At 55.8% G+C, this 230686-nt stretch carries 207 protein-coding genes, 9 tRNA genes, 3 rRNA genes and 9 pseudogenes (2 of these 228 running past the window's edge); 134 read left to right on the top strand and 94 right to left on the bottom strand.

The features are described 5' to 3' along the window. Positions 1 to 1294, bottom strand: a pseudogene (locus R0V12_RS01445) (RNA polymerase sigma factor); it reaches 147 nt to the left of the window's first position. A gap of 210 nt (positions 1295 to 1504) precedes the next feature. Then, positions 1505 to 2287, bottom strand: a complete 783-nt coding sequence (ppgK, locus tag R0V12_RS01440; protein ID WP_070363500.1) for a polyphosphate--glucose phosphotransferase — start codon at positions 2285 to 2287, stop codon at positions 1505 to 1507. 292 nt (positions 2288 to 2579) lie between these two features. Here ppgK and R0V12_RS01435 point away from each other — a divergent pair, with 292 nt between their 5' ends. Further along, positions 2580 to 2873, top strand: a complete 294-nt coding sequence (locus R0V12_RS01435) for a DUF4193 domain-containing protein (RefSeq protein ID WP_070363501.1) — start codon at positions 2580 to 2582, stop codon at positions 2871 to 2873. 26 nt (positions 2874 to 2899) lie between these two features. Here R0V12_RS01435 and R0V12_RS01430 read toward each other — a convergent pair whose 3' ends face one another. Further along, a complete protein-coding gene (locus tag R0V12_RS01430) occupies positions 2900 to 3406 on the bottom strand; it encodes a DUF3093 domain-containing protein (RefSeq protein ID WP_070362354.1) in 507 nt (168 codons plus the stop codon). An 85-nt stretch (positions 3407 to 3491) separates the two neighbouring features. Between R0V12_RS01430 and dut the strand changes: the two genes are divergently transcribed. From dut to dxs, 4 genes are all read left to right on the top strand, one after another. Further along, a complete protein-coding gene (gene dut, locus R0V12_RS01425; protein WP_070362355.1) occupies positions 3492 to 3962 on the top strand; it encodes a dUTP diphosphatase in 471 nt (156 codons plus the stop codon). Between the two features lie 84 nt (positions 3963 to 4046). Beyond that, positions 4047 to 4910 carry a DUF3710 domain-containing protein gene (locus R0V12_RS01420; protein ID WP_070478954.1) on the top strand — a complete coding sequence of 288 codons (864 nt, stop codon included), beginning with the start codon at positions 4047 to 4049 and terminating at the stop codon, positions 4908 to 4910. Continuing rightward, positions 4910 to 6163, top strand: a complete 1254-nt coding sequence (locus tag R0V12_RS01415) for a class I SAM-dependent RNA methyltransferase (RefSeq protein WP_083290926.1) — start codon at positions 4910 to 4912, stop codon at positions 6161 to 6163. Before R0V12_RS01420 ends, R0V12_RS01415 begins: the two co-directional genes overlap by 1 nt. 73 nt (positions 6164 to 6236) lie before the next feature. After that, positions 6237 to 8174: a 1-deoxy-D-xylulose-5-phosphate synthase gene (gene dxs / locus R0V12_RS01410; RefSeq protein ID WP_070478956.1), complete on the top strand. Its 1938-nt coding sequence runs from the start codon at positions 6237 to 6239 to the stop codon at positions 8172 to 8174. 12 nt (positions 8175 to 8186) lie between these two features. On the opposite strand, the gene R0V12_RS01405 is transcribed toward dxs, so the two are convergent. Together R0V12_RS01405 and R0V12_RS01400 are read right to left on the bottom strand one after the other, a co-directional pair. Beyond that, entirely contained in the window at positions 8187 to 9383 is a 1197-nt protein-coding gene (locus tag R0V12_RS01405; protein WP_320072694.1) for an HRDC domain-containing protein, read from the bottom strand. A gap of 17 nt (positions 9384 to 9400) precedes the next feature. Then, on the bottom strand, positions 9401 to 9976 hold the full coding sequence (locus R0V12_RS01400) for a DUF3000 domain-containing protein (protein ID WP_070362359.1): 576 nt from the start codon (positions 9974 to 9976) through the stop codon (positions 9401 to 9403). Positions 9977 to 10165: 189 nt separating this feature from the next. On the opposite strand from R0V12_RS01400, the gene hemQ reads away from it, so the two are divergent. After that, positions 10166 to 10867, top strand: coding sequence for a hydrogen peroxide-dependent heme synthase (hemQ, locus tag R0V12_RS01395; protein ID WP_070362360.1), 702 nt, complete (start codon positions 10166 to 10168; stop codon positions 10865 to 10867). Between the two features lie 55 nt (positions 10868 to 10922). Here the strand turns inward: hemQ and msrB are convergent, their stop codons facing one another. The 3 genes from msrB to R0V12_RS01380 are packed head-to-tail and all read right to left on the bottom strand — an operon-like array spanning position 10923 to position 13377. After that, positions 10923 to 11342, bottom strand: a complete 420-nt coding sequence (gene msrB, locus R0V12_RS01390; protein WP_070976779.1) for a peptide-methionine (R)-S-oxide reductase MsrB — start codon at positions 11340 to 11342, stop codon at positions 10923 to 10925. After that, a complete protein-coding gene (locus R0V12_RS01385) occupies positions 11339 to 12598 on the bottom strand; it encodes a glycosyltransferase family 87 protein (RefSeq protein ID WP_320072693.1) in 1260 nt (419 codons plus the stop codon). Before R0V12_RS01385 ends, msrB begins: the two co-directional genes overlap by 4 nt. A gap of 23 nt (positions 12599 to 12621) precedes the next feature. Continuing rightward, on the bottom strand, positions 12622 to 13377 hold the full coding sequence (locus tag R0V12_RS01380; RefSeq protein WP_070479004.1) for a pyrimidine reductase family protein: 756 nt from the start codon (positions 13375 to 13377) through the stop codon (positions 12622 to 12624). 50 nt (positions 13378 to 13427) lie between these two features. Between R0V12_RS01380 and R0V12_RS01375 the strand changes: the two genes are divergently transcribed. Together R0V12_RS01375 and R0V12_RS01370 are read left to right on the top strand one after the other, a co-directional pair. Then, positions 13428 to 14723, top strand: coding sequence for a hypothetical protein (locus R0V12_RS01375; protein ID WP_070478961.1), 1296 nt, complete (start codon positions 13428 to 13430; stop codon positions 14721 to 14723). Next, positions 14713 to 15687: an asparagine synthase-related protein gene (locus R0V12_RS01370; protein WP_070976789.1), complete on the top strand. Its 975-nt coding sequence runs from the start codon at positions 14713 to 14715 to the stop codon at positions 15685 to 15687. The genes R0V12_RS01375 and R0V12_RS01370 overlap by 11 nt, the downstream gene beginning before the upstream one ends. A 110-nt stretch (positions 15688 to 15797) precedes the next feature. On the opposite strand, the gene R0V12_RS01365 is transcribed toward R0V12_RS01370, so the two are convergent. The 6 genes from R0V12_RS01365 to R0V12_RS01340 all read right to left on the bottom strand — a co-directional run bounded on the left by R0V12_RS01365 (position 15798) and on the right by R0V12_RS01340 (position 16359). Then, positions 15798 to 15873: transfer RNA gene (locus tag R0V12_RS01365), tRNA-Gly, on the bottom strand. Positions 15874 to 15905: 32 nt separating this feature from the next. Then, positions 15906 to 15977, bottom strand: a tRNA-Val gene (locus R0V12_RS01360). A gap of 5 nt (positions 15978 to 15982) precedes the next feature. After that, positions 15983 to 16056, bottom strand: a tRNA-Cys gene (locus R0V12_RS01355). A 29-nt stretch (positions 16057 to 16085) separates the two neighbouring features. Continuing rightward, positions 16086 to 16161: transfer RNA gene (locus tag R0V12_RS01350), tRNA-Gly, on the bottom strand. A 32-nt stretch (positions 16162 to 16193) separates the two neighbouring features. Then, positions 16194 to 16265, bottom strand: a tRNA-Val gene (locus R0V12_RS01345). 18 nt (positions 16266 to 16283) lie between these two features. Continuing rightward, a tRNA-Gly gene (locus R0V12_RS01340) sits at positions 16284 to 16359 on the bottom strand. A 211-nt stretch (positions 16360 to 16570) separates the two neighbouring features. On the opposite strand from R0V12_RS01340, the gene R0V12_RS01335 reads away from it, so the two are divergent. From R0V12_RS01335 to R0V12_RS01240, 20 genes and pseudogenes are all read left to right on the top strand, one after another. Continuing rightward, positions 16571 to 16642, top strand: a tRNA-Val gene (locus R0V12_RS01335). Positions 16643 to 16774: 132 nt separating this feature from the next. Continuing rightward, positions 16775 to 17347 (top strand): copper resistance CopC family protein, encoded by a 573-nt coding sequence (locus R0V12_RS01330; protein ID WP_070362364.1) that lies wholly within the window; start codon positions 16775 to 16777, stop codon positions 17345 to 17347. A gap of 42 nt (positions 17348 to 17389) precedes the next feature. Further along, the gene (locus R0V12_RS01325) at positions 17390 to 18019 is read left to right on the top strand and encodes a copper chaperone PCu(A)C (protein WP_070362365.1); all 630 of its coding nucleotides are present in this window, start codon (positions 17390 to 17392) and stop codon (positions 18017 to 18019) included. 15 nt (positions 18020 to 18034) lie between these two features. Further along, a complete protein-coding gene (locus tag R0V12_RS01320; RefSeq protein ID WP_070477010.1) occupies positions 18035 to 19249 on the top strand; it encodes a Dyp-type peroxidase in 1215 nt (404 codons plus the stop codon). A gap of 128 nt (positions 19250 to 19377) precedes the next feature. Further along, positions 19378 to 21447: a threonine--tRNA ligase gene (gene thrS / locus R0V12_RS01315; RefSeq protein WP_070362367.1), complete on the top strand. Its 2070-nt coding sequence runs from the start codon at positions 19378 to 19380 to the stop codon at positions 21445 to 21447. Positions 21448 to 21467: 20 nt separating this feature from the next. Continuing rightward, the gene (locus tag R0V12_RS01310; protein ID WP_070362368.1) at positions 21468 to 22019 is read left to right on the top strand and encodes an ATP adenylyltransferase; all 552 of its coding nucleotides are present in this window, start codon (positions 21468 to 21470) and stop codon (positions 22017 to 22019) included. Between the two features lie 4 nt (positions 22020 to 22023). Further along, positions 22024 to 22677 (top strand): phosphatidylinositol phosphate synthase, encoded by a 654-nt coding sequence (gene pgsA, locus R0V12_RS01305; protein WP_070362369.1) that lies wholly within the window; start codon positions 22024 to 22026, stop codon positions 22675 to 22677. A 13-nt stretch (positions 22678 to 22690) separates the two neighbouring features. Next, complete coding sequence (locus R0V12_RS01300; RefSeq protein WP_320072692.1) at positions 22691 to 23581, top strand: phosphatidylinositol mannoside acyltransferase; 891 nt, start codon at positions 22691 to 22693, stop codon at positions 23579 to 23581. Positions 23582 to 23588: 7 nt separating this feature from the next. Beyond that, complete coding sequence (locus tag R0V12_RS01295; protein ID WP_070477012.1) at positions 23589 to 24686, top strand: glycosyltransferase family 4 protein; 1098 nt, start codon at positions 23589 to 23591, stop codon at positions 24684 to 24686. After that, positions 24683 to 25135 carry a hypothetical protein gene (locus R0V12_RS01290; RefSeq protein WP_070477014.1) on the top strand — a complete coding sequence of 151 codons (453 nt, stop codon included), beginning with the start codon at positions 24683 to 24685 and terminating at the stop codon, positions 25133 to 25135. Before R0V12_RS01295 ends, R0V12_RS01290 begins: the two co-directional genes overlap by 4 nt. Positions 25136 to 25238: 103 nt before the next feature. Then, a pseudogene (locus tag R0V12_RS01285) lies at positions 25239 to 25990 on the top strand (YebC/PmpR family DNA-binding transcriptional regulator). A 106-nt stretch (positions 25991 to 26096) separates the two neighbouring features. Next, positions 26097 to 26627, top strand: a complete 531-nt coding sequence (gene ruvC, locus R0V12_RS01280) for a crossover junction endodeoxyribonuclease RuvC (protein WP_070362374.1) — start codon at positions 26097 to 26099, stop codon at positions 26625 to 26627. A 3-nt stretch (positions 26628 to 26630) separates the two neighbouring features. Further along, complete coding sequence (gene ruvA / locus R0V12_RS01275) at positions 26631 to 27242, top strand: Holliday junction branch migration protein RuvA (RefSeq protein ID WP_070477015.1); 612 nt, start codon at positions 26631 to 26633, stop codon at positions 27240 to 27242. 9 nt (positions 27243 to 27251) lie between these two features. Further along, positions 27252 to 28331 (top strand): Holliday junction branch migration DNA helicase RuvB, encoded by a 1080-nt coding sequence (gene ruvB, locus R0V12_RS01270; RefSeq protein ID WP_070477188.1) that lies wholly within the window; start codon positions 27252 to 27254, stop codon positions 28329 to 28331. Positions 28332 to 28355: 24 nt separating this feature from the next. Next, entirely contained in the window at positions 28356 to 28664 is a 309-nt protein-coding gene (gene yajC, locus R0V12_RS01265) for a preprotein translocase subunit YajC (RefSeq protein WP_070477017.1), read from the top strand. A 160-nt stretch (positions 28665 to 28824) separates the two neighbouring features. Continuing rightward, the gene (secD, locus tag R0V12_RS01260; protein ID WP_083290770.1) at positions 28825 to 30651 is read left to right on the top strand and encodes a protein translocase subunit SecD; all 1827 of its coding nucleotides are present in this window, start codon (positions 28825 to 28827) and stop codon (positions 30649 to 30651) included. Positions 30652 to 30653: 2 nt separating this feature from the next. Beyond that, entirely contained in the window at positions 30654 to 31826 is a 1173-nt protein-coding gene (gene secF, locus R0V12_RS01255) for a protein translocase subunit SecF (RefSeq protein WP_070477018.1), read from the top strand. An 11-nt stretch (positions 31827 to 31837) separates the two neighbouring features. After that, positions 31838 to 33427, top strand: coding sequence for an ABC transporter substrate-binding protein (locus R0V12_RS01250; protein ID WP_070477019.1), 1590 nt, complete (start codon positions 31838 to 31840; stop codon positions 33425 to 33427). Positions 33428 to 33455: 28 nt separating this feature from the next. Then, a complete protein-coding gene (locus R0V12_RS01245) occupies positions 33456 to 34004 on the top strand; it encodes an adenine phosphoribosyltransferase (RefSeq protein ID WP_070477021.1) in 549 nt (182 codons plus the stop codon). Between the two features lie 19 nt (positions 34005 to 34023). Continuing rightward, positions 34024 to 36303, top strand: a complete 2280-nt coding sequence (locus R0V12_RS01240) for a RelA/SpoT family protein (RefSeq protein WP_083290771.1) — start codon at positions 34024 to 34026, stop codon at positions 36301 to 36303. Positions 36304 to 36384: 81 nt separating this feature from the next. Here the strand turns inward: R0V12_RS01240 and R0V12_RS01235 are convergent, their stop codons facing one another. Beyond that, the gene (locus R0V12_RS01235) at positions 36385 to 36717 is read right to left on the bottom strand and encodes a hypothetical protein (RefSeq protein ID WP_070976807.1); all 333 of its coding nucleotides are present in this window, start codon (positions 36715 to 36717) and stop codon (positions 36385 to 36387) included. A 124-nt stretch (positions 36718 to 36841) separates the two neighbouring features. Next, positions 36842 to 37774 (bottom strand): peptidylprolyl isomerase, encoded by a 933-nt coding sequence (locus R0V12_RS01230; RefSeq protein ID WP_070477025.1) that lies wholly within the window; start codon positions 37772 to 37774, stop codon positions 36842 to 36844. Between the two features lie 120 nt (positions 37775 to 37894). Here R0V12_RS01230 and tpx point away from each other — a divergent pair, with 120 nt between their 5' ends. From tpx to hisS, 3 genes are read left to right on the top strand one after another with little or no spacing between them, the layout of a single operon-like run. Continuing rightward, the gene (gene tpx, locus R0V12_RS01225; RefSeq protein WP_070477027.1) at positions 37895 to 38392 is read left to right on the top strand and encodes a thiol peroxidase; all 498 of its coding nucleotides are present in this window, start codon (positions 37895 to 37897) and stop codon (positions 38390 to 38392) included. A 33-nt stretch (positions 38393 to 38425) separates the two neighbouring features. Then, a complete protein-coding gene (locus R0V12_RS01220) occupies positions 38426 to 39064 on the top strand; it encodes an MBL fold metallo-hydrolase (protein ID WP_070477029.1) in 639 nt (212 codons plus the stop codon). Between the two features lie 43 nt (positions 39065 to 39107). Then, complete coding sequence (hisS, locus tag R0V12_RS01215) at positions 39108 to 40397, top strand: histidine--tRNA ligase (RefSeq protein WP_070477031.1); 1290 nt, start codon at positions 39108 to 39110, stop codon at positions 40395 to 40397. 6 nt (positions 40398 to 40403) lie between these two features. Here the strand turns inward: hisS and R0V12_RS01210 are convergent, their stop codons facing one another. Further along, the gene (locus R0V12_RS01210) at positions 40404 to 41798 is read right to left on the bottom strand and encodes an L-serine ammonia-lyase (protein WP_070362384.1); all 1395 of its coding nucleotides are present in this window, start codon (positions 41796 to 41798) and stop codon (positions 40404 to 40406) included. A 28-nt stretch (positions 41799 to 41826) separates the two neighbouring features. Continuing rightward, a complete protein-coding gene (ypfJ, locus tag R0V12_RS01205) occupies positions 41827 to 42705 on the bottom strand; it encodes a KPN_02809 family neutral zinc metallopeptidase (RefSeq protein ID WP_070362385.1) in 879 nt (292 codons plus the stop codon). Between the two features lie 138 nt (positions 42706 to 42843). On the opposite strand from ypfJ, the gene aspS reads away from it, so the two are divergent. From aspS to nusB, 14 genes are all read left to right on the top strand, one after another. Beyond that, entirely contained in the window at positions 42844 to 44619 is a 1776-nt protein-coding gene (gene aspS / locus R0V12_RS01200) for an aspartate--tRNA ligase (protein ID WP_070477189.1), read from the top strand. Positions 44620 to 44764: 145 nt separating this feature from the next. Continuing rightward, complete coding sequence (locus R0V12_RS01195) at positions 44765 to 46135, top strand: replication-associated recombination protein A (protein ID WP_070477033.1); 1371 nt, start codon at positions 44765 to 44767, stop codon at positions 46133 to 46135. 48 nt (positions 46136 to 46183) lie between these two features. Continuing rightward, positions 46184 to 48850 carry an alanine--tRNA ligase gene (alaS, locus tag R0V12_RS01190; RefSeq protein WP_320072691.1) on the top strand — a complete coding sequence of 889 codons (2667 nt, stop codon included), beginning with the start codon at positions 46184 to 46186 and terminating at the stop codon, positions 48848 to 48850. Positions 48851 to 48960: 110 nt separating this feature from the next. Further along, the gene (gene ruvX, locus R0V12_RS01185) at positions 48961 to 49455 is read left to right on the top strand and encodes a Holliday junction resolvase RuvX (RefSeq protein WP_070362388.1); all 495 of its coding nucleotides are present in this window, start codon (positions 48961 to 48963) and stop codon (positions 49453 to 49455) included. Further along, positions 49452 to 50618, top strand: a complete 1167-nt coding sequence (gene mltG / locus R0V12_RS01180; RefSeq protein ID WP_070477037.1) for an endolytic transglycosylase MltG — start codon at positions 49452 to 49454, stop codon at positions 50616 to 50618. Before ruvX ends, mltG begins: the two co-directional genes overlap by 4 nt. Next, positions 50618 to 51439, top strand: coding sequence for a shikimate dehydrogenase (locus tag R0V12_RS01175; RefSeq protein ID WP_070477039.1), 822 nt, complete (start codon positions 50618 to 50620; stop codon positions 51437 to 51439). The genes mltG and R0V12_RS01175 overlap by 1 nt, the downstream gene beginning before the upstream one ends. A 3-nt stretch (positions 51440 to 51442) precedes the next feature. Next, positions 51443 to 51865, top strand: a complete 423-nt coding sequence (locus tag R0V12_RS01170) for a prepilin peptidase (RefSeq protein WP_083290772.1) — start codon at positions 51443 to 51445, stop codon at positions 51863 to 51865. Between the two features lie 22 nt (positions 51866 to 51887). Further along, the gene (aroC, locus tag R0V12_RS01165) at positions 51888 to 53099 is read left to right on the top strand and encodes a chorismate synthase (RefSeq protein WP_070477042.1); all 1212 of its coding nucleotides are present in this window, start codon (positions 51888 to 51890) and stop codon (positions 53097 to 53099) included. An 83-nt stretch (positions 53100 to 53182) separates the two neighbouring features. Continuing rightward, the gene (locus R0V12_RS01160; protein ID WP_070363510.1) at positions 53183 to 53686 is read left to right on the top strand and encodes a shikimate kinase; all 504 of its coding nucleotides are present in this window, start codon (positions 53183 to 53185) and stop codon (positions 53684 to 53686) included. A gap of 30 nt (positions 53687 to 53716) precedes the next feature. Then, on the top strand, positions 53717 to 54772 hold the full coding sequence (gene aroB, locus R0V12_RS01155) for a 3-dehydroquinate synthase (protein ID WP_070477044.1): 1056 nt from the start codon (positions 53717 to 53719) through the stop codon (positions 54770 to 54772). Positions 54773 to 54776: 4 nt separating this feature from the next. Continuing rightward, entirely contained in the window at positions 54777 to 55229 is a 453-nt protein-coding gene (gene aroQ, locus R0V12_RS01150; RefSeq protein WP_070477045.1) for a type II 3-dehydroquinate dehydratase, read from the top strand. After that, the gene (locus tag R0V12_RS01145) at positions 55220 to 56311 is read left to right on the top strand and encodes an aminopeptidase P family protein (protein ID WP_070477047.1); all 1092 of its coding nucleotides are present in this window, start codon (positions 55220 to 55222) and stop codon (positions 56309 to 56311) included. The genes aroQ and R0V12_RS01145 overlap by 10 nt, the downstream gene beginning before the upstream one ends. A gap of 53 nt (positions 56312 to 56364) precedes the next feature. Next, positions 56365 to 56928: an elongation factor P gene (efp, locus tag R0V12_RS01140; RefSeq protein ID WP_070362395.1), complete on the top strand. Its 564-nt coding sequence runs from the start codon at positions 56365 to 56367 to the stop codon at positions 56926 to 56928. After that, on the top strand, positions 56928 to 57431 hold the full coding sequence (gene nusB, locus R0V12_RS01135) for a transcription antitermination factor NusB (protein ID WP_070362396.1): 504 nt from the start codon (positions 56928 to 56930) through the stop codon (positions 57429 to 57431). The genes efp and nusB overlap by 1 nt, the downstream gene beginning before the upstream one ends. Positions 57432 to 57489: 58 nt before the next feature. On the opposite strand, the gene R0V12_RS01130 is transcribed toward nusB, so the two are convergent. Beyond that, entirely contained in the window at positions 57490 to 57939 is a 450-nt protein-coding gene (locus R0V12_RS01130; protein ID WP_070477049.1) for a YbjN domain-containing protein, read from the bottom strand. Next, complete coding sequence (locus R0V12_RS01125; RefSeq protein ID WP_070362398.1) at positions 57929 to 58399, bottom strand: type III secretion system chaperone family protein; 471 nt, start codon at positions 58397 to 58399, stop codon at positions 57929 to 57931. The genes R0V12_RS01130 and R0V12_RS01125 overlap by 11 nt, the downstream gene beginning before the upstream one ends. A gap of 229 nt (positions 58400 to 58628) precedes the next feature. On the opposite strand from R0V12_RS01125, the gene pyrR reads away from it, so the two are divergent. The 29 genes and pseudogenes from pyrR (at position 58629) to secG (ending at position 89275) form a co-directional block, all read left to right on the top strand. Continuing rightward, a complete protein-coding gene (gene pyrR / locus R0V12_RS01120) occupies positions 58629 to 59198 on the top strand; it encodes a bifunctional pyr operon transcriptional regulator/uracil phosphoribosyltransferase PyrR (RefSeq protein ID WP_070362399.1) in 570 nt (189 codons plus the stop codon). After that, positions 59195 to 60115 (top strand): aspartate carbamoyltransferase catalytic subunit, encoded by a 921-nt coding sequence (locus tag R0V12_RS01115; RefSeq protein ID WP_070362400.1) that lies wholly within the window; start codon positions 59195 to 59197, stop codon positions 60113 to 60115. Before pyrR ends, R0V12_RS01115 begins: the two co-directional genes overlap by 4 nt. 2 nt (positions 60116 to 60117) lie before the next feature. Then, positions 60118 to 61398: a dihydroorotase gene (locus R0V12_RS01110; protein WP_070362401.1), complete on the top strand. Its 1281-nt coding sequence runs from the start codon at positions 60118 to 60120 to the stop codon at positions 61396 to 61398. A gap of 14 nt (positions 61399 to 61412) precedes the next feature. After that, positions 61413 to 62558: a glutamine-hydrolyzing carbamoyl-phosphate synthase small subunit gene (gene carA, locus R0V12_RS01105; RefSeq protein WP_070477051.1), complete on the top strand. Its 1146-nt coding sequence runs from the start codon at positions 61413 to 61415 to the stop codon at positions 62556 to 62558. A gap of 24 nt (positions 62559 to 62582) precedes the next feature. Beyond that, positions 62583 to 65933: a carbamoyl-phosphate synthase large subunit gene (carB, locus tag R0V12_RS01100; RefSeq protein ID WP_320072690.1), complete on the top strand. Its 3351-nt coding sequence runs from the start codon at positions 62583 to 62585 to the stop codon at positions 65931 to 65933. Between the two features lie 2 nt (positions 65934 to 65935). Then, positions 65936 to 66736 carry an orotidine-5'-phosphate decarboxylase gene (gene pyrF, locus R0V12_RS01095; protein ID WP_070477054.1) on the top strand — a complete coding sequence of 267 codons (801 nt, stop codon included), beginning with the start codon at positions 65936 to 65938 and terminating at the stop codon, positions 66734 to 66736. A 217-nt stretch (positions 66737 to 66953) separates the two neighbouring features. Further along, positions 66954 to 67277, top strand: coding sequence for an integration host factor, actinobacterial type (gene mihF / locus R0V12_RS01090; protein WP_070363511.1), 324 nt, complete (start codon positions 66954 to 66956; stop codon positions 67275 to 67277). Positions 67278 to 67281: 4 nt separating this feature from the next. After that, a complete protein-coding gene (gene gmk, locus R0V12_RS01085) occupies positions 67282 to 67875 on the top strand; it encodes a guanylate kinase (protein ID WP_070362405.1) in 594 nt (197 codons plus the stop codon). 36 nt (positions 67876 to 67911) lie between these two features. Further along, the gene (gene rpoZ / locus R0V12_RS01080) at positions 67912 to 68214 is read left to right on the top strand and encodes a DNA-directed RNA polymerase subunit omega (RefSeq protein ID WP_240492815.1); all 303 of its coding nucleotides are present in this window, start codon (positions 67912 to 67914) and stop codon (positions 68212 to 68214) included. A gap of 85 nt (positions 68215 to 68299) precedes the next feature. Beyond that, positions 68300 to 69517 (top strand): bifunctional phosphopantothenoylcysteine decarboxylase/phosphopantothenate--cysteine ligase CoaBC, encoded by a 1218-nt coding sequence (gene coaBC, locus R0V12_RS01075; protein WP_083290776.1) that lies wholly within the window; start codon positions 68300 to 68302, stop codon positions 69515 to 69517. Positions 69518 to 69639: 122 nt separating this feature from the next. Next, positions 69640 to 70865: pseudogene (gene metK, locus R0V12_RS01070) on the top strand (methionine adenosyltransferase). An 11-nt stretch (positions 70866 to 70876) separates the two neighbouring features. After that, a pseudogene (locus R0V12_RS01065) lies at positions 70877 to 72884 on the top strand (primosomal protein N'). Positions 72885 to 72926: 42 nt separating this feature from the next. Continuing rightward, positions 72927 to 73427, top strand: coding sequence for a peptide deformylase (def, locus tag R0V12_RS01060; protein ID WP_320072689.1), 501 nt, complete (start codon positions 72927 to 72929; stop codon positions 73425 to 73427). Then, on the top strand, positions 73427 to 74359 hold the full coding sequence (gene fmt, locus R0V12_RS01055; RefSeq protein ID WP_070477064.1) for a methionyl-tRNA formyltransferase: 933 nt from the start codon (positions 73427 to 73429) through the stop codon (positions 74357 to 74359). Before def ends, fmt begins: the two co-directional genes overlap by 1 nt. Continuing rightward, on the top strand, positions 74356 to 75810 hold the full coding sequence (locus R0V12_RS01050; protein WP_070477065.1) for an RsmB/NOP family class I SAM-dependent RNA methyltransferase: 1455 nt from the start codon (positions 74356 to 74358) through the stop codon (positions 75808 to 75810). Before fmt ends, R0V12_RS01050 begins: the two co-directional genes overlap by 4 nt. Positions 75811 to 75814: 4 nt before the next feature. Continuing rightward, a complete protein-coding gene (gene rpe / locus R0V12_RS01045) occupies positions 75815 to 76480 on the top strand; it encodes a ribulose-phosphate 3-epimerase (RefSeq protein ID WP_070362413.1) in 666 nt (221 codons plus the stop codon). Continuing rightward, complete coding sequence (ribD, locus tag R0V12_RS01040; protein WP_143000882.1) at positions 76480 to 77442, top strand: bifunctional diaminohydroxyphosphoribosylaminopyrimidine deaminase/5-amino-6-(5-phosphoribosylamino)uracil reductase RibD; 963 nt, start codon at positions 76480 to 76482, stop codon at positions 77440 to 77442. The genes rpe and ribD overlap by 1 nt, the downstream gene beginning before the upstream one ends. Further along, positions 77442 to 78029 (top strand): riboflavin synthase, encoded by a 588-nt coding sequence (locus tag R0V12_RS01035; protein WP_070362415.1) that lies wholly within the window; start codon positions 77442 to 77444, stop codon positions 78027 to 78029. Before ribD ends, R0V12_RS01035 begins: the two co-directional genes overlap by 1 nt. An 11-nt stretch (positions 78030 to 78040) precedes the next feature. Beyond that, on the top strand, positions 78041 to 79309 hold the full coding sequence (locus tag R0V12_RS01030; RefSeq protein WP_320072688.1) for a bifunctional 3,4-dihydroxy-2-butanone-4-phosphate synthase/GTP cyclohydrolase II: 1269 nt from the start codon (positions 78041 to 78043) through the stop codon (positions 79307 to 79309). After that, the gene (gene ribH / locus R0V12_RS01025; protein WP_320072687.1) at positions 79310 to 79798 is read left to right on the top strand and encodes a 6,7-dimethyl-8-ribityllumazine synthase; all 489 of its coding nucleotides are present in this window, start codon (positions 79310 to 79312) and stop codon (positions 79796 to 79798) included. Positions 79799 to 79843: 45 nt separating this feature from the next. Next, positions 79844 to 80377, top strand: a complete 534-nt coding sequence (locus R0V12_RS01020) for a PH domain-containing protein (RefSeq protein ID WP_252930861.1) — start codon at positions 79844 to 79846, stop codon at positions 80375 to 80377. Positions 80378 to 80392: 15 nt separating this feature from the next. Then, entirely contained in the window at positions 80393 to 82468 is a 2076-nt protein-coding gene (uvrC, locus tag R0V12_RS01015) for an excinuclease ABC subunit UvrC (RefSeq protein ID WP_256008153.1), read from the top strand. A 13-nt stretch (positions 82469 to 82481) separates the two neighbouring features. After that, on the top strand, positions 82482 to 83372 hold the full coding sequence (gene rapZ / locus R0V12_RS01010) for an RNase adapter RapZ (protein ID WP_070477070.1): 891 nt from the start codon (positions 82482 to 82484) through the stop codon (positions 83370 to 83372). Between the two features lie 37 nt (positions 83373 to 83409). After that, on the top strand, positions 83410 to 84378 hold the full coding sequence (locus R0V12_RS01005) for a gluconeogenesis factor YvcK family protein (RefSeq protein WP_070976866.1): 969 nt from the start codon (positions 83410 to 83412) through the stop codon (positions 84376 to 84378). Positions 84379 to 84425: 47 nt separating this feature from the next. Beyond that, on the top strand, positions 84426 to 85400 hold the full coding sequence (gene whiA / locus R0V12_RS01000) for a DNA-binding protein WhiA (RefSeq protein ID WP_070362421.1): 975 nt from the start codon (positions 84426 to 84428) through the stop codon (positions 85398 to 85400). 381 nt (positions 85401 to 85781) lie between these two features. After that, entirely contained in the window at positions 85782 to 86795 is a 1014-nt protein-coding gene (gap, locus tag R0V12_RS00995) for a type I glyceraldehyde-3-phosphate dehydrogenase (RefSeq protein WP_070976869.1), read from the top strand. A gap of 105 nt (positions 86796 to 86900) precedes the next feature. Next, positions 86901 to 88118 (top strand): phosphoglycerate kinase, encoded by a 1218-nt coding sequence (locus tag R0V12_RS00990; protein ID WP_070362423.1) that lies wholly within the window; start codon positions 86901 to 86903, stop codon positions 88116 to 88118. 24 nt (positions 88119 to 88142) lie between these two features. Continuing rightward, positions 88143 to 88925 carry a triose-phosphate isomerase gene (tpiA, locus tag R0V12_RS00985; protein ID WP_070976872.1) on the top strand — a complete coding sequence of 261 codons (783 nt, stop codon included), beginning with the start codon at positions 88143 to 88145 and terminating at the stop codon, positions 88923 to 88925. A 113-nt stretch (positions 88926 to 89038) separates the two neighbouring features. Beyond that, positions 89039 to 89275 carry a preprotein translocase subunit SecG gene (gene secG / locus R0V12_RS00980; protein WP_070362425.1) on the top strand — a complete coding sequence of 79 codons (237 nt, stop codon included), beginning with the start codon at positions 89039 to 89041 and terminating at the stop codon, positions 89273 to 89275. A gap of 79 nt (positions 89276 to 89354) precedes the next feature. On the opposite strand, the gene pgl is transcribed toward secG, so the two are convergent. From pgl to tkt, 5 genes are all read right to left on the bottom strand, one after another. After that, positions 89355 to 90083, bottom strand: a complete 729-nt coding sequence (gene pgl / locus R0V12_RS00975; RefSeq protein ID WP_320072686.1) for a 6-phosphogluconolactonase — start codon at positions 90081 to 90083, stop codon at positions 89355 to 89357. A gap of 25 nt (positions 90084 to 90108) precedes the next feature. Beyond that, entirely contained in the window at positions 90109 to 91023 is a 915-nt protein-coding gene (locus R0V12_RS00970) for a glucose-6-phosphate dehydrogenase assembly protein OpcA (RefSeq protein WP_320072685.1), read from the bottom strand. A 32-nt stretch (positions 91024 to 91055) separates the two neighbouring features. Next, positions 91056 to 92594: a glucose-6-phosphate dehydrogenase gene (gene zwf / locus R0V12_RS00965; protein ID WP_070362428.1), complete on the bottom strand. Its 1539-nt coding sequence runs from the start codon at positions 92592 to 92594 to the stop codon at positions 91056 to 91058. Between the two features lie 12 nt (positions 92595 to 92606). Further along, complete coding sequence (tal, locus tag R0V12_RS00960; RefSeq protein ID WP_256008155.1) at positions 92607 to 93692, bottom strand: transaldolase; 1086 nt, start codon at positions 93690 to 93692, stop codon at positions 92607 to 92609. A gap of 69 nt (positions 93693 to 93761) precedes the next feature. Continuing rightward, positions 93762 to 95864: a transketolase gene (gene tkt, locus R0V12_RS00955; protein WP_083329547.1), complete on the bottom strand. Its 2103-nt coding sequence runs from the start codon at positions 95862 to 95864 to the stop codon at positions 93762 to 93764. 305 nt (positions 95865 to 96169) lie between these two features. Between tkt and R0V12_RS00950 the strand changes: the two genes are divergently transcribed. Next, complete coding sequence (locus tag R0V12_RS00950; protein WP_070477079.1) at positions 96170 to 97084, top strand: heme o synthase; 915 nt, start codon at positions 96170 to 96172, stop codon at positions 97082 to 97084. Here the strand turns inward: R0V12_RS00950 and R0V12_RS00945 are convergent. From R0V12_RS00945 to mptB, 5 genes are all read right to left on the bottom strand, one after another. Next, positions 97081 to 97932 carry an MDR/zinc-dependent alcohol dehydrogenase-like family protein gene (locus R0V12_RS00945; protein WP_320072684.1) on the bottom strand — a complete coding sequence of 284 codons (852 nt, stop codon included), beginning with the start codon at positions 97930 to 97932 and terminating at the stop codon, positions 97081 to 97083. The two genes, R0V12_RS00950 and R0V12_RS00945, sit on opposite strands and share 4 nt — an antisense overlap. A 28-nt stretch (positions 97933 to 97960) precedes the next feature. Beyond that, positions 97961 to 98908 carry a COX15/CtaA family protein gene (locus R0V12_RS00940; protein WP_320072683.1) on the bottom strand — a complete coding sequence of 316 codons (948 nt, stop codon included), beginning with the start codon at positions 98906 to 98908 and terminating at the stop codon, positions 97961 to 97963. Between the two features lie 70 nt (positions 98909 to 98978). Next, positions 98979 to 99740, bottom strand: coding sequence for an ABC transporter permease (locus tag R0V12_RS00935; protein ID WP_369822163.1), 762 nt, complete (start codon positions 99738 to 99740; stop codon positions 98979 to 98981). 2 nt (positions 99741 to 99742) lie between these two features. Continuing rightward, positions 99743 to 100675: an ABC transporter ATP-binding protein gene (locus R0V12_RS00930; protein WP_070477084.1), complete on the bottom strand. Its 933-nt coding sequence runs from the start codon at positions 100673 to 100675 to the stop codon at positions 99743 to 99745. 6 nt (positions 100676 to 100681) lie between these two features. After that, the gene (gene mptB, locus R0V12_RS00925; RefSeq protein ID WP_369822090.1) at positions 100682 to 102331 is read right to left on the bottom strand and encodes a polyprenol phosphomannose-dependent alpha 1,6 mannosyltransferase MptB; all 1650 of its coding nucleotides are present in this window, start codon (positions 102329 to 102331) and stop codon (positions 100682 to 100684) included. Between the two features lie 138 nt (positions 102332 to 102469). Between mptB and R0V12_RS00920 the strand changes: the two genes are divergently transcribed. Together R0V12_RS00920 and sufB are read left to right on the top strand one after the other, a co-directional pair. Continuing rightward, positions 102470 to 103177 carry a helix-turn-helix transcriptional regulator gene (locus R0V12_RS00920; protein ID WP_071572611.1) on the top strand — a complete coding sequence of 236 codons (708 nt, stop codon included), beginning with the start codon at positions 102470 to 102472 and terminating at the stop codon, positions 103175 to 103177. Further along, complete coding sequence (gene sufB / locus R0V12_RS00915) at positions 103177 to 104622, top strand: Fe-S cluster assembly protein SufB (RefSeq protein WP_070362436.1); 1446 nt, start codon at positions 103177 to 103179, stop codon at positions 104620 to 104622. Before R0V12_RS00920 ends, sufB begins: the two co-directional genes overlap by 1 nt. Positions 104623 to 104665: 43 nt before the next feature. On the opposite strand, the gene R0V12_RS00910 is transcribed toward sufB, so the two are convergent. Then, on the bottom strand, positions 104666 to 104914 hold the full coding sequence (locus R0V12_RS00910; protein WP_320072682.1) for a hypothetical protein: 249 nt from the start codon (positions 104912 to 104914) through the stop codon (positions 104666 to 104668). A 36-nt stretch (positions 104915 to 104950) separates the two neighbouring features. Between R0V12_RS00910 and sufD the strand changes: the two genes are divergently transcribed. The 7 genes from sufD (at position 104951) to R0V12_RS00875 (ending at position 110934) form a co-directional block, all read left to right on the top strand. Then, positions 104951 to 105799 carry a Fe-S cluster assembly protein SufD gene (sufD, locus tag R0V12_RS00905; RefSeq protein ID WP_320072681.1) on the top strand — a complete coding sequence of 283 codons (849 nt, stop codon included), beginning with the start codon at positions 104951 to 104953 and terminating at the stop codon, positions 105797 to 105799. A gap of 23 nt (positions 105800 to 105822) precedes the next feature. Beyond that, on the top strand, positions 105823 to 106578 hold the full coding sequence (sufC, locus tag R0V12_RS00900) for a Fe-S cluster assembly ATPase SufC (protein WP_070362438.1): 756 nt from the start codon (positions 105823 to 105825) through the stop codon (positions 106576 to 106578). Beyond that, a complete protein-coding gene (locus tag R0V12_RS00895; protein ID WP_320072680.1) occupies positions 106578 to 107849 on the top strand; it encodes a cysteine desulfurase in 1272 nt (423 codons plus the stop codon). The genes sufC and R0V12_RS00895 overlap by 1 nt, the downstream gene beginning before the upstream one ends. 3 nt (positions 107850 to 107852) lie before the next feature. After that, positions 107853 to 108296: a Fe-S cluster assembly sulfur transfer protein SufU gene (gene sufU, locus R0V12_RS00890; protein WP_070362440.1), complete on the top strand. Its 444-nt coding sequence runs from the start codon at positions 107853 to 107855 to the stop codon at positions 108294 to 108296. A 12-nt stretch (positions 108297 to 108308) separates the two neighbouring features. Then, on the top strand, positions 108309 to 108701 hold the full coding sequence (locus R0V12_RS00885) for a metal-sulfur cluster assembly factor (protein ID WP_070362441.1): 393 nt from the start codon (positions 108309 to 108311) through the stop codon (positions 108699 to 108701). A 44-nt stretch (positions 108702 to 108745) separates the two neighbouring features. Beyond that, positions 108746 to 110374, top strand: a complete 1629-nt coding sequence (locus tag R0V12_RS00880) for an ABC-F family ATP-binding cassette domain-containing protein (protein ID WP_070477088.1) — start codon at positions 108746 to 108748, stop codon at positions 110372 to 110374. A 317-nt stretch (positions 110375 to 110691) separates the two neighbouring features. After that, positions 110692 to 110934 (top strand): PLDc N-terminal domain-containing protein, encoded by a 243-nt coding sequence (locus tag R0V12_RS00875; protein ID WP_070477090.1) that lies wholly within the window; start codon positions 110692 to 110694, stop codon positions 110932 to 110934. On the opposite strand, the gene R0V12_RS00870 is transcribed toward R0V12_RS00875, so the two are convergent. From R0V12_RS00870 to acnA, 7 genes are all read right to left on the bottom strand, one after another. Beyond that, positions 110915 to 111520, bottom strand: a complete 606-nt coding sequence (locus tag R0V12_RS00870; RefSeq protein WP_070477092.1) for a hypothetical protein — start codon at positions 111518 to 111520, stop codon at positions 110915 to 110917. The two genes, R0V12_RS00875 and R0V12_RS00870, sit on opposite strands and share 20 nt — an antisense overlap. After that, the gene (locus tag R0V12_RS00865; RefSeq protein WP_071572614.1) at positions 111513 to 112211 is read right to left on the bottom strand and encodes a MerR family transcriptional regulator; all 699 of its coding nucleotides are present in this window, start codon (positions 112209 to 112211) and stop codon (positions 111513 to 111515) included. The genes R0V12_RS00870 and R0V12_RS00865 overlap by 8 nt, the downstream gene beginning before the upstream one ends. Positions 112212 to 112260: 49 nt before the next feature. Beyond that, positions 112261 to 113580: a PFL family protein gene (locus R0V12_RS00860; protein WP_070477199.1), complete on the bottom strand. Its 1320-nt coding sequence runs from the start codon at positions 113578 to 113580 to the stop codon at positions 112261 to 112263. A 63-nt stretch (positions 113581 to 113643) separates the two neighbouring features. After that, positions 113644 to 113913: an ACT domain-containing protein gene (locus R0V12_RS00855; protein ID WP_070477096.1), complete on the bottom strand. Its 270-nt coding sequence runs from the start codon at positions 113911 to 113913 to the stop codon at positions 113644 to 113646. Positions 113914 to 113952: 39 nt separating this feature from the next. Next, the gene (locus R0V12_RS00850; protein WP_070362445.1) at positions 113953 to 114681 is read right to left on the bottom strand and encodes a glutamine amidotransferase-related protein; all 729 of its coding nucleotides are present in this window, start codon (positions 114679 to 114681) and stop codon (positions 113953 to 113955) included. A gap of 26 nt (positions 114682 to 114707) precedes the next feature. Further along, a complete protein-coding gene (locus R0V12_RS00845; RefSeq protein ID WP_070362446.1) occupies positions 114708 to 115271 on the bottom strand; it encodes a TetR/AcrR family transcriptional regulator in 564 nt (187 codons plus the stop codon). A gap of 113 nt (positions 115272 to 115384) precedes the next feature. After that, entirely contained in the window at positions 115385 to 118165 is a 2781-nt protein-coding gene (acnA, locus tag R0V12_RS00840) for an aconitate hydratase AcnA (protein ID WP_070477099.1), read from the bottom strand. A gap of 288 nt (positions 118166 to 118453) precedes the next feature. On the opposite strand from acnA, the gene R0V12_RS00835 reads away from it, so the two are divergent. The 3 genes from R0V12_RS00835 to R0V12_RS00825 all read left to right on the top strand — a co-directional run bounded on the left by R0V12_RS00835 (position 118454) and on the right by R0V12_RS00825 (position 122106). Next, positions 118454 to 118939, top strand: a complete 486-nt coding sequence (locus R0V12_RS00835) for an Rv1476 family membrane protein (protein WP_141742142.1) — start codon at positions 118454 to 118456, stop codon at positions 118937 to 118939. 547 nt (positions 118940 to 119486) lie between these two features. Next, positions 119487 to 121034, top strand: a complete 1548-nt coding sequence (locus R0V12_RS00830; RefSeq protein WP_070477201.1) for an NlpC/P60 family protein — start codon at positions 119487 to 119489, stop codon at positions 121032 to 121034. Between the two features lie 19 nt (positions 121035 to 121053). Next, positions 121054 to 122106, top strand: a complete 1053-nt coding sequence (locus tag R0V12_RS00825; RefSeq protein ID WP_083290777.1) for a ferrochelatase — start codon at positions 121054 to 121056, stop codon at positions 122104 to 122106. Here the strand turns inward: R0V12_RS00825 and R0V12_RS00820 are convergent. Then, positions 122096 to 122845: a hypothetical protein gene (locus tag R0V12_RS00820; RefSeq protein ID WP_070362450.1), complete on the bottom strand. Its 750-nt coding sequence runs from the start codon at positions 122843 to 122845 to the stop codon at positions 122096 to 122098. The two genes, R0V12_RS00825 and R0V12_RS00820, sit on opposite strands and share 11 nt — an antisense overlap. 33 nt (positions 122846 to 122878) lie before the next feature. Between R0V12_RS00820 and R0V12_RS00815 the strand changes: the two genes are divergently transcribed. From R0V12_RS00815 to R0V12_RS00805, 3 genes are read left to right on the top strand one after another with little or no spacing between them, the layout of a single operon-like run. Further along, positions 122879 to 123724, top strand: coding sequence for a DUF3097 domain-containing protein (locus tag R0V12_RS00815; RefSeq protein WP_252930874.1), 846 nt, complete (start codon positions 122879 to 122881; stop codon positions 123722 to 123724). 26 nt (positions 123725 to 123750) lie between these two features. Beyond that, complete coding sequence (locus R0V12_RS00810) at positions 123751 to 124182, top strand: NfeD family protein (RefSeq protein WP_070977209.1); 432 nt, start codon at positions 123751 to 123753, stop codon at positions 124180 to 124182. Continuing rightward, positions 124182 to 125387: an SPFH domain-containing protein gene (locus R0V12_RS00805; RefSeq protein WP_176754853.1), complete on the top strand. Its 1206-nt coding sequence runs from the start codon at positions 124182 to 124184 to the stop codon at positions 125385 to 125387. Before R0V12_RS00810 ends, R0V12_RS00805 begins: the two co-directional genes overlap by 1 nt. Here the strand turns inward: R0V12_RS00805 and R0V12_RS00800 are convergent. From R0V12_RS00800 to R0V12_RS00780, 5 genes are all read right to left on the bottom strand, one after another. Next, positions 125365 to 125913, bottom strand: a complete 549-nt coding sequence (locus R0V12_RS00800) for a MarR family transcriptional regulator (RefSeq protein WP_070362453.1) — start codon at positions 125911 to 125913, stop codon at positions 125365 to 125367. The two genes, R0V12_RS00805 and R0V12_RS00800, sit on opposite strands and share 23 nt — an antisense overlap. A gap of 43 nt (positions 125914 to 125956) precedes the next feature. Continuing rightward, entirely contained in the window at positions 125957 to 126613 is a 657-nt protein-coding gene (locus tag R0V12_RS00795; protein WP_070363517.1) for a TVP38/TMEM64 family protein, read from the bottom strand. A gap of 68 nt (positions 126614 to 126681) precedes the next feature. Further along, a tRNA-Leu gene (locus R0V12_RS00790) sits at positions 126682 to 126767 on the bottom strand. 107 nt (positions 126768 to 126874) lie between these two features. Continuing rightward, entirely contained in the window at positions 126875 to 127984 is a 1110-nt protein-coding gene (locus R0V12_RS00785) for a quinone-dependent dihydroorotate dehydrogenase (RefSeq protein ID WP_320072679.1), read from the bottom strand. Positions 127985 to 127986: 2 nt separating this feature from the next. Next, positions 127987 to 129069, bottom strand: a complete 1083-nt coding sequence (locus R0V12_RS00780) for a YncE family protein (RefSeq protein WP_320072678.1) — start codon at positions 129067 to 129069, stop codon at positions 127987 to 127989. Between R0V12_RS00780 and R0V12_RS00775 the strand changes: the two genes are divergently transcribed. The 9 genes and pseudogenes from R0V12_RS00775 to R0V12_RS00730 all read left to right on the top strand — a co-directional run bounded on the left by R0V12_RS00775 (position 129068) and on the right by R0V12_RS00730 (position 138068). Further along, positions 129068 to 129925, top strand: a complete 858-nt coding sequence (locus tag R0V12_RS00775) for an undecaprenyl-diphosphate phosphatase (protein ID WP_070477205.1) — start codon at positions 129068 to 129070, stop codon at positions 129923 to 129925. The genes R0V12_RS00780 and R0V12_RS00775 overlap by 2 nt on opposite strands. 64 nt (positions 129926 to 129989) lie before the next feature. Continuing rightward, the gene (mshC, locus tag R0V12_RS00770) at positions 129990 to 131219 is read left to right on the top strand and encodes a cysteine--1-D-myo-inosityl 2-amino-2-deoxy-alpha-D-glucopyranoside ligase (protein WP_070477115.1); all 1230 of its coding nucleotides are present in this window, start codon (positions 129990 to 129992) and stop codon (positions 131217 to 131219) included. Then, positions 131212 to 131595 (top strand): hypothetical protein, encoded by a 384-nt coding sequence (locus R0V12_RS00765; protein ID WP_070477117.1) that lies wholly within the window; start codon positions 131212 to 131214, stop codon positions 131593 to 131595. The genes mshC and R0V12_RS00765 overlap by 8 nt, the downstream gene beginning before the upstream one ends. After that, positions 131588 to 132256: an HAD family hydrolase gene (locus tag R0V12_RS00760; protein WP_246814877.1), complete on the top strand. Its 669-nt coding sequence runs from the start codon at positions 131588 to 131590 to the stop codon at positions 132254 to 132256. The genes R0V12_RS00765 and R0V12_RS00760 overlap by 8 nt, the downstream gene beginning before the upstream one ends. A gap of 41 nt (positions 132257 to 132297) precedes the next feature. After that, on the top strand, positions 132298 to 132561 hold the full coding sequence (locus tag R0V12_RS00755; protein ID WP_070362457.1) for a phosphoribosyl-ATP diphosphatase: 264 nt from the start codon (positions 132298 to 132300) through the stop codon (positions 132559 to 132561). Between the two features lie 12 nt (positions 132562 to 132573). Continuing rightward, entirely contained in the window at positions 132574 to 133422 is an 849-nt protein-coding gene (hisG, locus tag R0V12_RS00750; protein WP_070362458.1) for an ATP phosphoribosyltransferase, read from the top strand. Between the two features lie 101 nt (positions 133423 to 133523). Next, positions 133524 to 134943, top strand: a pseudogene (gene aspA, locus R0V12_RS00745) (aspartate ammonia-lyase). Between the two features lie 161 nt (positions 134944 to 135104). After that, on the top strand, positions 135105 to 136361 hold the full coding sequence (locus R0V12_RS00735) for an anaerobic C4-dicarboxylate transporter (RefSeq protein ID WP_240492816.1): 1257 nt from the start codon (positions 135105 to 135107) through the stop codon (positions 136359 to 136361). A 15-nt stretch (positions 136362 to 136376) separates the two neighbouring features. After that, positions 136377 to 138068: a formate--tetrahydrofolate ligase gene (locus R0V12_RS00730; protein ID WP_320072677.1), complete on the top strand. Its 1692-nt coding sequence runs from the start codon at positions 136377 to 136379 to the stop codon at positions 138066 to 138068. 29 nt (positions 138069 to 138097) lie between these two features. Here R0V12_RS00730 and R0V12_RS00725 read toward each other — a convergent pair whose 3' ends face one another. Next, on the bottom strand, positions 138098 to 138907 hold the full coding sequence (locus R0V12_RS00725) for a RecB family exonuclease (protein WP_070976926.1): 810 nt from the start codon (positions 138905 to 138907) through the stop codon (positions 138098 to 138100). Between the two features lie 44 nt (positions 138908 to 138951). On the opposite strand from R0V12_RS00725, the gene R0V12_RS00720 reads away from it, so the two are divergent. The 3 genes from R0V12_RS00720 to arc are packed head-to-tail and all read left to right on the top strand — an operon-like array spanning position 138952 to position 142573. Further along, positions 138952 to 140196, top strand: coding sequence for a M18 family aminopeptidase (locus R0V12_RS00720; RefSeq protein WP_320072676.1), 1245 nt, complete (start codon positions 138952 to 138954; stop codon positions 140194 to 140196). 15 nt (positions 140197 to 140211) lie between these two features. Then, the gene (locus R0V12_RS00715) at positions 140212 to 141045 is read left to right on the top strand and encodes a tRNA (adenine-N1)-methyltransferase (protein WP_320072675.1); all 834 of its coding nucleotides are present in this window, start codon (positions 140212 to 140214) and stop codon (positions 141043 to 141045) included. Positions 141046 to 141055: 10 nt separating this feature from the next. Further along, positions 141056 to 142573: a proteasome ATPase gene (arc, locus tag R0V12_RS00710; protein ID WP_320072674.1), complete on the top strand. Its 1518-nt coding sequence runs from the start codon at positions 141056 to 141058 to the stop codon at positions 142571 to 142573. Here the strand turns inward: arc and pdxR are convergent. Next, entirely contained in the window at positions 142562 to 143995 is a 1434-nt protein-coding gene (pdxR, locus tag R0V12_RS00705) for a MocR-like pyridoxine biosynthesis transcription factor PdxR (protein WP_320072673.1), read from the bottom strand. The two genes, arc and pdxR, sit on opposite strands and share 12 nt — an antisense overlap. Before the next feature lie 10 nt (positions 143996 to 144005). Between pdxR and pdxS the strand changes: the two genes are divergently transcribed. From pdxS to R0V12_RS00635, 14 genes and pseudogenes are all read left to right on the top strand, one after another. Further along, on the top strand, positions 144006 to 144890 hold the full coding sequence (gene pdxS, locus R0V12_RS00700; protein ID WP_369822092.1) for a pyridoxal 5'-phosphate synthase lyase subunit PdxS: 885 nt from the start codon (positions 144006 to 144008) through the stop codon (positions 144888 to 144890). A 41-nt stretch (positions 144891 to 144931) separates the two neighbouring features. Then, positions 144932 to 146443, top strand: a complete 1512-nt coding sequence (gene dop / locus R0V12_RS00695; protein ID WP_320072672.1) for a depupylase/deamidase Dop — start codon at positions 144932 to 144934, stop codon at positions 146441 to 146443. Beyond that, a complete protein-coding gene (locus R0V12_RS00690; protein WP_252930888.1) occupies positions 146436 to 146621 on the top strand; it encodes a ubiquitin-like protein Pup in 186 nt (61 codons plus the stop codon). Before dop ends, R0V12_RS00690 begins: the two co-directional genes overlap by 8 nt. Next, entirely contained in the window at positions 146618 to 148033 is a 1416-nt protein-coding gene (gene pafA / locus R0V12_RS00685) for a Pup--protein ligase (RefSeq protein ID WP_256004984.1), read from the top strand. Before R0V12_RS00690 ends, pafA begins: the two co-directional genes overlap by 4 nt. Further along, positions 148023 to 148979: a helix-turn-helix transcriptional regulator gene (locus R0V12_RS00680; RefSeq protein WP_070477132.1), complete on the top strand. Its 957-nt coding sequence runs from the start codon at positions 148023 to 148025 to the stop codon at positions 148977 to 148979. Before pafA ends, R0V12_RS00680 begins: the two co-directional genes overlap by 11 nt. After that, a complete protein-coding gene (locus R0V12_RS00675) occupies positions 148976 to 149917 on the top strand; it encodes a helix-turn-helix transcriptional regulator (protein WP_070362471.1) in 942 nt (313 codons plus the stop codon). Before R0V12_RS00680 ends, R0V12_RS00675 begins: the two co-directional genes overlap by 4 nt. Before the next feature lie 36 nt (positions 149918 to 149953). Next, positions 149954 to 150244 carry a Sec-independent protein translocase subunit TatA gene (gene tatA / locus R0V12_RS00670; protein WP_070477134.1) on the top strand — a complete coding sequence of 97 codons (291 nt, stop codon included), beginning with the start codon at positions 149954 to 149956 and terminating at the stop codon, positions 150242 to 150244. 115 nt (positions 150245 to 150359) lie between these two features. Further along, the gene (gene tatC / locus R0V12_RS00665) at positions 150360 to 151277 is read left to right on the top strand and encodes a twin-arginine translocase subunit TatC (RefSeq protein WP_070362473.1); all 918 of its coding nucleotides are present in this window, start codon (positions 150360 to 150362) and stop codon (positions 151275 to 151277) included. 4 nt (positions 151278 to 151281) lie between these two features. Continuing rightward, a complete protein-coding gene (locus R0V12_RS00660; protein ID WP_320072671.1) occupies positions 151282 to 154056 on the top strand; it encodes a DEAD/DEAH box helicase in 2775 nt (924 codons plus the stop codon). A 30-nt stretch (positions 154057 to 154086) separates the two neighbouring features. Next, positions 154087 to 155225: pseudogene (locus tag R0V12_RS00655) on the top strand (M24 family metallopeptidase). A 12-nt stretch (positions 155226 to 155237) separates the two neighbouring features. Beyond that, on the top strand, positions 155238 to 156452 hold the full coding sequence (locus R0V12_RS00650; RefSeq protein WP_320072669.1) for a lipase family protein: 1215 nt from the start codon (positions 155238 to 155240) through the stop codon (positions 156450 to 156452). 27 nt (positions 156453 to 156479) lie between these two features. Further along, positions 156480 to 157019, top strand: a complete 540-nt coding sequence (locus R0V12_RS00645) for an FxsA family protein (RefSeq protein ID WP_070363522.1) — start codon at positions 156480 to 156482, stop codon at positions 157017 to 157019. Next, positions 157016 to 158644: an apolipoprotein N-acyltransferase gene (gene lnt, locus R0V12_RS00640; RefSeq protein ID WP_070477141.1), complete on the top strand. Its 1629-nt coding sequence runs from the start codon at positions 157016 to 157018 to the stop codon at positions 158642 to 158644. Before R0V12_RS00645 ends, lnt begins: the two co-directional genes overlap by 4 nt. Next, positions 158598 to 159470: a polyprenol monophosphomannose synthase gene (locus R0V12_RS00635; protein ID WP_083290780.1), complete on the top strand. Its 873-nt coding sequence runs from the start codon at positions 158598 to 158600 to the stop codon at positions 159468 to 159470. The genes lnt and R0V12_RS00635 overlap by 47 nt, the downstream gene beginning before the upstream one ends. 76 nt (positions 159471 to 159546) lie before the next feature. Here the strand turns inward: R0V12_RS00635 and R0V12_RS00630 are convergent, their stop codons facing one another. Further along, positions 159547 to 159924 carry an RNA polymerase-binding protein RbpA gene (locus tag R0V12_RS00630; protein ID WP_070477143.1) on the bottom strand — a complete coding sequence of 126 codons (378 nt, stop codon included), beginning with the start codon at positions 159922 to 159924 and terminating at the stop codon, positions 159547 to 159549. A 128-nt stretch (positions 159925 to 160052) separates the two neighbouring features. Here R0V12_RS00630 and R0V12_RS00625 point away from each other — a divergent pair, with 128 nt between their 5' ends. Further along, entirely contained in the window at positions 160053 to 160400 is a 348-nt protein-coding gene (locus tag R0V12_RS00625; RefSeq protein ID WP_071572633.1) for a hypothetical protein, read from the top strand. 6 nt (positions 160401 to 160406) lie between these two features. Next, entirely contained in the window at positions 160407 to 161117 is a 711-nt protein-coding gene (locus R0V12_RS00620) for a YceI family protein (protein WP_070477145.1), read from the top strand. A 129-nt stretch (positions 161118 to 161246) separates the two neighbouring features. Here the strand turns inward: R0V12_RS00620 and R0V12_RS00615 are convergent, their stop codons facing one another. Beyond that, positions 161247 to 162575 carry an SAM-dependent methyltransferase gene (locus R0V12_RS00615; protein ID WP_284804733.1) on the bottom strand — a complete coding sequence of 443 codons (1329 nt, stop codon included), beginning with the start codon at positions 162573 to 162575 and terminating at the stop codon, positions 161247 to 161249. A 135-nt stretch (positions 162576 to 162710) separates the two neighbouring features. Here R0V12_RS00615 and R0V12_RS00610 point away from each other — a divergent pair, with 135 nt between their 5' ends. Together R0V12_RS00610 and R0V12_RS00605 are read left to right on the top strand one after the other, a co-directional pair. After that, positions 162711 to 164048, top strand: a complete 1338-nt coding sequence (locus tag R0V12_RS00610) for an NAD(P)/FAD-dependent oxidoreductase (RefSeq protein WP_320072668.1) — start codon at positions 162711 to 162713, stop codon at positions 164046 to 164048. Positions 164049 to 164190: 142 nt separating this feature from the next. Further along, positions 164191 to 165264, top strand: coding sequence for a magnesium and cobalt transport protein CorA (locus R0V12_RS00605; RefSeq protein WP_070362481.1), 1074 nt, complete (start codon positions 164191 to 164193; stop codon positions 165262 to 165264). Here the strand turns inward: R0V12_RS00605 and R0V12_RS00600 are convergent. After that, positions 165261 to 165683, bottom strand: coding sequence for a PaaI family thioesterase (locus tag R0V12_RS00600; protein ID WP_320072667.1), 423 nt, complete (start codon positions 165681 to 165683; stop codon positions 165261 to 165263). The genes R0V12_RS00605 and R0V12_RS00600 overlap by 4 nt on opposite strands. 36 nt (positions 165684 to 165719) lie before the next feature. Between R0V12_RS00600 and gndA the strand changes: the two genes are divergently transcribed. From gndA to R0V12_RS00570, 6 genes are read left to right on the top strand one after another with little or no spacing between them, the layout of a single operon-like run. Then, the gene (gene gndA, locus R0V12_RS00595; protein ID WP_284804736.1) at positions 165720 to 167204 is read left to right on the top strand and encodes an NADP-dependent phosphogluconate dehydrogenase; all 1485 of its coding nucleotides are present in this window, start codon (positions 165720 to 165722) and stop codon (positions 167202 to 167204) included. Between the two features lie 46 nt (positions 167205 to 167250). Then, complete coding sequence (locus R0V12_RS00590) at positions 167251 to 168558, top strand: DEAD/DEAH box helicase (RefSeq protein ID WP_070477214.1); 1308 nt, start codon at positions 167251 to 167253, stop codon at positions 168556 to 168558. A 3-nt stretch (positions 168559 to 168561) separates the two neighbouring features. Next, entirely contained in the window at positions 168562 to 169956 is a 1395-nt protein-coding gene (locus tag R0V12_RS00585) for a hemolysin family protein (RefSeq protein WP_070477150.1), read from the top strand. Then, positions 169953 to 171005 (top strand): hemolysin family protein, encoded by a 1053-nt coding sequence (locus R0V12_RS00580; protein WP_070477152.1) that lies wholly within the window; start codon positions 169953 to 169955, stop codon positions 171003 to 171005. Before R0V12_RS00585 ends, R0V12_RS00580 begins: the two co-directional genes overlap by 4 nt. Further along, a complete protein-coding gene (locus R0V12_RS00575) occupies positions 171002 to 171868 on the top strand; it encodes a 3-methyladenine DNA glycosylase (protein WP_320072666.1) in 867 nt (288 codons plus the stop codon). The genes R0V12_RS00580 and R0V12_RS00575 overlap by 4 nt, the downstream gene beginning before the upstream one ends. A 51-nt stretch (positions 171869 to 171919) precedes the next feature. After that, entirely contained in the window at positions 171920 to 173311 is a 1392-nt protein-coding gene (locus tag R0V12_RS00570; RefSeq protein ID WP_320072665.1) for a hypothetical protein, read from the top strand. Positions 173312 to 173395: 84 nt separating this feature from the next. Here the strand turns inward: R0V12_RS00570 and R0V12_RS00565 are convergent, their stop codons facing one another. The 5 genes from R0V12_RS00565 to secA2 form a co-directional block, all read right to left on the bottom strand. Next, positions 173396 to 173971 (bottom strand): MerR family transcriptional regulator, encoded by a 576-nt coding sequence (locus R0V12_RS00565; protein WP_070362489.1) that lies wholly within the window; start codon positions 173969 to 173971, stop codon positions 173396 to 173398. Between the two features lie 124 nt (positions 173972 to 174095). Beyond that, entirely contained in the window at positions 174096 to 174671 is a 576-nt protein-coding gene (locus tag R0V12_RS00560) for a bifunctional nuclease domain-containing protein (protein WP_320072664.1), read from the bottom strand. A 1-nt stretch (position 174672) separates the two neighbouring features. Beyond that, positions 174673 to 175416, bottom strand: coding sequence for a transcriptional regulator FtsR (gene ftsR, locus R0V12_RS00555; RefSeq protein ID WP_413774860.1), 744 nt, complete (start codon positions 175414 to 175416; stop codon positions 174673 to 174675). Between the two features lie 49 nt (positions 175417 to 175465). Beyond that, on the bottom strand, positions 175466 to 175897 hold the full coding sequence (gene odhI / locus R0V12_RS00550; RefSeq protein ID WP_070362492.1) for an oxoglutarate dehydrogenase inhibitor Odhl: 432 nt from the start codon (positions 175895 to 175897) through the stop codon (positions 175466 to 175468). A gap of 117 nt (positions 175898 to 176014) precedes the next feature. Continuing rightward, on the bottom strand, positions 176015 to 178306 hold the full coding sequence (secA2, locus tag R0V12_RS00545; RefSeq protein WP_256006595.1) for an accessory Sec system translocase SecA2: 2292 nt from the start codon (positions 178304 to 178306) through the stop codon (positions 176015 to 176017). A 158-nt stretch (positions 178307 to 178464) separates the two neighbouring features. Here secA2 and R0V12_RS00540 point away from each other — a divergent pair, with 158 nt between their 5' ends. The 3 genes from R0V12_RS00540 (at position 178465) to R0V12_RS00530 (ending at position 180152) form a co-directional block, all read left to right on the top strand. Beyond that, positions 178465 to 179637 (top strand): bifunctional alpha/beta hydrolase/OsmC family protein, encoded by a 1173-nt coding sequence (locus R0V12_RS00540; protein WP_256006593.1) that lies wholly within the window; start codon positions 178465 to 178467, stop codon positions 179635 to 179637. A 94-nt stretch (positions 179638 to 179731) separates the two neighbouring features. Further along, positions 179732 to 180004 carry a YchJ family protein gene (locus R0V12_RS00535; protein WP_176754855.1) on the top strand — a complete coding sequence of 91 codons (273 nt, stop codon included), beginning with the start codon at positions 179732 to 179734 and terminating at the stop codon, positions 180002 to 180004. 74 nt (positions 180005 to 180078) lie between these two features. Continuing rightward, positions 180079 to 180152 (top strand) — tRNA-Pro (locus R0V12_RS00530). Positions 180153 to 180221: 69 nt separating this feature from the next. Here R0V12_RS00530 and R0V12_RS00525 read toward each other — a convergent pair. Genes R0V12_RS00525 through R0V12_RS00515 form a run of 3 tightly spaced genes read right to left on the bottom strand, consistent with a single transcriptional unit; the run spans position 180222 to position 182742 of the window. Next, entirely contained in the window at positions 180222 to 180758 is a 537-nt protein-coding gene (locus R0V12_RS00525; protein ID WP_070977082.1) for a gamma carbonic anhydrase family protein, read from the bottom strand. 41 nt (positions 180759 to 180799) lie between these two features. Further along, positions 180800 to 181747, bottom strand: a complete 948-nt coding sequence (locus tag R0V12_RS00520) for a diacylglycerol/lipid kinase family protein (protein ID WP_176754856.1) — start codon at positions 181745 to 181747, stop codon at positions 180800 to 180802. Then, positions 181744 to 182742, bottom strand: a complete 999-nt coding sequence (locus R0V12_RS00515) for a CE1 family esterase (protein WP_320072662.1) — start codon at positions 182740 to 182742, stop codon at positions 181744 to 181746. Before R0V12_RS00515 ends, R0V12_RS00520 begins: the two co-directional genes overlap by 4 nt. Before the next feature lie 44 nt (positions 182743 to 182786). Here R0V12_RS00515 and R0V12_RS00510 point away from each other — a divergent pair, with 44 nt between their 5' ends. Further along, positions 182787 to 183560, top strand: a complete 774-nt coding sequence (locus R0V12_RS00510) for a class I SAM-dependent methyltransferase (protein ID WP_320072661.1) — start codon at positions 182787 to 182789, stop codon at positions 183558 to 183560. A 2-nt stretch (positions 183561 to 183562) separates the two neighbouring features. On the opposite strand, the gene der is transcribed toward R0V12_RS00510, so the two are convergent. The 20 genes and pseudogenes from der to R0V12_RS00410 form a co-directional block, all read right to left on the bottom strand. Then, complete coding sequence (gene der / locus R0V12_RS00505; protein WP_070362498.1) at positions 183563 to 185056, bottom strand: ribosome biogenesis GTPase Der; 1494 nt, start codon at positions 185054 to 185056, stop codon at positions 183563 to 183565. Next, positions 185053 to 185745 carry a (d)CMP kinase gene (cmk, locus tag R0V12_RS00500; protein WP_070363526.1) on the bottom strand — a complete coding sequence of 231 codons (693 nt, stop codon included), beginning with the start codon at positions 185743 to 185745 and terminating at the stop codon, positions 185053 to 185055. Before cmk ends, der begins: the two co-directional genes overlap by 4 nt. Before the next feature lie 12 nt (positions 185746 to 185757). Next, positions 185758 to 186684, bottom strand: a complete 927-nt coding sequence (locus R0V12_RS00495) for a pseudouridine synthase (protein ID WP_070362499.1) — start codon at positions 186682 to 186684, stop codon at positions 185758 to 185760. A gap of 62 nt (positions 186685 to 186746) precedes the next feature. Further along, positions 186747 to 187301: an SMC-Scp complex subunit ScpB gene (gene scpB, locus R0V12_RS00490; RefSeq protein WP_320072660.1), complete on the bottom strand. Its 555-nt coding sequence runs from the start codon at positions 187299 to 187301 to the stop codon at positions 186747 to 186749. Positions 187302 to 187318: 17 nt separating this feature from the next. Continuing rightward, positions 187319 to 188137: a segregation and condensation protein A gene (locus tag R0V12_RS00485; RefSeq protein ID WP_070977091.1), complete on the bottom strand. Its 819-nt coding sequence runs from the start codon at positions 188135 to 188137 to the stop codon at positions 187319 to 187321. 11 nt (positions 188138 to 188148) lie between these two features. Beyond that, positions 188149 to 189021: a ParA family protein gene (locus R0V12_RS00480; RefSeq protein ID WP_070362502.1), complete on the bottom strand. Its 873-nt coding sequence runs from the start codon at positions 189019 to 189021 to the stop codon at positions 188149 to 188151. A 67-nt stretch (positions 189022 to 189088) separates the two neighbouring features. Continuing rightward, the gene (locus tag R0V12_RS00475) at positions 189089 to 190123 is read right to left on the bottom strand and encodes a hypothetical protein (protein ID WP_320072659.1); all 1035 of its coding nucleotides are present in this window, start codon (positions 190121 to 190123) and stop codon (positions 189089 to 189091) included. Positions 190124 to 190173: 50 nt separating this feature from the next. Beyond that, positions 190174 to 191091, bottom strand: a complete 918-nt coding sequence (xerD, locus tag R0V12_RS00470) for a site-specific tyrosine recombinase XerD (protein ID WP_256006579.1) — start codon at positions 191089 to 191091, stop codon at positions 190174 to 190176. Beyond that, positions 191092 to 191740: pseudogene (locus tag R0V12_RS00465) on the bottom strand (NUDIX domain-containing protein). It lies immediately after the preceding gene. Next, positions 191737 to 192543, bottom strand: coding sequence for a copper transporter (locus tag R0V12_RS00460; RefSeq protein WP_083329555.1), 807 nt, complete (start codon positions 192541 to 192543; stop codon positions 191737 to 191739). Before R0V12_RS00460 ends, R0V12_RS00465 begins: the two are co-directional and overlap by 4 nt. A gap of 19 nt (positions 192544 to 192562) precedes the next feature. Beyond that, positions 192563 to 193752, bottom strand: a pseudogene (gene steA / locus R0V12_RS00455) (putative cytokinetic ring protein SteA). A gap of 49 nt (positions 193753 to 193801) precedes the next feature. After that, on the bottom strand, positions 193802 to 195526 hold the full coding sequence (gene recN / locus R0V12_RS00450; RefSeq protein ID WP_256008196.1) for a DNA repair protein RecN: 1725 nt from the start codon (positions 195524 to 195526) through the stop codon (positions 193802 to 193804). 6 nt (positions 195527 to 195532) lie between these two features. Further along, positions 195533 to 196456: an NAD kinase gene (locus R0V12_RS00445; protein ID WP_320072658.1), complete on the bottom strand. Its 924-nt coding sequence runs from the start codon at positions 196454 to 196456 to the stop codon at positions 195533 to 195535. A 2-nt stretch (positions 196457 to 196458) separates the two neighbouring features. Further along, on the bottom strand, positions 196459 to 197283 hold the full coding sequence (locus tag R0V12_RS00440) for a TlyA family RNA methyltransferase (protein ID WP_070477182.1): 825 nt from the start codon (positions 197281 to 197283) through the stop codon (positions 196459 to 196461). A gap of 189 nt (positions 197284 to 197472) precedes the next feature. Continuing rightward, positions 197473 to 198465 carry an HAD-IIA family hydrolase gene (locus R0V12_RS00435; protein WP_256020435.1) on the bottom strand — a complete coding sequence of 331 codons (993 nt, stop codon included), beginning with the start codon at positions 198463 to 198465 and terminating at the stop codon, positions 197473 to 197475. After that, positions 198465 to 199139, bottom strand: a complete 675-nt coding sequence (locus R0V12_RS00430; RefSeq protein ID WP_070477184.1) for a hypothetical protein — start codon at positions 199137 to 199139, stop codon at positions 198465 to 198467. Before R0V12_RS00430 ends, R0V12_RS00435 begins: the two co-directional genes overlap by 1 nt. 515 nt (positions 199140 to 199654) lie before the next feature. Beyond that, positions 199655 to 199773: ribosomal RNA gene (rrf, locus tag R0V12_RS00425) — 5S ribosomal RNA — on the bottom strand. Between the two features lie 158 nt (positions 199774 to 199931). Then, a 23S ribosomal RNA gene (locus R0V12_RS00420) occupies positions 199932 to 203011 on the bottom strand. Between the two features lie 439 nt (positions 203012 to 203450). Beyond that, a 16S ribosomal RNA gene (locus tag R0V12_RS00415) occupies positions 203451 to 204967 on the bottom strand. The 16S, 23S and 5S rRNA genes sit together here, the layout of an rRNA operon. Before the next feature lie 672 nt (positions 204968 to 205639). Continuing rightward, positions 205640 to 207019 carry a GntP family permease gene (locus tag R0V12_RS00410; RefSeq protein WP_320072657.1) on the bottom strand — a complete coding sequence of 460 codons (1380 nt, stop codon included), beginning with the start codon at positions 207017 to 207019 and terminating at the stop codon, positions 205640 to 205642. Positions 207020 to 207210: 191 nt separating this feature from the next. On the opposite strand from R0V12_RS00410, the gene R0V12_RS00405 reads away from it, so the two are divergent. Further along, positions 207211 to 207738, top strand: a complete 528-nt coding sequence (locus tag R0V12_RS00405) for a gluconokinase (protein ID WP_320072656.1) — start codon at positions 207211 to 207213, stop codon at positions 207736 to 207738. Between the two features lie 46 nt (positions 207739 to 207784). Here the strand turns inward: R0V12_RS00405 and tyrS are convergent, their stop codons facing one another. The 14 genes and pseudogenes from tyrS to uvrA all read right to left on the bottom strand — a co-directional run bounded on the left by tyrS (position 207785) and on the right by uvrA (position 223854). Then, positions 207785 to 209053 (bottom strand): tyrosine--tRNA ligase, encoded by a 1269-nt coding sequence (gene tyrS / locus R0V12_RS00400; protein ID WP_070479100.1) that lies wholly within the window; start codon positions 209051 to 209053, stop codon positions 207785 to 207787. A gap of 35 nt (positions 209054 to 209088) precedes the next feature. Next, positions 209089 to 209271, bottom strand: a complete 183-nt coding sequence (locus R0V12_RS00395; protein ID WP_070362515.1) for a Trm112 family protein — start codon at positions 209269 to 209271, stop codon at positions 209089 to 209091. Between the two features lie 103 nt (positions 209272 to 209374). Further along, positions 209375 to 210808, bottom strand: a complete 1434-nt coding sequence (argH, locus tag R0V12_RS00390; protein ID WP_320072655.1) for an argininosuccinate lyase — start codon at positions 210806 to 210808, stop codon at positions 209375 to 209377. 18 nt (positions 210809 to 210826) lie between these two features. Next, entirely contained in the window at positions 210827 to 212026 is a 1200-nt protein-coding gene (locus R0V12_RS00385; RefSeq protein ID WP_070479104.1) for an argininosuccinate synthase, read from the bottom strand. An 89-nt stretch (positions 212027 to 212115) separates the two neighbouring features. Then, a complete protein-coding gene (locus R0V12_RS00380) occupies positions 212116 to 212607 on the bottom strand; it encodes an arginine repressor (protein ID WP_070362518.1) in 492 nt (163 codons plus the stop codon). Beyond that, positions 212607 to 213554 carry an ornithine carbamoyltransferase gene (gene argF, locus R0V12_RS00375; protein ID WP_070362519.1) on the bottom strand — a complete coding sequence of 316 codons (948 nt, stop codon included), beginning with the start codon at positions 213552 to 213554 and terminating at the stop codon, positions 212607 to 212609. The genes R0V12_RS00380 and argF overlap by 1 nt, the downstream gene beginning before the upstream one ends. A gap of 110 nt (positions 213555 to 213664) precedes the next feature. Next, entirely contained in the window at positions 213665 to 214798 is a 1134-nt protein-coding gene (locus R0V12_RS00370; protein ID WP_311474816.1) for a bifunctional ornithine acetyltransferase/N-acetylglutamate synthase, read from the bottom strand. Between the two features lie 163 nt (positions 214799 to 214961). After that, positions 214962 to 217469 (bottom strand): phenylalanine--tRNA ligase subunit beta, encoded by a 2508-nt coding sequence (gene pheT, locus R0V12_RS00365; protein ID WP_256001388.1) that lies wholly within the window; start codon positions 217467 to 217469, stop codon positions 214962 to 214964. Between the two features lie 13 nt (positions 217470 to 217482). Beyond that, positions 217483 to 218515: pseudogene (gene pheS, locus R0V12_RS00360) on the bottom strand (phenylalanine--tRNA ligase subunit alpha). A gap of 103 nt (positions 218516 to 218618) precedes the next feature. Then, positions 218619 to 219440, bottom strand: a complete 822-nt coding sequence (locus R0V12_RS00355) for a TrmH family RNA methyltransferase (protein ID WP_070362523.1) — start codon at positions 219438 to 219440, stop codon at positions 218619 to 218621. An 88-nt stretch (positions 219441 to 219528) separates the two neighbouring features. Next, positions 219529 to 219915, bottom strand: coding sequence for a 50S ribosomal protein L20 (rplT, locus tag R0V12_RS00350; RefSeq protein ID WP_070362524.1), 387 nt, complete (start codon positions 219913 to 219915; stop codon positions 219529 to 219531). A gap of 53 nt (positions 219916 to 219968) precedes the next feature. Beyond that, positions 219969 to 220163 carry a 50S ribosomal protein L35 gene (gene rpmI / locus R0V12_RS00345; protein WP_070362525.1) on the bottom strand — a complete coding sequence of 65 codons (195 nt, stop codon included), beginning with the start codon at positions 220161 to 220163 and terminating at the stop codon, positions 219969 to 219971. A 31-nt stretch (positions 220164 to 220194) separates the two neighbouring features. Further along, positions 220195 to 220743: a translation initiation factor IF-3 gene (gene infC, locus R0V12_RS00340; RefSeq protein ID WP_083290943.1), complete on the bottom strand. Its 549-nt coding sequence runs from the start codon at positions 220741 to 220743 to the stop codon at positions 220195 to 220197. A gap of 258 nt (positions 220744 to 221001) precedes the next feature. Next, a complete protein-coding gene (gene uvrA / locus R0V12_RS00335) occupies positions 221002 to 223854 on the bottom strand; it encodes an excinuclease ABC subunit UvrA (RefSeq protein WP_070479112.1) in 2853 nt (950 codons plus the stop codon). Between the two features lie 108 nt (positions 223855 to 223962). Between uvrA and R0V12_RS00330 the strand changes: the two genes are divergently transcribed. From R0V12_RS00330 to R0V12_RS00320, 3 genes are all read left to right on the top strand, one after another. Then, positions 223963 to 224583, top strand: coding sequence for an MBL fold metallo-hydrolase (locus tag R0V12_RS00330; RefSeq protein WP_070479114.1), 621 nt, complete (start codon positions 223963 to 223965; stop codon positions 224581 to 224583). Between the two features lie 82 nt (positions 224584 to 224665). Next, positions 224666 to 225706 (top strand): DoxX family protein, encoded by a 1041-nt coding sequence (locus R0V12_RS00325; protein WP_070479115.1) that lies wholly within the window; start codon positions 224666 to 224668, stop codon positions 225704 to 225706. Between the two features lie 72 nt (positions 225707 to 225778). Continuing rightward, positions 225779 to 227974, top strand: a complete 2196-nt coding sequence (locus R0V12_RS00320) for a HelD family protein (protein ID WP_320072654.1) — start codon at positions 225779 to 225781, stop codon at positions 227972 to 227974. Positions 227975 to 228021: 47 nt separating this feature from the next. On the opposite strand, the gene R0V12_RS00315 is transcribed toward R0V12_RS00320, so the two are convergent. From R0V12_RS00315 to uvrB, 3 genes are all read right to left on the bottom strand, one after another. Next, positions 228022 to 228465, bottom strand: a complete 444-nt coding sequence (locus R0V12_RS00315; protein ID WP_070362531.1) for a universal stress protein — start codon at positions 228463 to 228465, stop codon at positions 228022 to 228024. A gap of 107 nt (positions 228466 to 228572) precedes the next feature. After that, complete coding sequence (locus R0V12_RS00310) at positions 228573 to 229031, bottom strand: universal stress protein (protein ID WP_070362532.1); 459 nt, start codon at positions 229029 to 229031, stop codon at positions 228573 to 228575. 18 nt (positions 229032 to 229049) lie between these two features. Beyond that, positions 229050 to 230686, bottom strand: partial view of an excinuclease ABC subunit UvrB gene (uvrB, locus tag R0V12_RS00305; RefSeq protein WP_320072653.1) — the 3' portion only. Its footprint extends 463 nt past the window's final position; the window shows 1637 of its 2100 coding nt (coding positions 464–2100); its start codon lies off the right edge, out of view; the stop codon is at positions 229050 to 229052.

Below are 230686 nucleotides of genomic sequence, written 5' to 3'. Positions count from 1 at the left end.
GCCGAAGCGGAGCCGCACGACGCCGGCCTCACGCTCGGAAAGTGTGTGGAGGACATCCTGAAGTTGGTCCTGAAGAAGCGTAAAGGAAACAGCGTCGACTGCCACAACGGCTTCGGAGTCTTCGATGAAATCACCGAGTTGGCTGTCGCCTTCATCGCCGATCGTCTGATCCAATGAGATCGGCTCACGGGCGTACTGCTGGATCTCCAACACCTTCTCTTCGGTGATGTCCATCTCTTTTGCGAGTTCAAGCGGTGTAGGTTCGCGTCCAAGATCTTGTAGAAGCTCACGCTGGATACGGCCAAGCTTGTTGATGACCTCGACCATGTGCACCGGGATGCGAATGGTTCGAGCCTGGTCTGCCATGGCACGTGTAATTGCCTGGCGGATCCACCACGTTGCATAGGTGGAAAACTTGTAGCCCTTGGAATAGTCGAACTTTTCAACTGCACGGATGAGACCGAGGTTGCCCTCCTGGATGAGGTCCAAGAAGGCCATACCGCGACCGGTGTAGCGCTTTGCCAGCGAAACCACGAGTCGAAGGTTAGCTTCGAGCAGATGGTTCTTCGCCTTGCGACCGTCTCGGGCGACGGCGCGGAAGTCGCGCTTAACCGCAGGGGTAAGGCGTGCTTCCTTGTCTCCCTCCTCAGCTGCACGGGCCATCTCGTCGAGTCGGTGTTGCGCGTAGAGACCAGCTTCAATGCGCTTCGCGAGAGAAACCTCCTGCTCAGCATCGAGCAGAGCAACCTTACCTATTTGCTTCAAATACGCACGGACAGAGTCCGCAGATGCGGTGAGCTGAGCGTCCTTGCGGGCTTGGCGAAGTGCAGCAGATTCCTCGATATCCCAGACAGAAGAATCCGTCGTCTTCCTCGTCTTCTTTTTCCTCGTCGTCATCACCAAGATGCTCGTCAAATTCTTCGTCATCTTCTTCAGCCGTCAGCGGGTCGAAGTCCTGCTCCTGGTCAGAATCGTCGAGCGATTCGTCCGTTTCTTCCAGCGCGGAGTCGTCGCTGGTGACCTCATCAGTTGCGGGTGAAGCAGCCTTCTTTGCGGCGGTTTTCTTTACTGTCTTCTTCGCTTTCTTAGCTACCTTTGACGCCTTTTTCGCGGTTTTGCGTGCTGTTTTCTTCGCAGTCTTCTTGGCGGTCTTTTTGGCAGCCTTTTTGGCGGTTTTCTTGGCTGCTTTTTTGGTGGCTTTCTTGGCGGTCGTTGTGCCGTCGGTTACGCCGCCGGAAGTGCTCTCTGCCGCATCGTTGACGGAGTTTTTGCCTGAAGCTTCGCTGGCTACCACGTACGCCCTTTCGCCTTTGTGAACTGATTGATGCTTTTGCGGACACCGAGACTTCCTCCAACAATGGATGGAAAGAAAGTCACTCTGGTGAAAGCAGACCAGCAAACGCCGGTCTGCCTTCCTAGCGTACGCAAACTGTGCTGATTTTTCAGAACGCCTATCTTAACAGCATTGTCAAGCTGCTTTGTGTTAGACGCCGAGTCTCGCTAGTTACGGTGCGAGGTGCTCATTGGCCGCCATCGCTGCTCCAACAATGCCTGCTCGGTTGCGAAGAGTGGCCACGACGACAGGAGTGTCGACAGTCAATAGAGGGACCCATTTGTCAGATTTCCGCGAGATGCCACCACCGACGACGAAACACTCTGGATTAAACAGTCGCGCGTATTCGTGCAGCACCTTATCAACTCGCTTCGCCCACTTCTTGAAGCTCAGGTCTTCCCTCTGCTTTACAGCTGAGGAGGCAACGTGCTCTGCTTCCTTCCTATTGACGATTAAATGGCCAATTTCTGTGTTAGGGAAGAGGTGCCCATTAACCAGGAACGCTGAACCAATACCAGTGCCAAACGTGAGGAATATGACAGAACCGTTTCGGGCTCGTTCATTGCCAAAGGCAACTTCAGCAAGCCCCGCGGCGTCGGCGTCGTTTAATACAGTGACAGAGCGCTCAGGGAGATGCTGCTCAAAGAGCTCATGCACATCGGTGTCGATCCACGACGGGTCGATGTTAGCTGCGCTCTTTGCGATCTGATGCTGAATCACCGACGGCAGCGTTACTCCCACAGGGCCGTCCCATTCGTGGAGACGGACAATCTCTGCGACTGTTGATGCAACAGCTTCAGGTGTAGCTGGCTGAGGAGTTGCGATCTTGATCCTGTCGCCGACGAATTCTCCGGTTTTGAGGTTGACGATGGCGCCCTTGATTCCAGAACCGCCGACATCGACGCCCATACCATAGTGCTCTTGGGCACCATCAATTCCACTTGTTGTAGTCATAACATTGAGCATACAAAAGGTGTGCTCATTGCGCATGTAGGAAAATATTTAGGAGCGCGGTACCTAGAACGAGCGGGTTGACGTCGCTGTACTTTAATTAGCTATAAAGCCTTTGATGTGTAGGGAACCCGTGGGTATTGGCCTGCTGACCTTGTAATATGACATATAGCTTTGTGTGCTTTATTATTCGGCTCCAAACCAATAAAAAGGCTGAGGCTCATCTATAGGAAGCGTATCTCCTCAACGGGCCTAGGCATTGCTGAACTTGACTACTCCTGGAGGCACCACCACCATGGCGACCGATTACGATGCACCGCGTAAGCGCGCAGAAGACGAGCTTGAGACTGACTCCCTCGAGGGCTTGAAGGCTGCGGAGGTTGCGGGCAGCAGCATGGATGATGACGGTGAAATCGTTGAACCGTTTGAACCGCCACTTCAAGATCTGTCTGGTGAGGAACTGAACGTTGAGGTAAAGCCTCGCCAAGATAACGAATTCACTTGTGCGTCTTGCTATTTGGTTCAGAAAAAGAATCGGCTGGCTTACGAAACCGAAGACGGCCAGAAGATTTGTCTCGACTGCGAGTAGTAGCGAGCAACGCAGTCGCGCGATCCCTAGGCGGTCCGCTGCTCAGGCAAAAACATTCCGAGGATTTTCTCCGGTTCTTTCGCAGCAATTAGCCAGTAGGGGGTTGGGTCCTGAGGATCGTCCAAGACAAGCAGAATATGTTCTTTCACCCAACCATGCGATACCAAGAAAGCAGCTGGGTCTAACTGTCGTCCGAGAGCATTTCGCTTCGCTGATGCAGGGACAACCATAGATCTGCTGACAACGGTGTTGGGTAAGTTGGCGTCGTCAACGACGAGCCAACGAGTGCCGTCGCTGTCTTGCTCGACCGCAATTGTAGTTTTCGAAAGCCATGTCAAGAACCAAAAAACTAAACTTCCGATAACGAGCACGGGGATAATAAACCACCAAATATTGCGGTTGAGCGTAAGTTGTGCCCCGATGAGCAGCGTTAATGCTGCACCGATGATCCACCAGTACCAAGGCACCCATTGACGCTCCGTATATAAGACTTTGGAACCACTGGATGCCGGTGCGTTTTGGTTGCTATTCATACCCTCATCAACTCGTCAATTCGATGTACTCCCGAATACGTTACCCAATAACACTAGGCGAAATTATCTTAAGAATGCACACGCAATGGAATCCCGTAAGGTGTATGAAGTGACCTCTCTTGAACCAATTTCAGTAAAACGTCTTGATCCAGACATGCCGCTTCCTAAACGAGCGCATGAAGGTGACGCCGGGGCGGACCTTTACTCCTCGGAAACACGGACATTGGCTCCCGGCGAACGGGCGCTCATCGGCACCGGAATTGCTGTCGCGTTGCCCATGGGAACTGTCGGGCTCATTCATCCTCGTTCGGGACTCGCTGCCAAACACGGGATTTCTATTGTGAACACGCCAGGCACCATTGATGCCCAGTATCGAGGGGAGTTGAAGATTTGCCTTCTTAATACCGACCGTGAATGTTCGTTTACAGTTGAACGAGGAATGCGGATTGCTCAACTAGTGGTGCAAAAAGTCGAGTTGGTTGACTTCGTCGAAGTTTCCGAGCTTGACGATACCCAGCGTGGTGCCCAAGGATACGGATCAACGGGGCTCGCCTGAGGCCACATTGGGCCCGTACTAGAGTAATTCTCACCCGAAGAAACTTTTTTGAAATACACAACTTCACTCGAAAGGTGATCACCCATGGCATGGTGGCCATTTGGTAAAAAGAAGAAAGACCAGCAGAAGGAAGACGCTGCCCCCGCTCAGACGGAGGCAGAGACCAACGACGATCTAGAGGTCACAGCACCAAAGTCTCAGGACACGGGGATTGCAGCGGATACTGATCCATCCCAGACTCCATCAGCCACTGGTACTCTTGCCGATTATGATCCAATCAGTGGATCTACCGGTCCGTTCGACGGCGACAACGTCGACATTGAGGAGTTCGATTTTTCTGACTTCTCCCAGGTGAACCTCAACCTCGGATCAATGCAGATTCCGCTGCCAAAGGATTCGCAGGTGCAGGTTGAAATGGGCGAGAACGGCCCGAAGATGGTGCACATCGTTACCAGGTACGGTCGCATCACTCCGGTTGCTTTCGCTGCACCGCGTAACGGCGGCCTGTGGGCCGAATCGGCAGAAGAAATTGCCGAGGGCATGAAGAACGAGGACATGCCTGTCGAGTTTGAAGAGGGCCCCTGGGGAACCGAAATCGTTGGTACTGGCGCTAACGGTGTGATCCGCATCATCGGTGTTGAGGCGCCTCGATGGCTGTACCGTGTCACGTTGGCCGCTCCGGCGGGAATGGAAGAACAGCTTGCTGAGCTCGGGCGGGAAGTCGTAGCACGCAGCTTTGTTTACCGCGGTCCGGACCCAATTTTGGCGGGTAACTCTTTGCCAGTCGTCCTGCCTGCGCAGTTGGCTCGGCAGGTGCAGCAGGCTGTACAGGAGCGGGCTGCGCAGGAGTCGCAGCAGCAGAGCCCACAGGCTGGAAACCCGAACGCCCTGAGTGACGCGCTGAAACAGATCATCGCACAAAACAACGAAGCGAATAAGAATAATTAATGAGTGCCCAACCATCGCTGACACCAGGCGACAGCATTCAAGTCACATTCCACGCCTTTGCTCACGGCGGTGAGGCTATTGCCCTTGCCAATGACGGACGAGTTGTCTTCGTGCAAGGCGCTCTACCTGGAGAAACAGCGACCGTCAAACTGCTGAAAGTGAAAAAGCGGTGGGCTCGCGGTGAACTGCTCGAGATACAACAAACTTCACCAGATCGAGTGAAGGTAGGATGTCCTGCTGCTGCGGCAGGTGCGGGCTGCTGCGACTTTGCGCATATGAGTGAATCTCTGCAGCGGGCCGCCAAAACAGAGGTACTTGTTGGACAGCTTGAAAAAATGGCACGTCCATCTGGTGTGCTTGATGGCATTGATCTCACCGCCATTTCGGTTCAGGCTTTAGCGCCTACGACCGGATGGCGGACGCGTATCCGACTCGGCACTGATGCGCAGGGGCGTGCCGGTTTCAGGAAAGCACGTTCCAATGACGTCGTCGCCGAGCGTTGTACTCAGGCGATGCCGGAACTGTTTGACGGGATTGTTGGCGATGGGGCACGACGATTTACTCCTGGGTCTGAGATAGTCGTCGTCATCGATTCTCTCGGGAACCGGCATGTCGTTGAAACGAGCAAAGTCCAACGCGGACGGCGCGTGGAACGAATAGACCGTACGGTTGAAGGCTCCGGCAACATCGTAGAAATGGTCGGAAACGATAGGTTTGAGTTTCCGGCGACTGCGTTTTGGCAGGCGCACCGTAGTGCACCGTCGGCATATGCAGATCTGGTGCGTGAGTGGTCCCTTGCGGGGAGGCCTTATCAGAACAATTCCGGTTGGGACCTCTATGGCGGAGTAGGGCTCTTTGTTCCATCCATGTCCGCGGCACTCGGTGGTGGTCCGGTTGCAACCGTCGACTATTCGAAGTCCGCGATGGCGCATTCTCAGCCTGCACTTGCAAGCCTCGACGTCAACAAAGTCAACTCCCGGGTAGAAACAGGAATTCGATCCTTGCCCCCCGCGGGCCTGGTTGTGCTCGACCCTCCTCGAACTGGTGCTGGAGACAAAGTGATTCATGATATTGCAGCGGCGAGTCCGCAGCGAGTGATTCACATTGGGTGCGATCCGGCAACATTTGCTAGAGATTTAGCAAGTTGGGGAGCATGCGGATATCACGTAACTGAGATAAAAGTCATCGATGCATTTCCAGGAACGCATCACTTTGAAACGCTTGCATGCCTGGAGCCTCTGCGTCCTCATTAGGAATGGGGCGTGCGCCCCGCAAGGTGTAAACTAGCGTCAACTATTGCTTGTTCTAAAGGAGAAGTAGAGGACCGTGGGACTGATAGGTAAACTCAATTCGCCAGCGGATTTGAAGTCGTTGGCGCCTGGGGAATTATCAGATCTCGCTGATGAAGTACGCCAGTTTTTAATTGAGAAGGTGTCAGCAACGGGAGGTCACCTGGGGCCGAACCTCGGCGTTGTCGAGTTGACAATTGCACTGCATTACGTATTCGACTCGCCAACGGAACCGGTCGTTTTTGATACCTCTCACCAGTCGTACGTGCATAAAATTCTGACCGGGCGTGCTGGTCAGTTTGATTCCTTGCGTCAGAAAGACGGTCTTTCTGGCTATACCTCGCGCTCGGAGTCGGAACATGATTGGACTGAGTCATCGCACGCGAGTGCTTCGCTTTCAATTGCAGATGGCTTAGCGAAAGCCAAGTACATTCAGGGCAAGGGCGACGAAAATGTTGTCGCCGTCGTCGGTGACGGTGCACTGACAGGTGGGATGTGCTGGGAAGCGCTGAACAACATTGCAGCCGCAGAACGCAACGTAGTCATAGTCGTAAATGACAATGGTCGCTCGTATTCGCCAACTATTGGTGGTTTTGCGAACAACCTGACTCGCCTTCGTGATCAGCTCGCAGCTTTGCGCATGAAACCCGGCTACGACGACGTAATGGAATCCGGTAAGAAGACCCTCAAGTCGATGGGTTGGGTCGGAGAACGGACGTTTGAAGCGCTTCATGCGCTGAAAGAAGGAGTGAAGGCCCAGGTTATCCCAACAGAGATGTTCCCGGAGCTGGGGATGAAGTACGTTGGGCCAGTAGAAGGTCACGACCTCACGGCGTTGCTAAGCGCTTTCGAGTACGCGAAGACCTACGAGGGGCCCTTGATTGTGCATGTTGTGACTGAGAAAGGCCACGGCTTCGCCCCCGCAGTTAACAACATCGCCGACCAAATGCACTCCACTGGTGCGATTGACCCTGTTACAGGAGAAACTCTGAAGAAGTCCAAGCCAGGGTGGACATCAATTTTCACCGAGGAACTTCTCGACGCCGCTAGGACTCGACGTGACATTGTCGCAATCACGGCCGCTATGGCTGGGCCGACAGGCCTTGTACCGTTCGCAGAGGAATTTCCTGATAGATTTTTTGATGTCGGTATTGCGGAGCAGCATGCGATTGCCTCTGCCAGCGGGCTTGCTCTCGGGGGACTGCACCCCGTTGTCGCGGTCTACTCCACATTTTTGAACCGAGCTTTCGATCAGCTCCTGATGGACGCAGCACTTATCAAGCAGCCGTTGACTGTAGTGCTCGATAGAGCGGGCGTCACTGGTACGGACGGCGCAAGCCACAACGGCGTGTGGGATATGGCGCTGACGTCGATCGTCCCAAATATTCGTGTCGCGGCGCCTCGCGATCCGCAGCAGCTAAGGGAACTGTTTAGGGAAGCTTTGACTGTTAAGGACGGGCCAACTGTCGTCCGCTTCCCTAAGGGGAACGTCGGCGAGAACCGAGCAGCTATTAAGCGGCTGCCAGGTGGCGTCGATATTCTTCGAGAGCCATCATCGACTGCGCAAGATGATGAAAGTGACCAGACAGTTGATGTGTTGATTGTTGCAGTGGGAGTTTTTGCGGATTCGGCACTACGGGTCGCTGAACGATTGGAATCGGACAATGTTCGAGTTACCCTGGTAGATCCTCGTTGGGTTGTGCCTGTTTCCCCTGATATTCTCGAGCTTGCGGTTGAGTCCGATCTTGTCGTGGTGTATGAAGACGGGATCGTGCATGGAGGCGTTGGTTCAGCAATTGCAGAAGCGTTGTCCTACGCTGAAATCGACACACCGCTGCGGCATATTGCATTTCCTCAGGTGTTCCCAGAGCACGCTTCCCGGGAACAGATCTTTGAAGAATTCGGTATGGACGAGTCAGCTGCGACGAAAAAGATTCGCGAGTGGGTACGCGGCCTTGAGGACCGCGATCAATAAGGCACTCGCTGCCTAGCGGCGAGGTTCCGGCTGTTCCGCCACGAAAATAGGTGCTAGGAAGTCTATTTGCCATTCGCGCAGTCCCATCTGCTTGAGCAGGGGACGGGTGTATTCCATTGGCCAATCTAGACGTTCGTGGAAGGCGGTCCATATGGTCCGTTCGAGGACCTTGTTCGTCAAAATCAGCTCTTTGCGGATCTTAAGAGTCTCGGCGATTTCGGCGACCCGATTGTTTATGTTTTGTCGCGTACGTAGCGCCACTTTGTTGTGCCTTGTCCACTCCCAAATGCTTTTCCTAGTAGGTAAGCGAAGTTGTTCCCTCAGTGCGGTTTCAAATGGGGATAACAGCGCATCATGGATTGTCTCGAGCCAGAAGTATGGATAGGTGGTGAGCGCATGGGTTGCACCGTCAAACGCCAGCAATTCGTCAACGGTCGTTGGGCGGGACTGAGCCAGTGGTACCAGCATCTTGTTCGGAAGTACTAATCCCGGAGCTATGTCTTGGTCGTAGGCAAAACAATCGCGAGCATCCCAAAGCCACTTCGTCAAAGTGAGCTCGAGATCCGACAATTTGTCCGAAACCTGGGGTATATCGAGCCAAGAATGTTTCTTTACCCCCGGGTTTGAACGCGTAGCTACCAAATGAGCAAATTCTTGATTCGCGTATTCAAGTTTGCCTTGCATATCGAGGAGGTGTACTAAGGCCTGTTCAAGGTGGGGCAGGTAAATAACGTCCTGCGCTGCGTACTCGAGCATTGAGTCGGTCAGTGGTGTCTGTGACCAATCGGCATCGCCGTGCTGCTTGGGAAGTGAGACTTGGCAAAACTCCTTTACCAACACGCCAAGTTTGGTTGCTGGGTAGCCTGCAAATCGTGCTGCAAGTTCGGTATCGAAAATAGTGGACGGACGTAATCCTAATTGCGCGAGACACGGTAGATCCTCTCTCGCCGCGTGTATTACCCACTCCTGATCATTGCAGACTGGTGCAAAGTACTGTTCGAACTCGTCTCGATAGTGCTCAGGGGCAATGAGGAACGTTCCCGCGTCTTTGCGGTAGATCTGTACGAGGAATGCTCGGTCATCGTAGCGGTACGCGCAGGCTCGTTCGGTATCGATACAAAAAGGACCAAGTCCTTCGGCTAATCGATCAGCTACCTCGGCAAACTGCGATGGATGATCGACAAAGGTGTAGGACAAATTCACTTCCATGCGTACACATACTAATGCTACGAAATAGTTCGCACACCTTCGGGTGGCAGACCCGCCACTAAACTGAGGACATTTGCAAACGCTTCCACATGTGATGACAGATCAATTCCTTCAGCTGTCCAAGATGCGCGCATCTCCAATTGGTACGCCCGCGGAGGGCCGCCAATCTCCCCGTAGCGGACGGAAGCTGTGGAGGTTACCGTACCTCCAAGGTTGGTAAACCCGGCCCCATTGCCATCGAGCGACTCGTTAAGCCACTGCCATGCCACATCGGGGAGAAGTGGATCCGCCGCAACAGCATCGTCCATATCTGCCTGGATATAGGCGACTAGTCGCATTGAACCCTCCCAGGCCTCTTCAGCGTCGGGGGAATGAAGCAGGATGAGGCGACCGAACGCGTCACCTTGGTCTGGCTTGGTCTGGATAACCTCAAGCCCAACGGCGTGGCTAAACGGTGCAGGCCGCTGAGGAGGCCGAATGGTACCGATGGAGATTTCTGGGCGCACTTGAGCCTTATGCATCGATTCGACCGCTGCGGTGAACTCCGCAGGAGTCGACGCGCTCTCGCTTGGGGAGGTGGTATCCGAGTTCATCACGCCAACCAAGCTAATAAGGATGCGGCTTTGAGGGGGCGAGGCGCGCCGTATATTGGTTCGCAAGATTCAGCGTTTGCAGCGAAGTGTACACTGAACTAGTACTTTCGTTTGATGTATGTTTTTATAGCGACGGTTGGTCGCCTTGGCATCCAACGTGTTTCCGTGAATCTCAGAAGGAGAGTTTAAATGGCGAAGCTTGACTACGAAAAGCTGAACGCAACCCAGCGCTACCTGCAGTACGCGGTATTTCGTGCGATCCCAGGTGCACTTGGTACCGAGCGCGACGAAGTTATCGCAGAAGCAGAAAAGTTCTTTGAGCAGCTCAAAGAGGAAGGGAAAGTTGTCGTACGTGGTATCTATGACAACACTGGTATTCGGGCTGACGCGGACTTCATGATCTGGTGGCATGCGGAGGAATTCGAGTACATCCAGGATGCACTCGCGCGATTCCGCCGTGACACTGCGTTCGGTCAGCTGTTGGAGGTTTCGTGGCTCGGTAATGGAATTCACCGCCCTGCGGAGTTCAACAAATCGCATCTTCCGAGCTTCATCATGGGGGAGGATCCGAAGGACTGGATTACGGTGTACCCATTCGTTCGTTCATACGACTGGTACGTAATGGAGCCTGAGAAGCGTCGCAAGATCCTAATGGAGCATGGCATGGCAGCACGCGACTATGCAGACGTTCGTGCCAACACCGTCGAGGCCTTTGTCCTTGGCGACTATGAGTGGATGCTTTCGTTCGAGGCGGACACGCTGGAGCGTATTGAGTCACTTATGAAGACGATGCGCTACACAGAAGCGCGCCTTCACGTCCGAGAAGAAATCCCGTTCCAGACCGGGCGCCGCGTCGCAAGCATTGCTGACGTCATAAAGGTTCTGCCGTAGCTGGCATTGCGAAATCAAAAACTCCCTCAGCGCATCTCGGCGCTGGGGGAGTTCTTTAATCGTCCTTTCTTGGGGCATCAAACTTCAGAGAAATTGAATTGATGCAGTATCTCTGATCGGTTGGTGTGTTGAAACCCTCACCCTCGAATACATGCCCCAGGTGGGAATGGCATTGAGCGCAAAGCACCTCAGTTCTTACCATCCCGAGAGAGTAATCGGCTCGCTTGATGACGGCGGCTTCGCTATCAGGAGCGTAGAACGCTGGCCACCCGCAGTGGGCGTCGAACTTCGTTGTAGAGCGGAACAACTCTGCGCCGCATGCGCGGCACACGTAGATGCCTTCTTCGAAATGGTCGGTGTACTCACCAACTCCAGGTGCTTCGGTGCCGGCTTGCCGAAGTACACGGAATTCCTCAGGGGCGAGGTGAGCTTTCCACTCTGCTTCCGTCATCTGCTGAAAACGATTCTCTGTCATGAGGGTCTCTGTCGCCTTTCTTTGTTGTGAACACTGTTGTGAGTACCCAGGTGGCCGTCGATACGATGAACACAGCCCAACCCAATGTGGGGAGGAATGTAGTAATCCAGTTCCCGATGAGAGGGTTTCGAAGTGTCGTCCATTGTAACGGTGCAAGGCAGAAAAATAGTCCGAATCCAGGGGCCGCTGGTGTGCATTGGGCTTCGTGCTGAAAGAACAGTGAAAGCCGCCGGGAAGAGCATCATCGAGTAGTAAGCCTGGCCGAGGGACGAGAGCAAACATACACCCGCGAGTAAAACCGTGGAGCTAAACGTGAGCCATAGGAGCTCGTCTGACCAGCGCCAGCGGGCAAGCCCCAGGACCGCTATAGCGACAGTGATGCCGAAAAAGACGAATAGTGCGTCGTAGAACTGCGTCGGAAAGCCAAAGTAAGTCGTGAAGCCGGCAAGCGATGAATTGGCATAGTCGCGGGTGATCTTTAGATAGGGGACGACGACATCGATGTAATCGCGGGCGCCCGGTGTCATTGGCCATGCGACAACGTTGAAGAGCACGGGAACTAGGACACTCGGTACGACGCAACGCCAGCGGAGTTGCATGAGTGGCAACACCACCAAGGGGGCAAACATCGGCTTGACCAGTATGGCGAGGCCTAGGCAGACGCCGGCTAACGCAAAGCGCCTGTGAGTATAGCTATAGAGGAATACGGTAAAGAGGAGCAGCAATACACCATTGATGTTCGAAAAGACGAGTGTGTTCACAACTGACTCGGTGCAGAAACTGAGCACGATGCTGATAGGTAGCAGCGGGTGGCTCAGCGGTTTTCCACTGAGCTTCGTGAGGATTCCAAGTGCCGCAAGAATGGCGGCGGTGTTTACTAAAACAAAGAGTGGACGGATCAGCGAGGCGTCGTCAAACAGGCCCAAAGGTGAGAGCAGTAGCGTAGCTCCAGGATTGTAAAGATAGTGCGGATCGACGTGGTGATACACCTCGTTGTAGACGGGGACGCGCTCGACAAAGCGACGGGTGGCAGCCCACACGGTGGTGAAGTCGTCGGTCTGGGAGCCGTGCCTTGCAAGAACGGCAACTCGGTGGATGGTGAGCAGAAGTGCCAGTGGCCAGGCAGCTGCGTTAGCGGCGGTTTGTAGCGTGCGCGTTGCCGCTGTGGTGTGCGAGCCATTCTGTGGGGCAGGAGCGGTCCAGATGTTGTTCAGGCGCTGCGCCCAGGCGGGGGGAGTGTCTTGTGCGTACGTCACTTGCATAACAGTACCGAATGCAGTTACCCCTCGTGGGAAGCAGCAGTGCCCCACAGACGGTAGCGCACGAACATCGTCGAGTCCTCGCTCACCCGCACGTCTTCGAGCTCGAGCGGGGTGGCATAGTCTCCACCTCCGCCGAAGAGGGGCTTTTCTACCTTGCCTTGCAACGTAGGGTCGATGGTCAGGTGCAAAATGTCACCGAGCCCAGCAGTCAGGAGCATGTCGTAGAGTCCAGGTCCGCCCTCGCAAACGATGCGGTTAAAGCCCTGGGCGTGCAGGGCATCGATAATTGAGCGTGCAGTGCCATCGCCAGTGGACAGAATGCGGCCGCCCGCGTGCAGGAGTGCTTCTCGACGCTCGGCGAGCTCCGGATCGTCGACGTGGTGCTCCGGAGCGAGGAAAAGCGGAGGCACCTCCGTGTCGTAAAACAACTGTGTGTCCACGTCAAACTCGAAGCTTTCGGTGATGATCGCAAGCGGTGGGACCTCCGCCTGCCCGCGGGACCGACGTTCGGCCTTGTCCTCGTCGGTGCACTTGACTCCGAAGTAGTTTTCCGCCCGCGCGGTGCCTCCACCGACTAAGACAGCGTCGGACCACACACGCAGCAGGTTGAGCAGCGCGGCATCGATGGCGTTGCCAAGGGAGCGGGAGGTGCCATCGAGAGAGGCCGCGCCGGAAAGTGTCATGACCGCAAGCAGACGCAGTTCCGGGACTGAAGCGGGCAGCACAGTGCCCAGCAATTCAGCTGGTTCGAAAGTGCGGCTCGCGTCTATCATGGCGTCAAGCGTACACATCTGACTGCCAGGATTTTAAAAGGAGACAGCACGTGCTCGATCGTTTTCCGCTCGTGGAAGAGGCGCAGCGGGTATGGATAGGTGGCGAGAACCCTGACCGGCTCTTCGCAGCGCTCTTTGACCCAGACGTGGCAGATGCCGATTGGAAACAGCAGGTCTGCGTACTTGCAGACGCGGTGTTCGGTGAGACCGTCTACCGTGAAATCGATGCGTTTGAAGCGATGTTCAACGCCGTGACCGACGCAACATGGAAGGCACGTGAGCGCTGCCTCGGTGAGCACAACGAGGAATGGCTTCGGCTGTTGCCGGAATGGGCAAGGCAGTCTCGCACTGCAGAGTTCGCGCTCATCCTTATCGAGCTGCAACTCCATCGCTTCAACTTCGACCACGATGGCATCCGGCGCGTACTCGATATGGCGAACGATGCGCCCCTGCGCTTCCACAACCTGTCGGTGACCGTCAACCTCAACCAGGTTTTTCTCACCTTCGCCAGGCTGCTCTCGGGTCGTAGGATTGACCCGCAGCACGTCTTCGACGCCGTGGGAGCCCCACCCAGCGACGGGAACGAGCATGCCGTTTCTCAGCTGGAACAAGTGCCACTGAAGCTCAAACATCTCATGCTCCACGGGTTGTGGCTCTACCCAGACACCGAGTATGGGGAGCAAATACTCGCCTTCTCTGAGGCAATCTTGCGCTATCACTCGCCAAACGACTACATCGCGCACTACCGGCGTGCCGAGGGATACCGCCGCATGGCAGCCATCGAAGCAGCACCACGCTCCGACGTGTTCTCGGGACACACGGTTCGTTCCCGGGACGACTTTTACGCCGAGGCACTGCACTCTGTGCAGATGGCCATTAAGAACCTACCCGCGGATGCCACAGCGCTGCACGGGGAGTTCGTCTCCTACCGGATGATGATTGCCACCGAACGGCAGGTACAAAACTCCATTCAAGGACGTGTAGATGCAGAGCTTGCGCACGTCGGCGCCGAAGTAGAGCGGATGTCGGAGAGGATTGAAGCAGAGTCACGCAACAGTCTCTTACGGAGCATAGAGATTCTGTCTGTCTTCCTCGCTGTCATTGGGGTGCTGTCTTTCAACATCTCGCTCGCAGGGCTAGAACAGATTGGCACCTTTGAACGCTTCGGCCTGATCCTTACCGCCGGGGTCATCCTGGGCGCATTCTCCTGGATGGTGCACGTGGCGGTCTACCGCCATACGCACGCCGAACCGGTGGTGATGAAAACGCGACGGAAACAAATACGAGAGCTGCAGCAGCGAATTGCAGCGCTTGAGGAAAGGACGAAAATTGGCTGTGACGGATAAAGGCTGCGAATACGTCGCCGACGAGCGCAGCATCGAGCCAGGTACATACGAGATCACCGAATATGCGCCAGCTAAACACGCTGTCGTCGACTACCTGCGTGCACGCCTCACAGCGGTGCTCGGGCGCTGGCCGGGGCGCCCCACTCTCATGCTCTCCGGCGGCGTCGACTCGATCCTCATCGCCGCGGTGCTCGCCCAACTGCGTACCGACGTCCTCGCGGTGACGTTCAGCCAAGACTCCTCGCAACAGGCAGCGGAGGAGACCAAGGTGGCGAGTGAGGTGGCCCGCGCACTCGGCTTCGAGCATCACGTCGTCGCCCCACGCGGGGAAGCGCTGGAGACGCTGCTCAAGGAAACCATCGAGCGCCTCGACACCGTGGAACCTTGGGAAGTGCTCTCTGGGGCCATTTTGGTAGCCATCGACACGTACAGGCAGGAGTATCATGCCGACGGCGCACTCATCACAGGGGCAGGTGCGGACGCACTGTTTCTCGGCGGAAAAACCATCGATACAGCAGCCAACAATTACCTCCAACTGTGGGATGACCAGGTACGCCGAGGGATCAAGGCAAACTTCACCAGGCAACGTTTCATCCCGGACTTCTACGAGCGCCTCATCGCAGACCCCGAGCGCCACATTCAGGTTTGGCAGACACACGAGGCAGTCGACCTCGCACTGCGCATCCACCCACGAGTCATCCGTGGGGCCGACATCGCACAAGACAAGGCGCTCTTCCGTCGCATCGCTGCAGACATGGGAATCAGTCCGGAACTCGTGCAGACCACGAAAAACCCGATGCAAGTCTCATCAGGAGGCGTAGACGCCATTGTCACGCTCGTACGGGAACAGCTGACGCGCCGGGCGGGGGAGAAGACGTACTCCGACCCGATGAGGGAACCGTTGGAGTTTACGGTGGCTCGCATGTTCCTCGAACAGCTGAAAACCCAGGCGCGCGGTGAGTAGGAGGGCCCACGTCCCTAGATATATGTGGGTCAGGGCACGCTGAAACCGCAGCGTCCAACCGATATGAGACAAACACACGCCCTCGGGAATCCCGGGGGCGTGAGCCTATGTGGAGCGGATGACGAGACTCGAACTCGCGACCCTCACCTTGGCAAGGTGATGCGCTACCAACTGCGCTACATCCGCATGCACATTTTGAAAAGAGCTGTGCGGCTCTGTGCGCGATACTGGGATCGAACCAGTGACCCCTACCGTGTCGAGGTAGTGCTCTACCGCTGAGCTAATCGCGCGAGGTTGGAGGTGGATACGGGAATCGAACCCGTGTACACGGTTTTGCAGACCGTTGCCTAACCACTCGACCAATCCACCGTGAGTACCTCCGAAGTACTGAAAGTACTTGGAGCGGATGACGAGACTCGAACTCGCGACCCTCACCTTGGCAAGGTGATGCGCTACCAACTGCGCTACATCCGCATGCACATTTTGAAAAGAGCTGTGCGGCTCTGTGCGCGATACTGGGATCGAACCAGTGACCCCTACCGTGTCGAGGTAGTGCTCTACCGCTGAGCTAATCGCGCAGAGTGTCTAAAGACACTTGGAGCGGATGACGAGACTCGAACTCGCGACCCTCACCTTGGCAAGGTGATGCGCTACCAACTGCGCTACATCCGCATGCTCTCCGGAAGCGGAACCTCCGTTGTGCGTGAACAAACATTATCTGTTGGCTCTAAGTTTTCCAAATCGCCAGCACAGGGCCGGTCTTGGCAGGTGCGTACGATGGTGAGGCGCTGGGTTGGCAGGGAAATTGCTGTTACTCGGTGAAAGTGTTGCTGTACTGCGGATTCGTTGAAGGAGTGGAGGGGGTGTAAAGTAGTTCGCGTTCGGTCCTATGGCTCAGTGGAAGAGCGTTCCGTTCACACCGGAAAGGTCGCTGGTTCGATCCCAGCTAGGACCACTGAATGCCCGCCTTGCGGGCATTTTCGCTTTCTATGGTCCGGCACTGGGCATGCTGGGGAACTAATCCGCCATTCGTTACGACTAATGTTGTACTGGTTTAAAGTCAGTTCATTTTGTAGGAGGGATCCGAATGTCCAAAGCAGGACAAAGGGTACAGCGAACGGCATGGGCTATATTGAGTGCCGTATGTGTAGCTTCTGCGTTGGCCGGATCAGCGGAGGCACATGATGCCGTTATTGGGGGAGATCCATCAAACGGGTCCGTGGTAGCCGAGTTTCCGAAAGAGCTGTCGTTGGAGTTCTCGGGTCAACCCCAGGAAGGCTTCAACACGTTCGCGCTGTCGCGGGTATCGGACAACGAGATCCTCTTTACTGGAGAGCCAGTGCTCGACGGACGATTTGTGTCCCTTGAACTTCCAGAGAAAGTTCGCGAATCTGGTGACAAAGTGCCAGGAGAGTACCGGATCGGATTTCAGATTGTCTCTTCAGATGGGCACGCCACTAAAGGGATGACAACGTTTACATATGCGCCGGAAGGTTCACAAGTTGTCGATGAAACTATGGAAGATTCCGTGCCAACCGGAGAAGTGAGCGGTTCTTCATCCAGTTCCTTTAGCTGGCTTTTTGTCGGCGGACTAATCCTGCTTCTTTTCGGTGCTGTAACGGCACTTTTACTGCGTCGCGGCTCCTTGAGCAAAGATTGAGCCAGTACATACACAAGTTTTTAGCAACGACTAAGGAGAAATATGAAAAACATTTGCACTGCAGCTATTTCGGCACTTGGTGTCGCCGCTCTTGCCCTGACGGCTTGCTCGCCATCGCAGGAAAACCCGTCGACATCTGCGCCAACCGCTGCAGAGACAACAACCGTGGAGTCCACTACGACTGCTGCTCCAGACAATGACAAGCTTCAGGGCGAAGGTGATATCCGCGTTGAGTCCGCGGCTATTCGTGCGAAAGCAGAAGCCGGTGCGGAAGGCGGAAAGTCCATGACCGGGTTCTTCGGTACGCTGCACAACACCTCTGACAAGGACATTCACATCGTTGGCTTCACTACGTCACTTGGCGACGCCACCTACGAGATCCACGAGGTGGTAGATGGAGTCATGCGCGAGAAAGAAGGCGGCATCGAGATCCCCGCCGGTGGGACATATGAGCTCAAGCCTGGCGGTGACCACTTCATGATCATGGGCTTCGACCCTGCAATTCCGGCAGGCGACGTGGTCGATGTAACGCTTGAGTTCGCCGACGGAACCGAGGAGCAGATTCCAGACGTAGCCGTTCGCTCTATGCTTCCGGGTGACGAAGACTATGGTGAGCACGGGGAGCTCCAGGGGCACCAACATGGGTCCATGGGTGAAGGCCACAACCACTAATTGAAGGAAAGTCGAATGCCTGTCAACCGTCGTCATTTTCTCGCCGGGACTCTGAGTGTTGCTGCCGCCGGGGCAGCCACAGCTTGCGCGGAAAGCCGCGATGCTGTGGTGAATGCTCAGCAAGAGCCTGCGATAGACCTTGCCACAGCAACGGTTCCGTTTGACGGCATACACCAGGCAGGCATTTCGACGCCTCAACAGTCCTCACTAAATCTGATTGGTTTCAATTTTAAAGATGGCGTCGATAAGCCTGCGATTGTTCGATTGATGCGACTGTGGACTGAGGATGCCCGTGCGTTGACAGCCGGCGAAAACCCGTTGGCAAGCCTGGAACCAGAGATGACGGAACACCCCGCAAACCTCACCATTACCGTGGGGTTGGGAGAGAAGTTTTTTGATATCGCCGCGCCTGAGAGCAAACCGTCGTGGCTCCACGACATTCCGGCGCTCTCGCGAGACGAGCTTTCACGGAACTGGGGCCAGACTGACGTGGTGTTGCAGATTTGCTCAGATGACCCACTGATGTGCGCATGGGCGATGCGTCATATGGTGCGAGCTGGCGTCGATTATGTAGCTACCGCGTGGGTGCAGCAAGGGTTCATGAATAACCCTGCTGTACACCGCGAAGGAACCACGCCACGGAATCTCTTTGGACAGATTGATGGCACGGTAAACCCTCACACTGATGAGGAATACGACGCCCAGGTGTGGGCAAAAGGCGCTGCAGAGTTTGAAGGTGGAACGTCGATGGTGGTTCGTCGAATAGCGATGAACCTTGACACCTGGGAAATGCTCGACCGGACATCCCGTGAAGAGGCCGTCGGGCGCAGGCTAGACAACGGAGCACCCCTTTCGGGCGGCGAAGAGTTCACTCCGGTAGATCTGGAAGCGCGGGACGAATATGGCCTGCCAAAGGTCGATAGAAACTCGCACGTTGCCAGGTCAATGGCGCCTGAAGGGCACCCAGAGCAGAAATTTAAACGGCGCCCTTATAACTACAATTTGCCGCCTGAGCCTGGGCAGGAACAGCTGTCCAACGCTGGCTTAGTGTTCATTGCATTTCAGGAAAACCCAGATACGCAATTCACTCCGGTCCTCAAAAGGCTCGATGAGGCTGACCGACTGAATGAATGGATCACGCACATTGGTTCGGCGGTGTACTGGATACCACCGGGCACGCAGGCGCAAGATGGTGCTCCGAGTTTCTGGGCCGAGTCACTACTCGCGTAGTGAACGCGGTATGATTTTTGCCATGTTTGCCGACCTCAATATTTAAAGGTTCCGGCGAGCTTGTACGAATCCAGCTGGGTGCGTCCAGGTATGACGTACCTCATTGAAGCGCAAAGGAGCGCACGAACATGACGAATAACGACCAAACCCACCTTGCAGCCCAGGCTTTCACGGTCCCGGCGAACACTCCTGCCGGGGTTGCGATGCGCGAATTGTCGCTGCCGAATAAGGGCCCGGAGGCGGTTGTCTGCGTGCAGTCTGAAGACGGGTCGTTGAAGGACCTGTCATTTACGCCGGATGTAGACACCACAGTAACTCCAGTCACCGCGAACACTGAGCTGGGTCGGTCCGTGATTCGCCACTCGTGTGCTCACGTGTTGGCGCAAGCAGTGCAGATTGAGTTTCCGGGGACGAAGTTAGGAATTGGGCCAGCCATTGAGGGTGGCTTCTACTACGACTTCGACGCGGCTGAACCGTTCACACCAGAAGACTTGAAGCTGCTCGAGCGCCGCATGAAGAAGATCATCAAGCAGGGCCAGAAGTTTGTTCGTGGAGTCTATCCGTCGGCTGAAGCGGCAGCAGAGGACCTAGCTGATGAGCCGTACAAGCTTGAACTCGTGCAGGACAAGGGAAACGTGGACCCTGACTCGGACGAAGCTACTGAAGTCGGTCACGGAGAGCTCACCCACTACGACAATGTGAATCCACGGACGAATGAAGTCGAGTGGCGCGATCTGTGCCGCGGGCCTCACGTGCCAACTACTAAGTACATTCCGGCGTTCGCACTGACACGTTCGTCAGCTGCGTACTGGCGTGGCAACCAGAATAACGCCGGGTTGCAGCGTATTTACGGCACCGCCTGGGAGTCGAAAGAAAAGCTCGATGAGCACATGTTGATGCTTGCAGAAGCAGAGAAGCGTGACCACCGTCGTCTTGGCAATGAGCTCGATCTTTTCTCCTTCCCGGAGGAAGTTGGGTCTGGTTTGCCAGTATTCCACCCGGATGGAGGAATTATCCGGATGGTGATGGAGGAACACTCCCGCCAGCGTCACCTCGAGGCAGGCTATTCATTCGTCAACACCCCACACTTGACGAAGGGTGAGCTTTTCGAAAAATCTGGCCACCTGGACTGGTACGCCGACGGCATGTACCCACCGATGCAGCTCGACGGCGAGACCGACGACGAAGGCAATGTGACCAAACAGGCAGTCGATTACTACGTCAAGCCTATGAACTGCCCTATGCACAACCTCATCTTCGATTCACGTGGACGCTCGTACCGTGAATTGCCGCTGCGACTATTCGAGTTTGGTACCGTGTACCGCTACGAGAAGTCCGGCGTGGTGCATGGCCTGACTCGTGCACGCGGTTTTACTCAGGACGATGCCCATATCTACTGCACCGAGGAACAGCTTGAAGACGAGCTGACGAGTGTGTTGGAGTTCATTATTTCTCTGCTCAGAGACTATGGGCTTGATGATTTCTACCTGGAGTTGTCCACCAAGGATCCCGAGAAGTACATCGGTGATGATGATATCTGGGAGCGTTCAACGAGCATCCTAGAATCAGTTGCTACCAAGTCTGGGCTCGAGCTTGTTCCGGACCCAGCAGGTGCAGCGTTCTACGGTCCAAAGATTTCCGTACAGGCTCGCGACGCCATCGGTCGTACCTGGCAGATGTCCACGGTTCAGCTCGACTTCAACCTGCCTGAGCGTTTCGATCTTGAGTACACATCCTCAGACGGAAGCAAGAAGCGACCAGTCATGATTCACCGTGCACTCTTTGGATCAATTGAGCGATTCTTCGGCGTGCTGCTTGAGCACTACGCCGGTGCATTCCCGGCTTGGCTGGCACCGCACCAGGTTGTAGGTATCCCCGTTGCTGACGATTTCGCTGGACACCTTGACGGCATCATCCAGCAGCTGCGGGCGCGCGGCATCCGAGCTGAGGTCGACCATTCCGATGACAGGATGCAGAAGAAGATTCGGACGCACACCACTCACAAGGTTCCGTTCATGCTGCTCGCTGGCGCGCGTGATGTAGAGGCAAACGCTGTAAGCTTCCGCTTCCTCGACGGCACCCAAATTAATGGAGTCGGCGTCGACGAGGCTGTCGAACTTATCACCAACTGGGTGGACGAAAAGTTCAACGAACAACCAACGAAAGAGCTGGTTGAACAGCGCCAGGCTGACCAGTAGAAGTAGAGAGGCGCTCAGAAATGTATGAGGACATTGGAGTTGGTACTCCAGACAGACTTCAGCGTCTTTGGGCGCCGTACCGTTCGAAGTACATCGCGTCAACGCCACGCGATGAGAAGGGGTCAAGTGATCCTTTCGTGCAGATTCCTTCGATGAGCGATGAAGAGGGGCTCATCGTGGCTCGAGGGGAGACCGTCTACGCGGTGCTGAACCTTTATCCGTATAACGCTGGGCATATTTTGGTCGTGCCGTACCGTAAGGTGGCGGAGATTGAAGCCCTGACTGCGGGGGAATCAGCCGAGCTTATGAGGTTCGTAACGCTCGCAGTGAAAACTCTCAAGGCGGTATCAGACCCCGAAGCGATAAACGTTGGCATGAATTTAGGCAGGGCCTCCGGAGGCTCTATCGGAGATCACCTACACGTGCATGTGGTCCCGAGGTGGGCAGGGGACTCAAATTTTATGACAGTCATCACTGGCACCAAGGTGCTTCCGCAGCTGCTGCGTGAAACGCGCCAACTATTAGCAGAGAGCTGGAAAGAAGTGGCGGCTCAACAGACTGGAGGGGAGTAGGCAGATGCTCAGTGTTCATGGACGAAAGCCTGCTGCTGTTGTCGTAGAACCGGTCGCCACTGCATTGCTTAAAGCTGGTCTAACACCGAATTGGACAACGCTTGGTGGAACAGCGCTCACTGTGTTGGTAGCCGTCGTGCTCATTCCAACTGACCATCTTGTTTTGGCAGCTATTCTGAGTGGTCTTTTCGCGGCTTTTGACATGGTGGATGGCACGATGGCCCGTCTCCGCGGGGGAGGGACTGCTTTCGGAGCTACGCTTGACGCAAGTTGTGACAGGATTACTGACGGAGCGCTCTTCGGTGCCATCGTGTTCTGGCTGGTGTACGTAGATCAAGCTTCTCCGGCGCATGTCGCAGTTTGCCTTGCGGTACTAGTACTCTCCCAGGTGATTAGTTACGTTAAGGCGCGCGCGGAGGCCGGGGGTATCAAGATTGTCGGCGGGCTGGTTGAGCGGCCTGAGCGTCTTCTCATCGCGCTTGTCGCGCTGGGATTGGAAGGCTTCGGTGTGCCGTACGCCATTGAATGCGGGCTTTGGCTGCTGTTTTTCGGCTCGATATATACGGTTGCGCAGCGACTCGTTATTGCAGCGAAGGATCCTGCATCAAAGCGGCAGATTGCCGCGCCAGCAGGAGCTAAAACGTTTGGGTCGCGCTAGGACCGAAGCGCGCATGCAAACGTTCAAGGATGAGTGCGTATATCGCAGCTACTGGATGGGGTGGAAGCTGCTATCAATGCTGCCTTACAGTATCGCCTACTGTCTGATGATGTTCGTTGCCGACATTTACTCTCGCAATGGCAAGTTACCGGAGCAACTTCGTAAGAATCTCTCGCGTGTGGTTGGACCTGAGAACGTCACGCGTTCGCTTGTGAAGAACTCGATGCGGTCATACATGCGGTATTGGCTCGAGGTCTTTTGCCTGCAGAAAGTAATCTCGAATGAACGGTTTCATGAGCAATTCTCTGCATCGATACAAGGGGTTGAGCATCTGGAGTATGCGATTCAACAAGGCAAGGGCGTAGTGCTTGCGTTGCCGCACTCGGGGAACTGGGATCTTGCGGGTGCATGGCTTGCTCACCGATACGGGAGCTTTTCGACGGTCGCGGAGCGGGTAGAGCCCGAAGAGCTCTACGATGCGTTTTTGGAATTTCGACGTGGGTTAGGAATCCAGGTGATTCCTTCGCGTGGTGCGTCGAGACCTCCAATGCAACTCCTCGAGGAAGCTCTGTACAAACAAGGGATTGTCTGTTTGTTGGCAGATTGTGATCTCGGTGGGCACGGGGTGCCGGTAGCATTTTTTGGAGAGCAGACGACAATGCCCGCCGGTCCGGCAGTATTAGCGGAGAAAACCGGTGCGACACTGCTCGCAGTACACAATGCCTTTGAGAGTTCAGGCAGCATGGATGGGTGGGTGACTAGCGTATCGCCGCCGATTGTTGCAGATTCCGTAGAAGGTAAAGTGGAAAAGCTTGCGGGCTGGTTTGAGCGCGGAATCAAAAAGCACCCACAAGACTGGCATGTGCTTCAGCCGTTTTGGATCGCAGACCGGAAGAAAAGGTAGCGAAGGGATGAAAATTGGTATCGTGTGCCCGTATTCTTTCGACGAACCAGGCGGGGTTCAAGCGCACATCCTTGACTTAGCTGAATCACTTTTGCGTCAAGGGCATGAAGTGAAAGTGCTCGGGCCTGCGCGTGATGACACGCCTCTTCCCGAGTTTGTAAAGAAAGGCGGGCGTTCGTTACCTATTCCGTATAACGGCTCTGTCGCGCGCCTGTCGTTCGGCCCTAAAGTTTTTACGACTACTCGCGAATTCCTGTGTGATGGCGACTTTGATGTATTGCACATCCATGAGCCCAATTCTCCTAGCTATTCGCTCGCAGCGCTTATGTTGGCTTCGGGGCCGATCGTCGCTACATACCACACGTCTACAACTGGGTCTCGCATTTTGCAGCTTGCACTGCCGTTCTTGCGGAAATATTTAGAAAAGATCCGCGGGGGTATCGCAGTAAGCGAGCTTGCTCGGAGGTGGCAGGTTGAACAGATCGGGGCCGATCCAATCGTTATCCCGAACGGAGTGGACACTCGGAAGTTCGTAGCCGCCCGGAAGCTAGCGCCGTTGAGCTCCGTCAGGCCTGTTCGAATCGCATTCTTGGGGCGTATCGACGAGCCAAGAAAGGGGCTAACGCTGCTTCTCGAAGCGTTCGATCACCTTGAAGGACGAGTCGAACTCACGGTGATCGGAAGCGGGGAGCCTCGGCAGATTCCAGGAGTGAACTTCGTCGGTCGCGTAAGCGAGGAGGAAAAGGCGAGATTGCTGGGGGCGTCGGATATATTTGTCGCTCCGAACACTGGGGGCGAATCGTTTGGCATCATTCTCGTGGAAGCGATGGCTGCGGGCTGCGCTGTTGTGGCCAGTGATCTAGAGGCCTTTTCGCTGGTATGTGATGCAGAATCACCTGACCCTGCCGGGATTCTTTTTCCTGTAGGTGATGTTGCCGAGTTGACAAAGGCGTTACAGGCTTTGATTGACGACGCTGCTTTGCGCCTGGAGATGGGCAGAAGAGGGCAACTGCGAGCCGCGCAGTATGACTGGTCGACAGTGACTGCTCAGATTATGGCTGTATACGAAGCAGTAAGTGTTGGTGAGAAGGTGACACTCGCATGACAACTATCGCCCTAGTGGTGTTCGCAGCGGTAATCACGCTGCTGTTTGCCTGGGCATATTTCACTGCGCAACGGCTACACCGCCTCCATATCCGTCTCGACCGTTCACGCGACGCACTTCAAGCTGCGCTCGACCAACGCTGTGCTGTCATTGCCGCACTGTATCCGGAAATGCGCGAGGAGTGCCGGATCATCGAATCATTGCGTTTGACTCCAGTTGACGTAGAGGAACGACTTCAGTCCGAACAAGAAATGCGGAAACACATCGAGAGACAAGGGTCGATGCTTCCCGCTGATATTGACGCTGCAGATACACGTGTGGCAATTGCACTGCGGTTTTATAACGACGCTGTCAGCGATGTTCGTTCGCTACGGCTACGGCCCGCCGTAAGGCTTCTTCGATTGGGTGGGACCGCAGCCCTGCCAGCCTTCGCTTCGCTTTCCCTTTAGCGGCTGAACCTTGCTCGCGGTTCTGCAGCTCAACCTGTTCGGGCGTATAGTAGGTTGACGTTCAATTACCAATAGTCAACCGTTTTAAGCGAAGGGATACCGGATGTCTGGCCACTCAAAGTGGGCTACTACTAAACATAAGAAGGCCGCGAACGACGCAAAGCGTTCCAAGCTCTGGGCGAAACTGATCAAGATATTGAGGTTGCAGCTCGCACTGGTGGCGGCGATCCAGCAGGCAACCCGACGCTTGATGACATGATCAAGAAGGCGAAGAAGGCGTCGGTCCCGAACGACAACATCGAACGTGCGCGTAAGCGTGGATCGGGCGAGGAAGCCGGCGGCTCTGACTGGGAGTCGGTGATGTACGAGGGGTACGGCCCGAACGGTGTCGCTCTGTTGATCGAGTGCCTGACGGATAACCGTAATCGAGCAGCGACTGAGGTTCGTACGGCAATGACCAGGAACGGCGGTAATCTTGGTGAAACCGGCTCTGTGGGCTACATGTTCAATCGCGTCGGTGTCGTCACGGTGGCGAAAGGGGAGCTCACCGAGGACGATGTGTTGATGGCGGTACTTGACGCTGGTGCAGAAGAAGTTAACGATCTTGGCGAAGAGTTTGAAGTTACCTGTCAGCCGACCGACCTTGCCGCAGTCCGCGAGGCGTTAGTGGAGGCCGGTATCGAGGTTGAGGGCTCTGAGCAGGACTTCCGTGCTGACGTGGAAGTTGAACTGGATGCATCTGCTGCTGAAAAGAATCTGAAGCTGATTGATGCCCTCGAAGACTCTGATGATGTACAGAATGTGTACTCGAACATGTCTATTCCTGACGAGATCGCAGCCGAGCTCGACTTGTAAGGCGTAGTCTGTTTTTCAACCACCATTCGTTGCGGCGAGTGGTGGTTCTTTTTCAGACTATGGTAGAACATATGTGCCAGTACAATATTCGGCGGAAGGAAGCGCGGTGAACCTCCAAGGTCTGAGGGTAATGGGCATAGATCCTGGTTTGACCCGATGCGGCCTTTCGGTAGTTCAAGCGGGGAGAGGGCGTCAGGTCATACCGATTGCCGTCGGTGTAGCGCGCACTCCTTCCGATGTGGAACTATCGGAGCGTTTATTGCGGATCTCGAAGTCGGTAAGCGACTGGATGGATGAGTATAAGCCCGACGTGGTTGCGATGGAGCGAATTTTCGAACGCAGTAACGTTTCCACCGTGATGCATACTGCCCACGCCGTCGGGGTAATGGTCCTCGCCGCTGCAGAGCGCGATATACCAGTGCACATGTATACGCCCTCAGAGGTAAAAAAGTCGGTTTCTGGTAATGGGCGTGCTGATAAGAAACAGATGACTACGATGATTACACGTATTCTTGGTCTGAGCGAGCCACCAAAGCCAGCAGATGCTGCAGACGCGTTGGCCATCGCTGTTTGCCATTGCTGGCGAGCCCCGTTGCTTGCCCGAGCTTCCGCTATTGAAAAACTGAGAAAGAACTAGTTCATGATTGATTCCCTCCACGGTGACGTCCTTTCGATTGGCCTCGATCATGCTGTTATTGGCTGCGGGGGCGTTGGGTATCGCTTTTTAGCGACGCCACCAACGCTCAGTCGCCTAACTCGTGGTGAGCATGCGGATGTAGTCACCAGTCTGGTGGTCCGCGATGACGGTATGACCTTGTATGGGTTCGCGGATGAGGACTCGCGGTCTATGTTTCACAAGCTTCAAACCGTGAGTGGGCTAGGGCCAAAGCTGGCGATGGCAGCACTGGCAGTCTTTGGGCCTGGGGAACTGGCCGAATTGATTTCCAGCGGTGATGCGAAGAAGATTCAAACAATTCCTGGCGTCGGTAAGAAGATGGCAGAACGAATCGTGTTGGAGCTGAAAGATAAGGTTGTCGGCTTGTTTGAAACGGGCAGCGAAGCGAGCCACGGAGCAACGGCTCCGGCTGCTTCAGACTCAGGCATCAGTGAGCAGATTGTAGAAGCACTGGTTGGGCTTGGATTCACCGAGCGTAGTGCACGGACTGTCGTCGAACCTCTCGTTGCGGAACAACCGGATACTGATCCATCGAATCTGTTGCGCGAAGCGCTGAAGACGCTATCGAAAAAGTAGGTGGGGTTCATGTCAGATGTTGAAAAAACCGTATTCCAGTTGCCGGATGATCTTTCACGTCCCGATGGGGCTCCCGTCAGTGTCAATGCGCATAGTGATGAACACGATATTGAGAGGTCTCTTCGTCCGAAGTCGCTTGATGAGTTCATCGGACAGCCGAAAGTGCGTGAGCAGCTTAGTCTTGTACTCGCGGGTGCAAGTCAACGAAGCGTCACACCGGACCACATCTTGCTTTCCGGTCCGCCAGGGCTAGGAAAGACAACGATGGCGATGATCATCGCGCAGGAACTCGGAACTTCCTTGCGGATGACCTCTGGTCCAGCGCTTGAACGTGCTGGTGACCTCGCTGCGATGCTTTCGAATCTTATGGAAGGCGATGTCCTCTTTATCGATGAGATTCACCGTATTGCACGGCCTGCGGAGGAAATGCTGTATATGGCAATGGAGGACTTCCGTATTGACGTCATTGTTGGAAAGGGGCCCGGGGCGACGTCAATTCCACTTGAGATTCCACCGTTCACCCTGGTCGGTGCAACGACTCGCGCTGGTATGCTCACTGGTCCGTTGCGGGATCGTTTCGGTTTTACGGCACAGATGGAGTTTTACGAGGTTACTGACTTGAGGCACGTGGTCGAACGTGCTGCGAAGATCTTGCAAGTTGAGATCGACAAGGAGGCAGCAGTCGAAATCGCTTCACGTTCACGGGGAACTCCGCGTATTGCGAATAGATTGCTGCGACGTGTTCGTGATTGGGCAGATGTGCATGGCAGCGGACGAATCGATATTCAAGCGGCGCGTGCTGCGCTGGAGGTGTTTGACGTTGACGACCTCGGGCTTGATCGGCTCGACAGAGCGGTCCTGAATTCGCTCATTCGTGGCCACGGTGGGGGACCTGTTGGCGTCAATACACTGGCAATTGCTGTAGGGGAGGAACCGTCTACAGTCGAAGAAGTATGCGAGCCTTACCTGGTGCGAGCAGGATTGATGGCACGAACTGGTCGTGGCCGCGTTGCTACGGCGGCTGCCTGGCAGCACCTTGGAATTGATCCGCCACCGGATGCTCCAGGACAGGCACTCGTTTCAACATAATTGGGAGTATGTCAATATAGAGCTATGGAAATCATCCTTATTTTGCTCGTCCTATTGGTGTTCATGCTTCCGTCAATCTTGATGATGCGAAGCCAGAAGAAGCGTCAGCAACAGGTACAGGAGATGCAGTCCTCCATTCAGCCCGGTGACCATGTTGTGACGGTTTCTGGCCTTCATGGAGACGTTGTTGACGCAGATAACGCTACGCTTCGAATTGAAATTGCCCCTGGTGTTGTCGTCAAGATGGAGACCGCCGGAATTATGAAGCGAGAGGCAGTCGAGTCCGCGGTTCAGGAACCTACAGCAGACGATTCGGAACAACGTCCGGAATAGTCCATCTCAGCGTTACGGCAAATGCTGTCTAGCTGTCTTTACCGATATGACAGTTGATGACGTACGATAAATCGATGTGCACCACACCCCGCTTTACCCAAAGTTTCGGGCAAAGCGGGGTGTGGCAGTGAAATAACGTAGAAATAGAGGAGTTAGCTCGGTGTCCAAGAACACTCAGCGTTCCGGCGAGTTGAGATCAAAGCGGAAGTGGCCTGCGCGCGCGCTGGCGCTTTTTGCGCTCATCGTCATTGGCGTGTACTCATTAGTATTTTTCACGGGCGATAAGTCCGCAACCCCGAAGCTTGGTATCGACCTGCAGGGCGGTACTCGCGTGACCCTCGTTCCGCAGGGAGACGAGCCAACTCGCGAACAGCTCGACGAAGCGCGAAACATTCTTGAGAAGCGTGTGAACGGCATGGGTGTTTCCGGCGCGACTGTCGTCGTTGACGGCAATACCCTAGTGATCACTGCCGCGGGCGACGACACATCGGAAGTACGTAATATTGGGCAGACTTCGCAGCTGCTGTTCCGTCCGGTAATGCAACCGCCTGCACCTTCCGCAGATTCGATTGGTGAGGTCTTCGCAAAGACCGCGAACGATTGGATCCGGTATGGGGTTTTGACCGCGGATCAAGCCAAGGCGATTGGCGATCAGGTGAAGAAGCAGGTTGCCGAACAGGGGCAAACCGTTGAGATTCCTGCTATTGATGCGAAACCGTTGCCTGAGCCGAATGGTCCTGTGGAGTCCTCGGAGCGCAGGGCTGACCAGGCTGAGATGCTCAAGGCAACTCGTCAGTCTGAAGACCCTACCCAGCAATTCGTTGCTATGTCGATGCTGAGCGCGTTGTGTGCCGTGCAACCTACTGATCCATTGGCCGGGACCGATGACGAAGCAGCACCACTTGTAGCCTGTGACCCTTCATCTGGCCAGGTACTGCTCCTCGGCGAGGTGCCATTGCTCGCAGGTGTTACTGATACGGACGGCCCGCGTCTCACCGGTGAACAGATCGACACTGGTCGCTCGATCACTGGTGGATTCAACCCGCAGTCGAGCCAGATGGAGATCAACTTCGCTTTCAGCCAGGCAGGCGAGTTTAATGGCTCGTCTACCTGGGCGCAGCTGACGAGTGAGATGATCGGGCAGCAGATCGCGATCACACTGGACTCACAAATTATCTCCGCACCTGTCATTCAGGGCGCAACCCCAGTCGGTTCCGCAACCTCTATTACAGGCAACTTCACTCAGGAGGAAGCTGAGAGTCTCGCAAACAACCTGCGTTACGGTGCGCTGCCGCTTTCTTTCGCGGGTGAGAATGGCGAACCTGGTGGAACTGCGATGACAGTGCCGCCGTCACTTGGTCTGGCATCCTTGCAGGCTGGCTTCTATGCAGGCATTGTTGGTCTGATTTTGGTCGCAATTTTCGTGTTCTTCTACTACCGGCTCTATGGTCTTATTTCCCTGGCTACGCTTTTCTTTGCGGGTCTTCTCGTTTACGGCTCGCTAGTTCTGCTGGGGCGCTGGATCGGCTACTCGCTGGACCTCTCCGGCGTCGCCGGTTTGATCATTGGTATTGGTACTACTGCGGACTCCTTCGTCGTCATCTACGAACGCATCAAGGACGAAGTTCGTAAGGGCAAGACTTTCCGCTCTGCATCTGCCTCCGGCTGGGATCGAGCGAAAGATACAATTATTACCGGTAACATGGTGACCCTGATCGGCGCGGTCATTATTTACTTCCTTGCGGTTGGCGATGTGAAGGGCTTCGCATTCACGATGGGCCTTACGACCGTATTTGACCTGCTAGTGACGTTCTTGGTCACTGCTCCGCTCATGGTGTTCGCTTCCCGGTCCCGATTCTGGTCGAAGCCAGCTGTCAACGGTATGACCAAAGTGTTTGCTGCGGCGCAGCATGACAAGGACGTGAGCGAGGAAGCTCATCAAGGCGTGGCTGCAGAAGCCGCGTCGGAAAGTATTGAGGTGAAGTAGCAATGTCGTCATCGCAAATTGAAACCGTTGCTTCCGTCGTACCAACTGTCGAGGAGCCCGGCCGTTGGGAGCGTCTGTACACGGGCGATGCGGCGATCGATTTCGTCGGTCGCCGTAAGCTCTGGTACGGGATCACCATGGCACTGGTAGTTATCTCGCTGCTTGCGATGCTGGTCCGTGGATTCAACCTTGGTATCGACTTCGAAGGCGGTACCAAACTCTCGATGCCTGCCGATGATCTCGTTGCCGAAGAAGTCGAGGAAACATTTATTGACGCGACCGGCGTCACTCCTGAACTGACTCAGATTATTGGTGCTGGTGATGCCCGGACGCTTGAGATTAATGCTGAGCATCTGAGCCAGGAACAAATCGACCAAGCGCGGCAGGCGATCTTTGAGAAGCATCACACCAAGAATGCTGAAGGGGAAGTGTCTGCCGACGCAATTGGTGATTCGACTGTTTCCGAATCGTGGGGTGACACAATCACGAAGCGGATGTTGATGGCGATGCTGGTCTTCCTCGTCGCTGCAGCCGTGTACGTGGCTGTCCGCCTGCAACGAGAGATGGCCATCGCGGCGATGGGTGCATTGATCATTGACGGCATATTGATCGTAGGGTTCTATGCACTCTTCGGGCTGGAAATTACCCCAGCGATGATTATCGGTCTGCTTACCGTTTTGACGTTCTCCATTTATGACACCGTGATCGTCTTCGACAAGGTGAAGGAGAACACTAGCGGTGTATTGGACTCGCGTCGTTCGACTTATGCTGAAGAAGCGAACTTGGCAGTGAATCAAACGGTCATGCGCTCGATTTCAACTTCCGTCATTTCTGCACTCCCGATCGTCGCGCTGATGATTGTTGCAGTTTGGATGCTCGGTGTGGGTACACTCCGGGATCTCGCCTTGATCCAGCTGATCGGCGTCATCGAAGGTATCTTCTCCTCGCTATTCCTCGCGACTCCGCTGCTGGTAACGCTTATGGAGCGCAAGCGCGTTTACAAGGAACACAACGTTGAAGTAGAGAAATACCGCGCCGGTGAGATCGTCGACCACGACGATGAAGCCACTGTAAAGCCAAAGCGCACCGTTGATACACCGGTTCGTAGTGCTGTGGAAGGCAGCGATGGAGACGAATCGCCGGCAATGAGCACTTGGCGGCCGTCGACACGCTAGGTAAACCAAGTATGAGTAGCGTATTTTCACGCGCCGTTGCTGCATGTTCTGTCGTGTTTTTAGCAACGGCGTGTTCCGACGGTGGTCCAGCGTCGAACTCTAATAGCGAAGAGTTTGGCTATCAGGTACAAGCACCACTGGTCACAGTGAACGCGGGTAGCGCTGAGGGGCACTCGACGTTGGCGCAAGAACTATCTGGTCGTTTGTACCCCGGAGTTTATGTTCCGGGCCCCAACGGGCAAATGATCCCTAATACCGACTTAGTAGAGACACAAGTGCTGCCCGGCGACAGGCGTCAGGTGATTTACACCATCTCCGATGCTGCAGTGTTCTCCGACAATACCCCAGTAACGTGTAATGACTACCTGTTGACGTTCACAGCTGGGAAGCTACCAGAGCTCTTCGGTTCATGGATGCCTCTTTTCGACGACGCTGATACATTGGCATGTCAACCCGGATCAAAAACTTTCACTCTCACAATGAAGGAGAACCGTGGCGCCCGTTGGCGCGACCTTTTTGAACCCGGAACAGTTTTGCCGTCACACGCAGTTGCAGCGCGTGTTGGAATGCCGGCGGAAGAGCTCGTTGATGTGCTTACTGTGCGTGACCCAATGAGCCTTCGAAGCATTGCAGATATTTGGCGTCACGGTTTTGACCTGAAGCAGTACGATCCTGAACTTCAAGTATCTTTCGGACCGTACAAGATTGAGAGTGTTGGTAAAGAAGGCGAAGTAGTCCTCGTCGCTAATGATTCCTATTACGGTGATGCTCCAGCGCTGCAGAAGATCGTGGTCTGGCCGGGGAATGCAGATTCCGGTGAACTAGTTGCCTCCGGCGGATTGAAAATCGGCAACCTCGAAGAACCAGCACCAGACTGGTACGACGTAAACGCAGAGAGAGAACCAGTTGATGTGACCAGCGTTGTGGGGGAACTGACTGACGCGTTGGTCATGGCCAAGTCAGGCCCCTGGGCAGAACCAGAACGGCGCAGGGCGCTTGCTCACTGTGTGAATCCGTCTGAAGTCGCACAAACTTCCTCGAAGATGTCGGGCCTAGAGGTTGCAGCTGCTCCAGTGCAAGTAGTTGCGCATAGTGACCCGCTGGCGTCGAAAATTGAAAGTGTCGGTGAGACGGCAACTGAGTATGACGTCGAAAAGGCACGTGCTGCAAGTGGCAGTGTTCTACGGATCTCGACGTCGATGCGGTCGGCACGGATCTCCGCAATGATTCAGACGATCCGAGCACAGTGCGAACCGGCGGGTATTGAAGTTCTCGACCAGTCGGAGAATCTAGCGACGTTGGCCGAGTTGCCGGGCTATGCCATGGACGAACAAGGCCAGATCGTAGAGAAAGAGGGCACCATCGATGCGCTTTTGATGCCAATCGATTCTCAAGTTGAGTACCCAGCTGCGAACAATCGGGTGCAGGAACTCGACGCATTGCGGCGTCAAGAGAATTGGCTTTGGCGGGAGATTCCGATTCTGCCACTTTCAGCACAGCCTCGCTCGTTCGCGATTGATCAGCGAGTTGGAAACGTTGTTATGTACACAGGCTTGTCGGGAATTGGCTGGAATATGGATCGATGGTCCGTTGATGAGTAAAGAAATGAAGCTATCCAAGGAGAAACCCATGGGCGATTCGAAGGACACGTTTGAAAGCGCAAAGGAAGCGCTTCGAGAAAAGATCCGTAAAGTACCAGATTTTCCCGAAAAGGGCGTGTTGTTTGAAGACCTCACACCGGTGCTTGCAGATGCGCATGCCTTGCGGGTTGTTATCAAAGAAATGGCGCGTGTATCTGAGAATCTTGGAGCAGACCTTGTTGGCGGGCTGGATGCCCGTGGTTTTCTCCTGGGCTCAGCTGTTGCATACGAGATGGGCGTAGGCATCCTCGCCATCCGTAAGAAGGGGAAGCTCCCTCCGCCGGTGATTACACAGGAATACAAAACCGAGTACAGCACTGCAGCTTTGGAAATCCCGGCGTCGGGAATTGACCTGGACGGTAAGAAGGTTGTTCTCGTTGACGATGTGCTTGCTACTGGCGGAACTCTTTCCGCAGCAACCGATTTAATCCAACGCGCAGGTGGTAGCGTTGTTGGATACGTAGTAATGCTCGAGGTACAAGGACTGGACGGTAGAAGCCGCTTAGGAGATGTTCCCGTGGTAGTGCTCGACCAATAGGAGAGTTTGGAGGCGGACTGTGACTCAAGAGAAAGCACCGAAGAGGAATACACCCTCGATGCGAAGTGTGTCCGCAATACTTGCTCGTTCGCTCACTGGCGGTGTGCGGGTCCGTAGCAATCCGGTCCTGGACCCGCTGTTATCGATTCATCGACGGCACCATCCGAAGTGCGACGTCGCATTATTGAATCGTGCCTATGAGACGGCTGAGCAGCTACACGATGGCGTGTTCCGGAAATCAGGCGACCCATATATTACGCACCCGCTTGCCGTAGCCACGATCTGTGGTGAAATTGGTATGGACACCACAACGTTGGTGGCAGCACTGTTGCATGACACCGTTGAGGACACTGACTACACCCTGGATGAACTTACGGCCGACTTCGGGCCTGAGGTGGCACGAATCGTCGATGGCGTAACGAAGTTAGACAAGGTTGCGCTTGGGGCGTCGGCAGAGGCAGAAACGATCCGGAAAATGATCGTTGCCATGGCGGAGGATCCCCGGGTACTTGTGATTAAGGTTGCGGATAGGCTCCACAACATGCGCACGATGCGCTTTCTTCCTCCTGAGAAGCAAGCGAAGAAGGCGCGCGAAACCCTTGATGTGATTGCACCGCTTGCACACCGCCTCGGGATGGCGACAGTGAAATGGGAGCTTGAAGATCTCGCGTTCGCGATCCTCTACCCGAAGAAATACGAAGAGATCGTGAGGTTAGTTGCTGACCGAGCGCCCTCGCGGGACAGAGCTCTTGCAGAGATTATTCGTGAGTTGCAAACCGAACTGAAGAAAAACGGGATCGACGCAGAGGTGATGGGGAGGCCGAAGCACTATTGGTCCATCTACCAAAAAATGGTTGTTCGAGGCCACGAGTTCGACGAAATCTTCGACCTCGTTGGCGTTCGCGTGCTCGTCGATAATCTCCACGACTGTTACGCAGCGGTCGGCGTCGTCCATGCTATGTATTCTGCAATGCCGGGCCGATTTAAGGACTATATTTCGAATCCGCGATTCGGTGTGTATCAGTCGCTGCACACGACGGTGATGACGAACAGCGGGCGAGCTCTCGAAGTACAGGTACGTACGCACGAGATGCACTACAACGCCGAGTTCGGTGTTGCAGCTCACTGGCGGTACAAAGAGACGAAAGGATCGCATAAGGGAGATCAGGCTGAAGTAGATCAGATGGCGTGGATGCGCCAACTGCTTGACTGGCAAAAGGAAGCTTCAGACCCAAATGAGTTTCTTGATTCACTGCGCTACGACCTGACAAGCAAGCAGATTTTCGTCTTCACGCCACACGGCGATGTTATCAACCTTCCTGCCGGTTCGACGCCTGTGGACTTTGCCTACGCGGTGCACACTGAGGTAGGCCACCGATGCGTGGGGGCAAAAGTTAACGGCAAACTGGTTGCTCTGGAGTCACAGCTGCAAAATGGTGACCGCGTCGAGATTTTTACCTCGAAGGACCCGAATGCCGGGCCTTCTCGTGACTGGCAAGACTTTATTGTTTCACCGCGTGCGAAAACAAAGGTGCGTCAGTGGTTCGCGAAAGAACGGCGCGAGGAACACCTCGAAGTCGGACGCGATGCGCTGGCAGCGGAAGTACAGCGGAGCGGACTTCCACTTCACCGGCTATTTACGCCTGAGTCAATGCGCGATATTGCACGCAGGCTGCGTTACTCCGATGTAGATGCCCTGTACACGGCTATCGGCGCTGGGAATGTTTCGTCCCGGCATGTTGCAAAAATGCTGGTCGACCAGTTTGGTGACGTCGAAGACGCCGCAGATCTTCTGGCGGATCGGACGCCCCATTCAAAGATCATCCGACCAGAACCCTCGGGCGATGGCCCTGTAGTCTTGGTGCAGGGCAGCCCGGATGTAATGGCCAAATTTGCTAACTGTTGCCAGCCGGTTCCTGGCGACGATATCTTCGGGTTCGTAACCCGCGGTGGAGGGGTTTCGGTGCACCGCACAGATTGCACCAACGCGAACAAGCTCAGGCAAGAGCCAGAGCGGTTGATCGAGGTTTCGTGGTCCGGCGCTGGCGGCTCTGCGGGTACCTCTATCGTGACCGTTCAGGTGGAAGCTCTTGACCGGCACGGCCTCCTCGCGGAACTCACGGGGGTAATGTCTGAACAAAAATTGGCGATTCTATCGCTTTCCTCACAAGCTAAGGAAGACCGTATTGCCACGATTCGATTCAGCTTCCAGGTTTCGGATACGAAGCAGCTCGCTTCTGTGATGAATCTGATCCGGAATGTTGAAGGGGTATTCGACGTCTACCGCGTCGGTGTATAGAAAAAGTGGGGTAACCCGATCACGGGTTACCCCACTTGGGTGCGCTAGTGGGAGATGCCAGTGTGGCACCTAGCCAGCGGTCTACTTGCGCAGGTACTTGTCCAGGAATGCGAACAGGGTACCGAGCGCACCGATGACGGCGGTGAACACTGCGATCCAGTCACGGATTTCAGATGGGGACATGTCCTTGACGGAGGAGCCCTCGTCGCTCGACTGATCCTTAGGAGCCTGCTTCGTGGTGGACTTCTTGGAGGTGGTGTTCTTCACCGTCGGGGCCTTCTCAGTCTTGGTGTTCGAAGCTGGCTTGGCCGTGGTGGTTGGGGTGGTGCTTTCTGCAGCCTCAGCAGCAGCAACGCCAGAAGTTGCGACAGCTACAGCAGTGGCTGCTGCAAGAATACTTTTACGGAAGTTCATGAATTTTCCAATCTGACGGGATTGACAAATGTACGAGTGCAAACTCTAGTTGGCTATCAGACGTTTTGCAAGACTTTGAATAGACTGAAAACTGCTCCTGTGCAGCTGAGAGGCAACTGTGTAGTTACTTTACGGTTGCCGATTTGATGCGTACCTCTTCGGCTGGTGCGCCGTCTCGGCCGCCGCCTTCGACGCCCTTTTCAGCAATCTTGTCAAGGGTGTTCAAACCTTCTTCAGAGATTTGACCGAAGTAGGTGTACAGCGGAGGCAGCACTGAATCACCGTAGTTCAGGAAGAACTGGGACCCATTGGTATCCAAACCGGCGTTCGCCATAGCGATGGTGCCGCGCGCGTACTTCTGAGGGTTCTGCTGGAGCTCCATCTGCTTCATTTGCTCTGCTTCCTCGGGGGACACTCCGTCAGGAGCAGGCGCGTCCTTGAGCGCCTTGAGCGCTTCGTCAGTCGGGAACTCATTTGCGAACTGGAAGCCAGGGCCACCGCTGCCTACGCCGGTCGGGTCACCGCACTGCAGTACTTTAAGGCCGTCGCCATCGGTGAGCCGGTGACAGACGGTATCGTTGAAGTAGCCAGCAGAGGCGAGGTGTTCGATCGCATTCACAGTGCACGGCGAGACAGAGCGGTCGAGCTCCATACCAATCGGCCCTGCACTGGTGTCGAGCTCGACGTTGACGGTCCCTGTCGTAGAGACGTTGTCGGTCTTCGGCAGGTCTGCTTTCTTGTCACCCTGTGCTGTATCGGGGGTGTATTCACACGAGACTGAGGCGGGGAGTGCTTCGGCACGCTTCGTCGCGATTGCCTCGTAGTTGTTGGCGTCGAATTCGCTTGGGGCGGTGGTTTCTTCAGCCGAGCTTTGTGCTTCGCTGGTGCTGTCGCCGTCCTGGTTCGCCAGGAAGTAGATGCCGCCGCCTAGCGCCACGATTACAACTGCGGAAAGCGCCGCGATCGACCAGGGCTTTGAGTTCTGCTTTCGATCGCGTGAATTCAATTCACGCTCCAGATGTTTAAGGGCTTCTTGACCGCGCTCTCTATTGCTCACCGTAGTACCTCTATTCTGACTAGTTGACTGGGAAATATTAGCAGGTGTAACTGTACCCGTCGTATTTTGCTGTGTTTTGTGCGACTGCTTGCTACCGATAGTTCATGTAGGGTCGTGGGCATGGCAAAGGTATTTTTTCAAGGTAATGAGTCGCAAACATCTGGATCTCTTCCGAAGGTAGGCGACACCCTTCCTGACGCCGTGCTAGTCGCAGGCGATCTTTCGGAAAAGAAGTTGACCGATTACGAGGGGAAGCGCCTGGTACTGAACGTTTTCCCATCGCTAGACACTGACGTGTGCGCAAAGTCTGTGCGAGCGTTTAATGAGCTCGCGGGATCTGCAGAAAACACTGCAGTGCTTTGTATCTCGAAGGACTTGCCGTTTGCTCAGCAGCGTTTCTGCGCGGCAGAGGGCATCGAGAATGTAGAGGCCCTCTCTGCATTCCGCTCTGATTTCGGCACGGCGTTCGGCCTCACGCTTGACGGAACGCCACTCAAGGGATTGCTTGCACGCGCGGTCATCGTGACTGACGCCGATCATCGCGTGGTGCACGTCGAGCTGGTCGAGGAGATCACCAACGAGCCCAACTACTCGGCTGCCGAGGCTGCCCTTTCCTAGTCGGAGAGATTTAGGTAGACGGCGAGGTAGGCATTGCGAATCTTAGGTTTTACGTCGGGACCGTTTCAGACGAACTGCTACGTCATCATCGATGATTCTGCGAAGCTAGCCTGCCTCGTCGATGCCGGCATGGGAACACACCAGGTCGTTTCTGCGTTTCTCAAGGAAGAGGGGCTGCAACTTGTAGCCATCTTTCTTACCCACGGCCATATTGACCATACGAGAGATGTTGCGCGGTACCAGGTTCCCGTATTTATTCACGCAGCTGACGCGTTCATGCTTGATCATGGACGCGGTCTTCCTGCCTCAACACTCGAGCTTTTCGACGCCGCTTCGATGGAGGCCGTATCGGACCTCCGCACGTTTGACGCAGATGGGCCACTTGAAATCGGCAGTTTTAGGGTTGATGTAACTCATACTCCAGGCCATTCTCCCGGCAGTGTCCTCTATCAGATGGGCGACGTCATGTTTTCAGGCGACGTGCTGTTCGCGGGGTCCGTCGGCCGGACTGACCTGCCACACTCCGATCCAGGGGCAATGAAAACCTCTTTGTGTGGACCGGTTTGGGCGATTCCTGACGAGACAACGTTGTTGCCTGGACACGGGCCCGGTACAACCATGGCGCACGAACGAACCACGAACCCGTTTCTCCTTGAGGCTCGTAATCAGTAGCCATGGCTGCGGTAGCGACGGAGAACAGCTAGACTCAGTCCCCGTGAGTGATACGAAGAAACCCCAAAAAGAAAAGTTCAAGGCACTGAGCGCTCCAAAGGGAGTGCAGGAGTACGTGCCCCCGGCGTCGTCGAAGTTCCTTTATGTCCGCGATGAGTTCGTGCGACAGGCGCATGTTGCGGGTTTCCAACACATCGAGCTTCCGGTTTTCGAAGACACAACTCTTTTCGCCCGTGGTGTCGGTGAATCTACCGATGTTGTGTCGAAGGAAATGTACACGTTTGCCGACCGTGGCGGGCGTTCTGTGACCTTGCGTCCAGAGGGGACTGCAGGCGTCATGCGTGCAGTGATCCAACACAACCTTGACAGGGGTTATCTGCCGGTGAAACTGAACTACGCCGGTCCGTTTTTCAGATACGAGCGTCCGCAAGCTGGCAGGTACCGCCAGTTGCAGCAAGTTGGTGTCGAGGCAATTGGCGTCGACGACCCCTTGCTTGATGCGGAGATTATCGCACTTGCGGATCGTTGCTACCGGAGTGTTGGGTTGAAAGGCTTTCGCCTCGAGCTGACAAGCCTTGGCGATCACACCTGCAGGCCCGCATACCGGGAAAAGCTCCAAGCTTTCCTCAAGAAGCTCCCGTTAGACGAGGAGACGCAGCACCGCGTGGAAATCAATCCGCTTCGTGTTCTGGACGACAAGCGTCCGGAGGTACAGGAGCTTCTAGCCGATGCGCCGTTGATGCTGGACCACCTCTCAGATGCGTCTCGCGAGCACTTCGAGACTGTTACCGGGACGCTGAAGGATATGGGGGTTCCGTTTGTGATTAACCCGCGGATGGTGCGAGGCCTTGACTACTACACAAAGACTACTTTCGAGTTTGTGCACGATGGTCTTGGGGCTCAGTCGGGAATTGGCGGAGGTGGACGTTACGATGGCTTGATGGCGCAGATCGGTGGCCAAGATCTGTCAGGCATCGGATTCGGGCTTGGCGTTGATAGGACAGTGCTCGCGTTGGAGGCTGAGGAGGTGGCGCTCCCGAATCTGGATCGTCGCGTTGAGGTGTTCGGCGTAGCAATCGGTGAGGAGGCTCGCCGCAAGATGAGCTCGCTTATCGACGAGCTCCGTGCCGCAGGAATTTCAGCTGACATGGCGTACGGTGGTCGCGGTTTGAAAGGCGCAATGAAAGGCGCTGACCGGGCGGGTGCGCGCTTTGCTCTCGTGCTCGGGGACCAGGAGCTGACGAACGGGGAAGTGGCGGTCAAGAATCTGGAGAGCCACGAACAAGTTGCCGTTCCGCTTCAGGCTACGGCCATTATTCAGGCAGTGAGCTAGCCTGATTTAGCACTCTGTGATGTTGACCGGGAGGCCAAGCTGTACAGCGAGGCCTCCCATTGACGTCTCTTTGTACTTGCTCATCATGTCGTGGCCTGTCGCTGCCATCGTTTCTACTACATCATCGAGCGTGACTTTATTGGTTCCATCACCAAGCTTGGCTAGGCGGGCCGCGTTGATTGATTTCACCGCTCCGATGGCATTTCGTTCTATGCAAGGAATCTGCACAAGGCCAGCCACTGGATCGCATGTGAGTCCGAGGTTGTGCTCGAGGCCAATCTCGGCAGCGTTCTCTATCTGCTGCGGAGTGCCGCCCAGAATTGCGCACATACCGGCTGCGGCCATGGACGATGCGGACCCTACCTCGCCCTGACACCCGACTTCGGCACCGGAAATAGAGGCGTTCGTCTTAATGATGGCGCCGATCGCTCCAGCGGTCAGCAGGAACTGATGCGCAGCATCCCGGTCGAAGTCGTCGGTAAAATCCCGGCAGTAGTGCATGACGGCCGGGATAATCCCCGCCGCACCATTCGTCGGGGCGGTCACGATGCGCCCGTGCGCGGCGTTTTCCTCATTGACAGCGAGAGCGTACAAGTTGACCCATTCCATCGCGTCAAGGCCGCGAGATGCGGAGGCCTCGTATTCGGCCGTCAATAAGCGATGTAGCCGAGGAGCGCGGCGACGAACTGATAGTCCACCTGGAAGCTCACCTTCCGTTTTTAGGCCGTGGGCGACGCACTCTTGCATGGTGTCCCAGACCGCGTCGAGGTGAGCATCCAGGACGTCCTTGCCGTGTATCGCTTCTTCGTTCGCACGCATGAGTTCTGCGATAGATAGCTGATGAGTTTCGCACTGGCGCATTAGGGACGCACCATCGGAAAATGGGTAGGGGACGTTAACCGCATCGCGTACGGTGGCGACGCCCGCCTGGTCGCGGTTTGCTTCCATCTGCGTGCGGTCGAGGATAAAACCACCGCCAACGGAGTAGTACTCTTTACGGGAAGCGATGCGCACGCCCTCGGCGTTCCACGCATCGAAAATCAGGCAGTTTGGGTGCTTAGCGACGGGCACCGGGTTCATCGCGACTTCATAGTCGAGTTCACGCTCTGGACCTTGGATGTGCCCTCGTTCTGGAATGAGCTCACCAGGAAGCGGCCGGGTGTCCGCAGAAGTAGTAAGTGGGGTATAACCGACAAGTCCCAGTAGCACAGCTCGGTCGGTTCCGTGGCCCACACCCGTTGCCGCCAAGGAGCCTCGCAGCTCAACCTTGACTGCGGCGGGCGCTTCACTCAAATCCTCGATAAATGCAAGCGCGGCACGCATAGGGCCCACCGTATGAGAAGACGATGGGCCGATTCCGATGCTGAACAAATCAACGACGCTGACTGCATTGTGTGACATGCGCGCGATGTTACATCACCAGAAAGATTTAGCTGTTGTAGACGCCACGGTTGAGAGTGTCGCAGGCGGACATTTTGCCGGTCCTGTACCCGGACATAAACGCAGTCTTTCGCTGCTCAGAAGAACCATGTGTCCAGGTATCAGGGTTGACGTCGCCGCCCGAGCGGCGTTGGATGTTGTCGTCCCCGATAGCCTGTGCGGTCTCAATTGCAGCGAGGACGTCGTCTTCAGTTAGCGGCTCAAGCAACGCGTTGTCACCCTTGTCCGCGTAATGCGCCCAGATACCCGCGTAGCAGTCGGCCTGCATTTCGATAGCTACGGCAGCAGAATGCTCACCAGGATCGTTATAGTTGCTGAGGCCGAGGGTGCCCTCAATCTGCTGCACGTGGTGTCCAAACTCGTGAGCCGTCACATACATTTGCGTGAACGGGGCGTCGTTCCCGCCGAGTGCATTGAGCTGCTCAAAAAACGTGGTGTCAAAGTACGCTGTTTGGTCGGCGGGGCAATAGAAAGGACCGGTAGCTGAGGAAGCATAGCCGCAGCCAGTCTGCGTCGCGTCCCGGAACAAGGTGAGGCCTGGTTCGGTGTAGTCAAGGCCAGCTTGCTCTGGCAAAAGCGTTTTCCAAACACCGTTGACGGATACGCCGGCTGCCTCGACCCGGCAGTCGTCGTATTTGTTAGCAGCGTTGTCCTCGTTGCAATGCTCCAAGGAGTAGCTCGAATCCGGCTCTGTGCCGGATGGAGATTGCTCGATGAGATCAGCCGGATTTCCGCCCAGTGCAATAAAGAGAACTATGAGTACAAGTCCACCAATACCACCGCCTGCGGCGATTGGGACGCCACGCCGCCCACCTGAACCAGTCTTTGCGTAGCCACTTCCGCGCTGATAGTTGCTGTTAAACGTCATGGGACAAGCATGCCATAGACGCAGGCGTTTATGGGGAATTGGTACGGTCTTCGGACCCGTCCCTTCGCATGCGAGACAAAGGGGGTACACTTTCAACAGTTAATGTTGTACCTCACGTGGAAGGACGTGGAACAGACTGTGCTGCGCACTCATCTCGCGGGCGAGCTCCGCAAAGACCTTGAAGGACAAACCGTCACGCTGGCAGGTTGGGTAGGCCGTAGGCGCGACCACGGTGGCGTTATTTTTATCGACTTGCGTGACCGCTCTGGCTACGCGCAGGTGGTTTTTAGGGATTCGGAAGTCGCTGAAGCTGCGCACGATTTGCGTAGCGAGTACTGCATTCAGGTAACTGGTGTTGTTGAACCACGCCCAGAGGGCTCGGCTAACCCGAACCTTGCGTCGGGTGAGATCGAGGTCAACGTTTCTGAGCTGAAGGTGCTCAACAAGGCTGCTGCGCTGCCGTTCCAGATTGAGGACGCCTCTTCGAACGAGGTAGGCGAAGAGACTCGCTTGAAGTACCGCTACCTTGACCTTCGTCGTGAGCGACAGGCCGCAGCACTTCGCCTCCGCGCAGCGGCGAATCGCGCAGCACGTAAAGTGTTGGATGCGAATGATTTCACGGAAATTGAAACGCCAACGTTGACCCGTTCTACCCCTGAAGGTGCGCGTGATTTCCTGGTGCCGGCGCGTTTGCGCCCTGGTACCTGGTATGCATTGCCGCAGTCGCCACAGCTGTTCAAACAGCTTTTGATGGTCAGCGGCATGGAACGCTACTACCAGATCGCGCGCTGCTACCGCGACGAAGACTTCCGTGCGGACCGCCAGCCGGAGTTCACACAGCTCGATATCGAGGCCAGCTTTATCGACCAGGACGACATCATCGCTCTCGCGGAGCAGATCGTTGTTGAGTTGTGGAAGCTGATCGGCTACGAGGTCTCTACTCCGATCCCGCGCATGACATACAAAGACGCGATGGAGAAGTACGGCTCGGACAAGCCTGACCTTCGTTTCGATATTCAGCTGGTGGACTGCACTGAGTTTTTCAAGGACACGACCTTCCGCGTCTTCCAGAACGACTACGTCGGTGCCGTTGTCATGGATGGTGGCGCTTCGCAGCCCCGCCGTCAGCTTGATGCCTGGCAGGAATGGGCAAAGCAGCGCGGCGCGAAGGGCCTGGCGTACATCTTGGTGCAGGAGGACGGCGAGCTCGGTGGTCCTGTTGCGAAGAACATCACCGAGGAAGAGAAGGCCGGCATTGCAGCACACGTTGGTGCGAAGCCTGGCGACTGCATCTTCTTCGCAGCAGGTGACGCGAAGAGTGCACGTGCATTGCTCGGCGCAGCGCGAGGGGAAATCGCTCGCAAGCTTGGCCTGATTAAGGAAGGCGATTGGGCGTTTACTTGGGTGGTTGATGCCCCTATGTTCGAACCGTCCGCTGACGCGACAGCCTCCGGAGACGTTGCGCTTGGCCACTCGAAGTGGACCGCTGTGCACCACGCGTTTACCTCGCCGAAGCCAGAATTCAAGGCAGACTTCGAGAAGAACCCAGGCGAAGCTCTGGCATACGCATACGACATTGTCTGCAACGGCAACGAAATCGGTGGCGGATCCATCCGTATTCACGAGCGAGACGTCCAGCAGCGTGTCTTCGAAGTCATGGGCATCACCGAGGAAGAAGCCAAGGAGAAGTTTGGCTTCCTGCTTGAGGCATTTGCTTACGGTGCGCCACCGCACGGCGGCATCGCATTCGGCTGGGACCGCATTGTGTCCTTGCTTGGCGGGTTTGACTCCATTCGTGACGTCATTGCCTTCCCGAAGTCCGGCGGCGGCGTAGACCCACTGACGGATGCGCCTGCGCCTATTCCAGACGAGCAGCGTAAAGAGACTGGCGTTGATTTTAAACCGAAGAAGTAGCGTCGACATTGCGCACGGATGAGCCGGCGCAATGAGACAAACGCGTGCCGGAGCGTCGGCAACCGTGTAGGTTGTTGGGGCTCCGGCTTTTCTCACAGGTGGTCGGCCTGCCGGGACTGAGCGGTAGTTTTTGAGGAGAGTAAACATGTCGCAGGGTGATCTATTCGGTAACTCCTTACCGACTAGTGGCCAGCAGACTGCCAATGATGGTAGCGCACAACGTGGCTCAGACTTTTTTGCAGCAGGTCACGGTGCACCCCTCGCTGCCCGAATGCGCCCTCAGAGTTTGGATGAAGTTGCTGGGCAGCAGCATCTTCTTTCCGAGGGCAAACCTCTACGTCGACTTGTAGAAGGATCGGGTGCAGCCTCAGTGATACTTTACGGTCCACCCGGTACTGGTAAAACAACCATCGCTTCGTTGATCGCCAAAACAATGGGGCAAAACTTCGTTGGTCTTTCTGCACTGTCTTCAGGGGTGAAGGAGATCCGCGCGGTCATCGATGCAGCGCGTAGAGATTTGATCTCGGGTGAGAGTACGGTCCTGTTTATTGACGAGGTTCATCGGTTTTCTAAGACTCAACAGGATGCGCTGTTAGCGGCCGTCGAGAATCGCACGGTGTTGCTTGTAGCGGCTACGACAGAGAATCCGTCGTTTAGCGTGGTAGCCCCGCTGCTTTCACGCTCGTTGCTTCTGAAACTTGAATCCTTGTCGGCTGAAGACCTCGGTGTGGTGATAGATCGAGCGATACAAGACGAACGTGGGCTCGCGGGTTCCGTGAAGCTTGCCGACGACGCGCGAGCGCAACTCATAGCCTTGGCGGGTGGAGATGCACGCCGCAGTTTGACGTACTTGGAGGCAGCTGCAGCATCAGTTGAACCGGGGGAGACAATCACTCTTGATGTCGTGAGGGAAAGCGTGAACCGTGCGGTGGTGCGTTACGACCGGGACGGCGACCAGCACTACGACGTAGTTTCCGCATTCATCAAGTCGATTCGAGGCTCAGATGTCGACGCAGCGTTGCACTATTTGGCACGGATGATTGAAGCTGGTGAGGATCCTCGCTTTATAGCGCGCAGGCTGGTCATTCATGCTTCGGAGGACATTGGTATGGCCGATCCATCAGCGTTGCAAACTGCAGTTGCCGCAGCGCAGGCGGTACAGCTGATCGGGATGCCTGAGGGTCGACTGACACTTGCACAAGCGACGATTCATTTGGCTACCGCGCCAAAATCGCCAGCAGTGATTCAGGCGATTACGCGCGCCCAGGAGGACGTGCGCGCGGGAAAGATCGGCCCGGTTCCAGCGCATTTACGGGACGGGCATTATGAGGGCGCGAAAGCGATGGGCAATGCAGTCGGTTATGTCTACCCGCATGATGACCCGAAGGGGGTAGTACAACAACAGTACATTCCCGACGGCTTAGAGGATGCGGTCTACTACACACCAACGGGCCACGGTGACGAGCGAAGAATTTCCGGGTTCTTGGGTAGGCTGCGTAGGTTAGTACGTGGTTGAGGGGTAGAGTAGTTCGAGATTGATTCGAACTTGAAAGGAAACTACTCCGTGCAAACCCATGAGATTCGTGAGCGCTTTACGCAGCACTTCGTTCGTGCAGGACATACACCAGTTCCGAGCGCATCGCTTATCTTGGACGATCCGACACTGCTGTTCGTGAATGCGGGCATGGTTCCGTTCAAGCCGTATTTTCTTGGCCAACAGAACCCTCCCTTTGAACATGGGAAAGCGACTTCGATTCAAAAGTGCGTGAGAACGCTTGATATTGAAGAAGTAGGTATCACGACTCGCCACAATACGTTTTTCCAGATGGCCGGCAACTTCTCCTTCGGCCAGTATTTCAAGGAAGGCGCGATTACTCACGCATGGGAGCTGCTGACGGGCAGCGTAGAGGATGGCGGTTACGGCCTCGACCCAGAGCGGCTGTGGGTGACGGTGTATCTGGATGACGACGAGGCTGCTTCGATTTGGGAAAACAAGATTGGGGTAGATCCGTCGCATATCCAGCGAATGGGCATGGAGGACAACTTCTGGTCCATGGGTATTCCTGGGCCATGTGGTCCGTGCTCGGAGATCTACTATGACCGTGGCCCTGAATACGGTAAAGAGGGCGGGCCAATCGCTGACGATAACCGCTACATGGAGATCTGGAACTTGGTCTTCATGGAGTCGATTCGCGGTGAGGGCGACAAGAAGGGCAACTTTGAGCTCGTCGGAGAGCTGCCAAAGAAGAACATCGATACCGGGCTAGGCATCGAACGCGTTGCCTGCCTGCTGCAGGGCGTCGACAATGTGTATGAAACAGATCTGCTCCGCCCCGTTATTGACGCGGCAGTTGAGCTTACCGGCACTAAGTACGACGCAGGAGTGCACGAAGATGATGTAAGGTTCCGCGTGATTGCGGACCACTCGCGTACAGGCATGATGATCATTCTCGATGGTGTTACGCCGTCGAACGAGGGGCGCGGTTACATTCTGCGCCGCTTGCTGCGCCGAATTGTTCGCTCTGCACGTCTTCTAGGCGCAACTGGGAACGTGCTTGAGGTCTTCATGAACACCATTATGGATACAATGACGCCGTCGTTCCCGGAGATCGCGAAGAACCGGGAACGTATCCTGCGGGTTGCTTTGGCTGAAGAACGTGCCTTCTTGAAGACCCTCGAATCCGGTACACACCGATTCGACGAAACCGTCGAGCAACTGCGTGCATCCGGAGCGAAGACTCTGCCTGGTCAGCAGGCATTCGAACTCCACGACACGTACGGTTTCCCAATTGACTTGACGTTGGAGATGGCGCATGAGGCCGGACTTGACGTCGATATGGACGCATTTAACTCCGCCATGCAGGAGCAGCGAGCTCGGGCGAAGGCTGACAATAAAGCGAAGAAGCACCGTAACGTTGATGAATCGCTCTATCGGGAGTGGGTGGACAACCACCCGACCGAGTTTGTGGGCTATTCAGAACTTGAGCATGATGCCCGAGTTCTCGGTCTCGTCCGCGACGGTGACAAGGTGAACGAGGCTGCGGAAGGCGATGAGGTCGAGGTTATTCTCGACGTCACTCCGATGTACGCCGAAGCCGGCGGCCAGATGGCCGACCGCGGTCTGATTCGCGTCGGCGATACGATGTTGCAAGTTCATGACGTGCAGAAGATCGGCAAGAAACTGTGGGTGCACAAGGCAACCGTGGAACATGGCGGCATTGGCCTCGGCGATCAGGTACAAGCTGAAGTTGATGAGAAGTGGCGTCATGGGGCGCGACAGGCGCATACCGCTACCCACCTCATTCACGCTGCGCTACGTCAGGTGCTCGGCCCAACCGCTGTCCAGGCTGGTTCGATGAACAAGCCTGGCTACCTGCGTTTCGACTTCAACTACACCGAACAGCTGACTGATGCTCAGCTCCAGGAGATTGCAACCATTACGAACCAGGCGGTGGACGCAGACTTCGCGGTTAACACCATCGAAACTTCGCTATCAAAGGCGAAGGAAATGGGCGCGATGGCGCTATTCGGCGAGAACTACGGTGACCAGGTGCGGGTGGTAGAGATCGGCGGGCCGTTCTCTATTGAGCTGTGCGGTGGTACACACGTTGAGCACTCGTCACAGATTGGACCTGTTGCTGTGCTCGGCGAGTCTTCTGTTGGCTCTGGCGCACGCCGTATCGAGGCGTACTCCGGCATGGACTCCTTCCAGTACTTTTCGAAAGAAGCTGCACTGGCCTCGGGGCTCGCTGCCGAGCTCAAGACTCCAACAGGCCAGCTGCCGGAGCGCATTGCGCAGCTCACAGAGCGGCTCCGAGCTGCTGAAAAAGAGATTGAGAATTTGCACCGTCAGCAGTTGCTGTTGAAGACTGGCGAGTTCTTGGACCGCGCAGAGACCATCGGTGCGTACAAGGTGATTGCTGCGAAGCTGCCCGACGGTATCGAAGCTGGCGATGTTCGCACCTTGGCGAACGACCTACGCGGCAAGCTGGAAGGTGAGGCCGCGGTCATTGCGCTGGCCTCTGATAACGGCGGCAAGGTGCCGTTCGTGTTTGCAGCTACCAGTGCGGCGGTAGAGAGCGGGATCAAGGCTGGCGAACTTGTGAAGTCCTTCGGTGAATACGTCAACGGGCGCGGTGGCGGCAAGCCGAACCTTGCTCAGGGCTCCGGCTCTTCCGCTGATGGTATCGATGCCGGCTTCAAGGCAATCCGCGACGTACTTGGTGCCTAAGCCCCGTAAGCACGGATCAATAGTGCGACACGCCGTATTTGGATATCCGTTGTCCCAAAAAACCAGTAGGTTTTAAGGGAAGGCACAGAGTAAACGGTTGGAGTGATGGTATGACGGTGCAGCCCGATCGCCCCGGGGTTCAAGATCCCGGGCCGGGACGTCGCCTCGGAATTGACGTCGGTACAGTTCGTATCGGTGTCGCATCGTCAGACCGTGATGCAAAGCTAGCGACTCCACTTGAGACTGTTGCCCGTGTTACAGGATTTAAAGATCGCGACGGAGCAGATATCGATAGAATCATCGACATCATCGACGAGTACAAGATCGTTGAAGTTGTTGTTGGTCTGCCACGCGATTTAAAAGGTCACGGCTCACGTAGCGTCAAACACGCGAAAGAGATCGCGTTCCGGATTAGGCGACGATCTGGGCTTCCCGTAAGAATGGCTGATGAACGTCTAACAACTGTTGCTGCAGCTCACGCCTTGCGTGCGAGCGGCGTGAACGAGCGCGCTGGTCGTAGTGTGATTGATCAAGCTGCGGCGGTTGAGATTTTGCAATCCTGGCTGGACGGCCGAACGAATTACTTCAAGGAGAATCAATCGTGACGACCCCAACAACCTCGAAACGACGTACACGGGGCACGGCGGTGCTCGTAACGTCGATCTTGCTGATCATTGGATTGATTGCCTGGATCGCGGTGATGCGTAACGGCACGAACGCCGATTTTAACGGTACCGGTAATGGTGAGGAACAAGTCGTCGAGATCCCCGAGGGCTCGAACATTTCGTCGCTGGGTCCTGAGCTTGAAGAACGTGGCATTGTTGCTTCGAACGGAGCGTTCCAGACTGCAGCTGCGAATAATGCGGACTCGGACAACATTCAGCCTGGATTTTACCGCTTGGAAGGTGAGATGAGTGCGGACAGCGCCGTGGCTGCGCTGCTTGACCCATCCAAGCGCGTGACGCCACTACAGGTTTATGGGGGTGCAACGCTCATGGATGTCAACGTAGTTGGTGGGCAACGGCGTCTTGGTATCTTGTCCATGATTCAGCAAGTTTCTTGTGGTGAGGAAGTTAAACCTGGTTGCGTTACTGTTGAAGAGCTGCACCACGTTGCGGCCGATGCGGATCCGGCGAGCCTCGGCGTTCCAGAGTGGGCACTCGAGGTAGTGAACGCTCGAGCGGGAGACGCGAAACGTCTTGAAGGACTTATTGCTCCGGGTGAGTACATCGTGGATCCAGGGGCGTCTGCCGAGGCCGTGCTCACTGATTTGATTACGCGATCTGCAAAGCAGTATGAAGCGACAGACATAGTCACGAGGGCAAAGTCAGTTGGATTGACTCCGTACGAACTCGTCGTAGCTGCATCTCTGGTTGAGCGTGAGGCTCCCGCCGGAGAGTTCGATAAGGTGGCTCGAGTTATCCTGAACCGTCTCAAAGAGCCTATGCGTCTCGAGTTTGATTCGACCGTCAACTATGGGTTGCCCTCTGTTGAGGTTGCGACGTCACGTGAGGACCGTGAGCGGGTCACTCCTTGGAACACGTACGCGATGGATGGACTACCGCAAACGCCGATTGCATCACCATCGATGGAAGCAATTGAGGCGATGGAGCGGCCTGCAGAAGGTGATTGGCTGTTCTTTGTGACCATCGATAAGGATGGCACGACAGTCTTTAACCGCACTTTTGATAAGCATTTGGAGGATACGCAGCGCGCGTATGACTCTGGCATTCTCGATTCTCAGCGCGAAGGAAATCGGGAGCAGTAATGTACCAAGCAGCCGTCCTCGGTTCCCCGATTAAGCATTCACTCTCACCGGTCTTGCACCACGCTGGGTATAAGGCTCTGGGGCTCGATGATTGGCGTTACACAAGGATTGAGTGCGTCGAAGCAGACCTTCCCAGGGTCGTGCTTGAGGCGGACGAGAGTTTCCAAGGGTTTTCAGTTACGATGCCCGGCAAGTTTGCCGCGTTAAAGGTTGCGGATCGGGCAACCGATCGGGCAATTGCGATCGGGTCCGCGAACACCCTGGTCCGCACGCACCAGGGGTGGCGGGCGGATAACACTGACTGCGAAGGAGTGCTGTACGCGCTTCGCCGTTTGCTTGGCGGAGCAGATATCCAACGAGCGGTTGTGATCGGCGCCGGCGGTACTTCTCGGGCTGTGATTTGGGCCCTTCGGGAACGAGGGGTTGAGGAAATTACTGTTATCAATCGTTCAGATAGGAGCGGCGAGCTTCGAGGACTGACGGAAGGCATTAGGTGCAACTTCGTATCTTTTGACAGTGATCTTTTCAAAGTTACGGCTGCTGCTGACGTGGTTGTTTCGACTGTCCCCGCAGATACGCTGCGGCCCTATGTTCAGCAGCTGGCTCACGCCCCGTTGCTGGATGTCATATATGATCCGTGGCCGACTCCGCTGGTATCCCAATCTGCCGCGAACGGTTACAAAGCAGTCGGGGGGCTGACGATGCTAGCGGGGCAGGCGTTCTCACAGTTCGAACAGTTCACGGGACGCAATGCGCCGCGTGACGAAATGGAAACGGCGCTCGTGGAGCATTGGACCGCGTTAGAGCAGCAAAGTCACTAGAAGATGGCGGGGGGAGCTGTTTGGGGCGCGGTCGCTCTGGGGTTGGCCTGGTCGATACTGACATGCTGGTACGACCTGAAATACACGAGGTTGCCTAATTGGCTCACGTTGCCACTGTGCGTTGTAGCTGTCATTGCCGTCGCGTTCGAGCCCTTCTTATCTGTGGGTATGCTTTGGCCTGCTACCTATTTGCTGTTTGGACAGGGCATTGGTGGCGGTGACATCAAACTCGCGCTTCCACTGGGAGTTGCTTCAGCAGCGGCTGGGGGATTCATCGGTGTTATTGTGGCGTTGTTTATAAGCAGCTTCTGCACGGTATGTTTCGCGTTACTCGTGAGGTCTCGCCGTGTTCCACATGGCCCGTCGATGGTGTTGGCGAGTTGGGCAGTAATTGGAATCTATGCTGGAAACTGCATCTTCTCATGAGAAGTGTGACAGAATAGCCATCATGTTTCGCTGGACCACTGCCGGAGAATCCCACGGCCAAGCCCTGATAGCACTTGTTGAGGATATGCCTGCTGGCGTGCCAATTACTGAGCAGGAGATCGCACATCAGCTCGCTCGTCGCCGTCTCGGGTATGGACGCGGCGCGCGGATGAAGTTTGAGCAAGACAAGCTGGAGCTGCTCGCTGGAGTTGTGCACGGCACCACGATTGGTAGTCCGATCGCGATTCAGATCGGCAATACAGAGTGGCCAAAGTGGACGACGATTATGTCTCCGCATCCGTTGGATACTTCGAATGAAGATGTGCAGAAGGCCATGTCGTCTGGGCGTGGTGCAAAGTTGACTCGTCCGCGACCAGGGCATGCGGATCTTCCAGGCATGATCAAATACGGATTCGATTCGGCACGACCTGTGCTTGAGCGTTCGTCAGCACGTGAGACGGCTGCGCGAGTCGCCGCAGGAGCGGTTGCGCGTGCGCTTTTGCGTGAGGCCCTGGGCGTTGAGGTGTTTTCGCACGTGGTTTCAATTGGGGACTCAGTGCCTGATCGTGACGTGTTGCCTTCGTTTGCTGACATTGATGCTATCGACGCCTCCCCGGTACGTGCCGCGAGCAAGGAAGCAGAAGCCTCGATGGTTGCGTGTATCGAATCCGCAAAGAAATCAGGGGACACCTTGGGTGGAGTCGTCGAGGTAATTGTCGACGGCCTCCCTATCGGCCTGGGCTCCCACATCTCTGGGGAAGCACGCCTCGACGCTCAGCTTGCGGGCGCCTTGATGAGCATTCAATCCGTGAAGGGCGTCGAAATCGGAGATGGTTTTGAGACTGCTACGCGCAGAGGGTCGCAAGCGCACGACGAGATTACGTTGAAAGATGGCCGGGTTCAGCGGCTGTCTAACCGAGCCGGTGGTCTTGAGGGTGGTATGACCAACGGTGAGCAGCTTCGTGTGCGAGCTGCTTTCAAGCCGATTTCTACGGTGCCTCGCGCGTTGCAATCTATCGATATGGCTACCGGCGCGGAGGCCACGGGTATTCATCAGCGATCCGATATCTGTGCTGTCCCAGCGGGAGGCGTGGTCGCAGAGGCGATGGTGGCACTTGTGCTTGCGGAAGCGACATTGAAAAAGTTCGGTGGGGACAGTCTCGACGAGTTGAGGCGTAACATTGCGTCGTATCAGCAATACGTTGCGCAGCGCTTCCGTTTTGATGGGGAGTAGTCCGCAAAGAAAGGATGACTGTGAACGCAGATACAGGTTCCCGACCAGCCGTAGATGAGGTTCTAGGGTCGTGCGAGTCCGGTATTCCAAAAGTCGTGCTTGTTGGCCCTCCAGGCGCTGGGAAGACGACGATTGGGCGTCGATTAGGGAGGGCATTGAACCTTCAGTTCGTGGATTCTGATTCGATAATCGAACAAGCTGAGTGTAAACCGTGCGGTGAAGTCTATGCATCGTTGGGGGAGGATGCGTTTCGTGATCTTGAGCATGAGGTTGTGAAGCAGGTATTAGGGTGCAAGGGCGTTGTGAGCCTAGGCGGTGGCGCTGTGGTTCGGCCTGAGACGAGAGCCCTGTTAGAAAACCACCTTGTCGTGTGGGTTGACGTCGGGGTGAAAGAGGGCACTCGACGGACTGCAGGAGACGGGACTCGTCCAGTGCTGGCAGCAGAAGACCCTGAAGCGCGTTACCAGGCGTTGCTTACTGAACGTGAGCCTTTCTACCGCGAGGTTGCTGACTACCGCGTCCGCACTGACGATCGTCCGCCACAGCGCATCGTTGCTGAAGTGTTAGGCGTCATCGATAGCGAATAGAACGATTCCTAGAGAGAAGAGAGGCAAGTCATGGCAGTAGTGGATGTTTGTGGGCCCCAGCCGTATCAGGTCTTCATCGACCACGACACAACTATGATGGTCGGTAATCACGTGCAGGCGCTCGGGGCGAGAAAGGCTCTGATCGTGCATCAGCCTCCGCTAGCTGCCGTTGCACGAAGTATCGCGCAAGACTTAGAAAACAATAACATTGAACCCCACCTGGCGGCCGTCCCTGATGCGGAGGACGGCAAGAGCATTGCGGTTGCAAGTGAACTTTGGGATGTTCTTGGGCGTGCCGGTTTCTCGAGGCAGGACGCCGTGGTCACTGTGGGCGGCGGTGCAGCAACTGATATGGGTGGATTTATCGCTGCTACTTGGATGCGTGGCATTGACGTCGTGCATGTCCCAACTACATTGCTAGCAATGGTGGACGCCGCAGTAGGCGGGAAGACTGGGATGAACACAGCGGAAGGTAAGAACCTGGTCGGTGCATTTCATGAGCCGAAGGGCGTCTTCATCGACTTGGAACGCGTGTACACCCTTCCAGAAGAAGAGATCGTGTCTGGCTCCGCGGAGTTGATCAAGACGGGTTTTATCGCTGACCCAAAGATTTTGGATCTATTCCAGGAGGGTGCCTCTCGTCACTGGCCTGAGCTCATCGAGCGCTCTGTCGCTGTCAAAGCAGGCGTTGTCTCCAAGGACCTCAAAGAGTCGGGGCTCCGTGAAATCTTGAACTATGGGCACACGCTTGGTCATGCAATCGAGCGACGCGAGCAGTATCGTTGGCGGCACGGAAATGCTGTTGCTGTGGGAATGATGTTCGTTGCGTACCTTGCGCTGCAGCGGGGACTTATCGACGAATCGGTTGTTTCGCTACACCGTACGATCCTTGAAGCGGCTGGGTTGCCAACGCGCTACGAACATGGCGTGTTCGATGAGCTCTATGAGGGAATGACCCGCGATAAGAAGAATAAGAACGGGCACATTCGGTTCGTGGTACTCGATGGTATCGGTTCTTGTACACGAATCGAAGATGCCACCAAAGAAGAGATGCGTGCTGCTTACGAAGCCATGATGGGGGACTAGCGCGATGATGATCCTTGTTCTCAACGGACCAAACTTGGATAGACTCGGCAAGCGGCAGCCCGAAATCTATGGCGCCGAAACCTTGGAGACACTCACACAGCGGCTGCAGAGCAAGGCTACAGCGGCAGGCGTGGATGTTGAGGTTCGTCAGTCCAACCACGAGGGCGACTTGATCGATTGGGTGCACGAGGCGGCTGACAGTAAATGGCCTGTCATCATTAATCCGGGCGGTTTTACGCATACATCAGTGGCGCTGCGCGATGCTGTTGTTGAGTTGGGAGACGGTCCGGGGTTTGTGGAGGTGCACATTTCGAATATTTTCTCGCGTGAGGCTTTCCGACATCATTCGTATTTGTCGCCGGTAGCGCGTGGCGTAATTGCCGGTCTTGGTCTGGAAGGTTACGAGCTTGCAATGCAAGTATTTATCAACGACTTGAAGGAGTCTCAATGGGTTTAGCAGATACTCGATTTGAAAACCGGCGCCGTAAGCTGGCGTCTCTTTTAGCTGGTCACCGGATCGACGACATGTTAGTAACCCATTTGACGCATGTCCGTTACTTGTCTGGGTTCTCTGGTTCCAATGGTGCGCTATTGATCTCCAAAGACCGCTCAGCCCGTATCACAACAGACGGGCGATATGCGACGCAGGTCGCAGAAGAAGTTCCTGATATTGAGGCGACGATCACTCGAAAAGTCGCCACCGAACTGCTGAGCGCAGTTGTAGAGGGACACCGCGTTGGGTACGAAGCAGACTATGTCAGTGCATCGCAGCTTGAAGCTCTGAAGCAGGCTTGTCCTGAAGGCGTGACCTTGGTGCCTGTCACGCAACAAATCGAGGGAATTCGGTTAGTGAAAGATGAACTGGAGCTTCAACGCTTGGCTGAGGCCGCGGAGCTGGCATCGACAGCGCTTCGCGAACTAGTTGACGCCGGTGAGCTCGCAGCAGGACAGTCAGAGCGCCAAGTCGCTGCCAACTTGGAATACCGGATGCGATTGCTTGGCGCTGATCGCCCGAGCTTTGACACGATTGTCGCGTCGGGTTTGAATTCGGCTAAGCCACACCATGGTGCCTCTGACCGCGTGATCGAAGACGGTGACTTTGTCACGATTGATTTCGGAATGTACCGTGCAGGATTCAACTCCGACATGACAAGAACGTTTGCGGTGGGGGAACCTTCTGCGTTTCTCCGCGAAATCTACGAGGTTACTCGTGAATCCCAGCAAGCAGGTGTCGAGGCGGCTGTTGCAGGTGCGAAGTTAGTCGACGTAGACAAAGCATGTAGAAGCATCATTGAAGACGCGGGCTACGGCGAATACTTCGTGCACTCGACGGGTCACGGTATCGGGTTGGATGTGCACGAGGGACCATACGCGGCGCTGACTGGCACTGGAGAGCTAGAACCATCGATGACCTTGACCATCGAACCGGGTATTTACGTTCCTGGGAAGGGAGGTGTCCGAATTGAGGACACCCTGATTATCACCAGCGGTGCACCACGTATTATCACCCAGTTCCCCAAGGAACTCATCGTGCTGTAGCATAATTGTGATTGCGAGAGCACATCTATTGTTAGAAAGAAGGAAGGCTTCAAGTGGCAACTACTGCTGATTTTAAAAACGGTTTGGTTCTGTTGGTAGATGGGAAACTCCAGCAGATTGTTGAGTTCCAGCATGTGAAGCCCGGTAAAGGCCCAGCTTTCGTTCGTACTAAGTTGAAGGATGTTGTCTCCGGCAAAACCGTGGACAAGACCTGGAACGCTGGCGTTAAGGTTGACACGGCAACGGTTGACCGTCGTGACATGACCTACCTGTACAACGACGGGACCAACTACGTGGTCATGGACGATAAGACCTTTGAGCAGTTCGAGCTTCCAGAAGAGAAGTTCGGTGATGCCGCAAAGTTCCTGCTGGAAAACATGCATGTCCAGGTCTCGTTCTACGAGGGCGACGCACTGTTTGCAGAACTACCGATCTCGGTTGATCTCAAGGTCGAGCACACCGAGCCGGGTCTGCAGGGCGATCGCTCCACCGGTGGCACCAAGCCTGCAACCCTGGAGACCGGCGCCGAAATTCAGGTCCCACTGTTTCTTGAGACCGGTAATGTAGTGAAGGTTGATACGCGTACTGGTGAATACCTTTCGCGTGTGAACAACTAATGGAGAATTTCAAACGCCATGGCGCACGATACCGTGCGCGTCGTAGAGCCGTCGATATCCTCTTTGAAGCCGAAGCTAGAGACATCGACCCGGTTGCTATTGTCGAAGACCGAGAGACGCTGTCTCAGAACCCGCTGAATCAAATTGCCCCGGTGGCTCCGTATACCCGGACCATCGTGGAGGGCGTGGCCCTTCAGCTCGATGATATTGACGACGCAATCGAGAAGTTTCTCAGCAGCGATTGGGAGTTGGATCGAATCCCCGCAGTGGATCGGCAGATCTTGCGCGTAGGTATCTGGGAGATCCTGTTCAACGCAGAGGTTGATGCCCCAATCACGATCTCGAATGCGGCTGAATTAGCTACGCAGTACTCAGGCGCGAAAGCGGCGCCGTATATCCACGCGGTGCTCGACGGAGTAATTCAATCGCAATCTGAAAATGCTCCAATGTCTCAGACTCACGCAGAAGAACCTGCTGACGGTCAGGAGGGCGAGGAAGCTTAACGAGTTTTCCGCTGTAAAAAAGTGGGAGGCAACGAATCAACGCGTTGCCTCCCACTTTTTAGTTTCCGCGTTGAACGGCTTCAGCGATCGTTTCTGATAGCACTTTCATCATATTTTGTGCATAGAGCACCTGGTCGACACTACGGCGGAGAGCACTCGAAAGTTGTTCATCGGTCATGCCCGCGGCAACGTGTATCTCGCTTTCAGAACGGACAACTAGTGTCTCCCCTCTGTTTGCCACAACCGCGCGGCAACCGAGCAGCGAAGAGTTCGTCTGGTTCGCGGCGAGATAGAGTGAGGGATCTGTGGAGTCGGAAGGAACGTCTGTTTCGGCATCGGCGCGGACGATCAACACGGTGTCCAGGAGTACAAACAAGACATGGAAATCATTCAGGTTTGCATGCGCGACGCGCCCTGTCGGATCATCGGACAGTTCGATGCCGTGACCCCGCATTTGTTCAATGATGCGTTCGATCGTTACCTGGGGCGTAGAAGTACTAGTGCTCAACGTGGGGGTCCTTCCAGTTCACTAACGTGGGAAATGACGTTTCCAGAAAATCAAAAGCCTGCAGTGTTGATTCGATCGATGTGACGATAAATGCGCCCAATTGATCTGGTGTTAACCCGTTTGTGACGTCTGTCGTACGGATTGCGCTCACCGCCAGCGATGGTGCATCGCTTCCTGTTTCGTTTTCGAAGAAACGCAAGGTTGGCGCAAAATGGGTTTGGTTATGTTCGTTCATTGCCAAGAGCAAGTGTGAAGCCATTTCTTGTGGCACAGCACCGCGCCAAATGGATTCGAAAATCAGATAACTATCATCCAAAGCGCACACAGTCGCGCAGTTGACGAATCCGCTTCGCAAAATATTTTCTTCAATGCGGTACTCAAGGTCCTCATTTTCAAAAATGGCTGCAACATCTGCAAGCGAAACCGGACTGGGCTGGTCAGGGATTTGTTGCGTCGTCATTGTTCCAACCCTACCAATCATTCGTCGGCCAACTACCTATGCGGAATCCTGAGAAAACTTGGCGGGTACACCTGTATAGGGGAAGCGAGCAATCTAGTGAAGAGAATTATTGACTGATATAGCGAGACGCCTTTGTGAAGGTGCTAAGATTCTGACCAGTCTCAGCATAGACAAATACCAATTTCGACATCCTTTAAATTCCGCACAGCGAGGCGGGGAAGGAGGTTCGATGAGTGACAAGCAACGCGTGACGTCTGCGCTATTAAATGAGCGTGACGTTGAGCGAACAATTGCACGCATCGCGCACCAGATCATTGAAAAGAATGCGCTTGATTCGGAGTCTTCAGACACTCCAGTCCTATTGGGTATTCCTTCGGGGGGAGTGCCACTAGCAGAGCGGATCGCGGATGCGATTCAGTCTTTTACCGGGATCACCGTCCCCGTAGGCAGCCTGGATATTACGCTGTACCGAGACGATCTCCGAGACAAGCCTCATAGGGCGCTAATGCCGACGAACATTCCGGTTGAGATCAATAACGCAACGATAATCCTCGTAGATGATGTTTTGTTTTCCGGTCGGACCATCCGCGCGGCACTCGATTCGTTGCGAGATCTTGGTCGACCACGCACTATTCAGCTTGCAGTCCTAGTTGATCGTGGACACCGCCAACTACCAATTCGCGCCGACTACGTTGGCAAGAACATTCCAACCGCCATTGCTGAAGATGTCACGGTGTCTCTGACCCCAATTGATGACATCGATGCGGTGACGCTGACCAAGGAGGTCACCACCGAATGAAGCACCTGATTTCGATCGACGATCTCAGCGTTAACGACATTCACCTCATCATGGATGAGGCAGATCGGTTCCGAGAAACCCTCGAGGGTCGCGAGATTAAAAAGCTACCAACGCTGCGTGGACGTACGATCTTCACGCTGTTTTACGAGAATTCAACGCGCACGCGCTCCTCATTCGAGACTGCAGGTAAGTGGATGAGCGCTGACGTCATCAATATTTCTGCGTCCTCTTCTTCCGTGAAGAAGGGCGAGTCGCTGAAGGATACGGCCTCGACGATCGCTGCAGTCGGCGCTGACGCCATTGTCGTTCGCCACCCATCGTCTGGAGCAGCGAAACTCATTGCTGACTGGGTTCCTAATGTATCTGTCGTCAATGCGGGCGATGGCCAGAACCAGCACCCGACGCAGGCGCTCCTTGATGCGGTAACGATGCGTCAGAAGATTGGTGAAATCGCCGGCAAGAAAATCATCATTGTCGGCGATATTTTGCATTCAAGGGTCGCACGCTCCAACGTGCAACTGCTGTCGAAGCTTGGCGCGGATGTCGTACTCGTTGCACCACCAACCCTGTTGCCAGTTGGGGCGGAGTACTGGCCATGCCGTATCAGCTACGACTTTGATGCCGAGATTCCAGACGCGGACGTTGTAATGATGCTGCGCGTTCAGGCAGAGCGTATGCATGGCGGGTTTTTCCCATCGCACCGCGAGTACGCCACGCTGTTCGGACTCAGCAAACAGCGAGCACAGCAAATGAAACCTGGCGCCATCATCATGCACCCGGGCCCAATGCTGCGCGGTATGGAAATCAACTTTGATGTTGCAGACCGCGAAAATACTGCTGTACTGCAGCAGGTCTCAAATGGTGTTTATACGCGAATGGCTGTGCTGTTCGCTTTGTTGGCTGGAGAGGATAGCTAGAAATGTCAGTAATTGCATTGACAAACGTTCGGCCATACGGCGAATCCACCGTAAACGTCCTGATCAAAGATGGGCAGATTGCTTCGGTAGGGGAAGACGTCGATACCTCGAAGGCTGACGAAGTACTAGATGGTCAGGGTTGGGTGCTGCTGCCTGGCCTGGTGGACATGCACGTCCACCTCCGTGAGCCGGGCAGGGAAGATACGGAAACCATCGCCACAGGTTCCGACGCAGCTGCGAAGGGCGGTTTTACAGCCGTGTTTACGATGGCTAATACGCGGCCGGTGATTGACCAACCATTCCTTGCTGAAGCGGTGTGGAACAAGGGGCAAAGCTACGGTAAGTGTGACGTGTACCCGGTTGGATCTATCACGCAAGGGCTTGAGGGCAAGCAGCTCACCGAGATGGGATTGATGTCGAAGTCCCATGTTCGTATGTTCTCGGACGACGGAAAATGCGTGAACGATCCACAAATCATGCGGCGCGCAATTGAATATGCGAAAGCATATGATGTGCTGCTCGCACAACACGCCGAGGATCACCGTCTGACTGAAGACGCCAGCGCTCACGAAGGGCCAATGGCTGCGAAGCTGGGCCTTCGTGGATGGCCGCGCGTAGCTGAAGAATCGATTGTCGCCAGGGATATGATCATGTCGCGCGATTACGGCGGACGTCTCCACGTCTGCCACGCTTCGACGGAAGGAACTGTTCAGCTCTTGCGCCTGGCGAAGCAGCATTCCTCAAAGATTACGGCGGAGGTTACACCGCACCATCTGCTGTTGACAGATGAGAAGCTGGAAACGTTTAACGGAAACTTCCGGGTAAACCCGCCGCTGCGTGAGCACAGAGACACAATTGCGCTTCGTGACGCTTTGCTGAACGGGATTATTGACGTAGTTGCGACGGACCATGCCCCGCACGGTTCGGAAGAAAAGTGTGTGGAGTTTGAACACGCGAAGCCAGGCATGCTGGGGCTCGAGACATCGCTGGCAATCATCGCGCGTGTCTTCGTTGAAGCGGGGTTGGCGGACTGGCGGTTCGTCGCAAAGGTAATGAGTGAGAGACCAGCTGAGATTTTGAGGCTGGAGGACCAGGGGAGACCGATTACTGCTGGCGAACCAGCAAACCTCACCTTGGTCGACCCGAATTCGCCGTGGACGGTAGAGCCGGAAGAGTTGGCGTCGAAAGCCTCGAACACACCATACGAGGGAATGCAGTTCAATGCGCAGGTCAAAATGACGATGCTGCGTGGAGCTATTACGTACCAAGCTGATAACGAGTAAAGGAACTAAACAATATGGTTAATGAACGTATCCCAGCGCTTCTCGTGCTTGGCGACGGAAAGGTTTTTCGAGGCTTCTCATTTGGGGCGAAGAAGCAGGTCTTCGGAGAGGCAGTGTTTAGCACCGCGATGACGGGCTACCAGGAAACGATGACTGACCCGTCCTACCACAAGCAGATCGTGACCCTTACAGCCCCACAGATCGGCAACACCGGTTGGAACGACGAAGACAATGAGTCCCACGACAACAAGATCTGGGCTGCTGGCCTTGTGATCCGCGATCTTTCCACCGTGCACTCGAGCTGGCGCGCAAAGCGCAGCCTTGCAGAACAGATGGAAAACGAAGGTATCCCGGGCATCTACGGGGTGGACACTCGTACTCTGGTGCGTCATCTCCGCAATCACGGCTCTATTGCGGCAGGAATTTTCGTCAGTGAAGACACCGAGCGTCCAGTCGATGAGCTAGTGAAGCTGGTGAACGAGCAGCCTGCGATGGCTGGGGCAGACCTCAGCGAAGAGGTCTCGACGAAGCAGCCGTACACTATCCCCGCTGAAGGCGAGAAGCGTTACACCGTCGTCGCCTACGATATGGGTATTAAGACTGCTACGCCTATGCAGTTTGCACAACGGGGCATTGAGACCGTCGTGGTGCCGGCAAATACTCAGCTAAAGGATATTGAACAGTACCGACCGGATGGTGTGTTCGTCTCGAACGGTCCAGGAGACCCATCCACCGCAGACGAAATGGTGGCGATTGTTCGCGATATTATCGCTGCTGAGATTCCGTTCTTCGGGATCTGCTTCGGTAACCAAATCTTAGGTCGTGCGCTTGGCCTCGAGACATACAAGCTGCGCTACGGCCACCGGGGAGTCAACGTTCCGGTGAAGAACCTGCGCACGGGAAAGATTGATATCACGAGCCAAAATCACGGTTTTGCCCTCCGCGGCAAGGAAGGCGACACATTCGAGACAGATTTCGGCCCGGCGTCCATCACACATGTCTGCCTGAACGATGGCACCGTCGAAGGCGTGGCATTGGACAACAACATGGCGTACTCCGTGCAGTATCACCCCGAATCAGCCGCCGGACCGCACGATGCGAACCCGCTGTTTGACCAGTTCATCTCGTTGATGGACTCGAAGAGCCCGAACAACCAGTAACCAGCATTAGAGGAGATTCACACAATGAAGCGCGAAGATATCAACCATGTGATGGTTATTGGCTCCGGGCCAATCGTTATTGGCCAGGCGTGCGAGTTTGACTACTCGGGGACGCAGGCTTGTCGCGTCCTGAAGGAAGAAGGGCTACGAGTCACGCTCATTAACTCGAACCCGGCAACGATCATGACGGACCCGGAGTTTGCGGATCACACCTATGTTGAGCCGATTGACCCAAGCTACATCGACATGATCTTGGCCCGTGAAGCAGAGCAGGGGCATCCAGTCGATGCGATTCTGCCAACGCTCGGCGGTCAAACTGCCTTGAACGCAGCGATCCAACTTGAGCGCCAGGGTATCCTGGCAAAGCATAACGTGGAGCTTATTGGCGCAAACATCGATGCAATTGAGCGCGGTGAGGATCGGCAGAAGTTCAAGGACATCGTCGAGAAGATCGGCGGTGAATCTGCCCGCTCACGCGTGTGCTACTCGATGGGTGAAGTCCACGAGACTGTCCAGGAGCTTGGGCTTCCGGTCGTTGTCCGTCCTTCCTTCACCATGGGCGGTCTTGGCTCTGGTCTCGCGTTCACCATGGAGGACCTTGACCGCATCGCAGGTGGAGGACTTGACGCCTCCCCGGAGGCAAATGTGCTGATCGAGGAGTCTATTCTCGGCTGGAAAGAGTTCGAGCTTGAGCTTGTCCGCGACCGCAATGACAACGTCATAGTGGTCGCCTCAATCGAGAACGTTGATGCGCTTGGTGTCCACACGGGTGACTCTGTCACCGTCGCGCCGGCTATGACGCTGACGGATAGGGAGTTTCAGACCATGCGTGATCAGGGTATCGCCATTATCCGCGAAGTGGGCGTCGATACGGGTGGCTGCAATATTCAGTTCGCGGTGAACCCAACTGACGGGCGCATCATCACAATTGAGATGAACCCACGTGTCTCTCGCTCTTCGGCTCTTGCGTCGAAGGCGACGGGCTTCCCGATTGCAAAGATCGCCTCCAAGCTGGCTATTGGCTACACGCTGGATGAGATTCAAAACGACATCACCGGGGTGACCCCAGCCGCGTTTGAGCCGACGCTCGACTACGTCATCGTCAAGATGCCTCGCTTTACGTTCGAGAAGTTCCCTGGATCAGACGAGACGTTGGGCACCTCGATGAAGGCTGTTGGCGAAGCAATGGGCATTGGGCGCAACTACATCCAAGGCTTGAATAAGGTCATGCGGTCAATGGAAGAGAAGCCGAACGGTTTCTGGACGAAGCCGGATAGCTACTTTGCTGAAGGCCGTGAGAATGATGTGGATGCTGTCCTCCAGGATCTGCGCATCCCGACCGATAAGCGCATGTACGATGTTGAACTCGCGCTGCGCTTGGGCGCGAGCATCGAGCAGGTCTACGAAGCCAGTGGGATTGACCCGTGGTTCCTCGCTGAGTTGGCAGCGCTCGTTGAGTTCCGCCAGGCGCTTATCGACGCCCCCGTTCTCGACGCTGAGCTGCTCCGCGAAGCGAAAGTTTTCGGGCTCTCTGATGCACAGATTGCCGCGCTTCGCCCTGAGCTAGCCGGCGAAGATGGCGTACGATCACTCCGGTGGTCTCTTGGTGTCCACGCTGTATACAAGACCGTTGATACTTGCGCGGGTGAGTTCGAAGCGCAGACGCCGTATCATTACTCCGCGTACGAATGGGATCCGGAGGCAGAGTCTGAGGTCGCCTCCTCCGATAAGGAGAAGGTGCTGATCCTGGGCTCCGGCCCGAACCGCATCGGTCAAGGCATAGAGTTTGACTACTCGTGCGTCCACGCCGCGCTGGAGCTCTCGCGGGTTGGCTACGAGACAGTGATGATCAACTGCAACCCGGAGACCGTTTCCACTGACTACGACACGGCTGACAGGCTCTACTTCGAGCCTCTGACCTTCGAAGATGTCATGGAGATCTATCGCGCTGAGTCTCTGTCTGGCACGGTTGCAGGGGTTATCGTGCAGTTGGGTGGTCAGACGCCACTCGGGCTCGCGCAGCGACTCGCTGACGCCGGGGTACCGGTAGTCGGAACTACCCCCGAGGCCATCGATTCCGCGGAAGACCGCGGCGAGTTTGGCAAGGTGCTCGACGCTGCCAAACTGCCTGCGCCAGCGTACGGTACCGCCGTTTCTTTCGAAGAGGCACGTCGAGTAGCAAATGAGATTGGATACCCCGTCCTTGTTCGTCCTTCCTACGTGCTGGGCGGTCGAGGCATGGAGATTGTCTACGACGAGCAAAGCCTTGAAGACTACATCAATCGCGCAACCGAACTCTCGCCGGATCACCCTGTGCTTGTTGACCGCTTCCTGGATTCCGCGATTGAGATCGACGTCGACGTGCTGTCGGATGGTAAGGACGTCTACCTCGGTGGCGTCATGGAACACATCGAGGAAGCCGGCATCCACTCCGGCGATTCGGCCTGTGCACTGCCTCCGATGACCATTGGGCCAGAGGACATTGAAAAGGTGCGTCGTTCTGCAGAGGCGTTGGCGCACGGTATCGGCGTTACTGGTCTGATGAACGTACAGTTCGCGTTGAAAGACGACATCCTCTACGTCATTGAAGCCAACCCGCGTGCGTCGCGAACCGTTCCTTTCGTGTCGAAGGCGACCGGCGTACACCTAGCCAAGGCGGCTGCTCGTGTGATGATGGGTGCGACCATCGCAGAGCTGAAGGCCGAAGAGATGATCCCGAGTGACTACGACGGTGGCTCGCTGCCACTTGATCACCCAATCGCAGTGAAAGAGGCCGTGTTGCCGTTCAACCGCTTCCGTCGGCCGGACGGAGCGATGCTCGACACCATCCTTGGTCCAGAGATGAAGTCGACTGGCGAAGTGATGGGCTTAGCGCCGTCGTTCGGAGTTGCCTACGCGAAGGCTGAGGCAGCAGCCTTTGGCGCACTTCCGACGGAAGGCACAGTATTCGTTTCTGTCGCTAACCGTGACAAGAGAACCCTGATTTTCCCAATTCAGCGCCTTTCCACAATGGGATTCAAGATTCTGGCTACAGGCGGCACAGCCCAAATGCTGCGAAGGAATGGGATCCCTTGCGAGATCGTATTGAAGGCCTCAGACGTCCGAAACGGGGCGGAAGGCAAATCGATCGTCGACTGCATTAACGATGGTGAGATTGACCTGATTCTGAACACGCCCGCAGGATCTTCAGGTGCACGCCACGACGGATACGATATCCGCGCCGCAGCCGTTGCACACGGCGTACCACTCATGACGACAGTTCAGGGCGTTACCGCCGCAGTCCAAGGCATCGAAGCGCTTCGTGACAATGAAATCGCTGTCATGAGCCTTCAGGAACTTGAGTCCGAAACTCGGACTGAGAACGGAGATAAGTAGCCGTGTCCTTTGCGCTCGACTTACACAGTGCTGCCCGTGAACACGGGCAGCTGTGTGTGGGCATCGACCCGCATGCACAGATCCTCGAACAGTGGGGTCTCCCAGATACCGTAGATGGCCTTGCCGCGTTTTCCGATGCCTGTGTTGAGGCGTTTGCCGGCCATGCAGCTGTGGTCAAGCCACAGGTCGCGTTCTATGAACGATTTGGATCCGCAGGCTTCCGCGTCCTAGAGCGACTCATTCAACGCTTCCGGGAGTCACGAACGCTTGTGATAGCAGATGCGAAGCGAGGGGATATCGGTTCGACAATGCAAGGGTATGCCGACGCTTGGCTTCGACCGGGATCGCCCCTAGAAGTGGATGCCCTCACGCTGACTCCGTTTCTTGGCGTTGGTTCCCTTGCCCCTGCAATCAACACTGCCTTCGAGTATGGGAAAGGAGTATTTGTTATGGCTGCTAACTCGAACCCGGAGGCGCAGGAGTTCCAATCTCAACAGATAGACGGTGTAACAATCGCGCAGCAGATGGTTGATGCCTGTGAGGCGCTGAATAGCACGCACCGTTCAGATGTGGGGATTGTGGTGGGGGCGACGCTCTCATACGCGCTTGATCTTTCGAGGTTTACTGGGCCAGTTCTTATGCCAGGCGTTGGCGCACAAGGGGCTAGCTTTAACGACGTTCGTGAGATCGCGGGGAAGAGAGTTGGGCAGTTTTATCCCAATATGTCACGTGGGATTCTTACTGCTGGTCCGGACCCAGATGAACTGCGAAAACGTGCTGTTGACCAGGCGAATTGGCAATAGGGACAGCTCGTATTTACCAGATTGCATAATTGCTGGTAGTTTAGTTGCGTCGATGCGTTGACGTGGCTAAACGCCATGCAATACATCATGAAGAAAACTTCCTAGTGCTACACTGGCTCGGAGCCGCTTGCTTAGTCCGGTACTATCGGGGCTGGTAAATCGCGGTCCGGTGCCAAAGCACTGGAGCAATAGAACTACTATCTACATGGAGGAAACCGTGGCACTTCCACAGTTGACCGATGAGCAGCGCAAGGCAGCACTTGAGAAGGCAGCAGAAGCGCGTAAGCAGCGTGCAGAGCTGAAGGCTTCGCTGAAGCGCGGCGACACGAACCTCGCTGAGGTTTTGGAGAAGGCAGCTACCGATGAAATCATCGGTAAGACCAAGGTCTCTGCGCTCCTGGAGGCTCTGCCAAAGGTTGGCAAGGTGAAGGCTCGCGAGATCATGGAAGAGCTTGAGATTGCACAGACGCGTCGTCTGCGCGGTCTGGGTGACCGTCAGCGCCGTGCCCTGCTTGAGCGCTTTGGTTTCTCCGAGGACTAATCCAGTGTCGACTCCCACTTCACGCGGTAATCTCGTAGTTCTGGCCGGCCCGTCAGCGGTAGGGAAGTCAACCGTTGTGCAGCGCTTGCGCACAGAAGTTCCTGAACTGTACTTCTCTGTCTCAATGACAACGCGCGCACCTCGGCCGGGCGAACAGGACGGCAAGGATTACTTCTTTGTTACGCCCGATGAGTTCCAACAGAAGATTGATTCGGGCGAGATGCTTGAGTGGGCAGATATCCATGGAGGGCTCCAGCGCTCCGGTACTCCAGCTTCTCCAGTGCGCGAGGCGTTGGAGGCTGGTCGGCCAGTCCTCGTCGAAGTCGACTTGGTTGGAGCTCGAAACATCAAAGGCTTGATGCCCGAGGCGGCCACCGTGTTCTTGGCCCCGCCGTCGTGGGAGATTCTTGTAGAGCGACTCACTGGCAGGGGCACGGAGACGCAAGAGGTGATCGAGCGTCGTCTGGAAACTGCCCGCAACGAGATTGCGGCACAGGACGAATTCGACAACGTCGTGGTCAATGACAACATCGATGACGCTGTCGCTGCTATAGTGGACCTTCTTGTGGGGTCTGACGGCCGAGACACTGACAATTAATTGAAGTACAACGAGAAGTAGGTTGAATTGAGCACGATCAACAGCGATCTGTTGCAAGATGGCTCTGCGGGCGACGCGGAAGAAAAAGCATACGACACCCCTGATGGTATTACCGCACCCCCGATTGATGAGCTACTGACGAAGGTTTCGTCGAAGTACGCCTTGGTAATCTTTGCGGCCAAGCGCGCCCGCCAAATCAACAGCTACTACCAGAACTCAGACGAGGGCGTTTTTGAGTTCATCGGGCCATTGGTGACGCCAGAGCCGGGTGAGAAGCCGCTTTCGATCGCGCTTCGTGAGATCAACTCGAGTTTGCTCGAGCACGAAGAGGGCATGTAACTCCCCGCACCCTCATATCACACACTTGCCCCGCAGTGGCTCCCTAATGGAAGCGGCTGCGGGGTTTTGCGTACACTCTTTTGCTATGAACGAAGTGAGCAAGGTAGTCGTTGGCGTTTCGGGCGGTATCGCAGCGTACAAAGCCTGTCAGATTGTTCGCGGATTTCGCGAGCAAGGGGTTGACGTACGGGTTATTCCGACAGAAAACGCCTTGAAGTTTGTAGGTGCGGCCACTTTTGAGGCGCTGTCTGGCGCTCCGGTAGACACTGATGTTTTTTCGCGCGTTGATGAGGTGCAGCACGTACGAATCGGGCAGGATGCGGACGTCATTGTGGTGGCTCCAGCTACTGCAGACTTTCTGGCGCGCGTGGCTGGTGGGCGCGCTGATGATCTCTTAACTTCCACACTGCTCATGGCAACGTGTCCCGTCGTGCTCGCTCCGGCAATGCATACTGAGATGTGGAACAATCGCGCTACGCAACACAACGTGTCGGTCCTTCGCTCTCGGGGGTACACCGTACTGGAGCCAGCGCATGGGCGGCTGACGGGCAAGGACAGTGGGGCAGGTCGGCTTCTCGACCCCTCGCAGATTGTCAAGCTGACAGAGACCGTGGCTGCTACCAGGCCAATTGAGCAAACGCTCAAGGGTAAAAGAGTGTTGATCAGTGCCGGAGGCACTCGGGAGCCACTTGATCCTGTCCGATTCTTGGGGAATCATTCCTCCGGCAAGCAAGGTTTTGCTCTGGCAGAGATTGCGGCACAAAGAGGTGCCCACGTTGATATTGTCGCCGGTGCCATTGACCACTTGAGCATCCCCGCTGGTGCTGAGATACATCGTGTCACTACTGCTCTCCAGATGAATGAGGCGATGCGCAGCCTTGCTCCACAAGCCGACATCATCGTTATGGCTGCTGCTGTAGCTGATATGAGGCCACGGCATGCGGCGCAGAAGAAACTGAAGAAAGATGGCAACAGTCAAGAGCTTTCTCAGGTGGACCTGGTTGCAAACCCCGATATTTTGCAGGGACTTGGTGAGATGAGGAAAAAGGGGCTTACCTCTGCGACGATTATTGGGTTCGCTGCGGAGACCGATAACGAACTTGAGAACGCCCGGCGCAAGCTGCAGCGCAAGGGAGTGGACGGTCTGATGGTGAATTCGGTGGCGCAGGGAGCTGTCTTCGGGCAGGCACACAATCAGGGGTGGTTCCTTGATAGTTCGGGTCGGGAACAGGCGATTCCGCATGGTACAAAGCTGGAAGTTGCAGTGCACCTGCTGGATAAGGTTGAGTCACTCCACATGTAGAAACGACGTTTGAATTATTAGACCGAGTGGTCTACTCTAAGGTGCATTGCATCAACGGTTGGCGATGGTACGTCTTCGCTGGCCATTCTCTGTAGGAACGAAAGAGCAAAAGGAAGACCGCTTTGTCTACACGTGATACTGGTACGTACTACCGTTTATTCACCAGTGAATCGGTGACTGAAGGTCACCCCACAAAATCTGCGACGCAATTTCGGACGCGATTTTGGACGACATGCTCAAGCAGGATCCGTCCTCGCGTGTCGCTGTAGAAACCTTAGTGACGACCGGTCAGGTGCACGTGGTGGGTGAGGTACAAACCGAGGCTTACTCAAACATCGCCAAGATTGTCCGCGACAAGTTGGTCGGAATCGGGTTTTCTTCGTCGGAGGTGGGCTTTGATGGCCGTACATGTGGAGTGAACATCGCCATCGGCGATCAGTCTGCTGAAATTTCGGACGGCGTTAGTTTTTCTCAGGAGTCGCGCGAGAACGACACCATCGAAGCGCTCAACCAAACAGGTGCTGGTGATCAGGGGCTGATGTTTGGTTACGCTACGAATGAAACCGAAGAGTACATGCCGCTACCAATTGCGCTTGCGCACCGACTTGCGCGACGCTTGACCGAGGTGAGAAAGATGGGCACCGTTGTGGGCTTGCGCCCGGACGGTAAGACTCAGGTGACGTTCGCTTACGACGGCGACACCCCAGTGGCACTGGATACCGTGGTTATTTCCACGCAACACGACCCGGACTTCGTCGGAGAGGAACTCGAGAACGCGCTCCGTACCCATGTGCTCGAGTGGGTAATCGCTGACGCTGGGTTAGAGAAGTTCTACACGGATGACACCAAGCTGCTGATTAATCCCTCGGGTTCGTTTGTGCTTGGGGGCCCGATGGGAGACGCCGGGTTGACTGGGCGAAAGATCATCGTAGACACATATGGTGGCATGGCCCGGCACGGCGGTGGTGCGTTTTCCGGCAAGGATCCATCAAAGGTTGACCGCTCTGCTGCGTACGCAACTCGTTGGGTTGCCAAGAATATTTGTGCAGCTGGTTTAGCAGACCGCGTTGAGGTGCAGGTAGCGTACGCGATTGGGCGAGCAACCCCGGTTGGCCTCTACGTTGAGACGTTTGGCACCGCAGCTGAAGGACAGACGAACGAGTCAATTCAGCAGGCTGTGGAGAAGGTCTTTGATCTTCGTCCGGCCGCAATTATCAAAGAACTTGACTTGCTTCGCCCAATTTATGCCCAAACGGCTGCGTACGGTCACTTTGGGCGCACGGATGTCGACTTGCCGTGGGAGCGTTTGGACAAGGTAGATGACCTGCGCGCTGCAGCAGGGGTATAAGGCACGGCTGAATGTCGAAGCAGCCCGCAACCTTCCTTCCTGTCGCTAAGGTGCTACCGCAGCTTGGGTTGGCACATCTAGACCGCACCTTTGACTACTACGTAGCTGAAGAGCAGTCAGAAGATGCGCAGCCGGGAACGCGGGTGCGGGTGCGGTTCGCTGGTCGACTTGTTGATGGGTTGATTCTTGGCCGGACGGAGGCCCCTGAGCATGTAGGTAACTTGCGGTTCCTCGAGCGCGTGATTTCATCGGAGGTTGTCGCTCCAATCCAGTTACGCCAGCTTGTCGACGCACTCGCTGAGCGCTATGCCGGCGTCAGGTCTGATATTATCGCTCAGCGATCCCTCCTCGGCATAAGAAAGCTGAAGAGACAGACACTTCTACACCTTGGGCGGAGCTTGGTGAGGCCACCGAGCCAGATCTTTCGGGATGGAGTACATATCAATACGGTGAATCATTCGTCGATGCTGTGCTTGCCAGAAAGCTAGTGCGAGCAGCGTGGCAGGTTGCACCAGGTGCTCCGTGGGCAGGTCCTGTTGCTGCTTTGGCTGCAAAAGTCGCGCTTGACGGTGGCGGAGCACTCATCGTCGTACCGGACCAGCGAGATGTAGATAGCCTCGAAGCACAGTTGAAGAAGGTGGTCGGGCCTCGGCAGATAAGCACGCTCACTTCTGCACAGGGTCCGCAGGCAAGGTATTCACGATATCTTCGGCATTGCATGGGCAGGCCCGAATCGTGGTGGGGACTCGCTCTGCCGCGTTTGCGCCGGTACAGGATCTTCGACTGCTTGTGCTCATGGATGATGGCAACGACAATCTTGTTGACCCGCGTGAGCCGTATGTGCATGCTCGCGAGGTCTTGACGACGCGCTCCGCGCTTGAGCACGTCCCTTTAATCATCGGTGGTGTCGCAAGAACTGCAGAAACCCAAATGCTGGTCGAATCGGGTTGGATGCATGGGTTGGAGGCGTCGAAAGGCACGATTCGAGAGCGGATGCCGCGGATTTATGCAGCGGGGGATTCCGACATCGCACTAGAACGTGACCCACGTGCAAGGCAAGCAAGGCTTCCTTCTGCGGCGTTCCAAGCAGCAAAGCGGGCTCTTGAGCGTAATCGCCCGGTGCTGTTTCAGGTGCCTCGTGCTGGATACATTCGTGCGCTGGCTTGCGGTGATTGCCGCACTCCGTCGCGGTGTCGTGCGTGCAATGGACCGCTCGAGTTGCCACAAAGTGGGGATGCCTCCGCACCAACCTGCCGGTGGTGTGGCCGCATAGATCCGTCTTATCGTTGTGTTGCATGTGGTTCGCGAAAGCTGCGCGCAGTGGTATTGGGCACAGACCGGACGGCAGAGGAGCTTGGCCGAGCATTTCCTCATGTTCGTGTGCGGAACTCCTCGGGCGAGAAGGTACTCGCTGAGGTTGAGCCTCAGGCACAGCTTGTTGTAGCCACGCCCGGCGCGGAACCCGTAGTGGAAGGCGGGTACGGAGCAGCGGTGCTGATGGATGCGTGGGCGCTGCTGCAACGTCCAGACTTGCGAGCAGCTGAAGAGACATATTCGAGATGGATAGCGGCTGCAGCGCTGGTTGAGCCCCATGAACGCGGCGGGGAGGTCGTCGTGACCGCTGATCCGGGAATTGCGGTTGTGCAGTTCTTCCTGCGCTGGGATCCGTCCGGCTATGCGGCGCTTGAGCTTGGACATCGAAGAGAGGTTTCGTTTCCGCCAGCTGCTCACGTAGCAGTGGTGGACGCACCACGTGTCGCTTTGGAAGATTTTTTCGCACATACGACGCTTCCTTTAGCTGCTGAGTTATTGGGGCCTGTCGACTTACCGAGCGGGGTCTCATTACCTGGCACTTGGGACGAGCAGCAGTTCGGCCCTGCGCAGCGCATGCTGGTGAGGTGCGCAGTGCAAGAACGGAATGAGCTAGGTCGTGCTTTACGGGCTGGAGTGATCAGTAGAGCGACGCGCAAGCAGGATTTACCGCTGCGGGTGCAGGTTGACCCTCTGCATATTGGATAGTGTTGCGCCCGTGGAGCCGAGAGGTGGGTAGACTATCGATCCATGACAGTTCGCAGGCTTCGATTGCTCGGGGATCCTGTGCTCAATGAAGTAGCTCAAGAGGTTACTGAGTTTGGCGCTCGGATTCGCACGCTGGTCAATGACATGTTCGACACAATGGATAACGCAGGTGGTGTTGGCTTGGCTGCAAATCAGATTGGCCACAGCCAGAGGGTGTTCGTCTTCGATTGCCAGGGGCTTCGGGGACACATTGTGAACCCGTCGTGGTCGCCGCTTTCTGGGGATAGTCAGCTGGGTACTGAAGGGTGTCTGTCCATTCCCGGTGTTAGGGCCGATGTGGAGCGATATTGCTCCGTAGTCTGCAACGGTGTCGACGCAGAGGGACATCCGTTGTCGATCCTGGGAACAGGACTCCTCGCGCGGTGCATTCAGCACGAGACTGACCACCTTGACGGCGTTGTGTTCTTGGAGCGTCTGTCTGCGGAAGAAAAGAAACAAGCTATGTCACAAGTTCGAACATCAACGTGGTGGAAGGAACGGTAATGCGTATTGTGTTTGCTGGGACGCCAGAACCTGCAGTCGTGGCGCTGGAGGCGTTGCTTCATTCAGAGCATGAAGTAGTTGCGGTGCTCACGCGCCCTGACGCGCCGAAGGGGAGGGGGCGGACGCTTCACCCGTCGCCCGTTAAGAAAGTTGCGCTTGAGCATGGCATTGAAGTACTTGAGCCGAAGACATTGCGTGGTAATGCAGAAATCGTTGAACGTCTACGTGCGATTGCTCCAGATGCGATTCCCGTAGTAGCGTACGGCAACCTTGTTCCACCTGAGCTGCTCGACTTGCCTCAGCACGGGTGGGTGAACCTCCACTTCTCGCTTCTGCCTGAGCTCCGGGGAGCAGCTCCAGTCCAGGCTGCAATCTTGTCGGGATTGACGACGACCGGTGCCACGACATTCCGCATCGATGAGGGACTCGATACAGGTCCAGTTCTGGCTACGTTTGAGGAAGCGATTTTGCCTACCGATACCGCGGACGATCTCTTGACCAGGCTTGCGTACGAGGGTGCTGACTTGCTTGTTGCCACGATGGATGGTCTCGCCAGTGGCAGCATAGTACCGGAACCACAGCCCGTGGATGGCACATATGCCCCGAAAATTCAGAGCAAGGATGCTCGGATTCAGTGGGATTGTGACGCCGAAGTAGTTGATCGTACGATCCGCGCATACACGCCAGGACCTGGTGCGTGGACAATGCTCGGTGAGCAGCGTGTCAAAATCGGGCCGGTGTCGATCGGTGACTCGGATACGCTTGGCGCGGGCGAAGTGGCCGTCGAAAAGAATCGGGTGCGAGTTGGGACTGGGACAGTCGATGTGATCTTGCAAGAGATACAACCGCCTGGGAAGAAGCGTATGGCTGCAGATGCGTGGGGGCGCGGGCTCGCAACCGAGACTATTGAGGCAGGGGTGAAATTTGTATGAGCGGAGGGTTCCGATCCCGGTCTGCGGGGCGTCGTAAGCCTGCGACAGTAAGCAAGAAGACGGCGAAGGTTGCACAAAAGCGAACCAACCAGCAAGCGCCAAAGGTTGATATTGGTGACCCTGCTCGTGAGGCAGCGTGGTCGACGCTGATGCGCGTCGACATAGACGGGGCGTTCGCGAACTTGGTCTTGCCAGGAATACTCCGTGAACACAAGGTGCGCGGCAAGGATGCTGCATTTGCCACGGAGCTGACGTATGGAGCACTGCGATCGCTCGGAGTGATTGATGCAGTTCTTCAGGAGTGCTCGAGCCGCGCTATTGCTGATCTCGATGCTGAGGTACGCGCAGCTCTGCGATTAGGCGCTTACCAGTTGCTGTACACCAGAGTCGGGCAGCATGCCGCGGTTGATACTTCTGTGCGCTTGGTTATCGGCGCTGGGAAACAGGGCGCGAAAGGTTTTGTTAATGCGGTGCTGCGAACGATGAGTCGGCAACCCTCGAAGCACTGGATAGACACCTGCAAGCCCAATGAGCCACTGGAGCGCATCGCGTTCGAGCACGCGCATCCTGTTTGGATTGCTCGTTCTTTTGCAACGGCGTTAGGGGTTGAAGCAGATGATCCGGAGCTGGCCGAGGCCCTCGAAGCTGACTCGGAGCGTCCCATCGTGCATCTTGTCGCACGGCCCGGCGAGATCTCCGCGGAGGAGTTGGCACTCATCACTGGTGGCGACATTGGCAAGTACTCCCCGTATGCCGTGTATTTGCCTGAGGGGAACCCAGGTGAGCTGCAGCCGGTACGTGATGGTTTCGCAGCGGTACAAGACGAAGGCTCTCAGTTGATAGCACGGGCACTTGTCCAAGCGACCGTCGCTGACGACCAGGGACGCTGGTTGGACCTCTGCGCAGGCCCGGGTGGCAAGGCTGCATTCATCGGTTCCTTGGCGGCAATTGATGGTGCACGCGTTGATGCAGTCGAGGTTGCGCCTCACCGTGCGGAGCTTGTGCAGAAGGCGACGAAAGGTTTGCCGGTCAGTGTTCGCACAGGGGACGCGACAACCATTGAGCTCGAGTCTGGATACGACCGAGTGCTTGTCGACGCCCCCTGTTCCGGCCTCGGATCGTTGAGGCGTCGGCCTGAAGCACGCTGGACGAAGCACGAGTCAGATATCGCTTCGCTCACCCAGCTACAGCTCAAGCTGCTCAACATAGCCATTACTGCGACAAAACCTGGTGGCGTAATCGTGTACTCGACATGTTCGCCAGATATTCGGGAGACCAGAGGCATCGTTGACGCTGTGCTGGCCACAGGCGAAGTCGAGGAGTGCGATGCACAGCAACTTGTTGCGCCAATGGAAAACGTCGGTCCACATCGTAGTGTGCAGATGTGGCCACACCGCCACGGAACTGACGCAATGTTCTTCGCAGTTCTTCGCAAGAAAACACTAGGGTAGAGGCATGATTTATATTGCGCCGTCCATCCTCGCCGCGAACTATGCAGCTCTCGGCGAAGATGTTGAGAAAGTTCCGAACGCCGACATGCTCCACGTAGACATCATGGACGGTCATTTTGTGCCGAACCTTTCTTTTGGTCCGGATGTGACCAAAGCAGTCAACGGGGTGACCGACCAGTTTCTCGACATGCACCTCATGATCGAGGAACCTGAGCAGTGGTTCGAGACCTATGCCAACGCTGGTGGTGATCGAATGATTTTCCACGTCGAGGCAACGAATGACCACGTCGCTGCTGCGAAGCAGTGCCGTGAATTAGGCGTGCAGGCGGGATTTGCTATTAAACCGGGCACACCAATCGAGCCATACCTCGACGATCTTGAGCATTTCGAGGAAGTGCTCGTGATGAGTGTGGAGCCCGGTTTTGGCGGACAGAAGTTCATGCCGGAAGTGCTCTCGAAGGTGTTTACCCTGCGTGACCACATTCGCGCTGCTGGCTTGTCCACGGTAATTGGGATCGATGGTGGCATCGCCAACTCCACAATTGCTCAGGCGGCCGAGGCCGGTGTGGACGCCTTCGTGGCTGGATCCGCAGTATTCGGCGCAGATAATCCCGCTGAAGCAGTAGATACGCTGCGTCGGATGGCAAAGGAAGCGGCTGGCGTCGCGTGATCGAAGCAGCTATCGCAGCAGGGGATGCAGTCCGCGGGACTACGAGTCCCAATCCACCAGTTGGATGTGCGTTGTATAGCCCAGACGGAGTTCTAGTCGCTACCGGTGCGACGGCCCCCGTCGGCGGGCCACATGCGGAGGTTCAAGCACTTCGTAAGGCAGGAGCTCGTGCAGAAGGCGCTACAGCCGTTGTCACGTTGGAGCCGTGTAACCACACTGGACGAACTGGCCCGTGCACAGAGGCACTGATTTCTGCGGGTGTTGCCAAGGTTGTGTATCTCACGGCTGACCCGAATCCTCTCGCTACAGGCGGTGCTCAGCGGCTTGAAGCCGCGGGTATCGACGTCCGCTTCGAGCCTTACCGCGTTGAAGCCCTTCAGCCTTGGATTTCCTCCATACGCCACAATCGGGTCAGCGTGACCGCGAAGTTTGCGATGACGTTGGATGGGTTCACCGCAGCGATTGACGGCTCCAGCAAGTGGATTACCGGACCTGAGGCGCGCCAGTTCGTGCACCGTGACCGCGCTCAACGCGACGCCATCATCGTTGGGACCGGAACCGCGATCACTGACAATCCTTCGCTCACCGCGCGTAGACCGGATGGAAGCCTGTATCCGCACCAGCCTCGCCGCGTTGTAATCGGCACGAGAGAAGTGCCCGAAGGAAACTTACGCGAGCTAGGCTTTTTGCAGTATCCGACCCCTGAGGCAGCATGCGCAGAACTTTGGGAACTTGGCTGCCGTGACGTACTTGTTGAGGGTGGAGCGAATCTCCTCAGCAGCTTCTTTACCCGCGGTGTTGTCGACCGGGTGCAAGCATATATTGCGCCAAAACTGCTAGGCCAAGGTCGCTCGGTGCTGGACGCTGCACTGGCGCGTACGATAGGCGACGCATTCGAATTTAAGATCTGCGACGTGCACCAACTTGGCGAGGACGTATTGATAGAAATGGAGACTGCATAGTGTTTACAGGACTGGTTGAGGAAGTTGGTTCGGTGGCGTCAATCGAGCCACTCGACGACGCAGTTCGGATCCGTATCGGCGCAGAGACCGTACTTGCAGGAGTGGAACTTGGAGACTCGATTGCTGTCGACGGGGTGTGTCTCACAGTAGTTGAGGCCACAGAAAATTCTTTTACTGCAGACGTCATGCTTGAAACTTTGCGTCGTTCCCGTATCGGTGAATACAAGGAAGCAACCCTGGTCAATCTTGAGCGCGCACTAGCAGTGGGAGACCGACTTGGTGGTCACATTGTGCAGGGGCACGTCGATGCAGTGGCGACACTTCAACATCGCTCGCCTGGTGAGCACTGGGACGTACTGCGGTTTTCGCTCCCTGAAAAAGTACGAAAGTACGTGGTGGAAAAGGGCTCTATCACGATCAGCGGGATCTCGTTGACCGTCTCTGCAGTAGGAGATGGTTGGTTTGAAGTTTCGCTCATCCCTGCGACCCTACAGGCGACAACCGCAGGCTCATGGAAATCAGGTGATTCGGTCAACATCGAAGTCGATATCATTGCCAAATACGTTGAGAACATGGTGAGGCACTAACATTGGGTTCCATGAATGCTCCTCAGGACTCCGTTGGACGTAATTCGCAGCTAGACACCGTCGAAGATGCAGTAGCAGCTATTGCTCGCGGTGAAGCAGTCGTTGTTGTTGACAACGAGGATAGGGAGAACGAGGGGGACCTCATCTTCGCCGCCGAGTTCGCAACCCCAGAGCTCGTAGCGTTTATGGTGCGATACACCTCCGGATACATTTGCGTCCCGCTCGAGGACGAGCGTGCGGATGAGCTCCAACTGCCGCCCATGGTTGCTCATAATGAGGACGCCCGCGGCACCGCGTACACGGTCACTGTCGATGCAGCGACAGGATCGACAGGTATTTCCGCAACATCGAGAGCTGAGACTATTCGACGCCTCGTCGATACGAAGTACGGGCCGCACGACTTCACTCGTCCGGGCCATATCGTGCCTCTGCGCGCACGCAAGGGAGGGGTGCTCACGCGGGATGGACATACCGAGGCCTCAATCGATCTCGCGCGCTTGGCAGGACTTACTCCGTGCGGTGTGCTCTGCGAAATTGTGTCCGAGGAGGATCCGACGGATATGGCGCGGTTTGATGAACTGCGCAAGTTTAGTGATCAGCATGGTCTCAAGATGATCTCCATCGAGCAGCTTATTGCGTATCGACGTCGCCACGAGATGTCAGTCGAACGCACGGTAGAAACCACACTTCCAACAGAGTTCGGGACGTTTTCCGCGTACGGCTATCGGAATCGCATTGATGGTTCCGAGCACATAGCGTTGGTGGTTGGGGACGTCGCGAACTGTGACGATGTACTTGTGCGGGTTCACTCCGAGTGCTTAACGGGGGATGCCTTTGCGTCGAAGCGGTGTGACTGTGGTCCGCAGCTCCATGAGTCCATGCGCCGGATTCAGGAAAAGGGTTGTGGTGTGCTCGTGTATGTTCGCGGGCACGAGGGGCGCGGTATCGGACTCCTCGCCAAGCTCGAGGCCTATCGCCTGCAAGACCAGGGCCTTGACACCGTTGATGCCAACCTTGAGCAGGGGCTGCCCGTCGATGCCCGCGAGTATTCGGTTGCCGGACAGATTTTGAAAGACCTTGGTATCATTTCGTTTACACTGTTATCCAATAATCCGGAAAAGGTGGAAGCGCTCAGCGGCTTCGGTCCGATCGTGAAAGAGCGGGCTCGAATCGAAATTGTGCCTACTCACGAGAACATCCGGTATTTACGAACCAAGCAGTTGCGCATGGGGCATGATCTCCCGTTGGCTGCTTCGTGGACTGAGCAGGAGGACGATTAGATGGCAAGTGTCGGTGCACCTGATGCGCAGACGATAAGTGGCGAGGGCTATACAGTCGCCATTGTTTCGACACTGTGGAACCAGAAAATCGTGGAGCGTCTCCGGGACCGGGCGATCTCGACTGCCCGAGAAATGGGTGCTAAGTATGTGGAATTTACCGTCGCTGGCGCGTTAGAATTGCCGGTTGTGGTGCAGGCCTGTGCTCAGCGTTACGACGCTGTCGTAGCGCTAGGGTGCGTAATTCGAGGTGAGACGGCGCACTTTGAGTACGTTTGTGACTCGGTGACCGCAGGGTTGACCCGCATCGCACTCGACGAATCAACGCCCGTCGGAAACGGAGTACTCACCGTCGAAGAAGAAGACCAGGCCTACGAGCGTGCTGGTGGAGAGGACGCGAAGGAAGACAAGGGCGCGGAAGCCGTGCAGGCAGCAATCGGTGCCCTCATCGAGCTTGAAAAAGTCCGAGCGACCCCGAAGAAACATTCATAACTGAAAGAACGTAGCGTGTGCTACGGCAGCGAGGAGTAAAGAGTAGTGAGCGAAGAACAGTCGGTTGCACGCAAGATTGATGAAGCGGAGCTTGCATACCTCAACGCACTAGACCCACACGCTTCGATCTCGACTAAGCCGTGGGAGCTGACGATTCGGTCCCCATTTCTGAAGAAAGTCGCAGCTGTATGCATTCTTGTGCTGATGGCCGTGCACATCTTCATGGCCGCCGTCGTTGACGTGGAATTTTCGGGCCTCACAATTACGTGGCTCGACAAGTTTGCTTTCGTTGGAGTCGGTATCATCCTCTCGATTCTGACCTGGCTCGTGTTGACGCGGCCGTGCGTCCAGGTCAATGAGGATGGTGTCGAGGTAGCCAACATTATCGGGACGCGATTTTACCCCTGGCTAGTTATCTACGGGCTTTCGTTCCCAAAGGGCGCCCGAATGGCCAGGCTAGAGCTTCCGGACTTTGAGTACGTTCCACTGTGGGCGATTCAGGCTGCAGATAAAGAGCTAGCGTTGCAGGCAGTTGCGGAGTTCCGCGAGCTCGAAGCTAAGTACATGCCGTCAGAATAGGGAGCGCGGAGCGTTTTGGCTGATCCCACTTCCTACCGTCCGGCTCCAGGGACGATCCCCACCGACCCAGGTGTTTATAAGTTTCGCGACCCTCATGGTCGCGTCGTCTACGTCGGTAAGGCGAAGAACCTGCGAGCTCGACTCAGCAACTATTTCCAGCCACCGGCGCAGCTCCATCCGCGAACGCGCCAGATGGTATTTACCGCCAGCTCCGTGGAGTGGACGGTTGTAGCGAGCGAAGTTGAGGCGCTGCAGCTTGAGTACACGTGGATCAAGAAATTCGATCCCTGGTTCAACGTCATGTACCGGGATGACAAGACGTATCCCATGCTCGCTGTGAGCGTGAAAGAGCGCTACCCCCGGGCATTCTTCTACCGGGGGCCGAAACGAAAAGGTGTCCGCTACTTTGGGCCGTTCTCGCACGCGTGGGCCGTACGCGAAACGCTTGATCTATTGACGAGAGTGTTTCCGATTCGTACCTGTTCGAACGGTGTGTTTAATCGACATGAGTCGCTCGGGAGACCATGCCTGTTGGGCTACATCGATAAGTGTTCGGCACCGTGCGTACAACGTGTTGATCAACAGGAATATGACGAGATTGTTGCCGGGTTCCTCTCGTTTATGGGCGGACGAACAGAGCACGTTGTCAGATCCCTCAAGCAGCAAATGGCTACTGCGGCAGAACAACTCGAGTTTGAAAAGGCAGCGCGTCTTCGCGATGACCTTGGCGCACTGGACAAAGTGATGGAGCGCCAAGCCGTAGTGCTCAGCAGTGATACGGATGCTGACATCATTGCTATGGACAGCGATGAGCTGGAAGCAGCTGTGCAAATCTTTAACGTTCGTGGTGGTCGCATTCGTGCCCAGCGAGGCTGGGTCGTTGAGAAGACCGGCGACGAACCCGGCAGTTTGGACCGGTTAGAAGAGGGGGAAAAGGACCCTGCAGTTCCCACACTGATGCAGGACTTTCTGGTTCAGTACTACTCAGATGCCGTTGAGCGTGACGCCCAGGAGCGAAAAGAAGACCTGCAAATTACAGAGCAATTCCGACGAAGGGGCGTCGATAAGCAATCGCATCGCGAAGCGGTGCCGAGTATTCCGGTGCCGCGTGAAATCCTTGTTGCGGAACTTCCAGAAGAGTTGGCCGACGTCTCTACGCTATTGACACAGCTTCGAGGTGCGCAGGTTGACATCCGCGTGCCGCAACGTGGCGACAAAGCGGCGTTGCTGGAGACAGTCCACCGCAATGCCGCTGAAGCACTCCATCAGCACAAGCTGAAACGCGTAGGCGATCTCACTGCCCGTTCACAGGCATTGCAGGATATTCAGTCGGCGCTTGGCATGGATGAAGCTCCGTTACGAATTGAGTGCACCGACATTTCTCATATTCAGGGCACAGACGTTGTGGCGTCGCTGGTCGTGTTTGAAGATGGTCTGCCGAAGAAGAACGATTACCGGCGATACCAAATCAAAGAAGCAGCCGGCGATGGGCGCTCCGATGATGTTGGGTCGATAGCTGAGGTCACTCGACGGAGGTTTAAGCGCTACCACGAGGACAAACTCGCCAATCCCGACGAAGAAGTAAGCAAGATGATGTTTGCGGAGGAGGCGAGTGAGGTTGCTTCCACTGGCAATCAACGATTTGCCTATCCACCACAACTGTTTATCGTCGACGGCGGAAAACCACAGGTAAACGCAGCACAGGCAGTATTCGATGAGCTTGGCATCGTGGATGTGCAGCTCATCGGGCTGGCAAAGCGACTGGAAGAGATCTGGGTTGCCGATGACGATGAACCAATCATTTTGCCCAGAAACTGCGAGGGTATGTACCTGCTGCAACAGATACGAGACGAGGCTCACCGCTTCGCGATCACCTATCACAGACAGCAGCGTTCGAAACGGATGAGAGCATCAGTACTGGACAACGTACCGGGGCTGGGGCCTGCTCGGCGAAAAGAACTGGTGAAGCATTTCGGCAGTGTCAAACAGATTCGCAAGGCTTCGCTTGAGCAATTGCAGGAGGTAGCGGGGGTCGGGCCGAAGTTGGCAGAGACGATTTACGAGCACCTACACAAGGACATCGAAGCCTAGCTAGTATGGGCCTATGACTTCGCCTTTATTACCTGCATCCGAATCTCGTCGCCCTGTGATAATCACCGGGCTTTCTGGTGGTGGTTTGTCGACTGCCGCGAAAGTTTTTGAAGATAAGGGATACTTCGTTTCCCAGAATCTGCCTCCGCAGCTCATTCTCGATCTTGTCGAGATGTCAACTGCGGACGATTCCCCCGTTGACCATCTTGCTGTAGTCACTGATGTACGTGCCAGGATGTTCAATGGCTCGTTAATGGAGACGATTGAGGCGATTGAGGCAAAAGGCCTATCTCCGTTCATCTTATTTCTCGACGCCCGCGATGAAGTCCTTATCCGCCGATTCGACAGTGTGCGACGTACGCACCCGTTGCAGGGCAATGACACGCTGAAAGAGGGGATCGAACGGGAGCGAAAGGAGATCGCCCCGGTTCGGGAGCGTGCAGATCTCATTATTGATACGACACACCTCTCAGTTCACGACCTGCGTCGGTCGATTGAGGCCTCTGTTGGCGACCTCTCTGCACCGAAACAGCACGTCACCGTGGAGTCGTTTGGGTTTAAACACGGGACCCCTCGTGATGCGGATTTAGTGTTGGACGTACGGTTTTTGCCAAATCCGTTTTGGATCCCCGAGCTTCGGGAGTTTCGAGGTATCGATGCACCAGTCGCAGACTATGTTCTGTCGCAGCCTGGAGCGAAGGCATTCGTCGATAACTTCTTGACAATGCTGAAGGATATGCTCAAGGGCTACCGTCATGAAGGTAAGGACTTTATCACTGTTGGGATCGGCTGTACTGGCGGGCACCACCGGTCAGTCGCAATTTCGGAGGAGATTGTACGCAGGCTTCGGGAGTCCGATGACGTGGACGTCAACGTCTTGCACCGTGACTTGGAACGCAACTAGCTGCTCTTTATCGTTGGAAAGAAGCACTGATTAAATTATGGGACCTGCATTTACTTGCCTTGGGGGAGGGCACGGTTTATACCAAACACTATTGGCGGCGCGGGCGGCTGAGGCTCGAGCCATCCACGCCGTGGTAACAGTTGCTGACGACGGAGGCTCATCCGGTCGGCTACGCCGTGAGATGGATATCATTCCGCCTGGTGACCTGCGGATGGCGCTCTCAGCCCTGACCGCGGATGACGAAGATGGCGCTCTGTGGAGAGATACATTACAACACCGATTTGGCGGAAATGGAGCGATGGCAGGGCACGCAGTTGGCAATCTGCTCCTTGCCGGACTAAGCGAGGAACTCGGCGATATTCAGCAAGCGTTGGACGTCATCGGCTCATGGACAGGCGCACAGGGCAGGGTTGTTCCTATGAGTCCTATGCCTCTCGACATTGAGGCCGATGTCGCGGGGTTAGACGACGACCCCCGTGTTTTGCGTTCTGTTCGCGGTCAAGTTGCCGTTGCCACCACACCCGGAACTGTGCGACGCGTCCGCCTTTTGCCCCACAATCCTCCCGCAACCGACGAAGCAGTGCAGGCGATCATGGACGCAGAAGTGGTGACAATCGGGCCTGGATCGTGGTTTTCGTCGGTGATTCCGCATCTACTCGTTCCGGACATTGTCCGCGCGTTGAATGAGACGTCCGCGTTGGTAGTTGTAGTGCTGAATCTTTCTCCGGAGGCAGGAGAGACACCGGGATTTAGCACGGAACGCCATATTCATGTCTTCGAGCAGCACGCTCCGAACCTGCATGTTGATGTGTTCCTGGCTGATAACTCAATTAGCCCGACGGAGGGCGAACGCGTTCATCTCGGGCGAGCCGCGGATCGCGTGGGTGCAACTGTATTGTTCCGAGATATTCATGAAGTTGATGATCAGTACCGCAACACAAACCGGCATGATCCACGCAAGCTTGCACATGAGCTGCTATCTCTCGTTCGTGATTTTCACGCATAACGTGCGCTACACTAATCCACCGATGTTTTTGTAGAAAGGATCACTCGGTGTCGCTGACCGCCAAAACCAAAGAAGAGCTGCTTCGAACTCCAATAGGAGCGAAGTCTGCCGCGGCCGCCGAGGCATCCGCGTTAGTTCGGTTTGCAGGAAAACTTGACGCCTCAATCCACGGGGTAACTATGATTGCGGATTTCGCGGAAGAGGCGGTGGCACGTCGCTTAATCCTGATTCTTGAAACTCTTTTCATGAGCTCACCAAAGTTCGCCGTGGTTTCACCTGGCTCGGCGACAAAGGAAACGAAATACGAAGTACGTCTAGATACTGGTGTTGAAGCGCTGTATCGGCGTCTAAATCTTCGGACGCAGTCTGGTCATCTCGTGGTAGGTATGCCCCCGCAAATCGTTTCGGGAGAAATTGCTGAAGTTGAAGCCGCGTGGCGGGGTGCGTTCCTCGCTAGGGGAGCGCTCACAGAGCCGGGCCGAACTGCCGCTTTAGAGGTCGAGTGCCCATGCGAGGAGGCTGGGCTTGCCCTAGTGGGGTTAGCGCGTCGTCTTGGGTGCCACATCAGAATGCGGGAGACTCGCGGTGTTGAGCGTGTACATGTCCGTGATGCGGAGACGATAGGGGTGCTTCTCAGTCGAATGGGTGCGCCTCTTGCTCGCCTGGAGTGGGACGCAAAACTTCGGGAGAAGCAAGCGCAGATGCGTGGCGGTCAACGGTTGGCAACTTTTGACGACGCCAACACCCGCAGAAGCGTACATGCTGCGACGGTCGCCGCTCAGCGTGTGGAACGTGCGATGGAGATCCTCGGCGACGATGTGCCTGAGCATCTCGCCGAAGCCGGATACCTGCGTGTTGAGCACCGGCAAGCCTCGCTTGAAGAACTTGGCCGGTTGGCTGACCCACAGATGACGAAGGATGCGGTCGCTGGGCGAATTCGTCGGCTGTTGTCCCTTGCTGACAAGCGGGCTGCTGAGCTCGGTATAGCGAACACTCGCGGTAAAGACACGAAGGCAACATAGAGCGTTCTGGGGCGCTCCCAGACCGCCCTGTGTGCAACATCACAATTCCGGGGGATAGCGCACAAGCAGCTTCGCCAGATACGCCCCGCGGGGGTAAAAGAGATTACCTTTGTCGTTGTTTGAGTCGCATTAGGTGTGGCTTTGGCGGTAAACAGACATTCATGCTTGTTGAAATTATGAGACGATACCCCCGGTTTCGCCGTCTCTTTGGTGATGCACCTTTAGGGCGTCTCTTGCGGCATCGTGGCCATGCACATGTTGAAATCTCTCGCTAAACTGATGAGCAACGGGCTGAACCAAGGAGCTCACCGAGAACGGAAAGAGATTGGTACCGGCCCATCAGCAAGTCTCAACAATTTCCGACATAGAGGAGTAAAGACTGTGACTATTCGTATTGGCATTAATGGCTTTGGTCGTATCGGCCGCTCGGCATTCCGCATCATCCTGGATCAGTACTCGAGCGACCTTGAGGTCGTGAAGATTAATGACCTGACCGACAACAAGACTTTGGCCCACCTTGTCAAGTACGACACAGCGTATGGCCAGCTCGGCCGCGACGTTGAGTACGACGAGTCCTCCATCACCGTTGATGGTCACCGCATCGAGGTTACCGAAGAGAAGGACCCATCCAAGCTCGCATGGGGCGACGCAAACGTCGACATCGTCCTTGACTGCACCGGCCGCTTCACCGATGGCAATGACGCAAAGGCTCACATCGAGGCTGGCGCTAAGAAGGTCATCATCTCCGCACCGGGTAAGAACGTCGATGGCACCTACGTCTGGGGCGTCAACCACACCGACTACAGCAATGATCAGCAGATTATCTCCGCTGCATCTTGCACCACGAACTCCCTTGCACCAGTCGCGAAGATTCTGGAAGAGCAGTTCGGCATCAAGTCCGGTCTGATGACCACCATTCACGCTTACACTGGCGACCAGCGCATTCAGGACGCACCTCACAAGGACCTGCGTCGTGCCCGTGCAGCAGCTCAGAACATCGTCCCAACCACGACGGGTGCTGCTAAGGCAGTTGCCCTGGTTCTGCCTGCACTTGAGGGCAAGCTGGATGGCTTCGCAATGCGCGTGCCAACGATCACCGGTTCCGCAACCGACCTGACCGTCGAGCTGAACAAGGACGTCACCGTTGATGAGGTGAACGCAGCAATCAAGAAGGCTGCTCAGGACCCAGAGTTTGGCAAGGCGCTTGAGTACACCGAGGATCCAATCGTTTCCTCCGACATCATCGGCAACACCCATGGTTCCATCTTCGATGCTGGGATGACCCGCGTCATCGACGGCAACCTGGTCAAGCTGATTGCTTGGTACGACAACGAGTGGTCCTACACCTCTCAGTTCGTCCGCATGACGAAGCACGTCGCGGATAACTTGGCATAAGACCTAGAACGGCCCGGGTGTGCAGTACGCACACTTCGGGCCATTTCTTTCGCTACTGTTTGAAAAGAAAACTACTGCAAACAACAGTCAACTGAGGAGAGTCCCATGACAATGAAAACGCTGCAACAGCTTCTGGATGAAGGCGTCGAAGATCGCCACATCCTGGTCCGTTCTGACTTCAACGTTCCGCTTGATGAGGACGGCAATATTACCGATGCTGGTCGTATCGACGCATCACTGCCAACTTTGAAGGCGCTCTTGGAAGGTGGCGCGAAAGTCATTGTCATGGCTCACCTCGGCCGCCCAAAGGGGGAAGTGAACCCTAAGTTCTCCTTGAAGCCAGTGGCTGAAGCCCTAAGTGAGCGCCTAGGTCAGTTCGTAGCGCTCGCCGGTGATGTTTCTGGTGAGGATGCACATGAGCGGGCAAATGGGCTTACCGGTGGCGAGATTCTGCTTCTCGAGAATGTACGCTTTGACCCACGCGAGACCTCGAAGGACGAGGCTGAGCGCACTGAGTTCGCAGCTGAGCTTGTAGCACTAGCTGCGGACAACGGCGCGTTTGTTTCTGACGGTTTCGGTGTAGTACACCGCGCACAAACCTCCGTCTACGATGTTGCTAAGAAGCTTCCTGCCTACGCTGGTTACCTCGTCGAGAAGGAAGTCAAGACTCTGAGCAAGGTGAAGGATGCTCCAGATCATCCATACGTTGTTGTGCTTGGCGGTTCGAAGGTTTCCGACAAGTTGGGAGTCATCGAGGCACTTGCGGCGAAGGCTGACAAGGTAATTATCGGTGGCGGCATGTGCTACACCTTCCTGGCTGCACAGGGCTACAACGTTCAAAACTCTTTGTTGCAGGAAGACATGATTGAGACCTGCAAGGACCTCATCGGCCGTTTCGGCGACAAGCTGCTATTGCCTGAGGACCTGATCGCAGCGTCTGAGTTTGCAAAGGATGCAGAGAAGCAGACCGTCGCGGCCGACGCTATTCCGGAAGGCTGGATGTCTCTCGACATTGGCCCGAAGACTGCCGCGCGTTATGGTGAGGCGCTGAAGAGCTCGAAGACCGTGTTCTGGAACGGGCCAATGGGCGTCTTCGAGTTTCCAGCGTTCGCCTCTGGCACAAAAGCCGTTGCTGAAGCAATGATCGCTGCTACGAAGGACAACGGGTCCTTCACGGTGGTCGGTGGCGGCGATTCCGCAGCATCTGTTCGCATTCTGGGCCTCGATGAGGCTGGGTTCTCCCACATCTCTACGGGCGGTGGCGCATCGCTCGAGCTGATCGAGGGCAAAGAGCTGCCCGGCGTTGCTGTACTTGGACAGTAGTCGTTGTTGAAAAGGAGTATGAATATGTCTCGCAAACCACTGATTGCTGGTAACTGGAAGATGAACCACGACCATCTCGAAGCAATCGCTTCGGCCCAGAAACTCGCGTTCGCTTTCCCGAAGGACGGCTATGAGTTCGTGGACGTTGCATTGACCGTGCCGTTTACCGACCTTCGTTCTATCCAGACTCTCGTTGAAGGCGACAAGCTGCAGATCACATATGGTGCACAGGACGTGTCAGCGCACGATGCTGGTGCCTACACTGGTGAAGTTTCGGCCACAATGCTGGAGAAGCTTGGCTGCACGTGGGTAGTTGTCGGCCACTCAGAACGCCGTGAGTACCACGGTGAGGACGATGAGCTAGTTTCCCGCAAGGCAAAGAAGGCACTTGAGCACGGCATGAACCCAATCGTGTGTGTCGGTGAGCCGCTAGACATTCGCGAACAAGGCACCCATGTCGACTACGTCGTAGAGCAGACGAAGAAATCCCTGGACGGTTTGAGCAACGAGGAGTTGGAGAAGACCGTCATTGCATATGAGCCGGTATGGGCTATCGGCACTGGCAAGGTTGCCTCTGCCTCCGATGCGCAGGAAGTGTGCCAGGCTATTCGCGGCCTGATCCGTGACTTGGCCGGTGATGCGGTTGCTGATGGCATCCGTATTTTGTACGGCGGATCCGTAAAGACGGAAACTGTCGGTGAGATCATCGCTCAGCCTGATGTTGACGGTGGTCTGGTCGGAGGTGCGTCTCTTGACGGCCAGGATTTCGCGAAATTGGCTGCTGCGGCTGCCCAGGCAGTACAGTAGATTTGCAAGATATGTCGCTCGGACCAGAGCGCGTCGAATAACACCATTCGGTGACTTCGTGTAGTCTGGTCCGAGTTACATCAATGTAGGTTTTATAGTGAGGATTTACCACCATGACGTTGGCTCTTGAGATCGTGCTCGTAATCGCTGCGGTCTTGATGACAGTGTTCGTGCTGCTTCACAAAGGCAAGGGAGGCGGGCTTTCGAGCCTGTTCGGTGGTGGCGTGCAGGCTAACCTGTCCGGCTCCACTATCGTGGAGAAGAACCTCGACCGTTACACGGTTATCATTACGCTCATCTGGCTTGTATGCATCGTGGGCCTGAATCTAATTCAGACTTTTGCTGCCTAGCCGCTAGCAAAAGGCCCGCCTGGAGCAATAAGCTTCCGGCGGGCCTTTTCGTTGGTCAAAAATCCGAATCTGCGGGAATCTAACGTGGTGCCGCGTCTTCGGTGACCCACAAGATCGTTTCTTCCTTGCCGACAGCACCGGCCGCTGGCCAGTCAAGATACTCTGCCCGGTTTGCAACTGCGGACGCAGCTTCTGCCTTCTCTGCACCAGAAACAAGAAGCCAGACCTTTTGTGCTTTCCAAACAGCAGGTAGTGTCAACGAAACACGTTCCGCAGGTGGTTTTGGCGAATCCGTCACAGCAACAACCAGAGCGGCGTCCTCTCTCACAGCAGGCGTATGTGGGAATAGCGAATTAATGTGGCCTTCACCGCCCATTCCCAGTAGGTGGAGGTCGAACCCCTCAGGCGCCTCAACTTTCAGGTGCGCTTCATAACGAGTGACAGCGGGCTCCATCGTCCTTCCGTCCAACCCATACCCGAAAATGTTTCCTTCTGGGATATTGATATGATCGAGCAACGCTGCCCGGGCCTGGCCTTCATTCGAATCAGGATGGCTGACGGCTACGTTGCGCTCGTCGCCAAAGAATAGCTTCACCCTGGACCAGTCGATATCTGATGAAACAAGCGATTCAAGGAACCGGATTCCGGCTGTTCCGCCAGTAAGCACAACACGTGCGGTTCCGTCGCCGTTTACGCCACCGGTAGGGGAGCTGTGGATCTCTGAAATCAACGTTTGGAATGCGGAGGTGGAGACGTCGATAAGCTGTTCGAGATTTGTAAAGGTGTTGGTCTTGACTGTATTGGACATCCGTCGACCCTCTTTCGGTGCGAAGTTAAGGGAGGTTATGTAACAAAGCCCGAGCATACATGGCGTCAGGATCGAGGTGGCGTAGCTCCTCAGCGAGGCATTCTGCGTCCGAGCGAGCACTCAGTGCAACAAACGCATCAGGGTATCCCGGTACGGAAACTCGCACGGTGTGCTCATCAACAATTTGTACCTGCACAGAGCCTTGTTCGCAGTCCAGCGATAGGTGTTGGATTGGGGAGCCAGGAATGGCGTCGGCGTCTGCTACGTTTTGCACAGTTACCTCAACGCCAAAGCAGGCATTGAGCCAAGAGGCTGCGATTTGTACGCTTGGATGCTCGGTAATACCGCTGAGCAAGATCCGGCGTGGTTGCTGTTTATAGCGGTCGAAAGCTGAGGCGACAACGCCGCGCCATGGCGTGATTTTAGACCACATCATGTCCGAATCACCTGGGACGTACGCCTTAGCCAGCTGCTCTATGCATTCTGCCCCCATAGTGCGCCACGCATTCGTGATTCTGCGGTGCGCGATATTACCCAGCTCTGCTTCTGCAGGAACATCTGGCACAGTTGTGGGCCACCAAGCAACGATAGGGGTATCGGGCAGCAACAGCGGGGTGACCACCGCGTCAAGATGCTGGGTAAGTTCACCGTGGAGAGTCATGACAACCATCTCAGAGGCGCCAGCGTCCGCCGCGACGATTACCTCTGCATCCATCCAGGTTTGCTCGCTCTGGCAGTCGAGCAACAAGACGAGAACTCGAGCCGGGTGCTCCATGGTCGCGTTCCGGACCGTCTCCAGAATAGAATCGACATCATCCTCGGCATGTGCAGCGACCAAGAGTGTGAGCACGCGCCCAGTCGCCAACGAGTAATTTTCACGAGCCTCTAGGAGCGCTGTGGACACATCGCGGGTGGTCGTGTCGGGAAGAGTGACAATCAAGGATTAAGCCTCACGTTCGTTGTTTGCACACATTATGGACGACGCCATTGGCGGCCGTCCTTGGCCAGCATCGCGTCTGCTGATGCGGGCCCCCAAGTGCCCGCACGATATTCATCTGGATGTCCGTGCGACTCCCAGTAGTTGAGAATTGGATCGAGGATTTCCCAGCTCCGCTCGACTTCCGCATTGGTTGGAAACAAGCTAGATTCGTCGAGTAGTGCATCGAGGATGAGCCGCTCGTATGCTTCGGGAGACTGTTCCGTAAATGCCTCCGCGTACGAGAAATCCATGTTGACATCCCTAACTTCAAATGCAGTTCCAGGCACCTTGGAACCAAAGCGCATCAGCACGCCTTCGTCCGGCTGCACGCGGATAACGACTGCATTGTTCGTAAGTAGTTTTGTCTGATCGTCTTCGAACGGCTGGTACGGAGGACGCTTAAAGACCAGGGCAATCTCAGTCACTCGACGCCCGAGGCGCTTACCAGTGCGAAGGTAGAAAGGAACACCTGCCCAGCGACGCGAGTTTATCTCTAACGTACAGGCCGCATAGGTTTCGGTTGCAGAGTTGGGGTCAAACCCGGACTCCTCCCGGAGCCCGATTACGCGTTCAGAACCTTGCCAGCCCGCTACGTATTGGCCGCGTGCGGTCGTCTCATCGAACGGCTCGACGGGAGTCGTAGCGCGGAGGACCTTGAGTTTCTCCGCACGAAGACGCCCCGGGGAGAACGACGTCGGCTCCTCCATAGCGATCAAGGCGAGCAGCTGAATCAGGTGGTTTTGGATGACGTCTCGTGCTGCACCAATACCGTCGTAATAGCCTGCGCGGCCGCCGAGCCCAATATCTTCAGCCATCGTGATTTGTACGTGGTCGATGTAGTGCGAATTCCACACTGGTTCAAACATCTGGTTTGCGAAACGCAGAGCCATAATGTTCTGCACGGTTTCTTTGCCGAGATAGTGATCGATTCGGAATACGGATCGCTCAGGGAACACTGAATTCACTACTCGGTTTAGCTCTTTGGCGGATTCCAGATCATGCCCGAATGGCTTCTCGATGATCACTCGGCGCCAGCCGTGATCTTGAGGCTGTGCCATTCCACTGCGGTCCAGCTGGTGGACAACGCTCGAAAAGTGCTCGGGCGGCACAGAAAGGTAAAAGGCCCAGTTTCCGTTCGTCCCCCGTGTTTCATCGGTCGAGCGCAGTGTATTGGCTAGGGCGTCGAACGCGGCGTCGTCATTAAACGAGCCCGAGACGAACTGCATACCTTCTGCGAGCCGGTCCCAAACGTTCGTATTAAACGCGGTGCGGGAAGATGCTTCAACGGCTTCACGCACATAGTCCTCAAAATCTTGTTTAGACCAGTTTCGACGCCCAAACCCGACGAGAGCAAAGCCCGGTGGGAGGAGACCCCGGTTCGCGAGGTCGTAAATTGCCGGCAGGAGCTTTTTCCGAGCTAGATCTCCAGTTACACCGAAGATCACCATCCCAGACGGACCCGCAATGCGGGGAAGCCGCTTATCCTCGGGGGACCGAAGCGGGTTCACCCAATGCGTGCTCTCGTCACTCACATGTACTCCTTTTTATTGCAGCTTTTCCGACATGGAATTTAGCAATTCTTGCCACGCATCAACAAACTTATCGACGCCCTCCTGCTCGAGGACTCGCACGACATCAGACAAGTCGATTCCTGCAGCGGTGATAGCGTCAAACGTCTTCTGCGCGTCGTCAGCACTGGCAGACAAAGTATCGCCGTGAAGACTGTCGCTAGCCAGGGTGGCGTCGATAGTTGATTCCGGCATGGTGTTGACCGTGTTTGGGCCAGCCAGCTCAGACACATACAACGTGGCAGGGTACTCAGGGTTCTTTACACCAGTCGAGGCCCACAGCGGGCGTTGAACGTTGGCACCAGCTGGAAGGTCATCCAACGAAGAAAATTCCTCAAGGAACAAGCGGTATGCCAGTTGAGCGTTTGCCACGCCTGCTTTGCCTCGCAACGCAAGTGCTTCAGAAGTAGCAATTTGCTCAAGGCGAGCATCGACTTCGGTGTCCATGCGAGACACGAAGAATGAGGCAACAGAATGAATGGTTGAGACATCGTGGCCGTTGGCTGCAGCCTGCCGAATACCTTCCTTGTACGCGCGAATGACCTCGCGGTAGCGCTCCACAGAGAAGATCAGCGTGACATTCACTGAAATACCAGCTGCCAGTGCTGCTGTGACTGCTGGCAACGAGGCGTCTGTGGCTGGAATCTTGATCATTGCATTCGGTTTACCCACGCGTGCCCACAGCTCTTTCGCTTGAGCGATCGTCTTCGCTTCGTCGTGAGCATAGCGGGGGTCAACCTCGATGGAAACGCGACCATCAAGGCCGTCGGTCGCATCGTAGATGTCCTGGAAGATGTCGCACGCGTCGCGGACGTCGTCAATGCTCATCACGTAAACCGCCTCGTCGGGGCTGGCACCTGACGCTCTCAACTGTTGGATTTGCTCGTCGTACGCGCTTCCAGTCGACATTGCTGAAGCAAAAATTGCAGGGTTGGTTGTCACGCCAACGACCGACTTCTCACGTTTGACTGCTTCTAGATTGCCAGTGGCGATGCGCTGGCGAGAGAGATCATCCAGCCAAGTGGACGTGCCGAGCTCCCGAAGCCTTTCAACTGTGTTCATGCTCAGATTCCTTTCTAAAAAATGGGCCTGGCCAAGCTAGGGGAGGGCTTGACCAGGACAACTCTTCAACTATCGCTGCACCGCTGCTACAGACGCGCGTCCGGCTGCTGCAACGTTGTCTGCTGTAAAGCCGAACCGCTCGAAGAGCTCTGGACCTGGTGCGGAGGCACCAAAGTGCTCCAAGGAAACACACTGACCGGCGTCGCCTACAAAACGATGCCATGGCATGGACAGACCGGCCTCGACAGAGACCCTTGCTCGAACCTCTGCAGGAAGTACCGATTCAATGTACTCCGGCGATTGCTGCGTAAACCACTCCATGCAAGGCACCGAGACAACTCGAGTTCCGATACCTTCGGCTTCCAAGGACTTCGCAGCCTCAACAGCAAGCTGCACTTCCGAGCCAGAAGCCATCAGAATCAAATCAGGCGTCGGGGTAGAGGAGTCCACGAGTACGTACGCACCGCGAGCAACACCTTCGAATGCCTTTTCCTTTGTGCCCTCAAGCACAGGGAGGTTCTGACGGGAAAGCGCCAGTGCCTTCGGCATCGGCTTAGCCTCCAGCGCAGACTTCCACGCAGCAGACGTTTCATTCGCGTCGGCCGGTCGGATCACCGCCATATCCGGGATGGCTCGAAGCGCAGTGAGCGTTTCAACCGGCTGGTGGGTCGGACCGTCTTCGCCCAGGCCGATCGAGTCGTGCGTGAAGACGTAGTAGCCGTCGATACCTGAAAGTGCTGCGACGCGAATTGCCGGGTAGAGATACTCGGAGAAAATCAGGAACGTACCGCCGTAAACTCGTGTGTTGCCGTGCAGTGCAATGCCGTTCATGATCGCGCCCATGGCATGTTCGCGGATGCCGAAGTGCAAATTACGACCGTACGGCTCAGCGCTGAACATATCGGTAGAAATCGCCTGAGGCCCGAACGATGCAGCCCCCTTGATAAGGGTGTTATTGGAGCCTGCAAGGTCTGCGGAGCCACCCCAAAGCTCTGGAAGGGCCGCAGCCGCAGCCTGGATTACTGCTTCAGAAGCCTTACGGGTAGCAAGGCCCTTTTCGTCAGCGTCCCAAGTTGGGAAGTCCTGCGACCAGTTGGATGGGAGCTCTCGAGCCGTCAATCGGTCAAACAGGGCCTTCTTCTCTGGGTTGGCCTCAGCCCAAACAGCAAACGTCTCGTCCCACTGTTTACGCTTCGCAGCACCACGGTCCCGGAGCTTTCGAGTATGGGTGATAACGGACTCTTCCTCCGGGAAGTGAATCTCCGGATCAAAGCCGAGAATCTTTTTGACAGCTGCGATTTCTTTCGCACCGAGAGCTGCGCCGTGTACTGCACCCGTGTTTTGCAGCGTAGGAGCAGGGAAGCCGATGACCGTCTTTACCTGAATGATCGTTGGGCGATTGGTGTCGGACTGTGCTTCCTTGATCGCTTTCTCAATCGCGACGACGTCCTCGCCGGACTCAACCGTTAGTGTTTGCCAGCCGTAGGCCTCGTAGCGCTTCATAACGTCTTCAGTGAACGCGATCTGGGTATCATCCTCGATCGAAATCCTGTTGTCATCCCAGAATACAATCAGGTTTCCAAGCTGCTGCGTCCCTGCGAGCGATGAAGCCTCCGAAGTGACACCTTCCTGAAGACAACCGTCTCCAGCCACGACGTAGATGAAATGATCGAACGGCGATTCGCCAGCCGGAGCCTCAGGGTCAAACAGCCCACGTTCCCGGCGCGAAGCCATCGCCATACCAACTGCTGATGCCAACCCCTGGCCGAGCGGGCCAGTTGTAATCTCTACGTGGTCCGTGTGGTTGTACTCAGGGTGACCGGGAGTCTTAGCACCCCAGGTACGAAGCTGCTGGAGGTCTTTGAGCTCAAGTCCCATGCCCCCCAGGTAGAGCTGAACATACTGTGTCAGGGAAGAGTGGCCGTTTGACAATACGAAGCGATCGCGCCCTGCCCAATGTGGGTCAGCGGGGTCGACATTCATCACCCGCTGGTAGAGCGTATATGCAAGAGGTGCGAGCGACATCGCGGTGCCTGGGTGCCCAGAGCCGCAGTTTTCCACGGCGTCAGCCGCGAGGATTCGGGCTGTATCAACTGCCCGCGTATCCACGTCGGTCCAGTCTTCGGGATAGTTACGTACAGTTTTTGCTTGAAGTTCAGCTGAAAGCGTCACAGAATCCTCGATTCATGCTATGGAAACAGAACAGGACCCAGCCTAGTGTAAAACTCGCTTTGTGGTGGTGACACCCAACGGTGTTGTGCGAAGAAAACTCGCGGGTGTAGCCGCCACGTTAATTCTGACAAATTGGTGAGCGGAGGCTAACATCACCGGGAGGGTCAAAGTATAAAAGGGCTGAAAAGATCATCGTGTAATGCGTTGCGGTACCATATCAGCCGAAATGCTCGACACCTGAACGCGAACCAATGTTCCGTAAGAGTTCTAGCCGAACGGTTGAAGTTTGATGTGGAGGAGAAGTATTGGAGACCATCAAGGCATACTTCGCGCTTACGAAGCCCAGGGTCATTGAACTTCTTCTAGTGGCAGCTATCCCCGCAATGTTGCAAGCAGACCGTGGCACTGTGCACGTGTGGCTCATTCTTGCAACGCTGTTCGGTGGTTGGATGGGGGCCGGTGCGGCAAATGCATTTAACATGGTCGCCGACTACGACATTGACCAGAAAATGGGGCGAACGCGTGCACGGCCACTTGTCCGGGCAAAGGTCACCAAACAGAAAGCCGCCGTATTTGCTTGGGCGCTTCTCGTCGCGAGTGTGCTTTGGCTTGGATTCCTGTGTAAGTCGTGGCTCGCGGCGTTCTTTATCATTCTGACCAACTTCTTCTATATCTATGTGTATACAAAGTGGCTGAAGAGGCGAACTTGGCAGAACGTCATCTGGGGCGGCGCAGCAGGTTGCATGCCTGTGATGGTCGGTTGGGCGGCAATTAGAGATAATGTCACCGACGGCTCCAAGGATGCGTGGTGGCAGGCGATCGTGATGTTCATGATCATCTTCTTCTGGACGCCACCGCACACTTGGGCGCTGGCAATGAAGTACCGAGCGGATTACGCCCGCGCTAATGTCCCGATGCTGCCGGTGGTAGCCTCCCCTGCGGAGACAACCCGTCAGATTCTCATTTACTCATGGTGGACCGTCGGGGTGTCCCTGCTCCTGGTTCCCGCCACCTCGTGGATCTATCTTGCAACCGCGCTGATTTCGGGTGCATTGTTCCTCGCCGTTGCCACACAGCTGCATGCTGGGGTAAAGCGCGGGGAGAAGGTGAAACCGCTCAAGCTGTTTATTCTCTCCAACAACTATCTTGCGGCGTTGTTCTTGGGGCTTTCCGTTGATGCGGTGCTCGGTTGGACTCCACTATTCGCTACCTTCTTCTAGCACGTGGATCCTTGGAGCTTGATGGCTCCAAGGTCATTGTCACAAACCTCCGAAGTTTCGGAACCCAGTAGCGAGCTGGCGTCATCTATTGATTCACACACGTGAACTGGCGGTTCCCATCGTGTTTCTTCGAGCACTCTGGTCACGGTCTGTGCATGCTTACGGAAGCCGTTGGCATCCATTCGTATCGACGCTAAGTCCTCATAGCAACACGTACGCGCAGAGCTGCGCCCAACTTCGTGCGCAAAGCCATTTTTGAAGTCGGGGCGTGTTAGCACAACTGCATCCACCCCGATCCCATCATTGAGCGTTTTGATCTGTGCAGCAGTCCCTGGCTGGCCACTGAATACGGCTGTTGCTCCAGCCTCATCTGCTGCTACTCGGCCTTCCTCGCTTTCCGAAACGGCATACACGATGATGTCCTTCTCTCGAGCGATTGCAATCATGTACAACCCAATTGCGGAACCTGCATTCGTGACGACGACAGCTTCACCTTGCACAAGCTTCAAAACTTCGAATAGCGAATAACTTGCGGCCATTCCCGGCCTCAACATTGAAGCACCAATGCGTGGGGCGATCAGGTCCGATACAGCGACTACCCGGCTTCGGTCAACGACAACCTGCTCGGCGATGGGGCCGGTGGCATCGCTCCACGCAACCACAGTTCCTGGCGCAACCTCGTCGAGGGGGTCTTTCAGGACACGACCGCATCCTTGGTTGCCGAAGGAGGTGTCGTGAAGAAAAAACCCAGCGTAGAGGACTTCGACTAGAAGTTCTCTATCGCTGGGGAACGGTGAAGCGATATCAATGCAACGCACCTGCTGCGCGTCGAACTCAATCGCTTTCATACTTTCTCAGGCTACATGGTGTTTGCGTCTAGCGATACAGCAACTCACGACGCACAGCGTGCGCGTACAAGAACGCGGTGAACGCTACAACTAGAGACGACAGCCCAATATGGATCGGAATCGTCCAACGCGGCACGCCCATGTAGTACTGGCTTAAACCTACTGCCCACTGGACCACGATGAGTCCAAGAAGAATCCAGGAAGTTTTCTGTGCCGCATGCGGGGCTTTCGCTCTACGTAGCAGGAAAAATGTGATCACTGTAAGAAGTAGATACGCGTACATGCACCCTGCGTGAATATATGCCAACAACGCTGTGTCAATCGCAAGTCGACCTTCCATACCGACGCTTGCGTCACCCGAGTGCGGGCCGGACCCTGTCACCATCGTTCCTGTCACAAGTACACAGCTCAACGCAACGGCAGCGATCACGGCGATCACTCGGATGTGCCCGGGGTAGCGGTCTTGAGCAACCGTGGACTCGTCTTCTGCCAAACGCATGTAGAGCAATGCAGCGACCCACACGAGCACCATCGAAGGCAAGAAGTGCACGGCGACCGCCCACCACTGCAAATCAAGGCGAACAGAAATACCGCCGATAATCGCCTGGACAACCACGCCGACGAGGGAGAACCATGCCAAGAATTGGACATCTCGACCGCGGGATGCGCGGTAGACAGCCCAAAGCACGGCGATCGCGGCAGCCGCGACCACGAAAGTAAGCAGGCGGTTTCCAAACTCAATGGCTTGGTGAATCCAAGGTGCGGCACCAGCGACGGGGACAAGCGAACCTTCATGGCAAAGTGGCCACGTATTGCAACCAAGCCCCGAACCGGTCACTCGCACCAACGACCCTGTTACGGTGATCCCGCCTTGGCAGAGCAAGAGAATCATGGCTAGAGTTCGTTGCAACTTCAGACTGGGGGCTTGCTTTTTATCCTGATGCGTCATCGGCGCACCGGTCTGTTGTAAAGTCATGCACTTTCCTTGGACGTATAAAACACGTTCGACTATTCAGGCTCGAATCTTAGTCGATGAGCGCATGGCCTTAATCATCGAAACGGAAGAAGCGAACGCTTGAGCCAACGCCGACGATGAGCCACGCTAGCAAGCTAAGCAACGCAGGACCATTCGCAGTCAGCGCGAGTGCATCAGAAATACCAGCTGCCAGCGAAACCGTGGGTACTAGGTTCCACCAACCAGCGTGGCTAAGGTCGCCAGAATAGACGACCCAACCCACGATTCCCATCATGATCACCCACATTAAATTCGAAATGGCAAGGACCATCTCGGAACTTAGCGAGCCGCCCATGAGCAAGCCCAAGGAAGTAAAGCAAGCAACCCCCAGGAACAAGACGCAGGCACCAAGCACCGCGCCAACGACTGAGGGGCGCCAGCCAAGGAAACCTGCAACAGCTCCTAGCACCGCAATCTGGACGCAGACCATCGCGACCACGCCAAGGATTTTTCCGACGATGATCGTCCACGGTGGGACTCCGGAAGCACCGGTCCGCTTCAGCGCACCGTATCGGCGGTCAAAGGCGAGCGAAATCGCCTGGCCCGTAAATCCAGAGCTGGTCGCCGCGACGGCAAACACCATCGGCACCAGGGTGTCGAGGCTGTAGTCATCCCCAAAAACAGGCAAATATACTGATGCGATGAGCAACGCTGCCGGGATGAAGATGCTGAGCACCAACTGTTCGCCGTGACGGAGCATCAGCTTGCTTTCGATGAGTCCCTGAGCGCTGGCCATCGCAAACTTCGAAGACCGTTGCGGGGCGGGCGTAAAGGTTCCTTCCTTGATGTGCACCGCTAGCTCCTTAATTCCTTACCGGTGATGTTCAAAAACACTTCTTCCAACGCCATGTGGCTTACTTGCATATCCCGAATCAGCACGGATTGGCGAAGTGCTTCTTCGGTAATACAGGCGACAAGTTCAGGAGAAACCGAACCGTTGACTACGTAGCGCATTGGGCGAACTTGGGCCACAGCTGTATCGATCTGACACAAAGCCACGTGCTGCTTCAGCTTCTCGAGGTCGAGTGGTTGCGCCGTACCAAACGTGATTTGCTGCTCAAATGATCCGCTGGTCAGGTCCGCCGGTGAACCTTCGGCGACAACCTTTCCATGATCCATGATCACAATGTCATCGGCGAGCGACTCCGCCTCGTCCATCAGGTGCGTAGTCAGGACGATCGTGGTTCCGTCACGTTTTAGTGCAGAAACAATATCCCACACAGCGTTGCGTGACTGTGCGTCCATGCCAGCGGTTGGCTCATCAAGAAAAACCAGCTCCGGACGACCTATAAGTGCAAGCGCCAGGGACAAGCGTTGCTTTTGCCCTCCGGAGAGGCGTCGATACGTGGTATTGGCGACTCCCTCGAGCCCTAGGAGGGCCATGAGCCACTCAGGGTCGTGAGGATTTGCGTTGTATGAAGCCGAAAGCTTCAGCATTTCTCTGACTTTGACGCCCGAATATGATCCGCCACCCTGCAGCATGATCCCAATTCGGTCTCGCACACGCTGAGGGTGGGTTGCAGGGTTTTCGCCTAGTACCGTGATTGTCCCTGAGGTTGGCCGGGTGAATCCTTCACACATCTCGATGGTCGTTGTCTTGCCGGCTCCATTCGGACCGAGCAAAGCCAGCACGGTTCCTTCTTTTGCGGCAAACGATGCTCCATCTACAGCAGTAACGTCCCCAAAAGTTTTCTTCACATTGTCAACTGAAAGAACAGGCGCGTTCATGGATAGCTAGTGTAGCCTGCCGGCACCAAAGCGCCGATACAACAGGAAACTGAGCCCAACAAATACGACAAAACAACAGGCTGCGACACCGTAAATAGTGAAAACTGTCTTTGCTTGCAGGCCGAGACCACGCGGTAGTACCAGAAAACTAAATACAGCAGAGTACACAGCCACCCCGGCGCGGAAAAAGAACCTATTTGCCCATGCAGCAAGGGGATAAATAGCCCACAGAGGGTACCAAGGGTGTACAACTGGGAAGAATATAACAAGCACGAGCGTTGCGACGCCAAGTCCACCTGCAGGGTGAATGGCTCCCCGCAACGTAGCCCACAGTAGGCGAACCAGAAACGCCACCGCGATGGCCACTCCAATCCCGCGGGTGACAATGAGAACTGCGTCAATGTGGTCGCCGAGACCAAGCAGCATTCCTAGAAAGCCGCTGATTACGCCCACGTCTGTTGAGATCGAGAGCCAGCTACGAATCGATGCTGCTCCGCCTTGACCAGTGACCCATCCGAGCCCAATGCTTGTTATAAGTGAAACGGCGGCAGTAGTGACAATGAGAATAACTGTCTGAAAAAGCACCGCGATGCTAAGGGCTGTAGCTTTGCGCTGGCGTTGCCCAAGCACACGAGCGATTGCCATGCCTATAAAACCGAGACCGAGAAAGCCTGTCACTTTGACTAGTCCTCCGCAGGTAATGGTGATCGCGGAGAGAGCCAGGTAACCCCACGCTTGCGCTGAACTGATGGTCCTCAACCTGTCGGCCCCGCGAAGTCCTAGCTCAAACCCGACTAACACCAATCCGAGCATGATCGCTTCATTATGGATGCCACCAATGAGATGCAGAATCGTTAGCGGATTGAGCACCCCGAGCCACAGTGCGGCAGTCTCTGGTACGCCACAGCGGCCGGCAATCTTTCGGATCCCCCACGCTGCGGCGAGCACTCCGACGAGTGATACGACGCGGTGCGCAATCACCCCGAGCACAATAGAGTCAGCAGTAATACGAGAAATTGCCGCTGCAATACCTAACGCGACAGGCCCGTAGGGGCTTGGAGAATGCGCCCAAATAAACGGGACCGAGCGCGCTAGATGGTGTTCTGGCCCGAGAAGCTCGACTGGTCCAGCGGAGTACGGGTCAAGACCAAACCGGACAATTGCACCATTAGCTAAGTATGAATAGATGTCTTGGGTAAAGAGGGGAGCGGTAATCACCAGAGGAGCAACCCATACAACGAATGTTCGCATGAGAAGCGGCGTCGAAACGCGGGGCCTCTGGCCACTTACGCCAACGAAGGGGCCCATACACAGCCAAGCGGAGACCAAGAGTCCTACTCCGAACAGAACTATGGAAGACGACGCTTGCATCATTCGGCCAAGCAAGGCCCCGCCAGGCAGAGAGAACCAAGGATTATCGACGACCGGCAAGGCCCCGCCCCCGAGGCCTCCCAAGCCAATGAGAAGTGTGCCGACCAAACCCAGCCATCTAAGTACGGCGAACCGGTTCTGCTCAGCGTAGTTGGTTGAACGAAAGTCTTGTCCTCGCCAAACCTCTTTAGAGACTCGGTGGAGCCCAGCCGACCGTGATCCAGGCTTGCCGATGCGAGGAAACGCATCAAGCAAAGACTTTATCGGTGAATCCTGGAACAACACAGGCAAGATTGTAGCCGAACGACCGGGTTAAACGTGCACATTGAATTAGGACACAGTAGTGTTGTGTAAAGGCCGGTCGGTGTACAGCCAATCGGTTGGAAAGTCAGAGATCAAAGCAGATCGAAGCGAGGTGAGCCAGTGCTGAACCAAGCGCGGTCAGTTGACGGTGGCACTCGCAAGCGAGTGATGGCGCTCTTGCTGAAAAGCGGACCGGTGACTGCATCAACGCTTGGTGAGCAAACTGGAATTTCAGCTGCCGGTATCCGTCGGCACCTGGATAAGCTCACTGAGGCTGGACTCATTGAGACGTGTGAGCCACTGCCGGTTGCTGGAGAAGAGCCACCGCGAGGCCGTCCCGCGAAGCACTACTGCTTGACGGAAGAAGGCCGAGAAAGCTTCGGTAGCAACTATGAGAATATGGCGCTTGATGCAATCGAAGCTCTTGAAGAACTTGGCGGCCATGAAGCAGTCAAAGAGTTCGCCAAAACTAGGATTGAACGCATCCTTGAAGAAGTGGAGCCGATTTCGGAGCGATCAAGCAGTGGCGACCTTGAATCAGTCGTGCTCGAAGTCGTGTCCGTTTTAGAGCGTCACGGCTATGTTGCCTCGGTGACTCAGGCAGGAACTGGAATTCAAATTTGTCAGCATCACTGCCCGGTGTCACAAGTAGCGTCTGCGCATCCCGAAATTTGCGAAGCAGAGCAAGAAATGATCGCTAAGATCGTAGGCCGACATATCCAACCACTTGCCTCCATTACAGAGGGCAATGGTGTCTGCACAACAAACATTCCACTCGCTGCTGTTCACGGGCCGAAAAATAACGTATCTGAAAGGAGCGGAAAATAATGACGAAAGCTAATCCCGCACCCGGTTTAGAGAAACCAATGAACGACGAAGAGATTATCGAGTCAATCGGTAGCTACAACTACGGGTGGCACGACCCAGACGCTGCCGGGCAGGCAGCAAAGCGTGGTCTTAACGCTGGGGTAGTCAAGGACATTTCTGGCATTAAGGAAGAGCCAGAATGGATGCTGGAACAGCGCCTCAAGGCTTTGGACATTTTTGAAAAGAAGCCACTGCCGACTTGGGGCGCAGACCTGAGTGGCATCGACTTTGACAACATTAAGTACTATGTCCGCTCTACGGAGCAACCAGCTACGAGCTGGGATGACCTTCCTGAAGACATTAAGAATACGTACGACAAGCTTGGCATTCCTGAGGCAGAAAAGCAGCGCCTAGTCGCTGGTGTTGCTGCGCAGTACGAATCTGAGGTTGTCTACCACCAGATTCGTGAGGATCTCGAAAAGAAGGGTGTCATCTTCGTAGACACTGACACCGCGCTTCGCGAGCACGAGGACATCTTTAAGGAGTACTTCGGCTCGGTCATCCCCGCTGGCGATAACAAGTTCTCAGCTCTGAATACGGCAGTATGGTCAGGCGGTTCGTTTATCTATGTTCCGCCGGGCGTCCACGTCGATATCCCGCTCCAGGCATACTTCCGTATTAATACCGAGAACATGGGCCAGTTCGAGCGCACGCTCATCATCGTTGATGAGGACGCCTACGTCCACTACGTAGAAGGATGCACCGCCCCGATTTACAAGTCCGACTCGCTTCACTCCGCGGTCGTTGAAATCATCGTGAAGAAAGGTGGCCGCTGCCGGTACACCACGATCCAGAACTGGTCGAACAACGTTTACAACCTCGTCACCAAGCGCGCTAAGGCCGAAGAGGGCGCAGTGATGGAGTGGGTCGACGGCAATATCGGTTCAAAGGTGACGATGAAGTACCCAGCAGTCTGGATGACTGGCGAGTATGCCCGTGGCGAAGTGCTTTCCGTCGCATTTGCTGGTGAAGGACAGTTCCAGGACACCGGTGCCAAGATGACACACATGGCTCCGCACACCTCGAGTTCAATCGTTTCAAAGTCAGTTGCGCGCAGTGGCGGACGCGCGGCCTACCGTGGCCTGGTACAGATCAACGCAAACGCGCATGATTCCGCCTCGAACGTTGAGTGCGACGCGTTGCTTGTCGATGACATTTCTCGTTCTGACACTTACCCGTACAACGACATTAGGAACGATCGGGTTACGCTCGGACACGAGGCGAAAGTCTCCAAGGTCTCTGAAGAGCAGCTGTTCTACCTGATGTCCCGCGGTATTGCCGAAGAAGAAGCTATGGCGATGATTGTCCGTGGCTTCGTCGAGCCTATTGCCAAGGAGCTCCCGATGGAGTACGCCCTGGAGCTCAACCGTCTGATTGAATTGCAAATGGAAGGATCAGTGGGCTAATCACCATGACTTCAACGATTAATCCCGTATCGAATGCAACTCCTCACAACAACAAGGGAGATCGTTTTCGTCGTTCAATGTTGAGGATTTTCCCGTTCCACGTGGACGTGACGAAGTCTGGCGGTTCATTCCACTTCGCCGCATCCGAGGTCTGCACAACGGGGAGTTCCCGCAACAGGCTGACGCCCAGATCACGATTGATGCGCCAGATGAGGTCGTCGTCACGGAGCTTGACGCAGCTGACGATCAGCTCAAAGTAGCCGGCGCGCCCGTAGACCGCGTTGCTGCACAAGCCTGGTCGAGCGCGAAAACCGGCACCTTGATTACCGTGCCTGGTAACAGCAAGTTGTCCAAGCCCATCACCGTCACCATCACTGGTGCCGGCGCCGACGTGACATCCTTTGCAACGATCCTTTTTGAAGTTGGGACCCATGCAGAGGCTGACATCGTTGTCAAGTACACCGGCACAGGTGTGCATGCAGACAACGTCAATTGGCATATCGGCGCAGGCGCGCACGTACGCGCAGTCGTAGATACGGACTGGGACTTGGACGCAGTACACATTGGTCAACAGTCCATCTTGATGGAGCGCGATTCGGTACTGCGCCACAACGTCGCAGCTTTCGGTGGCGAGATCGTGCGCATCACCCCACGCGTAAAGTTCCAAGCTCCGGGGGCAGACGTCGAGCTCAACGGCGTTTACTTTGCGGACGCGGGTCAGTACATCGAAAACCGTATGCTGGTCGACCACAGCGTTCCGAACTGCCGGTCGAACGTGCTGTACAAGGGCGCGTTGCAAGGCGACAAGGCGTCGGATCTGCCAGAAGCACGAACCTGCTGGGTCGGTGATGTGCTGATTCGCGCAGGCGCGCACGGCACAGATACATATGAAACGAACCGGAACCTGGTCTTGACGGATGGTGCTCGCGCTGACGCAATTCCAAACCTCGAGATCGAGACTGGTGAAATCGCTGGAGCCGGCCATGCCGCAACCGTTGGTCGGTTCGATGACGAGCAAGTGTTTTATCTCCGGTCCAGGGGCATCCCTGAGGACGAAGCCACGCGCTTGATCATTCGCGGATTCTTTAACGAGGTCCTCAATCAGGTCCCGCTCGAAGACCTCCGTGAAGAACTCGTTGCACGTGTGGCCGGAGAGCTCGAGCAAACGAACCAGTAAAACGAAAAGGAATCAGTAAAACAATGTCTACCCTGGAAATCAAGAACCTCCACGCAAACGTCCTGCCGACCGAGGAAGGTCAAGAGCCAACGCCGATTCTCAAGGGCGTAAACCTCACTATTAAGGGCGGAGAGACTCACGCCATCATGGGGCCGAATGGTTCCGGTAAGTCCACGCTTGCCTACACGCTCGCTGGTCATCCACGCTACGAAGTTACTGAAGGCGAAGTACTCCTCGATGGTGAGAACATCCTCGAGATGGATATCGACGAACGCGCTCGCGCCGGACTCTTCCTGGCAATGCAGTACCCAGTTGAGGTGCCGGGCGTCTCTTCTTCGAACTTTATGCGCTCTGCTGTGACTGCTGTTCGTGGGGAAGCGCCGAAGCTTCGCGATTGGGTTCGTGAACTCAATGATGCTCGCGACTTGTTGAAGATGGACTCTTCCTTCACTGAGCGTTCGGTCAACGAAGGCTTTTCTGGCGGTGAGAAGAAGCGACATGAGGTCATGCAGTTGTCGTTGCTCAAGCCGAAGTTTGCTGTGATGGACGAAACGGACTCCGGCCTTGACGTCGATGCGCTGCGAATCGTATCCGAGGGGATCAACCGCTACCAGGAAGAAACCAACGGCGGTGTCCTAATGATCACCCACTACAAGCGGATCCTGGAGTATGTGAAGCCTGACTTCATTCACATCTTCTCGGATGGCAAGGTCATCCAGACTGGCGACGCCTCGTTGGCTGATGTTCTCGAGGCAGAGGGATACGAAAAGTTCATCTAATGGGATACTTACATTCCGATGGAACACTGAACACAGACGCGATTCGCGCAGAGTTCCCGATCCTGAGTCGGACCGTGCGCGATGGGAAGCCCCTCGTCTATTTGGACTCCGGGGCTACGTCCCAGCGTCCGCAGTCTGTGTGGAACGCTGAGCAAGAATTCGTCCTGAACACATTTGCACCAGTCCATCGTGGCTCCTACCAACTGGCTGAGGAGGCGACAGACGCTTATGAAACTGCCCGTGAGCGTATCGCTAACTTTGTTGGTGCCGACGGGGAGGAGATTGCGTTCACGAAGAACGCTACTGAGGCTCTGAACCTCGTCGCATATGTTCTTGGTGATGATCGTGCCGGTAAGCACCAGATCAAACGCGGAGACACGATTGTTGTCACTGAGCTGGAGCACCACGCGAATCTCGTGCCTTGGCAAGAACTGGCCCGCCGCACTGGAGCAACGCTCAAGTGGTACTCGATGACTGCTGATGGACGCATCGACCTTGACAGCTTGGAACTCGACGATACTGTAAAAGTTGTTGCGTTCACGCACCAATCAAACGTAACTGGTGCAGTAGCGGACGTTGATGAAATCGTGAGGCGTGCTCGTGCAGTAGGAGCACTCACGGTCCTTGATGCGTGCCAATCTGTTCCGCATATGCCTGTTAACTTTCACGAGCTTGACGTCGACTTTGCAGCGTTCTCAGGGCATAAGATGTGTGGACCGTCTGGTGTGGGCGCCGTATACGTGAGAAAGTCGATCTTCAGGGAACTTCCACCATTTTTGACAGGTGGATCCATGATCGAGATCGTCAAGATGGACTCTTCGACGTATGCGCCGACGCCCCAACGGTTCGAAGCTGGCACGCAGATGACAAGCCAGGTCGTTGGCCTTGGTGCTGCCGTCGAGTTCTTGGAATCCATCGGAATGGAAAATGTCCAGCGCCACGAGCATATGTTGACGGAGTATGCCCTGGAACGAATGCAAGAGATTCCAGGATTAGTTATCGCTGGTCCTGCGGTGGCTGAACAGCGCGGCGGTGCGATCGCTTTTACCGTCGATGGCGTGCATCCGCATGATTTAGGACAGGTGCTTGATGCTCACGGTGTTGCTATCCGCACCGGCCACCACTGCGCGTGGCCCGCTCACAGAGAACTCGAGGTGCAGGCAACCTCTCGAGCAAGTTTCTACCTGTACAACACCAAAGAGGAAGTAGACGCCTTGGTTGAAGCCATTCGCGAAGCGCGCCGCTTCTTCGGAGTCGAGGAGGATTCCTAGACGATGAACCTAGAGTCTATGTACCAAGAAGTAATCTTGGACCATTACAAGAACCCACGGCATAAGGGGCTGCGCGAACCGTACGAAGCGGAGGTGCACCACGTCAACCCATCTTGCGGTGATGAGCTGACGCTGCGTGTGCACCTGTCTGCCGACGGAAAGACGGTTGAAGACGTCTCTTACGATGCTCAAGGTTGCTCGATCTCCCAAGCCTCAACCAGTGTGATGACAGAAGAACTGGTGGGGCTACCTGTTGCGGATGCGATGGAAAAGTTGCACTCGTTTGAGGAAATGATCACCTCTCGCGGGACCAAAGAAGGGGATCCGGAAGCCATCGGCGATGGCATTGCGTTCGCAGGTGTTTCTAAGTTCCCAGCTCGCGTCAAGTGTGCGTTGTTGGGCTGGAAAGCATTTGAAGCCGCCACGTCCGAGGCGTTAGACAAATAGAAAGGCGAAAATATGGTGGATAACGATCACACTTCGAACCTTGGCGATGGCGACGAGCGGCCAGCACAGACCGAGGAACAGCTCAAAATCTGTGGTGAAGTAGAGGAGTACCTACACGACGTCATTGACCCCGAGTTGGGTATCAATGTTGTTGACCTTGGACTTGTCTATGACGTGTGGGTAGAAACTAACGATAATGTCCACCGAGCAGTCGTCAACATGACGTTGACTTCGCCGGCTTGCCCGCTTACCGATGTCATCGAAGAACAAGCTGATCACGCTATCACGACGAATACTGTGTGTGATGAAGTCGTCATCAATTGGGTGTGGATGCCACCATGGGGACCGCAGATGATTACGGAAGAAGGGCGCGAGCAGTTGCGTGCACTAGGTTTCGCTGTTTAGACCACGTTTTCGTCTACTCACGCGGCCTTGTAGAGTAACCCTTTGTGATTGTTACTAATGATCTCGAAGTCCGTGTAGGAGCCCGGACGCTTCTCGAAGCGCCTGGGCAGCATCTCCGTGTTCAACCTGGTGACAGAATCGGTCTCGTCGGCCGAAATGGTGCCGGGAAGACCACTACGATGCGAATCCTCGCAGGAGAAACAGAACCCTACGCGGGCACGGTTACTCGTACTGGCGAGATCGGATACCTGCCACAAGACTCCAAAGAAGGCAATATCGAGCAGAGTGCCCGAGATCGCGTTCTTTCGGCGCGAGGCCTTGATCAGATCCAACGCTCGATGGATCGGCAGCGTTCCATCATGGAAGAGTCAGATGGTGCGACCCGTGATAAAGCAATCGAGAAGTTTTCCCGGCTCGAAGAGCAGTACCACGCGCTAGGCGGTTACGAGGCGAACGCAGAGGCTGCGCAGATTTGTGACAACCTCGGGCTTCCAGCACGAGTGCTCGACCAACAGCTCAGTACCCTCAGCGGTGGTCAACGCCGTCGCGTGGAGTTGGCACAGATCCTTTTCGCCTCTCGGGCGGGTTCTGGAAAGTCCCAAACCACACTGCTTCTCGACGAGCCCACTAACCACCTCGACGCGGACTCTATTACATGGCTGCGTTCGTTCTTGAGCAAGCACGATGGTGGCTTGATCATGATTTCGCACGATGTTGAGTTGCTTGAGGCAGTATGCAATAAGATTTGGTTCCTTGATGCAGTGCGCGCTGAGGCTGATGTCTACAACATGGGCTTCAAGAAGTACCAGGATGCCAGGGCACTCGATGAAGCACGACGCCGCCGTGAACGCGCTAATGCGGAAAAGAAAGCTTCCGCACTGCAAAAACAGGCGGCCAAACTCGGAGCGAAGGCGACGAAGGCTGCAGCTGCTAAACAGATGCTTGCTCGCGCTGAGCGCATGATGGGTGAACTTGATGATATCCGTGTGGCGGATAAGTTCGCCTCCATTAAGTTCCCAGAGCCCGCCCCCTGTGGGAAGACCCCGCTCTACGGCAAGGGACTAACCAAGATGTACGGTTCTCTTGAGGTGTTTGCCGGCGTTGACCTGGCTGTAGACAAAGGCTCCCGCGTCGTAGTACTCGGCACCAACGGTGCTGGCAAAACTACGCTGTTGAAGCTACTCGCTGGCGTCGAACGTACTGATGGGGAAGGCGGTTTGGTCACCGGTCACGGACTTCGCATCGGCTACTTCGCGCAGGAGCATGACACCATCGACGGTGCCAAAACGGTGTGGGAAAACACGATCGAGGCATGCCCTGATGCCGGGCAGCAAGATTTACGCGGGCTGCTTGGCGCGTTCATGTTCTCGGGCGACAAGCTAGACCAACCGGCCGGAACGCTATCGGGTGGTGAGAAAACGAGGCTGGCATTGGCAACGCTTGTTTCCTCACGGGCGAATGTCCTTCTTCTTGACGAGCCGACGAACAACTTGGACCCGCAGTCCCGACAACAGGTGTTGGATGCACTGAAAACCTATTCCGGCGCTGTCGTCCTTGTCACGCATGACCCTGGAGCCGTCGAAGCGCTTGAGCCTGAGCGAGTGATTATCATGCCTGAAGGCGATGAAGATCTATGGAGCGACGAGTATATGGAGATCGTCGAATTGGCTTAAAACTACCTGCAAAATGTTAGTGGTCTTGTTGTCCACCAGCTACGAGATCGAGGACTAAAACGGAGATTCGAGTTACCAGATTACCGCTAATGCGCCCTCGATCGGCCGCAAAATATTTATGGACGAAGAATCGCCGACAATCAATCAGTGAGGCTGCTGGAGCACGTGATAACACCAGGCAGCTCGCTTATTGAGGCGCCGCCTGACTCCGAAAGCACTGTGGTTACGCTTGTCCTGACTAGCGTGTGACTCAACGGTGTGGTGATCGGCACACCGCGCAATAACGTACTGTTCTAACCGACGCGTAGACTGACCACATGGCCAACAACGAAAACCTGAAGTTCCTGCGTGACGCATGGAATAGCATGTCAACAGACCAAAAAACTATCGTAGGAGTGCTTGCGGCGATGGATACAGTCGGCAAAGCAGTTGCGCTGCGCGACCTCGCAAGGGCCGAAGACAGCAAATTGCGTGGCCCCAAGTGGCTGTGGACGCCGATCATCGGCGTGGTAAACACCTTTGGCTGGGTGTCTTACTTCCTTATCGGGAAGAAGCGCTAGATTCACGTGCACCCCCGGCGTAGTAACGGATTTGAGTCACTGGTTGCATCCGGGGTCGCTGCCAGGGGTAGCGATCACCGGCGACGTCGATCGCCTCGCTGAGATCTAGAAGCGTGTCGGTGCCACCTGCCCCGCCTACAGTGAGCGTCTCGCCGTCAATAGACACCTCGGACGCAAACGTTCGTTGGTGGTGTTTTTGCTTGATGAGCGAGGACGGGATTTCGGCAAACACTAGCTTGCCGCGGCGCAGTACTGTTACGTCATCGGCAACGTAGCTCGGCCGAATGCGTTCGCTGCCGATCAGCGAGGCGACGTACACAACGCCCCAGATGGACAGCAGCAGCGCAATTAACCGCACCGTGCTTTCGGGTAGGAGCAGGTGAACCACCACCATCTCAATGCACAAGACCGAAACCACGCTCACGAGCATCTGCAATCGCCCTGGCGGGTGGGGGAGGACCTCCGCATCCTCTGGCACGAGCCGGTGGCCGCGAATCCACCGCAGTAAATCGAGGTACAGTTCGAGCTCGTAGCGTGCAAGACGGAAGCCTGGATGCCTCTTCCACAGTGAGAGGACCTTATCCATCGAAGCCCTCCGCCAACGCCTGCAGCACGACTCGTTGCGCGCCACGGGTCGGCACATCGTGTACACCGAGTGGTACGTCACCAGGCTGGAGGGTAGAGAGAACGCCCCGGAGCAGCCCGTGGGGGAGGAGCTCGCGAAAGCGCGCGGCGGTTTCGGCTACGTTGCTGTCCCGCGGCCGCATTTCCCCCAGGTCGTCCCAGAGTTTCTCGGCGGCGCGGGCTGCCTTGACGCACTCCGGATCGTTGAGGTTTGTACGTAGCTGGTCCCACGTGGCGGCAGTGGTAACCCCGGTCAGCGCCATGAGATCCCACGCGTCCAGCTCGCGCTGGAGCGCCTGCGGGTCGGTGAATACTCCACCCAGTGCTTGGCGGATATCCTCCGGCGCGCCAGAAGGATTGGACGCAAGCCTGGCCAGCCTTTTTCGCTGCTGCTGCAGGTGGGCAATGCGGCTATCCAGCTGGTCTAGAGCATGCTCGACCACAAGCGCTGTGTCTTTTGCTGCGACGTCGGCGATGGGCACGCCGGCGTCGATAAGCGCACGAGCCCGGACCACAGCAGCGAGGTCGCTGATCGTGTACTCCCGGTAGTTGCTACTCGTGCGAGCGGGCTCTGCTACGGCTCCGCTTTGGTGCAGGTGGCGCACTGAACGTACGGAGCAACCTGCGGCCACGGCAACATCTGAAATCTTCACGCCTTCAAACCTAAACCCTCACACAATGTGAGGGTCAAGGAAAGCACGCCTAGTTCCTAAACCCGTGCACAGGTGCCGGAATGAAGCCGCCGCGCTGGATCATCTCCGCGCTGCTCTTCGTATTGACCGGGATGACCGGCGCGTAGCCGAGCAGGCCGCCGAAGTTTACCTCGTCACCTGGCTTGGTGTCGGGGACGGGGATGAGGCGCGCTGCGGTGGTCTTATGGTTCATGACGCCGATTGCAGCCTCATCAGCGATCATCCCCGCGATGGTCTCCGCGGAGGTGTCGCCAGGAATGGCGATCATGTCAAACCCGACAGAGCAGATCGACGTCATCGCTTCGAGCTTGTCCATACTGATGGATCCAGCGCGGACCGCATCAATCATGCCCTTATCTTCCGAAACCGGAATAAAGGATCCAGAAAGCCCTCCGACACGGGAGCATGCCATCATGCCGCCCTTTTTGACGGCGTCGTTAAGAAGCGCGAGCGCAGCCGTCGTACCGTGCGTGCCGACCTGCTCTAGCCCCATGTGCTCGAGGATATGCGCAACGGAGTCACCAACCTCAGCAGTCGGCGCCAAGGAGAGATCGACGATGCCAAATGGCACTCCGAGACGTTCTGAAGCAAGGTTGCCAACCAGCTGGCCTGCGCGGGTGATCTTGAACGCAGCCTTCTTGATCTCTTCAGCTACCTCGTTCAAGCTGGCTTTTCCGAGCCGCTGGATCGCATTGTCGACGACACCAGGGCCTGATACACCAACTGAAACAACCGCGTCAGGCTCCTCAATGCCATGGAACGCTCCGGCCATAAATGGGTTATCACCCACAGCATTTGCGAACACAACAAGCTTTGCGCACGCAATCGAAGAACGGTCTTTGGTCAGCTCCGCTGCCTCTTTCACGACGCGCCCCATCTTCGCGACAGCATCCATGTTGATACCAGCACGGGAAGTAGCGATGTTCACCGAGCCACACACGTTCTCCGTGACGGTCAATGCCTCCGGAATGGACTCGATGAGACGCATATCAGAGGTGGTTGCCCCCTTTTCAACGAGCGCCGAGTAACCACCTACGAAGTTGACTCCCAGCTCACCCGCCGCTTTGTCAAGCGCTTTTGCAATGTCGACCGGATTGCCGTCCACCCCAGCTGCGACCAAAGCAATGGGAGAAACGGAGACTCGCTTGTTCACAATGGGAATACCGAGCTCGCGTTCAATGTCCTGGCAAACTTCTACCAGACGGGCTGCCTTCGTCGTCACTCTGTCGTAGACCGCCTGGCACGTTGCATCCATAGTGGGACGTGTACAACCGATGAGTGAGATTCCCATTGTTACAGTACGAATGTCCAGCCGGTAGTCCTCAATCATCTTGATGACGTCAAGAATGTGTTGGGACTTGAAATCAAAATCAACAGCCACAGCAACCCCTCCCTAGATTTCGTTCATGGCGGTGAAAAGGTCCTCGGACTGGATCCGAACAATGACCCCCAAAGATTCACCAGCTGCTGAAAGGTGAGTTTGCAGTAATTCCATGTTTACATCGCCTTCGGGAAGTTCCACACGCATGATCATGGTGAAGAAGTCATCCATGAGAGTTTGGGAAACATCTACGATATTGAGGTTTACCTCAGCCGCGGCGATCGCAACTCCTGCGATGATGCCTACACGGTCTTTACCTGTGGTTGTGATGATTGCATGCATAAGTAGGAATTCTAGCTACCAGAAACAAGTTGTTTCTACTCAACCCACGCAGTATTGCGTAAATGATTGTAAAATTCTGTTTGCCCACGAAACATCGTGAAGAGGCAGCCCCTTTACGATCTTGTCGTAGTCTTCCGGAGAGAAGTACCCATAGTTAGCGAAGAAGTCCATACGAGTCTGCATTGCTTTGGCATCCATCTCCGCATGAAATTGCGTCGCCCAAACATGATCACCGTACCGAATCATCTGAACCGGACAACTATTCCCAACTGCCAATATCTCAAGTGAGGGCGGGAGGGTGGACTCGTCAGGATTCTCGGTATGTCCGGTCAGCGCTGTGAAGTTCCCTGGGAACCCCTGAAGCAGTACGTCACGTTTACCGGCGTCTGAAAGCGAAACCTGTGTCGGGCCAGAGTCCTCTGGATGCGTGTGAACGATGTTTCCTCCGAGGTAGTGCACCAGCCAGCTCGTTCCGAAACAAACGAAGAACACGGGTTTTCCAGATTCCACAACCTCAGTGAGCACAGCATCTACATGCTGCGCCCACGCTGAGGTATGTGCATCTGAAACGTTTAAAGAACAACCTCCAACGATCACGCCTTCAACTGAATCCAGTGACTTCAGCTGGGCGTGCTCGTCAGAGATATGACAGAGCTCTATAGCTGTCTGATCCATCTTCGTCGCTTTGAGTACGTCGTTGTACTCGGCGTGAGCAACGTCAGCACCGATCTCACCATTTCGCAGCGACACCATAAGCAACTTAGACATGACGAACAGTCTATATCGCCCGGTAGCTAGCTAGAAACCGAAGATCGAACAGACTGCTCGACAACGTCTAGCATTGCTTCCAGCTGCTCTGGTGGCTCACCTGCGGCCAATTTGATTATGAACCCTTCCAGAACTGTCTCTAGATAGGTCTGCATTACTTCAATTGGCACATCTTGCCGCATCGCCGTATTCGATTCCAGCCGTTTCCGCACAGCCTCATCAAGTACTTCCTGGTGCTTCCTCCACCGAGCTTCAAATGCAGGATCTGTGCGGAGCTTTCGAACAATCTCAGAACGCGTCACGAACCAGTCATTTTCTTCCGGATGTTGCAAGAGGTCGTGCATAACTTCTACGAGCCCCTGTCGGCTAACTACCTCAGCTTGGCGTTCAGCGTCCTCGCTGGCGATGGCGAGAAACAACGTTTCCTTGTCTACGAAGTGATGAAAAATAGCACCACGCGTTTTGCCAGTGGCCTTTTCCAAACGAGCTACGGTAGCTCCTTCAAACCCATACTTGGCGAAGCATGCTCTCGACGCATCCAAGATTTCTTTGCGACGCCGCGCGAGCTCTGCATCACTAATGATCGGCATAGTCAGGCGCCCAACCTTTCGAGCTACTTAATAATTGCATTGGAGAAAAAGAAAGACTTAAGGGGTCACCACATACCGCGGAGACCCCTCAAGCGTGTTACGTAACTACGGTGTTAGTTCTTGACCATCTGGCGAAGAACATACTGCAAAATACCACCGTGACGGTAGTATTCAGCCTCACCTGGTGTATCTACGCGGACTACAGCGTCGAATTCTACGGTCTCGCCGGAATCCTTCGTTGCGGATACACGGACGGTCTCAGGGATCGTTCCGTTCTCATTGAACGCTGTGATGCCGCTAATGGAGATCGTCTCTGTGCCGTCGAGCCCGAGCGATGCGTGAGACTTTCCTTCTGGGAACTGCAGTGGAAGCACGCCCATGCCGATGAGGTTCGAACGGTGAATACGCTCGAAGGACTCAGCGATGACAGCGCGGACGCCGAGCAGCTTCGTGCCCTTTGCAGCCCAGTCGCGGGAAGAACCAGTGCCGTATTCCTTGCCTGCCAGGACGACAAGCGGAATACCAGCGGCCTGGTAGTTCTGTGCAGCATCGTAGATGAATGCCTGCGGTGCACCTTCCTGGGTGAAGTCGCGAGTGTAGCCACCAGCGTCTTCAACAAGCTCGTTGCGGAGACGGATGTTGGCAAAGGTACCGCGAACCATGACCTCGTGGTTACCACGACGTGAGCCGAAGGAGTTGTAGTCCTGACGCTTGACGCCGTTTGCATCGAGGTAGTTTGCTGCCGGCGTACCTGGCTTGATGGACGAAGCAGGGGAGATGTGGTCCGTCGTCACAGAGTCACCCAACTTGGCAAGTACGCGAGCACCATCGATGTCCGAAACGTCGTTTGGCTCAGCTGGCATTCCGTCAAAGTACGGGGCCTTGCGGATGTACGTGGAATCGTCGTTCCACTCGAATGTCTTGCCGGTTGGGATATCCAGATCCTGCCACTGCTTGTCACCCTTGAAGACGTCGGCGTAGTCAGCCTCGTACATTTCACGGGAGATTGTGCCAGCAATGGTGGATTCAATTTCCTCAGTTGATGGCCATACATCCTTCAGGAAGACGTCGTTGCCATCCTGGTCCAGACCAAGTGGCTGGGTCTCGAAATCGAAGTCCATCGTGCCAGCGATGGAGTAGGCGATGACGAGCAGAGGCGAAGCCAAGTAGTTCATCTTGACGTCAGGAGAAATGCGGCCCTCGAAGTTACGGTTGCCAGACAGGACTGCGGTCGCGGTCAGGTCGTATTCGTTGATAGCGTCGGAGACCTCTGTTGGCAGAGGACCAGAGTTACCGATGCAGGATGCACAGCCGAAGCCGGTGAGGTAGAAGCCAACAGCCTCGAGGTCCTTCCAGAGATCGGCGCGTTCGTAGTAGCCGTCGACAACCTGGGAACCCGGTGCCATGATTGTCTTAACCCATGGCTTCGCCTTCAGACCCTTTTCCGCAGCCTTGCGTGCGAGCAGAGCAGCGCCAACCATGACCGATGGGTTGGAAGTGTTGGTGCAGGAAGTAATAGCTGCAATCGCAACCATGCCGTGATCCAGGGTGTACTCGCCACCCTGCGGCGACTCAACGATAACGGGCTTCGAAGCACGACCCTCTGCGCCGACCGCTGCAGATTCTCCATTTGCAGGCCAGGACTGATTGAAGTCAACTGTCTCAACCTTCGCCGCACGAACTGGCTCGAAGGTCTCGTTGCCAGCATCGTTGTAGTCCGGCAGCTGCTTACGGAAGGTGTCCTTGGATTCGGACAGGAGGATGCGGTCCTGCGGACGCTTCGGGCCAGCGATTGACGGAACGACCGTTGAGAGATCAAGCTCCAAGTATTCGGAGTACTTCGCCTCTGGAGCGTCCTGCTCAAGCCACATGCCCTGAGCCTTCGCGTATGCCTCCACACGGTCGATGTCCTCCTGGGAACGACCGGTAAGGTGCAGGTAGTTGATGGTCTCTTCATCGATTGGGAAGATCGCACAGGTGGAGCCGAACTCAGGCGACATGTTGCCGATCGTCGCACGGTTTGCAAGTGGGATCTGCTTTACACCATTGCCGTAGAACTCGACGAACTTCTGAACCACGCCGTGCTCGCGCAGCATCTCGGTAATCGTCAACACAACATCGGTAGCGGTGACGCCGGCAGGAATCTCACCGGTGAGCTTGAATCCGACAACGCGTGGGATCAACATCGAAACTGGCTGGCCAAGCATTGCAGCCTCAGCCTCAATACCGCCAACGCCCCAGCCCAGGATGCCAAGGCCATTTTCCATGGTGGTGTGGGAGTCGGTACCAATACAGGTGTCTGGGTATGCAACTCCATCGTTATCGAATACAACGCGGGAGAGGTACTCAATGTTGACCTGGTGAACGATACCGGTCCCCGGTGGCACAACGCGGAAGTTCGAGAAGTTCTCAGCACCCCATCGCAGGAACTGGTAGCGCTCCTCGTTGCGTTGGTACTCGATTGCGACGTTCTTGTCGAGAGCGTTGGTGGAACCGAACGCCTCGATGATCACAGAGTGGTCGATGACCATCTCGGCTGGGTTCAGCGGGTTGACCTGATCAGGATCACCGCCGAGTGTGGAAACTGCCTCACGCATCGTGGCCAGGTCCACGACACAAGGAACACCAGTAAAGTCCTGCATAAGGACGCGGGCAGGGGTGAACTGAATTTCTACAGATGGCTCGGCATCTGGATCCCAGTTCGCGATAGCCTCGATGTGTTTCTTGGTCACGTTCTTGCCGTCCTCAGTGCGGAGGAGGTTTTCACCAAGAACCTTGAGGGAGTATGGAAGTTTCTCCATGCCTTCAACCGCATCAAGTGCGAAGTAGTCATAAGACTTCTCGCCGACCTGAAGCGACTTCTTGGCGTTAAAGGAGTTCTTGCTTTCGGTCACAGTAAGCTCCGTTTCTCGTCGTAAACCAGATAAATTGGAACAAGGTCCAAACGGTCAACCTCAAAGATATGCGATTAACCGCCTATGCGTAGCAATGATAACAGTACGGATGTAATGTTTGTTGTCCAACAGGGAAGATTTGAGAAAAAATGGAGCTAAACCCCCCATTTGGGGCACAACCCAACAATCTCCGCAGTTAAGGCGAACCGTACGGGGGAGTACAAGGCGGTTATCGCCATACAGGATAGAATGAGGGGCCCATCGACCGCAGAGGAATGTAGCCGCGACATGCAATACCAAAATCCAGATCCACGATTCGATAGCCTTGTAGATCAGCTCAATATTGACGGTATCGCATTCGAGACTGTCAATGAAGGCACCGGCAGCCTGGAACAGTCACTATCTTCCACCTTGTCGAGCGCGCATGATCATTCTGGCCTTAATGTGGGGCTCGTTTTTCTCGACTCGACGCCTCCCCGCATTCCTGAGTTAAGAGATCTGGCGCAAGACCTCAATCTTGCCACCGGAATCGAAACTATCTATATCCGAACGCCCAATGTCGCCATTGCTACATCAGAAAAGTTTCCACGTTCCTCAATCGAGGCTGGCCAGCTCGCCTCTGTACGGGCCTCAAGCTACGAAGATGGGGTGGCGCAGTTTCTGCAAGAGGCAACCTCTAGGCAGCTTGATTGGATTTCGGTATTGATTGCGGTTGCAGTAGTCCTCATCGTCACGTGTGGAGCCACCGCTATCCAGAATTGGCGTCAGGCGTAGAGACTTGACATTTCGATTAGCAACTTTTAAGTGACGATAATCACACTGCTACTTTTGTGCCTACATAATCCAAGGTTAGAGCTCTCGTCGTCAAGTGAAAATCCTTAACTTCTGTTACTGAAGATAAAGTTTGTGTAACAAATCAGTTAAGTGTCGTATGGTTTGTTTGTTGCCTCATGAGCTGAGGTGTGTTGCAAACGTGCCAGAGCTTTCCTCTAGTCAAGGAAGTTGCACTGACTTTTGACACGTGTGGTCCAGTCAAACCACGTCTATGTTTGCGTCGTACACAACCGTGAGGCTGTTTTCAGTAGTCGATTTAACAGAGCCGTACTCGTCTCAGCACGCGGAGTCTTCACAGGTCGGGTTTGCCTGACAGCGAGCTAGTCACTCGCTTGCTTGCCCGGCGTGAGACTTTGCATGAGTTGATGTTGGGTGCGGCGTGAGGAGCACCTTCGTGGTTACCCCGTCGAAGAGCACGCGAACGCGTGCTCGCCAGGTTTGGTCCAGCACCCTTGCTTGTTCAACCAGTTTCGCGTTGGCTTTTTCATTGAGCTCTCCTGTGGGCCCTGCTGTTGCTGCTCCCGCAGCGCAGTCAACTGCGTCTGCTCTAGTAGCCAAGCTTTCAGCATCGCAAGCTGAGATCGCCGAACTAGACCTGAAAATTGGTCAACTACGGGAAGCGGCAAATCGTGCTTTTGTAGACCTCCATGATGCTCAGTCTCGTTCTGAGCAGGCACGCCGCGGTGCTGAGGAGGCGAAGCGTCGTCTGGAGGAATCGCAGGCGGCAGTTGAGAAAGCTCGTGCTGAGCTATCCGCAGTGACTCGGTCGCAGTATCGCAACTCCGCTGGTGGAAGCCCGATTCAGGCACTCGGTGGAGAGCAATCGCAAAAGGATGTACTTGACCGTTCACTCTTTCTCCGTCAACGAAGCGAGGAAAAACAGCAAAAGCTTGCCGAAGTTGAGCAAGCTCGCCTCGAGGCTGCGAACGATGAATCTCTGCAGCGCCAGGCCAGTGAAGTTGCGCAGCAGGCTGCGGATGAAGCTGTGGCCGCTGAAACCGCTACGCGTGATGAGCTTGCCTCTCTGTCTTCACAGCTAGACGATGTCATTGAGCAGCGTGAGGCTGCATCTGCGGAGTTGAACAGCATCGAGAGCGACGTCGCGCAGGAACGTGGCATCTCAAATAGCCCTGCGCCGCAGTCAGCTGAGGTTCACGAGACTCCAGCTGAAACGTATGAGGTTTCGCCTGAGCTTCTTGACGCCGTCGAAGAACGAGTGAACGAAATTGCTCCCGGAGCTGACGTTCCAAATGAGCAAGCACTAGTACAAGCCGTGAATACGGCGCAGCGTACAGGTGGATATGTGGAGGTCTCCAACCAGGCAGATACGCCGCGGCTGGAGTACTCCGAGGGGAGCGATGTCACTGACTTGCTGACCCAAGCAGCAACCATCGTCGCTTCTGAAGCCCTCGTTGGTTCCTCTCAGCCTGATCACAGCGAAACAGCGAACCCCTATGGAGGCTCGAGCACAAGTGAAGTCATTGCTGCTTTCGCACAGGGACTCAATAGTGTTCTGGCTGCTGATTCCTCCGCTGGTCAGCCTGAGTCTGCTACTTCCGATCTGTCACAGGTCGTTCCTGCAGTTGGCACCTTCGAGTCGATTACGAATGAAGTTCGGTCTGCCTTAGCACCGTCGGCAAATTCTTCGTCTGTAGAGACAGTAATCGCACGTGCCGAAGCGATGATCGGTACGCCGTATGTTTGGGGCGGTGGTGACGCGAATGGTCCAACTGTGGGTGTGAATGGCGGGAGCATGTCTGGATTCGATTGCTCTGGGCTTGTGCTCTACGCCTTTGCTGGCGTAGGAATTTCGCTGCCGCACTACACGGGCTACCAGTACCAGCGAGGAACTCCAGTTGCGCCGAGTGAAGCACAGCGTGGCGATCTCTTGTTCTGGGGCCCTGGCGGCAGTCAGCACGTGGCAATTTACCTCGGCGACGGCATGATGATCGAGGCTCCCCAAGCTGGCCAGAATGTTCAGATTGCTCCAGTTCGTTGGTCTGGTATGTCAGCGAATGCAGTCCGTCTGCTTTAGTTCATTAGAATCATTCCCCATGGCATTCAAAAATTTCGATGCGTTGCTCGTGCTCTCTTTCGGTGGACCAGAAGGGGAGGACGAAGTAATTCCATTCCTCGAAAATGTCACACGCGGCAGGGGCATCCCGAAAGAGCGGTTGAAAGTAGTTGGTGAGCACTATTTCCACTTCGGTGGAGTGAGCCCAATTAATGGCCAAAATCTAGAAATCATCGAGCAGCTTCGTGCCGAGCTGAGTAGGCGGGGGCATAATCTTCCGGTCTATTTCGGAAATCGGAATTGGCATCCTTTCGCAGAAGATACCGCACGCGAAATCTCAGAAGCTGGGCATCGGGACATCCTCGTTTTCGCTACGAGCGCTTGGGGCGGTTACTCCGCTTGCCGTCAGTATGATGAGGATATTGCTCGGTTGCACCAGGCACACCCTGAGCTGCATTTCACAAAACTGTGGCAGTTCTACGGGCACCCAACGTTTGTCCGGCTCATGGGCGATTCGTTGAAGCAAGCAATGGAGTCACTTGATGACAAGGCTTTGCGAACGACCCGGATCCTCTTCTCGGCGCACTCAATTCCCACAGCTGCAGATGCCGCCGCTGGCGGCCACGAGGACGCACATCTTTACTCGCGACAGGTCCTTGAGGCTTCGCGCCTCGTCGCAGAGCATGCAGGAGTAGAGACTTACGAAAACGTTTGGCAATCGCGTTCCGGCAACCCGCAGACTCCGTGGCTAGAGCCCGATATTATCGACCGCGTCAAGGAGCTCCATCAACAGGGAGTCACTCACATCGTTTGCGTGCCGATCGGGTTCTTGACTGACCATATGGAGGTTGTGTGGGATCTCGATACCGAATTGAAGGCTGAGTGCGACAAGCTCGGCGTTGAATTCACCAGGGTCCCGACTATCGGTCTCGAGCCGCGGTTCGCATCGATGATCGTTGACATTGCAGAATGCATTAGCCGCGGCACGACGCCTCCTACGCTGTCCACGATTTCGGTGCAGGGCTGCACCGAAAATGGTGTTCCTTGCCACACTGATTGCTGCGCTCCGATTCGTCCGCGCGTTACCGAGTAGCCCGAAAATCGCGAACGGCTTCCGCAACGCCTGCTGTTCGCGCTCTTCGGATGCTCCTTCCCAATACGAGCAAGTGCTGATCAAAAGAGTGATCTCCCAGCCGATCTGTCACCGTCTCGACGATCGCCGAGACTCTATCCGCGCGCGCAAAAATCTGAGCTGCCCTTGGCGTGGTGGCAATTGGCAATCCTGGGGTGTCATAGAAATCGGTGATATGGCCGACCGTCAGTCGGGGTGAGGACAGCGTTTCGTTGGGCTGGGCGACGGCCTCAATCATCATCGCAGCTTGATCTGTTGCGCTTCTCAGCATTTGGTCGGCCTCACCAGGAGATAGCCAGTCTGGTTCTGGTGGGCGTCGATAATCCTCGAACCACCGCCAGTGCACGCCGTCTGTTTCGAAGCTCGGAATGAGAATGTGATAGAGCCCTTCTGCCCCGATGATGATCAAGGCTCCTGCATCCGTCATTGCTTCCGCCGCTGCTGTGTGCGCCCACAGCGCAGGAGTGTCGCCCGCTCCACCTAGGACTAGCCGCACGACCGGCTCGCGGGACTCAAGATTAGCTACCCTGCGAATTTCGGTGAGCAATTCTACGCCCCCACCGGTGCCATAATGGTGGCCTCCACCGAGCTCGTCAAGTGCTGCGAGCGTTTCGTCTGTCGACGTCACGTGATACAACCACGCTGCGATCCACACCGCAGTGTTTTGCAGTGGCGAGTAAACATGCGCGCGAAGATTCATTCGTCTGATGGTAACCGATAGACTAGTGCCACTATGACACCGGATAATCGTTACAGCGGAGATATTTTCCAAGGGCATTCGCGCAACAAGAAGCCCAAGTATCCCAGCATCCCCGCAGAGCCGGGCATCATCGTTGAGATTGTGGGCGACGAATTCGTGGGAGCCGTAGTTGGTTTTGAGCGTACGTACGACGGTGATTTCGTTCGTCTTGAGGACAGGCACGGGCAACAACGCCTTTTTAAGATGCTTCCCGGAGCCTTCGAAGTAGAGGGACAGCGAGTCTCCTTACACCGCTATGTCGCTCCGCAGCAGGAATCGAGCACCCGCTCAAACTCCGGTTCACGAAAAGTAGTTAACGCGAAAGCGAAAGTTGCGCAGCCTAGCCGTATTTGGGTGGAAGGTATTCACGACGCCGCTATCGTACAGAAGGTATGGGGGCACGACCTCAAAGTCGAAGGTGTCGTCGTTGAGTATCTTGAGGGGCTTGACAACTTGAGCGACAGGCTGGAGGAGTTCCACCCGGGACCGGGGCGACGCATCGGTGTGCTTGCTGACCACCTCATCGACGGCACAAAAGAGTCCCGCCTCGTCGAGGGGGTAGGCCCACACGTACTTGTCACAGGCCACCCATACATCGACATTTGGGAAGCCGTCAAGCCGGAACGAGTTGGGTTGAAGAACTGGCCAAAGGTGCCTTACGGAGAGGATTGGAAGACAGGGGTATGCCAACGCGCCGGGTGGGGCAGCCCGAAGGATGGCTGGCGGCGTGTCTACGATGCTGTCGAGACATACCGAGATCTTGATTCCACCCTTATCGGCGCAGTTGAGCGACTCGTGGATTTTGTCACCAATCCGCAGCTTAAGAAATCCGACTGCTGACCGAATCGTTTTTGTATAGTGAAGCCGTGGGTAGTCTTATTTGGCTAGGCATTGCCGTAGCATTCGCAGTTGCTGAACTCGCCGTAGGGGAGTTCACGTTCCTCATGATTGCAGCAGGGGCGCTTACTACGTCTGCTATTGCGCTTGCCGGGGTGCCTTTGGGGGTTGAAATCGGGGCGTTTGTAGTTGCTTCGGCCGGTTTCTGGTTCCTCCTCCGGCCTTACTTGCACAGGCGCTTGCGCCGCCCATCTGCGGTGGGGGAGCTTGGCCAATCACTCATTGGCGCGAGTGCACAAGTGGTTGAGGAGATCACGCCGAGCAGCGGTCAGATTCAACTGGACGGATCGCTTTGGTCCGCGAGAGCAATTGATCCAAGCCACACCATTAAGTCTGGTTCCACAGTCATCGTTTCAGATATTGACGGCCCAATCGCCGTCGTATGGAAGGAGTCGCCATAATGGCCTTGGTAATACTGGGGCTGCTGCTCATCTTGGTAATCGCGGTGCTGCTCGCATCTGTGAAGCTAATCCCGCAAGGTGAGTCAGCAGTTATTGAACGTCTGGGGTCCTATACACGGACCGTTTCCGGTGGGCTAACACTACTGGTGCCGTTTATTGATCGTGTTAGAGCGCGCGTTGATACGCGCGAGAGGGTCGTTTCGTTTCCTCCGCAAGCAGTAATTACGCAGGACAACCTCACCGTCGCAATTGATATTGTGGTGACGTTTCAGATTAACGATCCGGCAAAGGCTATTTACGGCGTCGATAATTATTTGGTGGGTGTTGAGCAAATATCCGTCGCGACGTTGCGTGATGTCGTCGGCGGGATGACACTTGAGGAAACGCTGACCTCGAGAGAAACTATTAACAGGCGCCTGAGGGGTGAGCTTGACGCTGCTACCGCCAAGTGGGGACTGCGTATTAGCCGCGTTGAGCTGAAAGCGATTGATCCGCCACCATCGATTCAGCAATCGATGGAAATGCAGATGAAAGCCGACCGCGAAAAGCGCGCCATGATTCTTACCGCTGAAGGTAAGCGTGAGTCGGACATCAAAACTGCCGAAGGTGAGAAGCAGGCGCGAATCCTCTCTGCTGAAGGCGAGAAGCACGCCGCTATTCTCGCGGCTGAAGCTGAGCGCCAGGCGATGATTCTACGCGCGGAAGGCGAGCGTGCGGCGAAATATCTTGAGTCGCAAGGTGAAGCGCGAGCCATTCAAAAAGTCAACGCGGCGATCAAGTCCTCAGAGGTGACGCCGGAGATGCTTGCGTACCAGTACCTGGAGAAGCTGCCTAAGATCGCGGCCAATGAAGCATCAACGATGTGGATGATTCCGAACAGCTTTGGCGATTCTTTGGAGCAGTTCGCCAAGGCGTTTGCTGGCAAGGACAGCGACGGAGTGTTCCGCTACGAACCCCAGCGTGCAGATTCACAAACGCGCGCTATGGCCGGCGAAGACGACAGCACGGACCAGTGGTTTGATACCTCCACTGATCCTGAACTTGCTCGGGCACTTGCAGAGGCGCGTGCCGTCGCTAACAAGCACGTCGACGACCCGGATCCGACAAGCGCATTCGACGAAGTCTCTACCCCGACCGAAACGCCGCAAGTTGCCCAAAAGGGCGAGCACCGGGCAATTGAATCTAATGACTCGCGCGACGCATAAGGTGTAGCGCGAGTTTCCAGCCAGCCTGCTCGGCCTGCCACCCGGCGGCCTGCAGGCGCTGGCTCATTGCCTGTTTAGAAATACCTAGTTGCGCTGCGGCTTCATTTTGGTTGAGCCCAGAGCGCACGAGCGATGTGGCTTCGCGGCCTTCAAACGTTCGCTTATGCAGAATGTGCGCCAGCAGGGCAAACGTCGCTGAGATGTCTTCTGCCTCGGTGTCAGGCGCATGAGCATCCGTGATAACTTTCACTTGCGCTGCACGTGTGCCGACAGCCTCAGTGGCGGCAAACTCTGCACGTCGCCTGCGCGTAATTCCCAGGCCGACAGCCCAATTACCATCTGACAACAGCGCCATAATGAGGTTAAGTGCCGTCTCCGGCCCATCCACTGTTGTGCGGATATCCTCAACGCCAATGACTTCGAACGGCGAAACACCCGGAAGCGTCGAGAGCGCGTGAGCCGAGGACTCGACGAACGCAGCGCGACCTTTTTCGCGACCACGGTAACGTGCATGCACAGCAATCATGCGTACATACTAGCGTGCTTCAAGAAAGTACACGCTCGAGCCTTTACTCTTCTATTCGACGCGGCTTCGCCGGGTGGCGCGCGTCGATAATCAGTCCTGTCACGCCAAGAACCGACAGTGCAAACACTGCGCCGAGAAGTACTGGGTTTGCATCTCCGCTCAACGTGTCTCCGAACAATGCAACGAGAATCGTGTTAGGCGCCGAGCCGATGAGCGTTGCCCCCATGAACGGCAAAAGCCGGACTCGACTTAGCGCTGAAGCGTAGTTCATGACCGAGAAAGGGATACCGGGGATGAGTCGCAGGCTCATTACCGCCAGCCAACCGCGCTGTTCCAACCGTTCATTAATCATGTGAAGCTTGGGGTGAGAAATTTTGCTCTCAACCCAGTCACGTAAAAGAAACCGCACAACAGTTAGCGAAAGACCTGCTGAGGCCGTCGTTGCGGTAATAGCGAGCAGAATCCCAAACCAACCACCGAACAGAACACCGGAGGAAATGGTGAGCAACGTACGGGGGATCGGGAACTGCGTGATGAGTACGTAGAGCAACCAGAAAACGACTGGGAACCAGGCTCCCGTACTATCAGCCCACTCGCGAAACGTCGACAGCGAAGGTATTTCAAAGAAGCGCCACACCCACAGTGCAATTGCGAGAAGTACCAAAATGACCATCACGCGTAGTGGTGACTGTTGGCGCATCCGTTTGCCCTTCGTCTTTAAGTGCGGCCTAAACAAAAAACCGGCTTCCTGGAGGAAGCCGGTCATTGTGCCCGGAGGGGGACTTGAACCCCCACGTCCGTTAATAGGACACTAGCACCTCAAGCTAGCGCGTCTGCCATTCCGCCACCCGGGCTGGGTGTTTTGCTTTCAACCTCTCGGCTGGGCACTTGCACTACTATAGAGTGACGTTGATTCAAGATGCAAATCGCCAGTACAAATGCCCAAACGTAGGCCACTAGGCTAGTCGGAGCTCAAGGCGATCCAGGGGAGTTCGGAGCCAACAGCATCTGTAATATTGGAAAGTCCATGGGCTTTAAGTTGCTCCTGCAAGCCCTTGTGAATTCGGTAGATCCACCCCGGACCACCGTAAATAAACGGCGTATACCCCTGGAGAAGGCTTGCGCCGGATGTAATACGCTCCCATGCCTGCTCTGGTGTCGAAATGCCACCGGAACTGACAAGTACGAGTTGGTCGCCGACTCGCGCATGGAGACGTCGCAAAACCTCCAGTGCGCGGCTGTTGAGCGGCGCGCCGGAAATACCACCCGCCCCCATGGCTTCCACTTCGGCAGCATTGGTTCGAAGGCCTTCGCAGGAGATGGTCGTATTGGTCGCCACGATGCCGGCAAGGTTCAATTCGACGGCCAGGTCTGCAACTGCGTCGATATCCTCGTCGCTGAGATCAGGAGCAATTTTTACCAGCACAGGCGTCGTAGTTGCCGTAGTAACCACGTCAAGGATTGGCCTCAACGATTCAACTGACTGAAGGTTGCGAAGCCCAGGGGTGTTTGGGGAAGAAACATTGACCACAAGGTAGTCCGCCAGAGGGCCGAGCACAGTCGCGGTAGCTCGGTAGTCTCCAACTGCGTCCTCGGAGAGCTTATTTTTCCCGATGTTGATTCCAACGATCTCAGGAGTCTTCCGGGCTCGGAGACGCTCTGCAATGCTCAGCGCGCCATCGTTGTTGAAGCCCATTCGGTTGAGGATCGCTTTGTCCTTCGGCAAGCGATAGAGCCGTGGACGTTCGTTTCCGGGCTGCGCCTTCGGGGTCACAGTTCCTAATTCCGCATAACCGAAGCCGATCGCCGACCACGTGTCCGGAGCTTCCGCGTTCTTATCGAATCCTGCCGCGAGACCCACCGGGGCGGGGAAACGCACGCCGAACAACGTCTGCTCGAGAAGCGGGCCGTCGACACGTACGACACGAGTCATAGCTCGGGTGAGGGGAGTTAGGCGTTGTAGGGTTTTCAGCCCGCCCATGATGATGTCGTGGATGCGCTCAGGCGGAATTGTAAACATTCCCCGAAGTGCGAGCCCATATACCGTGTCGTATAAATTGCGTTGATTCATTTCTATTTGGCCTCAATGCTTTCAGTGGAAACTATTTGCAGGCCACTACCTGACGCAGATCCGATAATGAGTGTTCCGTCAGAGAGCGCTGCAATACTTTGTGCATCTGGAACTGTACTGACCTGAGCACGTTCAACGGGGACGCCGTGGGAAATGTCATAGGCAGTCGCGAGGTTCCTTTCGGTTGAAGTCACCCACGCGAGCTTATTAGCGCTATCCCACGCGACGTCCCACGCTCCGGAGGGCACCGGCACACTCTGCTGGAGACGAATGACTTCATTGGTGGTGTACACGAGTAGCTGGCTACCCGTCGCATCCGCAGCGAGCACCAGACCGTGCTCTCCAGCAGCAACCTTGCCGACGCCAAGCCCAGCGCGCAACGTTGCCCCCTGACGTCCAGTGCCCCAATCAAGGTCCTGAATGGTGGTGTCAAATGTGTTGACGCGCACCACGGAATCGGCACCACCATCTACCGGAACAGCCTGCAGCTGGTCAGTTTCGCGCGCGACAGAAAACTCCTTTTTGAGCTCACCGTTGCTATACAACCACACTGACTTCGCACTGTCGCTTCCGGCTAAAACACTGCCGTCCGAGGCGACAGTTGCCACAGTCACCGGGTGGTCGGTAGCAACTTTTTGAAGCCCCTCTTTGTTAATGATGGCAATGAAGTCCCCGCACCCTACCGCAAACTGACCAGCGTTTGCCGAGACCTCACCGCAAGCATCCTCCAACTTGAACTCTTCAACTCGGTTTTCTTCGAATTGTGCGCTGGTCCCAACGTAAAGCGCATCCGGGGTGCGCACACCAATCAAGTCGTTCGTTTGATCCACATCGACGATGGTGTCAAATTGAAGCAACTGGCCGTCAGGATGTGCCGAAGGGGGTGACGCAACTGGTTCAGCGCTACCCATACTTATGGCGTCATTTGGGTCAACGACATCGGGGGTACACGCCGCAACAGCCAAAGCTACGGCCATAATGGGCAGCATTAAGGCGACTTTTCGTTTTGTTCTCACGGAGGTCAACCTTATCAATGCTGTACGCATGTGGGGATTTTTCTCCGCACGGGTAAGGTTTTCCAACATGATTGCCGCCTCTCAGTTAGCAGAGTCAATGACATGGGCTCAAGTGATTGTCCTCTCGGTCGTCCAAGGCTTAACCGAGTTCCTTCCAGTCTCATCGTCAGGCCACCTCCGCATTGTGTCCGAGCTTTTGTGGGGCGAGGACGCTGGCGCGAGTTTTACCGCTGTCATTCAGCTCGGCACCGAACTCGCTGTGCTGGTCTTCTTTGCGAAGGACATTTGGAGGTTCCTCTCTGGATGGTGTGTCGGACTGTTTGATAAGACGAAGCGCGGGTTCGATTACCGGATGGGATGGATGGTCATCGCTGGCACTATTCCAGTCGGGGTGCTTGGCTTTGCTCTGAAAGACTTGATCCGTGAGAACTTCCGCAACCTTTGGATTACTGCAACGGTTCTCATTTTGTTTTCGTTCGTGTTCATCTTGGCGGAAAAGCGCGGGACGAAAAAGCGTAGCTTCGAGCAGCTGACAGTAAAAGATGCCATCGTGATGGGCCTGTGGCAGTGTCTAGCTCTCATTCCGGGTGTTTCGCGTTCGGGCGGCACTATTTCGGGCGGTCTCTTTTTGAACCTTGAGCGGGAAGTAGCAACTCGTTTTTCGTTCCTCTTAGCTATCCCGGCAGTGCTCGCATCAGGCATCTTCTCACTACCGGATGCGTTTGATCCGCAAGCAGGGCAAGCAGCAACAGGTCTGCAGTTGCTCGTCGGAAGCGCTATCGCATTTGTTTTGGGATATATTTCCATTGCTTGGCTGCTGAAGTTTGTTTCGCACCACTCATTCTCCTGGTTTGCTGCGTACCGCATACCTCTTGGCATCATCGTGATGGCGCTGCTGGCTACCGGAGTTATACAACCGGTGTAGGCAACGCTTGCCTTTGAACGCCGGTAACCGCGCATGATGAGCGTGCCGCGGTATGGTGGTCACTATGCATTCTTGGCCACAACCTGTAGTCCCTGCTGTCTCTGGTACTCCGGTGCCGCTGTCTCTGTATGACACCGCAGATAGGGTGGTAAAGCCCGTGAACACAGCTGCCCATCACTCGGGGAAGGTGGGGATGTACGTCTGCGGGATCACCCCATACGACTCCACTCACCTAGGACACGCAGCTACGTACCTCTCCTTTGATCTCATCTATCGTCAGCTCCTTGCTAACGGCCACGACGTTCATTACGTGCAGAACATCACCGATGTCGACGATCCATTGTTCGAGCGCGCGGAGCGAGACGGCGTCGATTGGCGCGAGCTGGGAACGGAACAGATCAACCTTTTCCGCAGCGACATGGAAGTGCTCTCAGTCATCCCGCCTCAGGACTATGTTGGTGCGATGGAGACTGTCGATGAGGTCATTGAGATGGTGCAGCGCTTGCTCGACGTCGGCGCAGCGTACCGCCTAGACCACGGTGATATTTACGCTGATATCACCGCAACCAAACAGTTTGGATACGAGTCAAACATGACGCGCGAGCAGATGGAGCATTTCTTTGCCGAGCGCGGGGGAGACCCTGACCGTGAGGGGAAACGAGACTCACTCGATGCGCTGGTGTGGCGTGGACACAGGGAAGGGGAGCCCGCGTGGGATTCGCCCTTCGGCCCCGGCCGCCCAGGTTGGCATGTCGAGTGCTCTGCCATCGCTGCGAACCGTCTCGGCGTACCGTTTGCAATCCAAGGCGGAGGCTCGGACCTAGCGTTTCCACATCACGAGTTTTCTGCCGCGCATGCTGAGGCTGCGACTGGAGAACAACGGATGGCACACCACTACGTGCACGCGGGAATGATCGCGCTTGAGGGAGTGAAGATGTCGAAATCTCTCGGCAATCTCGTCTTTGTGCACAAGCTAACGGAACAGGGACACTCAGCGTCTGCGATTCGCCTTGCCGTTTTCTCCGGCCACTATCGCCAAGACCGTGATTTTTCCTACGAGGCACTCGATCAAGCAGAGCATCGACTCAAGTCGTGGCACACAATTCTTTCTCAGACAGATCAGCAGTCTCGCGTGGAGCAGACAATTCAAGATTTGCGCCAGGCCCTTGCTGACGACCTCGACACACCAACTGCGATTCAAATTATCGACGCCGCCAAAGGTGATTACAACGGGTTACTTCGACAAGCTATCGAAGGCTTACTCGGTGTAAAGGTAGGCAGCAACGATGAGTAGTCTCCGATCCACATTCCAATCCGATGTCGACGAGTTCATCGAGGATTTGAGGGTGTTTGCATCCGGTGAATATTTGCAAGAGCAGGACCTCGAACTCTGGGAAGCCCCATTTGACCCTGCCGTATTACCTGAGCTCCGTGAAATCCTCGAGATTTTTCTCGACACTGCGTCGCTCGTCGCGCAGCCGGTTGACGACGCCACCATCAGCGACCTCTACACGGGCCTCATTGCCAATCTTGAAGAGTTCAACGCTAAGCATCAATATGCCGTGCTCGAGCCAGAGGAGATGTCGGACATCGAGGGAATTTTCGCGAAGGTCTCGGCACAGATTGGCGCGGATCCATCCGTCGTCCAGGAGCTGTTCAATCGTGAGTAGGGTTCGCGCTCCCCAAGCTGTGCTGTGGGATATGGATGGGACGCTCATCAATACCGAGCCGCTTTGGGCGCAAGCAACCTTTGAGCTGTCTGAGTTTTTGGGCAAGAGGCTTTCTGCGGAGGAGCGTCGAAAAGCGGAGGGCGTCAGTTTCCCCACAGCGTTGAGCATCATCACTACTTGGACCGGGTATTCCTTGCAGCCCGGAGATACAGAGCGGCTGAAGCGGTGGATGCAAGAACGGATGCAGCAACTCCTAGGGCAAGGTATTGAGCTGAACCCGGGAATACGCCACGTCCTTGACATACTGCGGGACCATGGCATTCCGATGGCCATTGCGACGAACACAGAACGCGCGCTCGCTCAAACCTGCATTGACTTCATCGGCAACGATTACTTTCAAGCAACCGTGACTGGAGATGAGGTATCCAACCCAAAACCAGCTCCGGATATGTATCTGAAAGCAGCGCAGTTGGTTGGTGCTGAGCCGTCGCGCTGTATCGCAGTTGAAGACTCTCAGGCGGGAATGCAAGCAGCGATTAGGGCAGGTGCACGGGTGCTTGGCTTGGCCGACTATGTCCCGAAGCCGGCCACAAGAATCACCTTCAGCGATTTACAGTCTGCGACACTTCATGATGTTGCAAGGTGGTATTCCGCGCCATAAACCGCGCTCAAAGCTCTTCTGTTTCCGCTAAGGTGTTGTGCGTGAAGGACTTCGATCAACTTTTTGCTCAGCTCACTGAAACTGCCGACTCCAAGCGCCCTGACTCAAGCACGGTGCAAGCGTTAGAGAAGGGCGCCCATTTCATCGGCAAGAAAATCATCGAAGAAGCTGGTGAAGTGTGGATCGCTGCCGAGTATCAGTCTGACGAGGAGCTGGCGGAGGAAATGAGCCAGCTGATGTACTGGACCCAGGTAATGATGCTGCAACGAGGTCTTACCCCTGATGACATCTATAAATACCTCTAAGGATTTCGCCTGATGATTAAGTTTGCGGTTCCAAATAAAGGCTCTTTGTCAGAGAAGGCGCTCCAGATTCTCAAAGAGGCCGGTTACAAGGGGAGGGGCACGTCAAAAGCCCTGAATATCTGGGATGAAGAAAACGGTATTGAGTTCTTCTTCCTGCGCCCAAACGACATCGCTATTTACGTTGCTCAAGGCCACCTTGACCTGGGTATCACTGGGCGAGATTTGGCACTCAATTCCCATGCCGAAGTAGAAGAAGTACTTCCGTTGAGCTTTGGTGCATCGACATTCCGGTTTGCTGCCCCGCAGTCTGAAACGTGGGCGGTGCCTGATTTGGAAGGTAAGCGGATAGCAACTTCATACCCGCACCTCGTGATTGACTATCTTGACGGGCTCGGCATCACTCCGAAGGAAGTCATTGAGCTTGACGGCGCTGTTGAGATTTCGATCAAGTTGGGCGTCGCGGACGTTATTGCTGACGTCGTATCCACTGGTACGACGCTACGACAACATGGGCTGGCACCATTTGGGGAGCCCATTCTTGCCAGCGAAGCCGTCGTCATCAAGCGTAAGGGCGTAACGCTAGCAAACGAACATGAGGTAGTGCTTCAGCGTATCCGCGGCATCTTGAACGCAGAGAACTTCCTGATGCTCGATTACAACATTTGCAGAGATGACCTCGACAAAGCCAGCGAACTTACACCAGGCATGACGGGGCCGACTGTCTCGCCGCTGTCGCGCGACAACTGGGTCGCGGTGCGCGCTATGGTTCCGCGAACCCAAGCGAATGCGGTTATGGACGCTCTCTCTGAAATTGGCGCGGAAGCCATTTTGGCCACTCAGCTGCGCATTGCACGCCTATAGGATTTTCAATTAATCACCGATAAGTCACCCCTATCCCTATTATTGGGGTGACTAGGTGGCCCAAAAGTTGTATAGCGTCGAATTTGCGTACAATCAGTGGCATGAGTAATCGAATTGAAGAAGATCTGCTTGGCACACTCGAAGTGCCCTCCGACGTCTACTACGGCATCCACACCCTGCGTGCCGTCCACAACTTCCCGATCTCCGGCCAGACCATCAATGACCTGCCAGAGTTCATTCGTGGCATGGTGGAAGTAAAGAAAGCCACCGCACTGGCCAACAACCGCCTCCACGTTCTGCCAAAGAAGAAGGCGGACGCCATCGTCAAGGCCTGCGACGAAATCCTCGACAACGGTCGCTGCATGGACCAGTTCCCAATCGACCAGTTCCAAGGTGGCGCTGGCACGTCCCTGAACATGAACACCAACGAGGTTGTCGCAAACCTCGCTCTTGAAATCCTCGGTGAAGAAAAGGGTAGCTACGACATCATCAACCCGAATGATGACGTCAACATGTCCCAGTCCACCAACGACGCATACCCGACCGGCCTTCGCCTCGGTGTGTACTACGCCGTCCAGGGCCTGCTGACCGAGCTTGAGGAGCTCACCAAGGCGCTCAACGCTAAGGGTGAAGAGTTCGACGACATCATCAAGATGGGGCGCACCCAGCTCCAGGACGCAGTCCCGATGACGCTCGGCCAGGAATTCACTGGCTTCGGCGCACTGCTTGAGGAGGAACTGGACGTCATCAAGTCCGCAGCACAAGCACTGCTGACCGTCAACCTCGGTGCAACCGCAATTGGTACCGAGCTCAACACTCCAGACGGCTACCGTCAGAAGATCGTTGAGGCTCTCGCGGAAGTCACCAAGCTGGATATCAAGGGCGCACCGAACCTGATTGAGGCAACGTCCGATACCGGCGACTACGTATGGATGCACTCCGCACTGAAGCGCGCCGCGATGAAGATCTCTAAGGTATGTAACGACCTGCGCCTGCTGTCCTCCGGCCCACGTGCTGGCCTGAACGAGATCAACCTGCCGGAAATGCAGGCCCTCTTCAATCATGCCTGCGAAGGTGAACCCTGTCATCCCTGAGGTTGTAAACCAGGTGTGCTTCAAGGTCTTCGGCAACGACGTTGCCGTCCTGACCGCATCTGAGGCTGGCCAGCTCCAGCTCAATGTCATGGAGCCGGTAGTTGCCGAGGCCCTGTTCAATTCCATCCGTCTCCTCACCAACGCAGTCCGTACGCTGCGTGAGAAGTGCATCGTTGGCATCACCGCTAACAAGGATGTGTGTGAGGCCTTTGTGAACAACTCCATCGGCATCATCACATACCTGAACCCAGTGATCGGCCACCACAATGGTGACGTCATCGGTAAGGAAGCTGCTGCTACGGGTAAGAGCGTTCGTGATCTTGTTCTCGAGCGTGGCCTGCTCACGGAGGAGGAGCTGAAGGTTGTGCTGGGCAAGGACAACTTGATGCACCCAGAGTACCGCGGCGAATTTTTCGACGAGGACTAATCAACCAAAAGTAGTAAATCTCACACTCCCCTGATTCGGTAGTTATCGCCTCTTAGTGCGATAATGGAAGCGAATACTAATTCGACCGAATCAGGGGAGTTCCTGTGTTACTTGTGATACAACTCATCATCCTGTTCGGCGCCATTGTTCTCGGCGCCCGGATGGGTTCCATTGCTATCGGTTTTGCCGGTGGCCTTGGCGTTTTGCTTCTCGGACTCACTGGTATGTCCGTAACCGCCGATGACATCCCCTTTGATGTCATCGGCATCATCATGTGTGTGATCGCTGCTATTTCTGCAATGCAGCTGGCGGGGGGCATGGACTATCTCGTGTACCTCGCTGAGAAGTTCCTACGCCGCAATCCAAAGCGCGTCACGGTGTACGCGCCAATCGTTACTTGGTTGATGACCGTGCTGGCAGGCACTGGCCACACCGCTTTTTCCACTCTTCCAGTTATCGTTGAGGTTGCTAAGGAGGGCGAAGTTCGCCCATCCCGCCCGCTTTCGGTCGCAGTCATCGCATCGCAGATGGCAATCGTGGCTTCCCCGATTTCGGCAGCAGTCGTCTTTATGGCCTCCGTGCTTGAGCCTCTGGGCGTCGGCTACCTGCAGTTGCTCGGCGTCATGATTCCTGCGACCTTCCTCGCGATTTTCCCAACCGCTTGGGTTTCGAACAAGCTTGGTAAAGACCTCGTTGACGACGAGGTGTACCAGCGTCGCCTCGCAGACGGTCTCGTAGCAAAGTCGAGCACCACCGAAGACAGCTACAAGCCGAAGGATGGCGCAAAGGCCTCCGTGTGGATCTTCCTTGTCGCGATTGTCATCGTTATGTTCTACGCGACGATCATCTCCGATCAGATCGGTCTCATCGAGAACCCAACCGTCCCTCGTAACGAGGCAATCATGGCGATCATGCTTTCCGCTGCCGCTGCGATCCTGCTTATTACGAAGTCTCGCGCAGCTGAGGTCTTGAACACCCAGGTGTTCCGTTCCGGCATGTCTGCTTCTGTGTGTGTGCTTGGTGTTGCATGGCTGGGTACGACCTTTATTAACCACTACATTGAGGACATTCAAAACATTGCTGGTGACGTCCTGACGGCACAGCCATGGCTGCTCGCAGTCGTTCTGTTCTTCGCCGCATCTCTGCTCTACTCGCAGGCTGCCACCGCGAAGGCACTTATCCCAGCTGCTCTCGCAATTGGCGTCAGCCCGCTCACCGCTGTTGCAGCATTCCCAGCAGTGTCCGCACTGTTCGTGCTTCCGACGTACCCAACCCTGCTTGCAGCAGTGGAGATGGACGATACAGGCTCGACCCGAATCGGCAAGTACGTCTTCGACCACCCATTCATTCTGCCGGGTATCGTCTGCATCGCAGTCTCGGTAATTCTCGGCTACCTCATTGGGGCGGTGCTGATTTAAAGCTAAACTAGGGGCATGTCTACACAACATCACGACAGCCCCAAGTCCGAAGTTCTAACTGATGTGGAGATCGCTCAAGCGCATACGCTTGAACCGATCTCCACTATTGCGTTCAAGGCCGGTATTTCCGAAGATGCGCTGATTCCATATGGCAAGTACATGGCCAAGGTCGACCCCTCGCTTGTCAAGGACGATAAGCAAGGCAAGATCATTCTTGTCACAGGTGTTTCCCCAACCCCAGCGGGGGAGGGGAAATCCACCACACTGATTGGCTTAACTGATGCGTTTACAAACCTCGGCAAGAACGCCATTGTTGCTTTGCGGGAACCTTCTCTCGGCCCTGTGATGGGTTTGAAGGGCGGCGCGGCAGGTGGTGGCTACTCGCAGGTGGTTCCGATGGAGAACATTAACCTCCACTTCACTGGGGACTTCCACGCGATTACCAGTGCGAACAATACGTTGGCTGCGATGATCGACAACCACATTCACCAGGGCAACGAGTTGAATATCGACCCGCGGCGTATTACGTGGCAGCGGTGCTTGGACGTCAACGATCGTTCCCTGCGAAACGTAGTAACTGGTCTGGGGGGACCAGCCCACGGAGTACCGACGGAGACTGGATTTACGATTACTGCGGCTTCGGAAATTATGGCAATCCTCGGTCTTGCGAACGACCTTGACGACCTCCACGAACGCCTGGCACAAATCACTGTCGGTTTTACCTACGATCGCAAGCCGGTGACTGCGGGTGAGCTTAATGCAGCCGGGGCTATGACAGCGCTGCTAAAAGACGCATTGAAGCCGAACCTTGTGCAGACCATGGGTGGCACTCCTGCATTTATCCATGGCGGTCCGTTTGCAAACATTGCCCATGGTTGCAACACCTTGATTGCCACGAAGACAGCACAGAAGTGTGCTGACTACGTCTTTACGGAAGCGGGATTCGGGGCTGATCTCGGCGCGGAAAAGTTCTTCGATATCAAGTCACATTACGGTGACCTCGACGTGGCTGGCGCGGTAGTGGTCGCCACTATCCGTTCTATCAAGTACAACGGTGGTGTTGACCGCTCCGATCTCAAGGCTGAAAATATTGATGCGCTGGCGAAGGGCATTGTGAACCTTGAGCGGCACGTCGAAAACCTTCGTAAATTTGGTGTCCGCCCTGTCGTGGCGCTCAACCTGTTCACTTCTGACACGGATCGCGAACGCGCTTGGATGGCAAAGTGGGCAAAGGATTTCGGTGTTGCACTGGAAGAGGTCGAGGTATGGGCGCATGGCGGTAAAGGCGCCGAGAAGCTGGCAAAGACGGTCCTTGACAACCTGGTCGACGGTGCTTCTTCGTCGCTGTACAACCCGGAGGAAGGCGTCGAGCAGTCAATCGAGACGATTGCCCGCGAGGTATACCGCGCGGCAGATGTTCAATACTCGGATGCGGCGCAGAAAGACCTCGAGAACTTGCGTGCGAGTGGCGCAGATGCCCTACCGGTATGTATCTCGAAAACGCAGTACTCGTTTAGCGACGACCCCTCTCGCCTCGGAGCGCCCGAGGGCCACACGTTGCATGTGCGTCAGCTCATTCCGCGTACGGGTGCCGGATTCGTACTAGCACTCACTGGTGCTGTGATGACAATGCCTGGCCTGCCGAAAAAACCAGCAGCCAACAACATTGATGTCGATTCGAGTGGCAACATCAAGGGGCTATTCTAGTTTTAGCCTGCAGTGGTCCGTCGCGGTGTTTACTCCACATCCGCCGCGGACCCCGGCCACCCAGGGTACTGCGGTGGCGTCCCTCCGAACTCCGGGCAGTACGCCTGAAACGCACACCAATCACAGAGCCTGGAACGTTTTGGTCGGAACTGTCCGGATTCACCGTCACGGGTAATTTTGGCCCAAAGTTCACCGAGGTCGCGCTCGAAGTACTCGAGTTCTTCACTTGAAGGGGTAAGGAAGAGTGAATCTGCCACCTTGAGGTACATGAGCCGCAGTTGATCAGGTATTTCGTTGAAAAGCCGCCAGTACACCAGTGCGTAGAAGCGCATCTGGAACTTCGCGTCGTGTGAGAACCTTGGCTGTGGTTTCTTGCCGGTCTTGTAGTCAACGACCCTGATTTCACCAGTTGGCGCGACGTCAACGCGGTCGATGAAGCCTCGCACGGGCACACCGTTGGGCAGCACAGTATTGACATACATTTCTTGCTTGTGTGAGTCAAAGCCAAGTGGGTTTTCCATCTGGAAATATCCGCGTAGGAGCGTGCGGGCGTCGATAAAAAGCAGTTGTTCGTCCTCGATGGGGTCTGCAACGCTGGGGTCCTGTTCGCACATCTTCTGCCATGCGGGGACGATGAGTTTCACCGCCGCAGGGTAGGTGCGTTGTTCGCGTTCCATCCCAAACAGTTCCTCGAGGACGGCATGCACGAGGGTGCCTTTGACCTGGGGTTCAGTTTTGGGTTCTTCGATTTTGTCGATCGCTCGCAGCCTGTAGAGCAGTGGGCACTGCTGGTAGTCGGACGCGCGCGAGGGGGACAGGGCTAACGGTTTCGCTTTCATATTCGTCCTATCCTAGTGGTTTCTCTCGAGCTAGACTCGCACGTATGACTACATCGATTGATTCGTTTCTTCGATTTCTTAGCGCAAGCCCGAGCGCGTTCCACGCAGCTAGCCAAGTTCGCTCGATGCTCGTAGGCAAAGGATTTCTTGACGACGCCAGCTCCACCGCATCTCCCGCAACTCCGGGTGGCCATGTGGCCGTCGAAGGAGGGGCAGTCGTAGCGTGGTGGATACCCGAAGAGTTTGACTCCGAGACCAGCCGATTTCGGATTGTTGGGTCACATACGGATTCCCCGGGGCTTATGGTGAAGCCGAGGCCTGACGTTGAGGGAGAGGGGATACATCAGGTGGCAGTTGAGGTTTACGGCGGGCCGATTTTGCAGAGTTGGTTCGACCGTGACCTTGCCTTTGCGGGGCGTGTGGTGGACGCGAGTGGGAAGACCCACTTGGTAAATACTGGTCCGATTGCTCGGGTCCCGAACCTCGCAATTCACTTGTACCGAGCGGATACGCCTCCGGTTGAGCGCCAACAACACACGCAGCCGGTGCTCGGCGTGGATCGTCCGCTGCTAGACATCATCGCTGAGCAGATCGGGCTCGACGGTGAGCAGGTAGTTGCACATGAACTGATCTCGGTGGATACGCAAGAAGGTGCAGTCATCGGTGACATGCTGATGGCAGGCAGGCTAGACAACCTTTCGAGCGTGTGGGCGAGCCTAGAAGCGCTGATTGAAGCCCAACGTGAGGCAACACATTCCGATGTATTGGTTCTCGTCGCGTTCAACCACGAAGAGGTCGGTTCAAACTCACCGACGGGCGCAGCAGGCCCACTACTCGAGCGATTCCTACGACGAATCGCGTCCGGGCTGGGGGTCAATGACTTCCTGAGCCTCTGCGCTAGGTCTTCGATGATCTCAGCCGACGCGGCTCACGCGGTGCACCCGAACTATGCAACAAAGCACGATCCTTCGCATCGCCCTTTGCTGAACGCCGGGCCTGTCCTGAAGGTGAACGCAAATCAGCGCTACGCCTCCGACGCGGAAACTGAGGCAACGTGGCTTCGCGCTTGCGAGGCGGCGTGTGTGCCGAACCAGGTGTTCGTCGGAAACAACGACGTCCCTTGCGGTTCGACGATCGGACCTATCGCCGCGACTCGCCTTGGCATCCCTACCGTGGATGTTGGTGTTCCGTTGCTCTCGATGCACTCCGCCCGTGAAATGTGTGGGGTAGAGGATATGAAGTGGTTTGTACAGGCGATCCACGCCTTTTACACGGACGCACGAGTGTAAGGCATACTGAACAACATGTATTCAGGTCCATTTCGCGTTGGCGATAAAGTCCAACTCACGGACGCAAAGCGTCGCCACTTCACCATCCAACTCGTTGAAGGAGGGCAGTTTCACTCACATAAGGGGATTGTCAGCCACGACGACATCATCGGCGCGCACGAAGGCTCGGTGGTGAAGTCCACCTTGGGTGCGGACTATCTCTGTTTCAGGCACCTTCTCGTTGATCACGTGTTATCCATGCCGCGCGGCGCCGCGGTCATTTATCCAAAGGATGCCGCTCAGATTCTCGTCGAGGGTGACATTTTTATGGGTGCGCGCGTGTTGGAGGCCGGCGCAGGTTCCGGTGCTCTCACGATGTCGCTCTTGCGTGCTGTCGGGCCCGATGGCCATGTGTTTTCCTACGAGATTCGCGATGATCATCTGAAGTTCGCGAAAGACAACGTAGAGGACTACTTCAATGGTCGCCCTGATTGGTGGACACCACGTCTGGGAGATTTCGGTGAGGTCACTCAAGAGGACCTTGGCGGACCAGTTGACCGCGTGATCTTGGACATGGTTGAGCCGTGGCACTTCATCGACGCCGTTAAGAATGTGTTGATCCCCGGTGGCGTTTTCATGACGTACGTGGCAACAGTCCCGCAGCTGATGAACATTATGGAGGGCATCCGCGAGGCAAAGTGCTTTACGGAACCTCGCGCATGGGAAACCCTGCTGCGTGAATGGAAGGTCGAAGGTCTGGCAACTCGACCAGAACACCGCATGAACGCGCACACTGCATTTCTCGTGTGGACGCGCCGACTCGCGGACGGAGTGACACCACCTCGTCCGCAACGGCGCGCGCGTCGCTAAGATTCCTTGTATGACTGAACGCTTGCCCGAAGTCCAGGTACTCACACGCGACAACCAGCAGCTCCGCGCGCGCAATGCACAGCTTGCGGACATGCTCAAAACCAGTCGGGACAAGCTGCAAGAGCTCTACGAACAGGTCGAGTCCCTCGGCGACCCAGCTTCGACGTACGGCCTGTTCCTTGCGTCCACTGGCAATGGGACAGACGCTGAAGTCTTTACAAGCGGTCGGCATATGCGTGTCAAGGTCGCGCCAACGATCGCGATCGACCGAGTGAAGCCGGGGTCGCTGGTGAGGCTTGGCGATGGCAGCGTGGTACTCGAGGTCTGCCAATATCCTGCTGTGGGCCAGCTAGCTACGCTCGTTGAAAAGCTGGACGCCGGTCGCGCTATTGTGCAAGACATCCAGGGAACGGAGCACGTCGTACGGCTTACAGACGAGCTACAGCGTGAAAGCCGTGCCGGTGACACGTTGCTTACTGATGTGCGCGCACAGTTCGCGTTTGAGCGCATTGCAAAGACCGAGGTGAACCAGCTTTCACTCGAAGAAGTACCCGACGTGACGTATGAGGACATCGGCGGGCTCCAAGAACAGATTGAGCTCATCCACGATGCGGTTGAGCTGCCGTTCGCGCACCCTCACCTTTACCAGCAGTATGACTTGAAGCCCCCGAAGGGCCTGCTACTGTACGGCCCGCCCGGGTGCGGTAAGACGCTGATTGCGAAAGCGGTCGCGAATTCGTTGGCGCACCGGCTTGGTCATAGTGCGTCGGCGCACTTCATCAACGTGAAGGGCCCCGAGCTGCTGAATAAGTTCGTGGGAGAGACCGAGCGTAGAATCCGGCTGATTTTCGAGCGTGCGAGGGAGCTCGCCTCGGAAGGTCGCCCCGTGATCATTTTCTTCGATGAGATGGAGTCGATCTTCCGTACCCGCGGTTCGGGGGTGTCCTCCGATATGGAAACGACAGTTGTGCCGCAGCTGCTCACAGAGATTGACGGCGTAGAAGATATTTCGAACGTCATCGTCATCGGCGCGACGAATAGGGAAGAGCTCATTGACCCTGCGATTCTCCGACCTGGACGCCTCGATATCAAGGTGCGGATTTCACGCCCGACTAAAGCTGAGGCCCTCAATATCTTCGGCCGGTACTTACGCCCTGAAGTCCCTCACGCAGCTCCTATCGAGGAGCTTTCTGAGATTGCCGTCGAGGAGTTGTTTGCGCCGCGGCCTTTCGTCCGTCTCCGGTTGATTGATGGCTCTGAGGAGACGTTGCATTACTCTGACTTTGTGTCTGGTGCGATGATCGCGAACATTGTCAGCCGCGCCAAAAAGCTTGCTATCAAGGCCGCTATTTCCGGCGAGTCAGATACCGGCGTTACTGCGGAGCACCTGCGTGCGGCGGTTCGCGCGGAGCAGCAGGAAAATGAGGACCTGCCAAATACTGCCGACCCAGATACTTGGTCGCGCCTAGCCGGTCGACATGGCAAGCAAGTGGTCGCTGTGGAGGTCGTCGCTAGGTCAGCATCCTAGAAACTCAGCGAGGGAGCGCGTTGCGGCATCAAAGTCTTGGTCGCTCAGCGTTGAGAAACTGAGTAGTGCAAAACAGTCTTCGCCAGCGCCAGTTGAATCACCGGTCGCGCAAACGCAGCCAGCGCGTTTCAGCTGCTCCCTGAAGCGCTGCAGATCGCGTTGATGAGAAAACTCAACGATAATGTCAGCGCTACTCGTGTTGCTCATAGCAGCGTTGCTCGCACCACTGACTTCGGCAATACGCTCGAGGAGTGGGGTTACTTGTCGACGCCGCTTCGCAAGCCTAGTGTGAAACGCCTTGGTGCTTTTCCGGACGGTGCCATCAGTCAGTAGGTGCGCGATCGCGTGTTGGGTAACTGTCGACACCGGCATTCCTAGCACTTCCCGGGTCTCTTGCACCGAGGAAAACGTATCCGGTGTGGTGACGATGTAGCCGGCGGAAAGCTGCTTGTGCAGCAGCGTTGTGAAAGTACCGAGCGTGAGCACATTGCCTGAGTTCGGTAGAGCACTCAGTGTCGGTTGGGGAGCGGTTCGGTAGCGCAGTTCTGTGTTGAAGTCATCCTCGATGAGCAACGTACCCGTTGCCGATGCCCATTCGAGTAACTCAACGCGTCGGCGTACTGTCATGACACTGCCAAACGGCGGCACGTGTGCTGGCGTGATGAGCAGTGCGTCGATGTCGCATGGAAGCTGCGAGACCAACACGCCTTCGTCGTCACATTGGCAGGGCACCGTCGCATGGCCTGCGAGAGCGATCACGGAACGAAGCCCGCTAGACTCCGAAGTTTCAACACCAACCCGGACGCTGTTGCCAATAGACATCAGCGTGAGCAGTAGTCCTTCGCGGGTCCCACCGGTGACGATGACCTCCTCCGGAGCAACGTGAAGCCCACGAGCTACTCGCAGGTGCTCGGCGATTGCAGTCCGTAGTTTCGGCTCGCCTTGTGGGTCGGCCTGTTTCGGCACGCAATATGAGGCTTCGCGCCATGCACGGTGCCAGGCTGCCGGGCGGATCATGCCGTCGATACCTGATGTTGGGACCAGCGAAAGTACTGCAGGTGTTGACGCCTCGTTGGATGCTCTTTGCCTCCGTTGTATCGACTGCTTCGGTACTCGGAGCTCAGGATGAATCCTTGTTGGTGCTCCCTGCGTGGTATCCAGATAGCCTTCGCTGATGAGCTGATCGAACGCGCTGACCACGGTCCCACGCGATACGCCGAGTTGGGCAGCAAGCTCGCGGGTAGATGCGATGGTGTCTCCGGGTCGCAGTGTGCCTTCGGCAACTGCGGTTCGGATTTGCGCTGCGATTTGGGCAGGAAGTGAAAGTGATGCGTTACGCGAGACTGGAAAGAACATACTCACCAACTGGTACAAAATATTGCTGTAAAACTGGACCTCGTAATCGTCCAGATCGTACCGCATGATGGAACCCATGACTGATTTTTCGAAACATGCAGAGTTGACCAATAGCTTGCGCGGCGGCGTCATCATGGACGTCGTGACCGCAGAGCAGGCGAAGATTGCGGAGAATGCCGGCGCCGTTGCCGTCATGGCACTTGAGCGAGTCCCGGCAGACATCCGTGCCCAGGGAGGGGTGGCGCGTATGTCCGACCCCGACCTCATCGAAGAGATCCTCGACGCGGTGGAAATTCCAGTCATGGCAAAGGCGCGCATCGGACACACGGTCGAGGCCGCGATCTTGGAGCATCTCAAAATCGATTACATCGATGAGTCCGAGGTGCTCAGCCCAGCTGACTATGTCAACCACATCGATAAGAACGCATTCGACACCCCCTTCGTGTGCGGTGCGACAAACTTGGGTGAAGCACTTCGCCGCATCAATGAAGGCGCGTCCATGATTCGTTCCAAAGGCGAGGCTGGTACTGGTGATGTCTCCGAGGCCACGAAACATATCCGCACTATCAAAGCCCAAATCGCACAGCTGCAGGCTACGGTAGCGTCTAACCCAGATGAGCTCTACGTCGCGGCGAAAGAGCTGCAAGCCCCATATGATCTGGTGAAGTACGTTGCTGAACACGGCGAGCTTCCCGTTGCCCTGTTCACCGCTGGTGGCGTTGCAACACCAGCTGACGCAGCTCTGATGATGCAGCTTGGCGCTGACGGCGTCTTCGTTGGCTCGGGTATCTTTAAGTCCGAGCATCCAGAGAAGCGCGCGGAAGCTGTCGTTCGTGCAACCCGCAACTGGCAAGACATCGCCGAAGTCACAGCAGCTTCACGCGGCCTTGGCGAGGCAATGGTTGGCATTAACGTAAGCGATCTGCCTGCGCCGCATCGCTTGGCTGAGCGCGGCTGGTAAATGCCAGCACGGGAGGTAGCGTCGCGGTACAGTCGTGAGCCATGGGACGTTTCATGGGAACAGAAACTGAGTATGGCATCACGACTCCGAGCGACCCGACGCTCAGCCCGCTCATAACCTCGACGCATGCTGTCGTGGCATACGCTGCGATGCATACGAGTGCTCGAAGCCGATGGGACTACGCGGAGGAACACCCGCTGAAGGATGCTCGCGGATACGACCTCCAACGCTATCGGACGGTTCCTGTTGTCGACCCAAACGCGATTGGCGTGGCTAATGTGGTGACTACTAACGGTGCTCGGTATTACGTCGACCACGGCCATCCTGAATACTCCTCCCCGGAAGTTGATAACGCCTGGGATGCCATGCTGTACGACGCCGCTGGTGATCTCTACCTGCGGCAGTCCATGGACGACATCCGCGATCTCTGGGACGAAGGTATTTCGGTGCTTGACGGCGCTGCACCATGCCCACCCATTAAGTTCTACAAGAACAACGTCGATGGCAAGGGCCAGTCGTACGGTAGTCACGAAAACTACCAGTACTCACGCCACACTGACTTCGCAGCGGTGGTAGAGGGGCTCATTCCGTTCTTCGTCACTCGGCAGGTCATCGTTGGCGCCGGACGAGTCGGCATCGGGCGCGAAAGTGAACATGCCGGTTTCCAGATTTCACAGCGCGCAGACTACTTCGAGCAGGAAATCTCACTCGAAACGACACTGAACCGAGGCATCATCAACACGCGCGACGAACCACACGCTGACGCTACACAGTTTCGACGCCTCCACGTCATCATCGGTGACGCCAACATGAGCCAGTACTCCAACTTCTTGAAGATGGGCATGACCAAACTCGTGCTCGACGCAATCGAAGTTGGAGTGGACTTCTCGGACCTCACCATCCAGGACCCGGTTGCTGAGCTGCAACGCATCTCCCACGACCCAACGTGCACACACAAACTACTTCTTGCCAACGGTAGGCGCTGCACAGCAATCGAGGTGCTCCGGGAAATCCGAGATCGGGTGCAGGGGCTGCCAAACGAAGGGGACGTCGATAAGCGAGTGCTCGCTCTTTGGGCTGAAGTGCTCGATGATCTCGCAGTCGACCCACTGCGCACCGCGGATCGCCTTGATTGGACGGCCAAGTGGGCGCTTGTGCGCTCGTTCATGGACCGAGGAGTAGCCGCGGACGACCCAAAGTTGAAAATGATCGACATCCAGTACGCTGACATAGATCCTGCGAAATCGCTGTATCACGCACTCGTCCGAAAAGGATCGATACGGACGCTAGTAGGCGATGAGGAGATTGCTCACGCAGCAAAGAACCCGCCGAGAAACTCCCGCGCGTACTTCCGTGGCAAGGTAACCGAAAAGTTTGGGGAAGAGATCGCGGCATCGAGTTGGCAGTCCATCGTTTTCAGGATTGAGGATCGAATGGTCCGCGTGCCGCTCGACGATGTCAATGGCTGGACGGATGAGCAAACTGCCCAAATCATCAACCGCGCTACAACGGCATCGGAGCTGCTAAACGCGCTAGGGTATAAGCATGTCTAAGCAGCAACAAATGTTCGGTGGAGGAGACACCCCGGAACCGCAGAATGAAGAAGGCAGCAACGCCCAAGCCCAGGTCGAGGTGACAGGCACTGACGATTTACTCGATGAGATTGATGCCTTGCTTGACACGAACGCTGAGGAGTTTGTGCGCTCATTCGTTCAAAAAGGTGGCCAATGAGTTCCGAACACCCTGCGCTGTATGCGCGCCGAATCATGGGGGTAGAGACGGAGTTTGGGCTCGCCGCCTACGCACATGGGCAATCCATCCTTGGCCCGGAAGAGCTTTCGCGCTACTTGTTCCGGCCGGTAGTTTCGCGCTATCGGTCGTCGAATATCTTCACCCAGAATGGCTCTCGGCTCTATCTCGACGTAGGTGCGCACCCTGAAATCGCGACGCCAGAGTGCGACTCACTGATGCAGCTCTTGCAATACGACAAGGCTGGCGAGATGCTCTACCACCAGCTTGCGCTGCATGCAGAGGAAGCCCTTGCACAGGAGGGGACTCCGGCCCAGGTGTACCTGTTTAAGAACAACGTCGACTCACAGGGCAACTCTTACGGTGCACACGAGAATTATCTAGTGAGTCGAGAAATCGTCCTGAAGTCATTCAGCAAGCAGCTCCTGCCTTTTTTGATTACGAGACAGCTAATATGCGGCGCAGGAATGATCAATAAGGGCAAGTTTGTGCTGTCCCAGCGCGCCGACCAGGTGTGGGAAGGGGTTTCATCTGCCACCACGCGCACGCGTCCCATTATTAACACTCGAGATGAGCCACACGGAGATTCTCATCGATTCCGCCGAATGCACGTCATCGTCGGTGACTCCAACATGTCGGAAACTACGTTCGCGCTCAAGGTAGGCGCGACGCAGCTGGTCATTGAGATGCTCGAGGCTGGCTTCCCGATGCCGAACGTGGAGCTCGAAGATCCGATCAAGCATATTCGAGCGATTGCGCTCGACCCGACTGGCCAAACGCTCCTTACTTGTAAAGATGGTTCAACTGTTACAGCACTCGCGGTGCAGCAACAGATTCTTGACGCCGCCACAAAATGGCTGACACAACGGCCAGACGAGGGAACCTCAAACGAGGAACTCGGTCGGGTAGTGGAGCTATGGCAAAGAGTGCTGACTGCAATCGAGACGCAGGATTTCTCTGCGGTTGACACAGAGATCGACTGGGTGATCAAACACAAGCTCTTAGAGCAGGTTCGTGAAAAACTAGACACGGACTGGTCACATCCGAAATTGGCACAGATTGATTTGACCTATCACGACATCAACCCGGAGCGTGGTCTGTTCTACCTGCTGCAACGCAAAGGCCTCGCGGCGCGTTGGACTACCGACACGGACATTCGAATGGCTGCTGAGCAGCCTCCTGCCACGACTCGCGCCGCGCTGCGGGGCAGGTTCCTCTCAGCTGCTCGGGGCTACAACGCGGAGCACAACGTCGACTGGGTGCACCTGAAAGTAAACCGTCCAGAGCCTCGAACGCTCAAGCTTCTCGATCCCTTCGAAACCGAGAACGCTGACGTCGACGCCTTGATCCAATACATCGTGGACAACCATCAGCAGGAGCATCATGACACGTAGTGATGTAATGACTTCCCGGCAGCTGAACTTGGCGTTCGCGTTACTGGGGTCACCGCGTCCGAGGACACAGCAGTGGATTGCCAAGCACGTCGACGGATACGCTGATCGAACTCCAGAGGCCCTGGAAAAACTGATTAAGCGCGACGTCGACGACCTTCGCCGTGTTGGCGTGCCCGCAGAAACTCGAGCAGGCGAGGCATGGATCGAACACGATAAGTACGAACTCGAGCCGCTCAACCTCACTGTTGAGGAGGCAACGGCGCTTGGCCTCGTAGTTGATCTCAGCCAGGCGGGACGCCTAGGCGCGTTTGCGCGATCCGGTTGGACAAAGATCGCGGCATCTGGCGTTACCAGGATGTTTGATAGCCCAACCATTGCGTTCGTCGACAACGACATCATCAACCTCGACCCTGATGTACTCAAGGCGGCCTTGGCTTGCGCACGCACCAAGACCCGCATGACGTTCGATTTTCAGCCAGCTCCAGGTACGTCGCTCCAGCGCCGAACGCTCGACCCGTGGAGCGTCGTACCTCTCAATAACAAGACTTACCTTGTTGGTTGGGACTGCGATCGCGGCCAAGAGCGCGTCTTCAGACTGATGAAGGTGAGCAACATCAGGAAGTCGAAGAATCAGACATCGTTTCACGACGCCACCAAGGACCCGCGTGACGTACTTCAGAACGTACTTCGTGGCCCGCTTGCCGATGCCGTGGTGGAAATTTCAGCTGGTGTAGGCGAGGAGCTATCGCTGCAAGGAGAGCGCTCAGAAGGCTCTGCAGCGGGTCTGGACCGGATAGCTGTCAGTGGGGTCGAACGCGACTGGCTCGTGCGCACTCTCGCGAGCCTTGCTCCGCATGTGCGCTCAATTACGCCGCCCGATATCCACGAAGAGGTATCTGCGCTCTTGCGCAAACAGCTTCGAGGACAGGAACGAGTTGAAGCATGAAGCAAAACACTGCAGTCGAACGCCAGGTGCGTCTGGCACGGCTTTTAAACCTGTTGTCATACCTGTCGCAGCACCCAGATCGTTCACCAATGGAAATAGCGCGGGACATCGGAACTGACGCGGAACAGGTGAAAAGCGACTTGGCGATGCTCCATTTGTCGGGAGTTGGCAATGGCCCCGGGGAGATGATTGATCTCAAACATTCGTGGACCGAGGTGACCGTCATTGACGACCAAGGTTTGAGTCGGCCCTTGCGTCTCACACCAACCGAGGCAAACACATTGTTACTACTGCTCGACTCATTCGAGACCATGCCAGGCCTGCTCGACCAAGCGGCGCTGAGTTCTGCAGCAGAGAAGTTGCGAGCTGTAGTTGGCAGTACCTCCGTGCTTGACGCGGATGGGGAGCAAAGCGATCAAGAATCCATCCTGGGGATACTTCAAAGTGGTTTGCAGCAAGGCGTTCAAGTGCAGGTGACATACTTTTCGCCTTCCTCCGATACGCTTCGTGAGCGCCAGTTGACCGGTATTCGGTTCTTTCACCAAGGTGGTCACACCTATTTCACGGCGCTGGATAGAGGAGAGGAGAAGAGCTTCCGAACTGACCGAATTCGTGAAGCTCGGTTGACCGAAGTTCCAGCCGACCGTTCTGCGGTGGGCAAGACGTTTGACGGCTCCGACCCGTTTGGCTTCGACTCCGAAAACATCGCTAACCTACTCGTATCTTCCGATGCGACATGGCTTGCGGACTACTGGGAAATCGAAATCGGTGATGCCTATGATGACGGACGGATTGAGGCAACCATGGTCTACGGGTCCGCGGACTGGCTTATCCGTTTCTGCCTTAGCCAAGGAGACCGCATCGAACTCATCGGTCCGCCAGAGCTGGCTGATGAGGCACGCCGTCGTGCGTTTTCCGGCTTAGAGGCATTAGAATAGCGGAGGACTCTACCCAAGCAGTGTGAAAGGAATCCAATGCCGAATTTAGGTTGGATGGAAATCCTCATTATTTTGGCCATCGTGCTGTTATTGTTCGGGGCAAACAAGCTTCCCGACTTGGCACGTTCGATGGGTCGCTCCGCCCGTATCTTCAAGTCTGAAGTCAAGGAGCTGCGCAACGACGACGAGACGCAAGCTGCTCCGCAGCAGCCTGCGCAGAGCCAGGAACCTAAAGAAATCGCTCCTCCATCGAATCCACAGCAGCAAACAGGCCCTAACGCTCAGCAAAGCTTTTGGGACGCGCCTGAGAACCAGCACCGCCAGTAGCGTTTGTTGTTAAGGAATTCTTGGAGGTCGTAGTTCAGTGGGGCAACAGCAAGTTCCGCCTGCACAAAAGGCAGGTCGTCGATTTCGTCGGAAGCCAAAGAATGCTACCGGCGAGATGACGCTCGTTGAACACCTGAAAGAGCTACGACGCCGCGTCATCGTCTCGCTCGTCGCAGTGTGCGTTGGCACCGTTGTGGGATTCATTTGGTATCAGTCTGCGCCTTTTCACTGGTACCCACTCGGCGAAATCATTCGAGGTCCGTACTGCAACCTCCCGACTGAGCTTCGAGCAGACTTCACAGGTGATGGCAATTGTCGTCTCTTAGCGACGGGCCCCTTCGAAATGTTCATGCTGCGGCTGAAGGTAGGCGCGCTCGCTGGGCTCGTCATGGCATCACCAGTGTGGCTGACCCAAATTTGGCGATTCATCACGCCGGGGCTCCACAAGAATGAAAAACAGTACACATTCACGTTTGTGACGCTTGCGGTACTGCTCTTCGTGGCCGGGGCGATGCTTGCGTACTTTGTTTTGGACAAAGGACTGTACTTCCTGATGACGATGGGCAGCGAGGTGCAGATTGGCGCACTGTCTGGTGGAAGCTACTATAACTTTTTGCTCGGGCTCATCGTCGTCTTTGGTGTGAGCTTCGAAGTCCCCCTCATCATCGTGATGCTCAACGTCGCGGGCATCATTCGTTATGAACAGGTAAAGGATAAGCGCCGGATCATCATCGTTGGGATCTTTATCTTTGCGGCGTTTATGACACCCGGCCAGGACCCGTTCTCGATGGTCGCGCTGGCGCTCTCCATCACACTCCTCGTCGAGTGCGCATTCCAGTTCTGCAGGATCAATGACAAGCGCCACGCCAGGAACAGACCGGACTGGCTCGACCTCGACGACGACGAGTCCTCAGGACCTATCGACGCAGCTTCGCCCATCGAAAAGGCAGCACCGATTGGTAACGTAGCGGCCGTAGAGAAGCCAAAGCCCGTGCACACGTTTACCGAGGATCCCTTCAACGACGTACTGTAGGGGCATGTCCGCTTCCTCTGACTCGTTTCTCGCACAGTTTCAAGCCTCGAAGGATTTTCCGCTCGACCCATTCCAAATTGAAGCTTGCCAGGCACTCGAAGACGATCGGGGCGTGCTCGTCTGCGCCCCAACGGGATCCGGGAAAACCGTAGTCGGTGAGTTCGCCGTTGCGCTGGCGCTCTCGCGAGGCACAAAGTGCTTTTACACCACACCAATTAAGGCGCTGAGCAATCAGAAGTACCACGACTTCGTCGCGGCATACGGCGAAGAATCCGTTGGACTGCTGACAGGCGACGTGAGCATCAACGGTTCGGCGGACATCGTCGTGATGACGACAGAGGTGCTCCGAAACATGGTGTACGCGGAAGCACCTCGCCTGGACCGACTAACCCACGTGGTAATGGATGAAATCCACTTCCTCGCAGATCCGGAACGTGGACCTGTTTGGGAGGAGATCATTCTCAACTTGGACGACTCCGTCCAGATCGTTGGGCTTTCGGCGACTGTGTCGAACTCGGAAGAGTTCGGTGAATGGCTCAACACTGTTCGTGGCGATACGACCGTGATTGTTTCCGAAGACCGTCCGGTTCCGTTGAGTCAGTACATGATGGTTGGCAAGAAGGTCCTTCCATTGTTCGAGCCTGCCAACCCATCCTCCGAGCCCGAACTTAACAGGGCTTTGGCACATCAGATCGCTCGTATCGAGTCTCGAACGATGGAAGAAGGCGCGGATGACTTTCATGAAGGTCGCGGGTTCCGTGCCCGCTCGAGTGGACGTCGCCATGGGAGGACACGCCAACAAGACCGCTACCGTCCGGTTGGGCGGCCGGAAGTTGTCGAGGTGCTCGATGGGCTAGAGATGCTTCCGGCAATTGTGTTCATCTTCTCTCGAGCGGGATGCGATGGCGCTCTCTACCAATGCCTCCGTTCGCGGAAGGAACTCACGACAGAAGAGGAACGTGCACGTGCCGCCGAGATCATCGACGCGGGTGTTGAAGGCATCCCGGAAGAGGATCTCAAAGTACTGAACTACCGGCAGCTTCGCAGCGCGTGGCTGAGGGGGTTCGCATCGCACCACGCAGGGCTATTACCCGCGTTCAAGCACATCGTCGAGCAGTTATTTGTGGAAGGGCTCGTCCGGGTGGTCTTTGCGACCGAAACGCTGGCCCTGGGCATCAACATCCAGGCCCGAACCGTCGTGCTGGAGAAGTTAGTCAAGTTCAACGGCGAGGGCCACGTAGACCTCACGCCAGGGCAGTACACCCAGCTCACGGGGCGCGCCGGTCGGCGAGGGATCGATGTGCTCGGCAACGCTGTTGTGCAGTGGGCGCCAGCGATGGACCCGCAGTATGTAGCTGGATTGGCGTCGACAAGAACGTATCCACTCATTTCACCGTTTGCTCCCGGCTACAACATGGCTATCAACATGCTTGCCATGAATGGTTTCGACGACTCCATTCGACTTATCGAGCAGTCATTTGCTCAGTTCCAAACCGACCGATCCGTGGTTGGCGAGGTGAGGGACCTAGAGCGGTTGGAAGGCAAAGTTGCTCGACTTCGCGCCCAATTATCCCGCGATATCTCTTCGTACGCGCCACCATCAGATCACGCGATTGAGGACCTGTTGGAGTACTTGGACATCCGACATGCTCTCAGCGTGGAGGAGAAGAAAGCACGGAGAGACGCGCTCGACAACCGGCACACCGAGGTCGCCCGCGTGCTGGCCCGACTGGAAGTCGGCGAGATCATCGCGCTTCCTGGTAAACGTCAACCGGAGCTCGCGGTGGTGGTTCAGCCCGCCGGCAGACACGACGATCCGCGCCCCTGGGTCACCACCGAGCGTGGCTGGTCGAGCCGCATCAACGCTGATTTTTTCAAGAACACTCCACTCGTCGTAGGGCGAATGAAAGTTCCACGGCATACGCGGGACCAACCACGCAAATTTGCGAAAAAGATCGCAAGCCAGCTCCGCCACGCTCCGGTGCATGCACCAAAGCGACTGCGTGAGAAGGCCCGGTATCGAACTCCAAAATCCGTCACCAAACTTCGCGAGCAACTTCATGCGCACCCCGTCCACTCATGGCCGGCCACGGACCGCGAAATGCTGGCCCGAGTAGGCGAGAAGCTTGCCCGTGAGCAGCGCGCACTTGACCGGCTGAGCAGGCAAGTAGACAACGCCACCGACACACTTGGCAGAACATTCGAGCGCCTGATCGGGCTACTGCAAGAACTCGACTACGTGGAGCTCGTGGAAGGCGAATTCCAAGTAACTGATGAGGGCGAGCGTTTAGCAAAGCTGCACAATGTTTCGGACCTCCTCGTTGCGCAGTGCCTAAAACGCGGGATCTGGGACGAGTTGGACCCCGCAGAGCTCGCCGGTGTCGTCTCGATAGTCGTGTTTGAGAACCGCCGTACCACGGGAGGCTCCCCGGAGGCCGCTACAGAGCCAATGGCCCACGCAATGAATGAAACGATGCGTGTGTACGGCGAACTCGTTTCCGATGAACAGCGCCACAATCTTCCACTCACCAGAATGCCAGACCCACATTTCTCACTCGCGTTGCACCAATGGACCGCCGGCGCACCGCTTGGGTACGCGCTTGCAGCCGCGGCAGAATCTGGCGCGGAACTGACCGCGGGCGACTTTGTCCGATGGTGCCGGCAGGTGATCGACCTGCTAGAACAGGTGAAGAAGGTCGGCTACAGCGATGAGATTCGCAACAATGCGAACCGCGCGATAGAAACTATTCGACGCGGTGTAGTGGCAATCGGGAGCTAGTGTGAGTACTGGTACGCCTACGATGGGCATATGACTTTCTTCGGTAGCGACACATTTGAACGTCGACGCGCAGCAGCCTGCAAATTTCTTGCGGCAAATCACCTGCGCGCCGTGATCATCGGCCCTGGCCCGGAATTTGAATACCTGACCGGTACACAAATCGATACGCACAGAGGCTCTCCGCTATCGTGCTCACCGATGAAGGAAACGCTACCGTTGTCCTCCCCAGCACCGACGCTGGCTCCTTCCCCTCAGACGACCCGGCGCTCATCCCCATTGGGTGGCGCGATGGCGAAGACCCCTATGAAATTGTTTATAAACTCATCGCATCGCCTGCCGACAGCGCAACGCCTCCGATCATTGGCCTGGGCAGCACGCTCACCGCGGATCACGTGCTGGCTTTGCAGCGATACCCATTCAAGACCTGTCTTGCGCAGGACGCATTGTCTAGTCTGTTTATGGTCAAGGATGATGACGAGATTGCGCAATTGGCTCAGGCCGCCGAAGCAATCGACCGCGTTCATGCCCTCGTTCCCTCGCTACTTACCCCAGGTATTACCGAGCGCGCTGTGGCCGACGCACTGCACACGGCGATCCTGGAGGAGCACACCGCAGTAGACTTCATCATCGTCGGTTCTGGCCCCAACGGCGCAAACCCTCATCACGACTTCTCCGATCGAATCATTGAAGCAGGGGACATCGTCGTCGTCGATATCGGAGGGACGATCGCGAGCGGCTACCACTCCGACTGCACGCGAACGTATCTTGTCGAAGGAGCACCGGGTAGCCAAGAGCAGCTCGATGCCTACAAAGTGCTTTTGCAAGCGCAACAGGCAGCTTGCGACGCCGCTCGGCCTGGAATGCGAGCAGAAAAGCTCGACGCGGTTGCGAGGAACATTATCTCCGAGCACGGGTACGGCGAGTGGTTTACGCACCGAATCGGGCACGGCATTGGGTTGGCTGGCCACGAACCGCCGTTCCTGGTCACCGGCAATGATCTCGTCCTAGATGAAGGAATGGTCTTTTCCATCGAACCAGGAATTTACAAACCAGGCAGCTGGGGAATGCGTATCGAGGACATAGTGCATCTTCAGGCAGACGGTGCACACTCGCTGAACACCAGGCCAAAGACTTTGCAGCCCCACCCGCGAGACACTCCGAAGATCTAGGAAAGCACATACATGGAGTTCGGCTTAACTCTTCGCACACTGCTGCCGCTTAGCGTTGACCTCACGCATTCACATTCGATCACGGATGCGGAGTATGGCAAAGCAACCTGGGCAGTCGGCGCTCCTCCTGGCACATTGTTGCAAGCAACGCCGATTCGTCCTATAGGGCTGCAGTACAGGCTCAATCGTGCCAACGCATTCAGAATTGAATACACCACGACCGACGAGCGGGAACGCGTGATGTCTGCTACCGGCGCGGTGTTCCTCAGCAAGCGTCCCTGGCATGGCAATGGACAGCGTCCAACCGTCGCGTTCGCCCCCTCCACCCAAGGCGTTGCCCCGGCATGTGACCCTTCTTACTCCTGCACAGTGGGACTTCGACTTCGACGCAAACCACTGGACCTTATCGCTGCCTACGAGCAGCCTGCGATCAACATGTTGCTCGCCGCGGGAGCAAATGTCGTGTTGACGGACTATCCACGAGATCCCGAAGACAATGTGCAGCTCTATTGCTTCCACCGCGCAGCAGCCCACGCACTCGCCGATGCAGTTCGCGCCAGCGTAGGCCTAGGCTGCAGCGTCGAAAAGCTTGGTCTCTGGGGTTTTTCTCAGGGCGGGGGCGCCGCAGCTTCATGGTTAGAGCAACCCGAGTACGCGCCGGAACTACATCTGCGTGCCGCAGTCGTCGGAGCACCACCTGCAGATCTGCTTGCGATGCTCGACCGCATCGATGGGACGCTTCCGTCCATCATGATTCTTTACGCAGTCGCCGCCCTTCTAGCATCCGACCCAGAGATCACGGAAGAGCTGATGCCCCACCTCAGCCCCGTTGGTATGTCCGCTGTCATCCTTGATGCGAACATCTGTGCAGTGGGCGCGGTCCTCCGACATGCTTGGGCAAGCACCGTACACTGGACGGCAGCAGGTATCCCAATGTCTACGCTCCTCGAGGATCTTCCGAAAACAGCCGCAGCGCTCGACGATCACGCATTAGGTACTCGTACACCACTCAATATCCCACTCAGACTGTGGGGCAGTAAGCACGACGACATCGTCCCGTGGCAAGTGGTCGCCGAACTAGGGGAGAGGTGGGATAGACCCGTTCAAATGCGAAAACTTCCCAAGCTTCCGGGAAGAACTGGCATCAACCACTTCGCCCCATACTTCCAGCACCTCCGAAAGGACGTCCTGTGGCTATTAAGCCAGCTAGAATCCTCAGGCAAGTAACCGTGTAGTCCGGCTAAGATGGTCGGCATGCCAATCTACATTTTGACGTATTTCCTCGTAGAAGCGCTGGCGTTTTTCCTTGTCGCGAAGTCAATCGGCGTTGGCTGGGCTTTGCTGGCAATCTTCGCGCTGATGGTGCTAGGCGGTGCACTGGCGACGCTCACGCTCCGCGGCGAACTCGCAAAGGCGGCACGTGGCAAAACATCTGTAGGGAAGCTAGCAGGCGACTCTGCGCTTCTCATGGTTGGCTGGGCTTTTTGCATTATCCCGGGCTTCGTTTCTTCAATCCTGGGGTTCTTCTTGGTCTTCAGCCCTACTCGCTCGATACTCCGAAACCACCTTTCACGCTCTCTGCGGCAACGCGTGGAAAATGTTGGAATCAGGATGTACGAATCGACGCCGATGTCCCGAAACTCTGCTTCCTACGGCTCGTTCACGCGGCCAACTCCTGAGCGTGGGGCCAGCGACGATGAGCACCCCGTCATTGACACGGATGAAATTGAAGACTGGCTCTACGAAGAGCACAAACGCCGATCAGAAGGTGGGGAAGAGGGACCACGGTCGTGAATGCGTCACTCCGACTTGTCCTCGCGGTACTTTCCGGCGTTGCGGTTGCGTTCTCCTATGAGCCGTTCGGGTACTGGTTCCTCGCAGTACTCGGCGTTGGTGCGTTCTACCTCGCTCTGATGCCGTGGAAACGTTTTGCTACAGCAGCGAAGCCATCGCCAAGTGCAGCATTTGGCTGCTTGCTCGGGTTTGCCCATGCCGCCACGTGCTACTTGATCCTCCTGCCCTGGATCGGAGCATTCGTCGGCGCGATGCCCTACGTGGCGCTCGCTATCACGCTGGCGCTCTCAGCGCTTATCACTGGCGCGGTTGGCGTCCGCATTGCCCGTTGCCAGTATGGGTTCCTTGCTTTTCCATTTGTGTATATCGCGGTGGAGTTCCTCCGCTCGTCGCTTCCATTCGGCGGATTTTCCTGGGTCCGGCTGGCATGGGGGCAGGTCAATGGGCCTCTGGTGTGGCTATCTTCAATTGGTGGTCCAGCGCTAGTTTCTCTCGCCGCCTGTCTCGCTGGTGTAAGCCTCGTGACGTTTCTCATCACGCGTGGGAGAACCCGCAGGGTAGCTGCGTTAGGTTTCGCGCTCCCGATCGGGCTCGGAGGACTTATCAGCCCGAGTTTCGATGGCGAGGGGACAGAGGCTCAGACGGCACAGGGCAACTCCGTACTGGTCGCAGCGATTCAAGGCAATGTGCCGCGCCTCGGGCTTGACTTCAACGCTCAGCGCAGAGCCGTGTTACAAAATCACGTCGATGAAACTGTTCGCGCAGCGAATGATGCCCAAAAACAAGGTGAAAAGCTTGACCTCGTTATTTGGCCGGAGAACTCGTCGGACGTGAACCCGTTTCAAGATCCTTTGGCGGCGTCGTCAATCGAACGCGCTGTGAGCGCAGTAGGGGCACCGGTGCTGGTGGGGACGCTGACGCGCGACGAGGTCGGTGCGCGCAACACGATGGTCGTGTTTGACCCGGAAACAGGGCCAGACGAGACGCATCATAAACGCTTTTTGCAGCCGTTTGGCGAGTACATGCCAATGCGCGACTTCTTCCGGAAAATCACGGACCTCGTGGACCTCGCCAGCGATTTCAAGCCCGGCAATGGCCCAGGTGTCGTCCACATGGGAGGCATCCCTGTTGGGGTTGCCACATGCTATGAAGTGGCAGAAGACCCGGCGTACCGGATGGCAATTAATAATGGTGCGCAAATTCTCGCTACACCGACGAACAACGCGACTTTCGGGTTTAGCGATATGACCTATCAGCAGCTGGCGATGAGCAGGCTGCGTGCCATTGAAACGGATAGGGCAGTGGTTGTTGCAGCTACTTCAGGTGTGTCAGCAATCGTGCACCCTGATGGAACGGTGAGCCAAGAAACTTCTATATTTGAAGCTAACCACCTGATTGAACGCCTGCCACTACATACAACGCGGACATTTGCTGTGCGTTTTGGGGACTACCTCGAGGCTGCGTTCGTTTGGCTTGGGTTCATGCTCATACTCGGTGCAGCAGTCCGCCGACCCAGGGAGTATGCTAGACAACATTTGAACAACGGCGAGAAACGTTGCTGGAAAAGGAGCAGCCACCGTGGCGAATTCGACATTAGTGATCATCCCGACGTACAACGAGATTGAGAATCTTCCCCTCATTGTTGGCCGGGTTTTCGATGCAAACGATGATGTAGACATCCTTATTGTCGACGACAATTCTCCTGACGGAACGGGGCAGAAGGCCGACGAACTGGCAGAAGCGAATGATCGCCTGCACGTCTTGCACCGTGCTGGCAAGGAAGGGCTACTCGCCGCGTACCGCGACGGTTTCAACTGGGGACTCGAGCGTGACTATGAGGTTATCTGCCAGATGGACGCCGATGGCTCGCATGCACCTGAGGAGCTTCACCGCTTGTTGGAGGAGATCGAAAGCGGCGCAGACGTCGTAATCGGTTCGCGGTATGTGGACGGCGGGGAAGTTAAAAATTGGCCGAAGCAGCGCTACTTGCTTTCCAAGCTGGGAAACGCCTATGTTTCCCTTGCGCTGGGTGGCGATGTTCGCGACATGACCGCAGGTTACCGCGCTTTTCGACGCGAAGTCCTCGAGACCATCGATCTCCAGGAGTTGTCCAACAAGGGCTATATTTTCCAGGTCGATATGGCGCACAAGGCCGAGCTTGCCGGTTTCGACGTTCGCGAAGTACCGATTACATTCGAGGACCGCACGTTGGGCGAATCTAAGCTAGACGCAAGCTTCGCGACAACTTCTCTCTGGGAAGTCACCAAGTGGGGTGCCACCGAAAAGTTTGGCACCGCACGGGAGATGGCGAAAGAGGGATTCCGAATGCTCAGCTACGAGGCCAAGCGCTCTAAAGCAAACGAGCTGCTGAGCAAGGCGAACGACCTGCCTCAGCTCGCGGGCAACGTCGTAGAGGTTGCCAAGGAATTCATCGCTTCGAAGCGTAAGTAACTTCGCGTTGACAGTTAGACGAAAAGCGAGAAGCTACAGAATATGTGGCCTCTCGCCTTCGGGCTATAACTAGCTCTTACTTCTTGTTTTCTGCTGCTTGTTCTTTCGCCAAGCGCGCAGCAGCGCGACGACGTTTCCGCAGCTGTTCAAGGCGCTCTTCAAGCAGCACGTCGAGCTCTTCGATAGTACGGCGTTCGCGAAGCATATCCCAGTGAGTACGGGGTGGCTTCGTCGGCTTCGACTCGACGCCTTCGCCTTCCATAAGGGTGCCGAGCTGGCCGTTCTTGCACATCCATTCCTCTGGAATCTCTGCATCATCTGCGAACGGCACTTCGAAAATCTCGCCGTTCGGAGTGCGGTATCGCGCTTGCTGCCGAGGCGCGAGATCATGGTCTCGGTCCGTCTCGTAGCTCACAGCGCCCATTCGACTTCCGCGAAGAACACGATCAGCCATACTCAATTGTCCCTTCTAAACACATTTAAATGCAGTCGCCCTATTATAACGTTCACCTTTTAGATTTTGTTCCCGCAGTATTGAACCGGACATGCATTCCGTTCAAGGTGTGTATTAGGCTGACCCGTATGCCAGAAAGTGATGTGTACGCGAAGAGCGAATCGCCTACGTGTCAGTGGTGTGGCAAAGAAATGGCGCGGCAGCAGGGAAGAGGACGCCGCCGAAAATATTGCAGCCAGTCATGCAAGCAGCGTGCGTATGAACAGCGTAACTTTGTAGCCGGCACTGCGATTGATGAAGGGGCAGCCATCCTTAAACCGGAAACTGTGTCTATGCTCCGCGACAACCTTTTCGTTTTGCGTTGTACAGCGGAAGATATCCGGACAGCTGTGGATGAAGGTGCAAACCCGGATGAATTACGTAACATGTGTGACGAATTAATTGAATTAGCGCGAACAGTTGAGAAGTTGAGGTAAGTACCCATGAAGGAAGTGCAAGCTCCCAGCGACCGCAAGAAGAAGCTCTTGATGGTCATTGTTGCGGGAATTGCGGTGCTCGCGGTCCTGATCGCGATGATCCCATTGCTGCTCAACATGTTTGGTGGCGGTGGAGTCAAGACAGAAGGAATTGATACAGACCGACTTAAACCGGCGGACACTGACATCAACGGCGTTTGGAAGATCCAAAAGCGTCCTGGCGTCAACTCGACGTCCGTTGGGTTCACGTTCGATGAAGTTCTTCCTGGTGAAGCAAAGACGACCTCAGGATCGACGACAGGCGTTGAAGGCGAAGTACATATTGAGTCGGGTGTACTGCAATCTGGCGAAATCGTAGTCGACATGACGAATTTGACTACAGACAGCGATGTTCGAGACAACAACGTACGCCGGAAGATTCTTCACACGGATCAATACCCGACGTCAAGCTTCACGATCACCGAGCCGATTGATCTATCCAAGGTTCCATCAGACGGTTCCGCTGGAACCGTGAACGTGGTCGGAGACTTGACCATCCATGGCGAGACGAATCGCGTCACAGCACCTTTTGACGTAGCCCTGTCTGGCAGCCATCTCATCGTCGCGGGCGATGTACCGTTTGATAGAGCTGACTACGGCGTTGAGACGCCTGAATTTGTCGCAGCGAAGATTGCCGAGAGCGGGCTACTCAATATTCGCCTCAATATGACCAAGTAGACTGTCCAGAATTACCCGCCCAATTACGTCACGTTACGTTATTGGGCGGGCTTCCGCTATCTATATGCAAAGTTGTGGAAATGTCCGATAATGTACATTATGTCAACTAAGACACTCGACCCTTGCTTCTTATCGGCGCCCACCCCGGTGCTTCCGTACCAATACCGCCTGCGCCAGATCCAAGCCCCCTACGGATGCAACTGCTTCGCGAACCGCAAACTGCCAGAGCCATAGTCGGCGAAATACTTCGTCATAGCCATCGGCCGCGGCTTCACGGAGCCGCCCTTCAAACATTTGACGCTGCAAACGAATCGACAACCGAAGATGTTCCGGCGCACGGCTAATACTGATCGCTTGGAGATGCGTTTGCTGTTCAACTAGCTTCAGAAAATCGACTTCATATTGATACTCCATACCTGGCCATACATACGCACCAAGCACCTGAAGCGCACTCCGACACGCTCGGTTCACGGATTTTGATTGCACGCGACGTGCCATCACCGATTGCACACCGATACGCCCGCCTGGAAGTAGCATGCGGTCCATCGCGCGAAGGTACTGCACTTTATCGCGTTTCGGGCATGATTCAAGCTGACTAAATGAAACGATTGCATCATACGGCCCATGCTGCTGGGCCCATTGGGCGTCACCAAGTTTGCCCACGGCAACGCGCACATCGTTCGCAGCGCCATTAAGAATGAGGTATTCCCGAAGATGAGCGGCACTGTCATGGCTAATTGCGAGAGTATCAACCACCACTCCGCGCCCTATCGCGGCCAGAGCCACAGCACCTCCCGAGTTCGGATACTCGAGCATTCTCGTACCGCGCCCTGCACCGACTAGGTCCAGCAACTGCTGAGCGCTCCGCGCCTGTATATCGCCCAAGTCGGCTCGATCCGCATCGAGCGGTGCTTCGTAGGTGGTCACATCGATATAGCGGCGCTTCGCGCCACGCTGTTTGGCACGCTGCTCCGGGTAGGACTTGGTCAGTTTGCGCTCGGTAGTTGCGACACCTGTAGCGAAATGACCCTGGAAAGCACTCACACGATCGCCCGAAAAGTGCTGTACGAGAGAACTCGGCAGCATCGCTCCAACAGTTTCCGGCCGTGGCTTCCACGATGTACGGCGGGGTACGTAGCCCTGCCCCAGCAGCTTCGCAATGACTTCAACAAGTACATCCGATGAGGTCACTGACCACTCGCCTGCCATGTACCCCTCTGCCAGGCCTGTCCAGCCAGCAGCCGCGATTCGTTCAAAAAGCCGCTCATGGTTCACGAGAATGTCGGCGTCGTCACCAGAAAGCGTTACACCCGCGGCGTCACAGGCTCGAGCAAACTCGGCCTCTGCAAGCCTGGCGCGAGTTTTCAGAGCAAACCCATCCAACGGCTGCACTAGCCGTGGCCACTTTGTGGCGTCAACAGTGTGTAAATGCGTTGGTACTGGTTCAGGAATCGGCACGCTTCCCCACCTTACTTGGTCAAACTTTCAGCGGAGTTTTCGACGCTTCATCTCCAAAACCATACCGTTCTAACATTATGGGCGTACTATAAAGGGAAGAAAATTCAAACAGCTTTCCCAAGGAGCGACAATTTTATGACTCAGACACCATACCGCCCCGCTGGAAACCGCCATCACGTCGTGATCGTAGGTGCGGGGTTTGGTGGCATTAACGCTGCTCATGCACTCGCGGATGCAGACGTAGACATTACGATTATTAACCGCACAAACCACTTCATCTTCGCCCCTCTGCTCTATCAGGTAGCGACCGGTCTTCTGTCTGTCGGCGAAATTGCCTCTTCGGTTCGCCAGATTTTGGCAAGCCAGGACAACGTTCGCGTTGTGCGCGGCAATGTTGACGAGATCGATACCGCGAATCAGATCGTCACTGCTTCCGATGATGGTGCGTCGTCACAGTATGCCTACGACTCATTGATCCTCGCAGCGGGTGCAGGCCAGTCCTACTTCGGCAACGATCACTTTGCGGAGTTCGCACCTGGTTTGAAAACAGCCGATGACGCGCTCGAGGTGCGCGCACGCATTCTTGATGCCTTCGAGAAAGCTGAGCTAGCTACTTCCGCTGAAGAACGCGAACGGCTGCTCACTTTTGTGCTCGTCGGCGCCGGTCCAACTGGTGTTGAGCTCGCTGGACAGATCGCCGAGTTGGCGCACCGCGCATTTGCTGGAAGCCAGTACTCGTTCTCACCAGATCAGACCAAGATCCTTCTTATCGACGGCATGCCACAGGTTCTGCCACCATTTGGAAAGCGTCTTGGCCGGAAGGCGCAGCGCGAGTTGGAGAAGGCAGGCGTTACTGTCATCTTGAATGCCATTGTGACCAACGTCGACGCTGAAAGCGTCACGTACAAGAACACCCAGACCGACGAAGAGACCACTGTCTACACTCCAACGAAGATTTGGTCTGCTGGTGTCCAGGCTTCCCCGCTGGGCAAGCAGGTCGCCGAGCAAGCTGGTGTAGAGGCTGAACGTAACGGCAAGGTGCCGGTGAACGCCGACCTGTCCGTTGGTGAACTGTCGAATGTATTCATCGTGGGCGACATGATGAGCCGCGACCGCTTGCCGGGCGTCGCTCAGGTTGCAATCCAGTCCGGTGAATATGTCGGAAAGATTTTGAAGGCACAGGTTGAAGACGAGATTACGCCGGAACAGCGCGAGCCATTCTCCTACTTTGACAAGGGATCGATGGCTATCGTCACTCGCTTTAACGCTGTCGTGAAGATGGGCAAGGTAGAAATCGCTGGATTCTTGGGTTGGTTGATGTGGCTCTACGTCCACGTCTCATTCCTCACTGGACTGCGCAACCGCACTGTCACAGCGTTGACGTGGGTTTACAACGCTTTGAGCTCGAAGCGATACAACCTTCCGACGACACCCGGCCAACGCCACGCGAAATCCGAAAACTCAGAGAACTAAATGACTCTGCTGACGCGCCTCTCCCCTTTGTATACGGTTGGAGAGGCGCGTTCGTGTTCCGTTCTCGAAGGGCGTAGTATCTCGAGCGTTGTTGTATCCCTCGCCCTTGATTGGCGCGACGCAGGTAGTAAAGGGGGCCACTATGCCACCAAGGATCCCGTTGTCGAGGAAGTCGTCGAAAAGCACGCTTCAACCATCGCGCATACCGGTGAAGGTCCCTCTGGAACGCTCGATCGACTTTTGCAAAGTATTTGTCGACGGCAAGCGCGTCCCTGGCAACTATCGGATTCCACAGGCACTGCAGGTCGCACGGGAGCACGATAACGCGTTTGTGTGGGTCTCGTTGAAAGGTCCGACAGATGAGCAGATGACGAAGATCTCGTCGTTTTTCGACATTGACGATCTGATCGTTGACGACGTAGTCGATGCCCACCAGAGGCCAAAGGTTGAGCGCTACGATGAGCAGCTGTTCATGGTCGTGCGCTCGGTGTATTACCGCGACGATGAGGAAGTTGCGGATGCCCGTGAAATCATTTCCACTGGTGAAGTCCAAATTGTGACCGGTCCGAACTTTGCGATCACGATCCGGCACGGCGCACCACTGCCTGATTTGACTGGCAAACTAGAAAGCGAGGAGGAGCTTGCGGTGCTTGGCCCAAGTGCCGTCGCATGGGTGGTGTCCGACTACATCGTCGATAACTATTTGAAGGTCGCAGACAACCTGAGCCGCGACGTCGATGAGCTGGAAAACGAGGTGTTTACGCCTCGGCGAGACATTAACATTGACAAGATTTACAACTACAAACGTGAGATCTTGGAGATGCGCCACGCGATCGACCCACTTGCACCGGCGTTAAAGAATGGTTTGACCAACAACCGTGATCTGATGCGGAAAGCGCTCAGATCTTACTTCCGTGACGTGCAGGACAACGCGACGATCGTGAGTGACCACCTCTCAGGCTTCGATGAACGCCTTTCCTCCCTGCTTGACGCCTCGGTTGCGAAGGTTTCGATGCAACAGAACTCCGATATGCGTACGATATCTGCAGTAGTTGGTATGGCTGCGGCCCCGACCATGATTGCCGGTGTTTATGGCATGAATTTCGAGAATATGCCGGAATTGGCTTGGAAGTACTCCTACCCGGTGGTGCTCGGCGTAATGATCCTGACCATGGCACTGATGTATTGGTGGTTCAGGAAGAACCGCTGGCTTTAGGGTACGAGGAGCTTCAGATTCGTCAGGGCCACTAATTTGCCTCCGTGATGCATTTCGATGCGCCAGAGGTGGGTTCGCCGCCCGACATGAACTGGGCGCGCGGATGCTTCGATTCGCCCGTCACGGACGCTTCGTAGGAGGTCGGTGTTGTTGTTCATGCCGACAGCAGGTCTGCCAGCTGTCGCCATCGCTGCAACGGAACCTACCGTTTCCGCGAGACCGGCATAGACTCCCCCGTTGACGATCCCGGCAGGCTGAAGATGCTGGGGTCCGACGTCTATATGTGCAGTTACGCACTCTGGGCTACACGCCGTGATCACCATTCCGATCGTGTTGGCGTAACCGTTGTTGTATTCGTTGAGGATCCGCAATTCTTCCTCGTTGAGCTCGCGATCAACTTTTTCGAATAGAAAACTCATTCCGTTCTTTCCTCTCAGCAGCGTAGTATTGTCTGCATGACTACCACCGAGCATGATACGAATCAGTCCCAGACTCATCTCGCCCAGATCGGCGTTGTCGGTATGGCGGTGATGGGTTCGAACCTAGCACGTAATTTCGCCCGCAACGGACATACGGTTGCTATCTACAACCGGTCCCCTGAGAAGACTCGCGCCGTAATGGCCGAGCACGGGGATGAGGGCTCGTTTATCCCATCTGAAACGATTGAGGACTTTGTTGCCTCGCTGGAGCGTCCACGCCGTGCTGTCATCATGGTCCAGGCTGGCAAGGCTACGGATGCAGTGATCAATCAGCTCGTCGAAGCGATGGATGAGGGCGATATCATCATCGATGGCGGTAACTCGTTGTTCACCGATACGATCCGCCGTGAGAAAGAAGTCGCTGAAAAGGGGCGCCACTTCGTCGGCGCAGGTATCTCTGGCGGCGAGGAAGGTGCACTGCTTGGTCCTTCGATCATGCCTGGTGGTCCTGTCGAGTCATGGGAGGCGCTTGGCCCACTCCTTGAGGATATTGCCGCGAAAGTCGATGGCGTTCCGTGCGTGACCCACATTGGCCCAAATGGTGCCGGACACTTCGTCAAGATGGTGCATAACGGCATCGAGTACGCCGACATGCAGGTCATCGGCGAGGCATACCATTTGCTTCGCTACGCAGCTGGGTTGGAGCCGGCGGAGATCGCTGAAATCTTCTCCGAGTGGAATGAGGGTGACCTGGATTCCTACCTGATCGAGATCACCGCTGAGGTACTGAAGCAAGTCGATGAGCAAACAGGCAAACCGTTTGTCGACGTCGTTGTGGACGCGGCTGGCCAGAAGGGCACGGGTCGCTGGACTGTGAAGGAGGCCCTAGACTTGGGCGTCCCAGTCACTGGCATCGGCGAAGCAGTGTTTGCTCGTGCGCTTTCTTCTTCTACTGCGCAACGCACCGCGGCCTTGGAGGCCAACCTCCCTAGTGGCATAGAAGCTTCGTTCGCTGACCTTGGTCTGGACAAGGCGCAGTTCGTCGAGGATGTCCGGCGTGCTCTGTACGCCTCAAAGCTCGTTGCGTACGCGCAAGGCTTTGATGAAATTGCTGCGGGTTCCGAAGAGTACGACTGGGGTCTGAAGCCTGGTGAGCTGGCGAAGATTTGGCGTGGTGGCTGCATTATCCGCGCGAAGTTCCTCGACCGCATCACCGAGGCGTATGAGAAAAACCCTGAGCTGCCATCACTGTTGCTCGACCCTTACTTCCGCAATGAGCTGGAGGGCGGCGTCATTGATGCGTGGCGTCGCGTCGTCATAACGGCTACGCAGCTCGGGCTTCCGGTTCCGGTATTCGCGTCCTCGCTCTCCTACTACGATTCCTTGCGTGCAGACCGCTTGCCTGCGGCGCTGATTCAGGGACAACGTGATTTCTTCGGTGCGCACACCTACAAGCGCGTCGATATGGACGGCACGTTCCATATCGCGTGGTCTGGCGACCGCAAGGAGCTTCGTTACTAAGCGTGGCGATAGCACCTGACCGCAAAAAGGCACTAGGGTGTTTGCAATGAAAAGTTTTGCCGATCTCGGCCTTCCCCACCCCCTGGTGCGCGCGCTCAACGCAGAAGGAATTACTCGGCCGTTTCCAATTCAGGAAGCGGCTATTCCTGATGCCCTAGCAGGCAGAGACGTGCTTGGGCGTGGTCCGACCGGCTCCGGCAAGACTTTTACGTTTGGTTTGCCGATGTTGGCGCGTCTGAGTGGTGCGCCAAGTCAGCCTGGACGGCCCCGTGGACTTGTGCTCGCACCGACGCGTGAATTGGCAAGCCAGATTCAACAGCGATTGAACAGCCCCGCGAGCGCACAAGGCCTTCGCGTGCTGGATGTAGTTGGTGGCGTCAATATCAATACGCAGATCCGCGCTTTGGCGGCACCAGTCGACCTCTTGGTGGCGACACCGGGCCGTGCAGAGGATCTATTGCAGCGTGGCGTCCTCGATTTTCGGGCTCTGGAGATCGTCACGCTTGATGAAGCCGACCAGATGGCCGACATGGGCTTCATGCCTCAGGTCATCAAGCTTGTCGACCGAGCGCCAAAGGATTCCCAGAAGTTACTGTTTTCTGCAACGCTCGATGGCGATGTACAGAGAATCGTTGACAGGTACATGCATAATCCGGTTACGCACTCCACAGCTCCAGCGAAGTCAGCTGTAAAGACCATGAAACACTTCGTCCTGTTGTGTGGCAGCCGCGAGTCGCGCAATGCTCGAGTGCTGGAAATCGCCGCACGCGAAGGCAAGACGATCATGTTTATGCGCACGAAGCATGGTGTGGACAGGCAGGTGAAGAAGCTTCGTCGCGCCGGAGTTCACGCGCAGGGAATTCACGGTGACAAAGGTCAAGGTGCTCGAACTCGCGCACTAGAGGGGTTCGCTGATGGTTCAACTCCAGTCTTAGTTGCGACGGACATCGCAGCACGCGGAATCGACGTTTCGGGAGTCTCACTCGTTGTCCACATCGACCCGCCTGCAGAACACAAGGCATACTTGCACCGCGCGGGGCGTACAGCGCGTGCGGGCACTGAGGGCAACGTTGTTACGTTGGTCATGGATGAACAGCGTAAGGAGGTTCGCTCGCTTCTAAACAAAGCTGGAGTGCGAGCGACCGAAGTCCGGGCGCAGGAGCTTACACCTGAGGTCGTTGAGATCACCGGAGCTCGGCAGCCGTCTGGGAAGCCCCTGCCACCGCCTGGTGGCCAGCCACCACATCAGCGAAAGAACCACAACGCAACCAGGCGTTCGAAACGCCCCAGTGCGAATGCTCAACGACGACGGTCGACGGGAAGGAGCGGTAGGCGTCGGACGCCTCGGTCATAGTCGATGGATATAGTCATTTCAATCTTTGCTCTTTTGGGCTTCATCTTGTTGACGGCCTCAACGGGCCTGTTCGTTGCAATCGAGTTTGCAATGACAGGACTCGAGCGCTCAACTATCGATGAGCACGTCCGGGAGGTCGGCGACCGCACGGCGAAAGCCGTCGCTCGAGACCACGCGAACCTTTCGTTCGTGTTGTCAGGCGCGCAACTCGGTATTACCGTGACGACGCTCGCAGCTGGCTTCCTCGCCGAGCCGGTGTTGGGGAAGTTCTTCACCCCCCTGCTTGAGCTCGTTGGTCTGAGTGAAGCGGCCTCAACGACAGTAGCGCTGATCCTTGCGTTGGCGATTGCGACATTGCTCTCGATGGTTTTTGGCGAACTTGTTCCAAAGAACATGGCGATTACGGATCCGCTGAAGACTGCGCGGGTCGTGGTACCTCCTGTGAATGCGTTTAATACCGCAGCTGGTTGGTTTATTAAGTGGCTCAATTCTTCGGCGAACTGGGTTGTGCGAAAACTCGGGATTGAGCCAGCAGATGAGCTAGCCTCCGCTCGTTCTGGCCAAGAGCTGGGTGCGGTGGTCCGAAACTCGATGGAGTCTGGAGACCTTGACGCAGATACCGCAGCGGTGATCGACAGATCGCTGCAGTTCGGAGAGACCACCGCCGAAGCCGTGATGACGCCACGTTCAACCATTAATGCGCTTGACGCTGAGGACACCGTAGCGGATTTGATTGCGTTTGCACGTGAGACAGGCCATTCGCGCTTCCCCGTCCGCCGCGGTGACTTGGACGACACAATAGGCGTGGTCCACATCAAAGACGCCTTTTCGGTAGATAAGAAGCAGCGTGCAACCACCAAGCTGTCAACGCTGGCCAAGCCAGTTCCGTTTATCCCGGGGACGCTTGACGGCGATGCGGTGCTCAACAGGGTTCGTTCCGCGGGCTCACAGGTAGTGCTGGTTGCGGATGAGTTCGGCGGAACGCAAGGTCTGGTCACGATTGAGGACGTAGTCGAGGAGATCCTCGGTGAGGTGTACGACGAGTACGACGACCGCGAATCCGAGCGGGACTTTTTACACGTCGGAACGTCGTGGGAGATTTCTGGTTTGGTGCGGCTCGATGAACTGCAGGAGGAGCTCGGTTATGTTGCACCCGAGGGGCCTTACGAAACTCTTGGAGGACTGATTATGTCAGCACTTGGACATATCCCGACAGTTGGCGACAAAGTAGTGCTCCCCTCCGGCACAGCCGATTTCCAGGAACAGTTTGAAACAGGCAGCGCTGGCCACTGGCTCGCAAGGGTTTCCACAATGGATGATCGCAGGATCGACAGGGCAATTTTGAGTCCGATTTCTCCAGAGGAAGCAATCGAGTTTCAGAGGAGGTCAGCACAGTGAATATTTGGGTAGCATTCCTTCTCATTTTGGTCCTGCTGGCGCTCAACGCGTTCTTCGTTGCGTCCGAGTTCGCACTCGTGTCCTCCAGGCGCGATCGATTGGAGTCAATGCAGGCACAAGGCAAGACAAATGTTACTGGCGTGCTGTACGCGACGGAACACCTCTCGATTTACCTCGCAGGTGCCCAACTGGGCATCACCATCGCGTCGCTCGTGCTCGGTAAGGTCGCTGAGCCTGCGGTTGCACACTATGTTGAAGTTCCGTTTCTCGCGATGGGGTTGCCGGGTGAGTGGCTGCATCCTGTTTCCTTCGTGATTGCGCTGGCGTTCATCTCCTTCTTGCATATTTTGTTCGGCGAGATGGTGCCGAAGAACATTGCGATTGCCGGACCAGAGTCAACTGCTGTTTGGCTTACCCCCGCTATGACGCTTTGGATGAAGGCCACGGGGCCGTTTATTCGCTTCTTGAACTGGGTAGCGCGTAAGACGCTGGCTCTGTTTGGTATTGAACAACGCGATGAGCTTTCATCCACTGTGGACCAGAAACAGCTGGCAAACATGATTCGTGAATCACGCGAAGAGGGTCTTCTTGACGCTGAGGAAACAGCTCGCCTTTCAAAGGCGCTGCGCTCTGAGTCGAGGAACCTCAAAGAGGTAATGATCCCGCTCGATCGTCTGACAACTATCCCGTTTTATCCTGAAGGCGTCGCGCTTTCGATTATCGAGCAAGCTGTACGTGAAACTGGATATTCGCGCTTCCCCGTTGCTAGGCCTTCCGGCATTCTCGTTGGGTATATTCACGTGAAGGACATTTTGGACCTGATGGAGTCCGATGAGGATGATCCACTGGTACCGGTGAGCCGCATCCGCCCATTGATGGTGATTGATGGCTCTGAGTCGCTGGATAGTGCGCTGACGTCGCTGCACCGTCGCTCTGCACACATGGCTCAGGTCCGCGATCAAGGTCGCCTCGTTGGCGTACTTGCTCTTGAGGACGTCATTGAGGAGTACGTGGGCACGGTCGCAGACTGGACCCACGAGAATTCATGATTCGTACGTTCCTGGAGTCAGCCGAATACGAGGCTCGGATCGCGTCGCATGAGGAACGTGCGGCCGGATTCGTCGAGCCACACCTAGCTCGCCGTCGTCGCGCACAGAAGCACCCGGTGTGGGACTTCCTGTTCGACTACTACAGGTTCCGCCCCACACACCTTAAGAAGTGGCATCCTGGCGCAAATACAGTGCTTCTCGACGCCTCTACGCTTCCTCAAGCTTCATGGCGCGACTACCAAGTTGTAGACAGCAGGCACGTGTGTGCAGACATCGCGTCGTTTCTTGCGCACCGTGAACACGACGTTCGGGAAATTGACGAACTACTTCGCGCGACAGCCTCTCGTTCGGCGCACTTTGACTGCTTCGGTTTGCATGAATGGGCAATGTTGTATCGCGAGGAACACCCTCGCCATGATCTTCCGCTTCGTCTCGGAGCAGACGGCACGAACTCAGTGGTTGAATCTCATCAGCTTCGATGCAGCCACTTCGACGCGTTTCGTTTCTTTACTCCCCCAGCTCGCCCCCTCAACGTTGTGGCGTTGCGGAGGGAAGACCAGGTATCGAGAGAACAACCAGGCTGTGTGCACGCCACCATGGATCTGTTTAATTGGGCTTTGAAACTTGGCCCATTGGTCCCTGGCGAGCTCCTCCTTGACTGTTTCGAATTGGCCAAGGACGCGCGTCGCCTCGATATGGAGGCATCCCCGTACGACTGCCGGGAACTCGGCTTCGACATCGTTCCTGTGGAGACTACTGAGGGAAAAGCCATGTACGTGCAGCGCCAACGAGCGCTCAGCGCACGTGGAGAAGAATTACGCTCCCGGCTCGTCGCTCTCCTCGACGTAGTTCTAGGGCGATAGACTGTTTGACAACGCTAGACGGGTTGTACACGAAGTAAGGACGGTATTGGCATGGGCCGACATTCTGATGGCAAGAGTAACTATCGCTTGTCCGGTGGAGCGATCCTGGTCATTCTGGTCGCGCTCGCTGTGATTTTGAGTGCCATTTTGATGATGAAGCTGAAGCCAGAACAGTCCGATGATGCTTCTGAAGCACAGTGCGTGTCTGGAGAACTCTCACTGCCAGTAGCGTCTACGGAACGATCGGTCGGTGAAGCGATCGTAGCCGCGTACAACGAGTCGCACCGTGTTGTGCGGGACTACTGTATACAGGCAGAGCTCGTCGATAAGGTCGAGGACGCAGCTATCCTTCTCGCTCCGGAAACCGCGAACCCAGACGCCGTACTTAGGAACGCAAAACGCTCGGCGGCGGTACCTGACCCACAGATTGTTTACGCGGCGCCTCTCGGCGTGGAGGGGCAAACTTCTACTGATCCAGCGACACTTAAGCTGGAGTCAGTGCGATTTGTGTTGCCTGAACGCTCGGATGCCTCTGTTGCTGTTGCGTCATTGCTTGCCAAAGATGAGGCAGGCGCCGTAGATGTCCTACAACAGCAGGCAGTGGAAGATATAGAGTCAATCCAAGATGAACAGAGTCTATACGCAGCAGCTATTGAACAAGCATCCGGTGACCGGGTTTTCACATCGCTAGATGCAGTTTTGAACTACGTCGGTATACCGCTGAACAGTACTGATAACGTCGATGAGAATAAGTCTCGCGCCGGGCAGGACCTCATGAAGTACGCGGCGTCAACGTTGAAAACTGATAGCAAATCACAGGTGGTTGATGTCCCTGATCAGGTTTGGTCCCAGGTGGCAGAAATTCCGGTCGATGAAACAGAAAAGGAACAGAAAGAAGTTGGTTCCGAAAACCAACAGCAAGCTCTGGACACGTTATTCCTGTACGATACGTCAGATGCGATGCAGCCTTTCAAGCCAGCAGTCGACACCGCGATACGCGATGCTGCATACCGTGTCACCGAATCTGGCCATCAAGTAGCGCTTTGGAACTACTCTTCCCCACTGAACCCTGGTGTAACGAAGGGTTGGCGCAGCAACATTGCTATGACCAGTGATGCCGAGGACGTCGCATACACCGCCAGCTTGCTTGGCACCGGTGGTGCTCCGCAGACTCGTGAAGCGCTCTTCGCTGCTGCCGATGCCATGCGTGAGCTCGATCGCGATATTCGCATCGTGTTGATTACCACCGGCACAGCCGATGATGATGGTTCACCACAGGCGGCAGCAGCACTGCAGGACCGGCTCGGTGAGCGAATCAAGCTTGACGTCGTTCGTGTAGGCGATAGCCCTGCAGATACGGCTGTGACAGATGTCGCATCCGTGGTGAAAGAGGCTCCATCCGCTGAGCAGGTCAGTGCCGCTCTGACCGCCGTTGTGGACTAACCACTTGCGCTAGACCCACAGCAGTACGAAAGGCTGCAGCCCCGCCGGGGAGTAAACGGCGGGGCTGCAGCCTTTCAGAACTCTCTAGGAAGATTTACGACGGCGACGATCTGCGAGTTCATCGAACCCGGCAGGCTGAGGGTCATTGAGTTCGGGATTGATGGTTTCTGCTGGGAAGTCAGCAATTGTGCCAGTCAGATCCTTCATAATCTGCGGGACCGCGATACCAAAGACACCCTGGCCGCCGCCGAGAAGGTCAATGACCTCCTCGTTGCTACGGCACTCGTACACCGTAGCGCCATCAGAAACCAACGTGATCTCGGCGATGTCATTCACACCCCGGTTACGGAGCTTATCCACGGCAAGGCGAATGTTCTGCAGCGAGATCCCGGTATCCAAGAGACCTTTCACGATCTTCAAAACCAGAATGTCCTTGAAGGAGTAGAGACGCTGGGAGCCGGAGCCCTTTGCGCCACGGATTGAAGGCTTCACCAAGTCAGTGCGCGCCCAGTAATCGAGCTGGCGGTACGTGATGCCTGCTACCTGGCATGCAATCGGAACTCGGTACCCCACTTCGTCAGAAGGCCCGATATCAAACAGCGTTTCCTGAACAGGCCCTTCCACTGCGGAAAGTTCAAGCTCTTGTTGCAGATCGCTCATTTTCCATACTCCCGTTTTCTATTGTCTCGGCTAACAGTATTTGTACCGATAGCTTAGGCATTTGACTCTATCAGCTCGGGCCGACACGCCGAAGTCTCAACCTTTACTTTACATTGAGGGAGGTTTAGTTGGCAGCCCCGTCTCCATCTTCATCATCGGAAGTAAAAAGATCATCCGCGCCAAGGCTCTTCATCAGCTGCTCAAAATCGCGGTCTGCTTCTGGGTCACCGCTTGCGGAAACACTTCCGTCTTCAGCGTCCCCTTCGACAACTGGAAGATCAAGGTCAAAGATACCTTTCGCATCTGCCGCGGAAATCCGTATGCCGGCTTGCCGCAAAACCTGCGGGTCAACCTCGAGAGCAATATCCCCTGTCCAAGCCAAAAGCAGCGCGTCGGACATGCTCGTGTCTACTTTGCTGCCAGTACTCAGCAACACCTCGGCATGAAACACGCCTTCGTAATAGCTCGCAATGCGCACGGCCTGCACTTGAGCGCCGAGATCCTTTAGCGTTTCCAAATACGTTTCGTAAATACTCGGGTTCAGGGGGCCTACATCATCAATGAGTGCGGCCAGCTTGCCTCCAGAAAATGGAGAAAGCCAAATTGGCAGGAATAGGTTCTGCTCTGGTGCGTGCAGCAACGCGCACAGAAAGTGTTCCGGGCCGACCGGGTAGACCCCGAGCAAATACAGCGACCGCATCTCAGCGCCCAGAATTTCGCAGCTCGTTCTTGAGCAGCGAAGCGTGCAATGATACGACCAGGGCGGAAAGCTGCTGCCCGAGTTCTTCCGCTTGCTGTGCTGAATTTTCCTTACCGGACTTCGCAACGGGTTCCGTTACTTGAGAGATGAGATCAGCCTGGCGACGAGCCATAGTCCGCAGCGTCTTGAGGTGGCGAGAATCCAAACCGAATTCCGCTAGCGCCATGGCTGCAGTAACCACGCGGACGTCGTCGGCGGTGAAATGACCAGCCACATCAGGGACGATCAATCCATCACGCACGAACTCGTCGACAAGTTCTTGGTCTGCTTGAGCCTGCTCGGCAACGTCTCGGTCGCTCAAGTGTGTCGAAGTTGGTGCTCGGAAGCTATCTGGAGAAACTAGTGGATCAGCTTCGCTCACGCTCATGATCGCGGTGACCTGACCGGAATCCATGGCCTCGAGCTGCTCGCGGATCACCTTTAAAGGAAGGTAATTGTCTCGCTGGGTAACCAAGATGTAGCGAAGTCGCTCGACATCATCACTTGTAAAGCGCCGGTATCCGGACGCAGTGCGCTGTGGAGTGATCAGGCCTTCGGACTCAAGAAAGCGAATCTTCGACACAGTCACATCAGGGAACTCTTCCCGCAACTGTTTCAGGACAACACCAATAGACATGGTCTTTGTCCCTGACGGGGCGACGGTGGCTCCCATTTGCTCTGTAGCAGCTCGACGTATTGCACTCACGGTGATGATTAATCTCTTCTAATGGGCAGGGGCAGACAAACGGACAATACTACTTTTCGTCGGCGATAAAGACCAGGCGGAATTTACCAATCTGAATCTCATCCCCGGAGGAGAGAACCTGCGAGTCCTTTGGCTCTCGGTTCACATAAGTGCCGTTCAGTGATCCCACGTCAACGACTTCGAAAGAGTCACCATCGCGGCGGAACTCAGCATGGCGGCGGGACACCGTGACGTCATCAAGGAAAATGTCGGCCTCAGGATGGCGACCTGCGGTGGTTGCGTCCTGGTCCAACAGGAACCTTGCACCAGCGTTCGGTCCGCGCTTCACCACGAGCAACGCAACACCATCCGGCAAATTCTCCGTGCTGGTGACGTTATCGTTGGCTGCAGCAGCGCCGTTCTCCATCTCCTTCAAAAGGTCAGCGCGAAAGACGGAGGTCGTTTCGACCTGGACGATGTCTGCATCTTTGTTTTCGGCCATTCCAAACTCCTGACGGTGTTTTTGAAAGTCAATAAATTCTAAATCGCAATATTACCCAATTGTGGGTCAGCGTGCTGTTGCGGTTCTAGTGTAACGCTCTGAACCTCAACATGAGGATTAACGGAAAATATTTCCAATCCCGGAGATCACCGAGTTCCCCGAACCCGCCAACGGATTATCCGACACCATGTAGGTCCACGTCGCACTCGGGCGCTTCCAACCAGCGTCTTCGAGGTGTGCTCCATCGTTATCAATCACGACTTTCCTGAAAGTATCGACGGCCTGATCTACGGCACGATTCGCTAGTTCTTTAAATTCACGAATGGCGATTCGATGGTATTCGTCGATTGGCGTTTCACGGGCGATGGCGCGCAGGTGGATCGATTCGCGAACATCGTCCATGAGCGCGAGGTACTCAGACCACTCATGGTCCAGGTGGTAGAGCATTATCTCACGAGCTGCCTGCCGTAGTTTGTCAGCATCGATGGCATCCAGCTCGGTGGCGCGCTCCGGTGCTCGTTCGCTAAGCTCACGCCACGCCGCGTCGGTATCGAGCAATGACGCTCGCCGCTCATCAAGGATTGTACGGTGATCCGAGATGAGCTTGTTGTATTTCCACGTTTGCGAGTGAATTTCTAGCAGCTGGCCCTCTGTAACGCGCTGGCAGTGGTCAACAAACTGCTGTGCACGCGAGGATTCGATCCGTCCCGACGCGTCGGGATGTACGGTGATGCGCTCATCCTCTCCCCCGGTAACAACAATGTCGTCTTCCAGGGAAACAAAGAACAGGCTCAGGCCAGGGTCGCCCTGACGCCCTGCACGTCCGCGCAACTGATTGTCGAGCCGCGCTGTGCGATGGCGTGCTGTACCGATAACGGCGAGACCACCCAGCTTCGCAACCTTGTCGTGATCTCCTTCGTCAGCGCCACCTAGACGAATATCGGTACCGCGGCCTGCCATTTGTGTAGACACGGTCACCCGCCCTAAATCTCCAGCCTCAGCCACAATGCGTGCTTCCTCAGCGTCATTCTTCGCATTGAGCACGTTCACGCTGATCCCACGCTCGTTCAATGCCTCTGCGAGAGCCTCAGACTCTGCAACGTCATGAGTCCCTACAAGAACAGGTTGACCATTCGTGTGAAGCAGCGCGATCTCTTCGACGATCGCTTGGTTCTTCTCCTCCATCGTTGCGTAGATCCGGTCGGCTTCATCAAATCGCTGCAACGGATTTGCGCGGTCAATAACAGATACGTGCAGGTCGTAAAATGAACGCAGTTGATCGGTGGCTTCTACGGCGGTTCCAGTCATGCCACAGACCGTCGGATAGCGACGCATAAGTGCTTGCAGCGTGATCGAGTCGAGAATTCGGCCCCCCTCGGAGACCTTCAGTCCCTCTTTTGCCTCGACTGCTGCCTGCAATCCGTCAGGCCAACGCTGCAGTTCAGCGACGCGGCCGCGGGAGGCGTCAACAAGCGCCACCTTGCCGTCCTCGACGATGTAATGTACGTCGCGGATCAGCAGTGCTCGAGCGTGTAACGCAAGGTTGACCCGGACAAGTGTGGTGCCAATGTGCTCATCAGAATAGAGCGAGTCGATACCGAGCAAACGTTCAACTTTCTTCGCCCCCTCCTCGGTAAGGAAGACATTGCGACCATCGGCATCAGTTTCGTAGTCCTTCTCCTCGTCAAGGTGCGAGACCGCTTCGGTGATCTTGCCTGTGGGCTGCTGCGTACCTTCAGAACCAGCCAGGACGAGCGGGACGAGGGCTTCGTCGACAAGGACACTATCGGCCTCATCGACAAGAGCAACCTCGGCTGGTAACTGAACGGTTTGAGAGCGGTGCGTGATCTGATTATCACGAAGGTGATCAAAGCCGATCTCGGTCACCGGAGCATAGACGACGTCACATCGGTATGCCTCTACACGCTGTTCACGTGGCGTCGATTCCGTTACAGCGGCAACGCTGAGCCCAAAGAACTCGACAAGCGGCCGCATCCACGTGGCATCGCGCTCAGCGAGATAGTTATTCACGGTGATGAGGTGCACCCGCTTACCAGTGAGCGCAAAACCGGTCGCAGCGATAGCTCCAACGAGCGTTTTGCCCTCGCCGGTGGCCATCTGAATTACATCGCCTTCGAGTAGGCGCAAAACCGCCTGGTTTTGAACGTCGAACGGGGTCATCCCAAGGGTTCGAGTGGCGGCAACCGACAGAATTGCGAGGAAGCGAGGCTTGTCGACGACCTCTCCGTCACGCACGGTGTCACGCACAGCGGCGCTCAGCGCGGCGTCGTCAAGAGCTTCGAACTCTCCAATGAGCTCGTGGGCTTTCGCCACGATCCCCTTCGACTTCTTGTTGTTGCGTTCGGACGTTGCACCCATTGCTTTCCAAAACCAGCCAAATGCAGCCATTCCTCATACGACCTTTCGTCACGGCAAAAGTGGCCTTTTGCCTCTCGCACTACCTGGCCTACATGGTAAGTGCTTCTCACTCGTTCACGTCAATGTACTCTATCCTTGTTCAAGCAAAGACCACCGAATGCGTCCCCGTTCTCAGGAGGAAAGCCCACATGTTATCGCTGAACGTGAAGGTGCCGTCGTCGACGGGCAAGATGATGGCCGGAACGATTGACCGGCCTGACGGGCCGGCGAAAGCCTACGCGATTTTCGCACACTGTTTTGCGGGGTCCAGACATACTCCTGGTGCTTCGCGAATCTCCAAGCGGTTAACAGAGTTCGGCATTGCAACGCTCAGATTTGATTTTCCTGGTCTCGGACAATCTGAGGGTGACTTCGCCGATACTTCGTTCTCACAAAACGCTGACGACATCGTGGCTGCAGCAAAGTGGTTAGCCAAAGAGTTCAAAGCGCCACAGCTTATCATGGGCCACTCGCTCGGGGGCGCTGCAGCACTGAAAGCGGCGACCCATCCCGATCTCAAAAAGACGCTCAAAGCCGTAGCGACAGTCGGTGCGCCGTTCGACCCTGCACACTCGGTGTTGCACTATGCGGATAAGATTGGTGACGCGGACCGCGACGGCTATGTCCCCGTCATCCTCGGCGGCAGGGAGCTCATCATTTCACGCGACTTCCTTGAGGATCTCGCCGACACGAACCCCGAAGAATACCTGCCGAAACTGCGCAAGCCACTATTGCTGGTCCACTCGCCTATCGATGTGACGGTAGGCATTGATAACGCCCAGTCAATTTTTAGCCTCACCCGCTACCCGAAGTCACTCATGGCGCTGGACAAGGCCGATCATTTATTGACGCGCCAAGGCACCGCACAGCGTGCGGCCGACATTATCGGCTCGTGGGTCATGCAATACATCACCCCCGAATTTGTCCCGGATGCCACCGGCGACTCCAACGCAGTCTCCTACTCCGCCCGCGGGACGAAGTATGGCGACGTAGTTCGCACCTCCAATCGTGCGATCGCAACTGACCGGGCTAAGAATGCTGGCGGCAAGGGCCAGGGCGTGACGTCGACAGGCTTGTACATGTCCGCGTTGGCAGTATCTTGTTCCCAGGCAATTCGTTCCGCCGCGAAAGGACTTGCGCTCAACGACGTGCGCGTGGAGGTCACACATCTCGGCGAGGGGCACTTCACACGTGACATCACGTTATTCGGCGACCTCAGCGACGCCGAGGCCCAGACGCTCATGGAGGCCGGCAAACGCTCAACCGTCGACGGCTACGTTCACAGCGCCTCGGTGCAGACAACCATCGACGTGGTGCGCTGACGTGAAACGCTGCCCATGTGGCCTCGATCGCCCATACCCCCTGTGCTGCGGCGCCCTGCACGCAGGCAAACCTGCTCCCACAGCAGAATCGCTCATGCGGGCACGCTACAGTGCGTTCGTCGTCGGCGATGCGGATTACTTGCTGCGCACCTGGGCTTCGAGCACACGACCGGCATCGTTGGAGCTTCCACCAGGTGGCGAACCATATATTGCGCTGCGAGTTCTCCACTCCGAACAAGGTGGCCCAACGGATACCTACGGAGAGGTCCGCTTCGAGGCCCTTCACCCGAGTGGCACCCAGCGAGAACATTCCCGTTTCATTCGCGAGGGCGGCGCATGGGTGTACCTCAACGGCACTGCCTTCTAACAGCTGGTTTCATAGTTGAAGTAACTGTGCGCTAAACTATCGGAGCTGTTCCGGTATTCGCCGGATGAAGGCAACGGGCTGTGGCGCAGTTTGGTAGCGCACCACACTGGGGGTGTGGGGGTCGCAGGTTCAAATCCTGTCAGTCCGACAACTATCAACAAAAACCCCGCTTGACCAGGCGAAACTCCTGGTTGAGCGGGGTTTTAGTTTTCGTAAGCTACTCAGTTGCGGCGCGTTCTACCGGTACCAACCCACTCGCCGCGCGCTTCCCCAACTCAACATAAAGGGCTGCGTGGCGTTCACGCGCAGCGTAAGTTGACTCCTCAAGCTCACGCTTGACCTGCGCCGGTACGCCTGCAGCGAGTGAGAATTCAGGTATCAGTTGGCCTTCGAGCACCACTGCGCCACCGGCGATGATGCTCCCCTTGCCAATGCGAGCCCCGGACAGCACGGTCGCGTTCATGCCGATTAGGCACCCAGGTTCAATATGGCACCCGTGCACCATAGCAAGGTGGCCAATGGTCACGTCGGCTTCGAGAATGGTCTTCCCGTTCTCATCAACGTGCAGCACTGATCCATCTTGCACGTTGACCCTTTCACCGATTCGAATCGCGCCAACATCACCACGAATCACCACTCCGGGCCAAATATTGGCATCCTCGGCAATTTCGACATCACCGATAATCGTGGCTTCATCGGACACGAATGCAGACGGATGAATCTTCGGGGTTTTACCTTCAAATGAGTAGATCATGTCGCCATTATGCCGAAACCCTATTGGCCCTGCAGCGGAATCTATCGCATCAGCACCAACGCTTGTGGGATCACCCGGATAGTGGCTGCTTCGATCGACCCGATAGTGTCGCCATCAACTTCGAATACTTCGGGGGCAGCGAAAGAAACGCTTATCGTGTGTCCTTTGAAATAGTCCATCTGCGGAGCTGGGATACCCTGCCACCCGCCACCGAGGAGTGCACGCAGAGTGTTAAACACGATGCGTAGGCCAATCAGCAACCATCCGATAAGTCCACGCGGAGACATCGCCACGACATCAATTTCGCCATCGTCGGGGAGCGCATCGGGGAACAGCGGGATTTTATTCACCAAGTCACCGCAGTTGCCGAAAATCATGGTGTGCAAGCGACGCCTGTTCGAGGGATGGTCGTCGACGGTTACGGTAGCCTCCACACTGTTACCACCGCCCAGCGATCGTGCGATCCCGCCGATGTATGCCAGCGGACCTATGCGTCGCTTTAATTCCTCCCTGGTACGTTCAACCATCTGCGCATCAAGGCCCACTCCAGCCATGACTGTGAACCCATAAGTCTCCTGCGAGCCGTCGCGCCGAGTGACTGTGGCTTCGCAAAGGTCCACAGCGTGCTCTTCTCCAGTAAACGCACGGCGTATCGCGCTCTCAGGATCCAATGGCAAGCCAAGGTTTCGCGCAAGTAGATTACCGGTACCAACTGGGATAATCCCCATCTTGATGCCGGTGTCTGCTAGGACGTGAGCGATGCGGCGGACAGTACCGTCACCTCCCGCGACGAGTACCACGTCCACGTCCTCGGTGAGTGCAGTCGCGAAGCCAGCAAGTGCCGTGTCCTCTTTTGTCGTGGGTACCCAGCAAATTTCGCGGCGAGGGTCAGCGTAGAGTTCGACAAAGCGCTCCAAAACCGCAGCGCGAATCTTCGTCGGGTTATACACCACCACAGCGGTGCGATGAAACAACTTTTCCGAAGTCACTTTTGCATCCCTATTCCGAAGAATTCCAGTACTGCTTCACTGGCAAAACCGATCGGCAAATTCGATGCCGGCGAAGTACCAGGCCCAAGCCATTCGTGCTTGCCGCCATCCACTTTGTAATGCACAAGCCCCGCATCACAGCCGACCCATTCAGCTTTTGCTACACCGGGCAGTGCTTCTGACCACTCTGGTTTCGGCGCCTCCTCGTCAGTGGCTTTGCAGTGGTTGCGTCGAGCTTCTCGCTCAACGTCTTGATAGGCACCAGCGTAGTGCGTCTTGTGCCGGGTTCCTCCGCTGTAGTCAATGACGCTGTCAGCGGTCCCGTGAATGTCGATGCGTTTGACGGGGATCGCCGAGCACCCCTCAAGCACCGCGTCATAGACGGCGGCTGACACAGTCGCCACTGCGGTGTAATCCTGTGGTCGCTGGCAGCTCAGGAACTCCGCGAACCCTCCTCCATTTGAAAAGCCTGCGGCGAATGTACGAGCAGGTTGGGTGTGAAACTCTTGTTGTAGCTGCGCCCGCACGGCGTCAGCGAATGCCAGGTCCTGACGTGCATTCGTATTTGCATACGGTGCCGGCGCCCACGCCTTGTTCACACCTTGCAAGTACGCCACAACCGCGTCCGCGTTGTTAAAGCCCGTCGTGCGCTGCATCGACGCAGCTGTGCTCGTGTAACCGTGGAATACGAGTATGAGTGGCAAACCTTCTCGCTGCTGTGCACCCTTTGGTAGCGAGAGTATGTACTCGCGCTGCAGTCCCCCAGCCGGGATCGTCCGTGACTCGACTGATGCAGAGCTCCACGGTTCGACTTCCGCAACCGTGTCAGGCCGACTACCGTTTTCCACTGTACGCAGGGGATTCGGCAGCGCATCGGCTGCCTCCGGCTCCTCGTTGTCTCCACTACAGCCAGCCATGACTGCGCAGCCAAGCAGCACAGCGAGCAGCACCGTACGCAACGACCAGCGCCGGTTCATCGTGTTGGAAATGTTCACTCGCGGATTCTCCTGACAGTCACAGGTTGTTAGGTTAGTTGATTATGAAGCCAAGCGGAAAGCACCAACCACTGTTTCACAGCAGTGAGCACCGGCTGAATTCGTCACGCGCGTTCACAGTCGGCGCAGACACTTATGATGCGGTCAGACCGTCATATCCGGACTCAGTAGTTGAGCTACTTGCCGGTCGCGGAGTCGTCCGCACTGTCTTAGATGTTGGTTCCGGTACCGGAATTTTTGCTGCACAACTGCACGCCGCCGGGCACCGAGTTGCTTGCTGTGAACCCTCACCAGACATGGCGAATACACTGCGCGCCCGACACCCAGAGCTTCCAGTATGGCGCGCAACCGCCGAGTGCACCGCATCAGCACCCAAGCATTTCGACGCCATCACCTTCGCCCAAGCGTGGCACTGGGTCGACCCACACCTCGCTAGCGCAGAAGCTGCCCGAATCAGCAAAGATGACGGCGAACTTCTCTTATGCTGGAACACCCTCGAGGTGGAGCATCCGTGGGTACTACGTCTGGCAAAGATTATGCACTCTGGCGATGTGCTTACCAAAGGCTTCTACCCCACTGTCTTCGAGCCTTGGCACCTCAAGCGGGAACTACGAACAACGTGGATTCAACCGATCCGGACGGATCAGCTATTCACGCTCATGGCGACCCGTTCCTATTGGCTTCGCGTAAACCAGCGCACTCGGGACAAAATGACGAACAACCTCACCTGGTACCTGCATGAGCGCCTCGGATTCGATCCTGGCCAACTTATACCACTGCCGTACAGGACCGACGCGTTCCTGTACGGCCGTAGATAATGCTACTTACGACGCCGCGGGTTACGTTCACGCACACGAACTGCGATCCGAATCGGCGTGCCGTGGTAGCCGAACTGCTCACGGAACTTTCGCTCCAAGTAGCGGCGGTAGCTGCCGTCTAGGAACCCCGTGGTAAACAGGACGATTGTCGGTGGGCGCGTGCCAACCATGGTGGCAAACAAGACCTTCGGCAACCGGTTGTTCTTCATCGGCGGTGGGTTTGCGGCAATCGCATCGCGCAGCCAGTTGTTCAGCTGTCCCGTGGTGATTCGACGATCCCAGTTCTCAAGTGCTTCCTCCATCGCCGGCTCAAGGCGGTGCAGCCCGCGCCCAGTGTCTGCCGAGATATTGAGTTTCGTCACCCACGGGAGGTGCCCGACCATCTCATCAAACTCGCGGTCGAAGTAGTAACGACGGTCCTCATCCATCAAGTCCCACTTGTTGAAGCAAATGACCATCGCCTTGCCTGCTTCAAGCACCATGGAGATCACTCGCTGGTCCTGCTCAGAAATCTCCTGGGAGGCGTCGATAAGCACGACGCACACCTCCGCTGCCTCGATGGTGCCTCGGGTACGAAGGCTGGCGTAGTACTCGTGCCCCTGCGCATTCTTGACTTTCTTCCGCAGCCCGGCAGTATCGATGAACTTCCACAGTTTGCCGTCGAGCTGGATCAGTTCATCAACAGGGTCAACAGTGGTACCTGCAACGTTGTCGACTACGGCGCGCTTCGATTTGGAAAGCTTGTTCAGCAAACTCGACTTGCCCACATTTGGGCGTCCAACCAGCGCAACTGCGCGTGGTCCATCTGTGATGGAGTCCTTCGCGCGCGGCTCATCCGGAAACAGTCGCAGAATCTCGTCGAGTACATCCGCGCCGCCGCGACCGTGCAATGCTGAGACTGGCCACGGGTCCCCGAGGCCGAGCGCGTACAGCTCAGCAACGTCGCCCCATTGCGACTCGGACTCAAACTTGTTCGCGACCAAAATGACTGGAACTTCGGAACGCTGCAGATTGCGAGCCATCGCCTCATCTGACATCGTGATGCCGGTGTGGGAATCGACCACAAAAACGATGACGTCTGCAGTTTCCATAGCAGCTTCCGACTGGTGCGCGATAGCCGCGTTGATGCCTTTCGCGTCCGGGTCCCAGCCACCAGTGTCTTGCACCCAGAAACGTCGCCCTCCCCAGTCAGTAATGTAACTGATCCGGTCGCGAGTCACACCAGGGTGGTCTTCGACCACGGCTTCACGACGCCCAATAAATCGATTTACCAGTGTGGACTTGCCCACGTTTGGGCGTCCAACGATGGCCACCGTCGGTAGGGCCTCTTCGATGTAGTCAGGATTGAAGATACCGAACGCTTCCTCAACGGCTGCCCACTCTTCCTCGGTGTACTCCTCAGCGGAGTTGAGATCTCCGAAGTCCGCCTCACCGAAATCCGCATCGTTGAAGTCAGCTTCATTGAAATCCTGTGGAAAGGAATCTCCTGTGGTCATTTGCTGCTCCTTTCAATCACGTCGACGAGGGCCGCCAGCACCTGTTCAGGAGCCATCTCAGAGGTGTCTACAATCAATGCGTCATCAGCTGGCTTCAGTGGGCTGGTCTCACGGGAGGAGTCAAGGGCATCACGACGTTCCACGTCTGCTAGCACCTTTTCAAACTCTACTTTGCGGCCTGCTGCTGTGTCCTGGTCGAACCGGCGCTGTGCACGCACCTGGGCTGACGCCGTCATGTACACCTTGGCCGGTGCATCTGGCAAAACTACGGTGCCAATGTCCCTGCCCTCAACGATGGCGCGATGCGCCTCAGAGGCGAGGCGACGCTGCAGGGCCACCAAATTTTCACGGACCTCTGGGATCGCGGCAACAGCAGAAACTGCACTGGTTACTTCCGCCCCTCGGATCACGTTGGAGACGTCCCGGCCGCCCAGAATAACAGCCTTGTCATCGGGGTCGTCGGAAACCTCCATCGGCAGATCAGCAGTAGCAGCGATGACTGCACTAGTGTCTTCCGGATCCACGCCGGCGTCCAACACCGCCAACGTCGCAACTCGATACATCGCGCCCGTGTCGATGTACTTTGCGTCAAGCTTCTTGGCTAACGCTCGGCACATTGTCGACTTGCCAGTACCCGACGGCCCATCCACTGCGAGCAGCAGACCATTATCTGGCTGGTTACTCAACATCGTTTCCTCCATTTACATCCCCACCGCCTTGAACAGTGATGCCAACTCAGATGAGTTAAGTGCGCGCATCGATCCTGGCTTCATATCGCCGAGCTGCACCGTGTGCACTTTCGTTCGCACCAGACGCTGTACCGGGTAACCAGCTGCTTTCAGCATCCGACGGACAATGTGCTTGCGGCCTTCGTGTAGTTCGACGCGAACAATCGACTGACCATTGTGCACATCGACGATCTGCACGTAGTCTGCCTTCGCCACACCATCATCGAGCTCAATACCGTCGCGCAACTGCTTAGCATCAGCGGATTTAAACTCGCCGAGTACCGTGGCCAAGTACGTTTTTCGAACTTCGTAGCGCGGGTGCATGAGGCGGTTTGCAAGCTCGCCGTCGTTGGTAAGCAGCAAGAGCCCTTCAGTGTCGGCGTCGAGACGCCCGACATGGAACAGACGCTGACCTGCAGCGACTCTCTCAGCAACGAAGTCACCAACAGAGGCGCGATCATGCTCATCTTGCATGGTTGTGTGTACTCCGCGCGGCTTATTAAACGCGAAATACTCCAAGTCCTCGTTTACATTGATGCGTGCACCGTCAACTCGAATCACGTCGACGTTCGGATTCACACGGGTGCCCTGGACGGTAACGATCTTCCCGTTGACCTCAACGCGCCCCTGATCAATCATAATCTCAGAGTGCCGTCGCGACGCGACGCCTGCTTGTGCGAGCACTTTTTGCAGACGGATCCCGTCGGTGTTCTTCTTGCGCTGCTTTGTTTCTTCGTCGTCCCACCAGTTGTCATCGAGTGGGTTCGGAGCCTCATTGGCAGCCTTGGCGCGCTTGTCACGCTTGACATGTTGTTTACGTGCCGGTTTCGCATACGAAGGATAGAACGGCTCGTTCTTTCCTTGTTCCGGTATGCCATCTCGGCGAGCGGGAGGATTCATCTTGAGTCCTTTTCTCTTTGCGAGTTATACAGTTCTTCGAACGACCGCAAGTGTAGCAGCCTTTACCATGCTTCCTCGATATCGTCGATCTCTGGCAACAATGGCGCCAGGTTCGGCAGTCGCTCAAGTGAATCTATGCCCAGCAACTCAAGAAAGAGCTCGGTAGTGACGTAACGGTGCGCGCCGGTCGCCTCGTCTGGATCTACCTCGGCAATGAGCCCTCGCAGCGTCAGCGTTTTCATCACACCATCAACGTTGACGCCACGTACTCCGGAAACCTGCGTGCGTGTCACCGGCTGGCGATATGCAACCACCGCAAGTGTCTCCATTGCCGCGCGGCTCAGCTTCGTCTGTGCACCATCAAGCAGAAATGCCTCCACGGCGTCTGCGTATTCTGGTCGCGTGTACAGTCGCCACCCCTCAGCTGTCCGCCGAACGTCGATCCCGCTGCCGCGCAGTTCGCATTCCTCGGACCAGTCCTCGAGCTGCTTCTCGACGTCTCCCAGCTCCGCCCCCAGTGCCGACGCTAATGCATCTACCGTGACTGGATTGTCCGCGACCAGCAAAATCGATTCGATACGTGCGCGAAGCTGCGAAACCATTTGGGGAGCATTCATGGTCTGGCATTCTATCGCTATTCCCAGTTGCTTGACGCAACCACAGCAGGATCGACGTTGATTCCTGTCCAGGAAACCTCCAGGCTACCGAGGGCTTCTGGCTGCTCGGTCTCCACCGCGCGAGCCTTGTACAACTCCAACAACGCCAAGAAGCGCCCCACGAGTTCCATGGAGGAACTACAGTCCTTCGTGAGCACCTCAAATGCGACCCACTGCTCCGCACCAAGGAGATGCAGCGCGCTCAGTAGCTTCCCGGCCTGCTCGGGCACCGAAACGCTGACCGCGTGCAAGTGGTCCGTCCGCACTTCCTCCGGTGGGCGGGGCCGAAACACAGCAGCGGCCAACTCCGCAAAGGAATCAAGCGTGTGCCCCAGCTGCACAGGTGGAAGCAACGCAGCGAATCGGTCTTCGATTGAGACCGCACGCGGGTACCTCCGCTTCGCGTTACGTTGCCAGGCCACGAACTCGTCAGCGACCTGCTGATACGCACGGTACTGGAGGAGACGCGCAAAGAGCAGGTCCCGGGCCTCCAGGAGCTCAAGATCTTCAATCTCTGTATCTCCGTCGCGCGGAAGTAACCGCGCAGTCTTCAAATCCAGCAGTGTGGAAGCCACAAGAAGAAATTCAGTGACTTCGTCAAGTTGCGCTGCTGCACCCAGCGCACGCGTGTATGCAATAAACTCGTCGGTCACCTCAGCTAGTGCAACTTCGGTCACGTCCAGCTTCTTGGAGTGGATGAGGTGCAGGAGCAGATCAAACGGCCCCTCAAAGTTCTGGAGGGCCAACGTAAAACCGGTGATCTCGGGCTGGACTCCCGTGGTGGCGTCCTCAGACACGGTGCAACAAACTACTTATCAATGCGCTCGAGCAGCTCAAGCGCCAACTGCCGGTACTGCTCTGCGCCTTGGGAGTGCGGCGCCCAAGTAATGATCGGTTCACCGGCAACCGAGGTCTCCGGGAATCGAACCGTTCGGGTAATCACCGTGTCAAAAACTCGCTCGCCGAATACCTCAACGACTCGATCCATCACTTCTCGCGCGTGTGTAGTGCGGCGGTCGAACATCGTGACCAGGATGCCTACGATGTCAAGGTCGAAATTGATGCGGTCTCGCACCTTTTCCACTGTGTCAGTCAACAGCGCAAGACCACGGAGCGAAAAGTACTCGCACTCCATCGGAATCATCACGCCCGCCGAGCACGCCAGCGCATTGACGGTCAACAGGCCGAGCGAAGGGCCACAGTCGATGATGATGATGTCGTATTCATTTCGTACAGGGCGGAGCGCACGGGCCAATGTGTGTTCACGGCCGACTTCATTGACCAGTTGAATCTCCGCAGCAGAAAGGTCAATGTTCGCGGGGACAAGGTCCAGCCCCGGCATATTCGAGTGCCGAATGGCCGCGTGGATCGACGCAGTGTTGTCAAAAAGCAAGTCATACACGGTGACTTGCTCTTCATCATGGGACACTCCAAGACCGGCAGAGAGCGCTCCCTGCGGGTCGAGGTCAACAAGCAGCACCTTGCGCCCTTGCTCTGCGAGACATGCACCCAGGTTGATTGTCGACGTCGTTTTGCCGACGCCACCCTTCTGATTCACCATCGATAGGATGGTCGCCGGGCCGTGGTGCTCGAGCGGTTCAGGCTGAGGGAACTCGCGGAATGGACGTCCCGTGAGAAACTTCTTTTCTTCAGCAGCGTCAAACAATGCGTTGCCTGCCATTGTCATCCCTTCCGTCCAATGCGCGTCACGTGTAAGCCCTTGACGCAATCATCTTACAATGCCATACCTAGTTATGTGCCTGTCGCCTCTTTCGAATCAGGAACACGATGAGCAGCAAGGCCACCAGTGCCGCAATTCCTGCGATGCCCAGGGCAAGAAGGCCGTCATTCGCCCTCGATTCGTCAAGTGTTTCCGCTTGACTGTCGCCTCCCTGGGTATTTCCATCCTTTGGTGCAGCAGTCGGAGCGTTCTTTGACGTTATCACCGCGATGAACTCCGCCGCCGATCCATCCCGGACAACCTCCATGATGAAGGGGTTATCCGGCGTCTGTCCCTCCGGGTACGTTAATGTCAGCGTGCGCGACGCTACGTCCACGTCACGCTGCACGCCTTCAATGATATTGCCGTCCACGTCTACATAACGAAGTGTGGCGCCTTCCCTATCGGTCTTAGCGTACTTCATCAGCTGTCCGGCCTTACTCAGAGGCACCTTCACCACAATGCTGTTGTCCTCGATGACGCCCTCGAACTCCAAGCGCTTCGCGTTCGTGGTATCCACCTCCTTGGCTGGGACACGGTGGGCCTGTGACGCAGCGGGCGCGTCGTGCACACGTTGATCTGAGTCTGAACCAGTCTCGGATCCGTGTCCTTCCCTGTTTGAGTCATCAACGCTATCGCCATGTGGCTTGCCAGCACCATCATCGTTTCCAGGCTCCGCAGCGCTCTCAGGTGGAGCATCAACGGTCTCACCACTGCCCACTGCGACGAGATTCACGGTCGCCGAGTATCCCCCAGCGGAGACCGGAACGCTCACCGTTGCACCTGGAGTATCAGGAGCAGTCACGGACACAGAAGTGCCAGATGATACAACGGTCCAGCCACCCGAACTGTAATTGAGGCTCAGCGGAACACCGGTGTCGACAGTCGTAGTCTGCCCGGCCTGCACGTGGATCTCGGAGGGGATGGCCTGCTGGATCGCGGCAGGATCAAGCCCCTCCGGCAACTGCGCATACGCGTTCATATCAGCTCCCGAGGTGCTCAGCCCGAGAGCGCATGTAGCAGCAGCGACAGTTGCGAGAACGTGGGGTCGTCGAAAAGCCATGTGGCAAGAATCCTTCCGGTCGTGCATCAGAACATGTCAACCCTACATACCTATGCACGAGGGTGCGTAGCGTGCCAGACTTCCCGAAGGCTTTCCGCAGTAACGTGTGTGTAAATTTGGGTAGTCGTCACAGATGCGTGCCCAAGCAGTTCTTGCACTACTCGTACATCGGCGCCGCCGTCGAGCATGTGTGTTGCAAAAGAATGCCGCAACGTGTGAGGAGATACATGCTTGGTGATCCCGGCTCGCTCAGCGGCCCGTTTGATGACCGTCCAAGCACTTTGCCGAGACAAGCTGCCGCCACGTGCGTTCAGGAACAGCGAATGAGAGCGCCCTTTGGCCAGCGCTGGGCGTCCGCGCACCAGATATTTTTCGACGGCCTCCTTCGCCATCGACCCCACCGGCACGATGCGCTGCTTATTGCCCTTGCCTGTCAGTGTCAGTACCGCGTGCTGTTCGCCTTCGAGCGCCATGAAGTCATCGACGTAGAGCGCCAGTACTTCCGACACACGCGCCCCCGTGGCGTAGAGCAACTCCAGTAACGCTTTGTCTCGTAACCCAATCGGCTCCTCCGTGGGGCACGAGTCCAGCATCTTGCCGACCTCTTCGATACTTAGCGTATCGGGCAGCTTCTTACCAGGCGAAGGTGGAGCTACTTGGGCTGATTCATCACCTGCAAGTACGCCCTCAAGCACCCCAAACTTGTGTAGTCCGCGGGCAACCACAAGTGCGCGCGCAGCCGAAGATGCCGCCAACGGCGCAGCCCCATCAACTCCACGCCGTAGGTCCGCCAGGTACGCCTCGATGTCTGCAGCGGTCACCTCAGACAAGTTGGCTTTGCCGTTGGCATGCAGCCACGAGGCATACCGTCTAAGATCCCGACGATAGTTGCTCAATGTGTTTGCTGAAAGACCTCGTTCAACTGCAAGGTGCTCGAGCCAACGCCTAACAAGCTCATTGACGTCCAACTAGATCCTCTTCATATCGCGCGTGACGCCTTGCGCTGTGCGTCGCTCTGCTAGCGATCTTGGCCGCAGGTCAAAGGGCTCGGTTACATCACGCGGCTCTACCTCGCCTTCTAGCACTCGCGCCGCTGCCATCACTCCGGCAATCGCAATCGAGTTCACGATGTCACCGCGAAACACCATCGATTGTGCCTCTTCAATTGGCACCCATTCCAGCACCATATCGGCTTCTTCGAACTCGGCTTCACCACGAGGGGCCTCACGGAGATCCGAAGCCAGGTACACACGCACCGCTTCTTCTGCGAAACCCGGGGACGTCACCAGATCCAGCAACAATGCCCACTTCTCAGCAGCCAAACCAGCTTCCTCGGCCAACTCACGCTGGGCGCACACAAGCGCGTCTTCCTCGCTGACGTCGAGAAGTCCAGCAGGAAGTTCCCACAACCGGCGCCGAACGCTGTGCCGGTACTGGCGGACCATCGCAATCCTTCGTTTGGAATCGACGGCCACCACTGCAACCGCACCGAAGTGCTCTACGATTCTCGCGTGCCGCGGAAGCGCCCCCCGGCATCGAAACAATATCTTTGCGCACCGCGATAATCGGTGCATCCAGCAGCAGCTCCGACTGTTGAACTTCAAACTCGTGCATCATTCGACCGCCAATTCTTCCGCAAGCGAAAGCACCGCCGACACCCTGCCTGCTTCTGTATCAACAAACCCACCGTCTTCATCTGGCGCCGCATACACTGCCGCAGCTAAGTCATTGAGCTCCGCGGTCATGTCTGTCAACAGTTGTGTCCCGAAAGAACGCTCCCCGCCGGTATCACCGGCGCCGATCACAACAATCGCATCAGCAGGCGCTGAAACATCTGTGTCGTCTATAAAACCGCCTCCATGCAGCGCCTCTATAACGAAATTACGATCAGATTCCGGAGCCACCGGTTCACCAGTCGCTGGATCCTTGAGCAGAACGCTCCCCAGCGACTGGCCAGCATGTGTGCCAGGCGCGCGTCGATCAACGGAAAGCTGCGCTCCTGCCGGCAGGGTGTTCGCGATGATCGTACTCAATGCATCAGCCGACTCCTGCTGGGTAAACTTCTCGCCCAACGTAATCTGGCCCGCTTCTGATGCCCCTGCGGTGCGAAGCAGCCACGTTACAGCATCGACATCTTCTGCTGACGCATCGTGCGTGCGAAGCACCATCACTGACTTACCATCCAGCGTGTTCGCAACAAGCTCGGCCGAATGCTGAGCTATCACTGCATCGGAAAACTCAAATTTTGTCCCCTGCGAGGCGTCAGCCGACTGTTGCGACTCGCCTAACTGCGACGACGTTGAAAAATCAAGCGTGCCCATTGCTGGCGCAATCACCAGCATTCCTGCTGCGACACCAAGTGCAATGCCCCAGCCCAGACCTGCTGCAACATAACCTGCCGAACTACTTCCTGAAGACATCAAAACCACCTACTCCCTATTAGCTCCACAGACTCTGCAGCTGTGTAACTATCGTGTTCCACGTATCCGCCAGGTTCGTGCTAAACGGCCCACTCCCGCCAAGCCCGACGATGAGTACAATCGTCGCCGCAGCAACAAGCAATCCCAAAATTGCCCATGCCCAGGCGACTCCCCGACCAGTCGTCAGATTGTACAAATCAGCTATCACTGTGGAATCCACCAGTTTTTGACCCGCTTTCAAACGAGTGAGCAGTGCTGCCGGCGAGCTTTCATCTGATTCGGTAAAGATACGGTCCAGGTTCACGGGCTGCTCAACCATCACGATCATTTCTGCATCGTGGAACACGCTCAGTAACACCGCCAGGTCTGTTGCAGATTCGGTCGCGGCGGGAAACGTCATCGCACCTACTCCAAGATCCTGGATGCGCTCCAGACCAGGCGCGTAGCCGTCGGGGTCCGCTGGCAAAATCACCCGCGCGTCGCTTCGCAAATTTTCTTCAGCCACGTCGCCCGGGTCGCCCACGATAAAGTCGGGCGCGTACCCCATCTCCGCCAAGGTATTCGTCGCCTTGCCTACGCCAATCAGCACAGGTGTGAACTCACGGATGAAATTGCGCAACGATTCGATACGCTCTCGGAGATCTGGGCACGGGCTCGCGATAATAACTTTTCGGTCCGCAATCACGTCACCTAACTCAGGCGCGCCAACACCATCTATAAGCAGCGGCGATTCGGAGTGTATAAATTCGATCGTGTTTCCGAAGTACGCCTCCATGTGATCTACGAGGTGACGCTGTGCTTCAATAAACGTCGCGTCAACATCAGCGCGCACCACTGGTGCAGCAGAACCGACTTCCTTGCGCCCAACCTTGATCTCACCCGAAGCCGTTACGGATGTCTTCTTGCCATCGCGTATCGACGCCCGCATCTCCGCACCGGCAGCTTCAAACAGTGGAATGCCGGCGTCGAGAAGCAAGTGCGGGCCGTAATTAGGCACAGCCCCAGTGCTAAATCGTGCAATATTGACAACCGCCGCCGGTGCCGCGTTGATCAACATCTCAGCTTCCCTACGGCTGATATTGGAGCATCAACGAAGGCAATATCCCCAGAACGAAGACGGCCGCGCCCCTTGCCTTGCGGCGTGCAATCACGCAGCGGTCCCTGCAACGGCGCGCTAGTCGATTCAGAAGTTGCAGAAGTTTCAGTCATATGTTGAATTCTGCCTGCATCGCACGCCAAGTACTGCTAGGCGCGCGGGCTATCGACGAAACTCTTTTGTTTCGCGCTGTGCCTGCTCCAGTAGCTCCGCCGCGTGCGCCTTTCCTGTTTCCGAGTTCGCCATCCCAGCCATCATGCGAGCTAGTTCCTCCACGCGCTCGGCATCGTCGAGTACAAGCACTCCTGATGTCACGGTTTCATCGCCAACGTTCTTCGCAACGTGTAAGTGTCTGTCCGCGTAAGCCGCAACCTGTGGCAGGTGCGTCACCACAATTACCTGATTGTTTACTGCGAGCCGTGCAAGGCGACGCCCTATCTCCACCGCGGCCTGACCACCGACACCAGCATCAACCTCATCAAAGACGAATGTCGCGCCGTGCGTTGACCCGGCAAGGATCACTTCAATCGCGAGCATGACGCGTGAAAGCTCACCTCCTGACGCGCTGGTTGCCAATGGCTTTGGCTCTGACGCAGCGTTAGGCGACAGACAAATCTCGACAGCATCAGCGCCATCACGGCCGTAGTCTGCCCCTTCAACGCGGACGCTCAGCACAGCCTTAGGCATCGCCAGCCCATGCAACTCCTGTGTCACCGCCTCAGAGAACCGTCGTGCAGCATCGCGACGAATGCCCGTCAACTCCTCAGCGTGCTGCTTCATCTCGGTCGCAGCGTCATCAACCCGCAGTTGAAGCTCCGCGAGGGCCTCATCCGACGTATCAATTGACGCCAACCGTTGCTGCGCCTCGTCCCTCCAACGCAGCACACCATCAATGTCCGACGCGTACTTTCGGGTCAGCACCTTTAACGACTGTTGCCTCTGAAGCATGTTCTCGAGCGCATGCGGATCCGCATCCAACGAAAACAAATACGTTCCAAGTTCCGAAGAAACATCCGAAAGCACAGTGGCGGCTTCTTCCAGTCGACGCCCCAGCTCCTGCAGCTGCGTATCAGTGGATGCACCAAGTGCACTCGCAGCCTGCCCTACCAAATCTGAAGCGGCGGACGCCTCGTCATACTCACCAACCGCCTCAGCGCCATCGATTGCAACCATCGCCTCTTGAACCGCGGAGCGCAATCCATCAACATCTTGCAGGCGCTGAATCGCAGAGACGAGCTCAGCGTCTTCACCTGGCTCGGGTGCGACCTCGTCGATCTCGTTGACAGCAAACAGGAGACGGTCCTGTTCCATCGCTAATTCTCGACGCCGCTTTGTCCGCTCCTCTAAATCTCTCTTCGCAACGCGCCAGCGCTTCCACGCTTCCTGATACGCACGGAGAACCTTTGAAGCAGCAGGATCGAAGCGGTCCAACGCATGCAGTTGCTGTTCTGGCGACATCAAACGTAACTGATCGTTCTGGCCATGAATCGTAAGCAGGTGCGAGGAGATTTCGCTGAGTGTCGCAGCCGGTACCGCCCGGCCACCAAAGTGTGCCTTCGACCTGCCTGTCGATTTTACGGAACGGACTACGACGTACTCACCGTTTTCATCGAGGACCGCGCCAGCGTTCTCCGCGATCTTCGCAATAGCCTCGCGACTGTCCTCGTGGATTCCTGTTACCGCGAACGCGCCCTCCACCACCGCTTCCGGCGCTCCCGTACGGACACGAGAAGCATCAGCACGACCGCCAGTCAACAGCCGCAAACCCGTGACCACCATCGTCTTACCGGCGCCAGTCTCACCCGTAAGGACTGTCAAACCTTCCGAGAGCTCCGCGCTAGCGTGAGGGATCACACCGAGGTTCCTGATAGCAATTTCCGACAGCACGCCGATCTACCTCTCTTTGTCTGGGCCACGCCACCCAGATACCGGAAGCTGAAACTTCTCCACCAGGCGGTCGGTAAACGGACGCTCATCAAGCCGAACCCAGCGCACCGGGCGGCGACCACGCGTCACTTCGACCCGTGCACCTGGCGGCATCATAATCCTTCGAACCCCATCCATCACGACAACAGCGGAGCTGGTCGTCGAAAAGGACTCAACCGCTACCGTCGACAACGGTGAAACAACCATTGGCTTCGCGAAGAGGGCGTGCGCATTATTCGGAACCACCAAGATGGCATCGAGCTCAGGCCACATCACCGGACCACCGGCCGAAAAAGCATACGCGGTTGATCCAGTAGGCGTAGATACCAGCACACCATCACAACCGAACGAAGATACCGGCCTGTAATCGATCTCCAGAAACGCATCAAGCACTCTTGTACGATCCGAGTTCTCAATGCTGCATTCATTCAGCGCCCAACTTTCGCCAAGCACTTCACCCGTCGCATCCAAAACCCGCACGTCAAGTGTCATGCGGTCTTCAACCCGATATGAGCGCGCTATCACCGAGGACAGCACATCTTCCAGGCTTTCCGCTTCGGACTCTGCCAAGAATCCCACATGGCCGAGATTCACCCCGAGCACTGGAATGTCCTGAAGGTGCGCAAAGTTTGCTGCGCGTAAAAACGTTCCATCGCCTCCAAGCACAAATACAAGCTCGCAGCCTCGGCCAGCCTCGGCCCCTGGGCTTACGTGCTCGAGCTTCTGCAATACTGGATCCTCTTCAGCGGGACTTGATTCCCCCGCAGAAAGCAACTGCACCTCAATGCCAGCCTGCTGCAGCATCCGGGCAGAATTCGCCGCAGCCTCAATATTGTCGGGCCTGTAAAAATGGGGCACCAACAAAATGCGTCGCCGATAATCTACAGACATTTCTACGCTGGCCCTTCCTGCACCGCCTGTGCTGCCATCTCTTCGACGGCCTCGACAGATTGTTCCTGCGCATTTGCTGTCTTACGCAGCCACAGAAAGTATTCTACGTTACCACTCGGACCTGGCAACGGAGATGCAACCATTGATTTCACCTCAAGCCCCAGCGACTGTGCGAACAATGCGACATCTACCACTGCTTCTCGACGCAGCTCTGCCGAACGAACGACACCCCCGTGACCAACGCGGTCTTTACCAACCTCAAACTGTGGTTTCACCATCGGCAGGAGGTCCGCCTCGTCCTCAAGCGCTGCTACCAGCGCAGGAAGCACAAGCTTCAAAGAGATAAACGATAAATCACCCACCATGCAATTGGCCGACTCGCTCAGCATGTCGGCAGTCAACGACCGTATATTCACACGGTCCATCACCGTCACACGCGGATCGTTTTGCAGCCGCCAAAGTAATTGCCCGTAACCGACATCTACCGCAAAGACCCGGCGGACACCTCTTCGTAGCAAAACGTCAGTGAATCCCCCCGTTGACGCTCCCGCGTCAATCACCGTCCTATCCTTGACCGTAAACCCAAGCTTTTCGAAGTGCTCTAGTGCCCCCAGAAGTTTGTGCGCGCCACGGGAAGCCCAGTCATCGGTGTTATCAACATCGACCTTGATGGAAACATCGGGTTCGACAACTGTAGCTGGCTTTTTTGCAGGAAACCCTCCGACCTCAACGCGTCCTTCAATAATCCATGTCCGGGCCTGCTCCCGTGAACGAGCAATCTTTCGTCGAACAAGTTCTGCGTCAAGGCGTCGCCGACCAGGTGCCACCCGTACTCCTCTCCTACGGCGATGCTCAGTCTTTTAGCGCTTCTGCTAAAACGTCATGAGCCTCAGCCAACTGTTCAAGTTCATCCCTTATCGTAGACGGCACCCGCGCCAGCACACTATCTACCTTCGAACGCAATTCTTCCGGTGAAATGCCGACTCGCCTTGGATCGTGGGGTTTCGGGGCGTGCCCTACCACCACGACTCCACAGCCTTCTGCGCCCACTGCGATACCGGCTCAACCACTCGTACTTCGGCCTCTGCAGACCACGCAACAGCCAGAGCCGTTCGCAAGGCCTCCGTAGGCGAAGAAGATGCAGCACCACCGTTAAGCAGGAGCGTATCTCCTTGCAGCTTCGCCACGAAACCGCCCTGTGCTCCCGGCCGCAAGCTCTCCGCATCTGCCAAGAGGCTACGCAAGTCATCACCAATATATGTCGGGCGCTCCACCGGCTTAGCCGCCAACAAAGCATAAGGACCAGACACACCTGTAAGTACCTGCAACGTATCCATCCCCGCACGATTTCCACCGGCAATATCGGTATCTAAACGGTCACCGACCGCCAACGCTCGCGTAGCACCCGACAGCTTCACAGCCTGATGGAACATAGCCGGTTCCGGCTTTCCGGCCGCCTCTGGGACAACGCCGGTTGCCGACGTCACCGCCGCCACCATCGAGCCATTCCCGACCATAAGCCCCCGCTCCATCGGCAAGGAAGTATCAAGGTTTGAAGCCAAGTAGACCGCCCCGTTGCGAATCGCCAACGCTGCTTCAGACAGCTCACGCCACCCAGTTTCCGGGCAGTGCCCTTGTAGCACCGCAACTGGTGCGTCGTCAGCACTAGAGACTACGCGATAACCGGCCCCAGAAACCAAGTCTTTGAACGACTGCGCACCAAGAACAAGGATGGGATCATCCTCTTTCAACAGGGGTCGCGCTAGCTCCAAAGCTGCCTCTGCTGAGGTAATAATCTCCTCACTCGAGCACTCTAGCCCAATATCACCAAGCATTTCGGCGACGAGGGCCGAAGGCCGGGATGCATTATTCGTGATGTAGAAAGGTGTCACACCACATTCGATGATGCTGGAAACCGCATTGTCTAACGCGCGGCCGCCCTCCCAAACCGTGCCGTCTAAGTCAAAGAGCAACACGTCATATTGATGAGCAAGAGAACCCAAAGCCACTACTCCGTCTCTTCCAAACGCTGCTTCGCATCCGTCAACATCTCCGGATCCAACTCAATAACATGCTTGAACCAGTCAGCAGCTTCAGCCTTTCGGCCAGCAGCCAGCAATGCGTCGGCGTAGGCGTAAGACAAACGCATTGCAGAGACGTCCCGCTCGTCCTTGTTCGGACGTACACGTTCCAAAGTCGCAATCGCAGAATCAACCTGGCCCAGATCGCGACGCGCACCAGAAAGAACGATGGCAAGCTCAATACGTCCCTCACGATCGAGGTCTCGCGCCTCAGGACTCCGACCAAGCTCCAACGCCTTCTCGGGACGACCAAGTCCGCGTTCAGCATCAGCCATCACAGCCAAAAGCCCAGGGCCGCCACTCATGCGCCGGGCAGCTCGCAGCTCAGAAAGTGCCTCTTTCCACTCACCTGCGTGGTAAGCGATTACACCATTCGTTTCACGAACAACCCCAACACGTCCGGCACGATTCTTTGCTGCCCTAGCATGACGCAAAGCAAGCGCCGGGTCGTCGTCGAGCAGATCTGCAGCCATAATCATGTGCTTCGCGACGCGAGTTGCGTTGTCATGTGACAACACCTTCAAATCTTGCAGCACGGACGGGTCGAGAACACTGATGTCAAGGTCGGAAGGCAGGTCGGGTTCAGAAAGCTTTTGAGCCATCCTATCCTCGCGGTAGCCCTGCCGACGAGGCTGCGAGCGATTGTGACGATTGTTGAATTTGCGTTCTTCATCGCCGCCAGGACGAGCGCTTCTGCTCCTACCACGGCCGTCACCGCTGCGATCATTGCGACGATCCCTACTGTCGTCGCGCCGACCTTTCCGGCCCCCATTGCCTGGCCGCCCGTTCCGCCCCTTGGAGGAAGAAGAACCGTGGTTGCGACGTGGTCTCTCGTTAGAGCGATCGGACATGAAACACCTTTCTATTGGAACAAGTCATTATAAACAGGAATGTCCGAAAATAAGAACTTATTGTGCACCTGTTGAAACAAATTCCCAATCATCCGGTCAGTCAGAGTTGCACCTCTGAGTCTACAAACAAGGAGCGCTGGCGTCATCAGACTTCGTAAAGACGGCCCTCGTTGTTTGTTGTGGGTGCACAAAAAAATGTGGTGGGTACCACCACCCCCAACAACGGGAATAATGGAACCCACCACACACAAGAAAATGAAGTTATAGGCCGGCGGTAACCTACTCTCCCACACCCTCCCAGGTGCAGTACCATCAGCGCGGGCGGGCTTAGCTAACCGGGTTCGGAAAGGGACCGGGCGTTTCCCCGCCGCCATCAACCACCGACACGACCAAAATCGTGCCAACACAATACTGTTGATAACAACGACAATATTCAAATAATCAGCACAGGCATGTCATGCCAGACACTGCACAGTGGACGCAAACACTCTTCTTCGCGGAAGAACACTCATTAATTTGACCATAAACAATGCACACCATGTGTTTTGTTTTAGTCTCGGTGTAATTAGTACCAGTCACCTTACACACCTCACAGTGCTACCAGATCCGGCCTATCAACCCCATCATCTCTAGGGAACCTCAAACGAAACCTCATCTCAAAACAGGCTTCCCGCTTAGATGCTTTCAGCGGTTATCCCTCCCGTACGTAGCCAACCAGCCCTGCTCCTGGCGGAACAACTGGCACACCAGAGGTACGTCCGTCCCGGTCCTCTCGTACTAGGGACAGCCTTCTTCAAGTTTCAACGCGCGCGGCGGATAGAGACCGAACTGTCTCACGACGTTCTGAACCCAGCTCGCGTGCCGCTTTAATGGGCGAACAGCCCAACCCTTGGGACCTACTCCAGCCCCAGGATGCGACGAGCCGACATCGAGGTGCCAAACCATCCCGTCGATATGGACTCTTGGGGAAGATCAGCCTGTTATCCCCGGGGTACCTTTTATCCGTTGAGCGACACCACATCCACAAGTAGGTGCCGGATCACTAGTCCCGACTTTCGTCCCTGCTCGACTTGTAAGTCTCACAGTCAAGCTCCCTTGTGCACTTACACTCACCACCTGATTGCCAACCAGGCTGAGGGAACCTTTGGGCGCCTCCGTTACATTTTGGGAGGCAACCGCCCCAGTTAAACTACCCACCAGGCACTGTCCCCAACCCAAATCATGGGCCAAGGTTAGACATCCACTACGGTCAGAGTGGTATTTCAACAACGACTCCACAATCACTAGCGTGACCACTTCACAGTCTCCCACCTATCCTACACAAACCGCACCGAATACCAATACCAAGCTATAGTGAAGGTCCCGGGGTCTTTTCGTCCTGCCGCGCGAAACGAGCATCTTTACTCGTACTGCAATTTCACCGGGCCTGTGGTTGAGACAGCAGGGGAGTCGTTACGCCATTCGTGCAGGTCGGAACTTACCCGACAAGGAATTTCGCTACCTTAGGATGGTTATAGTTACCACCGCCGTTTACTGGGGCTTAAATTCTCCGCTTCGGACATGCGTCCTAACAGGTCCTCTTAACCTTCCAGCACCGGGCAGGCGTCAGTCCGTATACATCAACTTAACCGTCTTCGCACGGACCTGTGTTTTTGATAAACAGTCGCTCCCCTCTATTCTCTGCGACCCCCACCAGCAACACACCGAAACAGTATGCAACCAGCAAGGGCCCCCCTTCTCCCGAAGTTACGGGGGCAATTTGCCGAATTCCTTAACCACAGTTCACCCGACCGCTTTAGTATTCTCTACCTGACCACCTGTGTCGGTTTCGGGTACGGGCCATACACACACATCGCTAGAGGCTTTTCTCGACAGCAAAGGATCACCACCATCACCCAACAATTGGGCTACGCATCACGCCTCACACAAAATATCGACCGCATTTCACAAGTCGACGTGCCACACGCTTACACCAAGTAATCCAACACTTGGCGCGGCTACCTGACTGCGTCACCCCATCACTGAACTACCACGGATCAGGCCCCACGCATCACCAACAACCACACACCCAAAAGGATGCGCATGTTGCCAGTTCAGGGTGGTTAGTATCACCGCTTCACTCTTTGTCGCATGCATACGGGTACGGGAATATCAACCCGTTGACCATCGACTACGCCTGTCGGCCTCGCCTTAGGACCCGACTCACCCTGGGAAGACGAACTTGACCCAGGAACCCTTAGTCATCCAGCGGATACGATTCTCACGTATCTCTCGTTACTCATGCCTGCATTCTCACTCGCACACAGTCCACCACCCCTTACAGTATGGCTTCACCCCATGCACGACGCTCCCCTACCCATAGTAAAAACTATGCCGCGGCTTCGGCGGTGTACTTGAGCCCCACTACATTGTCGGCGCAGAACCACTCGACCAGTGAGCTATTACGCACTCTTTCAAGGATGGCTGCTTCTAAGCCAACCTCCTGGCTGTCTTCGCGATCCCACATCCTTTTCCACTTAGTACACCCTTAGGGGCCTTAACCGGCGATCTGGGCTGTTTCCCTCTCGACTATGAAGCTTATCCCCCACAGTCTCACTGCTATAGAACACTTGACCGGCATTCGGAGTTTGGCTGATGTTGCTAAGATGATAGTCCCGCTCAACCAACCAGTAGCTCTACCTCCGGCAAACTACTATAACGCTGCACCTAAATGCATTTCGGGGAGAACCAGCTATCACGGAGTTTGATTGGCCTTTCACCCCTACCCACAACTCATCCCCTCAGTTTTCAACCTAAGTGGGTTCGCGCCTCCACAACCTCTTACAGCTGCTTCACACTGGCCATGGGTAGATCACCCCGCTTCGGGTCCAGGACATGCCACTTACAACACCCAATTAGGATTCGCTTTCGCTACGACTACCCCACACGGGTTAACCTCGCGACATGCCGCTGACTCGCAGGCTCATTCTTCAAAAGGCACGCCATCACACACACGCGGTGCTCTGACGGATTGTAAGCGCACGGTTTCAGGAACTCTTTCACTCCCCTCCCGGGGTACTTTTCACCATTCCCTCACGGTACTTATCCACTATCGGTCACACTTAGTATTTAGGCTTACCGGGTGGTCCCGGCAGATTCACAGCAGATTCCACGAGCCCACTGCTACTCGGGCAAACAATCACCACAACACGACACGCCTTCACGTACAGGGGCTCTCACCCTCTCCGGCACACCATCCCAGGTGACTTCCGCTAACACGCCGCATCATGAGGGTACATGGCAGCATACCCACAATCATCGCCCACAACACCACACGCGCAACCCCTGCCAGGTATCACACACGCATGGTTTAGCCTCATCCACGTTCGCTCGCCACTACTAGCAGAATCACAATTGTTTTCTTCTCCTACGGGTACTGAGATGTTTCACTTCCCCGCGTAACCCCCACACAGACTATACATTCATCTGCAGGTAACACTCCATAACAAGTGCCAGGTTTCCCCATTCGGACATCCTCGGATCAACGCTTTGTTGGCAACTCCCCGAGGCATAACGCAGCCTCACACGTCCTTCATCGGCTAAGCATGCCAAGGCATCCACCGTACGCCCTTGTAACAAAACAAAAACACACAACAAACAAACAACAAACAACCACCACACACAAACAGCATGACAATCACTTGTTGTTAGGCAAACTTACAATCAAAAAATTCTTCCACAAGAATAAAGATGCTCGCGTCCACTATACAGTTCTCACACAACACACCCCACACACCAACCACCAACCAAACCAGTCAATGATCAACACGCGGAATCATTCAAGACAACACAACTGCTGCCTCAGACACCCAACAGTGCACCAACACACAATAATTATTACTTCTTTTTGACTACATAACCCGGCCACACTGCAACCACAACCACAACCACCACACGCATATGCATGACAGTCTGTAGCTGGTGTGTCTCCACCCGGAAACAACAATTGGCAGCCACACCTACGGTGACTCAACCAACAAACAAGCCCACAACTGTGAGCCAACAAAAAATAAAACTCCTTAGAAAGGAGGTGATCCAGCCGCACCTTCCGGTACGGCTACCTTGTTACGACTTCGTCCCAATCGCCGATCCCACCTTCGACAGCTCCCATGACAGGCCACTGGCTTCGGGTGTTACCAACTTTCATGACGTGACGGGCGGTGTGTACAAGGCCCGGGAACGTATTCACCGCAGCGTTGCTGATCTGCGATTACTAGCGACTCCGACTTCATGGGGTCGAGTTGCAGACCCCAATCCGAACTAAGGCCGGCTTTGTGCGATTAGCATCCCCTCACAAGGTAGCAAACGCGCTGTACCGACCATTGTAGCATGTGTGAAGCCCTGGACATAAGGGGCATGATGATTTGACGTCATCCCCACCTTCCTCCGAGTTAACCCCGGCAGTCTCTCATGAGTCCCCACCATTACGTGCTGGCAACATAAGACAAGGGTTGCGCTCGTTGCGGGACTTAACCCAACATCTCACGACACGAGCTGACGACAACCATGCACCACCTGTATAGCGACCACAAGGGAAACCACATCTCTGCGGCGATCCGCTACATGTCAAGCCCAGGTAAGGTTCTTCGCGTTGCATCGAATTAATCCACATGCTCCGCCGCTTGTGCGGGCCCCCGTCAATTCCTTTGAGTTTTAGCCTTGCGGCCGTACTCCCCAGGCGGGGCGCTTAATGCGTTAGCTACGGCACAAATCCCGTGGAAGGGACTCACACCTAGCGCCCACCGTTTACGGCATGGACTACCAGGGTATCTAATCCTGTTCGCTACCCATGCTTTCGCTCCTCAGCGTCAGTTACTGCCCAGAGACCTGCCTTCGCCATCGGTGTTCCTCCTGATATCTGCGCATTTCACCGCTACACCAGGAATTCCAGTCTCCCCTACAGCACTCAAGTTATGCCCGTATCGCCTGCAGTCCCACAGTTAAGCTGTGGACTTACACAAACGACGCGACAAACCACCTACGAGCTCTTTACGCCCAGTAATTCCGGACAACGCTCGCACCCTACGTATTACCGCGGCTGCTGGCACGTAGTTAGCCGGTGCTTCTTCTCCAGGTACCGTCACAAAAATGCTTCGTCCCTAGCGAAAGGAGTTTACAACCCGAAGGCCTTCATCCCCCACGCGGCGTCGCTGCATCAGGCTTGCGCCCATTGTGCAATATTCCCCACTGCTGCCTCCCGTAGGAGTCTGGGCCGTATCTCAGTCCCAATGTGGCCGTACACCCTCTCAGGCCGGCTACCCGTCGACGCCTTGGTAGGCCATTACCCCACCAACAAGCTGATAGGCCGCGAGCTCATCCCATACCGCAAAAGCTTTCCACAACAATATCCAAAAAGTTGTCCTATCCGGTATTAGACCCAGTTTCCCAAGCTTATCCCGAAGTACAGGGCAGATCACCCACGTGTTACTCACCCGTTCGCCACTCGAGTACCAGTGCAAGCACTGGCCTTTCCGTTCGACTTGCATGTGTTAAGCACGCCGCCAGCGTTCATCCTGAGCCAGGATCAAACTCTCCACAAAAATATTTCAGAAAGAAACAAGGCCGTGAAAAGCCCAAACCTAACCAAAAACAAACCAACCACCAACAACAACCACAACAGTCATCGCCAGTGTCTGGCAAAATCCTAAAATTACAAAAAAGTAAAGTACAAACAAAACCGGTCCCAACCCGACGGGGCAAAACAGGACCAGTCACAACCACATCAACCAATACAGTCAACGCGACCATGCATCTGCACCACACCAGTGACACCCAATCATAGGTTCAAGCATCACCGCCGGCACACACCAAAACATGGCACACAGCACGCAACCAAAAGTCAATGCAATCAAAAAAATAAAAAGTACATTGGCACACTATCGAGTTCTCAAACAACAACCGCACACCCAAACACACCACCAACGGTGGCGCACTCAAAGCGACGAAGATTGACACTAACAAAACATTCTCAACAACGCAAACACGCGCCGCATCACAGAACCTATTTCATTATGTCGGCCAGCGGTAGTTTTCCTAACCGCCATCTCACCAAACCACTCTCTTCAGAGCCTGTCTGGCGGGGCGTTGTCGGTCTCGCTGACTCACATAAAGTTACACACACACCAACAACAACACAAATTGGCTGGTAGAAGTAGTTTATTGAGAAGGCGCTAACGGATCAGATTGCGTTCCCCTAACGCCTTCTCAAGGAGTTAGAAAAGGACAAAGATCAGAAGCGTGATTAGGAATGCCGCCACGGATTCTATGGTCTGCTGCAGCGTCCAAGTTTTCAGCGTGGTCTTGACGTCCATCCCAAAAAGACGGCCCACAAGCCAGAAGCCGGAGTCGTTCACTAGAGAGCAGCAAACCGAACCGGCCGCACACGCCAATGTAATTGCGACGATCTGAATTTCCGAGTAGCCGCCAGCCAGTACTGCTGGAGCCATCAATCCGGCCGTGGTTGTCAGCGCTACAGTTGCAGATCCCTGCGCAACGCGCATGATCACCGCTACCAAGTACACAGCGAGGATGACTGGAATTCCTAGTCCTTGCATGAGATCCGCGATGGCATCGCCGATACCAGACGCACGAAGAACTCCGCCGTACATGCCACCGGCACCAGTAATGAACACAACGGATGCAATTGGCCCTAACGCCGAATCGACGAGTTTTTCCAGCGCCGAACCCTTCACCCCACGTGAGGTCCCGAGCACTGGAAGCGCGACGAGAACCGAAATCAACAGCGCAATACCGGACTTTCCAAGGAATGTGAACGCCTGCGCCCAGGTTTCGTCACCTGTAATTGCGCCAGATTTCGTCGCAAAGTCGACACCCGTGTTCAGGAATATCAACAGCATCGGGAGCAGCAGAATCGTAATGACAGTGCCTGTTTTCGGCAATGACTTAATATCGCTGTCGTCCGAGTTGAAAACGGCGTTTGCTACTGACGTAAACGGGAACTTCTTTGCGCAATACTTACCCCACAAAAGGCCCGAAACATAAAACGTTGGAACTGCAACAATCAAGCCAAAAACGATCAGCAGACCAAGGTTTGTGTCGAAGAATGTCGAAGCAGCGACTGGTCCTGGATGCGGAGGCACGAAGACGTGCATGACAGAGAATGCAGCAACCGTTGGAATTGCGTAGAGCAAGATTGGTCCACCGATACGAGCGGCAACTGCGAAAATGATCGGCAGCATGACAACGAGGCCGGCGTTGAAAAACATTGGGAAGCCAAGCAAGAGCGAGGCCACACCAAGCGCCATCGGCGCTCGCCGCTCGCCGAACCTATCGATCATCGTGTTGGCGAGGACTCTAGCGCCACCGGAGTACTCAATAAGTTTGCCAAGCATCGCGCCCAAACCGACAAGAATACCGACGTCGCCAAGTGTGGATCGGAAGCCGCCCATCACAACGTCATACAGTTCTCCTGTTGGAATGCCTGCCGCGATAGCGGTCAAGACAGACACAAGAATCAGCGTGACGAACGCATGGACCTTGAACTGAATAATGAGCAAAAGAATGAGGGCAATGCCGACCGCAGCGATCCCCATTAAGGGGCCTGCCGACAACGTCTGTTCCCAAGTTTCCATGAGCTATCCTGTCTCTTCTCAAGCGAGGCTTCAAGGCCGTATCGACGCACCGATCTACGGGGCGTCAATACGGAAAACTGGCTATAGCGTTAGAATACACATACTTCAGTGGGCGATCGTGCACTGCATCAATGTCAGGGCGACGCTTTCTTTAGCTACCCCCACTCGTGAAGCATCAAGGAGGGAAGAACATGCATGAAGCAGAGAAGCTACCCCCGGCGCACCTCATCCTTATGGGCGTGTGCGGAAGCGGAAAGACCACCATCGCCGAGATTCTTGCGCAGAGATCCGGCTTTGAACTTATCGAGGCTGATGAGTTTCATCCGGCGGATAACGTCGAAAAGATGAGTCAGGGCCAACCTCTCACCGACGAGGACCGCTGGCCGTGGCTTGAAAAACTCTCGAACTGGCTTCAAAAGCAAGACAGTGCTGGAAAGCGAACCGTCGTTACATGTTCAGCGCTGAAACGCATTTATCGCGACAAGCTCCGACTAGCCGACGTACCCCTTATATTTGTGCACCTAGACGGGCCGCGTGAGCTACTGCTGAAACGACTGAGCCACCGTACGGATCACTTCATGCCTGCTTCAATGTTGGATTCCCAGCTAGATACGCTTGAATCGCTCCAACTGGACGAGCTGGGTTTCGCTGTGGATATCGATGACACTCCCGAGGGCATCGCAGCAACCATCATGGAAAGACTTAACGCGGTGGCATAGGCTTCTGCTCTACCACCGCGTTGCTTTCAGATGCTGTCACCTGCGCCTAGCTGCGCTTCACGCCTGCGAATGTTTTCTTACCACGACGCAGCACGAGCCAGGTTCCATGCAGAAAATCATCCACGGATGGAACCCAGTTCTCATCTACTACACGCTCGTTGTTGGCGTAAATGCCGCCTTCCTTCAGCGATCTACGGGCAGCGCCCTTCGAGTCGGCCAAGCCGGAGCCGACCAGCATGTCCACGATGCTGACTTCAGCTCCAGCCGCGACCTCGAACACATTCGTCTCGGCAACAGCGCTGGCCAAGGTACGCTCATCGAGATCAGTCAGATCTGCTTTACCGAATAGCGCCTGGGACGCTAACTCAACGGCCTCACGAGCTTCGCGGCCATGGACGAGATCTGTCATCTCTTGCGCCAACCGCTTCTGTGCCTCTCGCTTAAATGGTCGCTCTTCGACCTCGACGGCAAGAGCATCCAGCTCTTCCTTATCGAGAAACGTGAACCACCGCAGGTATCGGATCACATCGGCGTCCGCCGCATTAACAAAGTACTGGTACCAGGTGTACGGGCTGGTCATTTCTGGGTCAAGCCACAACGAACCACCGCCGGTGGACTTGCCAAACTTCTTGCCCTCGGAGTCCGTCACAAGCGGAACGGTTAACGCATGCACGCGCTCCGAATCCATGCGTCGGTTCAGATCAACACCAGCAACCAGGTTGCCCCACTGGTCGCCACCACCAACCTGCAGCACACAATTGTGCGTACGACGCAACTGTACAAAGTCATGTGCCTGCAACAGCATGTACGAGAACTCGGTAAAAGAAATCCCGTCGTTTTCCAGGCGACGCTTCACGGTATCACGACTCAGCATTGTGGAGAGCGAAAAATGCTTGCCGACGTCCCGAAGGAACTCGATGACCTTCCAGTCCTTAATCCAATCATTATTATTCAGCAGCAGCGCACCGTTCTCACCGTCAAAATCGACGAACTTTGACAGCTGACCTCCAATTCGCTCGGCCCAATCTGCCACAGTGTCATCGGAATTCATCGTGCGCTCGCCCACGTCACGCGGGTCGCCTATCTTGCCGGTAGCACCACCTGCTAGCACAATTGGCCGGTGTCCAGCGAGTTGGAACCTGCGCAGCATCAGCAGCGGCACCAGGTGACCTGCATGTAGTGAAGGGCCAGTCGGGTCGAAGCCACAGTACAACGTGATAGGCTTCTGCGTTTCTTCACGCAACGCCTCCAGATCCGTGTGCTGATTGATCAGGCCACGCCACTCGAGTTCGTCGATAATGTTTGCGTTAGTCATGAAATTCCTTTCAGAGAGTCGTCTTCCCAGCGTCGTTACTTGTGGGTGTTTGTATAGGGAACTGCTTCGTCGATTAGCAGGACTGGGATACCATCGTCGATCCGATACGCGACACCAATGCGTTCATTCACCAGCAACTGTTCGTCTTCCTTATACTCAAGCGGCCCTTTGTCTTGCGGGCACACCAGTACGTCGAGAAGTTTGGGATCAAGACTCATGCAGTTGAGCTTACCTCACCCTTGTTAGTCACTTATCGACGCCACCACTACAAAAAGTGGAAACGCCCACCGAAAGGTGGGCGTCGCAAATGCGGTACCGATTTTAACCCCGCACAGGCTTCTCTGCCCACGCTCGATACTTCCTATTTGCCTCCGCTACGCGTACACGCTGTTCTTCTACCCGTGGGCCGGCGGTTCCACCGCGTGTATCGCGCGAGCTCACAGCACCCTCAATCGTGAGCACGTCACGGACACCTGCGTTAAGTCGAGGGTCTACGCTCGCGAGCTCCTCATCTGTCAAGTCAATAAGGTTGACGCCTCGGGACTCCGCGATGCGTACGCATGCTCCGGAAGCTTCGTGCGCCTCTCGGAATGGCACACCCTGGCGAACCATCCACTCTGCCAAATCGGTAGCAAGCGTGAATCCCGCAGGTGCAATCTCACGCATTCGATCACCATGGAACTTGAGAGTCGAGACCAACCCGGTAAACGCTGGCAGAAGAATGTTGAGCTGGTTTACGGAATCGATTACCGGCTCCTTGTCTTCTTGCAAATCGCGGTTATACGCGAGAGGCTGCGCCTTAAGAGTGGCCATCAATCCGGTAAGGTTGCCGATTAACCTACCTGACTTGCCTCGGGCAAGCTCCGCAACGTCTGGGTTCTTTTTTTGCGGCATGATCGAAGAACCAGTCGACCATGCGTCGTCCAACGTGACGTAACCGAACTCTGGCGTCGACCAGGCGATAATCTCTTCCGCAAAGCGGGACACATCCACTGCAATCTGGGCTAGAACGTAGGCCGCTTCGGCTGCGAAATCACGCGAAGCTGTGCCGTCCAGTGAGTTGTCGGTTGCTTCATAGAAGCCAAGTTCTTCCGCAATCGCCTCCGGGTCTAGGTGCAACGAAGAACCCGCCAAAGCGCCAGAGCCGTACGGCGACACAGCCAACCGCTTGTCCGCATCCTGAATCCGCTCCAAGTCACGCAACAGCGGGTGTGCGTGAGCGAGCAACGAGTGTGCGAGCAAAATAGGCTGCGCAGCCTGGAAGTGGGTCTTACCCGGCATGATGATATTGGGATGTGCAGCCGCCTGTGCAACGAGAGCATCGATGAGATCCGTAATGTGCAGAGCAACACCGCGCAGGGCATCACGAACCCACATCCGGAACATCGTTGCCACCTGGTCATTCCGCGAGCGCCCTGCACGCAGGCGCCCTCCTACCTCAGGACCTACTCGGTCGATCAGGCCGCGCTCCATTGCGCCGTGAACATCTTCGTCCGTCGGTTCGGGAACAAACGCACCACTTGCAACGTCTGCGCCGAGTTGCTCAAGCCCCTCGAGCATGGTCTTCAGGTCTTCGTCCGAAAGAAGTCCTGCACGGTGCAAGACTTTTGCGTGAGCTTTCGATGCCAATACATCATAAGGCGCAAGCACCCAATCGAAGTGCGTCGATACGCTCAGCGCGAACATCGCCTCAGAAGGGCCGCCAGAAAACCGACCGCCCCACAGCGCGCCTTCATTCGTCTTATGCTGCTGCATAACTTCCAAAGCTCCCTGCTATTTCGCTTCGCGATCGCGCTTGTTCGCGATCTGCGATGACAAACCATGCAAACGGACGAAGCCCTTAGCGTAGGTCTGGTCGAAAGTGTCGCCTGTGTCGTACGTCGCGAGGTTGAAGTCGTACAGGGAGTGGTTGGAGCGGCGGCCATTGACCACTGCCTTACCTGCATGCATTTCCATGCGGATGTCCCCAGTGACGTGCTCCTGTGTCGACTCGATGAACGCATCCAGGGAGCGCTTGAGCGGACCGAACCAAAGACCGTCGTACACTTCCTCCGACCAGCGCGCGTCGATAAGTCGCTTGTAGCGAGCCAGCTCGCGCTCAATCGTAACGTCCTCGAGCGCCTTGTGCGCCGTAATCAGAGCGACCGCACCTGGCGCTTCGTAAATCTCACGGGACTTAATGCCAACCAAGCGGTCTTCGACCATATCCAGACGACCGATGCCCTGCGCACCAGCGCGACGGTTCATCTCTTCGATTGCTTCCAACATCGTTACCGGGCGGCCGTCGATTGCAACCGGCTTGCCTCCCTCGAACGAGATAATGACTTCGTCAGGCGCATTGCCCATCGAAGGGCTTTCCGTGTAAGCGTATAGATCCTTCGTCGGCGCGTTCCAGAGGTCCTCCAAAAAGCCTGTCTCTACCGCGCGCCCCCAAACGTTTTGGTCAATCGAGAATGGCGAAGCTGCCGACTGCTCAATTGGCAGGTCCTTTCCTTCTGCGTACGCAATCGCCTTATCGCGTGTCCACGCAAAATCGCGAGCAGGCGCAACAATTTCCAGATCTGGGTCCTGGTTCAGGAATCCAACCTCAAAACGAACCTGGTCATTGCCTTTACCGGTGCAACCGTGTGATACGTGAGTGCCACCGTGCTCCTGTGCGGCCTTCACAAGGTGCTTTACGATCAACGGGCGGGAAATTGCTGACACCAACGGGTACTCACCCATGTACATACCGTTCGCCTTGATGGTTGGCAGGCAGTAGTCCTCAGCAAATTCATCTTTCGCATCGATAACGATGGATTCCACAGCACCGCAATCTAATGCGCGCTGACGTACGGACTCCATATCTTCGCCGCCCTGGCCAAGGTCGAGTGCTACTGCAATGACTTCGCCATTAAGCATTTCGCCGAGGTAGGAAATCGCAACAGAGGTATCGAGCCCGCCTGAGTATGCGAGTACAACACGGTTAGTCATGGATCAAAGCTCCTTGTGTTTCTAGATCATATTCTGCACTGTGGTACATAGTATACCTAGCGCGGGGTTTGTGCTTGCTTCGGCGTCACTTACGCCTTTGTATTGCGTCCAAATACCTGCTGGGCTAGGTCACCGCCCTTAAGCGGATCTCGGGCGAGAACAAAAATCGTATCGTCACCAGCGATACAGCCTACTACCTGCTCCAAACCGACTCTGTCTATATAGCTAGCCAGATATTGTGCAGCTCCAGGTGGAGTTCGCAGTACAGCCATATTCGCAGAATGGTCAACAGAGACGACGAGTTCCTCGATCATTCGACGAAGTTTCTCACGTGGGCCTGTATGCAAGGCATCAAAAGCCTCGGCATCGGAGTTCACCGTGTAATATGCACGGCCTCCGTCGCTTGGCCGCACTTTCTTTGCTCCCAGCTCATCAAGATCACGGGACAGGGTTGCCTGCGTAATCTCGATACCCTCGTCTTGCAAAAGCTCGGAAAGCTGGATCTGAGAAGACACTCGCGTGCTCACAAGTATCTCCAGAATCCGAGCTTGTCGCGCAGTTCTTGAGACAGTTTGGGTCATTATTGGTGCTCCAACAACCAGGTCAACAACGCCTTTTGGGCGTGAAGACGATTTTCAGCTTCATCGAAGACTCGCGACTGCGGCCCATCGATTACTTCTGCGGTCACTTCGTTTTCACGATACGCCGGTAGGCAGTGAAGAAATATCGCATTATTACCGGCCATTTGCATAATTCCACTATTTACTTGGTATGGCAAGAACGGAGTGCGTCGATCCTTTCCATCTCCCTCCATGCCCATTGACACCCAAGTATCCGTGATAACCACGTCTGCTCCAGCTACCGCAGCAACATCGCTGGTAACCGTGACTGTCGCACCTGTCTGGCTTGCACGATCACGCGCACGGTCCACAAACCGCTGCTCCGGATGAAACTCCGGAGGCGCGATGATCGCGATGTCTACCCCCGCAGTTGCGAACCCAATCATGTAGGAGTTGGCCATATTGTTAGCGCCATCTCCCAAATACACAGCTTTCAGGCCGTGGAGTCCCGCCGGCCCCTGCTCAGGACAAAAGGTTTCGACGATTGTTTGCAGATCCGCAAGAATTTGGCACGGGTGCAGGTCATCGGAAAGCGCGTTAACAATCGGAACCTGTGATGTCTCCGCCATCTGGAGCAAATTGTCGTGGGCATACGTCCTCCAAACGATTGCTTCGACGTATCGCGAAAGCACCGCCGCCGTATCTTGGTAGGACTCACCCTTGCCCATTTGTGCATTCTGAGTTTCGACAACAATCGCGTGCCCACCCAGCTGTGCAATCCCTGTATCGAAGGAGAACCGCGTGCGCGTGGAGGTCTTGTCGAAAAGTACCGCAACAGACTTCGGCCCTTCGAGAGGTCGGTGCGCATAAGGGTTCTTTTTCATCTCTGCGGCAAGCGTGAGCACTTGCGCTTGTTCCTCTGGCGTCAAGTCATCGTCTGCGAAAAAGTGCCGAACTGAGTTCACCATGCTGTTTACTTCCTATTTCTGCGTTATGATTGCTGCAAAATATGCGGACGTCTCCCCTATTGTATTTTCAAAGCCTCCTGGACGTTCGCTTTTCGACGCCCACTTTCCCCTTACATAGGCTCCAAAAACGTCCGCACTGTTGCTGTACCGACGCCACGAGTTCCTAAATCCAGCGTAATAGTCACGTGTTCGTCGTAGTCAAGCACCCGGCTTGTCAAGAGCGGAGTGATTCCCTGGCAGAGCTGTGTTCCATTGACGTTGATCTCCAGTGCCTCAGCATCTAGGCACACTTTTGTCTTCCCCGCAATCGCGAGTGCGCGTGGCCAGTCCGGAGCACCACTGAGTAGCGACTCTCGAAAACGTCCGTCACATGCTACGGCTTGTGCTGCGATGCGTGCCTCTTCATCATTTGCAGCGCCAGCTACGGCAAGCGTCAATTTCTTGGTCGCGCTTCCCTGGTTGACCAAAAGCTGCTCCACCAATGCCTCGCAAACCGCAAGCACTGCCTCATCCAACTGAGTTTGGTTGGGGGTGACCTGGCTCGCACCAGATGCGAGCAACAACACCGTATCGTTCGTTAGCGGGGCTGTAGATCGATCAAGCGTATTAAACGTAGTTTCCATAGCCCGTCGCAATGCCTTTTCGAGTGAAAAGGCCGGTACAAGCGCATCTGTGGTGAGGCACCCCAGTACTGTGTCTAGTGTTTCCTGTGAATTTCCAGCCCCCTGGGAAATGCCCCCGACACTCCAAGCTCCACAGCTCACGCCTGCTTGATTGATCGTTCCTTGGGTTGACGCTATTGTGGCCGCAGCCGATTCAGCGTGCGCAGGGGTATCCCCCAGATCCGTGGCGAGTTTGGCTAACCCAGTTTTCACACGCTCCATTGGCAAAGGCACTGCGAACTGTCCCTTCGCGCAGACTGCGACCCGGTCTTCTGGGACTCCAATCTCTTGGGATACGCGCTTCTGAATCTCACGAGTGTCCGCATCCCCCGTTGAACCGTTGAACGCATTAGCGTTGCCTGATGTTAAAACAACTGCGTTCACAGCATGCGAGCGCATAACTTCGCGCGTAGCTCGAACAGGCGAGGCGCAGACCCGACTATCTGGAAACACCGCTGCTGCGTTCCAAGCAGGTCCCTGATTAACAATGAGCGCCAGATCACGCCCCTCGCCTTCGCGTATTCCCGCGTGAAGACCTGCAGCCACAAATCCCTTAGGGGTGAGAACGGTCTGTTGTGGCATGGTTTTATGGCTCCTTTACGGGTGTAGACGCTTGTGGCTACGGAGTCCCATCCTGCCAGACAAATGGCAAGCTCGTGCCGATTCAAGATACATGCATTCCTAAAACGACAGCAGGCAGGACGCCGCTCACTGCGATGTCCTGCCTGTCAGCAGCAAAAGTAACCTACGCCCTCATCGTGGCATTAAATTCCTGTTTCGCTGCCTCAGCCGCAGCTAAACGCCCTTCCGACGCTTCGTCTTCAGTGAGCGTTCGGTCATCCGCACGGAACAAGAGTCCAAATGCGAGCGACTTCTTGCCTTCGCCGAGGGACTCAGAACGATAGACGTCAAACAGCGTTACATTTTCCAATAACGGCCCGGCGTGTTCTGCTACGGTCTTTCGCACGCTTTCGGCCGGTGTCGAGTCGTCCACGACCAATGCAAGGTCCTGGTGAACTGCCGGGTACGCAGACAGCTTCGGAGCGGGCAGGTGAGCACTCTGTGGCAATGCCGAAAGGTCCATCTCCATTGCGCAAACTCGTGCAGGTAAGCCACATTCTTCCAGAATCTGCGGGTGTAGTTCACCTGCGTGACCAACAACTTGGCCGTCGACCAGCAACTCTGCGCAGCGTCCCGGATGCCATGGTAGGTAGTCTGCTGCCCGGACCTCGAGCTCTATCCCGGCTGTCCGCGCCACTATCTGCGCAGATTCAACAGCATCAGCCCACGAGTACATTCGCGAATCGCCCCAAGGCCCCTCTACTTCGGCATCTCCGACGCCAACAGTTGCAACATGCAGCGGCTGCTTCGGCAATGAGTTCACCACTGCTGCCAGGGTCTCTTCGTCCGGGCGGTGATCAACGCTTGGCATTGGTGTTTCAGCTTCCCCGCCGATAGCTACCTGTGCAACTGAGTAAATCGACACGTCATGCTGACCGCGGGCCGCATTTTTCGCTACTGCCTCGAGCATTGCGGGCAAGAGTGTCGTAGCGAGTACGGCGTAGTCGCTATCCAGAGGATTCTGAACAGACACGGTTGCGCGGCGGGCATCGTCCTTGCTCAGGCCCCAGGCGTCGAAAAGACCCGTGGCCATAAACGGTGTAGGAATAATCTCTGCGTAACCTGAGTACGCAAGAGCATGCGTCACTGCACGACGACGCTTTTGCGTTGCAGTCAGGCCACGTCCCCCCTTCGGCGTCGGAAGAATCGATGGAATAGCGTCAAGCCCTTCGAGCCGAACAATCTCTTCTACAAGCTCTACTGGGACCGTAAGGTCATTCCGCCAGGAAGGTGGCGTCACAATGAAATTGCCACCACTTTCTTCAACGCCGCACCCGACTTCATGTAGCCGCTGAGAAATGGTCTCTTCAGAGTACTTGACGCCGATCAATGCCGAAGGGAACGTTTTCGCCATAGAGATCTCAGTTCGCTGATGCACCTCTCCCACCAACGTACGACCTGCTGCAACCTTGCCCCCGGCAAAGCTCGTCAGCAGCTCACAAGCTACATCCAACGCTACCTCCACCAGTGCCGGATCGACTCCACGCTCAAATCGACGGGAGGCTTCTGAGCTCAGTTTGTGGTGACGAGCAGTACGCGCAACCGTAAGTTCATCCCAAGTTGCTGCTTCGAAGTAAACATTCTTCGTGGTTTCCGAAATTTCTGAGGTCGTGCCACCCATGACGCCAGCCAGAGACTGAATTCCAGAGTCATCAGAAATGACTACATCGGAAGCGCGAAGGGTTCGCATTGTATGATCCAGTGTTTCGAATTCAGTGCCCTCTTCCGCATTATGGATGCGAAGCGCGCCAGAGATTGTATCTGCGTCAAAGGCGTGCATCGGCTGACCGAGCAGCAACATTACGAAGTTCGTAACATCGGTTGCGCCGTTCACTGGACGGATGCCGCTGAGCATGAGCTCGCGCTGCATCCAAAACGGCGACGCCGCTTCGGGGTCGATGCCTTCCACCTTTCGCAGCCCGAAGCGCTTCGTAGCGGTGTCCGGCTCTACGGTGACGTCGAGAAGGGAACCTGCTGGCGCAGGAACTGCAGAAATATCGATGCCGGCGATGTCAGGCTGCTGAGCTGGGTCGACAAAAGCGATGTCGAATGCCGACGCAAGCTCTCGCATTAGGCCACGCGCCGACAAAGCGTAACCACGATCCGGAGTGACGTTCACTTCGAAGATAGTGTCGTCGAGATCCAGAACTTCCCGCGCATCAGTGCCAGGGGCGCCGATTTCATCGCTAAGAGTAATGATGCCAGCACTCTTCGCGGTCAGACCGAGCTCCGCCGCTGACGCCATCATCCCGTTAGAGATATGCCCGTAAGTCTTTCTCGCAGAAATAGCGAAATTACCCGGAAGAACGCACCCCGGAAGCGCGACAACTACCGTGTCGCCAACAGTAAAGTTACGTGCACCGCAAATAATGCCCTGCGGCTCACCCGTGCCATTCGCCTGTCCCACGTCAACCTGGCAGTAACGAATCGGCTTCTTGAACTCGGTGAGCTCTTCAATTTCAAGGACCTTGCCGAGCACTAGAGGACCCTCGGTTTTTTCAATCGGGGCGTAGCCTTCAGTCTCAAAACCGACGCGAACGAAGCCTGCGTCCATCTCTTCGTCAGTGACAGACCAACCAGTATTGCCCGCCTGTTGCAGAAGGGTGGTGAGGAAATTTTTTGAAATCAGCATGTCATTAACTCCTTTAAGCCTGCACACCAAATGGGACGGTGAAACGGATATCGCCTTCGACCATGTCACGCATGTCTGACAAGCCGTTACGGAACTGGAGAGTACGTTCAAGGCCCATCCCGAACGCAAAGCCTGAGTACTCATCCGGATCAATGCCTACTGCGCGAAGCACGTTCGGGTTCACCATGCCGCAGCCACCCCACTCGATCCAGCCAGCACCACCCTTTTTATTTGGGAACCAAACGTCTACCTCAGCAGATGGCTCGGTGAAGGGGAAGTAATTGGTACGCATACGCGTCTTCGTCTCTGGCCCGAACAGCGTCTTCGCAAGGTGGTCGAGTGTGCCACGCAAATGAGCCATAGTCAGGCCTTTATCGACGGCAAGACCCTCAATCTGGTGGAAAACTGGGGTGTGCGTTGCGTCAAGTTCATCGGTGCGGAATACCCTGCCAGGGCAAGCAATGTACACAGGCACATCACGGTCAAGCATCGTTCGAACCTGGACAGGCGAAGTATGCGTGCGCATCACCTGGCGGGAACCAGGTTTACCAACGTAAAAGGTGTCCTGCAGCGTCCTCGCCGGGTGATCCGGAATGAAGTTCAGTGCATCAAAATTAAAGTATTCGGCTTCGATTTCTGGCCCTTCGGCGATCTCCCACCCCATGCCGATAAAGATATGCGATCTGCTCACTCAACGTTGTGATGGGGTGCATCGCGCCCAGCTGAGAACGACGTGTCGGTAGAGTTACGTCGACAGCCTCTGCTTTCAATTGAGCCTCGCGGTACTCGGCTTCACGCACCGCGTGAAGTTTGGCATACGCCTTCTCTACACGGCCTCGGGCCACATTCACTGCCCTACCAGCGTCTTTACGGTCTTGCTTTGGCAACGAACCGAGTGCACGCCGAGCCTGAGGGATGTAGGCTTGGTCGCCCAAGTGCTGCTTGTGAGCCTCTTCTAACGCCTGCAGGTCTGCAGCTGCTTCAAAATCCGAAATTGCAGCTTCTGCTGCCGCATTGAGTTTCTTCTGACAATTCGATTCCACTATTTTCCGACACACTCGGTCCTTCCGATTACGCTTTGTAGTAAAGGTTGTAAAGCCGTTAAAACGAAACTAAGCATACCTGTCGCTTCAGACACGACACATATAACTAAAGCTCTTGTTGCGCCATCTTTGCTTTGGCAGTTTCCCAAAGACACATTGCTGACGCTGTTGCAAGGTTCAGCGACTCTGCAGATCCCTGAATCGGGATTGATACCCGTACATCAGCACGATCTGCAATAGCTGTTGGCAATCCGTGTGCTTCGTTTCCGAACAGCCAAGCAATCGGGGCAGAAAGCAGATCACTTGTTTTCTCAAGGGATACCTCGCCGTCGATAGTCGTCGCCACTGTCTGAAGCCCTGCTGCTTTTAGCTGGCCAAGGACGTCCTGGGTATTGCGCTCGCGTGCCACAGGTAAGTGAAACAACGAACCTGCTGAGGCCCGCACAGCCTTGCCCGACTCAGGATCGACACAGTCGCCGGCAAATATGACAGCATCCGCCCCGCACACGTCAGCAATGCGAATCATCGTGCCTGCGTTACCCGGATCGTTAGTATCAATCCCGACCACAACAAAAGAAGGCTTACCGCGAAGAGCTGCCCCGACTGACCACAACACTGGCTTGCAAACAGCAAAAATACCAGTGGTGTTTACAGTGTCGCTCAAGTGCTTCGCTGCGATATCTGTAATGGCATGAACATATACATCCATATATTCTGCGGTAGTCACAACGTCAGCAAAGGCTTGTGACGCATGTTCTGTCACGAAGAGGTCAGTAGCCGCGCCCGTAGCTACGGCAGCCTCGACGCTATTCACCCCTTCCACCAGAAAGCGGTTTGCTTTCTTGCGTCCTTTTGCGCGGAGCAGCTTCGCTGCATTCACGACTCGCGGGGTTCGTTCGGTGAAGGGCTGTGAAAAGTCAAGGGCCACGAAATTTCCTACTCCTGAATGTAAAAACCCGCCGCCAAGCGTTCACGCTTGCCGACGGGCTCCGTCCTAGTTCAACGTTCTAGGCAACTTATGCTGCATCAACTGGCGCATTTACGTCAGCTGGCAAGGCCTTCTTAGCGATCTCGCAGATAGCGGAGAAGGCTGCAAAGTCGTTCACTGCGAGCTCCGCGAGGATCTTGCGGTCAACCTCGACCTCTGCGAGCTTCAAGCCGTGAATGAGACGGTTGTAAGTGATGTCGTTCATACGGGCCGCGGCGTTGATACGCTGGATCCACAGCTTACGGAACTCACCCTTGCGCTTACGACGATCGCGGTAGGCGTAGGTCTGGGAGTGCAGCCACTGTTCTTTTGCCTTACGGTACAGGCGGGAGCGCTGGCCACGGTAGCCCTTTGCGGACTTCAGAATCGCGCGACGCTTCTTCTTGGCATTAACTGAACGCTTGACACGTGCCATGAGTCAATACTTCCTTTTCTTTCGTTCACCGGTTGTTTTAACTTGGGCAGTGCTTAGGACATGCCGAGGAGGCGCTTCATGCGCTTCACGTCGTTCTTAGCTACGTCGGTGGTACCCGAGAGCTTGCGACGACGCTTCGAAGACAGCTTCTCGTTCAGGTGGCGCTTACCAGCCTGCTCACGACGCAGCTTGCCCTTGCCGTTAACCTTGATGCGCTTTGCGGTGCCCTTGTGGGTCTTCTGCTTCATGTTGAAAGCCCTTCAGAGTTGAAAACTTGATCTACTTTTTGCCCTTGCGAGCAGGTCCGAATACCATCGTCATGTTTCGCCCGTCCTGCTTCGGACGGGACTCCACGACACCAACCTCTTGAATGTCGTCTGCAAGACGCTCGAGGAGGCGGTAGCCGAGTTCTGGGCGCGATTGCTCGCGGCCACGGAACATGATGGTGACTTTGACCTTGTTGCCCTTCTCTAGGAAGCGCTCCACATTGTTTTTCTTCGTCTGGTAGTCGTGCTCATCGATCTTAGGACGGAACTTCTGTTCCTTCACTACGGTCTGCTGCTGGTTCTTGCGAGCCTCACGAGCCTTCTGATCCTGCTCATACTTGTATTTGCCGTAGTCCATGATCTTCGCCACGGGCGGCTTCGCCTTTGGCGCAACTTCGACGAGGTCAAGATCGGCCTCGTAAGCCAGTTTCCGAGCATCGTCGGTACGGACGATCCCTACCTGCTCGCCGGACGGGCCGACCAAGCGGACTTCCGGGACGCGGATACGATCGTTAATCCGAGCTTCAGCGCTGATGAGAACTCCTAAAACATAGAAACCAATGTGTGATCGCTACCAGACCACCAGTGATTCTGCGCAAAAGCACAAAACCCGCGCTATTAGCAATAACGCGGGAGCTTTCCGTAGGCAGCCAAAAGACTTTGGCTACCTTGACCCGTATCCTGATCACTGTCGACCGGCATGGGGTGGGATTCACTCCACTTGTGGCCCAGGCACCTTTGTAAAGAATGCTCTGGGCGGTAGTGGTGAGAACTTTAATACATGAAGTTTATTCAAGCAAATCATGCATTCAAGCTGGATCTATTGCAATATCTCCTTCAAGAAAGCACCTGTATGAGACTTGCCATTACGTGCTACGTCTTCTGGCGTTCCCTGCGCGACCACCGTTCCACCGCCTGATCCCCCCTCAGGCCCCATGTCAATCACCCAGTCCGCCGACTTGATAACGTCCAGGTTGTGTTCGATCACCAACACAGTGTTGCCCTTTTCCACCAGGCCATTCAGCACAAGCATGAGCTTACGAATGTCTTCGAAGTGCAGCCCCGTAGTGGGCTCGTCGAGGATGTAAATTGTTCGGCCGTTAGTTCGCTTCTGCAATTCTGCCGCCAGCTTCACCCGCTGTGCCTCACCACCGGATAGCGTTGTCGCAGCCTGCCCAAGACGTACATAGCCCAGGCCGACCTCTACAAGCGTGTTGAGGTATCGATGGATTGACTGAATTGGCTCGAAGAACTCAGCTGCTTCAGAAATCGGCATATCGAGAACTTCGGCAATGTTCTTACCCTTATAGCGCACTTCGAGGGTTTCACGGTTGTATCGTGCTCCCTGGCACACCTCACACGGGACGTATACATCCGGTAGGAAGTTCATCTCAATCTTGATAGTGCCATCACCACGGCACGCTTCACAGCGCCCGCCTTTGACATTGAACGAGAATCGGCCAGCCTTGTAGCCACGAACCTTTGACTCTTGTGTTTCCGCGAATAGGTTGCGGATCTTGTCAAACACCCCTGTATATGTCGCAGGGTTTGATCGTGGTGTACGTCCGATGGGACTCTGGTCGACTTGGACAAGTTTATCTAGATGGTCAAGGCCACTGACTTTCTTTACCCGTCCCGGGACTTGTCGAGCTCCATTGAGCTCATTCTGGAGAGTCTTAGCCAGAATCTGGTTTACCAGCGTAGACTTGCCAGACCCAGATACCCCAGTAACAGCTACCAACACTCCCAGTGGAATATCCACTGATACGTTCTTGAGGTTGTTCTCTCGCGCGCCCTCAACTCTCAGCTTGCGGTCTGCGTCTACCGGTCGACGCTGATCCGGGACCTCAATCTTTTTCCTGCCCGCAAGGTAGTCTCCGGTAATGGAGTTCTCTACTTCACGGATACCGTCGGGTTCTCCCTGGTAGACCACTTCCCCGCCGTATTCTCCGGCGAGCGGCCCGATGTCTACCAACCAATCAGCCTCACGGATCGTTTCCTCATCGTGTTCAACCACAACCAGCGTGTTCCCAAGGTCGCGAAGTTTCTTCAGAGTCTTAATCAGCCTCTGGTTATCCCGTTGATGCAAACCGATTGACGGCTCATCAAGCACGTACAGTACACCGGCAAGGCCAGACCCAATTTGCGTGGCCAGACGGATGCGCTGCGCTTCACCGCCCGACAGGGTGCCGGCTGACCGAGCGAGCGAGAGGTAACTCAGTCCTACGTCCAAGAGAAAGTGCAGCCGAGCTTGGATCTCTCGAAGTACCGCACCCGCGATCATTTCCTCACGGTAACCAAGTACCAAATTATCAAGGTATTCGGACGCATCCTCAATGCTCAGTTCCGTAAGCCCGGCGATGGAGCGTTCACCATGCGTTGTTGAGTCGAGGCGAACGGCGAGAATCTCGGGCTTCAACCTAGCGCCCTTGCACGAAGGACACGGTACCTCTCGCGTATAAGCAAGCAGTCGGTCTTTCTGGGTATCGCTTTCGGCCTGCTCGAGCTTACGCTCCAGGTACCCAATGACACCTTCATAAGCTGCGCTGAATGACCGCTGCCTGCCGTAGCGGTTCTTGTACCGCACGCTGATCTTGGTTTTGGAACCATTTACCAAATGCTTCTGCTGCGTTTTCGTCAGCGAGCTGAACGGAGCGTGAGCATCAAAGCCCTCCTCTTTTGCTAACGCTTCAATCAACTTGACGAAGTATCGCTTGTTCGGGCTGGAGTTCCATGGCTGGAAAGCATCAATTGCTGGTGCGTCTGGATCTGGAATAACGAGTTCTTCGTCAATCTTCTTCTGCGTCCCGAGACCATCACACGTTGGACAGGCACCAAACGGTGAGTTAAACGAGAACGCGCGCGGCTCGTACTCCTCAACGTTAAGTTTGTGCCCGTTCGGGCACGCCATCTTTTCAGAGAAGATCTGGATCCGATCAGGGTTGCCCTCATCGAAGTCAACGAATTCGAAGCCAACGAGGCCGTCGGCAAGTTTGAGTGCTGTCTCCACTGAGTCGGTGAGACGCTGCTTTTGGCTTTGCTTCACTTGAAGGCGGTCCACTACCACCGAAATCGTGTGTTTGACCTGCTTCTCAAGCTTCGGTGGATCGCTGAGCTGGTACAACTCGCCGTCCACGCTCACTCGAGAGTAACCCTGAGCGGCGAGATCCTTAAACAAGTCAACGAACTCGCCTTTACGCTTTCGTACTACCGGGGCAAGGACTTGGAACTTGAGGCGCTCCTCCATCCCCAGCACGCGGTCCACAATTTGTTGCGGCGTCTGCCGTTCAATCACAGCGTCGCACTCTGGACAATGAGGAGTGCCAGCCCGCGAATAGAGCAGGCGAAGGTAATCGTAGATTTCGGTGATGGTACCTACAGTCGAACGGGGGTTACGGTTCGTCGATTTTTGGTCGATTGATACCGCGGGCGATAGTCCGTCAATGTAATCGACATCGGGCTTATCCATCTGTCCTAAGAACATCCGAGCATACGACGAAAGGGACTCAACGTATCGACGCTGTCCCTCCGCAAAGATCGTATCGAATGCCAGCGAGGACTTACCCGATCCAGACAGGCCTGTAAATACGGCCATCTTGTCCCTCGGCAGAGACACATCGACGCCCTTCAGGTTGTGTTCTCTTGCTCCACGTACAACAAGACGGTCAGCCACCTAGATACCTCTTCCAGAAGATCGGTTCATTTTGTTCCGAACATACCAGCGTATACCACTTCGGTAATCACTGTTCTGGCGAAGAAAGAATTGACTAGGGTAGGCACCATGAATTCAGAATCAACTCCACTGCCCCAATTAACACTGCACCAGGTTTCCGTCGGCTCGATGGACAACAACTGCTATCTCCTCTGCGCAGATGGCCAGGGCCTGCTAATCGACGCCGCTGACGACGCGCCGGCTATCCTCGCCATGGCCGAACAGGCCGGAGTCAAGATCACGGATGTATTAACGACGCATCGCCACCACGACCACGTGCGTGCATTGGCTACAGTCCTGGAAGCAACGGGCGCTACACACTGGGCACCGTTCCTCGAGGTACCTGCCCTGCCTGCTCCTGTCGACCGCGAAATCCACGACGGCGACTCGATTTCGTTCGCAGGCCACGAGCTCCCAGTGGTAATTCTGCGTGGACATACCCCAGGTGGCGCAGCCGTGCGCGCCGACCTCAAGGGGGTGCCTAACCTCTTTGTTGGTGATTCTCTTTTCCCTGGTGGGCTTGGGAAAACAAATTCCGAAGGCGACTTCGTGCGACTCTTCCGCGATGTCAAAGAAAAACTCTTCGACGCATATCCGGATGAGACAATTGTGTGGCCGGGCCATGGTAAATCCACTACGCTTGGTGCAGAGCGTCCAGATTTAGATGTTTGGTGGAACCGTCGCTGGTAAAAGCGTAATCCGAATGTCGGACGTCACATAGAACATATATACAGCGACCGGTACGTTGCGAAAAGAAAAGAGGAATGCATTTATGATTCGAAAACTCGCAAGGCCAATGCTCGCGTCCGTCTACATCGTTGACGGTGTTCAGACGCTGCGTGACCCAAATGCCAATAAAGAAAGCACGAAGGCGCTTTTAGATAAGGTCCGCGGTGCCGTTCCGAGCGAGTACCGTGGTCTGATCCCGAGCAACCCGAAGACGGCCGCTCAGGTCGTTGGTGGCATTAAAGCAGGTGCAGGCAGCCTCTTCGCCATTGGCAAGCTGCCACGCACTTCCGCTGCACTGCTCGCTGCGACTGCAATCCCGTCGATTATCGGCCGTAATGCCTTCTGGGAGGCTGACGAGGCGAATGAGAAGCAGCGTCGTCAGACTGGCGCGCTGACCGATGTCGCTCTCGCCGGTGGTGTGCTCCTCGCGACTGTGGACACTGCTGGCAAGCCAGGGCTGCAGTGGCGCGCCCAGCAGGCTGCCCGCACCGCGAAGAAGAACGTACAGCAGGCACTGCCTACCCAGTCTGAGACCGAAAAGGCTCTGGGTAAAGCAAGTAACTGGCTGTCCGATACTGCAGATCAAGTGGTCGACTACGTCGATAACAACAAGGATGACTGGAAGAAGCAGGCCTCTAAGTTTGCGGACCAGGCATCTGACGCAGCTGAGGGCTTCTGGCAGGATGCGCGCAAGCAAACCTCCTCGTTCCTCTCTGATGCGGGTGACTGGATGGAGGATGTTTCCGATAGCGCTCAAGACACCTACAAGGACTTGAAGCCAAGCAAACTCCAGCAGTTCAAGGCAAAGCGCAAGGTCAACAGCGTTGTTGGGGATCTCCAGGACAAGCTGGAGAGCCTCGAGCCAAGCAAGTTGGACCAGTTCAAGGCAAAGCGCAAGGTAAAGAAGAGCACCGCGAAGCTGCAGGACCGTGCCCAGAGCGCGGTTGACTCCCTGCAGGATGCCTTCGACAACTTGGATGTTGCGCCGTCAAAGTGCAAGCAGTGGAAGTGGAAGCGTAAGGCTAAGAAGGCCGAAAAGCGCGCGAACAAGCTGGTAAAGAAGGTTCAGAAGAAGCTCAGCTAATCTGACTTTCTGTAGTACACCCCGTGGCCGCATAGTTGTGGTTGCGGGGTGGCTTTTACTTTGAAGGAGATTATGTTCACCGTGTCAGAGCAAGAGGTTGCTCGCGAACAGCACTACGTCGACGGTCTATTTTCTCGTCTTGACGATGAAGTATCGAAAGCCCAAGCCAAACTGGAAGCGGTGCAACGAGATGTCGACCCTGACAACCCAGATTCTGATGCGCTCGTTAGGCGCGAAACCGAATATCATGGGCTGAATGCAAAACTCGATGCACTCAACCTGGCAGAAGTTGGCTTAGTTTTTGGCCGAATTGATGTGGAGGACGAATCTCCGGAGAATCTAGTCCCTAACAGCGACAATCTTGACCGACGCTATATAGGCAGGATGGGCATTGACGCCCCCGAAGACAAGTACCGGACGCTCCTCATCGATTGGCGGGCGCCCATGGCACGGCCGTTTTACCTCGCGACGACGGCGCACCCTTCAGGCGTGCAAACCCGGCGAAACATCCGTATGAGGGGTCGCACGGTGGAAACCATTGACGACGAGGTCCTCTCCGGCACAGGTACGGGTGTTGAAGCCTCGGGTGTCGGATCCGAGGCTGCGCTGCGGCGCGCCATGAATCGGCCACGCACTGCGCACATGCAATCCATCGTTGAGACAATCCAGCGTGAACAGGATGCCGTCATTCGTGACGCTACGCGTGGAGTGATGGTTGTCGAGGGTGGTCCAGGTACTGGCAAGACTGCAGTCGCTCTCCATCGTGTTGCGTATCTGCTCTATACTTGGCGAGCGCAGCTGGCGAAGACCGGCGTCTTGGTTCTTGGCCCCAATACCGTCTTTTTGGACTACATCTCGCGAGTTCTTCCGGAGCTCGGCGAGACCGGCGTAGTGCTTTCCACCATCTCAGACTTAATCCCCGGTTTTACCCCGGAAGGTAGCGAGTCGCTTGCTGCACGGGAAGTCAAAGGCTCGATTGAGATGGTCACGATTCTCAAGCGGGCTGTGCAGTCATATGAGACGGTTCCGGAGCGCGCGGTAACCCTTTCAATTGAGAACGTTCCCGTCGCTGCGACGCCGGCCATGGTTAAGGCAGCCAGAACCAAAGCACGACGGTCACGTCGTCCTCATAATGAAGCACGAGCCGTGTTTGCGGAACATCTTTGCGAACTTCTTGCGCAAGCACTTGCCAACACCATTGGTGCGGACCCTCTAGGCGGTGAGAATCTGTTATCTGCTGCGGACGTCGATCAGCTCCACGATGACCTGGCTGAAGAATCCCAGGTCCGAGAGTTTATTGACGCCCACTTCCCCACTCTGTCGCCTGCAGAAGTACTACGCAATCTGCTTGAAGACCGCGACGCAATCGCAGCTGTCGCGTATGACTACGACGACTACACACAAGATGCCCTCTTTCGGGAGCCTGGTGCGGCAACAGCCCCGTCGGATGCTGCGTTACTCGACGAGCTGTCGATTCTTATTGGTAGTAGCCCAGCGGAGGGTATTCGTGACTCCGATGACGATGCGTGGCAACAGCAGGTGGCCGAGGCAGAGGACGCGTTGGACGTCTTGGCTTCATCCGAGTCCACTGACAACGATGACGACCAGTTCGAGGCTGAGATCCTTTCTGCATCAGACGTCATTGATGCGGAAACGCTCGCGCAGCGCCAGGCGAGCACCGATATCCGTTCGACCGCAGAGCGCGCACGCGCAGATCGCACATGGGCCTATGGGCATGTGATCGTGGATGAGGCACAAGAGCTCTCACCGATGGAATGGCGGATGGTGTTTCGGCGCTGCCCATCAAAGTGGATGACATTAGTTGGAGACACCGCGCAGACTGCTTCGCCTGCGGGTTCAGACGACTGGTCAGCAACGCTGGAACCGTTTGTTGGCTCGCGTTTCCGCACGCATACCTTGAGTGTGAACTACCGGACTCCGTCGGAGATTATGGAGTACGCCGCGAAAGTTCTTCACGCGATCGACTCAGAGGCAGCGGTCCCTGAGAGTATTCGAAGCACTGGGCAACCCGTCGAGTTTTGGCCTTCCGGCACCACCCCAGAAACTGTCGCAACATACGAGGATGGGCGCACGACAGCGATCATCGACAAGTCAAATGTCGATGCGATGAAGGGACTCGAATTTGACCATGTAGTACTAATAGAACCCCAAGAAATTATCGACGCCTCTCCGCAAGGTTGGCAAGACCTCTACGTGGCGATGACCCGAGCAACTCAAAGCCTCGCCGTCATCGGTGAGATGCCATAGAACAACCTCCGGCCATGCAGTTGGCCGGAGGTTGTTACATGAAGACGTTAGCTGACGGTATGTACGATCATGACGTCGCAGTCCGATTGGCGAGCAACGTCTGCTGGGACAGACCCCAGCAGGCGACCGGTCAGAGAGTTGATACCGCGGTTACCGACCACCAGCAGTTCCGCATTGTTGTCACGAACAATCGCCATCAGAGCCTCTACTGGAGTACCCGGACGGGTCGCAGTCTGCACGTCTTTTGCTCCGTGCTGTCGCGCATGTTCTGCTGCCGCTTCAAGATTTGCCAACGCGTCCTTGTCACCGAGGATGGTGACCGAATCTTGTCGCAGGCTCTTCGTCGCGTCCGCTTCCGTTTCGTAATACGCGGTACCGATCACTAGGGTGGCACCAAATGCACTCGCCATTTTTGCAGCACGCTCAACGGCGAGCAGTGAAGACTTGGACCCGTCGGACCCTACGACGATGGTCTTGTAGTAATTGGCCATAGCTGTATTCTTGAGACCTTTCCTGATTCAGCTGTCGCTCGCTGGATAACGGTGGCGCCAACAAGCACGGTCAAATTTATAGTACCTGGTTCTCGCGCGGATGAAGGCTAGTCATGGCCTTCAGCTCGGGTATCAACGAGCATGACATCAACCGGCGCCTTCTTTGCCACGCTACCTGGGATGTTGCCGAAGACTCGACCGGCGAGGGACCGCATTCCTTTGTTTCCAACCACGAGGAGATCTACGCTGTATTCCTTTACTGATTCCAGCAGTACATTCGCAGGCTGGCCGCCACTGGAGACCAAGTTAATCTCTGGTGCCTGTTCTTCGACTGCGATCGCCTTCGCACGCCTCAAGATATCCTCGGCGCCCGATTCCGTCACGATATCGATCTTGCTCAGCTCCGCGTTGGTTGCGTTCAGCATCGAGCCCGACGCTGTGTAGTGAGCACAGATAACTGTGAGCTTCGCGTCATACACGCGGGCCAGGCTCGCAGCAGCACGAACCGCAACAAGCGAAGTTGGTGAACCGTCAGTACCGACAGCAATCGACTTATAGGTATGCATAGATTCCTCGAACCTTTCTTAGTTTCCTGTATCTTTCATACCACGAAGTTCCTTTCGGAGATCAGCAATTTCATCACGCAGTCTGCCGGCGAGCTCAAACTTCAACTCGCGAGCTGCTGCACCCATTTGCTTCGTAAGGTCGTCGATCAATGCTTGTACCTGATCAGAGGCCATCTCGGACACGTCTGGCTTCGATACAACTGCAGTATCCGAGGCAACGCCATTTTCAGCTTCACCGTCAGTGTTCTCATATACCTGGTCCAAAATGTCGGCAATCTTCTTGCGCAGCGGCTGCGGATCGATCCCATGTTCTTTGTTGTACGCCAACTGAATTTCGCGACGCCGCTCTGTCTCACTGATTGCTTCCTCCATCGACTCAGTGACCTGGTCGGCGTACATGATGACCTCTCCAGATACGTTACGAGCTGCGCGCCCGATAGTCTGAATCAGCGACTTGGTCGAACGCAGGAACCCTTCCTTGTCGGCGTCGAGAATTGCAACAAGTGAAACTTCCGGCAAGTCGAGACCCTCTCGCAGCAGGTTGATGCCAACGAGGACGTCAAACTCTCCAAGCCTCAGCTGGCGGAGCAGCTCAACGCGCTGCAGCGTATCAATGTCAGAGTGCAGGTAGCGCACCTTTACCCCGTTATCCAGGAGATAGTCAGTCAAGTCCTCAGCCATGCGCTTCGTCAAGGTAGTGACCAGCACGCGCTCGTTCTTCTCCACCCGGACGCGAATCTCGTCAATCAGGTCGTCGATTTGTCCCTTCGTCGGTTTCACCGTGACCTTTGGATCGACGAGGCCTGTTGGGCGAATAACCTGCTCAACAAACTCGCCGTGTGCTGCTTCGAGCTCGTAATCGCCCGGTGTCGCGGACATGTACACCGTCTGCCCCACGCGCGATTCAAACTCATCGAAGGTCAACGGACGGTTGTCGACGGCGCTCGGCAGCCGGAATCCAAATTCCACGAGGTTGCGCTTCCTCGACATATCGCCTTCAAACATTCCTCCAATTTGCGGGACGGTCACGTGAGACTCGTCGATAATTGTGAGGAAGTCTTCCGGGAAGTAGTCGATGAGCGTCGCTGGCGCCGATCCTGCCTCGCGGCCGTCCATGTGACGAGAATAGTTCTCAATGCCTGAGCAGAAGCCGACCTGCTGAATCATCTCGAGGTCATACTCGGTGCGCATCCGAAGTCGCTGAGCCTCAAGTAGTTTTCCGCGGTTCTCAAGGTCCTCTAAACGGTCTGCAAGCTCTTCTTTGATGGATTCGATCGCCTTTTCCATTCGCTCTTCAGTGGCCACGTAGTGGGTAGCAGGAAAGATCCGAAGCTCATCTTCTTGGCTCAGCACGTCTCCCGTGAGCGGATGAATGTAATACAAGCTGTCAATCTCGTCTCCGAAGAACTCAACCCGAACCGCGACTTCCTCATACGCGGGAATGATATTGACGACGTCGCCCTTTACTCGGAACGTACCGCGTTTGAAGTCAATATCGTTGCGCTCGTACTGGATATCAACGAGTAATCGAAGGAAGCGGTCACGCTCAACCTCTTCCCCCACGCGCAGCACCACAGAGCGATCAAGGTAGGACTGCGGCGTACCAAGGCCGTAGATACAAGAGACTGACGACACCACCACTACGTCACGACGCG

The organism is Corynebacterium sp. UMB2355A (assembly GCF_033877495.1).
In the GTDB taxonomy this organism is placed as follows: domain Bacteria; phylum Actinomycetota; class Actinomycetes; order Mycobacteriales; family Mycobacteriaceae; genus Corynebacterium; species Corynebacterium pseudogenitalium.
This window is presented reverse-complemented; position numbering and strand designations above follow the sequence as displayed.

What these genes read in the sequence shown, in the direction of transcription:
- ppgK (WP_070363500.1), bottom strand. Translation starts at nt 2,287, where the DNA reads ATGACTACAACAAGTGGAATTGATGGTGCCCAAGAGCACTATGGTATG.
- R0V12_RS01435 (WP_070363501.1), top strand. Translation starts at nt 2,580, where the DNA reads ATGGCGACCGATTACGATGCACCGCGTAAGCGCGCAGAAGACGAGCTT.
- R0V12_RS01430 (WP_070362354.1), bottom strand. Translation starts at nt 3,406, where the DNA reads ATGAATAGCAACCAAAACGCACCGGCATCCAGTGGTTCCAAAGTCTTA.
- dut (WP_070362355.1), top strand. Translation starts at nt 3,492, where the DNA reads ATGGAATCCCGTAAGGTGTATGAAGTGACCTCTCTTGAACCAATTTCA.
- R0V12_RS01420 (WP_070478954.1), top strand. Translation starts at nt 4,047, where the DNA reads ATGGCATGGTGGCCATTTGGTAAAAAGAAGAAAGACCAGCAGAAGGAA.
- R0V12_RS01415 (WP_083290926.1), top strand. Translation starts at nt 4,910, where the DNA reads ATGAGTGCCCAACCATCGCTGACACCAGGCGACAGCATTCAAGTCACA.
- R0V12_RS01405 (WP_320072694.1), bottom strand. Translation starts at nt 9,383, where the DNA reads ATGGAAGTGAATTTGTCCTACACCTTTGTCGATCATCCATCGCAGTTT.
- R0V12_RS01400 (WP_070362359.1), bottom strand. Translation starts at nt 9,976, where the DNA reads ATGAACTCGGATACCACCTCCCCAAGCGAGAGCGCGTCGACTCCTGCG.
- hemQ (WP_070362360.1), top strand. Translation starts at nt 10,166, where the DNA reads ATGGCGAAGCTTGACTACGAAAAGCTGAACGCAACCCAGCGCTACCTG.
- msrB (WP_070976779.1), bottom strand. Translation starts at nt 11,342, where the DNA reads ATGACAGAGAATCGTTTTCAGCAGATGACGGAAGCAGAGTGGAAAGCT.
- R0V12_RS01380 (WP_070479004.1), bottom strand. Translation starts at nt 13,377, where the DNA reads ATGATAGACGCGAGCCGCACTTTCGAACCAGCTGAATTGCTGGGCACT.
- R0V12_RS01330 (WP_070362364.1), top strand. Translation starts at nt 16,775, where the DNA reads ATGTCCAAAGCAGGACAAAGGGTACAGCGAACGGCATGGGCTATATTG.
- R0V12_RS01325 (WP_070362365.1), top strand. Translation starts at nt 17,390, where the DNA reads ATGAAAAACATTTGCACTGCAGCTATTTCGGCACTTGGTGTCGCCGCT.
- R0V12_RS01320 (WP_070477010.1), top strand. Translation starts at nt 18,035, where the DNA reads ATGCCTGTCAACCGTCGTCATTTTCTCGCCGGGACTCTGAGTGTTGCT.
- thrS (WP_070362367.1), top strand. Translation starts at nt 19,378, where the DNA reads ATGACGAATAACGACCAAACCCACCTTGCAGCCCAGGCTTTCACGGTC.
- R0V12_RS01310 (WP_070362368.1), top strand. Translation starts at nt 21,468, where the DNA reads ATGTATGAGGACATTGGAGTTGGTACTCCAGACAGACTTCAGCGTCTT.
- pgsA (WP_070362369.1), top strand. Translation starts at nt 22,024, where the DNA reads ATGCTCAGTGTTCATGGACGAAAGCCTGCTGCTGTTGTCGTAGAACCG.
- R0V12_RS01300 (WP_320072692.1), top strand. Translation starts at nt 22,691, where the DNA reads ATGCAAACGTTCAAGGATGAGTGCGTATATCGCAGCTACTGGATGGGG.
- R0V12_RS01295 (WP_070477012.1), top strand. Translation starts at nt 23,589, where the DNA reads ATGAAAATTGGTATCGTGTGCCCGTATTCTTTCGACGAACCAGGCGGG.
- R0V12_RS01290 (WP_070477014.1), top strand. Translation starts at nt 24,683, where the DNA reads ATGACAACTATCGCCCTAGTGGTGTTCGCAGCGGTAATCACGCTGCTG.
- ruvA (WP_070477015.1), top strand. Translation starts at nt 26,631, where the DNA reads ATGATTGATTCCCTCCACGGTGACGTCCTTTCGATTGGCCTCGATCAT.
- ruvB (WP_070477188.1), top strand. Translation starts at nt 27,252, where the DNA reads ATGTCAGATGTTGAAAAAACCGTATTCCAGTTGCCGGATGATCTTTCA.
- yajC (WP_070477017.1), top strand. Translation starts at nt 28,356, where the DNA reads ATGGAAATCATCCTTATTTTGCTCGTCCTATTGGTGTTCATGCTTCCG.
- secF (WP_070477018.1), top strand. Translation starts at nt 30,654, where the DNA reads ATGTCGTCATCGCAAATTGAAACCGTTGCTTCCGTCGTACCAACTGTC.
- R0V12_RS01250 (WP_070477019.1), top strand. Translation starts at nt 31,838, where the DNA reads ATGAGTAGCGTATTTTCACGCGCCGTTGCTGCATGTTCTGTCGTGTTT.
- R0V12_RS01245 (WP_070477021.1), top strand. Translation starts at nt 33,456, where the DNA reads ATGGGCGATTCGAAGGACACGTTTGAAAGCGCAAAGGAAGCGCTTCGA.
- R0V12_RS01235 (WP_070976807.1), bottom strand. Translation starts at nt 36,717, where the DNA reads ATGAACTTCCGTAAAAGTATTCTTGCAGCAGCCACTGCTGTAGCTGTC.
- tpx (WP_070477027.1), top strand. Translation starts at nt 37,895, where the DNA reads ATGGCAAAGGTATTTTTTCAAGGTAATGAGTCGCAAACATCTGGATCT.
- R0V12_RS01210 (WP_070362384.1), bottom strand. Translation starts at nt 41,798, where the DNA reads ATGTCACACAATGCAGTCAGCGTCGTTGATTTGTTCAGCATCGGAATC.
- ypfJ (WP_070362385.1), bottom strand. Translation starts at nt 42,705, where the DNA reads ATGACGTTTAACAGCAACTATCAGCGCGGAAGTGGCTACGCAAAGACT.
- R0V12_RS01195 (WP_070477033.1), top strand. Translation starts at nt 44,765, where the DNA reads ATGTCGCAGGGTGATCTATTCGGTAACTCCTTACCGACTAGTGGCCAG.
- ruvX (WP_070362388.1), top strand. Translation starts at nt 48,961, where the DNA reads ATGACGGTGCAGCCCGATCGCCCCGGGGTTCAAGATCCCGGGCCGGGA.
- R0V12_RS01175 (WP_070477039.1), top strand. Translation starts at nt 50,618, where the DNA reads ATGTACCAAGCAGCCGTCCTCGGTTCCCCGATTAAGCATTCACTCTCA.
- R0V12_RS01170 (WP_083290772.1), top strand. Translation starts at nt 51,443, where the DNA reads ATGGCGGGGGGAGCTGTTTGGGGCGCGGTCGCTCTGGGGTTGGCCTGG.
- aroC (WP_070477042.1), top strand. Translation starts at nt 51,888, where the DNA reads ATGTTTCGCTGGACCACTGCCGGAGAATCCCACGGCCAAGCCCTGATA.
- aroB (WP_070477044.1), top strand. Translation starts at nt 53,717, where the DNA reads ATGGCAGTAGTGGATGTTTGTGGGCCCCAGCCGTATCAGGTCTTCATC.
- aroQ (WP_070477045.1), top strand. Translation starts at nt 54,777, where the DNA reads ATGATGATCCTTGTTCTCAACGGACCAAACTTGGATAGACTCGGCAAG.
- R0V12_RS01145 (WP_070477047.1), top strand. Translation starts at nt 55,220, where the DNA reads ATGGGTTTAGCAGATACTCGATTTGAAAACCGGCGCCGTAAGCTGGCG.
- nusB (WP_070362396.1), top strand. Translation starts at nt 56,928, where the DNA reads ATGGAGAATTTCAAACGCCATGGCGCACGATACCGTGCGCGTCGTAGA.
- R0V12_RS01125 (WP_070362398.1), bottom strand. Translation starts at nt 58,399, where the DNA reads ATGACGACGCAACAAATCCCTGACCAGCCCAGTCCGGTTTCGCTTGCA.
- pyrR (WP_070362399.1), top strand. Translation starts at nt 58,629, where the DNA reads ATGAGTGACAAGCAACGCGTGACGTCTGCGCTATTAAATGAGCGTGAC.
- R0V12_RS01115 (WP_070362400.1), top strand. Translation starts at nt 59,195, where the DNA reads ATGAAGCACCTGATTTCGATCGACGATCTCAGCGTTAACGACATTCAC.
- R0V12_RS01110 (WP_070362401.1), top strand. Translation starts at nt 60,118, where the DNA reads ATGTCAGTAATTGCATTGACAAACGTTCGGCCATACGGCGAATCCACC.
- carA (WP_070477051.1), top strand. Translation starts at nt 61,413, where the DNA reads ATGGTTAATGAACGTATCCCAGCGCTTCTCGTGCTTGGCGACGGAAAG.
- carB (WP_320072690.1), top strand. Translation starts at nt 62,583, where the DNA reads ATGAAGCGCGAAGATATCAACCATGTGATGGTTATTGGCTCCGGGCCA.
- coaBC (WP_083290776.1), top strand. Translation starts at nt 68,300, where the DNA reads ATGAACGAAGTGAGCAAGGTAGTCGTTGGCGTTTCGGGCGGTATCGCA.
- def (WP_320072689.1), top strand. Translation starts at nt 72,927, where the DNA reads ATGACAGTTCGCAGGCTTCGATTGCTCGGGGATCCTGTGCTCAATGAA.
- fmt (WP_070477064.1), top strand. Translation starts at nt 73,427, where the DNA reads ATGCGTATTGTGTTTGCTGGGACGCCAGAACCTGCAGTCGTGGCGCTG.
- R0V12_RS01050 (WP_070477065.1), top strand. Translation starts at nt 74,356, where the DNA reads ATGAGCGGAGGGTTCCGATCCCGGTCTGCGGGGCGTCGTAAGCCTGCG.
- rpe (WP_070362413.1), top strand. Translation starts at nt 75,815, where the DNA reads ATGATTTATATTGCGCCGTCCATCCTCGCCGCGAACTATGCAGCTCTC.
- R0V12_RS01030 (WP_320072688.1), top strand. Translation starts at nt 78,041, where the DNA reads ATGAATGCTCCTCAGGACTCCGTTGGACGTAATTCGCAGCTAGACACC.
- ribH (WP_320072687.1), top strand. Translation starts at nt 79,310, where the DNA reads ATGGCAAGTGTCGGTGCACCTGATGCGCAGACGATAAGTGGCGAGGGC.
- rapZ (WP_070477070.1), top strand. Translation starts at nt 82,482, where the DNA reads ATGACTTCGCCTTTATTACCTGCATCCGAATCTCGTCGCCCTGTGATA.
- R0V12_RS01005 (WP_070976866.1), top strand. Translation starts at nt 83,410, where the DNA reads ATGGGACCTGCATTTACTTGCCTTGGGGGAGGGCACGGTTTATACCAA.
- R0V12_RS00990 (WP_070362423.1), top strand. Translation starts at nt 86,901, where the DNA reads ATGACAATGAAAACGCTGCAACAGCTTCTGGATGAAGGCGTCGAAGAT.
- tpiA (WP_070976872.1), top strand. Translation starts at nt 88,143, where the DNA reads ATGTCTCGCAAACCACTGATTGCTGGTAACTGGAAGATGAACCACGAC.
- secG (WP_070362425.1), top strand. Translation starts at nt 89,039, where the DNA reads ATGACGTTGGCTCTTGAGATCGTGCTCGTAATCGCTGCGGTCTTGATG.
- pgl (WP_320072686.1), bottom strand. Translation starts at nt 90,083, where the DNA reads ATGTCCAATACAGTCAAGACCAACACCTTTACAAATCTCGAACAGCTT.
- tal (WP_256008155.1), bottom strand. Translation starts at nt 93,692, where the DNA reads ATGAACACAGTTGAAAGGCTTCGGGAGCTCGGCACGTCCACTTGGCTG.
- R0V12_RS00945 (WP_320072684.1), bottom strand. Translation starts at nt 97,932, where the DNA reads ATGAAAGCGATTGAGTTCGACGCGCAGCAGGTGCGTTGCATTGATATC.
- R0V12_RS00940 (WP_320072683.1), bottom strand. Translation starts at nt 98,908, where the DNA reads ATGACTTTACAACAGACCGGTGCGCCGATGACGCATCAGGATAAAAAG.
- R0V12_RS00930 (WP_070477084.1), bottom strand. Translation starts at nt 100,675, where the DNA reads ATGAACGCGCCTGTTCTTTCAGTTGACAATGTGAAGAAAACTTTTGGG.
- sufB (WP_070362436.1), top strand. Translation starts at nt 103,177, where the DNA reads ATGACGAAAGCTAATCCCGCACCCGGTTTAGAGAAACCAATGAACGAC.
- sufC (WP_070362438.1), top strand. Translation starts at nt 105,823, where the DNA reads ATGTCTACCCTGGAAATCAAGAACCTCCACGCAAACGTCCTGCCGACC.
- R0V12_RS00895 (WP_320072680.1), top strand. Translation starts at nt 106,578, where the DNA reads ATGGGATACTTACATTCCGATGGAACACTGAACACAGACGCGATTCGC.
- sufU (WP_070362440.1), top strand. Translation starts at nt 107,853, where the DNA reads ATGAACCTAGAGTCTATGTACCAAGAAGTAATCTTGGACCATTACAAG.
- R0V12_RS00885 (WP_070362441.1), top strand. Translation starts at nt 108,309, where the DNA reads ATGGTGGATAACGATCACACTTCGAACCTTGGCGATGGCGACGAGCGG.
- R0V12_RS00875 (WP_070477090.1), top strand. Translation starts at nt 110,692, where the DNA reads ATGGCCAACAACGAAAACCTGAAGTTCCTGCGTGACGCATGGAATAGC.
- R0V12_RS00870 (WP_070477092.1), bottom strand. Translation starts at nt 111,520, where the DNA reads ATGGATAAGGTCCTCTCACTGTGGAAGAGGCATCCAGGCTTCCGTCTT.
- R0V12_RS00860 (WP_070477199.1), bottom strand. Translation starts at nt 113,580, where the DNA reads ATGATTGAGGACTACCGGCTGGACATTCGTACTGTAACAATGGGAATC.
- R0V12_RS00855 (WP_070477096.1), bottom strand. Translation starts at nt 113,913, where the DNA reads ATGCATGCAATCATCACAACCACAGGTAAAGACCGTGTAGGCATCATC.
- R0V12_RS00850 (WP_070362445.1), bottom strand. Translation starts at nt 114,681, where the DNA reads ATGTCTAAGTTGCTTATGGTGTCGCTGCGAAATGGTGAGATCGGTGCT.
- R0V12_RS00845 (WP_070362446.1), bottom strand. Translation starts at nt 115,271, where the DNA reads ATGCCGATCATTAGTGATGCAGAGCTCGCGCGGCGTCGCAAAGAAATC.
- R0V12_RS00835 (WP_141742142.1), top strand. Translation starts at nt 118,454, where the DNA reads ATGCAATACCAAAATCCAGATCCACGATTCGATAGCCTTGTAGATCAG.
- R0V12_RS00825 (WP_083290777.1), top strand. Translation starts at nt 121,054, where the DNA reads ATGGCATTCAAAAATTTCGATGCGTTGCTCGTGCTCTCTTTCGGTGGA.
- R0V12_RS00820 (WP_070362450.1), bottom strand. Translation starts at nt 122,845, where the DNA reads ATGAATCTTCGCGCGCATGTTTACTCGCCACTGCAAAACACTGCGGTG.
- R0V12_RS00815 (WP_252930874.1), top strand. Translation starts at nt 122,879, where the DNA reads ATGACACCGGATAATCGTTACAGCGGAGATATTTTCCAAGGGCATTCG.
- R0V12_RS00805 (WP_176754853.1), top strand. Translation starts at nt 124,182, where the DNA reads ATGGCCTTGGTAATACTGGGGCTGCTGCTCATCTTGGTAATCGCGGTG.
- R0V12_RS00800 (WP_070362453.1), bottom strand. Translation starts at nt 125,913, where the DNA reads ATGATTGCTGTGCATGCACGTTACCGTGGTCGCGAAAAAGGTCGCGCT.
- R0V12_RS00795 (WP_070363517.1), bottom strand. Translation starts at nt 126,613, where the DNA reads ATGCGCCAACAGTCACCACTACGCGTGATGGTCATTTTGGTACTTCTC.
- R0V12_RS00785 (WP_320072679.1), bottom strand. Translation starts at nt 127,984, where the DNA reads ATGAATCAACGCAATTTATACGACACGGTATATGGGCTCGCACTTCGG.
- R0V12_RS00775 (WP_070477205.1), top strand. Translation starts at nt 129,068, where the DNA reads ATGATTGCCGCCTCTCAGTTAGCAGAGTCAATGACATGGGCTCAAGTG.
- R0V12_RS00780 (WP_320072678.1), bottom strand. Translation starts at nt 129,069, where the DNA reads ATGTTGGAAAACCTTACCCGTGCGGAGAAAAATCCCCACATGCGTACA.
- mshC (WP_070477115.1), top strand. Translation starts at nt 129,990, where the DNA reads ATGCATTCTTGGCCACAACCTGTAGTCCCTGCTGTCTCTGGTACTCCG.
- R0V12_RS00765 (WP_070477117.1), top strand. Translation starts at nt 131,212, where the DNA reads ATGAGTAGTCTCCGATCCACATTCCAATCCGATGTCGACGAGTTCATC.
- hisG (WP_070362458.1), top strand. Translation starts at nt 132,574, where the DNA reads ATGATTAAGTTTGCGGTTCCAAATAAAGGCTCTTTGTCAGAGAAGGCG.
- R0V12_RS00735 (WP_240492816.1), top strand. Translation starts at nt 135,105, where the DNA reads ATGGGTTCCATTGCTATCGGTTTTGCCGGTGGCCTTGGCGTTTTGCTT.
- R0V12_RS00730 (WP_320072677.1), top strand. Translation starts at nt 136,377, where the DNA reads ATGTCTACACAACATCACGACAGCCCCAAGTCCGAAGTTCTAACTGAT.
- R0V12_RS00725 (WP_070976926.1), bottom strand. Translation starts at nt 138,907, where the DNA reads ATGAAAGCGAAACCGTTAGCCCTGTCCCCCTCGCGCGCGTCCGACTAC.
- R0V12_RS00720 (WP_320072676.1), top strand. Translation starts at nt 138,952, where the DNA reads ATGACTACATCGATTGATTCGTTTCTTCGATTTCTTAGCGCAAGCCCG.
- R0V12_RS00715 (WP_320072675.1), top strand. Translation starts at nt 140,212, where the DNA reads ATGTATTCAGGTCCATTTCGCGTTGGCGATAAAGTCCAACTCACGGAC.
- arc (WP_320072674.1), top strand. Translation starts at nt 141,056, where the DNA reads ATGACTGAACGCTTGCCCGAAGTCCAGGTACTCACACGCGACAACCAG.
- pdxR (WP_320072673.1), bottom strand. Translation starts at nt 143,995, where the DNA reads ATGCGGTACGATCTGGACGATTACGAGGTCCAGTTTTACAGCAATATT.
- pdxS (WP_369822092.1), top strand. Translation starts at nt 144,006, where the DNA reads ATGACTGATTTTTCGAAACATGCAGAGTTGACCAATAGCTTGCGCGGC.
- dop (WP_320072672.1), top strand. Translation starts at nt 144,932, where the DNA reads ATGGGACGTTTCATGGGAACAGAAACTGAGTATGGCATCACGACTCCG.
- R0V12_RS00690 (WP_252930888.1), top strand. Translation starts at nt 146,436, where the DNA reads ATGTCTAAGCAGCAACAAATGTTCGGTGGAGGAGACACCCCGGAACCG.
- pafA (WP_256004984.1), top strand. Translation starts at nt 146,618, where the DNA reads ATGAGTTCCGAACACCCTGCGCTGTATGCGCGCCGAATCATGGGGGTA.
- R0V12_RS00680 (WP_070477132.1), top strand. Translation starts at nt 148,023, where the DNA reads ATGACACGTAGTGATGTAATGACTTCCCGGCAGCTGAACTTGGCGTTC.
- R0V12_RS00675 (WP_070362471.1), top strand. Translation starts at nt 148,976, where the DNA reads ATGAAGCAAAACACTGCAGTCGAACGCCAGGTGCGTCTGGCACGGCTT.
- tatA (WP_070477134.1), top strand. Translation starts at nt 149,954, where the DNA reads ATGCCGAATTTAGGTTGGATGGAAATCCTCATTATTTTGGCCATCGTG.
- tatC (WP_070362473.1), top strand. Translation starts at nt 150,360, where the DNA reads ATGACGCTCGTTGAACACCTGAAAGAGCTACGACGCCGCGTCATCGTC.
- R0V12_RS00660 (WP_320072671.1), top strand. Translation starts at nt 151,282, where the DNA reads ATGTCCGCTTCCTCTGACTCGTTTCTCGCACAGTTTCAAGCCTCGAAG.
- R0V12_RS00650 (WP_320072669.1), top strand. Translation starts at nt 155,238, where the DNA reads ATGGAGTTCGGCTTAACTCTTCGCACACTGCTGCCGCTTAGCGTTGAC.
- R0V12_RS00645 (WP_070363522.1), top strand. Translation starts at nt 156,480, where the DNA reads ATGCCAATCTACATTTTGACGTATTTCCTCGTAGAAGCGCTGGCGTTT.
- R0V12_RS00630 (WP_070477143.1), bottom strand. Translation starts at nt 159,924, where the DNA reads ATGGCTGATCGTGTTCTTCGCGGAAGTCGAATGGGCGCTGTGAGCTAC.
- R0V12_RS00625 (WP_071572633.1), top strand. Translation starts at nt 160,053, where the DNA reads ATGCCAGAAAGTGATGTGTACGCGAAGAGCGAATCGCCTACGTGTCAG.
- R0V12_RS00620 (WP_070477145.1), top strand. Translation starts at nt 160,407, where the DNA reads ATGAAGGAAGTGCAAGCTCCCAGCGACCGCAAGAAGAAGCTCTTGATG.
- R0V12_RS00610 (WP_320072668.1), top strand. Translation starts at nt 162,711, where the DNA reads ATGACTCAGACACCATACCGCCCCGCTGGAAACCGCCATCACGTCGTG.
- R0V12_RS00605 (WP_070362481.1), top strand. Translation starts at nt 164,191, where the DNA reads ATGCCACCAAGGATCCCGTTGTCGAGGAAGTCGTCGAAAAGCACGCTT.
- R0V12_RS00600 (WP_320072667.1), bottom strand. Translation starts at nt 165,683, where the DNA reads ATGAGTTTTCTATTCGAAAAAGTTGATCGCGAGCTCAACGAGGAAGAA.
- gndA (WP_284804736.1), top strand. Translation starts at nt 165,720, where the DNA reads ATGACTACCACCGAGCATGATACGAATCAGTCCCAGACTCATCTCGCC.
- R0V12_RS00590 (WP_070477214.1), top strand. Translation starts at nt 167,251, where the DNA reads ATGAAAAGTTTTGCCGATCTCGGCCTTCCCCACCCCCTGGTGCGCGCG.
- R0V12_RS00585 (WP_070477150.1), top strand. Translation starts at nt 168,562, where the DNA reads ATGGATATAGTCATTTCAATCTTTGCTCTTTTGGGCTTCATCTTGTTG.
- R0V12_RS00575 (WP_320072666.1), top strand. Translation starts at nt 171,002, where the DNA reads ATGATTCGTACGTTCCTGGAGTCAGCCGAATACGAGGCTCGGATCGCG.
- R0V12_RS00570 (WP_320072665.1), top strand. Translation starts at nt 171,920, where the DNA reads ATGGGCCGACATTCTGATGGCAAGAGTAACTATCGCTTGTCCGGTGGA.
- R0V12_RS00565 (WP_070362489.1), bottom strand. Translation starts at nt 173,971, where the DNA reads ATGAGCGATCTGCAACAAGAGCTTGAACTTTCCGCAGTGGAAGGGCCT.
- R0V12_RS00560 (WP_320072664.1), bottom strand. Translation starts at nt 174,671, where the DNA reads ATGCGGTCGCTGTATTTGCTCGGGGTCTACCCGGTCGGCCCGGAACAC.
- odhI (WP_070362492.1), bottom strand. Translation starts at nt 175,897, where the DNA reads ATGGCCGAAAACAAAGATGCAGACATCGTCCAGGTCGAAACGACCTCC.
- secA2 (WP_256006595.1), bottom strand. Translation starts at nt 178,306, where the DNA reads ATGGCTGCATTTGGCTGGTTTTGGAAAGCAATGGGTGCAACGTCCGAA.
- R0V12_RS00540 (WP_256006593.1), top strand. Translation starts at nt 178,465, where the DNA reads ATGTTATCGCTGAACGTGAAGGTGCCGTCGTCGACGGGCAAGATGATG.
- R0V12_RS00535 (WP_176754855.1), top strand. Translation starts at nt 179,732, where the DNA reads ATGCGGGCACGCTACAGTGCGTTCGTCGTCGGCGATGCGGATTACTTG.
- R0V12_RS00525 (WP_070977082.1), bottom strand. Translation starts at nt 180,758, where the DNA reads ATGATCTACTCATTTGAAGGTAAAACCCCGAAGATTCATCCGTCTGCA.
- R0V12_RS00510 (WP_320072661.1), top strand. Translation starts at nt 182,787, where the DNA reads ATGAAGCCAAGCGGAAAGCACCAACCACTGTTTCACAGCAGTGAGCAC.
- der (WP_070362498.1), bottom strand. Translation starts at nt 185,056, where the DNA reads ATGACCACAGGAGATTCCTTTCCACAGGATTTCAATGAAGCTGACTTC.
- cmk (WP_070363526.1), bottom strand. Translation starts at nt 185,745, where the DNA reads ATGTTGAGTAACCAGCCAGATAATGGTCTGCTGCTCGCAGTGGATGGG.
- R0V12_RS00495 (WP_070362499.1), bottom strand. Translation starts at nt 186,684, where the DNA reads ATGAATCCTCCCGCTCGCCGAGATGGCATACCGGAACAAGGAAAGAAC.
- scpB (WP_320072660.1), bottom strand. Translation starts at nt 187,301, where the DNA reads ATGAATGCTCCCCAAATGGTTTCGCAGCTTCGCGCACGTATCGAATCG.
- R0V12_RS00480 (WP_070362502.1), bottom strand. Translation starts at nt 189,021, where the DNA reads ATGGCAGGCAACGCATTGTTTGACGCTGCTGAAGAAAAGAAGTTTCTC.
- R0V12_RS00475 (WP_320072659.1), bottom strand. Translation starts at nt 190,123, where the DNA reads ATGGCTTTTCGACGACCCCACGTTCTCGCAACTGTCGCTGCTGCTACA.
- R0V12_RS00460 (WP_083329555.1), bottom strand. Translation starts at nt 192,543, where the DNA reads ATGTCTTCAGGAAGTAGTTCGGCAGGTTATGTTGCAGCAGGTCTGGGC.
- R0V12_RS00445 (WP_320072658.1), bottom strand. Translation starts at nt 196,456, where the DNA reads ATGTCTGTAGATTATCGGCGACGCATTTTGTTGGTGCCCCATTTTTAC.
- R0V12_RS00430 (WP_070477184.1), bottom strand. Translation starts at nt 199,139, where the DNA reads ATGGCTCAAAAGCTTTCTGAACCCGACCTGCCTTCCGACCTTGACATC.
- R0V12_RS00410 (WP_320072657.1), bottom strand. Translation starts at nt 207,019, where the DNA reads ATGGAAACTTGGGAACAGACGTTGTCGGCAGGCCCCTTAATGGGGATC.
- R0V12_RS00405 (WP_320072656.1), top strand. Translation starts at nt 207,211, where the DNA reads ATGCATGAAGCAGAGAAGCTACCCCCGGCGCACCTCATCCTTATGGGC.
- tyrS (WP_070479100.1), bottom strand. Translation starts at nt 209,053, where the DNA reads ATGACTAACGCAAACATTATCGACGAACTCGAGTGGCGTGGCCTGATC.
- R0V12_RS00395 (WP_070362515.1), bottom strand. Translation starts at nt 209,271, where the DNA reads ATGAGTCTTGATCCCAAACTTCTCGACGTACTGGTGTGCCCGCAAGAC.
- argH (WP_320072655.1), bottom strand. Translation starts at nt 210,808, where the DNA reads ATGCAGCAGCATAAGACGAATGAAGGCGCGCTGTGGGGCGGTCGGTTT.
- R0V12_RS00385 (WP_070479104.1), bottom strand. Translation starts at nt 212,026, where the DNA reads ATGACTAACCGTGTTGTACTCGCATACTCAGGCGGGCTCGATACCTCT.
- R0V12_RS00380 (WP_070362518.1), bottom strand. Translation starts at nt 212,607, where the DNA reads ATGACCCAAACTGTCTCAAGAACTGCGCGACAAGCTCGGATTCTGGAG.
- argF (WP_070362519.1), bottom strand. Translation starts at nt 213,554, where the DNA reads ATGGTGAACTCAGTTCGGCACTTTTTCGCAGACGATGACTTGACGCCA.
- R0V12_RS00370 (WP_311474816.1), bottom strand. Translation starts at nt 214,798, where the DNA reads ATGCCACAACAGACCGTTCTCACCCCTAAGGGATTTGTGGCTGCAGGT.
- pheT (WP_256001388.1), bottom strand. Translation starts at nt 217,469, where the DNA reads ATGCTGATTTCAAAAAATTTCCTCACCACCCTTCTGCAACAGGCGGGC.
- rplT (WP_070362524.1), bottom strand. Translation starts at nt 219,915, where the DNA reads ATGGCACGTGTCAAGCGTTCAGTTAATGCCAAGAAGAAGCGTCGCGCG.
- rpmI (WP_070362525.1), bottom strand. Translation starts at nt 220,163, where the DNA reads ATGAAGCAGAAGACCCACAAGGGCACCGCAAAGCGCATCAAGGTTAAC.
- R0V12_RS00330 (WP_070479114.1), top strand. Translation starts at nt 223,963, where the DNA reads ATGAATTCAGAATCAACTCCACTGCCCCAATTAACACTGCACCAGGTT.
- R0V12_RS00325 (WP_070479115.1), top strand. Translation starts at nt 224,666, where the DNA reads ATGATTCGAAAACTCGCAAGGCCAATGCTCGCGTCCGTCTACATCGTT.
- R0V12_RS00320 (WP_320072654.1), top strand. Translation starts at nt 225,779, where the DNA reads ATGTTCACCGTGTCAGAGCAAGAGGTTGCTCGCGAACAGCACTACGTC.
- R0V12_RS00315 (WP_070362531.1), bottom strand. Translation starts at nt 228,465, where the DNA reads ATGGCCAATTACTACAAGACCATCGTCGTAGGGTCCGACGGGTCCAAG.
- R0V12_RS00310 (WP_070362532.1), bottom strand. Translation starts at nt 229,031, where the DNA reads ATGCATACCTATAAGTCGATTGCTGTCGGTACTGACGGTTCACCAACT.